This is a genomic window from Arthrobacter sp. NPDC097144 (assembly GCF_044762205.1).
Taxonomy (GTDB): Bacteria; Actinomycetota; Actinomycetes; order Actinomycetales; family Micrococcaceae; genus Arthrobacter_B.
Window position 1 is genome coordinate 513177 of the sequence record NZ_JBIWDW010000001.1, and the last position, 192078, is coordinate 705254.

Annotated in this window: 178 protein-coding genes, 1 pseudogene and 2 riboswitches (1 of these 181 cut by a window edge); of the genes and pseudogenes, 77 read left to right on the forward strand and 102 right to left on the reverse strand. The window is 65.2% G+C overall.

The features are described from left to right. Positions 1 to 80, reverse strand: partial view of a catalase gene (locus tag ACIQXM_RS02375; protein WP_400927737.1) — the 5' portion only. Its footprint begins 1597 nt before the window's first position; the window shows 80 of its 1677 coding nt (coding positions 1-80); it begins with the start codon at positions 78 to 80; the stop codon falls past the left edge of the window. A 144-nt stretch (positions 81 to 224) separates the two neighbouring features. On the opposite strand from ACIQXM_RS02375, the gene ACIQXM_RS02380 reads away from it, so the two are divergent. Next, positions 225 to 662, forward strand: a complete 438-nt coding sequence (locus ACIQXM_RS02380; RefSeq protein WP_400927020.1) for a pyridoxamine 5'-phosphate oxidase family protein — start codon at positions 225 to 227, stop codon at positions 660 to 662. A 15-nt stretch (positions 663 to 677) separates the two neighbouring features. On the opposite strand, the gene ACIQXM_RS02385 is transcribed toward ACIQXM_RS02380, so the two are convergent. Continuing rightward, positions 678 to 1574: a phosphodiesterase gene (locus tag ACIQXM_RS02385; RefSeq protein ID WP_400927023.1), complete on the reverse strand. Its 897-nt coding sequence runs from the start codon at positions 1572 to 1574 to the stop codon at positions 678 to 680. 242 nt (positions 1575 to 1816) lie between these two features. Here ACIQXM_RS02385 and ACIQXM_RS02390 point away from each other — a divergent pair, with 242 nt between their 5' ends. Then, on the forward strand, positions 1817 to 2371 hold the full coding sequence (locus tag ACIQXM_RS02390) for a hypothetical protein (RefSeq protein WP_400927026.1): 555 nt from the start codon (positions 1817 to 1819) through the stop codon (positions 2369 to 2371). Between the two features lie 119 nt (positions 2372 to 2490). After that, positions 2491 to 3396 carry an alpha/beta fold hydrolase gene (locus tag ACIQXM_RS02395; protein WP_400927029.1) on the forward strand — a complete coding sequence of 302 codons (906 nt, stop codon included), beginning with the start codon at positions 2491 to 2493 and terminating at the stop codon, positions 3394 to 3396. On the opposite strand, the gene ACIQXM_RS02400 is transcribed toward ACIQXM_RS02395, so the two are convergent. The 5 genes from ACIQXM_RS02400 to ACIQXM_RS02420 all read right to left on the reverse strand — a co-directional run bounded on the left by ACIQXM_RS02400 (position 3393) and on the right by ACIQXM_RS02420 (position 8761). After that, positions 3393 to 4394: a glycine betaine ABC transporter substrate-binding protein gene (locus ACIQXM_RS02400; protein WP_400927032.1), complete on the reverse strand. Its 1002-nt coding sequence runs from the start codon at positions 4392 to 4394 to the stop codon at positions 3393 to 3395. The genes ACIQXM_RS02395 and ACIQXM_RS02400 overlap by 4 nt on opposite strands. After that, complete coding sequence (locus ACIQXM_RS02405; RefSeq protein WP_400927035.1) at positions 4395 to 5204, reverse strand: ABC transporter permease; 810 nt, start codon at positions 5202 to 5204, stop codon at positions 4395 to 4397. Then, positions 5201 to 6397 carry an ABC transporter ATP-binding protein gene (locus tag ACIQXM_RS02410; protein ID WP_400927038.1) on the reverse strand — a complete coding sequence of 399 codons (1197 nt, stop codon included), beginning with the start codon at positions 6395 to 6397 and terminating at the stop codon, positions 5201 to 5203. Before ACIQXM_RS02410 ends, ACIQXM_RS02405 begins: the two co-directional genes overlap by 4 nt. Beyond that, complete coding sequence (locus ACIQXM_RS02415; RefSeq protein ID WP_400927041.1) at positions 6390 to 7031, reverse strand: ABC transporter permease; 642 nt, start codon at positions 7029 to 7031, stop codon at positions 6390 to 6392. Before ACIQXM_RS02415 ends, ACIQXM_RS02410 begins: the two co-directional genes overlap by 8 nt. Before the next feature lie 74 nt (positions 7032 to 7105). Next, positions 7106 to 8761: a glycoside hydrolase family 13 protein gene (locus ACIQXM_RS02420; protein WP_400927044.1), complete on the reverse strand. Its 1656-nt coding sequence runs from the start codon at positions 8759 to 8761 to the stop codon at positions 7106 to 7108. 92 nt (positions 8762 to 8853) lie between these two features. On the opposite strand from ACIQXM_RS02420, the gene ACIQXM_RS02425 reads away from it, so the two are divergent. Then, positions 8854 to 9531 carry an NADPH-dependent F420 reductase gene (locus ACIQXM_RS02425; RefSeq protein WP_400927047.1) on the forward strand — a complete coding sequence of 226 codons (678 nt, stop codon included), beginning with the start codon at positions 8854 to 8856 and terminating at the stop codon, positions 9529 to 9531. A gap of 71 nt (positions 9532 to 9602) precedes the next feature. Here ACIQXM_RS02425 and ACIQXM_RS02430 read toward each other — a convergent pair whose 3' ends face one another. The 12 genes from ACIQXM_RS02430 to ACIQXM_RS02485 form a co-directional block, all read right to left on the reverse strand. After that, complete coding sequence (locus ACIQXM_RS02430; protein WP_400927049.1) at positions 9603 to 10646, reverse strand: zinc-binding dehydrogenase; 1044 nt, start codon at positions 10644 to 10646, stop codon at positions 9603 to 9605. 136 nt (positions 10647 to 10782) lie between these two features. Continuing rightward, on the reverse strand, positions 10783 to 11838 hold the full coding sequence (locus ACIQXM_RS02435; protein ID WP_400927052.1) for a zinc-dependent alcohol dehydrogenase family protein: 1056 nt from the start codon (positions 11836 to 11838) through the stop codon (positions 10783 to 10785). Between the two features lie 76 nt (positions 11839 to 11914). Then, positions 11915 to 12328: a YchJ family protein gene (locus tag ACIQXM_RS02440; RefSeq protein WP_400927055.1), complete on the reverse strand. Its 414-nt coding sequence runs from the start codon at positions 12326 to 12328 to the stop codon at positions 11915 to 11917. Positions 12329 to 12381: 53 nt separating this feature from the next. After that, positions 12382 to 12684, reverse strand: coding sequence for a hypothetical protein (locus tag ACIQXM_RS02445; RefSeq protein ID WP_400927057.1), 303 nt, complete (start codon positions 12682 to 12684; stop codon positions 12382 to 12384). Beyond that, the gene (locus ACIQXM_RS02450) at positions 12681 to 14066 is read right to left on the reverse strand and encodes a serine/threonine-protein kinase (RefSeq protein ID WP_400927060.1); all 1386 of its coding nucleotides are present in this window, start codon (positions 14064 to 14066) and stop codon (positions 12681 to 12683) included. The genes ACIQXM_RS02445 and ACIQXM_RS02450 overlap by 4 nt, the downstream gene beginning before the upstream one ends. 184 nt (positions 14067 to 14250) lie before the next feature. Further along, a complete protein-coding gene (locus ACIQXM_RS02455; RefSeq protein ID WP_400927063.1) occupies positions 14251 to 15552 on the reverse strand; it encodes an Nramp family divalent metal transporter in 1302 nt (433 codons plus the stop codon). A 106-nt stretch (positions 15553 to 15658) separates the two neighbouring features. Beyond that, positions 15659 to 16069, reverse strand: a complete 411-nt coding sequence (locus ACIQXM_RS02460) for a plasmid stabilization protein (protein WP_400927066.1) — start codon at positions 16067 to 16069, stop codon at positions 15659 to 15661. Then, on the reverse strand, positions 16066 to 16257 hold the full coding sequence (locus tag ACIQXM_RS02465; protein ID WP_400927068.1) for a hypothetical protein: 192 nt from the start codon (positions 16255 to 16257) through the stop codon (positions 16066 to 16068). Before ACIQXM_RS02465 ends, ACIQXM_RS02460 begins: the two co-directional genes overlap by 4 nt. A 30-nt stretch (positions 16258 to 16287) precedes the next feature. Continuing rightward, positions 16288 to 16411, reverse strand: a riboswitch (SAM riboswitch). A gap of 63 nt (positions 16412 to 16474) precedes the next feature. Further along, positions 16475 to 18298, reverse strand: coding sequence for a dipeptide ABC transporter ATP-binding protein (locus tag ACIQXM_RS02470; RefSeq protein ID WP_400927071.1), 1824 nt, complete (start codon positions 18296 to 18298; stop codon positions 16475 to 16477). After that, a complete protein-coding gene (locus ACIQXM_RS02475) occupies positions 18298 to 19125 on the reverse strand; it encodes an ABC transporter permease (protein WP_400927074.1) in 828 nt (275 codons plus the stop codon). The genes ACIQXM_RS02470 and ACIQXM_RS02475 overlap by 1 nt, the downstream gene beginning before the upstream one ends. After that, positions 19122 to 20069: an ABC transporter permease gene (locus tag ACIQXM_RS02480; protein WP_400927077.1), complete on the reverse strand. Its 948-nt coding sequence runs from the start codon at positions 20067 to 20069 to the stop codon at positions 19122 to 19124. Before ACIQXM_RS02480 ends, ACIQXM_RS02475 begins: the two co-directional genes overlap by 4 nt. A 6-nt stretch (positions 20070 to 20075) precedes the next feature. Beyond that, positions 20076 to 21605: an ABC transporter substrate-binding protein gene (locus tag ACIQXM_RS02485; RefSeq protein WP_400927740.1), complete on the reverse strand. Its 1530-nt coding sequence runs from the start codon at positions 21603 to 21605 to the stop codon at positions 20076 to 20078. A gap of 214 nt (positions 21606 to 21819) precedes the next feature. Between ACIQXM_RS02485 and ACIQXM_RS02490 the strand changes: the two genes are divergently transcribed. From ACIQXM_RS02490 to ACIQXM_RS02500, 3 genes are read left to right on the forward strand one after another with little or no spacing between them, the layout of a single operon-like run. Beyond that, complete coding sequence (locus ACIQXM_RS02490) at positions 21820 to 22869, forward strand: extracellular solute-binding protein (RefSeq protein WP_400927080.1); 1050 nt, start codon at positions 21820 to 21822, stop codon at positions 22867 to 22869. Positions 22870 to 22883: 14 nt separating this feature from the next. Beyond that, on the forward strand, positions 22884 to 23897 hold the full coding sequence (locus ACIQXM_RS02495; RefSeq protein ID WP_400927082.1) for an ABC transporter ATP-binding protein: 1014 nt from the start codon (positions 22884 to 22886) through the stop codon (positions 23895 to 23897). A 31-nt stretch (positions 23898 to 23928) separates the two neighbouring features. Continuing rightward, positions 23929 to 25710 (forward strand): ABC transporter permease, encoded by a 1782-nt coding sequence (locus ACIQXM_RS02500; protein WP_400927743.1) that lies wholly within the window; start codon positions 23929 to 23931, stop codon positions 25708 to 25710. 131 nt (positions 25711 to 25841) lie between these two features. Here the strand turns inward: ACIQXM_RS02500 and ACIQXM_RS02505 are convergent, their stop codons facing one another. Then, positions 25842 to 26045 carry a cold-shock protein gene (locus ACIQXM_RS02505; RefSeq protein ID WP_104055094.1) on the reverse strand — a complete coding sequence of 68 codons (204 nt, stop codon included), beginning with the start codon at positions 26043 to 26045 and terminating at the stop codon, positions 25842 to 25844. 212 nt (positions 26046 to 26257) lie between these two features. On the opposite strand from ACIQXM_RS02505, the gene glsA reads away from it, so the two are divergent. Beyond that, positions 26258 to 28129, forward strand: a complete 1872-nt coding sequence (gene glsA, locus ACIQXM_RS02510) for a glutaminase A (protein WP_400927087.1) — start codon at positions 26258 to 26260, stop codon at positions 28127 to 28129. 161 nt (positions 28130 to 28290) lie between these two features. On the opposite strand, the gene ACIQXM_RS02515 is transcribed toward glsA, so the two are convergent. The 3 genes from ACIQXM_RS02515 to ACIQXM_RS02525 all read right to left on the reverse strand — a co-directional run bounded on the left by ACIQXM_RS02515 (position 28291) and on the right by ACIQXM_RS02525 (position 30985). Continuing rightward, positions 28291 to 28494, reverse strand: coding sequence for a cold-shock protein (locus ACIQXM_RS02515; protein ID WP_104055090.1), 204 nt, complete (start codon positions 28492 to 28494; stop codon positions 28291 to 28293). A 205-nt stretch (positions 28495 to 28699) separates the two neighbouring features. Next, positions 28700 to 29248 carry a DUF421 domain-containing protein gene (locus tag ACIQXM_RS02520; RefSeq protein WP_400927091.1) on the reverse strand — a complete coding sequence of 183 codons (549 nt, stop codon included), beginning with the start codon at positions 29246 to 29248 and terminating at the stop codon, positions 28700 to 28702. A gap of 183 nt (positions 29249 to 29431) precedes the next feature. Beyond that, positions 29432 to 30985: an FAD-dependent oxidoreductase gene (locus ACIQXM_RS02525; protein ID WP_400927093.1), complete on the reverse strand. Its 1554-nt coding sequence runs from the start codon at positions 30983 to 30985 to the stop codon at positions 29432 to 29434. 198 nt (positions 30986 to 31183) lie between these two features. Between ACIQXM_RS02525 and ACIQXM_RS02530 the strand changes: the two genes are divergently transcribed. Both ACIQXM_RS02530 and ACIQXM_RS02535 read left to right on the forward strand, forming a co-directional pair. Next, positions 31184 to 32341: a Rieske 2Fe-2S domain-containing protein gene (locus ACIQXM_RS02530; protein ID WP_400927096.1), complete on the forward strand. Its 1158-nt coding sequence runs from the start codon at positions 31184 to 31186 to the stop codon at positions 32339 to 32341. Next, positions 32341 to 32622, forward strand: coding sequence for a ferredoxin (locus tag ACIQXM_RS02535; RefSeq protein ID WP_400927099.1), 282 nt, complete (start codon positions 32341 to 32343; stop codon positions 32620 to 32622). The genes ACIQXM_RS02530 and ACIQXM_RS02535 overlap by 1 nt, the downstream gene beginning before the upstream one ends. 80 nt (positions 32623 to 32702) lie before the next feature. On the opposite strand, the gene ACIQXM_RS02540 is transcribed toward ACIQXM_RS02535, so the two are convergent. Both ACIQXM_RS02540 and ACIQXM_RS02545 read right to left on the reverse strand, forming a co-directional pair. Further along, positions 32703 to 33749, reverse strand: coding sequence for a 2Fe-2S iron-sulfur cluster-binding protein (locus ACIQXM_RS02540; RefSeq protein WP_400927102.1), 1047 nt, complete (start codon positions 33747 to 33749; stop codon positions 32703 to 32705). Positions 33750 to 33751: 2 nt separating this feature from the next. Beyond that, positions 33752 to 34648, reverse strand: a complete 897-nt coding sequence (locus ACIQXM_RS02545) for an alpha/beta fold hydrolase (RefSeq protein WP_400927105.1) — start codon at positions 34646 to 34648, stop codon at positions 33752 to 33754. Positions 34649 to 34871: 223 nt separating this feature from the next. Here ACIQXM_RS02545 and ACIQXM_RS02550 point away from each other — a divergent pair, with 223 nt between their 5' ends. The 3 genes from ACIQXM_RS02550 (at position 34872) to ACIQXM_RS02560 (ending at position 37555) form a co-directional block, all read left to right on the forward strand. Then, positions 34872 to 36056, forward strand: a complete 1185-nt coding sequence (locus tag ACIQXM_RS02550; protein ID WP_400927108.1) for an acyl-CoA dehydrogenase family protein — start codon at positions 34872 to 34874, stop codon at positions 36054 to 36056. A gap of 45 nt (positions 36057 to 36101) precedes the next feature. Continuing rightward, entirely contained in the window at positions 36102 to 37028 is a 927-nt protein-coding gene (locus ACIQXM_RS02555) for a VOC family protein (RefSeq protein ID WP_400927111.1), read from the forward strand. Between the two features lie 89 nt (positions 37029 to 37117). Next, positions 37118 to 37555 carry a nuclear transport factor 2 family protein gene (locus tag ACIQXM_RS02560; RefSeq protein ID WP_400927114.1) on the forward strand — a complete coding sequence of 146 codons (438 nt, stop codon included), beginning with the start codon at positions 37118 to 37120 and terminating at the stop codon, positions 37553 to 37555. 19 nt (positions 37556 to 37574) lie between these two features. Here the strand turns inward: ACIQXM_RS02560 and ACIQXM_RS02565 are convergent, their stop codons facing one another. Continuing rightward, positions 37575 to 38390 (reverse strand): IclR family transcriptional regulator, encoded by an 816-nt coding sequence (locus ACIQXM_RS02565; protein WP_400927117.1) that lies wholly within the window; start codon positions 38388 to 38390, stop codon positions 37575 to 37577. A 255-nt stretch (positions 38391 to 38645) separates the two neighbouring features. Here ACIQXM_RS02565 and ACIQXM_RS02570 point away from each other — a divergent pair, with 255 nt between their 5' ends. The 4 genes from ACIQXM_RS02570 to ACIQXM_RS02585 are packed head-to-tail and all read left to right on the forward strand — an operon-like array spanning position 38646 to position 42679. Next, entirely contained in the window at positions 38646 to 39461 is an 816-nt protein-coding gene (locus ACIQXM_RS02570; RefSeq protein WP_400927120.1) for a 2-keto-4-pentenoate hydratase, read from the forward strand. Beyond that, complete coding sequence (locus ACIQXM_RS02575; RefSeq protein WP_400927123.1) at positions 39461 to 40435, forward strand: acetaldehyde dehydrogenase (acetylating); 975 nt, start codon at positions 39461 to 39463, stop codon at positions 40433 to 40435. Before ACIQXM_RS02570 ends, ACIQXM_RS02575 begins: the two co-directional genes overlap by 1 nt. Before the next feature lie 2 nt (positions 40436 to 40437). Further along, positions 40438 to 41445, forward strand: a complete 1008-nt coding sequence (dmpG, locus tag ACIQXM_RS02580) for a 4-hydroxy-2-oxovalerate aldolase (RefSeq protein ID WP_400927126.1) — start codon at positions 40438 to 40440, stop codon at positions 41443 to 41445. 31 nt (positions 41446 to 41476) lie between these two features. Continuing rightward, positions 41477 to 42679 (forward strand): flavin reductase, encoded by a 1203-nt coding sequence (locus tag ACIQXM_RS02585; protein WP_400927129.1) that lies wholly within the window; start codon positions 41477 to 41479, stop codon positions 42677 to 42679. On the opposite strand, the gene ACIQXM_RS02590 is transcribed toward ACIQXM_RS02585, so the two are convergent. The 4 genes from ACIQXM_RS02590 to ACIQXM_RS02605 all read right to left on the reverse strand — a co-directional run bounded on the left by ACIQXM_RS02590 (position 42676) and on the right by ACIQXM_RS02605 (position 46158). Further along, positions 42676 to 43995, reverse strand: a complete 1320-nt coding sequence (locus tag ACIQXM_RS02590; RefSeq protein WP_400927131.1) for a TetR/AcrR family transcriptional regulator — start codon at positions 43993 to 43995, stop codon at positions 42676 to 42678. The genes ACIQXM_RS02585 and ACIQXM_RS02590 overlap by 4 nt on opposite strands. A 107-nt stretch (positions 43996 to 44102) precedes the next feature. Continuing rightward, positions 44103 to 44570: an acyl-CoA thioesterase gene (locus ACIQXM_RS02595; RefSeq protein WP_400927133.1), complete on the reverse strand. Its 468-nt coding sequence runs from the start codon at positions 44568 to 44570 to the stop codon at positions 44103 to 44105. Between the two features lie 25 nt (positions 44571 to 44595). Further along, positions 44596 to 45585 carry an LLM class flavin-dependent oxidoreductase gene (locus tag ACIQXM_RS02600; protein ID WP_400927136.1) on the reverse strand — a complete coding sequence of 330 codons (990 nt, stop codon included), beginning with the start codon at positions 45583 to 45585 and terminating at the stop codon, positions 44596 to 44598. 81 nt (positions 45586 to 45666) lie between these two features. Further along, the gene (locus ACIQXM_RS02605) at positions 45667 to 46158 is read right to left on the reverse strand and encodes an SRPBCC domain-containing protein (RefSeq protein ID WP_400927138.1); all 492 of its coding nucleotides are present in this window, start codon (positions 46156 to 46158) and stop codon (positions 45667 to 45669) included. Positions 46159 to 46298: 140 nt separating this feature from the next. Between ACIQXM_RS02605 and ACIQXM_RS02610 the strand changes: the two genes are divergently transcribed. From ACIQXM_RS02610 to ACIQXM_RS02620, 3 genes are all read left to right on the forward strand, one after another. Further along, positions 46299 to 46595: a DUF3253 domain-containing protein gene (locus ACIQXM_RS02610; protein WP_400927141.1), complete on the forward strand. Its 297-nt coding sequence runs from the start codon at positions 46299 to 46301 to the stop codon at positions 46593 to 46595. Between the two features lie 169 nt (positions 46596 to 46764). Beyond that, positions 46765 to 47352: a hypothetical protein gene (locus ACIQXM_RS02615; RefSeq protein WP_400927144.1), complete on the forward strand. Its 588-nt coding sequence runs from the start codon at positions 46765 to 46767 to the stop codon at positions 47350 to 47352. Further along, a complete protein-coding gene (locus tag ACIQXM_RS02620; protein WP_400927147.1) occupies positions 47352 to 47573 on the forward strand; it encodes a helix-turn-helix domain-containing protein in 222 nt (73 codons plus the stop codon). Before ACIQXM_RS02615 ends, ACIQXM_RS02620 begins: the two co-directional genes overlap by 1 nt. Here the strand turns inward: ACIQXM_RS02620 and ACIQXM_RS02625 are convergent. After that, entirely contained in the window at positions 47570 to 47878 is a 309-nt protein-coding gene (locus ACIQXM_RS02625) for a cupin domain-containing protein (RefSeq protein WP_400927150.1), read from the reverse strand. The two genes, ACIQXM_RS02620 and ACIQXM_RS02625, sit on opposite strands and share 4 nt — an antisense overlap. A 19-nt stretch (positions 47879 to 47897) precedes the next feature. Here ACIQXM_RS02625 and ACIQXM_RS02630 point away from each other — a divergent pair. The 3 genes and pseudogenes from ACIQXM_RS02630 to putP all read left to right on the forward strand — a co-directional run. Next, positions 47898 to 48047: pseudogene (locus ACIQXM_RS02630) on the forward strand (methylmalonate-semialdehyde dehydrogenase (CoA acylating)); the annotation flags it as partial. A 43-nt stretch (positions 48048 to 48090) separates the two neighbouring features. Then, positions 48091 to 49482, forward strand: coding sequence for an aspartate aminotransferase family protein (locus tag ACIQXM_RS02635; RefSeq protein ID WP_400927153.1), 1392 nt, complete (start codon positions 48091 to 48093; stop codon positions 49480 to 49482). Positions 49483 to 49598: 116 nt separating this feature from the next. After that, on the forward strand, positions 49599 to 51110 hold the full coding sequence (gene putP / locus ACIQXM_RS02640) for a sodium/proline symporter PutP (RefSeq protein WP_400927156.1): 1512 nt from the start codon (positions 49599 to 49601) through the stop codon (positions 51108 to 51110). A gap of 49 nt (positions 51111 to 51159) precedes the next feature. Here putP and ACIQXM_RS02645 read toward each other — a convergent pair whose 3' ends face one another. Then, positions 51160 to 52122: an L-lactate dehydrogenase gene (locus ACIQXM_RS02645; RefSeq protein ID WP_400927159.1), complete on the reverse strand. Its 963-nt coding sequence runs from the start codon at positions 52120 to 52122 to the stop codon at positions 51160 to 51162. 198 nt (positions 52123 to 52320) lie between these two features. Here ACIQXM_RS02645 and ACIQXM_RS02650 point away from each other — a divergent pair, with 198 nt between their 5' ends. Together ACIQXM_RS02650 and ACIQXM_RS02655 are read left to right on the forward strand one after the other, a co-directional pair. Then, positions 52321 to 52758: a hypothetical protein gene (locus ACIQXM_RS02650; protein WP_400927162.1), complete on the forward strand. Its 438-nt coding sequence runs from the start codon at positions 52321 to 52323 to the stop codon at positions 52756 to 52758. Beyond that, complete coding sequence (locus ACIQXM_RS02655; RefSeq protein WP_400927165.1) at positions 52755 to 53474, forward strand: hypothetical protein; 720 nt, start codon at positions 52755 to 52757, stop codon at positions 53472 to 53474. Before ACIQXM_RS02650 ends, ACIQXM_RS02655 begins: the two co-directional genes overlap by 4 nt. Before the next feature lie 65 nt (positions 53475 to 53539). On the opposite strand, the gene ACIQXM_RS02660 is transcribed toward ACIQXM_RS02655, so the two are convergent. The 6 genes from ACIQXM_RS02660 to ACIQXM_RS02685 are packed head-to-tail and all read right to left on the reverse strand — an operon-like array spanning position 53540 to position 61148. Beyond that, complete coding sequence (locus tag ACIQXM_RS02660; RefSeq protein WP_400927168.1) at positions 53540 to 54256, reverse strand: GntR family transcriptional regulator; 717 nt, start codon at positions 54254 to 54256, stop codon at positions 53540 to 53542. Then, positions 54246 to 55901: a dipeptide ABC transporter ATP-binding protein gene (locus tag ACIQXM_RS02665; RefSeq protein ID WP_400927170.1), complete on the reverse strand. Its 1656-nt coding sequence runs from the start codon at positions 55899 to 55901 to the stop codon at positions 54246 to 54248. Before ACIQXM_RS02665 ends, ACIQXM_RS02660 begins: the two co-directional genes overlap by 11 nt. Next, positions 55885 to 57693 carry a gamma-glutamyltransferase family protein gene (locus ACIQXM_RS02670; RefSeq protein WP_400927173.1) on the reverse strand — a complete coding sequence of 603 codons (1809 nt, stop codon included), beginning with the start codon at positions 57691 to 57693 and terminating at the stop codon, positions 55885 to 55887. Before ACIQXM_RS02670 ends, ACIQXM_RS02665 begins: the two co-directional genes overlap by 17 nt. Before the next feature lie 10 nt (positions 57694 to 57703). Further along, positions 57704 to 58606, reverse strand: coding sequence for an ABC transporter permease (locus ACIQXM_RS02675; RefSeq protein WP_400927176.1), 903 nt, complete (start codon positions 58604 to 58606; stop codon positions 57704 to 57706). Further along, entirely contained in the window at positions 58606 to 59559 is a 954-nt protein-coding gene (locus tag ACIQXM_RS02680) for an ABC transporter permease (protein WP_400927179.1), read from the reverse strand. The genes ACIQXM_RS02675 and ACIQXM_RS02680 overlap by 1 nt, the downstream gene beginning before the upstream one ends. Positions 59560 to 59561: 2 nt before the next feature. Continuing rightward, the gene (locus tag ACIQXM_RS02685) at positions 59562 to 61148 is read right to left on the reverse strand and encodes an ABC transporter substrate-binding protein (protein WP_400927182.1); all 1587 of its coding nucleotides are present in this window, start codon (positions 61146 to 61148) and stop codon (positions 59562 to 59564) included. 198 nt (positions 61149 to 61346) lie between these two features. On the opposite strand from ACIQXM_RS02685, the gene ACIQXM_RS02690 reads away from it, so the two are divergent. The 5 genes from ACIQXM_RS02690 (at position 61347) to ACIQXM_RS02710 (ending at position 66955) form a co-directional block, all read left to right on the forward strand. Continuing rightward, positions 61347 to 62051, forward strand: coding sequence for a YoaK family protein (locus tag ACIQXM_RS02690; protein ID WP_400927185.1), 705 nt, complete (start codon positions 61347 to 61349; stop codon positions 62049 to 62051). Positions 62052 to 62105: 54 nt separating this feature from the next. Beyond that, the gene (locus ACIQXM_RS02695; protein ID WP_400927187.1) at positions 62106 to 62663 is read left to right on the forward strand and encodes a GNAT family N-acetyltransferase; all 558 of its coding nucleotides are present in this window, start codon (positions 62106 to 62108) and stop codon (positions 62661 to 62663) included. Between the two features lie 234 nt (positions 62664 to 62897). After that, positions 62898 to 64631 (forward strand): L-lactate permease, encoded by a 1734-nt coding sequence (locus tag ACIQXM_RS02700; protein WP_400927190.1) that lies wholly within the window; start codon positions 62898 to 62900, stop codon positions 64629 to 64631. Positions 64632 to 64661: 30 nt separating this feature from the next. Continuing rightward, positions 64662 to 65705 (forward strand): alpha/beta hydrolase, encoded by a 1044-nt coding sequence (locus ACIQXM_RS02705; RefSeq protein WP_400927193.1) that lies wholly within the window; start codon positions 64662 to 64664, stop codon positions 65703 to 65705. A 146-nt stretch (positions 65706 to 65851) separates the two neighbouring features. Next, positions 65852 to 66955, forward strand: coding sequence for an alpha/beta hydrolase (locus ACIQXM_RS02710; protein WP_400927196.1), 1104 nt, complete (start codon positions 65852 to 65854; stop codon positions 66953 to 66955). A 27-nt stretch (positions 66956 to 66982) separates the two neighbouring features. Here the strand turns inward: ACIQXM_RS02710 and ACIQXM_RS02715 are convergent, their stop codons facing one another. From ACIQXM_RS02715 to ACIQXM_RS02725, 3 genes are read right to left on the reverse strand one after another with little or no spacing between them, the layout of a single operon-like run. After that, positions 66983 to 67618: a lactate utilization protein C gene (locus ACIQXM_RS02715; RefSeq protein ID WP_400927199.1), complete on the reverse strand. Its 636-nt coding sequence runs from the start codon at positions 67616 to 67618 to the stop codon at positions 66983 to 66985. Further along, positions 67615 to 69117, reverse strand: a complete 1503-nt coding sequence (locus tag ACIQXM_RS02720) for a LutB/LldF family L-lactate oxidation iron-sulfur protein (RefSeq protein WP_400927202.1) — start codon at positions 69115 to 69117, stop codon at positions 67615 to 67617. The genes ACIQXM_RS02715 and ACIQXM_RS02720 overlap by 4 nt, the downstream gene beginning before the upstream one ends. Further along, entirely contained in the window at positions 69114 to 69914 is an 801-nt protein-coding gene (locus ACIQXM_RS02725; protein ID WP_400927205.1) for a (Fe-S)-binding protein, read from the reverse strand. Before ACIQXM_RS02725 ends, ACIQXM_RS02720 begins: the two co-directional genes overlap by 4 nt. Before the next feature lie 193 nt (positions 69915 to 70107). Between ACIQXM_RS02725 and ACIQXM_RS02730 the strand changes: the two genes are divergently transcribed. From ACIQXM_RS02730 to ACIQXM_RS02750, 5 genes are all read left to right on the forward strand, one after another. Then, complete coding sequence (locus tag ACIQXM_RS02730) at positions 70108 to 71844, forward strand: L-lactate permease (protein WP_400927208.1); 1737 nt, start codon at positions 70108 to 70110, stop codon at positions 71842 to 71844. 115 nt (positions 71845 to 71959) lie between these two features. Then, positions 71960 to 72730 (forward strand): FadR/GntR family transcriptional regulator, encoded by a 771-nt coding sequence (locus ACIQXM_RS02735; RefSeq protein WP_400927211.1) that lies wholly within the window; start codon positions 71960 to 71962, stop codon positions 72728 to 72730. 32 nt (positions 72731 to 72762) lie between these two features. Further along, on the forward strand, positions 72763 to 73293 hold the full coding sequence (locus ACIQXM_RS02740) for a CinA family protein (protein ID WP_400927214.1): 531 nt from the start codon (positions 72763 to 72765) through the stop codon (positions 73291 to 73293). 150 nt (positions 73294 to 73443) lie between these two features. Further along, positions 73444 to 76263, forward strand: coding sequence for an FAD-binding and (Fe-S)-binding domain-containing protein (locus ACIQXM_RS02745; RefSeq protein WP_400927217.1), 2820 nt, complete (start codon positions 73444 to 73446; stop codon positions 76261 to 76263). A gap of 85 nt (positions 76264 to 76348) precedes the next feature. Continuing rightward, on the forward strand, positions 76349 to 77314 hold the full coding sequence (locus tag ACIQXM_RS02750) for an aldo/keto reductase (RefSeq protein WP_400927219.1): 966 nt from the start codon (positions 76349 to 76351) through the stop codon (positions 77312 to 77314). A gap of 14 nt (positions 77315 to 77328) precedes the next feature. Here ACIQXM_RS02750 and ACIQXM_RS02755 read toward each other — a convergent pair whose 3' ends face one another. Further along, positions 77329 to 77718, reverse strand: a complete 390-nt coding sequence (locus tag ACIQXM_RS02755; protein WP_400927222.1) for a VOC family protein — start codon at positions 77716 to 77718, stop codon at positions 77329 to 77331. 227 nt (positions 77719 to 77945) lie between these two features. Between ACIQXM_RS02755 and ACIQXM_RS02760 the strand changes: the two genes are divergently transcribed. The 3 genes from ACIQXM_RS02760 (at position 77946) to ACIQXM_RS02770 (ending at position 80452) form a co-directional block, all read left to right on the forward strand. After that, positions 77946 to 78812 (forward strand): aldo/keto reductase, encoded by an 867-nt coding sequence (locus tag ACIQXM_RS02760; RefSeq protein ID WP_400927225.1) that lies wholly within the window; start codon positions 77946 to 77948, stop codon positions 78810 to 78812. Between the two features lie 77 nt (positions 78813 to 78889). Beyond that, on the forward strand, positions 78890 to 79591 hold the full coding sequence (locus tag ACIQXM_RS02765; protein ID WP_400927228.1) for a type 1 glutamine amidotransferase domain-containing protein: 702 nt from the start codon (positions 78890 to 78892) through the stop codon (positions 79589 to 79591). 6 nt (positions 79592 to 79597) lie between these two features. Continuing rightward, the gene (locus ACIQXM_RS02770; protein WP_400927230.1) at positions 79598 to 80452 is read left to right on the forward strand and encodes an SDR family oxidoreductase; all 855 of its coding nucleotides are present in this window, start codon (positions 79598 to 79600) and stop codon (positions 80450 to 80452) included. Positions 80453 to 80465: 13 nt separating this feature from the next. On the opposite strand, the gene ACIQXM_RS02775 is transcribed toward ACIQXM_RS02770, so the two are convergent. The 13 genes from ACIQXM_RS02775 to ACIQXM_RS02835 form a co-directional block, all read right to left on the reverse strand. Next, positions 80466 to 81278 carry a glycerophosphodiester phosphodiesterase gene (locus ACIQXM_RS02775; RefSeq protein ID WP_400927233.1) on the reverse strand — a complete coding sequence of 271 codons (813 nt, stop codon included), beginning with the start codon at positions 81276 to 81278 and terminating at the stop codon, positions 80466 to 80468. A gap of 7 nt (positions 81279 to 81285) precedes the next feature. Continuing rightward, positions 81286 to 82686 carry an ABC transporter substrate-binding protein gene (locus tag ACIQXM_RS02780; RefSeq protein WP_400927236.1) on the reverse strand — a complete coding sequence of 467 codons (1401 nt, stop codon included), beginning with the start codon at positions 82684 to 82686 and terminating at the stop codon, positions 81286 to 81288. A 74-nt stretch (positions 82687 to 82760) separates the two neighbouring features. After that, positions 82761 to 83678 (reverse strand): carbohydrate ABC transporter permease, encoded by a 918-nt coding sequence (locus ACIQXM_RS02785; protein ID WP_400927239.1) that lies wholly within the window; start codon positions 83676 to 83678, stop codon positions 82761 to 82763. Further along, positions 83675 to 84613: a carbohydrate ABC transporter permease gene (locus tag ACIQXM_RS02790; RefSeq protein WP_400927242.1), complete on the reverse strand. Its 939-nt coding sequence runs from the start codon at positions 84611 to 84613 to the stop codon at positions 83675 to 83677. The genes ACIQXM_RS02785 and ACIQXM_RS02790 overlap by 4 nt, the downstream gene beginning before the upstream one ends. Before the next feature lie 277 nt (positions 84614 to 84890). Next, positions 84891 to 85346: a DUF3817 domain-containing protein gene (locus ACIQXM_RS02795; RefSeq protein ID WP_400927245.1), complete on the reverse strand. Its 456-nt coding sequence runs from the start codon at positions 85344 to 85346 to the stop codon at positions 84891 to 84893. 237 nt (positions 85347 to 85583) lie between these two features. After that, a complete protein-coding gene (gene rbsK, locus ACIQXM_RS02800; RefSeq protein WP_400927248.1) occupies positions 85584 to 86501 on the reverse strand; it encodes a ribokinase in 918 nt (305 codons plus the stop codon). A 4-nt stretch (positions 86502 to 86505) separates the two neighbouring features. After that, positions 86506 to 87528, reverse strand: coding sequence for an aldose 1-epimerase family protein (locus ACIQXM_RS02805; RefSeq protein ID WP_400927250.1), 1023 nt, complete (start codon positions 87526 to 87528; stop codon positions 86506 to 86508). After that, entirely contained in the window at positions 87515 to 88861 is a 1347-nt protein-coding gene (gene fucP, locus ACIQXM_RS02810) for an L-fucose:H+ symporter permease (RefSeq protein WP_400927253.1), read from the reverse strand. The genes ACIQXM_RS02805 and fucP overlap by 14 nt, the downstream gene beginning before the upstream one ends. Next, entirely contained in the window at positions 88861 to 89517 is a 657-nt protein-coding gene (gene deoC / locus ACIQXM_RS02815; RefSeq protein ID WP_400927256.1) for a deoxyribose-phosphate aldolase, read from the reverse strand. Before deoC ends, fucP begins: the two co-directional genes overlap by 1 nt. A 119-nt stretch (positions 89518 to 89636) precedes the next feature. Further along, a complete protein-coding gene (locus tag ACIQXM_RS02820; protein ID WP_400927259.1) occupies positions 89637 to 90587 on the reverse strand; it encodes a sugar-binding transcriptional regulator in 951 nt (316 codons plus the stop codon). Positions 90588 to 90707: 120 nt separating this feature from the next. After that, a complete protein-coding gene (locus tag ACIQXM_RS02825) occupies positions 90708 to 92246 on the reverse strand; it encodes a tripartite tricarboxylate transporter permease (protein WP_400927262.1) in 1539 nt (512 codons plus the stop codon). Beyond that, positions 92246 to 92884, reverse strand: coding sequence for a tripartite tricarboxylate transporter TctB family protein (locus ACIQXM_RS02830; protein ID WP_400927265.1), 639 nt, complete (start codon positions 92882 to 92884; stop codon positions 92246 to 92248). Before ACIQXM_RS02830 ends, ACIQXM_RS02825 begins: the two co-directional genes overlap by 1 nt. Further along, positions 92881 to 93861: a Bug family tripartite tricarboxylate transporter substrate binding protein gene (locus ACIQXM_RS02835; RefSeq protein WP_400927267.1), complete on the reverse strand. Its 981-nt coding sequence runs from the start codon at positions 93859 to 93861 to the stop codon at positions 92881 to 92883. Before ACIQXM_RS02835 ends, ACIQXM_RS02830 begins: the two co-directional genes overlap by 4 nt. 237 nt (positions 93862 to 94098) lie before the next feature. Between ACIQXM_RS02835 and tcuA the strand changes: the two genes are divergently transcribed. Both tcuA and ACIQXM_RS02845 read left to right on the forward strand, forming a co-directional pair. Then, positions 94099 to 95583 carry an FAD-dependent tricarballylate dehydrogenase TcuA gene (gene tcuA / locus ACIQXM_RS02840; protein ID WP_400927270.1) on the forward strand — a complete coding sequence of 495 codons (1485 nt, stop codon included), beginning with the start codon at positions 94099 to 94101 and terminating at the stop codon, positions 95581 to 95583. 65 nt (positions 95584 to 95648) lie between these two features. Then, complete coding sequence (locus ACIQXM_RS02845) at positions 95649 to 96332, forward strand: GntR family transcriptional regulator (protein ID WP_400927273.1); 684 nt, start codon at positions 95649 to 95651, stop codon at positions 96330 to 96332. Positions 96333 to 96360: 28 nt separating this feature from the next. Here ACIQXM_RS02845 and ACIQXM_RS02850 read toward each other — a convergent pair whose 3' ends face one another. Continuing rightward, positions 96361 to 97269, reverse strand: coding sequence for a DUF5996 family protein (locus ACIQXM_RS02850; protein WP_400927276.1), 909 nt, complete (start codon positions 97267 to 97269; stop codon positions 96361 to 96363). A 255-nt stretch (positions 97270 to 97524) separates the two neighbouring features. Between ACIQXM_RS02850 and ACIQXM_RS02855 the strand changes: the two genes are divergently transcribed. The 3 genes from ACIQXM_RS02855 to ACIQXM_RS02865 all read left to right on the forward strand — a co-directional run bounded on the left by ACIQXM_RS02855 (position 97525) and on the right by ACIQXM_RS02865 (position 100764). Further along, a complete protein-coding gene (locus ACIQXM_RS02855; RefSeq protein WP_400927279.1) occupies positions 97525 to 98823 on the forward strand; it encodes a multidrug effflux MFS transporter in 1299 nt (432 codons plus the stop codon). A 58-nt stretch (positions 98824 to 98881) separates the two neighbouring features. Next, positions 98882 to 99634, forward strand: a complete 753-nt coding sequence (locus ACIQXM_RS02860) for a ZIP family metal transporter (RefSeq protein WP_400927282.1) — start codon at positions 98882 to 98884, stop codon at positions 99632 to 99634. 158 nt (positions 99635 to 99792) lie between these two features. Further along, positions 99793 to 100764 (forward strand): acetylxylan esterase, encoded by a 972-nt coding sequence (locus ACIQXM_RS02865; RefSeq protein ID WP_400927284.1) that lies wholly within the window; start codon positions 99793 to 99795, stop codon positions 100762 to 100764. A 12-nt stretch (positions 100765 to 100776) separates the two neighbouring features. Here the strand turns inward: ACIQXM_RS02865 and ACIQXM_RS02870 are convergent, their stop codons facing one another. From ACIQXM_RS02870 to xylA, 6 genes are all read right to left on the reverse strand, one after another. Continuing rightward, entirely contained in the window at positions 100777 to 101265 is a 489-nt protein-coding gene (locus ACIQXM_RS02870) for a hypothetical protein (protein ID WP_400927286.1), read from the reverse strand. Beyond that, on the reverse strand, positions 101265 to 102353 hold the full coding sequence (locus ACIQXM_RS02875) for a serine hydrolase domain-containing protein (protein WP_400927289.1): 1089 nt from the start codon (positions 102351 to 102353) through the stop codon (positions 101265 to 101267). Before ACIQXM_RS02875 ends, ACIQXM_RS02870 begins: the two co-directional genes overlap by 1 nt. A 2-nt stretch (positions 102354 to 102355) precedes the next feature. Further along, positions 102356 to 102889, reverse strand: a complete 534-nt coding sequence (locus tag ACIQXM_RS02880) for an ArsR/SmtB family transcription factor (RefSeq protein ID WP_400927292.1) — start codon at positions 102887 to 102889, stop codon at positions 102356 to 102358. Positions 102890 to 103137: 248 nt separating this feature from the next. Beyond that, on the reverse strand, positions 103138 to 103305 hold the full coding sequence (locus ACIQXM_RS02885) for a hypothetical protein (protein WP_400927295.1): 168 nt from the start codon (positions 103303 to 103305) through the stop codon (positions 103138 to 103140). A gap of 71 nt (positions 103306 to 103376) precedes the next feature. Next, positions 103377 to 104783 carry a xylulokinase gene (locus ACIQXM_RS02890; RefSeq protein WP_400927298.1) on the reverse strand — a complete coding sequence of 469 codons (1407 nt, stop codon included), beginning with the start codon at positions 104781 to 104783 and terminating at the stop codon, positions 103377 to 103379. A gap of 91 nt (positions 104784 to 104874) precedes the next feature. After that, positions 104875 to 106062, reverse strand: a complete 1188-nt coding sequence (gene xylA / locus ACIQXM_RS02895) for a xylose isomerase (protein ID WP_400927301.1) — start codon at positions 106060 to 106062, stop codon at positions 104875 to 104877. Between the two features lie 238 nt (positions 106063 to 106300). Between xylA and ACIQXM_RS02900 the strand changes: the two genes are divergently transcribed. Further along, on the forward strand, positions 106301 to 107497 hold the full coding sequence (locus tag ACIQXM_RS02900; RefSeq protein WP_400927304.1) for an ROK family protein: 1197 nt from the start codon (positions 106301 to 106303) through the stop codon (positions 107495 to 107497). Positions 107498 to 107630: 133 nt separating this feature from the next. Here the strand turns inward: ACIQXM_RS02900 and ACIQXM_RS02905 are convergent, their stop codons facing one another. From ACIQXM_RS02905 to arsB, 5 genes are all read right to left on the reverse strand, one after another. Further along, positions 107631 to 108149 (reverse strand): hypothetical protein, encoded by a 519-nt coding sequence (locus tag ACIQXM_RS02905; RefSeq protein ID WP_400927307.1) that lies wholly within the window; start codon positions 108147 to 108149, stop codon positions 107631 to 107633. A gap of 68 nt (positions 108150 to 108217) precedes the next feature. After that, complete coding sequence (locus ACIQXM_RS02910; RefSeq protein WP_400927310.1) at positions 108218 to 109330, reverse strand: ArsO family NAD(P)H-dependent flavin-containing monooxygenase; 1113 nt, start codon at positions 109328 to 109330, stop codon at positions 108218 to 108220. Continuing rightward, positions 109331 to 110770, reverse strand: coding sequence for an FAD-binding protein (locus tag ACIQXM_RS02915; RefSeq protein ID WP_400927313.1), 1440 nt, complete (start codon positions 110768 to 110770; stop codon positions 109331 to 109333). Positions 110771 to 110795: 25 nt separating this feature from the next. Further along, positions 110796 to 111230: an arsenate reductase ArsC gene (locus tag ACIQXM_RS02920; RefSeq protein WP_400927316.1), complete on the reverse strand. Its 435-nt coding sequence runs from the start codon at positions 111228 to 111230 to the stop codon at positions 110796 to 110798. Then, complete coding sequence (arsB, locus tag ACIQXM_RS02925; protein ID WP_400927318.1) at positions 111230 to 112342, reverse strand: ACR3 family arsenite efflux transporter; 1113 nt, start codon at positions 112340 to 112342, stop codon at positions 111230 to 111232. The genes ACIQXM_RS02920 and arsB overlap by 1 nt, the downstream gene beginning before the upstream one ends. Positions 112343 to 112446: 104 nt before the next feature. Between arsB and ACIQXM_RS02930 the strand changes: the two genes are divergently transcribed. From ACIQXM_RS02930 to ACIQXM_RS02940, 3 genes are all read left to right on the forward strand, one after another. Continuing rightward, positions 112447 to 112794: an ArsR/SmtB family transcription factor gene (locus tag ACIQXM_RS02930; protein ID WP_400927320.1), complete on the forward strand. Its 348-nt coding sequence runs from the start codon at positions 112447 to 112449 to the stop codon at positions 112792 to 112794. A gap of 126 nt (positions 112795 to 112920) precedes the next feature. After that, positions 112921 to 113136 (forward strand): helix-turn-helix domain-containing protein, encoded by a 216-nt coding sequence (locus ACIQXM_RS02935; RefSeq protein WP_400927323.1) that lies wholly within the window; start codon positions 112921 to 112923, stop codon positions 113134 to 113136. Between the two features lie 70 nt (positions 113137 to 113206). Then, a complete protein-coding gene (locus ACIQXM_RS02940) occupies positions 113207 to 113710 on the forward strand; it encodes a Clp protease N-terminal domain-containing protein (RefSeq protein ID WP_400927326.1) in 504 nt (167 codons plus the stop codon). On the opposite strand, the gene ACIQXM_RS02945 is transcribed toward ACIQXM_RS02940, so the two are convergent. The 5 genes from ACIQXM_RS02945 to ACIQXM_RS02965 all read right to left on the reverse strand — a co-directional run bounded on the left by ACIQXM_RS02945 (position 113707) and on the right by ACIQXM_RS02965 (position 119483). Then, a complete protein-coding gene (locus tag ACIQXM_RS02945) occupies positions 113707 to 114864 on the reverse strand; it encodes an NAD(P)/FAD-dependent oxidoreductase (RefSeq protein WP_400927328.1) in 1158 nt (385 codons plus the stop codon). The two genes, ACIQXM_RS02940 and ACIQXM_RS02945, sit on opposite strands and share 4 nt — an antisense overlap. 8 nt (positions 114865 to 114872) lie before the next feature. Beyond that, a complete protein-coding gene (locus tag ACIQXM_RS02950; protein ID WP_400927331.1) occupies positions 114873 to 116498 on the reverse strand; it encodes a GMC family oxidoreductase in 1626 nt (541 codons plus the stop codon). Then, positions 116495 to 117178 carry a hypothetical protein gene (locus ACIQXM_RS02955; RefSeq protein ID WP_400927333.1) on the reverse strand — a complete coding sequence of 228 codons (684 nt, stop codon included), beginning with the start codon at positions 117176 to 117178 and terminating at the stop codon, positions 116495 to 116497. Before ACIQXM_RS02955 ends, ACIQXM_RS02950 begins: the two co-directional genes overlap by 4 nt. Further along, positions 117175 to 118212 carry an NAD(P)-dependent alcohol dehydrogenase gene (locus ACIQXM_RS02960; protein ID WP_400927336.1) on the reverse strand — a complete coding sequence of 346 codons (1038 nt, stop codon included), beginning with the start codon at positions 118210 to 118212 and terminating at the stop codon, positions 117175 to 117177. The genes ACIQXM_RS02955 and ACIQXM_RS02960 overlap by 4 nt, the downstream gene beginning before the upstream one ends. A gap of 305 nt (positions 118213 to 118517) precedes the next feature. Then, positions 118518 to 119483: a D-2-hydroxyacid dehydrogenase gene (locus ACIQXM_RS02965; protein WP_400927338.1), complete on the reverse strand. Its 966-nt coding sequence runs from the start codon at positions 119481 to 119483 to the stop codon at positions 118518 to 118520. Positions 119484 to 119681: 198 nt separating this feature from the next. Between ACIQXM_RS02965 and ACIQXM_RS02970 the strand changes: the two genes are divergently transcribed. Next, positions 119682 to 120353 carry a hypothetical protein gene (locus tag ACIQXM_RS02970; RefSeq protein ID WP_400927341.1) on the forward strand — a complete coding sequence of 224 codons (672 nt, stop codon included), beginning with the start codon at positions 119682 to 119684 and terminating at the stop codon, positions 120351 to 120353. 23 nt (positions 120354 to 120376) lie between these two features. On the opposite strand, the gene ACIQXM_RS02975 is transcribed toward ACIQXM_RS02970, so the two are convergent. Further along, positions 120377 to 120607, reverse strand: a complete 231-nt coding sequence (locus ACIQXM_RS02975) for a hypothetical protein (protein ID WP_400927343.1) — start codon at positions 120605 to 120607, stop codon at positions 120377 to 120379. Between the two features lie 192 nt (positions 120608 to 120799). On the opposite strand from ACIQXM_RS02975, the gene ACIQXM_RS02980 reads away from it, so the two are divergent. Next, a complete protein-coding gene (locus ACIQXM_RS02980; RefSeq protein ID WP_400927346.1) occupies positions 120800 to 121294 on the forward strand; it encodes a hypothetical protein in 495 nt (164 codons plus the stop codon). A 44-nt stretch (positions 121295 to 121338) separates the two neighbouring features. Here ACIQXM_RS02980 and ACIQXM_RS02985 read toward each other — a convergent pair whose 3' ends face one another. The 7 genes from ACIQXM_RS02985 to ACIQXM_RS03015 all read right to left on the reverse strand — a co-directional run bounded on the left by ACIQXM_RS02985 (position 121339) and on the right by ACIQXM_RS03015 (position 128122). Continuing rightward, complete coding sequence (locus ACIQXM_RS02985; RefSeq protein WP_400927348.1) at positions 121339 to 122226, reverse strand: hypothetical protein; 888 nt, start codon at positions 122224 to 122226, stop codon at positions 121339 to 121341. Between the two features lie 210 nt (positions 122227 to 122436). Continuing rightward, positions 122437 to 124554, reverse strand: coding sequence for an FAD-dependent oxidoreductase (locus ACIQXM_RS02990; RefSeq protein WP_400927351.1), 2118 nt, complete (start codon positions 124552 to 124554; stop codon positions 122437 to 122439). 402 nt (positions 124555 to 124956) lie between these two features. Beyond that, positions 124957 to 125385, reverse strand: coding sequence for a hypothetical protein (locus tag ACIQXM_RS02995; RefSeq protein WP_400927354.1), 429 nt, complete (start codon positions 125383 to 125385; stop codon positions 124957 to 124959). Between the two features lie 5 nt (positions 125386 to 125390). Further along, entirely contained in the window at positions 125391 to 125975 is a 585-nt protein-coding gene (locus tag ACIQXM_RS03000; RefSeq protein ID WP_400927357.1) for a hypothetical protein, read from the reverse strand. Beyond that, positions 125926 to 126927, reverse strand: a complete 1002-nt coding sequence (locus tag ACIQXM_RS03005) for a hypothetical protein (protein ID WP_400927360.1) — start codon at positions 126925 to 126927, stop codon at positions 125926 to 125928. The genes ACIQXM_RS03000 and ACIQXM_RS03005 overlap by 50 nt, the downstream gene beginning before the upstream one ends. Next, positions 126924 to 127364 (reverse strand): hypothetical protein, encoded by a 441-nt coding sequence (locus tag ACIQXM_RS03010; protein WP_400927362.1) that lies wholly within the window; start codon positions 127362 to 127364, stop codon positions 126924 to 126926. The genes ACIQXM_RS03005 and ACIQXM_RS03010 overlap by 4 nt, the downstream gene beginning before the upstream one ends. A 158-nt stretch (positions 127365 to 127522) precedes the next feature. Further along, positions 127523 to 128122 (reverse strand): phosphatase PAP2 family protein, encoded by a 600-nt coding sequence (locus ACIQXM_RS03015; RefSeq protein WP_400927365.1) that lies wholly within the window; start codon positions 128120 to 128122, stop codon positions 127523 to 127525. A 211-nt stretch (positions 128123 to 128333) separates the two neighbouring features. Between ACIQXM_RS03015 and ACIQXM_RS03020 the strand changes: the two genes are divergently transcribed. The 8 genes from ACIQXM_RS03020 to ACIQXM_RS03055 all read left to right on the forward strand — a co-directional run bounded on the left by ACIQXM_RS03020 (position 128334) and on the right by ACIQXM_RS03055 (position 141077). Beyond that, on the forward strand, positions 128334 to 129365 hold the full coding sequence (locus ACIQXM_RS03020) for a LacI family DNA-binding transcriptional regulator (RefSeq protein ID WP_400927368.1): 1032 nt from the start codon (positions 128334 to 128336) through the stop codon (positions 129363 to 129365). Between the two features lie 63 nt (positions 129366 to 129428). Further along, on the forward strand, positions 129429 to 131462 hold the full coding sequence (locus ACIQXM_RS03025) for a beta-galactosidase (RefSeq protein WP_400927371.1): 2034 nt from the start codon (positions 129429 to 129431) through the stop codon (positions 131460 to 131462). Positions 131463 to 131487: 25 nt separating this feature from the next. After that, positions 131488 to 132777 carry an ABC transporter substrate-binding protein gene (locus tag ACIQXM_RS03030; RefSeq protein ID WP_400927374.1) on the forward strand — a complete coding sequence of 430 codons (1290 nt, stop codon included), beginning with the start codon at positions 131488 to 131490 and terminating at the stop codon, positions 132775 to 132777. Positions 132778 to 132788: 11 nt separating this feature from the next. Then, positions 132789 to 133739: a carbohydrate ABC transporter permease gene (locus ACIQXM_RS03035; RefSeq protein WP_400927377.1), complete on the forward strand. Its 951-nt coding sequence runs from the start codon at positions 132789 to 132791 to the stop codon at positions 133737 to 133739. Then, the gene (locus ACIQXM_RS03040; protein ID WP_400927380.1) at positions 133736 to 134665 is read left to right on the forward strand and encodes a carbohydrate ABC transporter permease; all 930 of its coding nucleotides are present in this window, start codon (positions 133736 to 133738) and stop codon (positions 134663 to 134665) included. Before ACIQXM_RS03035 ends, ACIQXM_RS03040 begins: the two co-directional genes overlap by 4 nt. Continuing rightward, on the forward strand, positions 134666 to 137221 hold the full coding sequence (locus ACIQXM_RS03045; protein WP_400927383.1) for a glycosyl hydrolase family 95 catalytic domain-containing protein: 2556 nt from the start codon (positions 134666 to 134668) through the stop codon (positions 137219 to 137221). Beyond that, complete coding sequence (yicI, locus tag ACIQXM_RS03050) at positions 137218 to 139620, forward strand: alpha-xylosidase (protein ID WP_400927386.1); 2403 nt, start codon at positions 137218 to 137220, stop codon at positions 139618 to 139620. The genes ACIQXM_RS03045 and yicI overlap by 4 nt, the downstream gene beginning before the upstream one ends. Continuing rightward, complete coding sequence (locus tag ACIQXM_RS03055; protein ID WP_400927389.1) at positions 139617 to 141077, forward strand: GH1 family beta-glucosidase; 1461 nt, start codon at positions 139617 to 139619, stop codon at positions 141075 to 141077. The genes yicI and ACIQXM_RS03055 overlap by 4 nt, the downstream gene beginning before the upstream one ends. A gap of 88 nt (positions 141078 to 141165) precedes the next feature. Here ACIQXM_RS03055 and ACIQXM_RS03060 read toward each other — a convergent pair whose 3' ends face one another. After that, positions 141166 to 142014, reverse strand: coding sequence for an SDR family oxidoreductase (locus ACIQXM_RS03060; RefSeq protein ID WP_400927392.1), 849 nt, complete (start codon positions 142012 to 142014; stop codon positions 141166 to 141168). 263 nt (positions 142015 to 142277) lie between these two features. Then, positions 142278 to 142384, forward strand: a riboswitch (SAM riboswitch). A gap of 105 nt (positions 142385 to 142489) precedes the next feature. Between ACIQXM_RS03060 and ACIQXM_RS03065 the strand changes: the two genes are divergently transcribed. The 4 genes from ACIQXM_RS03065 (at position 142490) to ACIQXM_RS03080 (ending at position 148581) form a co-directional block, all read left to right on the forward strand. Next, entirely contained in the window at positions 142490 to 143416 is a 927-nt protein-coding gene (locus tag ACIQXM_RS03065) for a methylenetetrahydrofolate reductase (RefSeq protein ID WP_400927395.1), read from the forward strand. A 125-nt stretch (positions 143417 to 143541) separates the two neighbouring features. After that, on the forward strand, positions 143542 to 145950 hold the full coding sequence (metE, locus tag ACIQXM_RS03070) for a 5-methyltetrahydropteroyltriglutamate--homocysteine S-methyltransferase (RefSeq protein ID WP_400927398.1): 2409 nt from the start codon (positions 143542 to 143544) through the stop codon (positions 145948 to 145950). Positions 145951 to 145967: 17 nt separating this feature from the next. Further along, a complete protein-coding gene (locus ACIQXM_RS03075) occupies positions 145968 to 147311 on the forward strand; it encodes an O-acetylhomoserine aminocarboxypropyltransferase/cysteine synthase family protein (protein ID WP_400927401.1) in 1344 nt (447 codons plus the stop codon). Between the two features lies 1 nt (position 147312). Beyond that, positions 147313 to 148581 carry a cystathionine gamma-synthase gene (locus ACIQXM_RS03080; protein ID WP_400927403.1) on the forward strand — a complete coding sequence of 423 codons (1269 nt, stop codon included), beginning with the start codon at positions 147313 to 147315 and terminating at the stop codon, positions 148579 to 148581. On the opposite strand, the gene ACIQXM_RS03085 is transcribed toward ACIQXM_RS03080, so the two are convergent. The 6 genes from ACIQXM_RS03085 to ACIQXM_RS03110 form a co-directional block, all read right to left on the reverse strand. Next, on the reverse strand, positions 148568 to 149932 hold the full coding sequence (locus ACIQXM_RS03085; RefSeq protein WP_400927406.1) for an NtaA/DmoA family FMN-dependent monooxygenase: 1365 nt from the start codon (positions 149930 to 149932) through the stop codon (positions 148568 to 148570). The genes ACIQXM_RS03080 and ACIQXM_RS03085 overlap by 14 nt on opposite strands. A 66-nt stretch (positions 149933 to 149998) precedes the next feature. Further along, the gene (locus ACIQXM_RS03090) at positions 149999 to 151087 is read right to left on the reverse strand and encodes an LLM class flavin-dependent oxidoreductase (RefSeq protein WP_400927409.1); all 1089 of its coding nucleotides are present in this window, start codon (positions 151085 to 151087) and stop codon (positions 149999 to 150001) included. Then, positions 151084 to 152268 carry an LLM class flavin-dependent oxidoreductase gene (locus tag ACIQXM_RS03095; protein ID WP_400927411.1) on the reverse strand — a complete coding sequence of 395 codons (1185 nt, stop codon included), beginning with the start codon at positions 152266 to 152268 and terminating at the stop codon, positions 151084 to 151086. The genes ACIQXM_RS03090 and ACIQXM_RS03095 overlap by 4 nt, the downstream gene beginning before the upstream one ends. Next, positions 152265 to 153254: an ABC transporter substrate-binding protein gene (locus ACIQXM_RS03100; protein ID WP_400927413.1), complete on the reverse strand. Its 990-nt coding sequence runs from the start codon at positions 153252 to 153254 to the stop codon at positions 152265 to 152267. Before ACIQXM_RS03100 ends, ACIQXM_RS03095 begins: the two co-directional genes overlap by 4 nt. 19 nt (positions 153255 to 153273) lie before the next feature. After that, the gene (locus tag ACIQXM_RS03105) at positions 153274 to 154134 is read right to left on the reverse strand and encodes an amino acid ABC transporter ATP-binding protein (protein ID WP_400927415.1); all 861 of its coding nucleotides are present in this window, start codon (positions 154132 to 154134) and stop codon (positions 153274 to 153276) included. Beyond that, positions 154131 to 155153 (reverse strand): amino acid ABC transporter permease, encoded by a 1023-nt coding sequence (locus tag ACIQXM_RS03110; RefSeq protein WP_400927416.1) that lies wholly within the window; start codon positions 155151 to 155153, stop codon positions 154131 to 154133. Before ACIQXM_RS03110 ends, ACIQXM_RS03105 begins: the two co-directional genes overlap by 4 nt. Positions 155154 to 155484: 331 nt before the next feature. Between ACIQXM_RS03110 and ACIQXM_RS03115 the strand changes: the two genes are divergently transcribed. Together ACIQXM_RS03115 and ACIQXM_RS03120 are read left to right on the forward strand one after the other, a co-directional pair. Further along, a complete protein-coding gene (locus tag ACIQXM_RS03115) occupies positions 155485 to 157464 on the forward strand; it encodes an FAD/NAD(P)-binding protein (protein WP_400927418.1) in 1980 nt (659 codons plus the stop codon). A gap of 138 nt (positions 157465 to 157602) precedes the next feature. Next, positions 157603 to 158049: an HD domain-containing protein gene (locus ACIQXM_RS03120; RefSeq protein ID WP_400927420.1), complete on the forward strand. Its 447-nt coding sequence runs from the start codon at positions 157603 to 157605 to the stop codon at positions 158047 to 158049. A gap of 35 nt (positions 158050 to 158084) precedes the next feature. On the opposite strand, the gene ACIQXM_RS03125 is transcribed toward ACIQXM_RS03120, so the two are convergent. The 5 genes from ACIQXM_RS03125 to ACIQXM_RS03145 form a co-directional block, all read right to left on the reverse strand. Beyond that, positions 158085 to 158921 (reverse strand): ABC transporter ATP-binding protein, encoded by an 837-nt coding sequence (locus tag ACIQXM_RS03125; RefSeq protein ID WP_400927421.1) that lies wholly within the window; start codon positions 158919 to 158921, stop codon positions 158085 to 158087. Further along, complete coding sequence (locus ACIQXM_RS03130; protein ID WP_400927746.1) at positions 158918 to 159976, reverse strand: FecCD family ABC transporter permease; 1059 nt, start codon at positions 159974 to 159976, stop codon at positions 158918 to 158920. Before ACIQXM_RS03130 ends, ACIQXM_RS03125 begins: the two co-directional genes overlap by 4 nt. 2 nt (positions 159977 to 159978) lie before the next feature. Next, a complete protein-coding gene (locus tag ACIQXM_RS03135) occupies positions 159979 to 161022 on the reverse strand; it encodes a FecCD family ABC transporter permease (protein ID WP_400927423.1) in 1044 nt (347 codons plus the stop codon). Further along, positions 161019 to 162038: an iron-siderophore ABC transporter substrate-binding protein gene (locus tag ACIQXM_RS03140; protein ID WP_400927426.1), complete on the reverse strand. Its 1020-nt coding sequence runs from the start codon at positions 162036 to 162038 to the stop codon at positions 161019 to 161021. Before ACIQXM_RS03140 ends, ACIQXM_RS03135 begins: the two co-directional genes overlap by 4 nt. A gap of 147 nt (positions 162039 to 162185) precedes the next feature. Next, complete coding sequence (locus ACIQXM_RS03145; protein WP_400927429.1) at positions 162186 to 163103, reverse strand: LysR family transcriptional regulator; 918 nt, start codon at positions 163101 to 163103, stop codon at positions 162186 to 162188. Positions 163104 to 163185: 82 nt separating this feature from the next. Here ACIQXM_RS03145 and ACIQXM_RS03150 point away from each other — a divergent pair, with 82 nt between their 5' ends. Then, the gene (locus tag ACIQXM_RS03150; protein ID WP_400927432.1) at positions 163186 to 164190 is read left to right on the forward strand and encodes a DMT family transporter; all 1005 of its coding nucleotides are present in this window, start codon (positions 163186 to 163188) and stop codon (positions 164188 to 164190) included. 143 nt (positions 164191 to 164333) lie between these two features. Here the strand turns inward: ACIQXM_RS03150 and ACIQXM_RS03155 are convergent, their stop codons facing one another. From ACIQXM_RS03155 to ACIQXM_RS03165, 3 genes are all read right to left on the reverse strand, one after another. Beyond that, entirely contained in the window at positions 164334 to 165149 is an 816-nt protein-coding gene (locus ACIQXM_RS03155) for an excalibur calcium-binding domain-containing protein (protein ID WP_400927435.1), read from the reverse strand. A gap of 153 nt (positions 165150 to 165302) precedes the next feature. After that, a complete protein-coding gene (locus ACIQXM_RS03160) occupies positions 165303 to 166217 on the reverse strand; it encodes a polysaccharide deacetylase (protein WP_400927438.1) in 915 nt (304 codons plus the stop codon). Between the two features lie 42 nt (positions 166218 to 166259). Beyond that, positions 166260 to 167228: an asparaginase gene (locus ACIQXM_RS03165; RefSeq protein ID WP_400927440.1), complete on the reverse strand. Its 969-nt coding sequence runs from the start codon at positions 167226 to 167228 to the stop codon at positions 166260 to 166262. Between the two features lie 124 nt (positions 167229 to 167352). On the opposite strand from ACIQXM_RS03165, the gene ACIQXM_RS03170 reads away from it, so the two are divergent. From ACIQXM_RS03170 to ACIQXM_RS03205, 8 genes are all read left to right on the forward strand, one after another. Then, a complete protein-coding gene (locus ACIQXM_RS03170) occupies positions 167353 to 168159 on the forward strand; it encodes an alpha/beta hydrolase (RefSeq protein WP_400927443.1) in 807 nt (268 codons plus the stop codon). Between the two features lie 109 nt (positions 168160 to 168268). Continuing rightward, positions 168269 to 168691 carry a hypothetical protein gene (locus ACIQXM_RS03175; RefSeq protein ID WP_400927445.1) on the forward strand — a complete coding sequence of 141 codons (423 nt, stop codon included), beginning with the start codon at positions 168269 to 168271 and terminating at the stop codon, positions 168689 to 168691. Positions 168692 to 169001: 310 nt separating this feature from the next. Beyond that, positions 169002 to 170396, forward strand: coding sequence for an extracellular solute-binding protein (locus ACIQXM_RS03180; protein WP_400927448.1), 1395 nt, complete (start codon positions 169002 to 169004; stop codon positions 170394 to 170396). Next, on the forward strand, positions 170396 to 171352 hold the full coding sequence (locus ACIQXM_RS03185; protein WP_400927449.1) for a carbohydrate ABC transporter permease: 957 nt from the start codon (positions 170396 to 170398) through the stop codon (positions 171350 to 171352). Before ACIQXM_RS03180 ends, ACIQXM_RS03185 begins: the two co-directional genes overlap by 1 nt. Before the next feature lie 9 nt (positions 171353 to 171361). Continuing rightward, positions 171362 to 172252: a carbohydrate ABC transporter permease gene (locus ACIQXM_RS03190; RefSeq protein ID WP_400927452.1), complete on the forward strand. Its 891-nt coding sequence runs from the start codon at positions 171362 to 171364 to the stop codon at positions 172250 to 172252. Between the two features lie 47 nt (positions 172253 to 172299). Continuing rightward, positions 172300 to 173562: a glycoside hydrolase family 32 protein gene (locus ACIQXM_RS03195; RefSeq protein ID WP_400927455.1), complete on the forward strand. Its 1263-nt coding sequence runs from the start codon at positions 172300 to 172302 to the stop codon at positions 173560 to 173562. Positions 173563 to 173630: 68 nt separating this feature from the next. Then, a complete protein-coding gene (locus ACIQXM_RS03200) occupies positions 173631 to 174575 on the forward strand; it encodes a carbohydrate kinase (protein ID WP_400927458.1) in 945 nt (314 codons plus the stop codon). A 223-nt stretch (positions 174576 to 174798) separates the two neighbouring features. After that, complete coding sequence (locus ACIQXM_RS03205) at positions 174799 to 175869, forward strand: LacI family DNA-binding transcriptional regulator (protein WP_400927461.1); 1071 nt, start codon at positions 174799 to 174801, stop codon at positions 175867 to 175869. A 65-nt stretch (positions 175870 to 175934) separates the two neighbouring features. Here ACIQXM_RS03205 and ACIQXM_RS03210 read toward each other — a convergent pair whose 3' ends face one another. Continuing rightward, positions 175935 to 177383: a basic amino acid/polyamine antiporter gene (locus tag ACIQXM_RS03210; RefSeq protein ID WP_400927463.1), complete on the reverse strand. Its 1449-nt coding sequence runs from the start codon at positions 177381 to 177383 to the stop codon at positions 175935 to 175937. Between the two features lie 209 nt (positions 177384 to 177592). Between ACIQXM_RS03210 and ACIQXM_RS03215 the strand changes: the two genes are divergently transcribed. Next, positions 177593 to 178705, forward strand: coding sequence for an epoxide hydrolase family protein (locus ACIQXM_RS03215; RefSeq protein WP_400927466.1), 1113 nt, complete (start codon positions 177593 to 177595; stop codon positions 178703 to 178705). Positions 178706 to 178725: 20 nt separating this feature from the next. On the opposite strand, the gene ACIQXM_RS03220 is transcribed toward ACIQXM_RS03215, so the two are convergent. The 6 genes from ACIQXM_RS03220 to ACIQXM_RS03245 form a co-directional block, all read right to left on the reverse strand. Further along, complete coding sequence (locus tag ACIQXM_RS03220; protein ID WP_400927469.1) at positions 178726 to 179988, reverse strand: arginine deiminase; 1263 nt, start codon at positions 179986 to 179988, stop codon at positions 178726 to 178728. 27 nt (positions 179989 to 180015) lie between these two features. Further along, a complete protein-coding gene (locus tag ACIQXM_RS03225) occupies positions 180016 to 180378 on the reverse strand; it encodes a hypothetical protein (protein WP_400927471.1) in 363 nt (120 codons plus the stop codon). 298 nt (positions 180379 to 180676) lie between these two features. Then, positions 180677 to 183850: a type ISP restriction/modification enzyme gene (locus ACIQXM_RS03230; RefSeq protein ID WP_400927474.1), complete on the reverse strand. Its 3174-nt coding sequence runs from the start codon at positions 183848 to 183850 to the stop codon at positions 180677 to 180679. A gap of 36 nt (positions 183851 to 183886) precedes the next feature. Continuing rightward, positions 183887 to 184870 carry a DUF3427 domain-containing protein gene (locus ACIQXM_RS03235; protein ID WP_400927477.1) on the reverse strand — a complete coding sequence of 328 codons (984 nt, stop codon included), beginning with the start codon at positions 184868 to 184870 and terminating at the stop codon, positions 183887 to 183889. A gap of 64 nt (positions 184871 to 184934) precedes the next feature. Beyond that, positions 184935 to 185147 (reverse strand): helicase-related protein, encoded by a 213-nt coding sequence (locus ACIQXM_RS03240; RefSeq protein ID WP_400927749.1) that lies wholly within the window; start codon positions 185145 to 185147, stop codon positions 184935 to 184937. A gap of 207 nt (positions 185148 to 185354) precedes the next feature. Continuing rightward, positions 185355 to 186275, reverse strand: coding sequence for a YDG/SRA domain-containing protein (locus ACIQXM_RS03245; protein ID WP_400927480.1), 921 nt, complete (start codon positions 186273 to 186275; stop codon positions 185355 to 185357). 165 nt (positions 186276 to 186440) lie between these two features. Here ACIQXM_RS03245 and ACIQXM_RS03250 point away from each other — a divergent pair, with 165 nt between their 5' ends. The 4 genes from ACIQXM_RS03250 to ACIQXM_RS03265 all read left to right on the forward strand — a co-directional run bounded on the left by ACIQXM_RS03250 (position 186441) and on the right by ACIQXM_RS03265 (position 191983). Next, entirely contained in the window at positions 186441 to 186638 is a 198-nt protein-coding gene (locus tag ACIQXM_RS03250; protein WP_400927483.1) for a hypothetical protein, read from the forward strand. An 845-nt stretch (positions 186639 to 187483) separates the two neighbouring features. Then, entirely contained in the window at positions 187484 to 187999 is a 516-nt protein-coding gene (locus tag ACIQXM_RS03255; protein WP_400927485.1) for a hypothetical protein, read from the forward strand. A gap of 374 nt (positions 188000 to 188373) precedes the next feature. After that, positions 188374 to 191037, forward strand: a complete 2664-nt coding sequence (locus ACIQXM_RS03260) for a M14 family metallopeptidase (protein ID WP_400927487.1) — start codon at positions 188374 to 188376, stop codon at positions 191035 to 191037. 196 nt (positions 191038 to 191233) lie between these two features. Next, the gene (locus ACIQXM_RS03265; RefSeq protein WP_400927489.1) at positions 191234 to 191983 is read left to right on the forward strand and encodes a hypothetical protein; all 750 of its coding nucleotides are present in this window, start codon (positions 191234 to 191236) and stop codon (positions 191981 to 191983) included. The last annotated feature ends 95 nt before the right edge of the window (positions 191984 to 192078 follow it).

The following is a 192078-nucleotide window of genomic DNA, read 5'->3' on the forward strand; positions in this document are numbered from 1 at the left end:
TGGCGGGTGGTCAGATGCCGGGCGGTGCCCTGTCCGTCAGCGCCGGCTTCTGCGGGGTTGGGATTCTCTGCGTCTGTCATCACGGTGCTCTCTTTCCGGAGTCCTAGCTGATCAGTGTGAGGGTGTTCCTTCATCCACTCTTATTGTGGCTCGTGTCACTAGTCAAGCGCGGTTTGCAGACGCAGCGCTGGCGGCATCGGCGGGTCCTTGGCAGACTGGGGCCCATGACTACCGAAGAGCGGCCGCCCGTTGTGCAACTTAGCCCCGAGCAGTGCTGGAAGTATTTGGAGAAGACGTACCACGGACGGCTGGCGGTGAGCGTGGCCAACCGGCCGAGCATCTATCCGCTGAACTACTACGCGCACGACGGCGTCATCCTGTTCCGCACGAGCCCCGGCACTAAGCTGGCGGAGCTTACGGTGAACAACCACGTTGCGTTTGAGGCGGACGGGATCCTCAGTGACCAGGCCTGGTCTGTGGTGGTCAAGGGCACCACGCGCCATCTCGAGAAGCAAAGTGAAATTGATGCAGCCGATGAGCTTCCGCTGCGTCCGTGGGTCCGGACGCTGAAGTACCGGTACGTGGAAATCCAGCCGGAAAGTGTTGAAGGCAGATTCTTCAACCTGGGCCCGGAGCCGGAACGGTATCCCGAGGAAGCCTGAGCCGCTCAGTTACTCCTAAGCAGAGGCGAACTGCTGGGCATCAAGGATCCGCACGCCCGCTGCTTCGAGGCGGCGTGCTGTTTCTGCCTCGTCGACGCGCTCCCCGACGGTCTTGTCTGCAGCCAGCGGAACCACCGAGTGCACCACTGAGTCCGCGTAGACGTGCACCATGTTGAACCCCTGCCCGGCATCCTGCCCCCGGCTGCCCGGGGTGGACAGGTCCTGTGTGTAACAGGTTGCCGAGGCCACGGACACGGGAATCCCGGCGAATGTGGCGAACGTGGAGTAGTGCAGGTGGCCCGCAATGATGGAGCGGACGTCGGAGCCCTTGAGCGCCGCTGCGAGGTCTCGCTGATGGCGCAGCTCCACGAGCACGGTCAGGTCCTGAACGCTCGGAACCGGCGGATGATGCAGGGCCAGGATCGTGCCGTCCGGGGCCGGCGTCTTCAGAACGTCTCGAAGCCAGTCCAGCTGTGCCCCGCTCAGCTCGCCGTGGTGGTAGCCCGGCACCGTGGAATCCAGGGTGATGATCCGCAGGCCGTTGACCATGTAGACACGGTCCACCGGTGCCATGTCCGGAGCCTCATCCAGCAGCGCGCTCTTAAAGTGTTCGCGGTTGTCGTGGTTGCCCATGGCCCAGATCAGGCGGGCTCCCATGCGCTCGGCGACCGGGACCACAATGTCGCGGAGATTGGCGTAGGCCTGGGGTTCACCTTTGTCTGCCAGGTCACCGGTGAAGACAATGGCCTCCGGCTTCTGCCCGGACGTCTCCAGTCTGGTGAAGATTTCCGCCAGTCTGGCCCGGCTGTCCACCGCCCCGTACAGGGGATCTGGTCCGGCGACCAGGTGCGTGTCGCTGAGATGGAGAATGAAATGTCGCGGCCGGGGATGTTCGGCCGGGAGGAAATCCATGAAGACCTTCTAGTGTCGACGACAGCTGCTCCTGCGTTCCTTCCTTCCATCAAAGCAGAGTTTTCGGCCGAGGGTGAACCAAAAGGTGCGTGTTCTGCGCTCAGCGGCACAGGTAGCTGCAGGAGGCATGGCACGCGGCTGCCATGCCGCATTCCTTTTACTCGATGGATTGGCTGCTCTGGCGTGCTGCCCCCGGCGCCCGTAGGCTCAGGGATGTCAGTGAATTCACGGGAGGACCCCTCATGAGAATCAGCCACATTCCGCTGCGCCTAACCACCGGCGCATACATCCTCAACTCCGGTCTGGGCAAGCGCAACTTGGACAAGGAGTCCGCCGCCGGGCTGCAGCAAATGGCCGGCAATGCCTTTCCCCAGGTGATGGACCTGGACCCTGTCCGGTTCGGAAAGCTGCTCAGCGCAGCGGAGATCGCCGTAGGACTGACCCTGTTGACGCCCTTCGTCCCCAGCAGGCTCGCCGGTTTGGTGCTTGGCGCCTTCTCCGGCGGCATGGTGACGATGTACCTCAAGACCCCCGGGCTCACCGAGGACGACGGCATCCGGCCCACCGCTCAGGGCACGCCGCTGGCGAAGGACATCTGGATGGCCGGAATCGCTGCCTCGCTGATCCTGGACCGGAAGAACCGGACCAAGGTCAAGGAGGTCGCCAAGGTCAAGGAAGTCAAGGTGCCTGCTCCGGTCAAGGCCGGTGCGGCGGCGGCGGCCATCAAGGTGGCAAAGGACGTCAAGGACCACAAGAGCAGCGGCAAGGATGACAAGCACGGCAAGCACGGCAAATAGTCCCGGCAGGCAGCCGCCGAAGCCGAGGCCCGGCACAGTTGGCCAACGCGTACGCAACCAAAGGAAACTGCAGAATGGCCAAGGACGTCCCAGGTTTTAGCCGGTTTTAACCGTTTGCTGTGGAAGTCAACGGCATTACGGTCACCGGGCGGATTTCGCGGGACGACGACGACGGCGGGGGCGGCAGCGGTGATGCCGTAACCCTGCCGCCGTTGCTTCTGTTGCACGGGCATCCGGAAACTCACCTGATGTGGCACCGAATTGCCGATGCCCTGGCTGAAGACTTCACCGTCATAGCTCCGGACCTGCGCGGATACGGTGGCTCCTCCAAGCCTGCCGGAGAAGCGGATCACTCCACGTACAGCAAACGTGAAATGGCGAAAGACGCAGTCTTGCTGATGGAGCACTTCGGTACCGAACGCGGCTTCAGCAGCTTTGCGCTGTGCGCCCGCGACCGCGGGGCCCGGGTGGGGCATCGAATGCTGGCCGATTACCCGGGCCTGGTGTCACAGGCAATGTTCCTGGACATTGCTCCCACGCTGGACATGTACGCGGCAACGGACCGGGACTTTGCCCAGGCCTATTTCCACTGGTTTTTCCTGACCCAGCCGGAGCCGCTGCCCGAAGCCCTGATCGAAGCCAATCCCCGGGCCTACGTGGAAAACATCATCGGCAGCCGTTATGCCGGGCTGGACCCGTTTCCTGCCGACGTGCTGGATGCCTACGTTTCCGCGCTGTCATCCCCCGGCGCTGTCCACGCCATGTGCGAGGATTACCGGGCGGCGGCCACCATCGACCTGCATCATGACCAGGCGGACCGCGATGCCGGTCTCACGCCGGACGTGCCGCTGAGGGTCCTGTGGGGGAAGCACGGCATCATCGAAGCCCTCTTTGATCCGCTGGCGCTCTGGGAAAAGGCAGTCCCGGGAGTTCCCGGCCGGGCCGTGGAGGCGGGGCATTACCTCCCCGAAGAGGCTCCCGGGGAGGTCCTGGCGGAAATCCGCGGGTTCTTCCACCGGGCCTAATCGACCGGGCTGACCAGTCCCTCGGAAACCATCCAGTCGTAGGCCACCTGTTCCGGTTCTTCACCCTGCACGTCCACTTTCAGGTTCAGTGACCGCATGGTTTCATCGTCGAGTTTGTCGGCCACCTGCTCAAGGACAGCTTCCAATTCCGGATACTTCTGGAGGGTTTCCGTGTAGATCACCGGAGCCGCGTTGTAGGCCGGAAAGTACTGCAGGTCATCCTCCAGGACCAGCAGGTCCAGCGCCGCGATCCGGCCGTCGGTGGCGAAGACTTCCCCCACGGTGCACTGTCCCTGGTCCACTGCGCCGTAGATGGCGCCGGTATCATAGATGCCCACGTTCTGCTCCGGAACTACGCTCCCCCGGGGCAGCCCGTAGAGCTCAAGCAGCGGATTGAACCCGTCCTGCCGCGAGTTGAATTCTGCGTCCACGCAAAAGGTCAGTTCTTCCGGCGGAAGCTTCGACAGGTCGGAGATGCTGGTGATGCCCAGCTCCTCAGCCCGTTGCCGGCTCATGGCCAGCGCGTACGTGTTGTTCAGTTCCGCCGGAGCCCCCCAGGTCAGGCCGTTGGCAAGGTCTGCATCATGCACCGCCTGCCACTGTTCCTGCTGATCCGGGATGCCGAGTTCGTTGCCCAGATAGGTCAGCCAGGCGGTGCCGGTGTATTCCCACATCACGTCCGCCTGGCCGCTGCGCAGGAGTTCACGGGCAGGAAGGCTGCCCGGGACGTTACTCAAATCCGTGACCTCAAATCCTGCGGCCTTGGAAGCCAGCACTGACATCTTGCCGAGGATGAGCTGCTCCGTGAAGTTCTTGGAGGTTACCGTCACGGCTGCGCCGTCCGGCAACCCTTCAATGGGCTGAATGCTCCCCGGGGACACCGGCGGAACATAGGAGCCGGCCGGCTGAAGCCCGCATCCGGTCACCAGCAGGACAGCAGCCAGCAGCGCCGTCAGGGCAGCAGCTCGGGCACGCAGCGTCGTGTTGATGCGGCTCATCTAGATTCCTTTCGGGCGGGCAAAGTACTCCGCTGCCCGCCCAAGCCAGTCCACTGTCAGCGCCAGCAGGGCTACCATGACGGCACCGCTGATGAGCACCCGGGGAAGGTTCAGGTTCACGCCGGTGGTGATCAGCACGCCCAGCCCGCCGCCGTTGATGAAGGTGGCCAGGGCAGCCGTTCCCACCAGGAGCACCAGGGCGGTGCGGATTCCGGCCAGCATCAGCGGCACGGCCAGAGGAAGCTCCACCCGAAACAGCACCCGTGAGGCACTCATCCCCATGCCGCGGCCGGCTTCCACCAGCCGCGGGTCCACGTTGTCCAGCCCCACCATGGTGTTGCGCAGGACCGGAAGCAGCGCATACAGGACCAGGGCCACCACTGCGGTCCAGAACCCAAAACCCAGCCAAAAGGCCAGCAGCACCACCAGCCCAATGGCCGGTGCGGCCTGGCCGATGTTGACCACGGCCAGCACCGGCCCGTTCAGGAACCGCAGCGGACGGCGGGTCAGCAACACTCCCAGAGGAAGGGCTATCACCAGCACGATCACGGCAGCCAGGACGGTCAGCCGCAAATGTTCCAGCGTGTAGGCCCAGAGGGTGGCAGGGTTCAACGTGGTCAGTTCGGTCTGCGTCAGGTCTGCGGCCGACAGCCACAACAGCAGGATCCCCAACGCGGCGGCAATCCCGGCCAGCTGCCAGACGAGGCCCCGGGCTGACCCTTCGCGCACTTCGGAAACGGCTTCCGTTTCGGCCAGGGTGTGCTCGCCCGCGGGATCCGGTGCTCCCCGTGCGCCCGTCACGCTGCTCATGGCCGGCCTGTTTCGCTGCTCATTCCGCTTTCCTGCTCACGGTTGTTTTCCAGCCGGAGCGTCCGTACGGCCTGCAGAATCAGCGGTGCGTCCAGCCTTCCCGCCAGCCGCCCGTCAGCATTCGTGACCAGCACGGCACCTCCGTCCGACAGCAGGACGGAGTTCAGGGCTTCGGCGAGGGTGTCATCGTGCGTGACAACCGGCAGCTGCGGACTCCGCTGCGCGGGCAGCCGGCTGAGTCCGTCCAGCTCCGCAACGGACAACCAGGCCAGCGGCCTCCCGGAGCCGTCGACCACTGCCGCAGCGTCCTGGCCGGCGGACAACGTCCGCGCCAGCAGGTCCCGGGAAGCCCCGCCCGCGGCACCACTGACGACGGGCAGCGCGGGGACACCCTTAACGCGGGCCAGGCCCAGCTGTTTGAGGCCTGCTCCGGAACCGATGAACTGCCGCACAAAGTCATTGGCCGGATGGGTGAGGATGCGCTCCGGAGTGTCATATTGGACCAGATGCCCACCCTCGGCAAACACGGCAATCCGGTCCCCGAGCCGCACGGCCTCGTCGAAATCATGGGTCACAAAGACCACCGTCTTGTGCAGGTTCGCGTGGATGCTGAGCAGCTCGTCCTGCAGCCGCTCCCGGACAATCGGATCCACGGCACCAAACGGTTCGTCCATCAGCAGTACCGGCGGGTCGGCCGCCAGTGCGCGCGCCACTCCCACCCGCTGCTGCTGCCCGCCGGAGAGTTCCTTGGGGTAGCGGTCGCGGTACCGCGCCGGGTCCAGCGAGACCAGTTCCAGCAGTTCATTGATCCGCTGGGCCGTGCGGGCCTTGTCCCAGCCGAGCATGGAGGGCACAACGGCAATATTTGCTGCCACGGTCATGTGCGGAAAGAGCCCGCCGGCCTGGATGACATACCCGATGCCGCGGCGCAGCCGGTCGGCGTCAACTTCAGAGATGTCATCCCCGCCCAGCAGGATCTGCCCGGACGTTGGCTCAATGAGCCGGTTGATCATTTTCAGCGTGGTGGTCTTTCCGCAGCCGGAGGGACCCACCAGCATGACCATGTCCCCGGCGGCGATCTCCATGCTCAAGCTGTCCACGGCCGGGCGGTCCTGACCGGGAAACTGTTTCGTCACGTCCCGAAGCAGGATTCCTGCGGCGTGCGGGGCGGAGGAAAAAGGAGTTTCAGACACGGATGCCTCTCGGTATGCTCAGGCGGCCGACGACGATCAGCAGCAGGTCCAGGATGATGGCCAGCAGCACCACACCCACCACGCCGGTCAGCACGGACTCCAGGGAGTTGGCTCCGCCCAGACGGGACAGCCCGGAGAAAATGTAACCGCCCAGGCCCGGCCCGAGGGCGTAGGCGGCCACGGCGGCTATCCCCATGACCATCTGGCCGGAAACCCGGATTCCGGTCAGGATCACCGGCCAGGCCAGGGGCAGTTCTATCCGGAAGAAGATGCGGATTCTTCCCATGCCCAGGCCGCGGGCAGCTTCCACGGTGCTGCCCGGTACCCCGGTCAGGCCCACGACGGCGTTGCGGAGAATGGGCAGCAGGGCATAAAAACCCACGACGACGACGGCCGGAAGAACCCCGAAGCCCAGCGGCGCAATGAGCAGGCCAATCAGGGCAAAGGACGGAATGGTCAGTCCCACCGCACTGATGCTGTCCACGACGGACCGCAGCCAGGGCTGCCGATACGTCAGCGCTGCCACCAGCACCGCCAGGACGGATGCGACGACGAGACACTGCAGGACAAGGCTGAAATGCTGCCAGCTGGAAAACAGGATGTCGTTGAAACGCTGCGCGATGAAGTCATTCACACCAAACCCACTTCAAGTGTTGGGTGGCCCGCCGTCCTTCCAGCCTAAACCGGCCCTGCGCAGATGGGCAGGGCTTAGGGCACCAGCAGCCAGGCGGACTCGTCGGTTCCCAGCACGGAGCTGATGCCGGGCTCACTCGCCAGCAAAACTTCCCCGGCGGGCAGCGGCAGCTCGTCAGGGCCGAAGTTCAGCAGGCACAGCAGCCGCCCCCGCCGGAAGGCCAGGACATTCTCGCCAAAGTCCTGCCAGCTGATGTGCGGCCCCGGGGAGGACGCCAGCATCCGTCGGCGGGCGGCGGCAGCCTGCCGATACAGCGTGAGGAAGGACCCGGCGTCGTGCTCCTGCTCGGAGGCGGCGTATTTGCTCCAGTCCCGGGGATGCGGGAGCCAGGGGACACCGTCGGTGAAGCCCAGTCCCGGCGCCGCGGCGTCCCAGGGAATCGGCACGCGGCAACCGTCCCGGCCCTTCTCCGTTCCCCCGGTACGTTCAAAGATGGGGTCGCGCAGGGAGGCCGCGGGCAGATCCGGAACTTCCGGCAGCCCGAGTTCCTCGCCCTGGTACAGATAGGCCGCGCCCGGCAGTGACAGGGTCAGCAGCAGGGACGCACGGGCACGGCGCCGGCCCGCGGCGTCGTCGGGCACCGGATGCGTGCCGCCGGTTGCCAGCCAGCGGAGCAGGTCGGTGCCCGCGGGCAGTCCGTAGCGGGTGCGGTGGCGGACGACGTCGTGGTTGGAAAGGACCCAGGAGGTGGCCGCATCCACCTTCGCGACACCGGCGAGTGCTGCGTCGATGACCGTACGGAACGCGTCCCGGTCCCAGGGGCAGCGCAGATAGAAGAAGTTGAAGGCCTGGTCCAGTTCATCCCGGCGGACATACATCGGCAGGCGCTCCAGGCTCACCCCGGCTTCGGCCACGGCCAGGCGCGGCGGATCATACTCATCCAGGATTTTCCGCCACTGCCGGTAAACACCGTGCACCTCGTCCCGGTCCCAGAAGGGATGGTCTTGTCCGTCCGGAGGCGAGAGCAGGGGCGCGGAGTCCGCCCCGAAAGTGTTGCGCAGCGGCAGGTCCAGATCCTTCATCAGCCCGTGCGCCACGTCAATTCGGAAACCGTCCACCCCCAGATCGGACCAGAAGCGCAGGGTCCGTTCGAAGTCGGCCCGGACTTCGGGATGATGCCAGTTAAAGTCCGGCTGTTCCCGGGAAAAGATGTGCATGTACCACTGCCCGTCCGGCACCCGTTCCCAGGCCGGGCCGCCAAACTTGGACTGCCAGTCCGACGGCGGCAGCTCGCCGTTCTCCCCGCCTCCGTTCCGGAAGATGAACTTTTCCCGTTCCGGAGAGCCGGGGCCCGCGGCCAGTGCTGCCTGAAAGTCCGGATGCTGGTCGGAGCAGTGGTTCGGCACAATGTCCACGATCATCCGGATGTTCCGCTCGTGCGCGGCGTCCAGCAGCTGCCTGAAATCCGCCAGGGTGCCGTACATTGGGTCCACGTCCCGGTAGTCGCTGACGTCGTAGCCGCCGTCGGCCTGCGGGGAGGGGAAGAAAGGTGTCAGCCACAGGGCATCAATGCCCAGTCCGGACAGGTAGTCCAGTTTGGCCCTTACCCCGGGCAGGTCGCCGATTCCGTCACCGTTGGAGTCCGCGAAGCTGCGTACGTACACCTGGTAGATCAGCGCGTCCCGCCACCATGGCGCCTCGTTGGGCCGGGTACTGAAGAGATTCTGCACGTGCTGGTTACCCCTTTTTCCTCGTGGGTGGTTGGACCATGAATTGGACGCTTCCCCGGAATATTCTGCCCGCTGCGCGGTTGTATGTGTCCATGAGCACATTAGAGAGCGCCCCATCGGTTCGGTCCATTGGCTTCATCGGCAGCGGGAACATCGGGTCCCAGCTGGCGCGCCTCGCGGTTAAGCAGGGCTTTGATGTCATTCTCAGCAACTCGCGGGGTCCCGAAACCCTGCAGGCCCTCATCATGGAACTCGGCGATCACGCCCGCGCCGCCACCCCGGCAGAGGCGGCCGAGGCCGGGGACGTCGTCGTCGTCTCCATCCCGCTGAAGAACTACCGTGACGTCCCGGTCCGGCCCCTCGAGGGAAAGACGGTCATTGACACGATGAATTACTACCCGCAGCGGGACGGAAACATTGCCGGGCTCGACGACGAATCCACCACCACCAGTGAACTGCTCCAGGAGCACCTTCCGGACTCACATGTGGTCAAGGCGTTCAACAACATCATGGCCGACCACCTGACCACGCAGGGCTCTCCCGCCGGGACGGCCAACCGCCGTGCGCTGCCCATTGCGGGCGACGACGCGGCGGCCAAGGGCACAGCGGCCTCGCTCATCAACGAGTTCGGATTCGACGTGGTGGACGCCGGCCCGTTGTCCGAGGGCTGGCGCTGGCAGCGCGACACCCCGGCCTACGTCACGGCACTGGATGCCAAGGGAATGGAAGAAGCCCTGGCCGGCGCAGTGCGGTACGCGGATATGACCTGATCCCCCGGAGCACCCTGAGCAGCAGAAACCCTCCCGACGAAGCGGCGGGAGGGTTCTGTCCGGTTCAAAAGCTACGGGATCAGCACGAGGCGGATCGGGTTGCCTTCCTTGGCATCAAGGGATTTCACGGCCCGCTCGGCTTCGGCCAGCGGAATGCGCGCACTCACAGATTTGGCGAAGTCCAGGCGGCCCATCCGGGTGAGGTTCACCAGCTGCGGCACGTGGTGCGCCTCGGAGCCGTAATGGCCACGGATCTGCTTGCGGGCATAGGAGAAGCCGGTGCTGTCAGAGATGGTCATCGGCTTGCCGGACAGGCCCACCAGCACCAGGCGGCCGCGCAGGCCCAGGCAGTTGATTGCCTGGGTGCGGACGGCGTCCACACCGGCGAAGTCCAGTGCGACGTCGAGTCCCCTGCCGCCGGTGGCGGCTTTCATGGACTCCGCGAAGTCCCCGGCCATCGGGTCCAGGGCAACGTCGGCGCCGAATTCGAGCGCGCGTTCCCGGGCTTCGGGGAGGGGATCGACGGCGATGATGGGCGCGGCGCCGATCAGGCGCAGCAGCTGGACGCCGTGGGCGCCCAGGCCGCCGATGCCCCACACGCCTACGGCTTCACCGGCGCGGACATCACCGGTGGAGGCAATGGCGCCCCACGGGGTGGACACGGCGTCGGGAATGATGGAGGCCTGGTCGAAGGGGATGTCCTCCCCCAGCGGAACCAGCACGCCGGCAGGAACCACCAGGTACTCGGCCCAGCCGCCGTCGTAATCCACGCCCATGGTGAGCGTTACCCCGTTGTATTCATAGCCGGCCTGGACCACCACGCGGTCACCGGGTGCCACGGAGGTGACGCCCGCGCCCGGGAGGTCCACGGTGCCTGCGACTTCGTGGCCGAGGGTGACCTCGCTGCCCTTGAGGAACTGGGGACGCAGCAGCCCCTGGATCAGGTGGACATCGGACAGGCAAACCCCTGCCGCACCGACCTTGATCCGGACGAACCCCGGGCCGGGATCGGGGATCGGAACTTCCTTCATGGCGAAAGTTCCGGTTTCAACATTGAGACGTCCGGCGATCATGGTGCCGCTGGAAGTGCCGTTGGACGGGGTGCTGTTAGACATTGACAACCTCTTTAGCGTTGAACTGCGGGAGCAGACGCGGCCGCGGTTTCATTATCTGCCCGCGCAGCAACTGCACGAAAATCGGGGCGGGCGGCAACCTGTCCGGTTTCCGCCCGCCCCCTTTTCCGTGCCCGTTCTAGGCCTGCAGGATCACCTTCAGCGCGTTCGTCTCAGCTGCGCGGGAGAACGTGTCATAGGCCTGGATGATGTCGCCAAGCGGATAGCGGTGACTGATGAATTCCTCCGCGGGGAGCTTTCCCTCCGCCACGAGTTTCAGCAGCATGGGCAGGGTATTGGTGTTCACCAGCCCCATACTGATGTCGATGTTCTCAATCCACAGCCGGTCCAGCTCCAGGCTGACGGGTTTCCCGTGCACACCTACGTTCGCTACGTTGCCGCCGGGGCGGACAATGTTGGTGCACATTTCGAAGGTTGCGGGGATGCCCACCGCTTCCACGGCCACGTCCACTCCCCAGCCGTCGGTCTGAGCCATGATCTGCTCGCGCCAATCAGCGTCCCCGGAGTTCACCCCGTGCGTGGCGCCGAATTTCCGTGCCTGCTCCACCCGGTTTGCGTCCAGGTCCACCGCAATGATCTTTGCCGCGCCGTAGAGCTTTGCCGTGGCAATAACCGCGAGTCCCACCGGACCGGCGCCGACGACGGCCACCACGTCCCCGGGTTTTGTTTGTCCGTACTGCACCCCCATCTCGAACCCGGTGGGAAAAATGTCGCTCAGCAGGACGCCGTGCTCGTCGGAAACGCTCTCCGGCAGGAGATACAGGGAAGTATCCGCATAGGGTGCCCGCACATATTCCGCCTGCGTGCCGTCGATCAGGTGGCCGAAAATCCAGCCGATGCCCGCGCTGCCTTCCTCGCCCAAACAGTGCGAGTACAGCCCGTCTCGGCAGAAGATGCAGGATCCGTCTGCGGACACGCAGGACAGGATCACCTTATCCCCCACCTTGAAGTTGCTGACGCCGCTGCCGATTTCGGTAATGGTGCCCACACCTTCATGCCCAAGGATCCGGCCGGGGGTTACGGCCGGGACATCACCCTTGAGGATGTGCAGGTCGGTGCCGCAGATGGTGGTGGAGTCGATTTTTACGATGGCGTCGCGCGGCTCCTGGATAGTCGGATCCGGAACGTCCTTCCATGCTTTTTGTCCGGGGCCTTCATACACGAGTGCTTTCATGGTGTCCTCGCCTGCTCAGACTGATGGGTCCCCTTCAGCGTAGAAGCGGAGGCAGAAGCTGCGGAAGTGCCCCCGCCTATTCGCCGTCCACATAGAGCCAGACTCCGCTGATGCGGACAAATCGGCTGGTCTCCTCCTGAACGCCGCGCCCTGCTTCGTCCCGGAAGTGGGCCCTGAAGCGCACAATTCCCGTCTCGTCCAGCGGTCCGCCGGCGGACGTCTCCACGATGTCCAGTCGGCGCCACTGCAATCCGGCGTCCAGATCGAGGGTTGCGGGCCGGGTGGAGGGGTGCCAGGTTTTCAGCAGATAAGCCTCGTCACGGATGGCGAATGCGGAGTACCGGGAGCGCATTAGTGCCTCGGCGGTGGGTGCGTTCCGGGCTCCGGAGTGGTACTTGCCGCAGCAGGCGGAGTACGTTTCACCGCTCAGGCAGGGGCAGCGTTCATCCGGTGCAGGAACAGAGGGCAGGGCGTCGGAGACTGAAGTCATGAGGCAATTATCCCCGGTCCATCCCTGCGGCGGGGTGCCGGCGGCGGACCCGGTCATTTCTGCAGGGCGAGTTCCGTCTGCAGGTTCAGGCGCACGGTTTCGATGGCCGCACTGATCCGTTCCTGCCGGCGCTCAGAGACTTCCCCGTGCCTGGCTGCCGTCTCCAGACGGGCCGACAACCCAGTCAGGTCTTCCAGCGCTGCTTCATAGTCTCCTGCTGCCGCGGCCTCGGCCACCTCGGCAACCTGGCCCTGCAGCTCCCGGGCGGCGCCCGAATCGATCCCCGGCGCTTCACACCCGGACAACGCGCATGCTGCCAGCAGGGCCGCCGCCGGAATGATGCGCAGGCCTCTCACGGATTGACACTTTCCTGCAATTCCCGAAGGTGCTCACCGAGTTGTCCGGGAACGGCCGGATAGCCCTGGTCCTGCGGAAAAATACCCATCCTGTCCGCGACGGCCATAATGGTCATGGTCAGGACGGCTACGGCTACCAGGCCGAGCAGCGTTCGTCCGGCCAAGACGAGCTTTGACGGCCGCCTGGGAATGGCCAGCGATGCGGCCCGGGCAGCTGCGGCCTGCAGTCTCCCGGGTCCGATCTTGGGCGGCGTCTGCGGCGGAACGAGGAGCAAGGGTCCGGAGGGCAACTTCACCTCCACCGGGTCCGGAAGCGGCACCGGATCCGGGTCCGGGTCCGGGTCCGGAACAATGTCTGCTGCCGGCCCGCAGGCAGCCGGATCTTCCGGGCCGTCCGTCCCGCTGTCCGCGGTTGCCGGCCCGCCGTCGTCGGCTCCGCCGGTCTCAGCACCCGTGTGCTCCCCCGTGTCCTCTGCCTGCACACGGGCTGGGGACTGCACTGGCGCCAGCACATCCAGGGAAGACCAGCGGTACTCAAGCAGCTGGGCGGAGACTTCCGCCGCGGTCGGCCTCTGATCGGGATCGCGGTCCGTCATTGCCTCCAACAGGGAACACCAGTAGTGCCCCAAAGCTTCGGGCACATCAGGGCTGCGGCTGAGCCGGGCAAGGGCCGCTTCCACCGCACTGCCGCCGTATTCAATGCGCCCGGTTACGGCTTCCAGGAGCACCAGGCCAAGGGAGTAGATATCGCTGGAGAAGCCCACGTCCTGGCCGCTGGCCTGCTCCGGACTCAGATAGTTGGCTGTGCCCAGTGTCGCGTTCGCGGCTGTCATCCGGTCGCCGTCCAGCATCCGGGCAATGCCAAAGTCGGTCAGCTTGGCGCGCGGCAGCGTGCCGGCAATGATCGGTGGAAGAAGGATGTTGGCGGGCTTTACATCCCGGTGAATGACGCCGCGGCCATGGATATACGCCAGCGCGCCCGCGAGCTCAGCTCCGATGTAGGCGACGTCCGCGGGGCTGAGGGGATCCTCCTCGCGCAGGCGTTTGCGCAGGTCCGGCCCTTCTACCAATTCCATCACCAGAAAGGCACGGGGTTCGCCGGCTTCGCCGTCGTCCCGGCCGGCGTCGTCCTTGCCGGCATCAAACAGTGTGACCAGGCCCGGATGGGAAAGAGACGCCAGTAAACGCATTTCCGTTTCCTGGCGGCCGACGTCGTCTGGAGCGACGGCGCTGGCCCGAAAGAGTTTCACGGCAATGTCGCGGCCGAGAGCCTCGTCCTGTCCACGATAGACGGTGGCCATGCCACCGTGGCCTATGGGTTCATTGAGTCGGTAACGCCCTGAAATGAGCCTGTTAGGCCCTTCTGACGCGAAACTTTCCATGCTGCAACCTCTTCTCGCCTTTCAAGCGTAGCCGAGGGGGGAACATGGCGTAGATGGCGCAGAACGAGTTTTTTTACCCCCTGCTGAGCACCTCCCGTAAGCGTTGTCTTTGCGCTAAACTGCCCTGCCGCGAAGGACCGCGGCAGGGCAGTTTAGAGGGGAAATTCGTCAGCGGCCAAGAACGTCAGAATGCCTTGATAATGGCGTCCACGGCCTGCTGGATACCCAGCACAATGAACAGCAAAGCCGTGATGCCGAGGGCAAGGTTGGTGTGGAGTTTGTTCGCCCAGGCCTTGGGCACGCGCCGGCCGTTCAGCAGCCCCAGCAGCGTCACGGCCAAGAACGGCATGAACAGCGAACCGAGGACGCCGTAGGCCAGGATCAGCCCAATGGGCTTGCCCAGCAGGAACAGCAGCATGGGCGGGAAGGTCAGCCACAGAAGGTAGAACTTGAAGTACTTTCCGCCCACGCGGGTGTCTTCGTGTCCGGACTCCTTGCCGCGCATGTTGCCCCAGAAGTCCGCGAACATCAGGGAGACACCGTTCCAGACCCCGATGATGGAGGAGAAGGAAGCAGCCCAGAAACCAACCAGGAATCCGGTTCCCACAATGTCCCCGTACTCGGCCTTGAGCACGTCGTAAAGGTCCAGCAGGCCTTCATCGCCGGAGCTGAGGGAGACACCGGCTGAACGGACAACTTCGGCACCGACAATCAGCATGGCGATCACGAAGATGCCGGTCATGACGTACGCCATGGAGTTGTCGATCCGCATGACCTTCATCCACTTGGGCGTGTACCAGCCCTTTTCCCGCAGCCAGTACCCGTACGCGGCCAGCGTAATGGTGCCGCCCACGCCGCCGGCCAGCGCCAGCGTGTAGACCACTCCGCCTTCGGGAATCAGCGGCACCAGCCCGGACAACATCTCCGGGATGTTGGGAGCCGCAATGACGGCCAGCCCCACCACGGTGACGAACATGATGCCCACCAGGGCGGCAGTGATCTTTTCAAAGGTGGCGTACCTGCCGAACCACACCATGCCCAGGCCGGCCAGGCCCATGAGGATCGCAAAGACCCACAGATCGACGGCGGGGAACAGTGCTGCCAGCGGCAGGGCCGCGGAGGACATGGCGGTGGCTCCGTATACGAAGCCCCAGATCATGATGTAGGGACCGAAGTACCAGGTGGTCCATTTTCCGAGCGAGCGCCAGCCCTCGAAAATGGTCTTGCCGGTGGCGAGCGTGTAGCGGCCGGCGCCCTCCACCAGGATGATCTTAAGGATTACGCCGAGAATCACGGCCCACAGCAGGCCGTAGCCGTACTTGGATCCGGCCACCAGGGTGGCAACCATGTCTGCGGCGCCCACACCGGTTGCAGCCACCACCAGTCCGGGGCCAACGACCTTCCACTTGGCGGGTGCCCCGCCGTCGTCGTCTATCCGGTCGGCGTGCGCGATTCTGGGTCGGGGAATGGTGCCTTCGTCGGCCATGGGCCAGCAATCCTTACGTCAGGGTTTTGGGCAGCCGAAAGCAGGGTGTGCTCTCGGTCACGGGACATAGGCATCTTCTCACGGCCCCTTCGTGAAGCCTGCTCTGTTACCCGCGCTGCACTCCGGGATATTCCTGTGTCCCGGCAGCAGTCCACGGGTTGACGGCGGGAGCTCCGAGCCGGCGGAAATCCTCCGGGCGGTCCGTCACTATGGTCAGATCGCTGCGCAGTGCCGTGGCGGCCAGCACCACCGTGAGTGTGCCGGCATCGCGCTCCAACCCGGCCGAGGCAAGGACAACACCCTGGTCCACCGGCAAAATATGGCACCCGAAACGGTCGGCAAGCTCCTGCAGCCAGGAGCTGTCCGGACAGGGCAGGTCACCGAGCGTCAGCGCCGAAATGAAGATCCGCAGCGAGCTGCGGCAGCGCAGGAAATCCGTCAGGACCTCACTGCAGCGGAAACTGCGGATTTCCGCCAGCACCGGGGTATCCAGCAAGAGCCCCGACTGCCCGTTCATTCGCGGTGCCCGGTTCCGGCGAGCAGGAATTCGAGGAACTCTTCCCGGGCGCGGGTGATGACCTGGTAATCCTGCAGGGACACAGCCCTCGGTTCCAGGCCGGGAAGGGGTTCGTCGTCGTTGCCCGGGCGGCTGCCGGCCGGGCGGTCATTGCGGTGGGAAAGATTGCGGTGGGAGGCATTGTCCATGGGAATGCGGCGCCGCGCGCCGGTCCTTTCAGCGTGCTCTTGCCCGCACCGGGTGCCGTGAGGCGAGTGCAGGCCACTTCTTCATCCGAACCACCCAACGAGCGCGGGGTTGGTATGCGGCCAAGTCGGAGCTTGGCGGCCGCAGTTCTTGAAGCTGTTTGGAAGTATAGCCAGCTCTGCCGGCTCCCCCGCCGTATTGCTGATTATGTCTTCTCGATCAGGCACCCGGGTTGGCGTGCAGGGAGAGCGAGGACGCCACGAGCTGTTTGGTGTAGTCATGCTGCGGCGCGGCATAGACCTGCCCCGTGGCACCGGACTCCACGATGCGCCCCCGGTGCATTACCGCCACTGTGTCGCAGAGGTGCTTCACCACGCCCAGGTCATGGGAAACGAACACGAGCGTGAGCTGGTATTTGTCCACCAGGTCAGAGAGCAGGTTCAGTACCTGCGCCCGCACGGACACATCCAGGGCGCTCACCGGTTCATCGGCCACCAGGATGCGCGGCTCGCAGATCAGGGCGCGGGCTATGGCAATGCGCTGCCGCTGGCCTCCGGAGAACTGGTGCGGGAAACGGTCTGCGGAGTCCTCCGGCAGCCCAACGGCGTGGAGCATTTCAGCAACCCGGGCAGCATGGTGGCGGGCACCGACGGGCTCCCCGGGAAGCAGCAGCGGTTCGGCTACCAGGTCCCGCACCCGCATCCGCGGATCGAGCGATCCCATGGGGTCCTGGAAAACTATCTGCAGCTGCCGGCGCAGCTCCAGCAGCTGGCCTTCCCGGGAGCCGGCCACTTCATTGCCCGCCACCTTCACCGAGCCAGAGGTCGGCAGATCCAGTCCGGCGAGGATCCGCAGCAGCGTGGATTTGCCGGACCCGGATTCGCCCACAATTCCGAACCGCTGCCCCGCGGCCACGTCGAAGGACACGTCCTGGAGCGCCGCAACTTCGGCCGGGGCGCGGAAGAGGGAGCTGCGCCCGCGGCGGTAGGTGCGGTGAAGTCCCCGCACCTGGATCAGGGGTTCGGGCTGGGACTGGTCAGCAGCGGCTACAGAAAGGGCGGCCGCGGGCTGCGGTTCGGGCCCGACGACGGCGGGGGGCACGGCATCGGAAGCGCGCGCGGCACCGGGAACATAACCCGCTGCCGAGGAAACCGTGAACAGCCTGCCGGCGGCATCGGTGGCTTCTAAATCCGAGGCGGCCAGCAGTCCGCGCGTGTAGTCATGCCGTGGCCGGGAAAAGACGTCCGCGGTGGGGCCCTGTTCCACCAGGACGCCCTTGCGCATCACCAGGATGCGGTCGCAAATGCTCGCGGCAACTGCCAGGTCATGGGTGATAAAGAGCAGTCCGCTCCCCCGCCGAGCAACGCCGTCGGAGATCAGATCCAGCATTTGGCGCTGGACGCTCACGTCCAGCGCGGTGGTGGGTTCATCGCAGATCAGCAGGTCCGGGTCATTGGCCAGTGCCATCGCCAGCATGACGCGCTGCCGCTGGCCGCCGGAAAGCTGGTGGGGGTACGCGCGGGCGGCCTCTGCCGGATCCGGAAGCTGGACCGATGCCAGCAGTTCAACACTGCGGGCGTCGGCTGCCCGCCCGCGGGCGGCTCCGTGCCGGGTCAACGCTTCAGCTACCTGCCGCCCCACACGCATCAGCGGGTTCAGGGCACTCAGAGGCTCCTGGAACACCATGCCCGTCCGCCTGCCCCGGATGCGGCTCATCTGCCGGTCGCCGGCACCCACCAGGTCGTGCGGGACGCCGTCAAGGCGGACGGATCCGGTGACGTGCAGGCCTTCGGGCAACAATCCCGTCAGTGCGGCCGCGGTGACGGACTTTCCGGATCCCGATTCTCCGATCAGGCCCACCCGTTCACCCCGGGCCAGGGACAGCGCGAAGTCCTGCACCAGGACCCGGCTCCCGGCCGTGACCTGCAGCCCGGTGACCGTCAGCAGCTGGGCGTGGGCGGCAGGCACCGGCGCAGGCAGGAATGACGGCAAGCCGGTTGGGCGGCCGTTGGCAGGACCGGGCACAGAGTACGGCGCGGACATCAGCGTGTTCCGTTCAGTCGGGGATCAAACCGGTCCCGCAGGCCGTCGCCCAGCAGGTTGAAGCCCAGAACCGCCACGGCAATGGCCGCACCGGGCCAGATCGCCAGCGATGGATAGGTGCCCAGGAACTGCTGGGATTCCTGCAGCATCCGGCCCCAGGACGGCACCGGCGGCGGTGTGCCCAGGCCCAGGAAGGAGAGGGCAGCCTCAGCCAGGACGGCCAGTCCGAAGGTCACCGAGCACTGCACCACCACCATTCCGGCTATGTTCGGCAGCACGTGGCGGCGGGCGATCCGCAGACCGGGCTGGCTGGCCGCCCGTGCCGCCAGAACGTATTCGCTGCTCATGACCTGGAGCGTTCCGGAGCGGGCCACGCGGGCAAAGCCGGGGATGGAACCGATCCCGATGGCGACCATCGCCGTCGTCGTTCCCCCGCCAAAGACCGCTCCGAACATGATCGCCAGCAGCAAAGCGGGGAACGCCAGCAGGATGTCCGCGCCGCGCATGGTCACTTCCTCCACCGCTCCTCGGCGCATGCCGGCCAGGACACCAAGCGGTGTCCCGATGAGCGCGGCAATGCCCACGGCCACCAGTCCGACGGACAGGGTAATCCGGGCGCCGTAAAGGATGCCGGAGAAAACGTCCCGGCCGTAGCGGTCGGTGCCCATCAGGTGGGCGCTGCTGGAGCCCTGCAGCCGGTCGGCAGGGAAGGCCCGCAGCGGATCGTAAGGGGTCCAGAAAAAAGAGACCAGCGCCGCCAGCACCACCACCGCCACCAGCACGGCTCCGGCCAGCAGTGTCGGAGAAAGCCTGCGTTCGGAGCTCATGCGCGTTTCCTCAGGCGGGGATCAACAATCGTGTAAAGGACATCAACCACGAGGTTGATGATCAGGGTGAGGGCCACCAGCACCATCACCACGGACTGAACGGTGAGCAGGTCCCGGTTGCCCACTGCGTCCAGGAGCATGGACCCGAGTCCGGGAATGACAAAGACACGTTCAATGACGACGGCGCCGATGATCAGGGCGGCCAGCTGGACGCTGGCGACGGTGAGCACCGGAACCGCGGCGTTGCGCAGCCCGTGCTTGACCAGTGCCTCCAGCTTGCCCAGGCCTTTGGCCCGGGCCGTGCGCAGGTAGTCCTCGCTCATCACTTCCAGCACGGCGGACCGGACGTAACGCGTCAGGACAGCGCCCTGCACCGAGGCCAGGGCAAGCACCGGCAGGGTCACCCGGTGCAGGAAGTCGGCAAAGTCCACACCCGGCGGGGTCCAGCCGTTGGCCGGGAACCAGCCCAGTCCCACGGCAAAAACCACCACGAGCATGATGGCCGCAAGGAAGCCCGGCACGGCCACGCCGAGCTGGCTCAGCCCGCTGAGCAGGACGCCGCTGGGCTTGCGGTGGCGCAGCGCGGCAACGGTTCCGAACGGCACGGCGATCAGCAGCGCAACGGCCATGGCGAGTCCCACCAGGATCAGCGAGACCTGCAGCCGGTCCAGCAGCAGGGGGCTGATGTCCTGCCGGGTGACATAGGAAACCCCAAAGTTCCCGCGGAGCAGTCCCGACACCCAGTCGAAGTACTGCACCGGCAGCGGGCGGTCCGTGCCGAATTCCCGGCGGGTCTGCTCCAGCAGTTCGGGGGTCGCGTTGACTCCGAGGGCTATCTGGGCCGGGTCCCCGGGGATGGCCCGCATGAAGAGGAACACTGCCACAGTGGCCACCAGGAAGGTGACGGCAAAGCGGGCAGCATTAATAAGCAGGCGGATTCCCACGGTCTTTTACTGCCAGCCTACTGAGCCCAGGTCCAGCGCTTCCGTGACGGAGTTGGCCGGCAGGCCGGTGACGCCGGACTTGGCCACCACAATGTTGGGGAACAGGAACAGGACGTCAGCGGCGGCGTCGTCGTTGATGGTGCGGACCACCTTCTGCATGCCGGATACATACCCGGCCTCGTCAGCCGCATCGGCAGCGGCCGCTTCGTCCTTGATCTTCGTGTTGTCATACCCCAGGTAGTAGTTAGGGTTGTTGAACATGGTCAGCAGGTCGCGGCTTTCCACGGCCAGGACCACTGACATGTCGTAGTCGTGGCGGGTGAAGACCTTGTCCAGCCAGACTGCGGGGAACTCTGCGGACTCGATGGTGGCGTTGATGCCCACTTCGGCCAGCTGGGACACCACGATTTCGGATACGGCCGTGGCGTAGGGGCGCGTGGGTACGGTGAACGTGATGTTCAGGTTTTCTGCACCCGCCTCCGCCAGCAGCGCGCGGGACTTCTCCGGGTCATAGGCGTAGGTGCCGAAGAGGTCCTCGTAATACGGGTCGGTGGGCGGCACGGGCGCACCGATGAGTGTGCCGTAGCCGCTCCACGCCGTGTCCAGGACGGCCTGGCGGTCCACGGCGTGGAGCACTGCCTGACGAACGCGCACGTCGTCGAACGGCGGCCGGGCGTTGTTCATGGACAGCATGACCTCGCCGTTGGAGGTTCCTTCGAGGACCTGGAAGGAGTCATCGCCGGTGAAGGTGGGCAGCAGTTCCGGTGCCTGCATGTTGTACACCACGTCAACATCCCCGGAACGCAGGGCATTGGTGGTGGCCACTGCGTCCGCGAAGTAGCGCAGCGTTGCGGTTTCCACCTTGGGTGCTTCACCCCAGTAGTCGGAGCGTGCGGCCAGTTCGATGGATTCGCCGCGGTTCCAGGCTTCCACAGTGAAGGGTCCGGTGCCGATGGCTGTGGAGGCCAGCTCTGCGACGCCGCTTTCATCGAACATGGCGCCCACGGGGGTGCCCAGGTCAAAGAGCCAGGCGTTGGAGGGCCGGGAGAGCTGGATCCGGACCTCGGTGTCGCTCAGGACGGTGACGCTGTCCACGACGTCCATCTTGGTTTTCAGGCTGGAGAGCCAGGCATCGGACTTCACCCGCTCCAGGCTGAACTTTACGTCCTCGGCGGTGAAGGCTTCCCCGTTGGAGAACGTCACCCCCGGCTGCAGCGTGAAGGTGTAGGCGGTGCGGTCGTCGCTGATGTCCCAGGACTTGGCGAGCAGCGGCTGGATCTGTCCGTCCTGGTCGATCTCCACCAGGCCCTCGTACACGTTGGACATCAGCGCCTGCGGAATGGCAGCACCGGCAGTGGTGGTGAAGTCCAGGTTCGCGGGTTCCCCGGTCAGCGCGACAACGACGGCGTTGTCCGGCTGCGCGCCGGCGCCGTCCTGGCCGCTGGACTGCCCGCCGCCTGAACCTGCGGAGCAGGCACTGAGGGTCAACGCTGCCAGCAGCAGGGCAGCCGACGAGCGGACGGGAATTCGACGCATCTGGGGGTCTCCATCGGTGGGGCGGGCGGTGCCCGCGCGGCTGCGGACAGAAGTCCGCGCCAATTGTTGTCCTACATAGTATGGACGCGCTCAGGAACAGAGCGGAAATTGGGGTGTCCGGTCAGCTGGGACAGGTGTTGCCTGACGGGGCCAATGAGGATAGGTTCAGGCCATCGCGGCGCCGGGCCGGGGGGATCTGAAAGGACACGATGACGTGCGCACTAAATTGATCGGAGCCGGGCTGGCAGCAACGCTGCTGCTGACCGCCTGCGGAGGGTCAACGGAATCCAGCAACGAGGGGAGCTCCGAAGGAGCCACGTTGGTGGTCTACACCAACTCGAACTCGGACGGGAAGGGAGATTGGCTGGAGGCGCAGGCCGAGCAGGCCGGATTCAACCTTGAAATCGTAGGCCTGGGCGGCGGAGACCTGACCAACCGCATCATCGCCGAGGGAGGCAACCCCGTTGCGGATGTGGTCTTTGGGTTGAACAACATGTACTTCGAGCAGATCAAGGCCGAAGACCTGCTGGAGCCCTACACCCCTGAGTGGTCCGCCGACGTCGACGAAAGCCTGGGTGACGGTGAGACGTTCTGGCCGATCGTGCAGCAGGGCATCGTGCTGGCGTACAACACTGCCGCCGTTCCGGAAGCCGAGGCACCGGCTGACTGGACCGATCTGTGGGCCGATGACCGGTTCAAGGGGCGGTATGAATCCGTCAGCACCCTGGCCGGTGCCACGCAGCAGATCGTGATGGCCGGCATCCTGACCCGTTACCGGGACGATTCGGGTGACCTGGGCATTTCGGATGAAGGCTGGGAGCAGGTCCGCGGTTACTTCGAAAACGGGTCCAAGGCCGTGGAAGGCGAGGACCTCTTTGCCCGCATGGCTGCCGGCTCCGTGGACATGGGGCAGATGACCATCAGCGGCATTCCTGCCCGTGAAGAGCAGTACGGCGTAACTGCCGGGGTCATGGCACCGGAGGACGGTGTCCCCTATGCCGTGGAGCAGGTGGGCATCATCAAGGGCACGGACAAGAAGGAAGAGGTGGAGCGCTTCATTAACTGGTTTGGCAGCGGTGAAGTCCAGGGCGACTTTGCCGCCGAATTCGCCAGCCTCCCCGCCAACCAAAAAGCGCTGGAAAAGACGGATCCCGAGGTCCTCACGTCATATGAGGCCATTCCCCCGCAGGAGCTGGACTGGTTGTTCATCCGGGACAACATCTCCCAGTGGGTGGAGAAAATCGAGCTCGAATACATGCCCTGACAGGACAAAGACCAATGATCCGGTACGAAAACATTGAAGTGACATTCGACGACTTCGTGGCCATACCGCACCTGGACCTGGAGATCCGCGAGGGCGATTTCTTCACCCTCCTGGGACCATCGGGGTGCGGAAAGACAACGGCGCTGCGCACGCTGGCAGGCTTCATCAGCCCCAGCGGCGGCGATGTCTTTGTTGACGGCAAACGAGTTACGCACCTCTCCAGTGACAAGCGCAGCATTGGCATGGTCTTCCAGAATTACGCGCTCTTTCCGAGCATGAATGTGTGGGAGAACATCGCCTTCGGGCTGAAGGTCCGCAAGGAGTCAAAATCCGATACGGCACGGCTGGTGGCTGACATTGCGGACCAAATGGAACTCAGCGACGAGCAGCTGCACAAGAACGTGTCGGAGCTCTCGGGCGGGCAGCAGCAGCGGGTTGCCATTGCCCGTGCCCTGGTCCTGAAGCCCAAGATCCTGTTGCTGGATGAGCCGCTGTCCAACCTGGATGCCAAGCTGCGCGTTCAGCTGCGCGGTCAGCTCAAGGACCTGCAGAGCCAATTCGGCATCACCACCGTGTATGTCACCCATGATCAGGACGAGGCACTGACCATGTCAGACCGCATCGCCGTGTTCAACAAGGGTGTGGTGGAACATGTGGGGCCTCCCCAGGAAATCTACGAGCGCTCCGCGACGGAGTTCGTCTGTAATTTCATCGGAGACATCAACGTCCTGGACGAGGAACTGGTCCGCCGCCTGAATGAGCACTCCCCTGCTGCCCTGGATCCGGCCAAGAATTCCTACCTGCGCGTTGAAAAGGTTTCCCTGGATCCGCTCACGGCAGGACCGGGAGCGGTGAAAGTCAACGGCGTGGTGTCCGCCCGCAGCTACCACGGGATGCACAGCCGGTACACCGTGGACGCCGGCCAGAACCGGATCAAGGCCCTGGTCACTGAGAACGGCCTTACCCGCATGGACGTGGGCACCGGAGTGGACCTGTTCATCGATCCCGCCAACGTCCTGCAATATTAGGAATTACGCCGTGAAAACTTCAGTCAAGAGCATGTGGCGGTCCCCTCTGGTGGTGGTGACCTCAGTAGTGCTGGTGTGGTTCATCGGCACGTTCCTGATCCTGCCCAACATCAGTTTGCTGTCCGAAACCTTTTTTCCCAAGGGCGAGTTTTCCGGGCGGGCCGTGGAAAAGCTCCTGAGTTCGGACCGGGCCATGAAGAGCCTGGCCAACAGTTTCATCCTGGCCGTGGTTCTGTCAGTGACTGTGAATGCCGTTGGCATCTTTATTGTCCTGGTCACCCAGTACTTCGACATTAGGGGCGCCCGGATCCTGTGGCTGGGCTATGCCACCACGCTCATTTACGGCGGCATTGTCCTGGTTGCCGGATACAAGTTCATCTACGGCCAGAACGGGTTTGTCACCAACCTTCTGCTGGGCTGGTTTCCGGGGCTGGACCCGGGGTGGTTCAGCGGCTTCTTTGCGGTGGTCTTCGTCATGACGTTTTCCACCACGTCCAACCACATGCTTTTCCTCTCATCTGCCCTGAACAAGGTGGATTACCAGACCATCGAAGCTGCACGGAATATGGGAGCCTCAACGCTGAGGATCCTTTGGCGGATCGTGCTGCCCATGCTGCGGCCAATGCTTTTTGCCATCACCATTCTGGTGTTTCTGGGCGGCCTCAGTGCACTGACGGCTCCGCAGGTGCTGGGCGGGGAGAATTTCCAAACCATCAGCCCCATGATTCTGACTTTCTCCGGAACCTCAACCTCCCGTGACATAGCAGCACTCCTGGCGCTGATCCTGGGACTGGCAACGGTGGTGATGCTGGCCATCATGAGCCGGGTGGAACGCGGCGGCACCTATTTCTCGGTCGCCAAGGTCTCTGCCGGAATGAAAAAGCAGAAGATCGAGAACCCGGTAGCCAACGTTCTGGTGCACATTGCCGCCTATGCGCTGTTCCTGGTGTATTCCCTTCCGATCCTGTTAATTGTGGTCTTTTCCTTCACGGACACCGCCAGCATTTCTTCGGCAACCCTGGCCTTGGACCGCTTTACCCTGGACAACTACATCACGGTGTTCACCGATGAGTCCGCCTTCCGTCCTTTTGCCGTCAGCGTCATCTACAGCGCAGTGGCAGCCGTCGTCGTCGTCCTTGGACTGCTGTTCGTTGCGCGCATGGTCCAGAAATTCCGTAACCCGGTCACCGTTGCAGCTGAATACCTGCTGCACATTCCCTGGATCCTGCCCTCCACCCTGATTGCGCTCGGCCTGATCATGACTTTCGACCGCCCCTCCGCGTTCATCGGCGGCCAGGTCCTTACCGGAACCGTCTGGGTGCTGCTGGCCGCGTACATCATCATCAAGATCCCGTTCACGCTGCGCATGCTCAAAGCGGCCTTCTACTCGATCAGTGATTCCCTGGAGGACGCGGCGGCGATCCTCGGGGCGAAGTCGCTTTATACGTTCCGGCGGGTCCTGCTGCCGATTGTGCTGCCCACTGCCGCGGCCATCACCGCCCTGAACTTCAACAGCCTCCTGGATGACTACGACACCGCGGTGTTCCTGTACCACCCGCTGTATGAACCCCTGGGCATCGTGATCAAGAACAGCACGCAGGGTGAGAACATCAGCGACGCCATGGCCCTGACCTTCGTCTACACAGTGCTGCTCATGATCATCATGGGCGCCACCATGTACCTGGTCTACGGGCGGTCGGTAAGGACCAAGAGGCGACGCCGGGCTGTCGTCCTGCCGGACGCGCCGGCGCAGCCTGCCACCCAGATTCAGCCGGCTCCGGCGCCGGACGGCGGACAGCTGACCAAGCTGTAGGCGGGCGGCTGCCGGACTCCTCCGGCTCACGGACGCGGCCGCAAGAGGGCTTAACGCAGAAGCAGGACGGGAATTTCTTCCCGTCCTGCTTCTTATTCAAGCCGATTCCCGAAGGAATCCAAAGTCTATATTTAGAGGGCCTGGATGTTTACGGCCTGAGGACCCTTGGGGCCCTGCTCGGTGTCGAAGCTAACCTTCTGGTTCTCTTCGAGCGAGCGGTAGCCACTCGAGTTGATAGCGGAGTAGTGAGCGAAAACGTCGGCGCTTCCGTCATCGGGCTCGATGAAGCCGAAGCCCTTTTCGGAGTTGAACCATTTCACGGTACCTGTTGCCATTTTTAATCATCCTTCTAAAGAAACCACCCCCGACCTTCGGGGAGTTTCACGTTGCTGCGCCGTAGACGGCATATTACAGAAAAAGCGGCTGGCCCTTGATGTGGGTTTCGCCGCTTGGACTTCAACATGCGCAACACTGCAACTGCGTCCAGTATACACAGCGCCCCCGGCAGCGTCACCCCTTCCATCCGCCTACTCGTTAGGCTGGATACATGCGTTCCACAGCCCCTGTACCGGCCGAACCGGCCCTGTCCCCTGCACCCACTCCCGCCTCATCCCCCATCGAAAATTACCTCCGGCGGATCCACGCTGAAATCGCCGAGCTGAAGGACGGTAAGCCCTACAGCAACATCCCCGCCATGGCGAACGTGGACCCGGACAACTTCGGCATTGCCCTGGCCACGGCTGACGGCTACGTCTATGAAGTGGGCGACACGCGCAGGGAATTCAGCATCCAGTCCATCTCCAAGCCGTTCACCTATGGGCTGGCCCTGGCTGACAGGGGCATGGAGGCCGTTGATGCCAAGGTGGACGTGGAACCGTCCGGAGATTCCTTCAACGAGATCTCCCTCGCCGAGGGCACCGGCCGGCCGGCCAATGCCATGATCAATGCGGGAGCCCTTACCGCTACTTCACTGGTCCGCAGCGCGGGCGGTGTCACCCGTTTCAACCGCATCCTGAACACGTACTCCGCTTTTGCCGGGCGGCAGCTTTCGGTGAGTGAGCGGATCTACCGCTCGGAGCTCAAGTCCGGCCACCGCAACCATGCGCTGGCCTACCTGCTGCGGTCCTTCGACATCATCGAGTCGGATCCCGCCCCGGTCATCAAGGACTACTTCCGGCAGTGCTCGGTCATGGTCAACACCCGTGACCTGGCCCTGATGGCCGCCACGCTCGCCAACAGCGGCTGCAATCCCCTTTCCGGCGACCAGGTGCTGGACATCGAATCGGTGGAACGGGTTCTGTCCGTCATGGCCACCTGCGGAATGTACGACGACGCCGGCGCCTGGCTTTCCAGCGTCGGCATGCCTGCCAAATCCGGCGTCGGCGGCGGCACCATCGCCGTCCTGCCCGGCCAGATTGGCCTGGCTGTCTATTCCCCGCCGCTGGATGCCCACGGATCCAGCGTCCGCGGCGTGGCCACCAGCCAGCGGATCTCCCACGACATGCAGCTGCACTTTGTCCGCGCCGCCCGCACCGGCCGTTCCGCCATCCGCAACGTCTATGACATCACCGCAGCCCCCTCCGGCATCCGCCGCACGGATGAGGCCGTGGAAGTGCTGCGCGCCCACGGCCACCGCGCCCAGGTCCTGGAGCTGAACGGGGACCTCCTCTTCGCCGGCACCGAATCGGTGGTGCGCGCGCTCTCCAACCTGGACGACGACGTCGAAATGGTGGTCCTGGATTTGAGGAGCGTGGACGAGGTCTCCGAAGTGGCCCTGCGCCTGTTCGCGGATTCCGCAGACATGCTGGCGCAGAACGGCCGCGGACTGGTCCTGGTGGACGGCGAGGGAACGGTTACCAACGATCTGGCGGAACGCGGCCGGGAGGTACCGTCCTTCGTGACCCGCAATGCAGCGGTGGAATATTGCGAGACACAGCTGATCGACGCCTATGGCAGCGAGCTGGTCCTCCCGGACACTATGGAACCCATTGATTCCCCCGCCCTGAACCAGCTGGACCCTCAGGATGCCCGGACCGTCCAGGACCTGATGGAGGAACGCCTGTATGAGGACGGCGATGTGGTCCGCCGCGTGGGCCAGCGTTTTGGCGGGGTGTTCTTCATTGTCTCGGGGGCCATCGACACGTCCATGCCGGCTCAGGACGGAACCCGGATCAAGCTCACCACGCTCGGGCCGGGCATGACTTTCGGTGAAATGGCACTGGCCACGGACAAACGCCAGGAAACAACGGTAAAGGCTAGCGGGCCGGTCCGGCTTAAGGTTCTCACCGCCGAAGCCATGGAGTCCCTCGAAGAGGAAAACCCGCGTCTTGCCGTGGAACTGTGGAAGGCGCTCACACGGGATGCCTACACGCGGGTGGAGCAATACATCCGCGAGAGCGCCCTCCGCGCCCGCGACTAATCCGCACGCAAAAGGCGGCGCCGCAGAAACCTCTGCGGCGCCGCCTTTCCTTAAAGACATGTCCCAGCTCAGGGAAGCTGCTTAAACACAAAAGCAGGACGGGAAACCCGTCCTGCTTTTGTAAGGCAATTCAGTACAAGTACTGAACCGAAGTCTCTAAATTAGAGCGCCTGGATGTTCGTAGCCTGGGGACCCTTGGGGCCCTGCTCGGTATCAAAGCTAACCTTCTGGTTCTCGTCCAGGGACTTGTAACCATTGGAGTTGATAGCGGAGTAGTGAGCGAACACATCGGCGCTTCCGTCATCGGGTTCGATGAAGCCGAAGCCCTTTTCGGAGTTAAACCATTTTACTGTACCTGTAGCCATTTTAATATTCCTTCTGGATTGAAGCAGATCCCGACTTTCGGGTAGCTTCAGTCGCGGTGTTCCTTACCGCTTTTACAGAAAAGCGGCTAGCCCGTTTGGGTTTCGCCACTTGAAATACAAAATGCGCAACAACCAACAACTGAGTAAGACTCTACACGAGATATGGCAGAAGGGGAAACCGGCCCCTCCCGGGGCACGGATGCGCTCATCCCGGCAACAGCAGATGGGCCGGAATACTGTCCCGGTTGGGGATCCTGCGCAGCAGCAGCGGATCGATGAGCTCTCCGCGCCGCAGGACCGAAATGTCGCCGGTGGGCTCCAGGACCACAAGCGCCACTTCCGAGAAGTTGCGAATGCCGGCCTGCCGAAGCTTGAAGTACAGCTCATCCTCCACGATCCTGGCTGCACGCAGTCCGGGTTGCAGGATCTGGTCCCCTGCCATCAGCAGAATCGGCTTGCTGGAAAAATAGGTGCCCCGCTTGCTCCGGCGCAGGACCGCTTCCAAACGGAAGAGCGCAAACATGGTGGCCAGCCCGATGACGCCGGCCGCCAAGGTGGGCGTGTAGCCCAAGACCACGCGCCCCAGCACCGAGCCAAAGGCTATGACAATGGCTTTGTCCATAGTGGACCAGCTCGCCAGCGCCCGCTGGCCCGCCGTCCGGATCAGTATGAAAAAAGCGCCGTAAATACCAATGGCAGACAGGATGACCCAGAGAGCTTCCAAGGGCGTAATTCCGAGGTTATGGGACCACACGGGCGTGCTCCTTAGATGGAGGGCCGGCGCCTTATTCCGGTCCCGGCCTTCAGCCTGCGGGGAGAGGCGGGGTCAACCGGCGCTAGAAAAACTGGAAATGCCACCGGCAGCCGCCTGGGCGATAGGAAAAATGGTAGCCGCGGTGCTGTGGTTCCAACAGGTTCTTAGAGCCTGCCCGGCCCTCTACCCGGCAGTCATGGACTGGACTGCCCGATACGCGAAGACCATCGCCGTGCCCAGCGGGACGCCCGGACCCGGATAGAAACGGCCGGAGAAGGATGCGCTCGAGTTGCCTACGGCGTACAGCCCGGGGATGGGGTCCCCTCCAGCCGTGAGGACACGTGCGTCGCGGTCGGTACGCAAGCCTCCCTTGGTGCCCAGGTCGCTGAGCACCATCCGGGCGGCGTAGTACGGCGGCTGGTCCAGCGTCACCAGCGCCGGATTGGGCCCGTGCGAAGGATCGGTGAAAAAGAGGTCATAGGGATCCTCACCGCGGTGGAAATCCTCATCCACTCCCGATTCGGCAAAACCGTTGAACCGCTCCACGGTTTGGCTCAGGGTTGCGGCGGGCAACCCGGTGCGCTCAGCCAGTTCGTCAAGGGTTTGAGCCTGGACCCAGGTTCCGGCGGCGAGGTGTTCCTGGGGCGAGGTAGTGTCCGGACGCATGATGGCCGGCAGCGCGCCGCCGAAGCGGGAATCGAACACAAACCAGGAAGGAATCCGCTCTTCTGCCGCAAAGGCCATCTGGCGGCCCATCCGGTCATAGGGCAGGGACTCGTTGGCGAAACGCCGTCCGTCCCCGCTCACCATCAACCCGCCCCGGAGACCCAGGGTGAAGGCGCTTGTGCCGGAAGGCTGCAAAACCCCGGGGCACCACCAGCCCTCATCCATCAGTTCCACTGCCGCCCCTGCGGCCTGTGCCCTGCGGATAGCGGTGCCGGTATTCGCACCGCGCGGAGCCATGGTCCAGTCCGCGGAACCGGGCGTTCCGTTCTCACTGCGCATCCGGGTGTTTGACTCAAATCCGCCGGCGCCCAGCAGCACTCCCGCGCCAGCCTTCAGCGTGCGCGGCCCGGCTGCGGTTTCCACGCTGATCCCTGTGACCCTTCCGTCCTCGACGAGGAGATCGGTCATCTCGGTTTCGGTGCGGACGGAGCCGTTGCCGGTATTCATGAATGCCAGCAGCAGGCGGCCGATGAGTGCCTGGCCGGCAGTCAACGGACCGTCAGGATGAGATTCACCTTTTTGGTCGCTCTCAATGTTCGGCCGCACCAGTTCGGCCAGATTGCCGATCTCACTGCGCGGAAGATCCACCGGCATCATGGACCGGCCGGCATCCATCCTTCCCGGGCCCGCGAAGTAGTCGGGGAAAGCGGTCCAGCGGAACTCAACGGCCGGGTCATGCTCAAGGGCTTTGACCAGCTCGGGGGCACTGGCCAGGAAAGCTTCACGCCGGTCAGCTTCAGCCTCTCCCAGCAGGGACTGCAGGTAGGCCCGGGCAGAGTCAACGGAATCGGTCACGCCGGCCCGCTCCTGCACCTGGGTGGCAGGCAGCCAGCAGGAGGCTCCGGAGTAGGACGAAGTACCTCCGAGGAGAGGCATCTTTTCCACCAGCAGTGTTTTGAATCCACGGGAAGCGGCACTGAAAGCACCGGCCATGGCCCCGGCGCCGGAACCCACCACAACGACGTCGTACTCGCTGTCCCAATCCTGCGTGTTGATCTGCCCGATTGTCATCGTTGTCCTTTTCGTCGCCGGGCCCCCCCCCACCCTGGACGTGCGCCCCGGGCCCTCGGCCAAGACTTGCAGGCGGGAAATCCACAGTCTGCTCCTGTCCCACACATCGGGACTGCCCCCGTTCCCCGCCCAGGTGTGCGTAGATTCGCGTCAAGAAGTTCGGCTCCAAATAATCGCATCTGAAGGGACGGATTCCGCATGAGCATTGTTGAGTCAGATCAGGATCAAATCAGGCAGATTGAAGCGGGCCAGACCCGCGCACGCTTCGCGCGCGGGTGGCACTGCCTCGGCTTGGTGGACAAGTACAAGGACGGCAAGCCGCACACGGTGAAGGCCTTCGGCCAGAAGCTGGTGATTTTTTCCGGGTCTGACGGCCGGGTCAATGTCCTGGATGCCTACTGCCGGCACTTGGGCGGAGACCTGTCCCTGGGCACCGTCAAGGGAAACGAAATTGCCTGCCCGTTTCATGACTGGCGCTGGGGAGGCGATGGACGCTGCAAGGCTGTTCCCTATGCGCGCAGGGTTCCGATGCGTGCCCGGACCAGTACCTGGCAGACCCTCGAGCAGGACGGACTCCTGTTTGTCTGGAATGATCCCGAAGGCAATCCGCCGCCCGAAGGCGTTGTCATCCCCCGGATTGAGGGTGCTGAAGACGAGGGCTGGACCAACTGGGTTTGGACCGAACTGGTGGTCAAGACCAGCACCCGCGAAATCATGGACAACATCGTGGATATGGCCCACTTCTTCTACATCCACAACAATTTCCCCACCTATTTCAAGAATGTCTTCGAGGGTCACGTGGCGACCCAGTATTTCGACGGAATTGCGCGTGAGGACGTCACTCCCGCGAATCCCGATCCCAAGGCACCGAAGATGCAGAAGACAAGTTCGGTGGCGTCCTATTATGGACCCTCCTTCATGATTGATGACCTCAGCTACACCTATGAGACCTTCACCATGAAGACCGTCCTCATCAACGCGCATTACCCCATTGATGAGGACTCGTTTGTCCTCATGTCCGGCATCATCGTGGAGAAGAAACCGGAGCTGCCCGGCGATCCGGACCAGATCGCCGGCAATCAGGCCAAATGGATCCTGAACGGCTTCAACCAGGATGTGCAGATCTGGCAGAACAAGGCCCGCGTCGACAACCCGCTCCTCTGCGAGGAAGACGGAGCCGTGTACCAGATCCGCCGCTGGTATGAGCAGTTCTTCGTGGACGCCGCCGACGTCCTGCCGGAAATGACGGACCGCTTTGAACATGAGCTGGACACCACCAAGCCGGTGGAAAGCTGGCGCAGGCAGGTGGCTGAGAATGTGGCGGTGCGCAAGGCCGCAGAGGAGCAGCTGATCTGATGATGTCCCCCACCGATGTCCGGCTCATCGACAACCCCATGCAGCCGCTGGGCTGCCGCGGATGCACCGCTTCGGTCCTGGTCCGCAAGTCGAACTGGCAGCAGACGAGTATCCAGTGGAATGAGACGGCGCAGGCAGCCTGCAGGGAGCGTGCGCTCTCCAGCCGGGGCGAGAGCTCCACGGTGCAGTTTCCCGGCTGTGAGACGCTGGCCGAGAGCATTCGATCTGCCTCGCTTGAGGGCACCATTGACGTGATCAACCGGGACGTGCCGGAGAGCTGACCTCCTGCACGCCACATCAAAGAAGGAGAGCCGGAACCGGCTCTCCTTCTTTGATGTTAAGGCCCTGTGTCCGCCGAACCTTATTCGTCGTACGTAATCTTGACGGGCCCGGCCACCGGCATGGCCTGGCACGCCAGCACGTACCCGTCGCGAAGGTCCGCGGCGTCCAGCACCTCGTTGTTTTCCATGCGGACTTCGCCCTGGAGAACGCGGCAGGTGCAGGCGCTGCAGGCGCCCTCGCGGCAGGAGTACGGTGCATCCAGGCCGGCATTGAGCAGAACGTCCAGCAGCCGGTTTCCGCCGGACCAGGGCACGGTGCGGCTGACGCCGTCGAGTTGAACATCCACAACGGTGTCTGTTCCGGAACCGTCGCTGACCGCCGTTTCCACCGGAGCAAAGGGATCGGTACCGAGCGAGGCAAAGCGTTCAATATGGATCTGCCCGGACGGCATGCCCAGGGCATCCAGCGCCCTCCCGACGCACTCCATGAACGGCCCCGGGCCGCAGATGAAGACTTCGCGGTTCAGATAGGGCGCGGAGAGTGCGCCGAGAGCAGCTTCATCGGGCAAGCCCTGCACAGTCCCCAGCCAGTGGATGACGGTGAGCCGGCCCGGATGGGCCTTGCCGAGGGCGTTGAGTTCCTCGCGGAAGATTACTGATGCTTCATCCTGGTTGGCGTAGATCAGGGTTACCAGGCCGGTTCCCGCGGCCAGCGCTGATTTGAGGATGGACATCACCGGAGTAATCCCGCTGCCGCCGGCAAAGAGGAGGAAATCGTCGGTCAGCGAGCGCGGGGTGAAGGTTCCAGCGGGCCGGAGCACCTCCAGGAGGTTGCCCTCCACGGCATTGTCGCAAAGCCAGTTTGAGCCGTAGCCCTCCCTGGTGCGCTTGACGGTGACTTTGAGTTTCTCATCATGCACCGGCGTGCTGCAGAGCGAATAGCATCTGGCTGCACCGCCGTCGCGTTCGCTCGGGATCCGGATGGTCAGGAACTGTCCCGGCTTATAGCTGAAAGGTGTGTGGTCCCCGCCTTCGGGTTCCAGGACCAGTGTGTGGGCATCCGCCGTCTCCCGGATCACCTCGACGACGCGCACCCGCAGCGGAGTGACTGTTGCTGAACTGCTCACGGTTATGCCTCTTTCCGCCGCAGAAAAGCAAGAACCGTGCTTTCAAAGGCGTCTTTCTGCTCGATCATGGCCCAGTGGCCGCAATTGGGGAAAACGTGCAGTTCCACATCCGGGATGGTCCGCATCGGCACCAGCACCCCGTCCAGCGGGGAAACCCGGTCATCACGCCCCCAAGTGATCAGGGTCTTGGCCTGAAGCCGGTGGAGCTGGGCCCAGGCGGGCCCGGCATCGGAAGCCGCGGCAGCTGCCGCGCCCGCCTTCATCGCCGCCCGGGTATACATTTTCCGCGCACTGCTCAGGGTCTGCGGGTCGGTGGCCTGTTCCCAGCGCTGGCTGATCAGCTCTTCGGTGACCAGGGACTGGTCATACACCATGGACTGCAGCCACTGGATGAGGCGTTCCCGCGTGGGGTCCTCGGTAAAGGCAACCAGCAGGTTGATGCCTTCGGACGGGGAGGAGCTGAAAAGGTTCGCACCCATGCCGCCGAGGGTCACCAGCCGGCGGACCCGTTCCGGATGGGCGATTGCGTACCGCGTACCAACCATCCCGCCCATTGAATTGCCGATGATATCCACCTGGTCCAGGCCAAGGCCGTCAAGCAGGTCCGTGACGGCCTGGATGCCCGCCGGCATTGGATGCTGGTCGCTGGGATCGCTGACTCCGAAGCCCGGGAATTCCAGCACGTAGCAGTGGAAGTACTCGGCGAAGGAGTTCAGAATGCCGCCGAAATTCCCCAGGCCGGTGACGCCTGGCCCGGAACCGTGCAGGAAAACCAGCGGCGGTCCGTCGCCTGCCTCGTGATACCGCAGCACCCCTTGTTCGGTCTGCAGCTCGTGCAGGGAAATGTCCGCGCCGGGGAGATCCGCTTTACCCGTTTCATGGCGAAGGTCCGTGGTCATTTTTTGGCTCCTCGATGGACGAGTTACGTAGGTCTGTCAAGAACCATAATCAGCGCCCCTGCCGGCAGCGGCGCAGGTCCCGATCACCGGGATGAATGGCGGTGTTTATACGCCCTCCCGACAATCCCAGTGACCGAGACATCCAAGGTTCCCCGGGAACAGCCCGCCTAGGTTTTCACCAACGGCGGCGGAAATGCCGCGCAGAGAAAGCGAGATGCGTGCAATGACCATTACTGCAAGTTCAGATGTGCTGACCGAGCGCGGTGAGGAGCTGCGCTCCTATGGCCAGGTAAACGAAGACCTGGGCAAACTCAGCGACGGTACCGTGGACATCCTGCGACAAAGCGGGGTCATGAAGCTGCTTGCTCCGGTGGAATACGGCGGCACGCGGGCGCACCCGGTCGAGTTCGCCGAGACGGTCATGAAGATCGCCGGCCTCGACGGCGCTGCAGGCTGGGTTTCCGGCGTCGTCGGCGTCCACCCCTGGGAACTGGACATCATGTCCCCCAAGCTGCAGGAGGAAATCTGGGGCCAGGACGAGGACACCTGGGTCTCCTCCCCCTACGCCCCCATGGGGGTGGCCACCCCGGTCGACGGCGGCTATAAGGTCAACGGTCACTGGCAGTTCTCCACCGGCACCGATCATGCCAGCTGGGTGATTCTGGGAGCCTTCGTCGGAGACGCCGAGGGCAAGCCGCTCAAGCCGGTCCAGTCCGTGCATATTGTGGTTCCCCGCGCCGATTACACCATTGTTGAGGATTCCTGGGATGTGGTGGGGCTGAAAGGAACCGGGAGCAAGGACGTCATCATCAAGGACGCTTTTGTGCCCGAATACCGGGTGGTGGTGCAGTCCGAGCTCTTTGAGGGCAAGGTGGCCCGCGAGGCCGGAAAGACCGAACCCATTCACCGCATCCCCTTCTACTGCCTGTTCCCGCTGGGACTCACCTCAGCGGTGATCGGCATCGCCGAGGGTGCCCTGCATTCCCACCTGGAGTACCAGCGCAACCGCCAGCAGGGCAACGGCACCAAGAGCACGCAGGACCCGTACAGCATGTATGCCGTCAGTGAGGCTGCCGCCGACATCCGGGCGTCCCGGGCTGCACTGCTGGACAACATCAGCCGCATCTACGACACCGTGGCCGCGGGCCGCGAGGTCTCCCTGGAGCAGCGGGCGGTGGGCCGGCGAACGCAGATCCAGGCGGCATGGCGGGCCACTGCCGCCGTCGACACCATCCTGTCCCGCTCCGGCGGGAACGGCCTGCGGATGAACAACCCCGTCCAGCGTTTCTGGCGCGACGCCCACATGGGCCTTGCCCACGCCATCCACGTACCCGGGCCCACCTATCACGCGGCCGTCCTCACCGAACTGGGGATGGAACCGCCCGCCAACCTGACGTCGATGGTCTAAAACTCCCGGCTGACATCAACCCCCAACAGTAAAGCGAGGAAGCATATGACTCACATCAAGGGACTGGGCTATTTGAAGGTCCAGACCAGGCACATTGACCGCTGGCGTGAACTGACCGTCGAGGGCCTAGGCTTTGCCGAAACCGTTGGCCCCGACCCCGACGGCCTGTACCTGCGGATGGATGAACGGGAATCGCGCCTGATCGTGCTTCCCGGCGAGAAGGATGCAGTAGTGGCCGTTGGCTGGGAGGTCCGCGACCAGTTTGGCCTGGCAGCCGTGGCCAAGGCCGTAGAGGACGCCGGCATCAGCGTCACCTGGCTCACCGAGGAAGAAAATGACCAGCGCGGCCTGGAGCAGGTCATTACCTTCACCGATCCCGGCGGAACGCCCGTGGAGGTCTTCTTCGGTCCGCGGTTGGACCACAGCCCGCTGATCACCGGCTACGCGCAGAAGTTTGTCACCGGCGCCCAGGGCATGGGCCACGTGGTGCTGCCCACCACCGCCATGGCGGAAACGACGTCGTTCTACACCGACGTCCTGGGCTTCCTGCCGCGCGGTTCTGTACGGCTGGGCCCGAGCCGGCCCGCCGTCCGGTTCCGTTTCTTCGGCGTGAACCAGCGCCACCACAGCCTGGCCATCGGCCCGGCGCCGCACGGCGAAGAGCCGGGCCTTGTCCACCTGATGGTGGAGGTTGAGGACCTGGACACTGTTGGCCGCGCACTGGATAAGGTCACCAAGCTGGGCTTCAGCCTCTCGGCTGCCCTGGGCCGCCACACCAACGACAAGATGGTGTCCTTCTACGTCCGAGCACCCGGCGGCTGGGACATTGAGTTCGGCACCGCGGGCATGCTCGTGGACGAGTCCTACTACACGGCTGAAGAGATCACCTCCGAAAGCTACTGGGGCCATGACCATTCCGCCGGTGAGCCACTGGCCGCCTTCACCCCGCCGCAGGCAGTCGCAGCACTGTAGGCACCCGTCTGCAGATCGGGCCGGCGGTGGAGGAGCCATCAGGAGTTCCTCCGCCGCCGGCCTCTGCTTCCCTTTCCCTGAAGGAACCGATGGAAACTTCTCCCGCCCACGCGGCCACCGACGTCGAACAGCTCCAGAAACTGATGCACCGGTATTGCGCATGCCTGGACAACGGACGGCTGGATGAGCTCGTCTCCCTGTTCGCGGACGACGGCGTGTGGGACGGCAGTGCGTGGGGGCTCGCGGAGATATCGGGCCGGGCAGACCTGCGTGCCTTCTTCCAAGCCACCATCAATGCCCACCCGGATTCGGACACAGTCCACCTGGTCTTCAACCACATCATTGACACGGCGTCGGACACGGCGTCCGGCACCGCGTACTTCCAAGTCTTCGGGCTGAATCCGGACGGCACCCGCAAGGACTCCCTCGGCCAGTACACGGACGAGTTTGTGCGCATCGGCCCGGATTGGAAGTTCAGCCGCAGATCCGTCCGGGCCGTGCTGGCTCCCCCGGCATCCGAGGGCTAGAACCGGCCCGTGAACCGGATCAGCAGGGAAACAGAGCGGCGGACACCTGGCGGGCGGCGTCGATCACCAGCGGAGCCATCCGCTCCAGCGGGTCCCCGCTCCGGCCCACCAGCGAAATGCTGGCCACGGGCTTGCTGCGCCGGCCGCGGATGGCCGCCCCCACGCATGCAATGCCCTCGTAGCTTTCGCCGGCCTCGTAGGCCAGACCGCCCCGCTGCCGGATGCGGTGAAGCTCGGCGTACAGGCTCTGGGGGTCGCTGATGGTCCGGCCGGTGTGCGGATGGAGTCCGTTCTTGAAGAGCTCATCAAGCTGCTCGGGGGTCATCCAGGCGAGCATGGACTTGCCCAGCGCGGTTGCATGCGCCGGAGCACTCCCGCCCACGCGGGACGGAACCGCTGCCGCAGCACGGCCGCCGACCTTATCCAGGTAATGGATGCTGGGACCTTTAAGGACCGCGAGGTGCACCACCATTCCCGTGCGCATGGCCAGGGTGTGCAGCAGCGGGGCGGCTTCCGCGCGGATGCGGCTGTGGCCGTCGTCGAGACCGCAGAACTGCAGCGACCGCCAGCCCATGCCGTACCCCTCCGGCGTGTGCTCCAGCCAGCCCAGCTGAACCAGCTGGTCCAGAATCCGGTGCGTGGTTGAACGGGGCAGGCTGGTGCGGGTGGCGATCTCGTCCAGCAGGAGGCGGACATCCCGCGCATCGAACGCTTCCATGATCAGCGTCATCCTGCCCGCCATTGAGGGAGGCAGCCCGCCGTCGGGAACCGGCGCCAAGGTACCGGCCGCGGAGGGCCAGGCCACGGACCGCCGGGAACCTGTTGAAATACTCATCGGTCCTCCCCCGGACCCGGACCAGCTGAAAACTTGCGGGGTATCTGTCGGAACTGATACATGGCTGAGCGACCTCCTTGGCACAGCAACCTAAAACGGAACGATGTGAGCTGAACCACATCGTGGGCTTCACTGTACACATCACTACAGGGCTGCGGCAATAGCGGCCGCCTCTCCCGTCCATCCCGCTCTGCGGGACTGCCCGGCCCGGTCCGCGGCCCCCGCGCAATACTGGAGCCTCATTTGGGAGGACTAATGGCTTCACCTATCACCACAGCACCCGTTTCCGTGCAGATGCTTGCAGAACTGGGCGCACGCCTGCGCCGCGCCGAACGCGACGGCGTGGCAGTTGACCCGATTGGGGAAGCACTTGAAGAGGGCGGAATCGCTGCGGCCTATGCAGTGCAGCGCGCCAACGAGGACGCCTGGATTGCAGCCGGGCGCCGCGTCGTCGGACGCAAGATCGGACTCACTTCCAAAGCAGTGCAAGCCCAGATGGGTGTTGACCAGCCGGATTTTGGGGTCCTTTTCGCTGACATGTGCCTGGCTGACGGCGAAGCCCTGGAAGCCGGGGACGTTCTGCAGCCCCGGGTGGAGGCCGAGGTGGCGCTGGTCCTGAAGAAGGACCTGCCCGAGCCTGACACCACCCTGCCCGAGCTCATCGCAGCGGTGGACTATCTGCTGCCCGCAATCGAAATTGTCGGCTCCAGGATCCGGGACTGGAACATCTCCATCCTGGACACCATCGCTGACAACGCATCCAGCGGAAGAATCGTGACGGGAACACGCCCCGTGTCCCCCGCGGCCCTTGATCTGGCGGCCGCCGGCATGGTCATGGAGGTCAACGGAGCGGTGGCCTCCGTAGGCTCCGGCGCCGCGTGCCTCGGCCATCCGTACCGGGCTGCACTGTGGCTGGTTCGGCGCATGGCCGAACTGGAAAGACCCCTGCGGGCCGGCGAAATCCTGATGACCGGAGCCCTTGGGCCCATGGTGGATTTCGGTCCGGGCTCCAACGCAGTTGCAAGCATCCAGGGACTGGGACAGGTCCGCATTACCCATGAGGAGAAATAGTGGAATCCAACAGACGCTGGCCAGTGGCAATCATCGGCTCCGGAAACATCGGCACGGATCTCATGATCAAGGTGCTGCGCGGATCCGGCCGGCTGGAAATGGGCGCCATGGTGGGCATTGATCCGGCATCCGACGGGCTGCGGAGGGCCGCGGGCATGGGCATCCCCACCACCTCCGACGGCATCCAGGGGCTGCTCGACCTGCCGAACTTCAAGGACATCAGGGTGGTGTTTGACGCCACCAGCGCCTCGGCGCACCTGAGCAACTGGGAGCTGCTCAAGGACACCGGCGTCCGGGTCCTGGACCTGACGCCGGCCTCCGTGGGCCCCTACTGCGTGCCGGTGGTGAATCTTGAGGAGCATCTGGAGGAACCGAATCTGAACATGGTCACCTGCGGCGGGCAGGCGACCGTTCCCATGGTGGCCGCCGTCTCGCGGGTTGCTCCGGTGCGCTACGCCGAGATCGTATCCTCTGTGGCATCACGCTCCGCCGGCCCCGGAACCCGGGCGAACATCGACGAGTTCACCGAAACCACGTCCCGGGCGCTGGTGGAGGTGGGCGGTGCCGCTGAAGGCAAAGCCATCATCATCATGAACCCGGCCGAACCGCCCATGCTGATGCGCAACACTGTCTACTGCCTGGTGGAGGGCGCCCCGGACCACGCCGCCATCGAATCATCCGTCCTGTCCATGGCGGAGCAGGTGCAGAAGTACGTCCCCGGCTACAAGCTCAAGCAGGACGTGCAGTTTGAAACCTTCGGGCCCGGAAACGCACTTCACCTCCCCGGCACCGGCCGCTTTGAAGGCACCCGCGTCACGGTGATGCTGGAAGTGACCGGCGCCGCGCACTACCTCCCGGCCTACGCAGGGAACCTGGACATCATGACCTCCGCAGCCATGGCCGTTGCCGACCGCTGGGCAGAACGCGCAGGGGTCCCCGAACAGCCCGTCGCCGCAGCGATGCAGGAGGCATAACCATGAGCAGGCTCTACATTTCCGACGTCACGCTTCGTGACGGCATGCATGCGATCAAGCACCAGTACACCGTGGACCAGGCGGTGGCGATCGCCGCCGCCCTGGACACTGCCGGCGTCGCCTCCATCGAGGTGGCACACGGAGACGGCATCAACGGCTCCTCCTGCGTTTACGGCTTCGGCGCCCACACGGACCTCGAGTGGATTTCCGCCGTGGCCGGCGTGGTGAAGCAGGCGAAGGTTGCCACCCTGGCGCTGCCGGGCATCGCCACCATCCACCATCTCAAGGACGCCCACAGCGCAGGCGCTTCAGTGGTCCGCGTGGCAACGCACTGCACCGAGGCGGACGTCTCAGCGCAGCACATTGGCGCAGCGCGGGAACTGGGCATGGACACCGTGGGCTTCCTGATGATGTCCCATATGAGTCCGGCCGCCGAGCTGGCGAAGCAGGCCAAGCTGATGGAAAGCTACGGGGCCACCTGCGTCTACGTGGTTGATTCCGGCGGTGCGCTGACCATGCCGGGTGTGGCTGAACGCGTGGATGCGTTCCGGCAGGTCCTGGATCCCGCCACCGAAATCGGCATCCATGCCCACGAAAACCTGTCCCTGAGCGTCGCCAACTCGCTGACCGCCGTGGAGCACGGCGCCAACCGGGTGGATGCTTCGCTGGCCGGCATGGGTGCCGGAGCAGGCAATGCTCCGCTGGAGGCCTTCATCGCTGCTGCGGACAAGTTCGGAATGGAACACGGCTGCAACCTGGCGGCCCTGATGGACGCCGCCGATGACCTGGTCCGTCCCATCCAGGACCGCCCGGTACGGGTGGACCGGGAAACCCTCTCCCTCGGCTATGCCGGGGTCTACTCCAGCTTCCTGCGTCACGCGGAGACCGCCAGCAAGCGGTATGGAATTCCCACCACGGACATCCTGATGGAACTGGGCAGGCGCCGCATGGTCGGCGGCCAGGAAGACATGATCGTGGACGTGGCCCTGGATCTGCTGGCCACAAAGTAGCCGGACAAACGGCGGATGAAAGGCATAGACGATGAGCGAAATCAGTAACGGTGAACAGCGCACCGCGATCAGTGATCCGCTGATATTCCGCAACGTGCTGGGCCACTTCCCCACCGGGGTGGTCCTGATCACCGGCATAGCCGATGACGGCGAGCCGGTGGGCATGATCGTGGGTTCCTTCACCTCGGTTTCCCTGGATCCGCCGCTGGTGGCGTTCCTTCCCACCGCCGCCTCGCAAACCTTCAAGCGCCTGCGGACGGCCGGTTCCTTCTGCGTCAATGTGCTGGCGGCGGACCAGGAGGACATCTGCCGCCGGTTTGCGGGGCGGACTGCCAATAAGTTCGACGGCGTCTCCTGGCATCCGTCCCCGCTCGGCGCCCCGGTGCTGGATTCAGTGGTGGCCTACATCGACTGCACCTTTGAGTCCATCAGCGACGCCGGCGACCACCTGATTGTGCTGGGTGCCGTCCAGGAACTGCAGGTGTGCAGTCCGGTGGCTCCGCTGCTGTTCTTCCAGGGCGGCTACGGACGGTTTGCGCCGCTCTCGCTCAGCGCTCCCTTCGAAGCGGACCTCATCACCGGGGTGCGGCTGGCCGAACGGGGCAGGGCGGAAATGGACCGGCTTGCGGAGAGCTTTGACGCAGAGTGCACTGCCATGGCCGTGATCAGCGATCAAATGGCAGTGAACGTTGCGGTTGCCGGAACGGGTCCCGGGACGGCGGACCGCCTCGGGGAACGGATCCCGCTCATGCCTCCGCTGGGCGAGCTGTGCCTCGCCTGGGAGGATGCCGACGCCGTCGACCGGTGGCTGTCCCGGGCCCTGCCCAGCGACGAATGCACTCCGGAGGAATACCGGGGCCGCCTCGAAGCGGTGCGCAGCCGGGGCTGGTCCATGACGATGCGCGGAGAATACAAGGACGAGCAGATCTACGAAGCCCTGCGCGAATACTCTTCCGGGGTCTATACGCCCGCTCAGGAACGCGAGATCCGGCAGATCATTTCCCGCACCTCGAGCAGCTACGCTCCGGTGGTCCTTGACGAGGGCCAGCTGTACGACGTCGATTCCCTGCTGGCGCCGGTATTTGATTCCGCGGGCAAGGTGCGGCTGGTCCTGCGCATCGCGAACCTCCCCCGGCAGGCGGACTCTGCCGCTATCCAGGGCTGGGCGGATGAGCTCCGGCGGGCGGCCCACAAAGTGGGTGCCGCCGCTGACACGGTGAAGGTGGATGCCTAGGAGCTGAACGCCGCGGTGTTGCCGTCCTGCATCAGGGCGGCAACACGGTGCAGTGCCGTGCTTGCCAGATCCGCCAGCAGCTCCGGGTCCCAGGGCTCCTCATCAATCTGCCTGCTCAGCATCAGGCCGTCCAGGATCCGGAAGAGGCACTCGGAGAGGTAGGCGGCCAACAGGAAGCGTGCTTCCTCTTCCAGCTCCGGAGCCAGCACGCTGCGGAACCATTCATCGGTCATACTTTGCATGTTTTGCAGCACAGGCTCCAGGCGCTGAGTGCCGGCATCGGGACCGCTGACCGTCCGCAGCAGCAGCAACAGCCCCAATCTGCGGATCCGGGTCCGGGCCGTAAACCCCTCAAGCGTCTTCAGGAGCAGTCCCCTGAGGACAACGGACCAGTCCCCGTCGGAAGGGCGCGGCTGCATTTCCGGCTTTGCGCTGTCCCACCCGCGGCAGGCGTCATCCACCACCGTGGCCAGCAAATCGTCTTTGTCCTTGAAGGACCAGTACAGCGAACTGGCCGGCAGAGCCGCCTTTTCGCAGACCCGGGCCACCGTGACGCCGTCGTAGCCGAACTCCACAATGGTGTCCTCGGCAGCCCGCAGGAACACCTCCCGGGTGCTCTCTTCGCCAGCCTGAGCCGCCGGGGCGGGAGCAGGAGCCTGCCGGTCTGCATCCAGGGGCCGGATGGATGACAGTTCCACGGCCCGCTCCGCTGCAGCATCCAGGCACGCAGCAATCATCCAGGTGACGCGGTCGTCGTCGAGCTCGGTTGTACCGTGCCGCTGGATGAATTCACTGTCGCGGATAGCAATGGTCAGCCGGCCCAGCAGCCGCGCGGCCGCCCTTCTCTGCTCCAGGCCGGCGGGCAGGGTGCGTTCCCACCACTTCGCCAGCCACCGCGTGCTTTCGCGGCGGATCTGCAGGAACCGGGCCCGTGCGGGCGAATCAACCTGGGGCCGGACCACGGAAATGGAGAGGCCAAAACGCCAGTAGGCCATGGTGTCGTCAACCCGGGGAAACTGCAGGATGTTGCTGTACAAATCAGCTGTCCGGGACTGCCCCGGCGGCGAGTCCAGCCAATTGGGTATGGACTGCGACTGCAGCTCAAAGGCACGTTCCAGAGCGGCGGCGAACAGCTGGTCCTTGTCGGAGAAATGCCAGTAGATGGAGCTGGCCGAGAGCCCGGTGGCCTTCCGGATCATGGACATTTTGGTGCCCTCATAGCCGTAGCGGGCGGCCAAAAGCATGGCTTCCTCAAGAATCCGCGTACGGGTCTGAGCCCCCTGCGTATTCTTTCGGTCTGTCTTGCGCTGCGTCACTGACCCACCTGTTGATCTCTGCAGAAGCGTTGTGCGCTCCTGTTGGCCTCCCACCCTAGCCAACGCGGCCGGGCAAACTCCGCCTGTCCCGCTGGGCAGGAGAATGGTTAGAAGACGGACGGGCCCAGATACGGGACCATGAGCTGCTTTTGTTCCGGGGAGACCCGCAGCAGCCGGCCGGTTCCGCCGTCAACAAAGGCCAGCGTTGTTTCGGCCTTGGCGCAGGGTTCCGCCGTCACCGGATCGCGGATGACGTACGCGATTGTCAGGCTGGCAGCCTTCAGAGCACTGATCCACACAGCGATGTCAGCGGGAATATTGCGGTAAGTGAGCGGAGACAGATACTTCACGCGGTGCTCGGCCACCAGCGCCTGGGTGCCTTCGGGCACGTTATTGAAGAGCGCGACGACGGGTTCCCGCCCCGGCCCGCCCGTACCGCCGGGCGGACCGAAGGCATGGATCCGCGCTTCTTCCAGAATCCGCAGGATCTCCACGTTATTCACATGGCCATAGGCGTCCATGTCCCCCCAGCGCATGCCGACGGAACACTGGATGACCTGCGGAGTCTCAATCATGCTTCGTTTCTAGCACACGCCAGGGCTATGCCCCGGCAAGCTCCGTCACGCCGGCCAGCAGTTCAAAGGAATGCAGCCGGGCTTCGAGGGTGGGTGCCTGGGTAGCCACAATCAGCTCGTCGGCGTCGGCGTGGGTGGTGAACCAGTCCAGGTACTCGCGGACCTCGGCGGGCGTGCCCACTGCTGAGTAACGGCCCATCTGCTTGACCTGCTGGCCGCCCGGGGACTCCAGGATCAGGTCCGCTTCTTCCGGCGTGAAGGTCCGGTCCCGGCCGAAGAGCTGGGTGACCCGGCGGCGCTGGCCGTCCAGGAACATCTGCTGGGCCTCCTCCTGGGTGTCCGCGGCAAGCACGTTAACGCCGGCAATGACGTACGGCTCGGCCAGCTGTTCCGAGGGACGGAAGTCCCGGCGGTAGATGGCCACCGCGTCCTGGAGCGCCTGCGGCGCAAAGTGCGAGGCGAAGGAGTAGGGCAGGCCCAGGGCTGCGGCAAGCTTCGCACCGAACAGGGAGGAGCCGAGGATGTACAGCGGCACATTGGTCCCCTTGCCCGGCGTTGCGTCGATGCCGGAAATGAGGGTGTTGCCGGTCAGGTAGCCCTGCAGCTCCTGCACGTCCTGCGGGAAGCTGTCCGAGGACATGGGATCACGGCGCAGGGCGCGCATTGTCTTCTGGTCGCTGCCCGGTGCACGTCCCAGCCCAAGGTCGATCCGGCCCGGGAAAAGTGTTTCCAGGGTGCCGAACTGCTCGGCGATGGTCAGCGGCGCGTGGTTGGGCAGCATGACTCCCCCGGCGCCAAGCCGGATGGTTTCAGTGTGCGCAGCAATGTACCCAATGAGCACGCTGGTGGCCGAGGATGCGATGGTGGGCATGTTGTGGTGCTCGGCGTACCAGATGCGCCGATAGCCCAGCTTTTCGGCGTGCTGCGCCAGGGCGAGGCTGGAGGCGAAGGAATCGCGCGCGGTTTCGCCCTCGTCAATGATGGCCAGATCGAGGATCGAAAGCGGAACAGTCATGGGTTTTCGGCCTTTCGTTGCACGTTGCGCCCTGTGGCTGTTTACCCGGGCACGGTAGGTGCAACGGCGAAGGACGCCGTGTTATTTCACGCTGCCGCGGTGACGCGCCAAATAGCGGGAGAGCCGGTCGAAGGAGGAATTCCATCCGGTCTGGTGTCCGTCCAGCTCACGCCGGGTGGAAAAGGGCCCCTGCCGGAAGGTCATCCGCGTTCCGCCGTGATGGGCGGCGAGGTCCACTGTGATCAGGGTTTCCGGGCTCGACGGCGTGCCGTCCGGTGACTGCCACTGCTGCGTCATCGCCAAGTGGTCCGGCGGCCGAAGCTCCCTCAGGGTTCCGCCCCACCACAGCTCGTCACCGGTCAAAGTGTTCACCATGCAGGCACGGTAGCTTCCGCCCGCCCGGTTCTCCACGCGCACCCGGTCCGCCGGCACCAGGAAACCCTCCGGCCCCCACCAGTCCGTAACCCCGGTGAGATCGGACCAGGCGTCGTACACCGCCTGCGGCCCAACGGGAAAGTCCCGAACCATGAGCAGCTGGTTCTCCCCACCCGCCGGTGATACTGGATCCGTCATGGTGCCCTCCCTGCTCCGGCCCGTTGGCCTCACCCTCCCAGTGTGGCCCGCCGCCGCCTCGCCGCACACGTGCGTCAGCCAAACGGCTGCTCGCCGGAGCAAGCTTCCAGCGCCGCAGCTTCCGCGGCACAATGGCCTGCATGGACAACAGCGAGTCATCCGGTACGGCCGGCACGGAAGCGGGGCAGCAGGATTTCGGTCCGCAGCTGGAGGAAACCATTCTTGCCCTGCTTGCCGCCAGGGCGGATACGTCCACCATCTGCCCCTCCGACGCTGCCAGGGCGGTGGCTCCCGATAACTGGCGTCCGTTAATGGACAGCGCGCGGCAGGCTGCCGCCCGGCTGGTGGAGACCGGCGACGTAGACATCACGCAGCACGGTGAAGTGGTGGATCTTCGGACGGCAAAGGGCCCCATCCGGATCCGCCGCAGGCGTTGAAGCCCGCCGCAGGGCGCGAACTGGCCCATTTGTATGCGCGGTCTCTGCAGCCCCTACCGCTGACCGGAGCCCTAGGTTTATCGTTTATCAATATTGTCGATAATCGATAAACGGGGGTTCTGCAATGAAGCAGGGAACACAGAGGCTCGCTTCGGGCCGAAGGAAACTGGTGTCCCGGACGGATGCCGCGGCGGCGATGCTGCTTTCGGCGCTCGCTGCCGCCGTCACCACAGCCTTGGCCGTTCACCGCATCAGTTCCTACCTCAGCGGTCCCGTTACCCTGACGCTGCCGCTCAGTTCTCCGCAAATCAGCCCAACAGGCCTGGCCCCCGGAACGCAGGCGTACTACTCATCAGTGGAAGCCACGGTTCCCTCAGTTCCCCAGCCGGAGGCTGCCCTGCTGGCATGGGGGGACGCCCTCAGCCAGACCGGAACGCTGGCCGCCCTGGCCCTGATCTTCCTGCTGGCGTCCAGGCTTCGGAGGGACGTTCTGTTTACAGCCGGATCGGCCCTGGTCATCGGGACCTGCGGGACAGTGCTGGCACTGGCGGGCAGCGCCGGGCAGGTCCTTGACACCATGGCCTGCACCCGCCTGGCAGAGGACATCGGTGCCAATGGGAACGCGGACACCGAGTACCCCCTTTTTGTGGGCACGTTCAGTATGGCCCCCCTCGTGGCCGGCCTTGCCCTGATCCTGGTTGCCGGCGTCTTCGAGTACGGCCGCCGGCTCCAAAAAGATGCCGAGGGCCTGGTCTAGTGCCGGCGGACGACGCAGAAGGGATACACTGCCGGCTCGATGAACTCCTCGAAGAACGCGGCATGACCCTGACGGAGCTGAGCCGGCAGGTGGGCGTCAGCGTGGTGAACCTGTCCGTGCTGAAGAATGACAGGGCGCGCGCCATCCGGTTTTCCACTCTGTCCGCCGTATGCCGGGCGTTGAATTGCGAGGTGGGAGACCTGCTGGCAGCCTGCCGTTAGCCCTGCTGCTTCAGCTCGATCTCGATGAAGGCGAATTCCGTATCCGTTTTGTTGATGACGTTGTGCGCGGCTCCGGCTTCACGGGCATAGGAAGCACCAACCACCAGGTCCTTGGTGACCTGGTCCTCAGCGGTCTCATAGCTCATATGCCCGTCAATGGTGGGCACCACTACGTAGTCCAGCTCGTGGGTGTGCCAGCCGGTTTCCGTGCCCGGCGGAAAGCGCCATTGCGTGACACGGATCCGGTCAGTGTCGATCTGCACGGTGGCCAGGGCCTGCCCGTAGACCGAGGCGGTCGAAGTCATGGAGAAAACCTACCCCATCCTGGCGGACCGCTCCTGCGGCGGCAGGAAGAATTCAGTCTCCGGCGACTCGCACGCACGGCACAAGGGCGTGAACTTCTTCACCCGTGGCAAAGTGGTCACCACACGGTGGCTGGACCCCAGCCACGACGGACTGCTCCCCGGCTTTCCCGCTGACCTGAAAGACCAAGACCGCGCAGAAGGAGAAAAGCATCATGGGCTTCACCACCGAACAACACACCGGCTCTCCCACTCAGGTTTCCGAAGCGGAGCTCTCAGCCGGCCGCCGTGCGTATGAGCTGGACCGCAAGCACGTCTTCCACTCGTGGTCCGCGCAGAAGCAGATCACTCCCATGACCGTCACCCGTGCCGAAGGCTCCTACGTGTGGGACGGTGAGGGACGGAAGCTGCTGGATTTCTCCTCCCAGCTGGTCAACACCAACATTGGCCATCAGCACCCCAAGGTGGTGGCAGCCATCCAGGAGCAGGCCGGCAAGCTGTGCACCGTTGCCCCGCAGTACGTCAATGACGCCCGGTCCGAAGCGGCCCGGCTGGTTGCGGAGCTGACTCCGGGGAACCTGGACACAGTGTTCTTCACCAACGGCGGGGCGGACGCGATTGAGCATGCCGTCCGCATGGCCCGCCTGCACACCGGACGCTACAAGGTTCTCTCCGCGTACCGGTCCTATCACGGCGGCACCGCACTCGCGGTGAACGTCACCGGGGACCCGCGCCGGATCCCCAATGACCACGGCACCGCCGGAACCGTACATTTCCATGCCCCGTTCCTCTACCGGTCCCAGTTCCACGCCACCACTGAACAGGAAGAATGCCGGCGGGCGCTGGAGCACCTTGAATCCATCATCCAGCTGGAAGGGGCCTCATCCTTTGCCGCCGTCGTTCTGGAGTCCATTCCCGGCACTGCGGGCATCATGATTCCGCCGCCGGGCTACCTGGCCGGAGTCCGCGAACTGACCCGCCGCTACGGCATCACGTTTATTGCTGATGAGGTAATGGCCGGCTTCGGCCGCTCCGGCAAATGGTTCGCCGTCGAACACGGCGGGGATGTGGTGCCGGACCTGATCACCTTCGCCAAGGGCATCAACTCCGGATACGTGCCGCTGGGCGGCGTGGCGATCTCCGACGAGATTGCCGCCACCTTTGCCGACACCGCCTACCCCGGCGGACTCACCTATTCCGGACATCCGCTGGCCTGTGCCGCAGCCGTGGCAACCATCGGCGCCATGCGTGAGGAAGGCATGGTGGAGAACGCCGCCCGGCTCGGCGAGAACGTGTTGGGACCAGGGCTGGCGGAACTGGCTGCACGGCATCCCAGCATCGGAGAGGTTCGCGGCACCGGAGTCTTCTGGGCCATCGAGCTCGTCAAGGACCGGGATACCCGGGAACCCCTGGCACCGTACGGCGGCTCCAGCCCCGAGATGAACACGCTGATTGCCGCGTGCAAGGACCGCGGGCTGCTGCCCTTCGCCAACTTCAACCGCCTCCACGTGGTCCCGCCGCTGAACATCACCGATGTCCAGGCCCGCGCGGGACTGGACATCCTGGACGAGGTGCTGACCATCGCGGACGGTTTCGTCAGCGCCTAGCTGCCGCGTGCGGGGCCGCCGATTTCCCGCCCACTGTGACGCTTGGCATACTTGGACGGGCCTTCGGGCCGGACCAAGACCGAGATACGTAACCAGAGTGAACGGCTAACCACACAATGACTGACCAGACGTACAAGTTAATCGCCATGGCGATTTACATGCTCGCCATGCTCGCGATCGGCTGGTGGGCCTACCGGCGCACCACCGATCTTGACGACTACATGCTGGCCGGCCGGGACCTGAAGCCGGGTGTTGCCGCCCTCAGTGCCGGAGCATCGGACATGTCCGGCTGGCTGCTGATGGGCCTGCCGGGCGCCATCTATGTTTCCGGGCTGGTGGAAGGCTGGATTGCCGTCGGCCTTACTGCCGGTGCCTGGCTGAACTGGAAGTTCGTGGCGCCCCGCCTGCGTTCCTACACCCAGGTTTCCAACAACTCCATCACGGTCCCCAGTTTCCTGGAGAACCGGCTCAAGGACCGCTCCCGGATCCTGCGCGTGGTCTCCGGCCTCATCATCCTGGTGTTCTTCACCTTCTACGTTTCCTCCGGCATGGTGGCCGGCGGTGTCTTCTTCGAAAGCTCCTTCGGCTCCAGCTACCTGGTGGGCATGCTGATCGTGGCCGGCGTGACCATCGCCTACACCCTCTTTGGCGGCTTCCTCGCCGCCAGCTACACCGACGTCGTTCAGGGCCTGATGATGCTCGCAGCCTTGGTCCTCGTTCCGGCAGTCGGGCTGACCCGCGTGGGCGGCCTCGGCGGCATGACCGATTCGCTGCGCGAGATCAACCCCGACATGCTGGATCCCATTGCCGGCGGCACCGCCGTCGGCATTGTTTCCGCCCTGGCCTGGGGCCTGGGCTACTTCGGCCAGCCGCACATCATTGTCCGCTTCATGGCCCTGCGCTCGCCCCGGGACGCCGTGGCCGGGCGGCGCATTGGCGTGGGCTGGATGCTCCTGACCGTCATCGGCGCCCTGATGACCGCCCTGATCGGAGCTGCCTACTTCCAGCAGAACAACCTCACACTGGCTGATCCCGAAGCCGTGTTCCTGGAGCTCTCCCAGATCTTCTTCCATCCCCTGGTGGCCGGCTTTGTCCTGGCGGCCGTCCTGGCCGCGATCATGAGCACCATTTCCTCGCAGCTGATCGTCACGTCCTCGGCCCTGGTGGAGGACCTGTACCGGATTGTGCTCAAGCGGAACGCGTCGCCGCGTTCCATGGTGATGCTGGGACGGCTGGCCGTGCTGCTGGTTGCGGTGGTGTCCATCCTGATTGCGCTGGACCGCAACGCCAGCATCCTGGACCTGGTCGGATTCGCCTGGGCCGGCTTCGGAGCAGCCTTCGGTCCCACCATCATCCTGGCCCTCTTCTGGCGACGGCTCAGCACCGCCGGTGCACTGGCCGGCATGATCGGCGGCGCGGTGACCGCCTATGTGTGGGGAACCGTTGATCTGCCGGGTGTACTGGGCGACGTGTATGAAATCATCCCGGGCTTCCTCGTCAACCTGGTCCTGACCGTGCTGGTGAGCAGGTTTACGTTCAAGCCCTCATCTGAGATCGACGCCGAATTCGACGACGCCGTGCGAATTTCCAGGGACGGCGCCGAACCGGCAGTGCCCGTCCGCGCCTAGGTCCGCGCGGCCCGGCCGCCGGGCACGCTGCCCCGGACACCCTCACCGGCTACACACCCAGTTTGGTGAGGGTGTTCTGCAGCGTCTCTGCTGAAGCCTGCAGCTGCCGTGTTTCGATGTCATCCAAGGGCATCTCCAACATCCGGTAGACGCCGTTGATCCCCACGATCGAGGGAAGGGAGAGGGCTACGCCGTCAATTCCGTAGGCTCCCTGCATGATCGCCGACACCGGAAGCACGGCATTTTCCGCCTGCATGATGGCCTCCACAATCCGCACGCCGGCCAGTCCGATCGCATAGTTCGTGGCGCCCTTGCCTTCGATCACCCGGTAGGCCGCGGTCACCACGTCATGCGTGACGGCGTCGAGGTATTCCTGAGTAAACACCTGCCGGCCGCTCAGCATCCATTCCCGGATCGGTACCGGCCCAATGGAAGCGCTGGACCAGACCGGAAATTCCGAGTCCCCGTGCTCGCCAATGATTGTGGCGTGCACGCTGGTCATCAGCACATGTGCTTCGCGCGCCAGCAGCAGCCGCAGCCGGGATGTGTCCAGCACGGTGCCCGAGGAAAAAACCCGGTTCCAGTGCAGGCCCGAGGCCTTTTGGGCAGCCACGGTCAGGACATCGCAGGGGTTTGTCACGATCACGTACACCGCATCCGGCGCCTGCTCCATCAGCTGAGTCATGAGGTTTTGGATGATTCCCACATTGACCCCCGCCAATTCCAGCCGCGACTGGCCGGGCTTCTGCCGTGCACCGGCAGTAATAACGATGACGTCCGAGCCCGCGAGCGCCTCAATCCGCCCTCCGCCGGTCACAGTGTTGGCCCCGGTGAACTGCGTGCCGTGGGCCAGATCCAGCCCCTCCGCTTCGGCCCTGGCGGCATCAATGTCATAGATGGCGATTTCGCGGGCGGCGTCTCGGATGAGGGCTGCGTAGGCAAGGGATGTTCCCACGCTTCCCGCGCCCACGATTCCCAGTTTGGTTACCGGTCGAGTGGTGATGTTGGCCATGGCAGAGCCTCGCTCCATAGGATGAATCCCGCTTTCAGCCCATCGTAGGCGAGCGCCCGGACCCTGTGAACGGCCGCGGCCGGCAGAACGGGCCGGGACGGGTATCTGACCTCCACCGCCAACAACCGGGCAGAGACCGTCGAAAAAGTTGTCACCAGGGGGTAGACAGGCGTCCGGACCGCGCGCACACTCGGAAACATGTTCAGTCACCCCGGGGATGACATCCCCGAAACACCGTGGGACAAGGTCCTGACCCACCGGCCTCCGGCAGAACGGGCCGGCGTTGCCGCCCGCTTCGAGGCTGCAGGGTTGTCCGCGTTGGAGGTCCAAGCCGTACTGGCCGACGGCGGGGACCGCCTCTATGCGGCAGCCCTGGCCGGAGCTCCCGGCTGGGCGGACCCCTTTGGCGGCATGCTTGCCGCTGCACTGCTCGCCGGAGAAGTTGGGGCCCTCGCAGCCCAGCTGGGCCGCCGGGCTTCCGGTATCCGATCACTCGCCGCGGCGGATTTGCTGGAGGATTTCAGCGCCGTCACGGTCGCTGAAGAGCTGGGTGTGTCCCGGCAGAAAATATATGACATCGCCCGGGGCGGCCTGCGCGGCCCGCACCTGGACACGGTCCCCTGGAGGTTTCCGTGAAACAGATCAATGAACTCGTTCAACTTCCCGACGCCAATCAGCAGTATCTGGTCCACCCGCTGGATCTGAGCGCCGCCCGCCGGCCTTTCCTGGTTTCGTGGCTGCTGGGCATCATCGGGTCGCCGCAGGTATTCGCGGCCGTCGCCGCCCTCATGTGGGTACTGAGCAACAACTTCGTGGTGCCGTTCATCGCAGCCGGAGCAACCCTGCTGTTCGCCAACCTCGCGTCAGCGTGGTTCCGGCGCGAAGCCTGGTCCAACATCCCGGGTAAGCGCCGGGACGCCGATCGGCGGCTGCTGGGACTGAACCTGCTTGCCGCCGTCGTGCAGGCCCTGGCCCTGGCAGCCGCGGTCATGATCCTGATCCTGTGGTTTGCCAACCGCGACGTCTCACCGGAGGTGGTGGCCTTCGCCACCGGTACGGTGACCGCCGTGACCGCCCTGATGGCAGTTGACGTGGTGGTGACAGCCATCCGCACCCGCAGCGGAGCGGCAGCCCTGGCGCCGGCCGTGAACCTGCTGGCTGTAGCCGCCGTTTCCTGGTGGGGATTCCTGATCATCGCGGGCCGGACCGGACCGCTGGATATCTCCACCGTCATTATGGGCGCTGCGGTGCTGCTGGTTGTGTGGGGCGCATGGCTGGCCTGGACCTTCTGGCAGCGCCGGCGCACCGCCGGCGGCGGCACTGGAGGAAGCAAAGCGGCACCGGCCGCCTAACCCCGCATCACCCCCGTCGAACTGGCAGAAGGTGCTGCTCTGAACGCTCAGAGCAGCACCTTCTGCTAATTCGGCGGGAGGGCCGGAGCGAAACGGCTCAGATACCCGGCACGGGACTGCTCCACATGGGAGCACATCAGTTCCTGGGCCCGGGCGGCATCTCCGGAGTCCACAGCGGACATGAGTACACGGTGTTCGCTCCAGGAATCCTTGCCCCGGTTGTCTACATCGGCGGCGTAGAGCCATTCAATCTTGCCGGCCAGCTGACGCAGCAGTGCCGTCAATGAACGGCTGTCCGCCAGCTCGGCTACCGCCAGGTGGAACCGCACGTTGAGCTCCGGCAGCTTCTCCAGGGCACCCTCCGCCACGGCAGCATCACCGGCAGCCAGGATCTCGGCGATCCTGCCGCGAACCGTCCACCAGTGCTCATCGGGCGTTCCGGCAGCCAGCTGCCTGCCGGCACGCGCCGCGGCCCGGCGGGCAGTGGCGGTCTCCACCACTGCCCTGACCGCGAAGAGATCATCAGCCTCGTCCACCGGGATATTGGCCACGGTGGACCCGGCATACGGTTTGGACTCTACGAATCCTTCCGCTTCCAGGGTGCGCAGCGCCTCGCGGACCGGAACCCGGGACAGGCCGTACTTGCGGGCCAGCGACGCCTCCGTGATCCGGACTCCGGGCATCAGGACGCCGAAGATAATGTCACGGCGGATTTCATCTTCGATGCGTTCCTTGGGGGCAGCGGATTCGGGAACCCCGGCAGACGCTGACTCAGCGGGCAAATGCTGCTCCCGGAATCGCACTCAGCAGCTCCGAAGTGTAATGCTCCTGCGGGGCAAGGAAGACCTGGTCCGCGGTCCCTCGCTCAATGACTTCTCCGGATTTCATGACTACTACATTATGTGCAATCTGCCGGACCACAGCGAGATCATGCGTGATGAACAGATAGGTGAGCCCCAGCCTGTCCTGCAAATCCGCCAGCAGCGTCAGGATCTGGTCCTGCACCAGCACATCCAGTGCTGACACCGCTTCGTCACAAATCAGCAGCTCCGGCTCCGGAGCCAGCGCACGCGCGATGGCTACCCGCTGGCGCTGTCCGCCGGAAAGCTCATTCGGCCGGCGCTGGGCAATGCTGCGGGGCAGCGCCACCTGATCCAGCAGCTCAGCTACGCGGCTGCGGCGGCTGTTACGGTCGCCGATGCCGAAGATGCGCAGCGGTTCGTCGATCAGCCGCTCAATACTGAAGGTTGGATCCAGGGAGCCGTAAGGGTCCTGGAACACGGGCTGAACCATGCGCCGGAGCCGCCTCCGTTCCGGCCCGCGGCTGGCGGCGATGGATTGGCCGCCCACCAGCGCTTCCCCACCGCTGGGCGTCTCCAGCCCCAGCAGAATGCGGGCCACCGTTGTCTTGCCGGATCCGGACTCCCCCACCACCGCCGTAGTGGTTCCCTTGGTCACGGTGAAGGACACGTCATTCAAGGCCCGCACAACCTGTCCCCGCTGCCCCCGGAGCTTATATTCCTTCACCAGGCGGTTAACCTGAACCACCGTCTCCGCAACCCCGTCTCCCGGAGCCGCTGCCGCAGAGGAATCCTCCGGCGAAAGCGCGGCGGAGACCGACGGCGCCGCTGCGACCAGTGATTTGGTGTAGTCCTGCCGGGGATCCAACAGGATCTGCTGCGGAGTTCCTTCCTCCACGATCCGTCCATCCGCCATGACAACAATCCGGTCGGTCCGGTCGGCCGCCAGCCCCAGATCATGCGTGATGAACAGCAGCGTGGTGCCCCGCGCCTCCACCAGCTTCTGCAGGTGATTCAGGATTTGGCGCTGGACCGTAACGTCCAGGGCAGAGGTGGGTTCATCGGCGATCAGCAGTTCCGGATCACCGGCCAGGGCAATGGCAATAAGCACGCGCTGGCGCATGCCGCCGGAAAACTCGTGCGGATACTGGCCGTAACGGCGCCCAGCATCAGGGATGCCGGCCTCCGTCATCAGCTCCACCGCGCGTCGTTTGACGCCTTCCCGGTTGTTCTCCGTCACCCCGGGACTGCCGTTGCTGATCAGAGCGTCGGCAATCTGCGCTCCCACCTTCATGGCCGGATTCAGATTGGACATGGGGTCCTGGGGCACCAGCCCGATCTGCCGGCCCCGGATCCCGCGCATCCGGGCTTCCGGCGCGACGGCGAGGTCTTCGCCGTCGAGGTCAATGGACCCTCCCGTGATCCGTCCGCTGCCGGGCAGCAGCCGCAGGATTGCCGCGACGGTGGTGGATTTGCCGGATCCGGACTGCCCCACAATGGCCACTCGTTCGCCGCGGCGAAGATTAAGGCTGATGCGGTGCAGGACGGGGGTGCCGCCGAAGCTGACTTCCAGGTCCCGGACGGCGAGCAGCGTGCCCGGATCAGCCTGCTTAGCGTCCTGCTGCATATCCCTGCGCTCCCCTCGGGTTGGCGGCGGCCTTGAGCAGCCCGGTGGCCGGATCGCTGACCACCGAGGACAGCCGGCCCAGGGCCCAGTCCCCGGCCCGGGTGACCACGTGGCCGCGGGCCTCGAGGCCTTCGATGACGGCGTCACCCAGCCGGTCCTCCACCACGGCCCCGCCGGGTGTCCAGGTCCGCGGATAGAAGGAACCGGGAATGGAGGTGGTGTGCAGGGCAGGCGCGTCCACGGCCTGCTGCGGCGAGTATCCGCCCACGAGCGTGCGCAGCAGGTACAGCAGCTGCCACTGGTCCTGCTGGTCGCCGCCGGGCGAGCCCAGGGCTGTGACCGGTTTGCCGTCCTTGAGCACCAGGGTGGGTGTCAGCGTGGTCCGGGGCCTTTTGCCTGCGGCGAGGGTGGACGGCGCCCCCTCCTCCAGCCAGGTCATCTGCAGCCGGGATCCCAGGCAGAAGCCCAGCTCCGGAATAGTGGGCGATGACTGCAGCCAGCCGCCGGACGGCGTCGCCGAGACCATGTTGCCCCACTGGTCCACCACGTCCAGATGGCAGGTGTCACCCCGCGTCTCACCCGTGGGCATCACGGTGGGCTCCCCCACACCCGCGAACGCATGCTGCCCGGCCAGTGCCGGCGCGAAGTACTCGGTGCGCAGCGGCGGAAGAAACGGGGTGTGTCCGGGGACCGCGCCGGGGCGGAATTCATGCGAGGCCGTGTCCGTGATCAGCGCGCGGCGGGTGGCTGCGTATTCCTCGCTGAGCAGGTAGTCCATGGGCACATCGGCGTCGCCGTAGTAGGCCTCGCGATCGGCGATGGCCAGCTTCTGGGCCTCCAGGATCGTGTGCGCGCCCAGTTCGGTGGAGGGGTCCAGATATTCGTCGTCGTATCCGGCCAGGATGGCCAGCGTCTGCAGCAACGCCGGCCCCTGCCCCCAGGGTCCGGTCTTAGCGATGGTGTGGCCGCGGAACTCATACGTCAGTGCCGGTTCATAGGAAGCACTGCCTGAGGCGAAGTCTTCCATCGTCATCACTCCGGCATGGTCTGCGCCGGAGGAATGGCGGTGCGGCGTGGACAGGAAATCCACGGCCGCGCGCGCCACGAAGCCTTCGCGCCATTCGCGGCGGGCGGCATCGATCCGTTCCTCACGGCTCCCTGCCGGGCCGCCCGCGTCCGCCAGGCGGTCCAGCACCGCCGCATACGCCTCGTTGCGGATGATGTCCCCGTCTGCCGGAATCTTCCCTTCGGGCATCCACTGGGCGGCGGAGGTGGGCCAGTGCTCAGTAAAGAGATCCGCTACGGAGGCGATGGTGCTGCCAACCCGTCCCACCACCGGATGGCCGTTGCGCGCATACCCCGCCGCGAAAGCGAGCACGTCGCCAAGTTCCCAGGTGCCGTGGTCCCGCAGCAGCATCAGCCAGGCGTCGACGGCGGCGGGAACGGCGGCGGCCAGGGCACCGGCACCGGGCACCAGTTCCAGGCCCTCGGAAAGGTAGTGCTCCCGGGTGGCACCCGCGGGCGCGACTCCCTGGCCCATCAGCACCACCGGTTCCGAAGGATTCTCGGCGGTGACGAAGACGCCGGTCATATCTCCGCCGGGACCGTTGAGGTGCGGCTCCGCCACGTGCAGGACGAACGCCGCGGCGACGGCTGCGTCAAAAGCATTGCCGCCGCGCTCCAGCACGGCCTGGGAAGAAGCGGTGGCCAGCCAGTGGGTGGAAGCGCTCATGCCGAAGGTGCCTTGCAGCGTGGGGCGGGTGGTGAACGTATCGGGTGCTGTGTAGGTCATAGTCTCGATGTCACTTTCGGCTGGTGTTGGTCGGATCCAGGGCGTCGCGCAGGGCGTCCCCAAAGAGGTTGAAGGAGAGGCAGATTGCTGCGATGGCCAGGCCCGGGAAGATGGCAGCAGTGGGTGAGCGGAAGATGTACTGCTGGGCGTCGGACAGCATGATGCCCAGGCTGGGGGTTGGCGGCTGGATCCCCAAGCCCAGGAAGGACAGCAGTGCCTCTCCGATCACCGCGACGGGCATGATCACCGTTGCCTGCACAATGACGGCGGACGCGGCGTTGGGCAGGACGTGGCTGAAGATGATCCGCAGGCCCGAGGCGTCCATGGTCTTGGCGCCGAGCACGAAATCGCTCTCCTTGATCCGCAGGGTCTCGCCCCGGACCACCCGGATCATGGTGGGCACCTGGGCAATGCCCAGGGCAATGGCGGCATTGGTGAGGCTGGGGCCGCTGATGGCCGCCAGCGCCACGGCGATGATCAGGAAAGGGAAGGCAAGCGTGACATCGGTGAGCCGGGAAATGATGCCGTCGAGCCACCGCCAATACCCGGCCAGCAGGCCAAGGGGGGTGCCGATCACCACTGCCAGCGCCACGGACAGCGCTCCAACCTTCAGCGAGGCCTGGATTCCGTAGAGCAGCCGGGAAAAGATGTCCCGGCCCAGGTCATCGGTCCCCAGCAGGAAGCCCACGGTGCCCGGTTTCTGGAACGGGGTCTCGAAATGAACCTGGGTGGGACTGTAGGGGGCAAGCAGCGGGGCGAGGAGCCCGGCCAGGACAACGACTGCCAGCAGGATCCCGCCGGTCAGTCCGAGCGGGTTGTGCAGAAGGGATTTCAGTACCCTGCCGCGCCCGGATCCCAGCCCCTGGTCAGCTCCGGGAGGGGTGGGGGAAAGAACGGTCTCGGTAACAGCCATTAGTTGCTTCCTCCGACTCGGATACGCGGATTGACCAGGGAGTACAGGATGTCCACGGCCAGGTTGATCAGGATGTAGGAGACGGTGATGATCAGGACCACGGCCTGGATGACCGGATAATCGCGGGTGAACACTGCGTCCAGTGTGAGCTTTCCGAAACCGGGGAGGGCGAAGATCCGCTCCGTCACCACGGCCCCGGAGATCAGTCCGCCCAGCTGCAGGCCCACGATCGTGACAACCACGATCAGGGAATTGCGCAGTCCGTACCGCATGAGGACCCGGCCGCGGCCCAGGCCTTTGGCGCGTGCCGTCCGGACGTAGTCGGTGTTCATGGTCTCGATCATGGAAGCCCGTGTCTGGCGCATGATGACGGCTGCCAGTCCGGTGCCCAGGATGAGCGCCGGCAGGGTCAGATAGTAGATCCCGCGCAGCGGGTCATCGGTAATATCCACATACCCCGACGCCGGGAACCAGCCCAGCGTCACGGCCAGGTAGAGGATGGCCAGGATGCCCAGCCAGAAGTTGGGGACGGAGAGGCCGATCAGCGCAAAGCCGTTGGCAGCCCATTCCGGCCACCGGCCGCGGAAGCGTTCGGCGATGACGCCGAACAGGATGCCCACAATCACGGCCACGGCAATGGCATAGGCCGAGAGCCACAGGGTGACCGGAAGCGTGGTGGCAATCAGGTCGGTAACGGCCGTGCCGGTGCGGGTGGAGGTTCCAAAATCACCCCGGAACATATTGCCGATGAATTTCCCGTACTGGGTAATGACTGACTCATTCAGGCCCAGCTGCTCCCGGACTGCTTCAACCTGTTCGGGAGTGGCCTCTTCCCCGGCCATGGCCAGCGCCGGATCCCCGGGCAGCTGGCGGACGCCGAAGAAGATGACCAGCGAGGCCAGCACCAGCGTGAGCGCGGACTGCCAGAGCCGCGTACCAAGGTAGCGGAGCATGCTCAGTCCTCCTTTTCCACGAACGCTGCGGTACCCAGCCGGACCACGCCGTCCGGATAGGTCGCCACGCCGGCTACGTCTTTGGTGTAGCCCGTAAGGCTGCGCACCCGGTAGAGATACAGGATGGGATTGTCGATCTGCACCTGCTGGACCACCTGTCCATAGAGTTCGGCCCGGATGTCCGGATCAGTCGATTGGGCCGCCTCGGCCAGCAGCTGATCCACCTCGGGATTGGAGTAGCCGGAGTAATTGTTGCCGCCGCCGGTTTTCAGGAAGTTGGACATGTTTCCGTGTGGATCAATGCGGCCGGACCAGCCAAGCTGCAGGGCTTCGAAGTCGCCGCGGGTCTGGACATCCAGCAACGTGGAATATTCCACCGGGCGGATGGTCAGGTCGAAACCGCCCTCCGACACCGCCGCCTGCAGCGCCTGCGCATAACGCAGGGTGTCCGGTGAATTGGTGACCTGCATGGTGATGGGGAAGGGCACCGGTGCTCCGGTGGATTCCAGCAGGGTGCGGGCCGCGCCGGGGTCATAGTCAACGCAGTCTTCGCTCAGCTCCGAGGCGTACGGGCTGTCCGGCGATACGGGTGAGCAGGCCGGCTCGTACCAGCTGTTGAAGACGGTGTTGACCAGTGCCTCACGGTCAATGGACATGGACAGTGCGCGGCGGATGTCGGCCTGCTGCGCCAGCGGTGTCCCGAGGTCGCCCGGCGGCTCTCCGGTCCCGTTGACGTTCCCGATATTGACCGTCATGGCCTGGTAGCCCAGAGATCCGATTTGCAGGACGCCAAGTCCTTCTTCCTGGACCAGTGCATCCACGTCCTGGGGCGAAATGGTATCCGCCACCTGGACGTCCCCGGACCTAAGGTTGGCAGCACGGATGTTGGCGTCCGTCATGATGCGGTACGTGATGGTGTCCAGATGCACGGCGCCGGCGTCGTAATACAGCGGGTCCCGTTCCACCGAAATGGACGTTTGGGGAACCCGGTCCTTGAACTTGAACGGTCCCACGCACACGGGATGATCACCGAAGGCGGTGCCGGCCTGCTCCAGGGCAGCGGGTGAGAGCATCATTCCGGCACGGTCCGCCAAAGCGGCGGTCAACGGTGCAAAGGGCGTTTCATAAGTAATTTCCAGTTCGAATTCACCAATGGCATCGATGCTGCCGATGGGTCCCAGCTCGCCTTTCCGGGTGGATCCTTCCAGCGTCAGATGCCGCTCCAAAGTTGCCTTGGCAGCTTCTGCATTGAAGGGAGTTCCGTCCGCAAAGACGGCATCGGTCCGCAGCGGGATGGTGACGGTGAGTCCGTCCGCGGAGATTTCCGGAAGCTCGGTTGCCAGCTGCGGGGCGAGCTTGCCTTCTGCGTCAATGTCGTAGAGCTTCTGGCACATGGTCTGCATGACGTAGCGCGTATACAGGGATGAAGAGGTGGTGGGGTCCAGCCGGTCCGGCTCAGCGGAGAGGGCCATCACCAGGTCTCCCCCTTCAACAACGGTTTTGCCGTCCAGCTCCGCGGCAGGGACATCCTGGCGCTCGGGAGCCGGTTCAAGGGCTTGGATCGGGGCGCATGAGGCGAGGAGCAGCATTGCTGCGCCGCTGGCCGCAACAGCCCGAAGGCCAGGCAGAACCCGTCCTGGAGACCGGCCTGCAGTTCGAAAAGGTGCCATGGGGATCCTTGAATCTCGGGGGTCCGCTTTGAATACAATCGAAGCTACACCTATAACTTCGTATACAGTTACCTGCATCACACTTTATTAAGCGACCGGTTTTGAGGAGTTTCCCGCGTGAAGCGTTTGAATGCCGTACCCACCGAGCGGGTTCACCTGTGGCTGATGCTGTCCCTGACCTTCTCCACCGGAGTGGTGGACGCCGTCGGCTATCTGGGCCTGGACCGGGTGTTCACAGGCAATATGACGGGAAATGTCGTCCTCCTGGGCATGGCCTTCGCAGGCGGCGCTGATCTGCCGATCCTGCGGCCCGCATTGGCCCTGGTCTTCTTCATGCTCGGCGCCGCCCTGGCCGGACGGATGCTGCGCAAGGGCCCGGAGGGCTGGTCCTGGCGCACCTCCGTTGCCCTGACCGTCGTGGCCGGCGGCCTCAGTGCGCTCGCAGTCTTTGTGGCCGTGGCGGACGTTCAGGGCAACGATGTCCTGGGCAGCCTCACCACGTCCTCCATGGCCGCGGTCATGGGTGTGCAGGCAGCAACGGCCAAGCGCCTGAAGGTAGCTGAAATCACCACCGTGGTGGTCACCTCCACCATCACCGGGCTGGCCTCGGACTCCAGGCTGGCCGGCGGCAGCAGCCAGTTTTGGCAGCGCCGGGCCCTGGCCGTAGCGCTGATCCTGCTGGGCGCCCTCGCCGGTGCCGCAGCTTTGAAGGTTGACCTGTGGCTGGGTTTGACGGTCTCGGCCGCCATTTCCATTGCCGTGGCCGTGATGGGCTACGTTCGCCACCACCGTGAGATCCAGGCCGGCGCCGAACGCGGCTGAACAGCCTGGGAGGGCCGGTGTTCCGGCCCTCCGGCGTGCCCTAGAGTAGGGTCCATGCCCTCACAGGATGTAGCCGACTGGACTCCGGTGCACACGGACCGGCTGATACTGCGGCGTCCCGTTGGAGACGATGAGAGTGCGGCCCTGGACCTGCACACCGATCCCCGGACCAACGTTCACCACCCCGCTCCGCATACTGTCACCCGGGCTTCCTCCGCACGGATTTTCCATGAGATTGGCCTGCATTGGTACCGCCACGGTTTTGGGGTGTGGGCGGTGTGCACCCAGGATGAGCCGCAGGCGCTGATCGGATTCACGGGCCTGTCCCACCGGCTGGTCCATGCCAGGCCGGCATTGAACCTCTACTACCGCTACTGTCCTGAAGTCTGGGGCCGCGGCTACGCTGCCGAGGGCGCCCGTGAGGCTGTTCGGCTCGCGGAAAAACTGCTTCCGGGCCTGCCGGTGGTTGCCTACACCACCCCGGACAACATCGGATCGCAGCGGACGGCGCTGGCCGCGGGGCTGACGCGCCGCGAGGACCTCGACGTGGACCGCGGCACCTATCAGGACGTTTATCTCGCCCGCAGCTGGTACACCGAACCGCCCCGCTAAACGACCCCGGCACCCCGCCCCCTCACCCACCCCGCAGGCCGCCCCTTGCTGCACACACCCCGTCAACCCTGTGGCCCCGCCCGCGGGCATTTCTCCGGCACTGGGCAGTAAAGGCACATCTCGGCCTTAACCTTGGGATGGGCATTCCCGTGCTTGCCGCAGCCCGCAGTCGGCGGCACGGCCCGGCCGTGTTTTTCCGTTGGCGCCGCCGTCCGGCGCGACCCGGAGGTATCCATGGAACAGTTCACCCCCGCCACTGACGCCGTCGCCAACAGCATCACCTGGTCCGCCCTTCTGGCACTGATCCCCCTGCTTTTGTTCTTCCTCCTGCTGGCCTTCGCCAAAACGAAGGCTTACGTAGCCGGCGCCTGGGCCCTGCTGACGGCGCTGATCATTGCCGTCCTGGGCTTCCACATGCCGGTTGGGCTCGCCCTTCTGTCCGTCACCCAAGGTGCTGCCTTCGGCCTGTTCCCGGTGGTGTGGATCATCATCATGGCGGTATGGCTCTACCAGGTCACGGTCCTCAGCGGACGGTTCGAGGACCTGCGGCGGGTGTTCGACGCCGTGGGCGGCGGGGACCTGCGGGTGCAGGCGATCCTCGTGGCCTTCTGCTTTGGCGGACTGCTGGAAGCACTGGCCGGATTTGGAGCTCCGGTGGCCATCACCGTCACCATGCTGCTGGCCCTGGGCATCGCTCCCATCCGCGCTGCCACCGCCGTGCTGGTGGCCAACACCGCACCCGTGGCCTTCGGGGCACTCGCCATCCCCATCACGACGGCGGCCAACCTCACCAACTATCCGGGCGAGGAAATCGGGGCAGTGGTGGGACGCCAAACCCCGCTGCTGGCCTTTTTTATCCCGCTGGTGCTGCTGTTCATCCTGGACGGGCGCCGCGGACTGCGGGACTGCTGGCCGGTGGCGCTGCTGACCGGCGTCGTCTTCTCCATTGTGCAGTTCCTGTGTTCCAACTACTTCTCCTACGAACTCACGGACATTGTTGCCTCGCTGGTGGCCATGGTGGCCGCCGTCGGCTTCCTGCGGATCTGGCATCCGCGCAACGGAGAAGAAGCCGACGCGCGGATGACCAGGGAACTGGCCGAAGCGCGCGCCTCCGGCTGGACCCCCTCCGGCGGATCCGCCCACGTCGGCACGGCGGCCAGCGACACGGCAGCGGACCGGCTCACACCCGGCCGGGCCTGGATGGCACTGTTTCCGTATGTTCTGGTGATCGTCGTTTTTGGGATCGTGAACCTCTGGACCTGGGGCGTGGACATCCCCGAAGCACTGGAAAAAACCATCATCAAGATCCCCTGGCCCGTCCTGCATGATGCCCTGGTGGACGCCAACGGGCAGCCGCAGTCCTCCACGATCTTCAGCTTTGAGTGGCTGATCAGCCCCGGAACCCTGCTGCTGATCAGCGGCCTGATTGTTGCACTGGTCTATTCCCGGTTCAACGACGGCGGCCGGTACCCGCTCGGGATGGGCGACGCGGTCAGGGAAATCGGCCGTACTGCCGTCCGGATGCGCTCGGCTGCCCTGACCATCCTGGCCGTGCTGGCCCTGGCATACGTCATGAATTTCTCCGGCCAGACCATTTCCATCGGCACCTGGCTGGCGGCCACGGGCGGGTTCTTTGCCTTCCTCTCCCCCGTTCTGGGCTGGATCGGCACCGCCGTAACAGGTTCCGACACCTCGGCCAATGCCTTGTTCGCCAAGCTGCAGCAGACAGCAGGAATCCAAGCCGGCATCGATCCGCAGCTCATGGTGGCGGCGAACACCGGAGGCGGAGTGATGGGCAAGCTAATCAGCCCGCAGAACCTGGCAATCGGTGCCGCTGCGGTCAACATGAGCGGGCAGGAGTCCGTCCTGTTCCGCAAGGTGCTGGGCTGGAGCGTGGCGCTGCTCCTGGCCCTGTGCTGCATCGTGTTCCTGCAGTCCACGCCGGTGCTGGACTGGATGCTGCCCTAGACCTCCCCCGCTTTGGGACAACGCAGCCACATGCGTAACACTCGTTTCATGGCTAAAACCCGTCTTCTGACCGCCGCTGCCGCGGTGCTGGCTGCCGCCGCCGGCTTCCGGCTCAGCCCGTGGCCCGCCGCGCTTCTGATCCGTGCCGTGTTTTACCGGGGCGCCCGGCAGCTCGCGAATGTCATGCAGCGCTATGCTCCTGCCGCCGGAGTCACCCCGTTCCGGGGCCTGAGCTTTAACGCCGGCAGCCGCAGCGGGACACTGGACCTGTTCGTGCCGGCGAAAGCGGCGGAGCCGGCGCCCCTGGTGGTGTGGATCCACGGCGGCGCCTGGCTTTCGGGCAGCCGGAACGACGTCGAACCCTATCTGCGCATGCTTGCCGCTTCCGGTTATGCCGCTGCAGGACTGACCTACACCGTGTCTCCGCGGGGCGTTTATCCCCGGGCCGTGGAGGAACTGGCTGCGGCACTGACATTCCTATCGGAACACGGTGCGGACTTTGGCGTGGATACGCGCAGGATCGTCCTGGCGGGAGATTCTGCCGGTGCCCAGTTGGCGGCGCAGCTGGCCGTGCTGGCCACCAACCCGGACTACGCCCGCCGGACCGGGCTTTCCTCGCCGCTGAATGCCGGCCACCTTCGCGGGGTCATCCTGCACTGCGGGGTGTACGACGTCGCCGCCCTGGCCTCGCTGCGGGGCATCCTGGGCTGGGGCTTCAAAACGGCCTTGTGGGCCTACTCCGGTCAGCGGGACTGGTCCCGGACCGCAGCCGGCCGGGACATGTCCGTGCTCAACGACGTCGGCGCAGGTTTCCCGCCCGCGTTCATCACCGGCGGCAACGGCGACAGCCTTACCGCCACCCAATCGGTACCACTGGCGGCCCGCCTCACGGCCCTGAAGACGGAAGTGCGGACCCGGTTCTGGCCGGCGGACCACCGCCCTGCCCTGCCGCATGAGTACCAATTCCACCTGGACCGAACGGAAGCGCAGCAAACCCTGGCAGATACGCTGGATTTCCTGCAGGCGGTATGCGGCCCCCGTGCGGTGCCGCGGGCCGCCGGTCCCGGCCACTGATCCCGGACCTCAGCCCTTACCCACCCGCTCCTTTAGTACCGCCGGCCACTGCCTGCCGTGAACTTGCTCGCAGCGGGCGGCCGCAACCCGCTTGGCGGCGGGGAATGCGCCGAAAGGCACCCAGCCCCGCTTCATAACGTAGAAGTATGAAGATCTCTCCGCTCGCTGCCGCCGGGCTGGCAGCCGGAGCGGCCGCCGCTGCCGGATTGGCCGCCGCTGCATCACTGCACTGGGATCGCCGTGTATCGGCACTGCTCATTCGCGGCGTGTTTTCCGGTGCCGGCCTGTTTCAGAAGAAGAACCGGCCGGCCATTGCCGGGTTCAAGGTAACTAGGCACCGCGAACTGCAGTACCTCGGCTCCCACGGCCGGCCGTGCCTGGATCTGTTCCTGCCGGACACGGCCCGCAAACCCCTGCCGGTTGTGATGTGGATCCACGGCGGTGCATGGATTTCCGGTTCAAAGGAAGATGTGGCGCCGTACCTGAAGGTTCTGGCCGGGTATGGTTACGCGCTGGCGGGTGTTGGATATTCGATCTCACCGAAGGCGGTCTATCCCACCGCAATCAAAGAGCTCAACGCGGCGCTCGGATTCATCCGTGAACACGCGGACCGCTACGGGCTGGACCCGAACCGCATCGTGCTCGCCGGTGACTCCGCCGGAGCTCAGCTCGCCGCACAGCTGGCGCTGGCCATCTCCAACCCGGAGTACGCCCGGGAAACCGGAGTTGTCCCGGCTGCCGCGCCTTCCCAGCTGCGCGGGATCCTGCTGAACTGCGGCGTCTTCGACTTTCCCTCGGTCGCCCGCCTGGCCGGCCCCATGGGCTGGGGCCTGCGAAAGGCTCTCTGGTCCTACACCGGATCCCGCAACTGGGCCTCCACCACTGCTGCGGAGCACATGTCCATCCTGCAGCAGGTGGATCACCGTTTTCCGCCCACCTACATTTCCAGCGGGAACGGTGATGACCTGACCCCCACCCAGTCCATCCCGCTGGCAGACCGGCTGGAGGAACTGGGAGTCCCCGTGGTCCGCCGGTTCTGGCCGAAAGAGTACAAACCGGCTTTGGGACATGAGTATCAGTTCCAGCTGCACCGCCCCGAGGCCATGGAATCACTGCATGAAACCGTTGCGTTCCTGGCGGACGTCACCGGTGTGTCGGCCCTGCCCGGGGTGGCGCCGGAGAAGGTTGTGACTGTGCATGAGGAACTCGGTGAGGAGCTGCACCGGCTGGAAGACCGGCTCGCCGCCTAGCCATCCGCCGCAGGCACCTGCAAGGCCTCAGCTCCGGACGATTATCACGTCCAGGTTCCGCGGGCCGTGCACGCCCTCCACGCGTTCCAGTTCAATGTCCGAAGTGGCGCTGGGCCCGCTGATCCAGGTCAGGGGACGCGTTCCGTCCAGCCGGCGCAGGGCTTCGGGCAGGATGCCGGCCACGTCTTTTTCCCGGACCACGCAGATGTGGTGGTCGGGAACCAGAGTGATGGCCCGCCGGCCCTGGTTGGGGCTGGCATCCAGGATGATCGTGCCGGTTTCCGCCACCGACACGGCGCTGCCGGTAACGACGGCGTCCACCGCATCCAGCTCCGCCACACTGAGGGGCGCTTCCGCAGTATCGGTCCGGCGCCGTCCGGGAGCCAGGGCTTCAGCGTCGGCCAGCCAGGCGTCGTCGAGCCCGGCCGGAACCACATAGCTGGCCGCATCCAGGAGCAGCTCGGCGATCCGCGGAGCCAGTCCCGCTTCATCCACCACGGTGACGCCCGCTTTGTAATCCACCAGCCGGTCCACGAGCATGTCGAGTCGCTGGTCGGCGTCCATGCCGGAGTCCCCGCGGTAGGTGCGCGGGATTTCCGGCGCCTCCGGGTGATCCCGCAGGGCCGAGCGCAGCCGGTCCAGGATGTCTTCGCGCGCGCTCATGCCTGTTCTCCTGCGTTCGTGGAATCTTTATGGTCCTTCGCCCACCAGTCCCGGAAGGATTCCGCGGGCGGAGCCGGAATATCCCGGCTCTGCGTCCAACCGCCAACCAGGCCGGGCAGCTTGGTGATCTTTTTCTTGCGTCCGGCCGCAATCCGGCCCAGCGGCAGTCCCTTTTCCAGCAGTCCAAGATGCTTGCCGGAGGAAAATGCCCAGGAGGCGCCCTTCATCATCAGGTCCATCTGGGTGGGCAGTTTCTTCTTGCCCCGCTTGCTGTCCACGTCCTCCGCGCGCAGGTGCACCAGGATTTCGGGAATGTTGATCTTCACCGGGCATGCGTCATAGCAGGCGCCGCACAGGGAGGATGCGTACGGCAGCGAGTTGTTTTCCTCGGACGTAATCCCGGTCATCAGCGGTGAAAGGATTGCACCGATCGGCCCCGGATACGTGGACCCGTAGGCATGTCCGCCGGTGCGTTCGTAGACGGGGCACACGTTCATGCAGGCGGAGCAGCGGATGCAGTGCAGCGCCGAACGCCCCATCTCATCGGCCAGCGCGGCGCTGCGGCCGTTGTCCAGCAGCACCAGGTGCACGTTCTGCGGGCCGTCGCCTTCGGTCACGCCGGTCCACAGAGAGGTATACGGGTTCATCCGTTCCCCGGTGGAGGAGCGCGGCAGCAGCTGCATGAACACTTCCAGGTCCTGCCAGGACGGCAGGAGCTTCTCCACACCCATGACGGTGATCAGGGTTTCAGGCAGGGTCAGGCACATGCGCCCGTTGCCTTCGGATTCGACGACGGCGAGGGTCCCGGCGTCCGCAATGGCGAAGTTGGCGCCGGAGATGGCTACCTTCGCGGAGAGGAACTTCCGGCGCAGGTGCGCCCGCGCGGCCTCGGCGAGCTTCGCCGGGTTGTCGGTGAGCGCTGGGTCGACGCCGGGCATTTCCCGCAGGAAGATGTCCCGGACCTGGGTACGGTTCTTATGGATGGCCGGAACCAGGATGTGGCTGGGCTTGTCATGGTCCAGCTGGACAATGAGCTCGGCCAGGTCGGTTTCAAACGCGGCGATGCCCTGTTCTTCCAGGTACTCATTGAGGCCGATTTCCTGGGTGGCCATGGATTTGACCTTGACCACCTCGTCCACGCCCTGTTCGCGGATCAGATCACGGACAATCTCATTGGCTTCGGCGGCATCCCGGGCCCAATGGATAACGCCGCCGCGGGCGGTGAAGTTGCTTTCGAACTGTTCCAGGAGCTCGGGAAGCCGGGCCATGACGGCCTGCTTGGTGGCGCTGCCGGCGTCGCGCAGGTCCTCCCAGTCCGGCAATTCGCCGACCACGCGCAGGCGCTTGTCGCGGATCGTGTGCGTGGCGTGGCCCAGGTTGGCGCGCAGCTGGCTGTTGCCCAGCTCCCGCTTGGCGGCCGACGGGAAGGACTCTGTGGCGTTGAGGTTGCCCTGTCCGAAGACGGGCAGCGTTGGCATGCCCAGGTACGTGGTGCTCATCGGGAAGCCTTTCCGCTCACCAGGACGTCTCCGGTGACGGAGACCGGATTCTCCCGGGTGCTGGCGAGGATGTCCGCGAGGTGCAGGGTGGTGACGGCGCTGCCTTCCCGGGAGAGCCCGCCGCCGATGTGCAGCAGGCAGGATGCGTCGCCGCCGGAGCACAGCTCGGCTCCGGTGGATCTGATGTTGGCTGTTTTGTCCTCCAGCATGGCCGTGGAGACATCCGCGTTCTTCATGGAGAAGGTTCCGCCGAAGCCGCAGCACTGATCCGCCTGGGGCAGCGGCTGCACGGTGATCCCGCCGACGCTCTGGAGCAGGTTCAGCTGACGGTCCCCCAGGCGCAGCAGGCGCATCCCGTGGCAGCTGGGATGGTAGGTGACGTTGTGCGGGAACCAGGAGCCCAGCTGCTCGGCGGCGTTGGTCACGCCCAGCACATCGGTCAGGAGTTCGGACAGCTCATAGGTCTTGGCGCCCACTGCTTCGGCGCGGGCTTCCAGCCCGGCATCGCCGCAGGACCGGGCCACCATCGGGTGCTGGTGCTTCACGGAGGCGACGCAGGAACCGGAAGGCGCGACGGCGACGTCGTACTCCTGCGATTCGAAGGCCTCAATGTGGTTGCGGACCACGGGAACGGCTTCGGGCAGGTAGCCGGAGTTCACGTGCATCTGGCCGCAGCATGCCTGGCCGGCCGGGAACACCACTTCGTGGCCCAGCCGTTCGAGGATAGCCACCGTTGCCCGGGCGGTGCGCGGATACATCGCGTCCACGATGCAGGTGGCGAATAAAGCGATTCTCATGGCTTGCCTTTCAGCGGGGCAGCACCCCGCACGTGTGGTCTGACCATAGTAGAGCATGTAGGGCAGGTCACGTCCAAGCCCCCGATGTTCTGGTGACTACCATCACAGAAACCCGGAACTTGCGCTAGTATCAGTGTTGGTCAGACCACAGTGGTCTGACCATCTTCTTGTCCAGACCTATGCGGAGGACCCCGTGGAGTCGTTCATTCCCAGCACCGATCCAGTGCTCAACAGTGTTGCCGTCTCGGCGCTGGTGGCCGTGGTGCCGCTGCTGACCTTCTTTGTGCTTCTGGCCTATGTGAAGGTCAAGGCCCACGTCGCGGGCGCGATTGCCCTGCTGGTCGCCCTTGCGGTGGCCGTCTTCGCCTTCCGGATGCCGGCAGGCCTGGCGGTACTCTCCGCCACCCAGGGCGCTGTGTTCGGCGCCTTCCCGGTGCTCTGGATTGTCATCATGGCCATCTGGCTCTACCAGATCACCGTGCTCAGCGGCCGGTTCGAGGACCTCCGCCGGGTGTTCGACGTCATCGGCGGCGGGGACGTGCGGGTGCAGGCCATCCTCGTGGCCTTCTGCTTTGGCGGACTTCTGGAAGCACTGGCCGGCTTCGGCGCGCCGGTAGCCATCACCGCCACCATGCTCGTGGCACTGGGGATCAAGCCGCTCAAGGCAGCCGCGGCCGTGCTGGTAGCCAACACCGCTCCGGTCGCTTTCGGCGCCATGGCCATTCCGATCACCACGGCCGCCTCACTCACCGGCCTGGATGCCGGGCACATCGGTATGGTGGTGGGCCGCCAGGCGCCGCTGCTGGCGGTCTTCGTGCCGTTGATTTTGGTCTTTATCCTCGACGGCCGCCGCGGCGTCAGGGACACCTGGCCCGCCGCCGTCGTCACCGGTGTGGCCTTTGCCCTCGCGCAGGTCCTGTGCTCCACCTTCTTCTCCTACGAGCTCACCGACATTGTGGCTGCACTGGCCGGCCTGGGTGCCGCCGTCGTCTTCCTGAAGTTCTGGCAGCCCAAGGGCCTGGAGTCCGCCCGCGAGCGCATGGGCCTGCCGGCCCTGGCAGCCGCCGGTTCCGATTCCACCAGCACCGGCTCTGCCGGGGCACGCGGCCGCAGCACCGCGGCAGTAAAGGACGGGGACTCGCTGACCCGTTCCCGCACCCTGCTGGCGCTGTTCCCGTACTTCCTGGTGATCCTGATCTTCGGCATCGCCAAGCTGTGGAAATGGGGTGCGGACATCCCCGCGCTGCTCGCTTCCACTGACCTCAAGGTTCCCTGGCCCTGGCTGCATGACCGCCTGCTCAGCGAAGCCGGTGAGCCCGTTTCCTCCACGATCTACACCTTCAACTGGCTCTCCAGCCCCGGCACGCTGCTGCTGATTACCGGACTGATTGTGTGTGCGGTGTACGCCAAGTACGACGACGGCGGCCGGTATGCGATGACGGTGGGCAACGGTGTGGCAGATATTTTCCGGACGGTCTGGAACATGCGCTGGGCCGGCGCGACCATCCTCTCCGTCCTGTCCCTGGCCTATGTCATGAACTTCTCCGGGCAGACCGTGGCCATTGGAACCTGGTTGGCCGGAACCGGCGCGTTCTTCGCTTTCCTCTCCCCCGTGCTGGGCTGGATCGGCACCGCGGTCACGGGTTCCGACACCTCGGCCAACGCACTCTTTGCCCGCCTGCAGCAGACGGCCGGCATCGAAGCAGGCATCGATCCGAACCTGCTGGTGGCCGCAAACACCACCGGCGGCGTGGTGGGCAAGCTCATCAGCCCGCAGAACCTCGCCATTGCCGTAACCGCAGTGAAGCTCGACGGCCATGAATCGGTGCTGCTGCGCAAGGTCGTGGGCTGGAGCGTCGGCCTGCTGCTGGTGCTGTGCACCCTGGTGTACCTGCAGTCCACGCCGATCCTGGGCTGGATGCTGCCGTAACTGTTGAGCAGGGCATCGAAGAATGCGGGGCCGGAATGATCCGGTCCCGCGTTTTCGTTAAGCTGCACCTGCCGCCTCGCGCCCTCCGGCAACCGGCACATGGCAGGATGGAGCGGTGACAGACCAACCGCGCCGCAGCTATGACCTGCTGCTGGAAAACATCGAAGCAGACCTCCGCTCCGGAGTCATCTCCCTGGGCGACCAGCTCCCCGGAGAGCGGACGCTGGCAGAAACCTACGGCATCTCCCGGGCCTCGGTCCGGGAAGGCATCCGCATCCTGGACGCCATGGGAGTACTGCGTTCCTCCTCCGGATCGGGCCCCAAGTCCGGAGCCATCATTATTTCCGAGCCGTCGGCGGGGCTGTCCTCCGCGCTGCGCCTGCACATGGCCAGCAGCCGGCTGCCGGTGGCGGACATTGTCCAGACCCGGGTACTGCTGGAAACCTGGGCAGCCGCCGCTGCCGCAGCCCGTCCGCCGTCGGACTCCGCGGAGGAAGCCCTGGCGCGCGCCGCAGCACTGCTGGAAGCAATGGATGCCCCGAACATTGAGCGCGAAGCCTTCCACCTCCTGGACGCCCGGTTCCATGTGGAGCTCAGCTCGATGGCCGGCAATGCGGTCATTGAAGCCATGATGGCTTCCCTCAGCGGAGCCATCAGCGGGTACGTGAAGAACGCCGTGGACGTCATGGAAGACTGGCCTGCCGTGATGAAACACCTTCAGGCCCAGCACCACGGGATTTACGACGCCGTTGCCTCCGGCCGGGGCGATGACGCCGCCCGCCTGCTGCGCGAACATATCGAATGGTTCTATGCGCAGATCCCGGAGGAAGACGACACCGGAAGCGAGAACCGGCAGAAAGATAGTAAGCAGCCTGATAAAATGTGAGTCATCACCGCCGACGAACAGGAGATGCACCAGTGACCAATCCGGATTCTTCGTCCATCGCCCGCGAAGATGCTGCCTCCACCCAAACCGCTGAACGCATTGCTGAACGCATCCAGGACACCGGCGTGGTAATCGGTGTTTCCGAATCCCTGACCAGCGGCCTGCTGGCCTCCTTCCTGGGGGCCGCGCCGTCGTCGTCGGACTGGTTCCTGGGCGGACTGACTGCCTACGCCACCTCGGTCAAGCGATCCGTTCTGGGCGTCACGGCCGAGGCCGTGGTCTCGGAAGAATCTGCCGCACAGATGGCCGAGGGCACCGCGAAGCTGCTCGGCGCCGACCTGGCACTGGCCATTACCGGTTCCGGCGGCCCGGAGCCGCAGGACGGGCAGGAGCCCGGAACGGTATTCATCGGGATCGCTGCTTCCGGACTGGAACGGCCCGTGGTCGTTGAGCGCTTCTTCGAAGGGGACCCGGAGGAAGTCATCCACGCGACGGTTGGTGCAGCCCTCGAACTGCTGGAAGACCGGCTGGAAAAGCTCCTGGCCGAGCACGGCCGGCGCTAGCGCAAACCACCCGGGTAAAGGCTCCGAAACGCACCCGGGCGCATTCTATCCCCGCCCTCCATGTGGTCTGACCAACTTTCGCCCAGCCGTGATCAGGCCTACATTTAGAGGCGGAGCACCGCGGCTCCCAGGATCGGTTGGAACAAAAAAATGAGCCTTCACACGAAAGCCCCCGCCCCTTCAGCGGCCTCGGTAGCCGACCTCGGCACCGAGAACATCAGCACCCGGGACATCGACCGGCGCAAAATGGCCCACGATGCCTCCCACTACCTGATGATCCCCGAGGCCGTGGCCACCCCGCGCACTGCCGAGGAGGTGGCTGCCCTGCTGCGCCGGAGCCGGGAACTGCGGATTCCGGCCACCTTCCGTTCCGGTGGAACTTCGCTGTCCGGCCAAAGCCAGAGTGACAGCCTCCTGATCAACACCCGCCAGCATTTCCGCGGCATCGAAGTGCTCGACGGCGGTGCCCGGGTCCGCGTGCAGCCCGGCGCCACCGTGCGCGCCGTAAACTCCCGGCTCGCCGCACACGGACGGAAGCTCGGCCCCGACCCCGCCTCCGAGATCGCCTGCACCATTGGCGGCGTGGTAGCCAACAACTCCTCCGGCATGGCCTGCGGCACTGAATTCAACACCTACCGGACCATTGACTCCATGGTGCTGGTCCTCGCTTCCGGATCCCTGATTGACACCGCAGCCCCTGACGCGGAAACAAAACTGCGCACCCTGGAACCCGAGCTGTTTGAGGGCCTGCTGCGGCTTCGCGGAGGCATCGTCGCCAACCCCCGGTCCGTGGCCACCATCGAGCGGCTGTTTTCCATGAAGAACACCATGGGCTACGGACTTAATGCGTTCCTGGACTACGAGAGCCCGGTGGACATCCTGTCCCACCTGATGGTGGGCAGTGAAGGCACCCTGGGTTTCGTGGCCGAAGCCACGTTCCGGACCGTGCCGGCCCTGCCCAAGGTGGCCACCGGCCTGATGTTCTTCGACTCGCTGGACCGCGCCGCCACCGCCCTTCCGGAGCTGGTGGCGTCCGGGCTGGCCACCATTGAACTGATGGACTCCACCTCCCTGCGTGTGGCCGCTGCTGATCCCACCGCACCGCCGGAACTGCGCGGACTGGACATCGTTTCCCACGCCGCCCTGCTCGTGGAGCACCAGGGGCGCACGGCCGAGGAGCTGGCGGAGAAGCGCGAGGGCTCCCGGGCCCTCTTTGAATCACTCGCCCTGGCCGTCCCCTTTGCGATGACCGACAAGGCCAAGGACCGCGCGGCCATGTGGCACCTGCGCAAGGGGCTGTACACCACGGTTGCCGGCGCCCGCCCTTCCGGGACCAATGCGCTGCTGGAAGACATTGTGGTTCCCGTGCCGGCCCTGGCACCCACCTGTGCCGAACTGGCCCGCCTCTTCACTGAACACCGCTACCAGGACTCGGTGATCTTTGGCCACGCCAAGGACGGCAACATCCACTTCATGCTCAACGAGCGCTTCGACGACCCCGTGGAGCTGGCCCGCTACCAGGCATTCACCGAAGACATGGTGGACCTGGTGCTCGGGAACGGCGGCTCGCTCAAGGCCGAGCACGGCACCGGCCGGATCATGGCGCCCTTTGTCCGCCGCCAGTACGGCGACGAACTCTACGAGGTGATGTGCCAGCTGAAGGCACTGGTGGATCCGGCGAACCTGCTCAACCCCGGCGTCATCATCAACGATGATCCGGCCTCCTACATTGCGGATCTGAAGGTGGCGCCCACCGTGGAGGAGGAGGTGGACCGCTGCGTCGAGTGCGGCTACTGCGAACCCGTCTGCCCCAGCAAGGACCTGACCACCACTCCCCGCCAGCGCATTGTGCTGCGCCGCGAGATTGCCGCCGCCGAAGCCCGCGGCGATGCCGCCCTGGCCAAGGAACTGCGCAAGGACTACGAGTACGACGGCGTCCAGACGTGCGCGGCCGACGGCATGTGTGTCACGGCCTGCCCGGTCCTCATCAACACCGGGGACCTGGTGCGCCGGCTGCGCAAGGAAAACGCAAACGCGGCAGCCGACACCGGCTGGAAGACCGCCGCCGAGCACTGGTCAACAGTGACTGTGGCCGGCGGCAAGGCCCTCAGCTTGGCCAACGCCATGCCGGCACTGCTGCCCAAGGCGGCCACCGCCGTCGCCCGCGCCGTGGCCGGTGCCGAGAATGTTCCCGCCTATGAAACCGTGCTGCCCGCCGGTGGCTCCAAGCGGATGCCGCGGGAGGATCCGCACGCGCTTGCCGTCTATTTCCCGGCCTGCATCGGCACGATGTTCGGCCCGGCCGGCGGCGGCGAAGGCGTCTCGGCGGCCTTCCTGGAGCTGTGCGGCCGGGCAAACATCGGCGTGCGCATTCCGGCGGGCATCGGGGACCTGTGCTGCGGGACGCCGTGGAAGTCCAAGGGGTTCGCCAAGGGATATGCGGCAATGACTGAACGCGTGCTGGCCAATCTGTGGAACGCCACCGGCGGCGGCGCGTTGCCCGTAATCTGCGACGCCGCTTCCTGCACCGAGGGCCTGGACACCATGAAGCGGCTGGCCGGCGAAAGCCCGGACTATCCCGGGCTGCAGTTCATCGACTCGGTGGACTTTGTGCGGGACGAAGTCCTGCCGAAGCTGACTGTGACCCGGAAACTGCCGTCCATGGCGCTGCACCCCACCTGCTCCTCTACGCAGCTTGGCGCCAATGACGCCCTGCAGGCGATTGCCCGGGCCACAGCGGAGGAAGTGTTCGTGCCGCCGAGCTGGGGCTGCTGCGCCTTCGCCGGCGACCGCGGGCTGCTGCATCCGGAGCTGACGGCCTCGGCCACGGACACCCAGGCGGCGGAGGTCAACGAACGCGAATTCGCTGCCTACGCCTCGGTGAACCGCACCTGCGAGATCGGCATGTCCAAGGCCACCGGCCACACCTACCGGCATGTGCTGGAGTACCTGGCCGAGGCCACCCGGTGAGCATCGACCCGGGGTCCGCGACCGAATGATTCGGCTGCGGCCAGCGCAAATACCGAACGGACCTGCCTGAAAGAAGGAGGCGCATATGCAGGGGAACCAGACAGTGGACCGGTTGCGAACCGAGGGGGCCCTCGGCTTTGGTTCGGCCCCGATCGGCAATCTGTACCGCGCTGTTGACGACGGCGTGGCCCGTGCCGCAGTGGAAGCTGCCTGGGAGCACGGCATCCGGTACTACGACACCGCTCCGCACTACGGGCTCGGGGCGGCGGAGCGCCGGCTCGGGGACGTACTGTCCGGCCAGCCAAGGGACAGCTATCTGCTCTCCTCAAAAGTCGGCCGGCTGCTGCGTCCCAACCCGGCGCCGCAGGGACGGGACCCCGAGGGTTTCGACATGCCGGACAATTTGACCCGGGTCTATGACTACTCCCGGGACGGTGTGCTTCGTTCCATCGAGGAAAGCCTGGACCGGCTGGGCACCGACCGGTTGGACGTGGTGTACATCCACGACCCGGACGAGTACTGGGAAGAGGCCGTCTCCGGCGCCGTCCCGGCCCTCGCGGAACTGCGGGACCAGGGCGTCATCGGAGCCTACGGTGCCGGCATGAACCAGTCCGCGATGCTCGAACGCTTTGTGCGGGAAGCGGATCTGGACCTGGTGATGCTGGCCGGCCGGTACACCCTGCTGGAACAGTCGGATTCGCGCAGCCTGATCGAGGCCTGCGGCGAGCGCGGTGTGGGCATCGTGGACGTGGGCGTGTTCAATTCCGGCCTGCTTTCCAAGCCCCGGCCGGCGTCCGATGCCATGTACAACTATGCGCCCGCACCTGTTGCCATGCTGGACCGCGCCAATGCCCTGGCCGATCTTGCCGAGAAGCACGGAACCACTCTTCCGGCCGTTGCCGTGGCCTTCCCCTACCGGGAACCGGCGGTGGTTTCGGTGGTGCTGGGCATGCGCACCGCCGAGCAGGTGATGCAGAACGTCCAGCTCCACCGTGAGCCTGTTCCCGACGACTTTTGGCAGGAAGCAGCAGCACTCGGCTACATCGGCTGAAGATACGCCTGCGGTCAGGACTCCGAGGGCAGGGTGGGCGGAAGCTCAGGCAGCTCCTGAAGTGACCACTCGTTGCCGTCGGGATCACTGAAGTAGACAAACGTCCCCCACTCCAGCGGAGTAATCTCGCTGGTTTCCACCCCGTGGTCCACCAAATGCTGCCGGGCGTCGGCCGCACTCGGAACCACCACCTGGATGCGCTGGGTTCCCGGCTCCATGTCAGTGGTGCCCGGGCCGATCACCACGGAGCAGGCCGATTCGGGCGGCGTGAGCTGCACGAAACGCAGCTCAGGACTTATCCGTTCGTCAAAGTCCGGATTGAACCCGATCTGGTCCACGTAGAAGGTTTTGGCGGCGTCGACGTCGGACACCGGTACCGGCACAAGCTCAATTTTCCAGTCCATGCCCCGACGTTAGAAGCCCTTCCTCCGGCCCGGAACGCCCTTGCGGTCAGCTCCGGTCCGTGGCCCCGCCGAGATGGCAGTAGGTGCTCCTCCCAGCGCTGAGAAGAGCATCTACTGCCATCTCGGCGGGAGATGAGGGCGGGAGATGAGGGGGTGAGGAAGGGATGAGGGAGGGAAGATGGACGCCGCTGCGGAATAAGCCCCGACCCCGCCGCGTTGCCGCCTATATGACAGAGCAGAACGTAACCCCCGTCCCCCCGACCATCGATCTGTTGGACCTGGGCACGGTCCGCCGTCTGGGCTTCGGCGCCATGCGCATTGTCGGCCCCGGCGTCTGGGGCGAACCCGAAAGCCGCGGCACCGCCGTCGACGTCGTCCGCCGGGCCGTCGAGCTGGGTGTCGATTTCATTGACACCGCGGATTCCTACGGCCCGACCGTCAGCGAAGAAATCATCGCTGAAGCGCTGTACCCCTACCCCGACGGCGTGCGTGTTGCCACCAAGGCCGGCTTTGTCCGCACCGGACCTGATGTCTGGGTACCTGTTGGCCGTCCCGAGTACCTGCGCCAGCAGGTGGAGCTGAGCCTGCGCCGCCTGAAGGTCGATTCCCTGGACCTGTTCCAGCTGCACCGCATTGATCCCACCGTTCCGGCCAATGACCAGTTCGCCGTGATGCGCGATCTGCAGCAGGAGGGCAAGGTGAAGGCCCTGGGCCTGTCCCAGGTGTCGGTGGAAGAGCTGAAGGCTGCCGGCGAATACTTCACGGTTTCCACCGTGCAGAACCGCTACAACCTCACGGACCGCTCCTCTGAAGACGTACTGGAATACGCCGAAGCCAACGGCATCGGCTTCATTCCGTGGGCTCCGATTTCCGCCGGCGAGCTGGCCCTGCCGGGCGGACCCGTAGCCGCCGCCGCCGAGCGCCTGAACGCCACGGAGTCCCAGGTGGCCCTGGCCTGGCTGCTGCGCCGCTCCCCCGTCATAATGCCCATCCCGGGCACCGGCTCCATCAAGCACCTCGAGGAAAACCTCGCTGCGGCTGATCTGGTGCTGGATGACGCAACCTATGAAGAGCTCAACGCCGCAAGCAAGTAACACTGCGTCCGGCTCCCCGTCCGTCCGCGGACACCAAACTTCCCCCACGCTTTCGCAATTAAAAGGAGAACTTTTCCATGGCTAACATCCTCATGGTCGTTTCAGCAGCCGATTCCCTCACCATGAAGGACGGCAGCGAGCATCCCACCGGCTTCTGGGCCGAGGAACTTGTTGAGTCGCACCGCGTCCTGCGCGAGGCCGGGCACACCGTGCGCATCGCCACCCCCAACGGCACCAAGCCCACCGTGGACAAGGTCAGCCTGGATCCGTCGCAGGCCGGCGGAGAAGAGCGGGCCACCGCCTTCACCAACTACCTCTCCTTCATCGACGCCGAGCTCTCCTCGCCGCTGGTGCTCGCCGACGCGGACATCACGGAGTACGACGCCGTTGTCATGCCGGGCGGGCACGGCCCCATGGCGGACCTGGCCTTCGACAAGCACCTGGGACGGATTCTCATTGCAGCTGACAACGACGGAAAGATCATCGCTCCGTTCTGTCACGGCCCGGCAGGTTTGCTGAGCGCCGAGACCGAGAACGGCGACTTCGCCTTTGCCGGCCGCAAGCTGACCGTCTTCACGGACGAAGAAGAGCTCGGCGGCGGCACCGGGGAAAACACTCCCTGGTTCTGCGAGGATGTCCTGCGCAACAAGGGCGCCATCGTGGAATCCGGTCCGGCCTGGACCAGCTTTGTGGTCCGCGACCGGAACCTGATTTCCGGCCAGAACCCGCAGTCCAGCGAAGACGTGGCCAACGCCGTGCTCTCCGCCCTGGGCGAGTAAGGCACCATGACCGTCCTGATTGCCGGCTGCGGCGATCTGGGTACGGAAGCCGGCCTGCGGTTCGCCGCGGCCGGCTTTCCCGTGCTCGGATGGCGCCGCTCCCCCGAGAACATCCCCGCTCCGCTCACCGGCCAGGCCGCGGACCTCACCGGCCGCAGCGGTGAGCTGCCGCGCATTCCGGCGGACACCGACGTCGTCGTCATTGCGGTGGCCGCGGGCCGGCGCAGCGAGGAAGCCTACCGGGCCGCCTATGTGGACGGCACAGCCAACGTCCTGGACGCGCTGGACCGCGACGGCGTGCATCCGCAGCGGATCCTATTTGTTTCCTCCACGGCCGTGTATGGCGACGCCGACGGACAGGAAGTGGACGAAGAAACTGCACCTGCGCCCGCGTCCGTGACCGGCGGGGTCATCCTTGAGGCCGAGGAACTGCTGCATTCGCGGCGGCCGGATGCCGTGGTGCTCCGGCTCTCAGGAATCTACGGACCGGGACGCACCCGCCTCATTGATTCCGTTACGGCCGGCACCGCCGCGGTTCCGGCCTCCCCGCAGCTGACCAACCGGATCCACCGCGACGACGCCGCGGCCGCCATTGTGCATCTGATGTCACAGGTGCCGGAACCGGAACCGCTCTATGTAGGCGTTGACGACGAACCCGTTGACCTCGCCGAGGTGCTGAAGTTCCTTGCTGACGAGCTGGACCGGGAACTGCCGGCCCCGCAGGAGACTGCCAGCAGCCGCGGCGGGGACCGCAGGCTGAGCAACCGAAGGCTGCGGGGCACCGGCTTCGAGTTTGCCTATCCCACCTTCCGGGAAGGGTACCGCGCGGTGCTCGCGGGAAGCGGCGTCCGCCACCCCTGACGGACCGTGCGTGTCAGCGGCTGGCCTCCGGACCGGAGGCCAGCCGGGCAATGAGGGTGTCGGGGAAATCGGTAATCACCGCGTCCACCCCCAAAGCCAGGACGGCATCCATGTCAGCGGGGGAATTCACGGTATAGACCCACAGCCCCAGTCCCGCTGCCCGCACGGCGGCTGCGCTGTCCGGCGTCAGGCTCACATGGGATGCCACTATGCCCTGCGCATATCCGGCGCCTTCAGCCAGCAGTTCCGCGTCCGGGACCTCCTCCACCAGCTGCCAGGCCGGCACCTGCGGAGAAATCCCCGCAAAGGTCCGCACCGCTGCGGGATCGAATGAGCTCACCGTGACCGGGTGGTGTTCCCTCAGCTGTGTCCACTCGGGACCGGCCAGCGCCGCCGCTACTGCCTGTTCCACCCCGGGGGAATCGGCCGGAGCTTTCAGTTCCAGGTTGACTCCCAGCCCGGAGCCGACGGCGTCGGGCAGTTCGTTGAGGAAGACAATGGGCTCTCCCTTGAACTCCTCGCCGAAATAGCCGCCGGCGTCCAACCGGCGCAATTCCGCGGCAGTGAAGGACGTGATCGGATCGTCGGCGCGGTCCGGATAAACCTGCGCAATATTGGTGGTCCGGGCGCCGGTGCCGTCATGGAAGAGGAATAATTCTCCGTCCGCGGTGAGGCGGACATCGGTCTCAATCATGTCGGCACCGGATGCCCGGGCCCGGGCAAAGGCGACGGTTGTGTTCTCGGGGGATGTTCCGCTGTTCCCCCGATGTCCAACGACCAATGGTCTGCCGGAAGCTGCCGTACCGGTAAATGCCCTGTTTTTCATGTGTTAATTACTTCACCGAGTTGTTGTAGTTCTCAACCTCGGCCTTGAGTTCGTTCACTGAATCCGTCAGCTCGGTCTTGCTGTCCCCGCCCAGCAGGACTCCCTCAAGGGCGTCCTCGGCGGCTTTCCGTGCCTGCGGCATGGATCCTGCGGAGCAGCCCTGGGTGGCTGCGGACAGCTTGGTGTCTTCAAGCTGCTGCACGGCCACATCAAACTGGGGGTACTGCTCACGCCAGGCCACGTCCTTCGGATCGTCCAGGGCGCTCTTGGAGATGGGGAAATACCCCGTTCCGGTGTGCCAGGTGGCCTGGTTGGCCGGCTCGGCCAGGAACTGCATGAACTGCCAGGTGGCTTCCTTCTCGGCGTCGGAGTGCCCGTCACCGGAAACCCACAGCGAGGCCCCGCCGATGATCGGCCCGGACTCGTTCTCCTTGATCTTCGGGTAGTAGCCGACTCCGAGTTCAAATCCCTGCTCGTCGGCGGCCTTCTGCATTCCCCGCAGAGCGCCGGTGGATTCCAGCGTGATGCCAATGGTGCCGCTCTTGAAGGCGTTCTGCGCGTCGGGCAGCGCGCGCCCGGTATTGCCTGCCACTCCGGTGTCCACCAAGGACTTCCACCAGTCGGCAAACTGCACGGCGGTGTCGTTGTTGAACGAGTACTCGTCCACCCGCTCACCGCTGCGGCCGTTGTCCGGGCTGCAGTAAAGCTCACCGTTGGCGGCCACTTCCTGCTCCAGCAGCCAGCCGTAAATGGCTGCGTTGAAGCCGAATTCCGCCGGCCCGCCGTTCTTCTTGGACAGCTTGTTGGCGGCGTCGGTGATGGCGTCCAGCGTTGCCGGCGGCGTCTGGGGATCCAGGCCCGCCTTCTCGAACAGCGTCTTGTTGTAATACAGGACGGGCATGGACGTGTTGAACGGCATCGACCAGAGATCATCGTCGATCGAGTAGTAGCCGGCAATGTTGGGCTGCAGATCGGAGACGTCGTATTCGTCCCGGTCAATGAAGGCCTGGGTGGGCAGCACGGCGCCGGAATCGATCATGAACTGGGTGCCGATGTCATAGATCTGCACCATGCTCGGCGTGCTGCTGGACTGAACCGCGGCCTTGTACTTGGTGATGGTGGTGTCGTAGTCGCCCTGGAAAACACCCTTGACCTCAATTTTGCCCTCATTGGCAGTGTTGAAGTCAGTAATCAGCTGGTTCAGAGTCTCACCGTTGGTGCCGTCCATGGAATGCCAGAAATTGACCTCGGTGACGCCGTCGGCCTTCTCCAGTGCGTCGGCGGCCGGGGCTTCCCCGGCCGCTCCCGCGTCACCGCCGCCGCTGCCGCATGCGGACAGCGTCAGGGCCAGTGCAGCGGCGCCGGCAGCCATCATTGGCAGACAGCGCCCTCGACGTGTGGTTCGCATTGATTTTCCCTTCAAAGGTTTGTTCCGAAGCTGATGCTCCGGATGGTTCCACAGGCGCAGTGGCATATGGGTGCTTATTTGATGGATCCCGCGGTAAGGCCGCGGACAATGAAGCGCTGGCCGAAGATCACCAGCAGGAGGGTGGGAATGATGGCCAGCACCGTGCCGGCAAGGACCAGTCCGGCGTTGAAGTTGTCCGCCGAACGGAGCTGGGTGATGCCAATCTGGATGGTCTGCATTTCCGGGGTCTGGGTGACCAGCAGCGGCCAGAAGTACATGTTCCATGCCGAGAGGAAGGACCAGATTCCCAGGGCCGCCAGGGTGGGCTTGGACAGCGGAACCAGCACGGACCAGAGGAACCGGAAGTGTCCGGCGCCGTCGATGCGGCTGGCTTCCCAAAGTTCCACGGGGAAGGACATAAACGCCTGGCGCAGCAGGAAGATGCCGAATCCGTGGGCCAGGAACGGGAGCACCAGCGCCGGCACCGTGTTGATCAGTCCGGCTGAGGACATGGTCAGGTAGTTCGGGATGATGATCGCTTCGGCGGGGACCATCATGCTGCACAGGAACAGGCCAAACCAGAATGCCTTCCAGCGCACCTTCAGGAACACCAGGGCGTAGGCGGCCAGCAGGGACGTTATCAGCTGTCCGGCGGTGATCAGCCCGGCCATGACCACGGAGTTCAGGTACTGGCGGGCAAGCGGAATGTTATCCAGGGCGCCGGCGAAGTTTTCGAACTGGAATCCGTGCAGCGGCCACAGGGATGCCGGATAGGCGTTGATGTCCGCCGGGCCCATGAAGGAGCCGACAAACCCAAAGTAGACCGGAAAGAGAACGACGACGGCGCCCAGGGAGAGGGCGGCGTAGGACAGGACACGGCCCAGCGTGAGCGGACGCCGCTGACGCTTCAGCGGTGCAGCGGCCCGGCGCTCGGACCTCCGGGTGCCGGCTGTCCGGGGTGCGGCGGCTGCGGAGACAGTTGCGCGGCTCATCGGTAGAACACCTTTCGTTCCAGGACGCCGAATTGGACCACGGACACCGCAACCACGATGATCAGCAGCACGACGGCCTGGGCGGAGGCATAGCCGAAGTTTGAATTATTGTTCGCGAAAGCCTGTTCGTAGATCGAGTACACCAGCGTGGTGGTGCTGTCCTGCGGGCCGCCCTTGGTGAGGATGTGAATCTGCCCGAAGCTCTGCAGGGCGTGGATGGTTCCGGTCACCAGCAGGAAGAACAGCTGCGGGGTGAGCAGCGGCATGATGATGGAACGCTGCATCCGCCATCCGTGGGCGCCGTCCAGCCTGGCCGCCTCCACTACGTCCTCCGATACGGCGCCGAGTCCCGCGGAGAGGACCAGGAGGTTGTAGCCCAGCTGCATCCACACGGTGGCCAGCGAAACGGAAACCAGTGCCCAGGCCGGGTCCGTGAGCCAGCCCACGCGGTCCAGTCCGAAGACGCCCAGCATTCCGTTGAGCACTCCCGTGGCCTGGTTAAACATCACTCCGAAAATGACGGACGCGGTGGCCACCGAGTAGGCGAAAGGCAGCGCAAAGGCCGTCCGGAAGAACCGGACGCCTTTGATTTTCTGGTGCAGCAGCAGGGCGAGGCCCAGTGCAATTGCAATGGAGGGAATCACCGTCAGCAGCGTAAAACCGAGGGTCACTCCCATGACGGTCCAAAAACCGGAATCGGTAAAGAGCCGGGTGTACTGGTCGAAACCGACAAAACCCGACGGCCTGCCAAAGAGGTCGCTGCCCTGGAAAGAGAGGAAAACCGAGCGGCCCAGCGGGTAAAAAAGGAAGAGTGCAAAAACCAGCAGGGCGGGAACCAGGTACCACATGGCCCTGATGCTGCCGCGGTCCGCCGCCTGCCGCGGCGCTGCGGGCGAAGGCGGGGTTACCAGGGCCGGTTTGCTGAAGGAACTCATGCTTCGATGCCCGTAAAAGCGGGCGTTGAAGCGGTGCGTGGACAGCGGACGGTCCCATCCGGATGCAGTAATTCACTGCACGATATTTTCATTGCTTTTCCGTCCATGATCATCCGGCGATAATCGTCGCCGGCGGGCGAGTGTTGCCTGAGTCACAGTACCTAATCTTTTTTAACTTAGGCAAGAAACAGCAGGTCAACAATCGGTGAACATCGGCGGAGACAAAACCAGGCATATGCAATTTCCATTGCATATGCCTGGGCAGGTAATTCGGGGGCTAACTCACGGAGACGGGCGGGCCGATGACCAGCAGGACGCAGAAGACGACGGCGATGGCCACCAGCGCCGCTGCTGCCGACAGCGCAGGACGGCGCAGCACCATGGCCTGGACCTTCTCGGCAGGACCCGCGGGGGCCTCGCCGCCGGGTGCCAGGCGCCAACCGCCGTCGAGTTTTCCACGCCGGTCCATGGTGCGCTCAAACGGAATGGTGGTGTACGGAATGACGGCAGTAACCAGCCCCAGGAAAATGGTCGGCACCGCCCACTTCTGGTTCACTCCCACAAAGACCGTACTGGCGGCATAGGAGAGGAACACGAAGCCGTGCACTCCCCCGGCGATCGGCATGAAGGTTTCATTGCCCAGGACGTATTTGGTGAACATGGCGGCCAACAGCAGGGTCCAGGTGACGGCCTCGGCAAAGGCCAGGCTGCGGAACAATTTACGGGGAGTCATCGGGCTCTCTCGGTCGGGGCGTGGAGCTTGCGGCAACGCGAAGTTACCAACGAGTTGTCAGTATCGTACCGCGGGAGTCGCCCGCGGCTGGTCTGCACAGGGGGCAATGCGAGGAAGATCAACCCTTTGATTGACTCCGCCGGGACCCTGTTTCAGCTGCCGTCCAACGGCAAAGGACGCCGCCTGCCGCTTTTGCAAGCGGGAAGGGGCGCCCTTTATGAATCAGCCGCGGGAAAATCAGCCGCGGGCGGCCAGAACCGCATCAAATTCAGCGCGGGTGGCGTAGGACGTCTGCGTGCCGCGCTTGGTCACCGAATCAGCAGCATATTCGTTGGCTGTCACCAGCGAAGCCCGGACATCCCCGGTCTCCACCAGGCAGTGGCTGAAGCAGCCGATGAACGCGTCGCCGGCACCCGTCGTGTCCAGCGCCGGAACGGCGCGCCCCTCCAGCAGGACGGAGCCGGCTGCGGAGAGCCAGAGGACACCGCGGGAACCCATGGTCACAATGACGTTCTTGACGCCGTGGTCCAGGATGGTCTGCGCTGCGGCCTGCACCTCTTCCAGGGTCTGCACCGGCATCCCCGTGAGCAGGGCCAGTTCGGTTTCATTGGGAACGAAGTAGTCGCAGCGGGCCACCTGGGCAAAGTCCAGGTCCTCAGTGGCCGGAGCCGGATTGAGCAGCACCGGGATACCGTGCCGGTTGCCGAAGTCGATGGCTGCGTAGACGGTCTCGAGGTTCACTTCCAGCTGCAGCACGATCAGTGAGCACCGGGCGATGGCATCTGCCGCGTCTTCAATGTCCGACGGCGTGAGCAGGGCATTGGCGCCCTTGGCAATGACAATGGAGTTGCGCGAGTTGTCGTCCACGAAGATCGGTGCCACGCCGCTGGTGGCCTCGGATTCCAGCACGTACGTGGTGTCGATGCCGTTGGCTTCGAAGTTGCGCCGGGTGGTTTCGGCGAAGGCGTCGTTTCCAACCCGGGTCAGCATCAGCACCGCGGAACCCATGCGTGCGGCGGCCATCGCCTGGTTGGCGCCTTTGCCGCCGCAGCCCATCTGGAAATCCCAGGCCTCAACGGTTTCGCCCTCGTCCGGCATCCGGCTGAGGTAGGAGACCAGGTCCACCATGTTGGAACCGATTACTGCAATATCCATAAAACTAAGCCTTCTCTTTGATGCCGGTGCTGACGGAGAAGGAGCGGGATGCTCCCGGCGCCAGTTCAATCAACGTTCCCGCTGCTTTTGCGGCGAGGGATCCTTCCGGACGGGATGTCCCCGGCAGCACAAAGGCGGCCACGCGCTGGTCCCCGTTGTGCAGCAGCCACCGGGTAGCCACCGGGAAGTCCGCGCCGGCAAACCGGGTGGCGAAGGTGACGCCGTCGGTGCGTTCGAGGAGGAACTCCAGCGTCCCGCCGAGGGAATCCAGCCCATCGGCGAAAAAGACGATCTCCGGGTCATACCCCGCGGCCGCATCCAGGATGTCCGGATTGACCTGCCCGCTGCGGATGGCCTCGTTCAGGGCGGTCCACTGCGGGGTGGGCGTGACATGCGCCGGAACGCTGTCCCGCAGCTTGAAAGCACCCTCGGGCAGGGACTGCGTCATCCGTGCCCCGTCCGCGAAGGCGTAGTTCATATGGCACATGTACTGCAGCGGCATGGTGCGTGCAGCGGACAGGTTGGTCACCGTCAGGTCGATGTCGAACATCGCCGAACCGGCATGCAGCCGAACGGCGGGAACGGCGTCGTAGTGGTCCCCGAAGCCTTTCACATATTCGTAGCGCCCGGAGACTGCCACTGAGTCGGCGTCGATTTCCAGCCAGGCTTCGTCGAAGTCCGCGCAGGGGAACTCGCCGTGCAGCGGATGCGTATCCTCCGGGGAGGGGCATCCGGCGGAGAGCAGGCCCGAGTGGAAGGCGAAGCAGCCGTAGGTGTCCTCGATCAGCCGGGCCGGCCGGGGCTGGCGGAAGGTGGAATCCATCCGCAGGCTCACGCCGTCGAACTCCGCATCCCAGATCATCTGGCCCAGGAACGGCAGGACTTCCACCCGGCCGCGGGAGTTGCGGACGGTCACGGATTCGATGCCGCTGGGGTACCGGACACCGGTGACGGTGAACTCCGGCGATTCCACCAAGGTGGTTTCGGCGGCGGAGAAGGAGCCGCGCGCCAGATTAATGCGATACATAATCTGCGGTCCTTTCCAGGCCGGCGGCGCATGCTTCGGAGCGGCGCAGGTGGCGGAAGTGCAGGAAGACTGCCAGGAAGCAGACCAGGGAGACCGCGAAGGAGAGCTGCAGGGAACCGGTCAGGTCCGAAGCCAGGCCCTGGACCACGGGGATCACTGCACCGCCAACAATAGCCATGACCAGCACCGCGCCGCCGGTTTCCGTGTGGCGCTTGTCCTCAATGGTGTCCAGGGTGCGGCCGAAGATGGTGGCCCAGCAGGGTCCGAAGAGCCCGGAGACCAGGATCGCGGCCCAGACGGCGGTGATGTTCGGTACCAGCATCACGTAGACCAGTGCCAGGCTGCCGAGCACGGCGAAGCCCATCAGGACTGCGTTGACGTTGAACCGGGTGATCAGGAAGTTTGCTGCCATCTTGCCCAGGAAGAAGGCCACAAAGGCGAAGAACATGTAGTTGGTGGCGTTGCGCTCATTGAGCGAGTCATCCAGGTTCAGGGCCAGCCGGATGGTGAAGGACCATACGGCGGTCTGCATGCCCACGTACATGAACTGGGCAAAGATGCCGCGCAGGAATTCCTTGTTGCGCGCCAGGTAGGCCAGGGTTTCGCCGATCCGTGCGGTGGCTTCGTGGGTCTTGTCGCGCAGCGGCTTGCAGTGCGGGAACCGGGTCAGCGCCACCACAATGAAGACAACCACGAGGATCATGATGATGTATTTGTACGGCATCAGGGTTCGCTGCAGCATGTCGGCACTGAAGGCAACCTTTTCCTCCGCGGACATGGTGGACATCTGGCTTTCCAGCGTGTCCCCGTCGGTGAAGACCAGGTACTTGCCCAGCAGGATGCCCAGGATTGATCCGATGGGCGTGAAGGTTTGGGAGACGTTCAGGCGCCAGGTGGAGGTGGGCTTGGGGCCCAGCAGGGTGGAGTAGGTGTTGCAGGCGGTCTCCAGGAAGCTGAGGCCGACCGCAATGGCGAACAGTGCCACCAGGAACATGCTGTAGGTGGCCATGTGGGAGGCCGGGAAGAAGGCGGCGCAGCCGAGGATGTAGACGCCCAGGCCAATCAGGATGCCGGTTTTGTACGTGAACCGGCGGATGATGCGCGAGGCCGGAATGGCGATGACAAAGTAGCCGCCGTAGAAGGCGGACTGCACAAACGCAGTGGCCAGGTCCGAGAGCGTGAACACGGACTTGAACTGGGTGATGAGGATGTCATTCAGGCTGGCAGCGGCGCCCCACATCGGGAAGCAGAGCGAAATCAGCAGGAACTGGAACCACGGAATGCGGCTGAGGTAGCCGTCCGGCTGCTGGACGGCGGAAGTCTTGAAGAGCATTAGAGGGTGCTGCCTGCGAGGATGCTTGCTCCTGCCGAAGCGCCGATCCGGGTGGCACCGGCGTCCACCATGCGGGCCAGATCCTCAGCGGTGCGGACGCCGCCGGAGGCCTTGACGCCCAGGTCCGGGCCAACGGTTTCGCGCATGATCTGCACGGCTTCCACCGTGGCGCCGTGCTTGGAGAAGCCGGTGGAGGTCTTGACGAAGTCCGCACCCGCGGCGACGCTGCAGCGGGAGGCTTCGGCGATCTGCTCGTCATCAAGCAGGCAGGTTTCCAGGATGACCTTAACCAGAGCCTTGCCCGCGGCGGCCTCGACGACGGCACGGATTTCCGCTTCGACGTCGTCCCAGGCTCCGGCGAGTGCCCAGCCGATGTTGATGACCATGTCCACTTCATCCGCACCGTTGGCCAGTGCGTCCTTGGTTTCAAAGACCTTGACGGCGGTGGTGGAGGCGCCCAGCGGGAACCCGACCACGGTGCAGACGCCAACCGGCGTGCCTTCAGCGGCACGGCTGGCCAGGGCCACCCAGGCAGGGTTGACGCAGACCGTTTTGAACTCGTGTTCTACGGCTTCCTGGACAAGGGTTTCGATCTGCGTGGCTGTTGCCGTCGGGGCAAGCAGTGTGTGATCGATGAGCTGCGAAATCTTCGACATGTGAGCCTCCTCATTGAGGGTTTTCACTCACTGTAGAAGTGGCTTGGAACACATGTCAAATTACTGTTTTACATGTGTGCCGATGCGTTTACATGTGCGGCGATGAGCGGCATGCCCGATTAAGAGGCTGCCCGCCGCCGGGAAGCGTTGAGCACGCGCTGCGCGGTATCGGAGTCGATCACGAGGTGCGTCGCGTAGCCGGCCCGCAGGGCGGCCTCGATGGCTGTCACCTTCTCTTCTCCGCCGGCCACGAGGAGCCGGGTGGGGATTCCGCGCAGGTCCGCCAGAGTGATGCCGACCGTCCGTTCATCGAGCTGGGGCACGCAGGCATTGCCGTCGTCGTCGATAAAGCGCGAGCAGATGTCACCGACGGCCCGGGCGGAGATGCCGGCTTTTTCGGTTTCACTGAGGTAGCCGAGGTTGAACAGCATGGCGTCGGGGCGGATGGCGCCGACGGTAAAGACGGCCACGTCGGCCTCCCTGCCCATCTGGATCACCCTGCGGATGTGCTTTTCCTCCTCCACCAGCCGCTTGACCTCCACGCTGTCAAAAATGACGGGCAGCGGCAGGGTGCGGGCAAACGCGCCGAAGGCATTGCAGAACAGGGTGATGGTTTCAAAGTCGTTGGTGGCACGGGTGGTGTAGGAAACCCCGCCCTTGAGCTGGATGATTTCCACGCCGTGGCGTTCCTGCCGGGACAGGCTCCGGGCCACGGAGTACATGGTGGAACCCCAGGTGACCCCCACAAGGTCCCCGTCGCGGACGTTCTCGGCGAGTACGGCGGCTCCCACCTTTCCGAGTTCACCCAGCAGGTGCGGGGCATCGGGAACGACGGCGAGCCGGACATCCGCGAGGCCGAAAACTTCGCGCAGCTCCGCGGCCAGGGTGGAGCCCTGCTCCCGGGGATCGTGGATGGCGATCGTGACGTAGCCGCGGTCCTTGCCGTACTGGATGAGCTTGGACACCGTGGGACGCGACAAACCGAGGCGCTGGGCCACTTCGCCCTGGGACAGCCCGGCCTCGTAATACAGCTTGACCGCGTCCAGCGCCTGGTTCTCGCGCGCATCCATTGGAACTCCTTCGTCCGCTCCTCACCGTGAGGTTGCCCACAGTGATTCTTCCATCTTCCGGCCAACAAAACGGCCGGCCGCGGATAACCGCGGCCGGCCGTTGGTTTTTGTGCCGGTCCGTTACACCGTTTCAAGCTCCTGTGCAGCTGCTGCCCGGCGGTCATCACGGCGGTGCCGCAGGTGCTGCAGGGCGCTGACGAGCAGGGCAACCACCAGCACCAGGTAGAGCGTGATGGTGATGGGGCTGCCCACCAGGATGCCCAGGTCCCCTTCGGAGACGGCCAGGGCACGGCGCAGCTCGGTCTCCGCCATCGGACCCAGGATGACCGCAATCAGCACGGGGGCCAGCGGAATGCTGTAGCGGCGCATCATGAAGCCCACCAGGCCGATGGCGATGAGCAGCCACAGGTCGATCAGCGAGGAACTCACCGCGTAGACACCCAGCACGGAAAAGACCGTGATGCCGGCGTAAAGGTAGTGCCGGGGAATCGTCAGCAGCTTTGCCCACACGGAAGCAAACGGCAGGTTGATGATCAGCAGCATGACCAGGCCGATGAAGAGCGAGGCCAGCAGGGCCCAGACCAGGTCGCCGGAGCGCTCAAAGAGCAGCGGGCCCGGCTGCATGCCGTACTGCTGGAACGCAGCAAGCATGATCGCGGCGGTGGCCGACGTCGGCAGGCCCAGAGCCAGGAGCGCACCCATGGCGGTTCCCGCCGTCGCGTTGGCTGCGGCCTCCGGCGCTGCGAGGCCCTTGATGGAGCCGGTGGTGCCGAACTCGGGGTCCTTGCGCCGCTTGGCGAGCGTCTTTTCCGTGCCGTAGGCCAGGAAGGTGGGAACCTCGGCGCCGCCGGCGGGGATCAGGCCGAACGGAGCGCCGAAGGCGGTGCCGCGCAGCCAGGCCGGCAGTGCCTTGCGGAAGTCCTTGAAGTTGATGCGCGCGTTGCCGCGGGTTTCCAGCCGGGTGGCCACCGGGTCGCGGTGGATCCGGGAGGCAACGTGGAACACTTCACCCAGTGCCAGCAGGCCAACGGTGATGACGATGACGGAGATGCCGTCGAAGAGCTGCGGCAGGCCGAGGGTGAAGCGGGCGGTGCCGCTGGGCCCGTCGATGCCCACCAGGGCCAGGGCGAGTCCGATTCCCAGGGCGGCGATGCCCCGGACCACTGATTCGGACACGACGGCGGAGATCGCCAGGAAGGCGAAGACGGCCAGGGCGAAGTACTCCGCCGGACCGAAGACCGTGGCCAGCTTCACCAGGGTGGGAGCGAAGAACACCACCAGCGTGGTGGCGATGAGGCCACCTATGAAGGCGCCGATGGCCGCGGTGGCCAGCGCCTTGGCGGCATGGCCGTTCCGGGCCATGCGGTGGCCTTCAAAAGTGGAGGCAATGGCCGAGGAATTGCCGGGGGTATTCAGCAGGATGCCCGCAGTGGAGTCACCAAAGAGCCCGCCGAAGTAGATTCCGGCGAACATGATGAACGCGGCGGTGGGTTCCAGCGAGAAGGTCACCGGAAGCAGCAGTGCCACGGCCATTGCGGAGCCCAGGCCGGGCAGGACGCCGACGGCGGTGCCCAGCACGGCGCCGATCAGCACCCAGAGCAGGTTTATGGGGGTCAGCGCGTGCGCGAACCCTTCAAAGAGCAGTCCGATCTGATCCATCAGAGCATCCCTCCCAGGAAGCCGGAGGGCAGGTTCAGGCCCAGGCCGGCGTTGAACGCGAGCTGGACGGCGGAGGCGAACAGCAGCGACACCCCCACATCAAAGAGCGGACGCTTGCTGCCCATGGCGTAGCAGATGACCCAGAAGAGGAAGGCTGCACTGATGATCCAGCCAAGGATGTTCAGCGCTGCGGTGAAGACAACCACGCCGCCGACCACCAGGCCGACGGTGCGCCAGTCGGAGTAGGTCTTGTAGACGGCAGGAGCTCCGGCGGCGTCGCCGTCGTCGTCATGCCGGGCGGCGAACTCATGCTCGCCGGAGAGGTCATCCAGCATGGCGCCGGAGAAGTTGCCGCGGCCCGGGTGGATCCGGGTGTCGGGAACGTTGGGACGCCGGATCACGGAGATGGCCAGCGCCGTGGCGACGGCATAGAGCGCAATGCACACGAGGATCGGAAAGAACCGGGGTCCGGGCGAGGCGGTGCCCTGCACGTTCATGGTGGCGGTGCCGATGGTCAGGAAAATGGCCACGGCGTAGAGCACCGCCACCACCACCAGTTCGCTGCGGCCCTCCAGCGCCGGCCGGCGCGGCGGCGGGTCAGTCTTCAGCGGTGCGGGCTTGTCCTGGGCGAGGCTCATAGTCCAAGCTCCTTTACGATTGTGCTGGCCGTGGAGACTTCGTCCTGGATGAAGGTTTCGAACTCCTCGCCGGTGGCAAAGCTGTCGGTCCAGCTGTTGCGTTCCAGGGTGTCTTTCCATTCATCGGACTCACGCATTTCAGTGATGATGGCAATGAACTCGGCCTTGGCCTCGTCCGTGATGCCGGGGGCGGCCACCACGCCGCGCCAGTTGGACATGGCAACATCCACGCCCTGTTCCTTGAAGGTGGGGATGTCCACGCCGTCCAGCCGCTCCTCGGAGGAGATGGCCAGGGCCCGCAGGGTGCCGGCCTCAATCTGATCCGCAACTTCGTTGTAGCCGGACATGCCCACCGCGGTGGTGTGGGAGAGCAGCGAGGTGAGGGCCTCGCCGCCGCCGGAGTAGGCCACGTAGTTTACTTCGGCGGGGTCGATGCCGACCTCCTGGGCGAGCAGGCCGCTGAGCAGGTTGTCGATGGAGCCCAGCGAGCCGCCGCCGATGGAGTTGCCGCCCGGGTTCTCCTTCCAGGCCGCCAGGAAGTCATCCAGGGTCTGGAAGTCGGAATCAGCGGTAACCACCAGGACGTCAAAGTCATCCGCGAGGCGCGCAATCGGCACAACGTCGGCCATCGATTCGGGGTTGTCGGCAAGCTCGATGGCGCCAACCATCACGCCGCCGGTGACCAGCAGGGCGTCCTCGCGGCCCGGAGTCTGGACAAACTGGCTCAGGCCAATGGTGCCGCCGGCGCCGGGGACATTCACCACCTGCGGATTGTTGACGATTCCGTTGCTGCGCAGGGCCTGCTGGGACTCGCGGGCAAACCCGTCCCACCCTCCGCCCGGCGCCGCCGGGGCAATCAGGGTGAGTTTGCTGCGCGCGGTGGCGGTGCCGCCGGATGCCGCCGCGTTGACGAACGCCAGGACCGTAACCACGGCGACGACGAGGGCAAAGACCCCCGTGCGGATGGACTTTTTCATTGTTCCCGTTCCAATACTTCGTTGTCGGACGGACGGTGTTCGGTGCAGGTGTACTGGTTGTACACAAGGACATACATATACCGCAGGTGACGCAGATCACCACAATAGGTGTCTATGGCGCAGGTAACAAACGAGACCAATATGACCCTTATTTGACGGGGGCGCTTGAATCCGTAGACTCAATGCCATTCGCAGTGTCGATGTATACAACGGTATGCAATGAGTCAGGAGCAGCACATGGCAGTGGCAGAAAATCCCGGTTCCGTCAGCACGGACGTAGTGGTGGTGGGCGGCGGCAACGCAGGCTTCACTGCCGCGCACGCCGCCGCCGAGCGCGGGCGGTCGGTGATCCTGCTGGAGAAGGGTTCCGAGGACCTCTCCGGCGGCAACAGTTTCTACACGGCCGGTGCCACCCGGATTGTCCACGGAGGCCTGGAAGACCTGGCCGGACTCATCGAGCCTGACGAGAGGCATGCCACCACTGAGGTTCCCCCGTACACAGCTGAGAACTATGCCTCCGACCTGGCCAAGGTGACTGAGGGCCGCAATGATCCGGACATGACCAAGGTCCTGATCGAGGAGAGCCAGTCAACGCTGCGCTGGCTGAACAGCCTCGGACTGAAGTACCGCCTCATGTATGAGCGCCAGGCCTACGAGCGCCCGGACGGCGGCTACCTGTTCTGGGGCGGGCTGCATGTCGGCAACGTGGGCGGCGGCGAGGGCATGATGGCGGACCACACCCGCGTGGCCCGGGAACACGGCGTCGACATCCGCTACGCCAGCCCGGCAACCAAACTGCTGCACGACGGCGGCCGCGTGACCGGCGTCGTCGTTTCCAGCCCGGACGGCGACTATGAAATCCATGCCGAATCCGTGATCCTCACCGCCGGCGGCTTCGAGTCAGACCCGGCCCTGCGCCGCGAACACCTCGGCGAGGGCTGGGAAAACGCCAAGGTGCGCGGCACGCCGTGCAACACCGGTGACATGATCCTGGCCGCGCTGGAGATCGGTGCGGCACGCGGCGGCGACTGGAACACCTGCCACAGCGTGCAGTGGGATGCCTTCACCGAGGAGAACGAAAGCAACCGAGAGCTCACCAACCGCCTGACCCGGCAGAGCTATCCCCTGGGCATCATCGTGAACCGCGACGGCGAGCGCTTCCTGGACGAGGGCGCGGACTTCCGCAACTACACCTACGCCAAGTACGGGCGCGAAATCCTGAAGCAGCCCGGCTCCGTCGCCTGGCAGATCTTCGATGCCACACTGCGGCCCATGCTGCGCACCGAGGAGTACGACATGCCCGGAGTCTCCGTGGAAACCGCGGACACCATCGGCGAACTGGCCGCCAAGATCGGCATCAGCGCCGAAGCCCTGGAGAAGACCGTCACCGGTTTCAACTCCTCCATTGACCGCAGCGTGGACTTTGATCCGAACGTCCTGGACGGCCGCGCCGCAGCCACCGAACCGGTCAAGAGCAACTGGGCAGTTCCCCTGGAAACCGGACCGTTCTACGCCTACGGCGTCACGTGCGGCATCACCTTTACCTTCGGCGGGGTTAAGGGCGACACCTCGGGCCGCGTGCTCGACGCCGGGGGCAACCCCATCCCGGGGCTCTTCGCCGCCGGCGAGATGCTGGGCGGGCTGTTCAGCACCAACTACCCCGGCGGATCAGGCCTGGCGGCAGGCTGCGTGTTTGGCCGGCGGGCGGGTTCGCTGGCCTAGGACCGGGCGTAAAGTTGGCTCCGTTCGTTTGACCCCTTTTCCGTATCTCTTCCTAGGACATGCCCGTGGCCCAAGCAGCATCAGCACGTATTGACGGCGAGGCAATTTTCGCGGCGCTCCGCAGCGAGATTCTCTCCGGCGTGCACGGCCCCGGAACCCCGATGCGGGAAATAACGCTGGCGGAGCGCTTCGGCGTCTCCCGGACTCCGGTCCGGGAGGCGCTCTCCCGCCTGCAGCAGGAACGCCTGCTGGAACGGGTGGCCCGGGGGCTGCAGGTTCCCCAGGTGGACCCTGCCCAGGTCATCCAGGTGTACGACATGCGCATCCTGCTGGAGGAAGAAGCAGCCGGGCAGGCGGCCCGGTCCCGCCAGTTCACCGACCTCATGCGGCTTGAAGCACTGCTGGAACGGGACCGTAAGCTTCCGGATCCCGATGACCACACCCGGATCACCACCAACCTTGAGTTCCACGCGGCAGTCTGGGAATGTGCGCACAACCCGGTGCTCACCGATCTGCTGGAACGCCTCTCCACTCACTTGATCCACGCACCCCGCTCCACGCTGTCCGTGGAGCACCGCTGGACCGATGCCCTGGACGAACACGAAGCGCTGATCGGCGCCATCGACCGGCAGGATGTTTCGACCGCCCGCCGGGTGGCCCGCGACCACATGGAAACCGCGCGGCGGATCCGGCTGAAGCTGCTGCGCGAAGGCGCCCTGGAACAGCCGCTGCGTCCCTACACCCGCTAGGTTCCGTACCCGCCGGGTTTCGCGGCAGCTAACTCCCGTAGGTCAGGGGCTCAGTGATCCAGTCCAAATCTTTCCAGCGGTCCACCCGCTGAAGGACCGCGAAGCTGCTGCGGCAAAATTCCTCCACCGCCTGCTGCGGATCCGGCGCGGCAAAGGCATCCTCCAGCCGGAAAACAAACTCGCTCTCCTCGGCCAGGAACTTCGCCTTTCGCGGTGCCAGCAGGGATCCGTAGCTGCCGATATCAGCCACGAAGGGATACGGGAGGGCATAGAACGACGGCGCATCCCACTTGGTGTCCCCGGGCCAGAACCCAAACTCGCAGAACTTTTCGTCGAAGCAGTTCCGCCCAATGGCGTCCGTTCCCGTATAAGGCGCGGGCTGCCCGCTGAACACGTTGCCGGAGAGGTCCATGGTGCCAAACCAGAAAGCCGGCATATCCACCTTTCCGCGCATGGGCGCCAGGAACCCGGCCAGGGACCGGTAGGCAAACTGCAGGTTCGCCAAAAACAGTTCCACCGTGTCCCGGTCGTAGGAGTGGTGCTTGGTGTCCTGCTCGAAGGGCACGGGGTCGTAAAACTCCTGCGGCGTTGTGTTGATGGCCGTCGGCGTGCCGATCGTGTCCAGCGACGCCATCAGCTCGCGGTGGAACGCGGCCACGCTGAGTCCGTCCAGCAGGGGTATCCGGACCCGGGTACCCAAGCTGTTCTGCACATCCACATGGTGCCGGGCCAGATTGAAATAGATCTCGAAATTGCAGTCCTCGGCGGGAATGATGCCGGTACCGATGCCCTCAATGGTGGTGTCCAGCCGGACGTGCGCCCACTGCGGCCGTTTATAGCTGCGCTCCAGCTTCACTTTGCCCGCCATCTGCAGGAACAGGTGCAGGGTGTCGGCGGTGTCCTGCCAGTCGTCGTAGTTGAGGAATCTCTTGTCCATGGGATGTGCCCCTTCGAAAGTGGCGGGAGCCCGCGGCCGGTACTGCAACTCCGGGGCTCCTCCCAGTGTGGAAGACGGCTGTTTCGCGGTCAACGAGCTGCGCGCAGCCGGCGGCTGCTTCGCCGGACCCCGGGCGCGGAAGTGGTGCACGCCACTGTGGGCCGCTCTTGTCCCGTACCGGGCGCGCCCCTAGGCTGGACGGGGCCGCCGTCGTCCTTTCCTCCTTCTTCCCCTGCACTGAACCCAGGAGCACCGTTGAGCAATCCCCCCAGGACCGGCACCCGCCACCAGCATCGCCCGGGGTTTAAGTACGTCCTGATGCTGGGTGCCCTGGCGGCACTGCCGGCCGTCACTACGGACATGTACCTGCCGTCGCTGCCCACCGTGGCCACGGAGCTGCACACCAGCCAGGCGGCAGCGCAGTTCACGATGTCGGGAACGCTCATTGGCGCCGCCGTCGGGCAGCTGGTGATCGGACCCTTTTCGGACCGTTTCGGCCGGCGCCTGCCGCTGCTGATCGGTATCAGCCTTCACGTCATTGTGTCCCTGCTGTGCGCCGTTGCACCGGGGATCGGCACGCTTATTGGCCTGCGGGTCCTGCAGGGATTCTTCAATGCCGCGGCCGGGGTGGTGGCGATCGCCGTCATCCGGGACCGTTTTGTCGGCTCGGACGCCGCACGGCTGCTGTCGCGGCTGATGCTGGTCATCGGGCTGGCACCGCTGCTGGCACCCACCATTGGCCAGGCGGTGGCCGGCATCTGGCAGTGGCGGGCCGTGTTCGTGGCGCTGGCCCTAATCGGCCTGGTGCTGGTGCTGATTGTCTGGCGTTTCATGCCTGAAACGCTCCCGGCGGAACGGCGTCGCACCAGCGGCGGGCCGAGTGTCTTCCGCGGCTACAAGGTGCTCCTGCGGGACCGGCACTTCCTGGCCCTGTCCATCATTCCCGGCCTCGGCATGGCCGTGATCATGAGCTATGTGGTGGGCTCCCCGTTTGTGTTCCAGGACGAATACGGCTTGACGCCCGGGCAGTATGCCCTGGTGTTCGCCGTCAACGGAGCCGGAATGGTCCTTTCCGCGCAGCTCAACGCAGCCCTGGTCCACCGCTCCTCCCCCACCCGGATCATGCGCGTCACCGTCCCCGTCCTGCTGGGACTGTCCCTGCTGCTGCCGGTCATCATCCTCACCGGGCTGGGCGGGGTCTTCGGCCTGGCCGCCGGCCTGTGGCTGGTGCTGGGCATGCACGGGCTGATCGCCGCCAACGCCACCGTCACCGCCCTGGGCGGCTACGGCCACATGGCCGGTTCCGCAGCCGCTCTGATTGGTGCCCTGCAGGTGGGAATCGCCGGCGTCGTCAGCCCCCTGGTGGGAGTGTTCGGCGGCGGGGCGCTGGCGATGTCCGGTGTCATCATTGGCTGCTGCGTGCTGATGACCCTCATCCTTGCCCTGGCCACGCCGGCCTACCGGCGCGGCGGAGTGGCCAGGCTGGACAACCCGGGCGGCAGCGCAGGCGAGCAGGCCGCTGCCGCGGCCGCCGCGGACCTGGGCAAAAACTAGCCGGGCAACAAAGTAAGTATCCTGAGTACCGATTATCGGTTCAGGAGAAGGACGCGCTTTGGGCTCGTGGTTTGCGGCATTGCTGTGGGGAACGGTTGCCGGTTCGGCACTGGTGGTCGGCTCCGGTATCGCCTGGAAGTGGCGGATCAACCCGAAGGTTGTGTCCTCGATCATGGCCTTCGGCTCCGGGGTGCTGATTTCAGCGCTGGCCTTCGAACTTGTGGACGAGGCAGTCCAGGGCGGCGGGCTCCAGCCCACGATCGGCGGTTTCCTGGCCGGCGCCGTTGCCTACGTTGGGGCCAACCTCCTGCTGGCCCGGGCCGGTGCGCGGCACCGCAAGCGCTCGGGCTCCCGGCAGCCCAGCGAAGCCGACCAGCCCGGCAGCGGCAGCGCCCTTGCCATCGGTGCCCTGCTGGACGGAATCCCCGAATCCGTGGTGCTCGGGCTTGGACTGGTGACCGCTTCGGCCGTCAGTCCGGCCATGCTGGCGGCAGTGTTTATTTCCAATGTCCCTGAAGGCCTCTCCAGCACCGCCGGCATGAAGAGCTCGGGACGCAGCGCCAAGTATGTGTTTGGTGTGTGGGGCGGCATTGCGGCGATCTGCGGCATTGCCTCCATGGTTGGCTTTCTGACCCTGCAGGACGCGCCCGTGGAACTCATAGCCTTCATCACGGCCATTGCTGCCGGCGCCATCCTGGCCATGCTGGCGGACACGATGATTCCGGAAGCCTTCGAAGAAAGCCACATGTTCACCGGGTTGATTGCAGCGCTTGGTTTCCTCGCGGCCTTTTCCCTCCACGAGTTGGGCTGAGTCCTCCGGCGCTCCGCACCCGCTGGCAGGAACACCACCCCTGGGGCGGATACACTGTGTCGTGGATCTCACCGCACATCAGTCTCCCCGCGGTCCTGCTTCCGTGGTGGTCGCGCAGCAGGACGGCAGTCTCCCCTGACAGACAGGACCTCTCCGCCATGTACTCCGACCTGCCCGCAGACCAGCTGAAGGCCTACACCAGCTCCCAGACCCGCCCGGAGGATTTCGACGCGTTCTGGTCCGAAACGCTGGAGCAGGCGCAGTCCCATCCCCTGAACCTCAAGGTCACACCGGAGCCGACGGTCCTGGAAACCATCGACGTCTACAACGTTGAGTTCGCCGGCTGGAACGGCGAAACGGTGCGCGCGTGGCTGCGGATGCCGCACGGGGCCACCGGGCCGCTGGCCTGTGTGGTGGAGTTTGTCGGCTACGGCGGCGGGCGCGGCGAGGCCCATGAAAACCTGCTCTGGGCCGGGGCCGGATTTGCCCACCTGCACATGGATACCCGCGGCCAGGGCGCCAGCTGGAGCCGGGGTGCCACGCCGGACGGTGCGGGCAGCGCCGGACCGCAGGTTCCCGGCGTCATGACCCGGGGCATCCTGGACCCGCAGACCTATTATTACCGCCGGTTGTTCACCGACGCGGTCCGTGCCGTTCAGGCTGCGCGTGAACTGGCGGCAGTGGACCCGGACCGGGTGGCGGTCACCGGAATCAGCCAGGGCGGCGGCGTCGCACTGGCCGCCGCGGCACTCTGCCCTGACGTGCGCGCCGCCGTGGTTCGCGTTCCGTTCCTCTCCGATTTTCCGCGGGCCCTGCAGATCACCGATGCGTATCCCTACCGGGAAATCAGCGATTTCCTGTCCGTCCACCGCACCGAAGCGGACCGTGCCCAGGAGACGCTGCGCTACTTCGACGGCGTGAACTTCGCCCCCCAGGCAACCATCCCTGCTTTGTTCACTGCCGGACTCATGGATGTCACCACTCCCCCGTCCACCGTCTACGCGGCCTACAACGCGTACGCCGGTTCCAAGCAGATCACTGCGTGGCCGTTCAACGGGCACGAAGGCGGAGGGTCCGAGGATGACGTCGCCGCCGTGCACTTCCTTCGCGACATGACCGCTGCCGGTTAGTCCGGCGTCGGCCTAGCCCACGGCAAAGGAGAAGGCGACGACGGCGGCCAGCACCACGGCGCGCACCGCTACCGCCCGCCGTCCTGGTTCCTTCTTCGGCTTTTTCTTCCACGGCTTGGTCCGGAGCGGGCCGGAATGACGGGATTCGCCCTGCGCCCGCCGTGTAGCCGCCGGTTCCCGTTCCTGCTCAATGTCCTCCGGATCCGGGAAATCCAGCAGAGCGGCGTGTGAGGGCAGCTGCGGCCAGCGGATGACCAGTCCGGCAACGGCGGCGGCCAGCGCCGCCATGGCCACCACCCACAGCAGCGTTGTTCCGGTGCTCCACGCCACCACCAGACGGAAGAAAGCGGCGACGGCTGCTGCCTCCAGCACGCTGGACAGCAACGCCATCCGGCTGATGCCGGGCGCCCGTTCACCCAGGTTCCACGCCGAACGGGCCGCGGCAAGACAGGTCACCACCAGGACTCCCGCCAGAAGCCACGACAGCAGGGAGGCAGCCATCAGAGGCCTTCCTTCAGCAGGGTCAGAGCGGCCTCTTCCTGGCTGGAGGCTACGTTGGAGAAGATCAGCACGGCCCTTCCTGCATCGCGGTCCAGCGCCGCCATGGCAGCGAATCCTCCAGTCATACCGTTGTGCCAGGTCACGGACCGGGCAGGCGACTCGGAGGAGACCTTCGTGAACCATGCCAGCCCCACCTGCTCGCCGGCAACGTCGCTGTCCCACTGCGGATCCAGTGCTTTGACCCCGGGTGCGGTTCCCGCCAGCAGTGCCTGGGCGTAACGGGCCATGTCCGCAGCGGTGGAACGGATTCCGCCCGCCGGAGCAGTGCCGTTGGCGGTCCAGGCCCCCTGGCCAAGTCCGGAAGCACTGCGGCCGGTTGGAGCATCCGGACGCAGGTTGTCTGCGGTCACCGGCACATAGGTATCCCTCAGATCCAGCGGTTCCAGGATGCGCTGCCGCAGCAGATCGGCGTAACTCATGCCGGCAGCCTTGGCGAGAAGCTGGCCCAGGAAGGCATAGCCCAGATTGGAGTAGCTCAAGCTGCCCCGCCCGCTCACCGAAGCCTTCTGGGCATGCTTCAGGACTGCGGCCGGCGAGGCTGTGTACGGGTCGCGGTGCAGGTAGGTGCCCAGCAGGGCTGCGGCAAGCGAGGCAGGATCGGAGGACAGGCGGGGAAGCCCCGAGCGGTGGCTCGCCAGCTCCGCCAGGGTGAGGCTGCCGACCTCTGCATCCGGATCAGCAAGGTCCGGCCCCATAATGTCCGCCACGGTTGTCTCCAGCGTGACTTCTCCGCGTTCCACGGCGTCGGCCAGCAGGGCGGCGGTGAACGTCTTGGACACGGACCCGATTTCGAATTCGGTCTGCTCGTCGGCGCCGAACCCGGCAAAACGGACGTCGCCGTCCTCAATGTAGGCCACGCTGATCCGGTCTGCGGGATTCTTCAGGAGGGGACGCACAGCTTCCGCGAGCGCTGCATCCCCGGACACATCGCCTGACAGCCGCGGGCCCCACGGTGCGGCCAGCAGTCCGCAGGCCAAAACGGCCGCAGCTGCCAGGACGCATAAGATCTTTCGCCGTTGATTTCCCATACTCACGTACCTCCGGAGACAGCGGTCAGGATGGCCAGCAGCGGGATGACCCGTGCCGGCGGAATTTGATAACGGGACCGGGCGTGCGGCATTAGCCAGCCCGTGTCGGTGAGCTGATGAACGTGGTGGTAGATCTGTCCGGACGTTCCCAGCGCCAGATCCTCCACCAGTCCCGCAACGGTTTCTGTTCCGCCCAGGACCGCGCGCAGAACGGCCAGCCGGACGGGATGGCCAAGCGCAGCCAATGAATCGGAAAACTGTGTCCAGTCGATGTCCAGCAGGTGCCCGGTTTCCAGGCCGTATTGATACTCGTACCGGACGCCGGCCGCTGGTGCTGCTGTGCCGGCGAAATAAACGGCGCCGGGGTCGGGATGGCGGTCCCGCACGCCGTTGAGGGCCCAGAACACGTCCGCGGCATCTGCGGGAGGCTGACGTTCCCCGGCTTCCGCCCGTTGTTCGAGGGCGCCGAGGCGCGCCTCCAGGGCTTCTACCCTGCTCTCGAGGGATTCCTCTCCGGGGTGTTGTTCTGGGGCCATGACAAATAATTACGTAAATCCGGAGTGATTACAAGGTTTCCGTAATTACTTGTGTCAGCCAGGGAAGCTGCCCCGACACGCTGCCGCGACCCTCGCCAGGCCCAGTGTGGACGTCGTGCCGCATTCAGGCGTGCATTCCCTCGCCGAGTGTCGACTCCGCGACCTTAGCCCTTGCCGAGCGTCGACGTCGCGCCGCAATCAGGCGCGTATTCCGGCATCATCTCTACAATGGACGCAGCGAAGGGGCCCTAGCTCGACACTCGGCTGCGAGCTGCGGACCGCGCCTGGACGCGGGGAACCAGCACGCCGAAGATCAGCGCGGCACACAGCGTGCTGCGTCCGGCCTCCGCCTGCCCCTGTGCATAGAGCACAACGGCGATCCCGGACATCAGAACGAGCGGAATTCCGCCCCTCAATACTGCTTGCCCCCAAAGTTTCGTGCGCCCAACCTACCGGCCAAAGCAAGCATGGGAGCCCAAGCCGAACATCACCGAGCCGTGGCAGCTGCCGTCCGATAACGCTCCAGGATCTGCGGGGCGGCGGCAGCCTCCACCACTGATTCGCTCGCCGCGGTCCAGGCCGGCCAGGCACCGGACAGCACGGCCGCGGCCTGCCGGGCGGCGCCGTCGGCCACGTACTCCCCCGGAGCCGGAACCGTCACGGGCAGGCCGAACACGGAGGATACTGCCTGCTGCAGTGCTTCCGAGCGGGCCGCGCCGCCCACCAGGATGACCCGGCGGGCTTCAATACCGAGGTCCCGCAGGGCCTGCAGCCCGTCCGCCAGCGAGCAGGCGATGCCTTCGACGGCGGCCCGGGCCAGGTTCTCCGGAGTGAAATTCGCCAGCGTCATGCCGTGCAGCGAGCCCTTGGCGTCGGGCAGGTTCGGCGTCCGTTCACCCTCAAAGTACGGAACGAGGCTCAGCCCGCCCGCGCCGTCGGAAGCGGCCAGCGCCAGGCGGGTCAGTTCCGGAAGGTCCACGGAGAGCAGGGCTGCGGTGGCGTCCAGGACCCGCGACGCGTTGAGCGTGCAGGCCAGCGGCAGGTAGTGGCCGGTGGCATCGGCGAATCCAGCCACCAAACCGGTGGCGTCAGCGGAGGATTCGTCAGTCACGGCGAAGACGGTGCCGGAGGTGCCCACGGAGACGACGACGTCGCCCACCCCGGCTCCCACGCCCAGCGCGGCGCCGGCGTTGTCCCCGGTGCCCGGAGCAATGACAGCGCCCGACGGCGTCTGCTGGTCCGCTTCCAGCGGTCCCAGGACCCGCGGCAGCAGCGGGACGTGGCCGAGGGTTTGCTCCAGGACGGCGGGGAGGTATTCACCGGTCGCGGGCGACCAGTAACCGGTCCCGGAGGCATCCGAGCGGTCGGTCCGCAGAGCGTCGAGCCCGGCGCGGCCGCTGCCCGGGCCGTAGCCGGCCAGCCTCCAGCTCAGCCAGTCATGTGGCAGGCAGACGGCGGCGGTCCGGGCCGCATTCTCGGGTTCATTTTTGGCAAGCCAGCGAAGCTTGGCCGCCGTGATGGAGGCCACCGGAACGGTGCCGGTCTGCCCCGCCCAGTAGGCGGCGCCGTCGGGCCCCGCGTCGGAAACCATCTTTTCGGCCGCCGCGGCGGAACGGACATCGTTCCACAGCAGGGCGGGGCGGACCACGGCACCGTCCTCGTCCAGGCACACCATGCCGTGCTGCTGGCCGGAAACCGCCACGGCGTCGACGTCGTCGAGTCCGCCGGCGGCATCCAATGCCTCCTGCAGCGCGCGCCACCAGATCTCGGGATCAATTTCGGTGCCGTCGGCGTGCCGGGCCGTTCCGGAGCGGACCAAGGCACCGGTCTCCGAGTCCCTGATGACCACCTTGCAGGATTGAGTGGAGCTGTCCACTCCGGCAACCAGTGCCATGGCGTTACCTTTCATCGTTCTGAGTCTTTTTCGTCAAACACCGCAACGCCGGGCCCGTAACAACGGACCCGGCGGCAGTAGGGCAATGCTTTTAGCGGGCGCCCATGAGGTGTTCCAGCGCGAGCTGGTTCAGGCGGACAAAGCCGAAGGAGCGCTCGGCGGCCTTCTCGGCGTCGAACTCCTCGAAGGAGGAAGCGTCCGCCAGGAAGTCCAACAGGCTCTCGCCGGCATCCACGGTGGGCTGGGCCAGCTCGAAGACGCCGGAGGTGGCCAGCGCTTCCTGGACCTCGGGGTCCGCGCGGAAAGCCACGGCGCGTTCCTTGAGCAGCAGGTACATGGCCATGTTGGCCTTCGCTGATTCCCAGACGCCGTCGTAGCCTTCGGTGCGCGAGGGCTTGTAGTCGAAGTGGCGCGGACCGTCATAGGTCGGTCCGCCGTTGGGGAAGCCGTTCTCCAGCAGGTCCACCGTGAAGAAGGCACTGGTCAGGTCGCCGTGGCCGAATACCAGGTCCTGGTCGAACTTGATGGACTTCTGGCCGTTGAGGTCAATGTGGAAGAGCTTGCCGGCCCACAGCGCCTGGGCAATGCCGTGGTTGAAGTTCAGCCCGGCCATCTGCTCGTGGCCGGTCTCCGGGTTCAGGCCCACGATGTCGCCGTGTTCCAGTTCGTTGATGAAGGCCAGAGCGTGGCCGATCGTGGGCAGGAAGATGTCGCCGCGGGGTTCGTTCGGCTTGGGCTCCAGCGCCAGGCGCAGGTTGTAGCCCTTCTCCTTGACGTAGGCGGCAACGGTGTCCACGCCTTCCTTCATGCGGTCATAGGCAGCGGCGAAGTCCTTGGACCCGTCGTATTCGGCGCCTTCGCGCCCGCCCCACATGACGAAGGTTTCGGCGCCGAGTTCGGCGGCCAGGTCCATGTTGGCCATGACCTTGCGCAGCGCAAAGCGGCGGATGGAGCGGTCATTGGAGGTGAATCCGCCGTCCTTGAACACCGGATGGCTGAAGAGGTTGGTGGTCACCATGGGAACCTTCAGGCCGGTTTCGGTCAGGGCGCCCTGGAAGCTCTTGAGGATCTGCTCGCGCTCGGACGCCGAGGCGTCGAACGGGACCAGGTCGTTGTCGTGGAACGTGATGCCGTACGCGCCCAGGTCGGCCAGCCGGTGCACGGCCTCAACCGGGTCCAGGTCCGAGCGGGTGGGAACACCGAACGGGTCGTTGCCGGTCCAGCCCACGGTCCAGAGGCCAAAGGTAAAGCGGTCGGATGGTGATGGCGTCGTTGTCACAATTCACTCCAAAAGCAAGATTAGTTGGGAGCAACAACTTATGGCGCAATGTGAGCCGTGTCAATGGTCTTTCCAAACTTCAGGCCCTGATCCGCCTTCCGGAAGAGGATTTCTTCTCCGCGGCAACAAAACCGTTCAAAACGACGCCGGCCGGGGTTAGGGTGAGAAGCGGTCCGCTTGGCTGCGAGCACAGCGCAGCCTGGCCCCGGACATCACCTCCAGCAGAAACGGCAGCAGCATGAGCACCGGCATTTCCTCCGGCACGGAGAGCATCCGCGCCCAAAACCTTTCCCGGATCCTGACGCTGCTGCATCGCCGCGGGCCGCTTTCCCGCGCCGATCTGACCCGTCTTTGCGGCTTCAACCGCTCCACCGTCGGGGCCCTGGTGGCTGAGCTCAGCGAACTGGGGCTGGCCTATGAGACGGAGCCGCCCGCCCTGAAGCGCGTGGGTCGGCCCAGTCCGCTGGTCCATGCCAATGAAAGGGTTGCCGCCATTGCCGTGCATCCGGACGTGGATGCCGTCACCGTGGGCCTGGTTGGACTCGGCGGGACGGTCCACCGCAGGATCCGCTACGACGCCGGTTCCCTGCCCACCGTCTGCGACACAGTGAACATTGCCCGGGCCGTGGTCGAGGGGATGCAGACTGAATTGGCAGGGATGACCCGCGTGGCCGGCGTGGGCGCAGCAGTTCCGGGACTGGTCAACAGCACCGATGGTTCTGTCCTGCTGGCGCCGCATCTGAAATGGTTCAATGCCCCGCTCGCTGCAGAGCTTCATGCCGGACTGGGACTTCCGGCCCGTGCCGCGAATGACGCCAACCTGGGTTCGCTGGCCGAAAGCCTCTTCGGGGCGGCTGTGGGAGCGTCCGACGTCGTTTACCTCAACGGCAGCGCGAGCGGCATCGGCGGCGGCGCGGTGGTGGGCGGTGCACCGCTTCGGGGCGCCAGCGGATATGCCGGGGAACTCGGCCACACGGTGGTGACTCCAGGAGGTCAACCCTGCCACTGCGGGCGCAGCGGATGCTTGGAAACGGAGGTCAGCCTGGGCAGGCTGCTGGCCGTCCTGGGACTGGAGCATGCAGACCAGGACCAGCTCGAAGCCGCCATGGCTTCGGACAACTCCCCCGCCCTCCTCGCCGAGACGCACCGCCAGCTGGACCTGCTGGCGGTGGCGCTGACCAACTTCGTGAACATCTTCAATCCGGGCATCATTGTGCTCGGCGGGTTCCTGGGTGTCCTGCACTCGTTTGCCCCCGGCAGGCTGGACGCAGCCGTAGGTGCAGGGGGCATCGGCGGCCTGGGCAGCGAGGTATCCATCCGTCGCGCCGCTCTGGGCACCGAACTGCTTCTGGTGGGCGCGGCGGAACTGGTCTTTGCCGCACTGCTGGCCGATCCGGCGTCGGTGGGGGCTCTCCCGGAGCCCGTGCCCAGCTGATTCTCGGTGCCTCCGGGCATCGCTTGTACAGATAACGGTGTTCTGGCTCAACGGTTGTACAGATGACGGTGTTCTGACGGCCGGATAGGCCAACTATCTGTACAACGGAATCATCTGTACAACGGACGCAGGGCTAGTCCGCCCGGGGAGTCCGGCTGAGCACAGTCGCCTGCATCGCCAGCAGGATGACGGCGCCGAGAAGTCCGAAGACCATCACGAACGGTCCGAGTGAATAGAGGTTGGCCTGCACTTCCTGGCTCAGCGCTGAGGTGCCGGAGGCTCCGTTCGGATTGGCGGCCTCCACGGGCGGATAGCTGTTCCACTCCGGCTCAAAAAGTCCGAAGAGCCATCCTGTCCCCACGGCCAGCATCAGCGCCACCAGGGTCCAGGCGGTCCACAGGCTCCGGTTGCGGCGGCGCTGTCCCGGAAAACCCGGCTGCCCCGGAAGTCCCGGAACCGGGACGCCGTCGTTCACTGCGCCGGCGGAGTCCGGATTCTCGACCGTTCCGTAAGGCGTCCCCGGCGGCTGGTCGGCGTCGTTCTGCCGGCCGCGGCCGTCGTCGATCACTTCCACCCAGTCCCCGGCGCGTCCTGGTTCCGGCCGGGCATAGCGTCGGTAATCCTCTTCCGGTGTGCGCTGTTGATTCCCCATGCGGGGAGCCTAGCCCACAGCACTCAGCGGCCGGCTTCAACACGCGAGTATTGTGCAGGGACGGGCTGTCAGGGCGCCAGGTAACGGGCAGCGGCGGCAACGGTGTCGCGGGCGGTTGCCCCCACGCCGATGAGGGTGGCCGACGCCGGCCCGCACCAGTCTCCGTACCCGAGGAAAAACAGACCCGGGTGATCGACGGACGTCGTCGGCAGCTTGGCGTCCGTGGCCGGGACGCCGTTCCGCCCGGTCAGCCCGAGTGGCTGCAGGTGGTGCAGATCGGGGCGGAACCCGGCGCACCAGATGAGGACGTCGGCGTCCAGCTTGCTTCCGTCCTCCCATTGCACTCCCCCGGGAACCAGCCGCGCGAACATCGGCCGGGTTTCCAGCAGTCCGGCGTCACGGGCCTTCCGCACCGAAGGAACGGCAACAATGTCCCCCAGATCGGCGACCCCGCCGGCTCCGGTTTCCCCGGCGGCCAGAGCCTTGACGCGGCGCGTGGCGATGTCGAACAGTGCCCGGCCGTCGACGTCGTCGGGCAGGTACCGCGGCGGCTTACGGGTTACCCACGTGACCCTTGCGGTCGAAGCAAGGTCCGCGGCGATCTGCGCGCCGGAGTTTCCGCCGCCCACCACCACCACGTCCAGTCCCGCAAATGACTGCGGTCCGCGGTAGTCGGCGGTGTGCAGCTGTTCTCCGGCGAAGTCACCGCTGCCGGGCATCCGTGGGATTTCCGGCGCATTCCAGCTGCCCGTGGCACTGATGACAACGCGGCTGGTCCATTGCCCGGCGTCGGTATCGGTGCTGAACCCGCTGTCCGCACCCCGCACCGCCTCCACTCGAACGGGCCGGTGCACCGGGAGATCGTACCGCGCCTCATAGGTGCACAGATACCGGGCAACGTGGTCTGCGGAGGGGTTGCCGACGCCATCCCAGGCCGGCATCTGGTAACCGGGCAGGGAACTGTAGACCGCCGGGGAAAACAGTTCCAGGCTCGACCAATAGTGCTGCCACGAGCCGCCGGGCTCCCGGTTGGCGTCAAGGATCGCGAAGGACGGCGCCTGACCGGACCGACCGGAGGCCTCATCCCGCCGCAGGCGGTTCAGGTAGTACCCGGCGGCGAGCCCGGCCTGGCCTCCGCCGATCACCAGGATGTCGACATCCCGCACCGTCGAGGCAGGCAATCAGCTCTCCCGCTCTGCGGAACGGCCGTGTTCCAGGCCTGTGGGGATGCCCAGGAACGCCGGTTCGGGTGCACCGCAGCAGGACGACGACGCCGCGGGCTCGGGAACAGCTGCCGTTCCGCAGCAGGAAGCGGCTTCGATGGCCCCGCCAACGGCCGGAGCATCGCAGCTTCCGCCCAGATCCGTGGAGCAGACGCCGGTTTCGGGCAGGACCAGCTGCACATCATCGGCGGCCTGCTGATCTCCGGCCAGGGCTGCCGCAATGGAACGGACCTGCTCATAACCGGTGGCCATCAGGAACGTGGGGGCCCGGCCGTAGGACTTCATGCCAACAATATAGAAGTCCTTCTCCGGATGGGACAGCAGGTTGGCGCCGTGCGGGGCCACGGTGCCGCAGCTGTGGAATTCGGGGTCAATCAGCGGCCCGAGTGCCCGCGGGGCCTCGACCACGGGGTCCAGGTCCATCCGGATTTCACGCAGCATCTCCAGATCCGGGCGGAACCCGGTGGCCGGAACCAGCAGATCAACCTCCAGCTGCTTCTCCCCGTACGGCGTGCTGCCGATCACGGCGAGGGCGTCAGAGGTCTTGAACCCGGTGATGGTAAAGGAAGTGTGCAGCTCGATCCGGCCGTCCGCCACCAGGGTGCGCAGCCTGCTGCCCAGCGCGCCGCGGGCTGGCAGACCGTCCAGGTCCCCTCCGCCGTAGACACCGGCTGCGGAGGCGCTGCGGATGGCCCAGCTGATCCGGGTGCCGGGCTCCTGCTCGGCGAGTTCGCCCAGGGCCAGCAGGGTGTTTGCGGCTGAATGACCGGCCCCAACCACCAGGACGTGCTTGCCGGTGAACCGGGCGCGGTCGCGGCCAACGACGTCGGGCAGCGGGGCCGTGATGAGCCCGGCGGCGAACGCTTCGGTTTCTCCGATGGCCGGCAGCCCGGCGGAGCCCAGCGGGTTCGGAGTGTTCCAGGTGCCGGAGGCGTCGATGACGGCGCGGACCCGGTAGTCGGTGATTGAGCCCTCGGCGTCCTCAACCCGGATCAGGAACGGGGTGCTGTCCCGGCCGCCGCTGCGGGTCCTGTCCAGGCCTTCCCGGCTGACAGCGAGCACCCGCGTGGAGGTGTGCAGCGCCTCGGCGATCGCGGGGACCGCGGCCAGCGGTGACAGGTACTGCTCATGGAGCTCGGCTCCGGTCGGCAGGGTGTCGGGGTTGGGCTCCTGCCAACCGGTGGAAGCGAGCAGGCGGCGGGCGGCGGCGTCGACGTCGTACTGCCACGGCGAGAACAGGCGGATGTGTCCCCAGGCGGCGACGGCGGCGGCGGGTGTTGCGCCGGCCTCGAAGATGATCGGCGTCAGTCCGCGTTCGAGCAGCTCTGCGGCGGCGGCCAGGCCCACGGGTCCGGCGCCGATCACGGCGACGGGCAGTTCGGTAATTTCGGTGCTCATGGTGTTTTCCTCTTTGACGCGGTTTCTATGTCGCGGGCAGCAGGTCGGCGATCAGATGTTCGATCCGGGCCTTAATCTCGTCCCGGATGGGACGGACGGCCTCCACGCCCTGCCCGGCGGGGTCCTCGAGTTTCCAGTCTTCATAGCGCTTGCCGGGGAAGATGGGGCAGGTGTCGCCGCAGCCCATGGTGATCACCACGTCGGATTCCTTCACGGCCGCGGTGGTCAGGACCTTGGGCAGTTCGGCGGACATGTCGATGCCGTCCTCGGCCATGGCGGCCACGGCGGCGGGGTTGACGGAGTCCGCCGGCGCGGAGCCGGCGGAGCGGACCTCGATGCGTCCCCTGCCAAGGGTGCGCAGGTACGCGGCGGCCATCTGGGAGCGGCCGGCGTTGTGCACACAGACAAACAGGACGGACGGCTTGGCCGCTTCGGAAGCGGAGCTGGCGGGAGTGCTCATCAGTGTGTCTTTTCTGCCGGTGCGGCGGTGAGGGCGGAGTTGGCGGCGGGCCAGAATTTCTTCCGTGCCCAGAGGGCAACATAGACCAGCGCAACCAGAACGGGCACCTCGATCAGGGGCCCGACGACGCCGGCCAGGGCCTGCCCGGAGGTCACGCCGTAGGTGCCGATCGCCACTGCGATGGCCAGTTCAAAGTTGTTGCCGGCGGCGGTGAACGCCAACGTGGTGGTGCGGGGATAGCCCAGGTTCAGGACCCTGCCCAGCAGCATGCCCGCACCGAACACCACAACGAAATAGACCAGCAGCGGCAGCGCAATCCGCGCCACGTCCAGCGGATTCGACGTAATCTCATCCCCCTGGAGCGCGAACAGCAGCACGATGGTGAACAGCAGTCCGTAGAGGGCCCAGGGGCCAAGCTTCGGGAGGAACGTGCCCTCATACCAATCCCGGCCCCGAGCCTTTTCGCCCAGGGTTCGGGTGAGGAAGCCGGCCAGCAGCGGGATGCCCAGGAAGATGAGCACGCTGGCGGTAATGGCCCAGAAGGAGAAGTCCATACTGGTGGTTTCCAGGCCGAGCCAACCGGGCAGCACCTGCAGATAGAACCAGCCCAGGGCGCCGAAGGCCAGCACCTGGAACACGGAGTTGACGGCCACCAGGACGGCAGCGGCTTCTCGGTCACCGCACGCCAGGTCATTCCAGATCATCACCATGGCAATGCAGCGGGCCAGGCCCACAATGATCAGCCCGGTGCGGTATTCGGGCAGGTCCGGCAGGAAGATCCAGGCCAGCACGAACATAAACGCCGGCGAGACCACCCAGTTCAGGACCAGCGAGGTGATCATCAGCTTCCGGTCGGCCACTACCTTATGGGTCTCGTTGTAGCGGACCTTGGCCAGCACCGGGTACATCATCACCAGCAGGCCGACGGCGATGGGCAGGGACACATTGGACACCTTCACGGAATCCAGCGCCGGCCCGATGCCGGGAACCAGCCGGCCCAGCAGCAGTCCCAGTGCCATCGCGGCGAGGATCCACACAGGCAGGAACCGGTCCAGGGTCGAGAGCCGGGCAGTAACCTGCTCGGTGTGGCGCGGAACGGCGGGGGTGCTCACGTAACTCCTCTGATTGCGGCAGGCATCGAGAATCATCGATATCCTTCGATTCCGAGTATTCCTTCAGCCATCGACGGATGTCAATCCAAGTGCATAATGGAACGATGAACACTCAGACCGCTCCCGATCCCGTTGCCGAGTCCTGCTGCACTCCCCTGGTAACGGAAGTACTGAGCGCCGAGGATGCCCAGCGGTTTGCCCAGCTCCTCAAGGCCGTTGCCGAACCGACGAGGCTGCGCCTGGTTTCCCTGATTGCCGCGCAGGAGCACAAGGAAGCCTGCGTCTGTGATCTCACGGAACCGATCGGCCTGGGCCAGCCGACCGTTTCGCATCACCTCAAAATCCTGGTGGACGCCGGCATCCTGCACCGCGAAAAGCGCGGCGTCTGGGCTTATTACTCCATCGTGCCGGGCGCGCTGGAACGCGCGGCAGCTGTCCTCGCTCCCCGGTAGGACTCTCCCCCGTTAAGACAGCGCCCCGGCAGGACAGCACGGACCGGCAGCCTTAGAAACAGCCGAAATTCAGAAAATTCGTCAACCACCCTTGACGCGTCTCATGCCGTCAACCAACATTGACGCATGGAAGACCCTTCACAGAAGGCCGCCGCGGCAGCCAGTCCTGATCCGGCTACCGGGCTGCGCGCCGTCGTCGCCCTCGGAAGGCTGCGCGACCAGCTCGAAGCCGTGCAGGTGGCCAATGCCCGGGCGCAGGGCTGGTCCTGGCAGGCGATCGCGGACCAGCTTGGCATCAGCAAGCAGGCCGTCCACCAGAAATACAACCGGAAAGCGAAGTGACGTCATGTTTGAACGGTTTACTGACCCAGCCCGACAGAGTGTCATCGGTACGCAGGAGGAAGTCCGCTCCTTGAATGCACCCCAGGTCCTTCCAGTTCATCTGCTGGTGGGCATCGTCGCCGCAGCAGAGAAATCCTCCCCGTCCCTTGCCGCCCTGCTGGGCGGGTACGGCCTCACCTCAGTACGGCTGCACGCGGAGCTGCAGGAACTGGGTGAGGGTCACGACGACGCCTCAGCACTCGAGTCCTTGGGTATTGATGTGGCGCAGGTGCGCCGCGCCGTCGACGGGCAGTTCGGCGAGGGCACCCTGGATGGCGCCGCTCCCGCCCCGAAAACCAGGCGCAGCCTGTTCCGCGCGGCCGGGCAGATCCCGTTCAGCGCCGGTGCGAGGGACGTTCTGACAAACAGCCTGCGCGAGTCAAAGGCCCACGGGGACGGTGACATCGGAGTGGAGCACCTGCTTCTGGGACTGCTGCGGGGTGCCGATCCGACAGCCGCGGCGCTCATCAACCGGACTGTGGAGCCGGAGGAGCTCCGGACCAGGATCCTCGGCCTCATGGATGCCGCAGCTTAGGGCGCGGCCGCCGAAGCGTCCGATGCCATCCGTTCCGGCCGGAACGGGGCGAGCATCGGATGACGGCGCCCGGTAAGCATTTCCCGGGCCAGCAATTCACCGGCAATCAGCCCCAGCGTCGCCCCGGAATGGGTGAACGCCACGTAGCAGCCGGGGAGGCCGGTCAGCTCCCCCAGCACGGGCCGCCCATCGCCGGGTATCGGTTTCAGCCCGATCCGCCAGCTTTGGGCCACCAGCCGCGGATGTCCGGCCAGCAGGGCCGAGGCCTCGTCCACCAGGTCCAGCACCACTTGCGGATCCACTGACCAGCCGCCGTCGCCGTTGGGCGTGATCGAATCCAGATACCAAGTGGAATCCATCGCCAGCCGGGAGCCCGGGTGGGGCCGCAGGGATACCCGCGGCGTGTTCAGCACGGCCTTGAGATTGTGCGCCTTGGGCTCGGTCACCACCAGCATGGCCAGATCAGATCCGTCCTGCAGCGGCGCCCCCAGCCCGTCCAGCACCGCGGGAGTTCCGGCGCCGGCAGCCACCAGGACGACGTCGGCCCGGTACAGTTCTCCGGCCTCGCTGCAGAGCCCGACGGCGGTGCCTCCGTCCGTCGCCACGCAGACCCGTCCCGCAGCGGTAACCAGGGTTCCGCCGAGCCGGGCAAACTCGCCCAGCAGGTGCCGGATCAAATGCGGCAGGCTCACCCAGCCTTCACCGGGATTCAACAGCACCTCCTCCGGCAGCGCCGCCGGATCCAGCCCGGCAACCACCCTGGCAACATTGCGCGCCGGAACCAGCCGCGCGTCGTACCCGCGGTCCTGCTGCGCCTCACACCGGTCCGCCAGCGACCCGCCGTCCCAGTACACCCCGCCGTCGAACCGGAGCCAGTCGAGGTCCGGGTTCTCGGCCAGCAGCGTCCGGTAACGGTCCATTCCGGCCAGCCGGAGCTGGTGGTACTCGATCGGATAGGTGCCGCCGGAGTTCAGCCAGGACAGCGAGCGCCCCGAGGCACCGCTGCCCGGATGGGCCTCCGTCACCAGCGTCACGGACGCGCCGCCGCGCAGCAGGTGAACCGCCGTCGAGACCCCCAGGATCCCTGCGCCGAGCACGACAATCTGAGGTCCCGTTCCGGTGCCGGCACTCCCGCCCGGGGAAGCGAAACCCATCCCCGGCCTCAGATCTCGCCCAGCGCCATCTGCGCCGCCAGATACTCCGCCTGCCGGATAGCCAGCGCCACGATGGTCAGCGTGGGATTGGCGGCCGCGCCCGTGGTGAACTGCGAGCCGTCCGAGATGAACAGGTTCGGCACGTCGTGGGTCTGCCCGAATCCGTTGCACACCCCGTCCTCCGGACGCAGGCTCATCCGGGCCGTGCCCATGTTGTGGGTGGAGGGATACGGCGGGGTCCGCACCGCCGACGTCGAACCCACCGCCTCGTACAGCGCGATGCCCTGCCCGTACCCGTGTTCGCGCATGGCGACGTCGTTGGGGTGGTCGTCAAAGTGCACGTTCGGCACCGGCAGCCCCAGCGGGTCCGTCACCGTGGTGTTCAGCGTGACGCGGTTGGTTTCCTGCGGCATGTCCTCCCCCACGATCCACATGCCGGCCGTGCGCCGGTAACCGTCCAGGATCGCCGCGAAGCCCGGACCCCAGGCGCCGGGATCCACAAAGGAAGCCAGGAACGCCGGCCCGAGCGAAATGGTCTCCATGTAGTAGCCGCCCGCAAACCCGCGGTCCGTGTCATGCCGGGATTCATCTGCGATGAGCCCGGCCATGGTTTCGCCGCGGTACATGTGCACCGGTTCCTCAAACTGGGCGTACACCGAGCCGGTGGTGTGGCGCATGTAGTTCCGGCCCACCTGGCCGGAGGAATTGGCCAGCCCGTCCGGAAACAGCGGCGAGGCGGAGAGCAGCAGGAGCCGCGGGGTTTCGATCGCGTTGCCCGCCACCGCCACCACCCGTGCCTTTTGATGGTGCAGCTGGCCGTCGCCGTCGGCATACACCACTCCGTCTGCCTTCCCTTCGGGGCTGTGGGTGATCTGCACAGCCTGGCTGTCCGGGCGCAGGTCCAGCCGGCCGGTTTTCAGGGACTTGGGGATTTCCGAAACCAGGGTGGACCATTTGGCGCCCGACTTGTCGCCCTGGAAGTTGAAGCCGTCCTGGACCGACGCGGGCCGCCCGTCATAGGGCTCGGCGTTGGTGGCGTAGGGGCCGGTGGCGAAGTGCCGGTAACCCAGCTTCTCGGCGCCGTTGGCAAACACCTTGTAGTTGTTATTTGCCGGCAGCGGCGGCCTGCCGTGGACGTGGGTGGAGCCCATCTTGCGTTCCGCAACGTCATAATAGGGTTCCAGATCCGCCAGGGTAAGCGGCCAGTCCAGGAGGTTGGCGCCGTCGATCCGTCCGTACACGGTGCGGGAGGCGAACTCGTGCGCCTTGAACCGCGGGGTGGCACCGGACCAATGCGTGGTGGTGCCGCCCACCGCCTTGACGATCCACGCCGGAAGGTTCGGGAAATCGCGCGCGATGCGCCAGGTTCCCGAGGTAGTGCGCGGATCCAGCCAGGCCATCTGGTTGAACGCTTCCCACTCGTTGTTCACGTAGTCGGAGTTGGTCAGGAACGGCCCGGCCTCGAGCAGGACCACTTTCACGCCCTTTTCCACCAGTTCGTGGGCCAGGGTGCCGCCGCCGGCTCCGGATCCAATCACGACGACGACGGAATCGTCGTCGAGCTCAAAGTGTGCCGACCCGGCCAGCGGATCCGCGGACCCGGTGGGAGAGAAACTGCTGATCTTTTCGCTCATTTGCTTCCTCCTCCGCGCTGCTGGGGTGCCTGGGCTCCGGTGCCGGATTCCGGGGCGGGCCCGGCGGCGGCCGCCGCCGGTGAGCCGGCCGAGGCATCCGGTTGGGGCCGGGCCGATGCGGCGGGTTGGCCGGGCTGGCCTGGTTGTCCGGGCTGGCCTGGCTGGCCTGGCTGGCCTGGCTGGGCCACCCGGTACGGCAGCGGGCCGGTGTCCGGGACACTGCTGTCTTCGGGCCCTTCGACCCGCGGCGTGGGCAGCCAGTCCAGATCATCGAACCCGCGGTTCACGTATCCGCCCTTGTCGAAGGACGGGCCTTCGTAGCCCAGTGCCTCCCAGACCTGCGGATCATCGTAAAGATTCAGTACCGTGGTACGGCGGATGAAGCCGAAGAATTCCAGGTCCGAAACCCGGCGCAGGACGGCCAGGGCCCGCTCGTCGGAGAGCTCCAGGAAGGGCTGCTCCGACTGGGCGCCCAAGGCTATGAGCCCCTGGGTGAGGACTACCCGGAACCAGGTGGAGGCGTCCGCTTCGGTGACGATCCTGCTGGTCATCCGCTCGTAGGCCTCATCGGGAAAGCCCGGATGCGGAAAGGCGGTGCGGATGATGCGCTTGAGGATGGCGCGGGCTTCGGGGGTGAGGGTGGTTTCGTTCAGCGTGGGGTATTTGGCCGGGTAGGTCATGATCTTCTTCCTCCTGCTGCCGGGATGAGGATGCCGCGTCCGGTGAGTTTTCCGGCATCGAGGTCGTGCATGGCCTGGACTGCGTCGTCGAGGTCATAGGCGGTGGTGTGCAGGGTGATGTCGCCGGAGGCTGTGAGGGTCATGAGTTCCACCAGGTCCTGATAGGTGCCCACGAGGTTGCCCACCACGGAAATTTCCCGGGAGATCAGCTCGATGGTGGGGATCCGGACCTCGCCGCCGTAGCCGATCGCGTAGTAGCTGCCCCGGTTGCGGAGCATCTCCAGTCCCTGGGCTTCGGTGCCGTGCTCCCCCACGAAGTCGAAGACCACGTGTGCTCCGCCGTCGGTGGCGTCGAGGACGGCGGCGGTGTCCGGGCTGCGCAGCACGGTGTCTGCGCCCAGGCCCGAGGCCAGTTCCAGCGCCGCTTCGGAGGTGTCGATGACGGTGATGTTGGCGGCGGTGAGCGATTTCAGTGACTGCACGCCGATATGCCCCAGCCCGCCGGCGCCGATCACCACGGCCTGTGTGCCCGGATACAGCAGCGGGGCCGCCTTGCGGACCGCGTGATAGGCGGTCAGGCCGGCGTCGGCCAGCGCGGCGATGTCCGCCGGCTGCAGGGAGGGATCCAGTTTCACGACGGCCCGGGCGTTGGTTTTGAGCTGTTCGGCCATGCCGCCGTCGGTATTCAGGCCCGGAAACAGCGAGTTTTCGCAGTGCGAATCCTCCCCTGCCCGGCACGGGGCGCACAGCCCGCAGGTGACCAGCGGATGCATGATCACGGTGTCACCGGGAGCCACGTTGGAGACGGCGGGGCCGACCTCGCGGACCCAGCCCGCGTTCTCGTGGCCGAGGATGTACGGCAGCTGCGGATGCTGGATGGCGTCCCACTGGCCCTCGATGACGTGCAGGTCCGTGCGGCACAGGCCGGCCGCCCCCACGTCCACGATCACGTCCCACGGACCGGTGATTTCCGGCTCCGGCACCTCGTCAATATGTGGATCCTCGCCGTAGCGGTGCACCCGGACAGCTTTCACGCCGCACTTCCTTCTCCATTGAATTCCGTCAGCTGAACTCGCTCAGCAGTCGCTCCCCAGTCTTGTCCGGGGCAGGCGCAGGGTCAACGGGTCAGCGGATTGGGGTGCGGTGCACCCGGACAGCCCTCGCCTGCTGCGTCGAGAGTCGGGAAGATGCCCCTTTCCCGCGCCGGTTGTGGAGAAAACGTCTCTTTCACAGCGCGTAAGCCGCATCGTCTCGTCACTCGACGAGGGAAAACGGCACCATCGCGGCAATCGGTGGGGTTCGACGGCGGCGGGTGCGGGGTTCGACGGCGGCGGCCGGTTCAGGAGGTGACGAAACCCAACTTCTTGTCCACCACGTTCATCAGCGGCTGCCCTGCCTTCCAGGCGGCGAGGTTGTCCGCAAACTGCCGGGCCAGGACCGGCAGCTGATTACTGGCGTCCCCGGACAGGTGCGGAGTGATGAGCACGTTGTCCAGTGCCCAGAGCCCGCTGCGCTCCGGCAGCGGTTCGGCCTCGAAGACGTCCAGCGCCGCGCCGGCCAGCTGCCCGCTGCGCAGCGCCTCCTCCAGCGCCGCCTCATCCGCGAGGGCGCCGCGGCCCACGTTGACGAGCACCGCCGTCGGCTTCAGGGCGGACAGGACCTCCCGTCCGAGCATGCCGCGCGTGTCCGGGGTCAGCGGCGCGGCCAGGACAATGTAGTCGAAGTGTCCGGCCACGGCGGGGAAGTCGGCGCTCGCGTGGACGGTGCCGAAGTCCGGCTCGCCGGTACGCGCGGTGCGCCCCATCCCCTCCACCTGGAGTCCGACGGCGGTGAGCAGGCGTGCGGTGCAACGGCCGATGCTTCCGGTTCCCGCCACCAGCACCGAGGCTCCGGCCAGGCTCCCCGTGGCGTAGCGGGCCCACTGCTTCCGCTGCTGCTGGGCGGAGGCCCGGCCAAAATCCTTGGCGAAGTACAGCATGGCTCCCAGCACGTGTTCGGCCATGGGTTGGTCGAACACGCCCCGCGCGTTGGTCAGAACCACGTCGGATTCCACCAGTTCAGGGAACATCAGCTTGTCCACCCCGGCCGCGGGAACATGGAGCCACTGCAGGGAGTCCGCAGCGAACCACGCCTCACGGACACCGTCGGCGAAGAAGTCCCAGAGGTAGAGGATGTCCGCTCCGGCCAGCGCGTTGGACAGGCCGGCCGCGTCGGTGACCCGGACTTCGGCTTCCTTTCGGAGCTCATCCAGGCCCACTACGGGCTTGTTTTCGGCAAGGACTGCGATCACGGGTTGAGGCTGCATGCGTCCCAGCCTACGCGGGCAGCGCCTGGGTAAAAGGCAGCGATATCTGCCGTTCAAAGGCGGAGGGGAAAGTGCGATATATTCCGGTGGGGGAATTACCGTCCGTAAGGTAATTTCGGCAGATCCGTCCATTCGGTGGCGGCTGCCCGCCGGAAGGTACCCGGAATCTTGGTGCCGGAAATAGGGGGCGGTAAAACAATGTCGATGTTTGATTACATGAAAAAGCCTGACACGGAGGACAACCCGTACGGCTGGTCCTCCGAGGAAAAGGCGGACGCAAAACCGGCCCGCTCCTGGCCCAAAGTCCTGCGTCTGGTGATTGAAGCGGCACTCGTGCTCCTGGTTGTTGTCCTCATTGCCAACGGGACGGGCAGCGGCGGCTCCACCTCTGACCCCGCAGCGAGCGAACCGGCTGAGCAGCTTTCCGAAGAACCCGCGCCTGCCAAAGACCCTGCTTTCCTGGGCGAACAGGAGAACGACACTGTGGGCGAGGGCGGCGACACCCTGGAGGTGGAGGGACTTGAGGTGACCGCTGCCGCACTGGTCGACGGGACACCCTCCTACAACGACAGCCCCACGCTCTGCACCACCATCACCATGAAAAATATTTCCACTGAAGTCCGCGATTTTGGGTCGTACAACTGGAACCTGCAGACACCGTCCGGGTTTATTGATTACCATTCCACGGAAGGAAGCGACAATTTCGCTCCTGCAAACGGGCAAATAGCGGCAGGAGGCACCGTTACCGGAGACATTTGCTTCCCCAATAAAACAACCGAGACGGGCAAGTTCGTGGTCCTCTACACACCCACTTACCAGCTCAACTATGACGAACCGGCCACGCGCGGCGCCTGGATCAACAACCGCTGATCAACCAACTGCCGGGGTTTCCCTCACCGGACCCGTATGGTCCGGAATATCGCGAACTGGAAGCTGCCAATCCGGATTGAGAACACCGGCCAGTCCACCTTTGGTGCCGGGGCAGGTGTTCCGGCCGGGTCGCGGCACGCATCCCGCTCCTGCCTGGCCCCGCGTTTGAGATCTCTCCTGTGCCGCCAGTTTTCCGCCTCGGCCATCCGTTCCTGCTGCAGCATCCTGGCCATTTCGATTTCCATCAGTCCCACAGATCTGTCCTCCTTGTTCCTGCCTTCACGCTAAGAGCGCGAAGAAGCGGAAAGCAGGGTCCTGCGGACAGGTTCGGTCCTCGAGCTGATGCGCCTCCGGTTTGCTCCCCGGAGCCCGCCGAATCCTCCGGAGACTGGCCTGCGTTTGGCTCGCCGCGTACCGTCGAAGGACGCTTCTTCCGGAGGGTTCCCATGGAATGGTTGGCAGTCAGTGCACCCGTCCTCAGCCTCCTTGTGGGGATCGGCGCGGGCTGGGGCACCCGCACGGGGATGGACCGCCGGGATGAGTCCGCAGCCCTGAACGCGCTGATCATGGATCTGCATCTCAAGCGTCCGCTGGCAGCCATTGAACCCCGGGTGGTTCAGGGAGCCGGGGCCGAGGCCCTTCTTCGCCCCACCGTGCTGGACACCCGTGACCGGATCCTGGAAACCCTCACCCACCTGCGCAGCAGTTCCACCGACATCTCGGTCCTGCTCCGGATGTCAGCGGCATGCGCCCTGTACCTTCGCGAAGCCGCTTTGGCACCGGAGCGCTATCAGTTCGCCCTCATGGAGCTGCGGGAAACAATGCTCGACGGCGTCCGCCTGATCAGCGACGGACGGCGGCGCGTCCGGTATCTGGCTCCGGGCGAACGGTCGACCGCAAAACCCGGGCGTCCGCCGTCGCGCCGTCCGGTCCGCAGGTAACCGCGCCCCTTGTTCATTCTCCGACGGGCTTACCCGGCCGTTGATTACTCTGTCTCCCAGCTCGCCTCATCAGTGCCGCTGAAATCCACGGTATTTTCGATCAGTATCCGCTTCCCGGGGAGTGCCGCAGCAGGTACATCCATGCACACTTCGTACTGCGCGGCACCTCCGTTCTCCAGCGTCGGCAGGGAGGAGCCTTGAAGGTCAAGCAAACATGACGCTTGGTCATACTGCCGATTGTCCGACCCGACGAACTTGGGGTTGAGATCCAGCCAGGGATCGCCTTCCTCCGTGCCGTTGTAAACCACGTCGAGCGTTACGAGCACATACTGGCCCTCCGGCGGTTGGTTGAACTCGTTGAAGCCGAGAATTGCATCCGTGGCATCCAATTGAACACTTGAGACTGCCACCGCGTAGTCCCCCACCTCGGCCTCTGTACCCAGCGGAAGGATGGCTGGGTTGGGTGCGGCGGAGGATCTCGGCGTCGGACCGGTGGTTGGCGTAGTTGTGGGACCAACCGGCGGGATGGATGACGGGGTAACTGTGGGAACGGCCGGGGGCGTCACCGTGACGGTGGGCAAAGGCTCCTCGATTACTTGATCCACCGAATTGAACAGGGAGCTCCAGAAAAGGGTGGCCAGAATAGCGGCAATCAGGGCCACCGCGGAGACAATCACCGCGGCAATGGACAACCCCTGGGCTGCTGCCCTTCGCCGGACGATGACCAGCGAAGCAATGGAAAGCCCCAGGCCAACGAGGGCAAGGACCAGCGACACGAAGTTCAGGAGCGGAATCCAGAACAGCACCAGCGCAATGATTCCGAGGATCAGGCCCGCCAGCCCGAGGGTCCTGCCGTCGGTCGATTGCGGTTCCGGCGGCGGCGGATATCCGTCACCGTAGTTGGGCATCGGCTCATTCGGCTGCGTTCCCATAATCGCCTCACAGGGGCTCGGACGCCGTAGGAGGAGGGCAGACCCTTGGTCCCTGCCCAGCTGCGGGGTCGTTTATCCGGTCATTCAACGCTATGGGGGCTCAAGAAGATGGACAAGGTTCCCTGCTCGTCCGCCGGCTGGCCCCGACACCAAAGTTAGGGCGGTCCGTTCAAAGGAACCGGACCGCCCTAACGTATGTGCGATCGATCCCTAGAGCTCGGTGCTCACCTTCCACGAGGAGTGGATGGCGCCGTGGATGTAGTTGACCGCACCGGCGTCGCCCACCACGTCAACGTCAATGCCGAGGTCCGCGGCCCGCAGCTCATCTGCCAGCGGTGATGCCGACGTCGTTCCGTCCGCGTAGACGACCATGGCGGCCGGTGCGGAGAAGCTTTCCCCGCCGACGGTCCACTCGACGCTTCTCTCGGTGATGCGCGTGATCGTGGCGTTGCGGTGGATCTTCACGCCGTGTGCTTCGGAATCCTTGACCGCGGTCCAGCGGCGCGGCATGGCCAGCGGCAGGCCGAGCTGCTGCTTTTCATGCAGCAGCGTCACCCGGCGTCCGCGCTCGGCGAGGAATTCCGCCAGTTCCAGGCCCACCAGCGAACCGCCGATGACCACCACGTCCTTGCCCATGGGCAGCCAGAACTTGGTGAACTGGCGGACAAACCCGGGGCTCTTGGTCAGCCCTGAGAGGCGCCCCATCTTGCCCAGGGTGCTCAGGACGGCGCCTGCTTCCTCGGCGGTTGCCGTGCCGAGCATCATGGCCCGCAGCGTGTCGCCGGTCTGCACGATCGGCAGGTCGCCGCCGGGGAAATCGGGCTTGGGCCGGACAGCGCCGGTGGCCACAATGACGTGGTCCGGGTGCAGGGCCTTGATGGATTCCACCGTGGCGGGAGTGTTCAGCTTGACCGCGATGTTCAGGCGCTTGATTTCGGACTTGAACCATTTCAGCAGCCGTTCATTGTCCGGCGTCGTCATGGTGGAGAACCACATGGTGCCGCCGAGGCGGTCGGACTTGTCCACGACGGTGACGCGGTGGCCGCGTTCGGTCAGGACGCGGGCACTTTCCAGCCCCGCCGGCCCCGCGCCGACGACGACCACGTGCTTGGTGGCGGAGGCGGGCTTCAGCGGCAGCAGCGCCTCATTGCCCAGTGCCGGGTTCACCGCGCAGAAGGGAGTGTCGTCGAAGAAGTTCTCCGCGACGCAGAGGTAGCAGTTGATGCAGGGGCGGACCTGGTCGAACTTGCCGTCGCGGATCTTGTTGGGCAGTTCGGGGTCGGCCAGCAGCTGGCGGCCCATGGCCGCAAAGTCGATCTGCCCGGCGGCCAGCGCCTTTTCGGCGATTTCCGGGAGCATGCGGCCGACGGCGATGACGGGGATGCCCACGTTTTTCTTCACTGCGGCGGCGTTGTCCAGATATGCGCCAACCTTGCTGGGCAGCGGACCGTCGGTGAAGTTGTTGAACGGGTTGCGCCCCCATCCGGTCACGTGGATGGCGTCGGCACCGGCCTGTTCGAACAGCTTGGAGGCTTCGATGGCCTCATCCAGCCTCAGTCCGCCTTCCTGTCCGTATTCCTCGCCGGAAACCCGGACCAGGATGGCCAGGCGGTCACCCACCCGTTCTTTGACGGCCGCAATGACTTCGCAGGCCAGACGCGCACGGTTGGCCAGGGTGCCGCCGTACTCGTCGGTGCGCTTGTTGTCCCGCTGGTTGAGGAAGACACCCAGGATGTAGCCGTGGGCTGCGTGGATCTCGATGGCGTCGGCGCCCGCCTTGGCGATGCGCTCGGCGGCATCGGCCCAGGTGGAGACCAGCCAGGAGATGTCCTCGTCCGTCATGTCGCGGAAGACAACGGGCTTGCCGGCAGTGGCTGCGCCCATCTTGCCCAGCTCCTCGGGCGTGCTGTCAGCCAGTGCCGACATGTCATAGCTGTAGTCCTGCTTGTTCGGTGCAAGCACCGGCCGGTCGTTGGCAACGTCCACGCGGGCCACTTTGCCGTGGTGTGTGGACTGGATGCACAGCTTGCTGCCTGCCGCATGCACGGCGTCCGCCAGCGCCCTCAGGCCCGGAATGTACTTGTCATCCGACAGGCCCGGTTCCTTCATCGAAGCCGCCCCGTAGGGGAAGGCGATGGCGCAGGCCCCGGTGATGATCAGCCCGGCACCGCCTGCCGCGCGGGCCACGTAGTGATCGATTTCGGCCTGCTCGATCTCACCATGCTCGGAGACGTTCATGTCCATGGCGGGCAGCACAATGCGGTTGTGGGTCTCCATGGGGCCGATGTGTCCGGCAGCCATCAGACGGAAAAAGGAATTGAGTTTCACTTTGTGAATGTTACGCCATCGTCAGTGCATGACGACGACGCCGCCGGGCGAGGCAGCCGCGTCCCCGGATTTGCCGGGGGGGGGCACCCCGGAACAGCCTGGATCCGGCCCGAAACGCAGCGAAGCCAGCGGAAATAAATCCGCTGGCTTCGCTAGCAACGTTCCGCTGACCCCCCAATCAGCGGATGCCCCACAAAGGGCGGTCCATCAAACCAACAGGTTCATCTGGACCTCCCATAAGCCCAAGCTGAGACGGAAGCGACCCCCCGATCAACTGCCGTCCCCGCTTGCTGCTCTATGGTTCAAACACGTTTCACACATGTGTGAAACGTGTTTGAACCATAGCAGTGGAAAGAGTCGAAATCAAAGTTTTTTGTCCGACTGGTCCGAAGGAATCGAACGTTATTCCTCGTCCAGGATTTTGGCAATGGCCCGCAGTGCCTCGGGGTCAACGGGGCCCAGCGCGCGGGCGGCAAAATTGCGCACCTCGGCCCGGCGCATGCTGCGGAGAAGTTCCAGTTCGGCTTCAACCCGCTCGGGCAGTTTTCCGCCGTCTTGCAGCAGATATTCGGGATTCACGTCAAAGACGGTTGCAATTGCCCGCAGCGCTTCGTCCGGAACAACCTGTTCCCTGCCGGATTTCAGCAGTGACCAGCGGGTGCGGGAAAGATAATAGCCGGCCTTGAGGGCGCCGTCCCTAATCGCCGGATAGTCATAGGGCTTTCCGGAGTCGGACATGATGACGTCCAACAGGAGATTAATCTTTCGGGCGAGCGTTTCGGCACGGCGAACGCCGGCTGCCCGTTCCGCGGAAAGATCAAATTCGCTCACTAAGGTCAGCTCCAAGTCATTGCTACAAGAAAACAGCAGAACGTTCCCACTCCCAGTGCTGCACCGGTCAGTGCCTCCCGTGGAGTGTGTTCGCGCAGGGACACCCGGCTGAACATCATCAACGGCGATAGTATCAACAGCCATGCCCAGGCTCCCCCGAATATTGCGGTGAACCACAGCCCCGCAAACGTAATAACGGACACATGGGCGGAAACGTCGAGCCAGCGGCGAAAGAACACCAGCCCTGCATTGCCGAGAAACAACCCCGCCACTGTGTGGGGAACCGGCGGCTCCAAGGGAATGAGGCAGCTGACAACAGTTCCCGCCAGCATCAAAAATGCCACGAGGTTGGTCCGCCAGCTGTCCGGAAGTCCCCGGCGCCGAAACACGGACTTGGTGCCTTTGTAAATCGCGCCCGGAATACCCACGATGCCTGCCACCAGCAGGATCACCCCCGCCGGGCCCAGCCCCGCCTGAATCCCGGCGGCAACCACCACTGCAGTCAGGATCAGTGCGGGCGGCAGGAGCTTGGAGAACCAGCTAGCGGCCTGCAGCTGCTGTGCGCCGGTCCGTTGTTCTGTTGTCTTCAATTCTTCTGCCTATCTCGTCAATAATTCGGGTCTCCTGCTCAGACAAGCGTTCGGGGTGCATCACCCGGACGTCGCCGATGAGGATGAACCAGCGGTAAAGCTGGATCTTGGAAGTGCGTGCAGTCACGGAAATATTGGCGGCATCCAGGGCCTGTGCACCTTCGGGACTGAGCGCCAGACGGCGAACGATGGGCCGCAGGGCATTCAAATCCCCTGCGCGCCGGCGTCTTTCTGCAAGGGCCGCCCTAAACCGCCGGAAGGACGGAATGATAAACCCCGCAGAGAAACAGAGAAGGGTCAATGCAATGAATATCCGGTATCCGATATAGAGGCTGAATGCCGCCTCCAGTCCGGCGACTTCCAAACCGATGAGCAGCATTTTTACCAGGACAGCGGCTACGCCGGCCAAACACCCGACGCTGACAATATTAAGCCCAATACCAAATTCCCGCGATTCCCCGGTCCTGTCCCGGCGCAGGCATTCCACACCGGTGTAACAAAGCACCACTCCCATCCAGGCGAAAAAACTCGCCTGGTATGGAGCAATCGTGGGGATGGCAGCGAAAGTATCAGTGAAATTGGTGGCGGAGCCCTCCGTGTCGGAGACCAGCAGCAGCACCGCCTGTAGGACGGCCAGGACAATTCCCATCCCCACCAGGGCTTTGACATGGCGCCCGTGGTGTCCGGCGCGCCCCGTGGCTTTCAGCAACAACCGGCTCAGTTCCGTCACCCCCGCACCCATAAACAAATGCACGATCAGATTCAGCAGATTCCGGTTCCCCAGCAGACCGTCTACAAAGACATACACCTGATCGATGTTCAGCGTGGCTCCCACAGCGACCGCTGCGAGGCCGGGCAGAACACCCAGGTTCCAGCCGAGCCGGAGGCCTATCAGCCGAATCAGCACCACTGCCCACAGGGCGGCGGCCGGCAGCATCTGCAGCGTGATCACAGGAATGTCCGCTCAAATTTGTTGGAGCTGGGGCGTTCTTTGGGCAGGAGTGCCAGCGAGAGCAGATAAGCCACGTGCTCGGCGGTCCGTTCGGTTTCATTCCAGTCCAGAGACCGTGCCAGCATTGCCTTGATGCCCTTGCGGCTGCCGACATGCTGGAAAACGGACGGCATTGCTGTTTCCACCCCGCCGCATCCCTGATGGCGAAGAAGGATGTGCCCGAATTCGTGGCACGCAGCATGGGTGCGATGCAGGCTGTTGTCACCGGCCGGCAGCAGAATGATCGACTTCTGATCCTTCTCTATCCAGAGCCCGGTCACGGCGGGAATCACAGAATGGTCAATATCGCGCAGTTCAATTGGTTTCCCGTGGATTTCCGCCACATTGTCCAATAGTTCATCGAAAGTGACATGCCCGCCAAGTGCCAGGGCCGCCACCGCCGCTTCCGCAGCCGCCCGTTCCCCGCCGCCGGACTTTCGAAAACGCACTGCCATGTATTCCCCATCATTGGTTCGCGCGCATTCAGCGACGCGCGAAGAGACCGAACCCTAAGGACCCTATCCCACCGCGGCATCCAAGAAGCAGATGATTTCCGTTATGGCAGCAACAGTGCCGCAGCAAAAGCCACGCATCCGGCCAGATGGCCCGCCAGAACCTGCGTGGGAGTGTGGTCTCCGAGCTTCACCCGGGACCACCCCGTGGCCGAGGCCAGCATCAGGGCCAGCGCAGGACCGAAAACCGGAACGGGAGCCAGGAGCACCAAACCGACGTATGCAGCCACTGCCGAATGGACCGACAGCTTCCACACCAGGTTCGCCGCCAGGCAGAGCATCAGGCCAATGAAGACGCCGCCGATTTCACCGAACAGGACAGCCGGTGCATTCAGCAGTACCAGGATCAGGGCACCGATGCCAATGGAGAGCGCGGAAGCCAGCAGGATCGGAGCCCGTTGTTCGCGGACACCCACGTGGTGGTCCGTGACCCGCCCGCGCCGTTTCAGCCAGAGAATCCCGAGAAACGGCAGACCTACGGTGAAGCCCGCTGCCACAATGCCGTGAACCCAGGACACTCCGGGACTGAGCAGGGGCTGCAGCAGCAGGAGGATCCCCACGAGGACGGCGGGGGCGGAGGTTTCAGTGACGACGCGCGCCACGGTTGAAACGCGTTGAACGGGGACTTCGATGGTTGCCGGCATTGGACGATTCTATGGGCGTACCGGCGCACCCCGCAGCAGAGACCGCGGCTCGGCTGCCGCCGCGACTCACAGCATCCTCCTGTTGCACAGCGGAGGGATATGACGTACGTTACAAACCAAATCGAAACGTTTAGATAAATCGAAGCGTTTAGATCCCTTTTCACTGCGCACCCCGGCGCTTGACCGCCCTACCGACATTGGAGTCCCCCTCATGGCCAACATCCACGACGTTGCCCGCGTCGCCGGTGTGTCCATCAGCACTGTCTCCTACGCCCTGAGCGGCAAACGCAGCGTCAGTGAAAGAACCCGCGAGCGCATTGACAGCGCCGTCCGGGAACTGGGCTATCTCCCCAACGCTGCGGGACGCATGCTGGCCGGCGCCCGGACGCAGATCCTGGCGGTGACGGCACCGCTGCGTGCGGACACCTACGCTCCGGCCCACATGGCTTTTGTGCTGGCCGTGGCCACGGCAGCCCGCCGGTACGACTATGACATTCTGCTGTTGACCGAGGACGAGGCCACCTCCGGCCTCCAACGGGTCACCTCATCCCGTTTAGTGGACGGCATCATTGTGCTTGACGTTGCCATCGATGATGAGCGCATTGAGGTGATCCGCAATCTCTCCACCCCCTCCGTACTGGTGGGCATTCCGGGTGAGCCTGCCGGGCTGACCTGCGTGGACCTGGACTTTGAGGCAGCCGCACGGCTCTCCGCAGACACCCTGGCGGACGCCGGACACCGGTCCGTGGGGCTGCTGGGCCATCCGGCCGCCGTCTACGAACGCGGTTCCAACTTTGCCCACCGGTTCCGGTCCGCCTTCCTGGAGCATGCCCGTGCGCGCGGACTCGAAGCCGCATTCGCCATGCCCGGCCCGGGGCCTGCCGGGGCAGCAGACGCGGTTGACACTCTGATCCGTTCCGGGGCCGGGGCAACGGGACTGGTCATGCACTGCGAGGAATCCCTGCAGACCCGCGCCCTGGCCCGCATTGCTGAGGCCGGCCTCAGCATTCCGGGCGACCTGTCCGTGCTCTCGGCCTGCTCCAGCTTTGATACCTCCTCCTTTTCCCCGCCGCTGGACGTCATCCCCCTGGTAGCCGCGGATTCCTGTGACAGCGCCGTAGCCCTGGTCATGGCCGCCCTGGAGAGCCGGAGCGAACCGCACGTGGAACTCGTGGCCCCGCGGTTTACGAGCCACGGCTCTGTTGCCCCGCCCCGGGTTTCCTTGCCGCCTGCCGCCGCCTAGCCTCCCCCGCCTACCCACACTTCCCCCCACTTCCCCCGCATCCGTTCCCGCTGAAAGAAGACCATGTCTCAAATCGAAGCGTTTCGACAAGACCCCCACCTGGTCTTTGGCGGTGACTACAACCCCGAGCAGTGGCCGGAGGAGGTCTGGGCCGAAGACATCCGCCTGATGCGGAAGGCACGGGTGAACCGGGTGACTGTGGGCGTCTTTTCGTGGTCCTCCATCGAACCCCGCGAAGGCGAGTTCCGCTTTGGCTGGCTGGACCGGGTCATGGACCTGATGGCGGAGAACGGCATCGGCGTCATCCTTGCCACCCCCACGGCGTCCCCGCCGCCGTGGTTCACCCTTGCGCATCCCGAAGCGCTGCCCGTTACGGCCGACGGCGTCCGGCTGGTTCACGGCAGCCGCGACACCTACAACCCCGCCGCACCGGCCTACCGGGCGGCCGCCAAGCGCGTGGCCCACGCCCTGGCGGACCGCTACGCCTTTCATCCGGCGCTGCGCATGTGGCACATCCACAATGAATACGGAACGGTGTCCTACGGTCCGGAGACGGACCGTGCCTTCCGCGTTTGGCTGCAGGCCAGGTACGGGAACCTGGAGCAGCTGAATTCCACCTGGAACACCGCGTTCTGGTCCCAGGGCTACAGCGGGTGGGACCAGATTCTGGCACCGCAGGCCACCCAGTACCTGCCCAATCCCTCGCAGCTGCTGGACTTCAAACGCTTCAGCGCTGACCTCCTGCGGGACTGCCTGCGGGAGCAGGTGGCCGTGGTGCGCGCCTGCCGGCCCGAGGTGCCCGTGACCACCAACTTCATGCTGCCCAGCTGGAACCACTACGACCAGTGGGACCTCGCCGGAGAAATCGACGAAGTGTCAGTGGACCACTATCCGGATACGCCCGGCGTCGAGGGCGACATCCAGGTGGCCTTCGGCAGCGACCTTGCCCGCTCCTTTAATGCAGGACGGCCCTGGGTGCTCATGGAACAGGCCACCACCATGGTCTACGACTACGCCCAGGGGCGGATTCTCGCCCGGGCGCCGGGGGCCCTGAAGTTCAACACGCTTCAGTACCTGGCCCGCGGCGCCACCGGTTCGCTGTTCTTCCAGTGGCGGTCCCCGCGTGCCGGCGCCGAGTTCTTCCACTCCCCCATGGTTCCGCACGTCGGCGAGGATTCCCGCACCTTCCGGGAGATCGTGGAACTGGGCACCACAATCGAGCACCTGGCGGAATTGGGTGAAGCACCCGCCGAAGGGCAACGGGTCAATGACACCCGTGTGGCCATCGTCTGGGATGCCGCCGCCTGGTGGTCCGCGGACACTCGCGCCCTGCCTTCCAATGACCTGGCGTTCCTTCCCGCCGTCCGCTCCGTCCACCGGGCCCTGTGGCGGCTGGGCATCAACGCGGACTTTGTGCGCCTGGATGCGGACCTGAGCCGGTACCGGCTGGTGCTGGTGCCCAGCAAGCTGGCGGCGTCCGACGCCGAGGCCCGCTCCCTGAGTGCCTATGTCACCGCGGGCGGGCATGCCGCCGTCTGGTACTTCAGCGGCAGCACCGATGAAAACCTTAACGTGCGCCTGGGCGGATTCAGCGGTGCCTTCGCTGATCTGCTGGGCATCCGGGTGGAGGAGCACCATCCCCAACCTGCCGGAACTGTGCTGACCCTCAGCGACGGGTCAGCCGCAGAAAGCTGGGCCGAAACCATCCAGCTGAAGGGCGCCCAAGCCGTTACGGAATTCACCGGCTACCCCCTGGCCGGAAGTCCCGCCGTCACCCGCGCCGTCGCCGGCCGCGGAACCGCCCATTACATCGGGACCCGGCTGGACGGCGACGCACTGGAGGCGCACCTGCAGCGGATCCTCGCCGAAGCCGGCGTCGGCCCGGACCACCCGGCGGCCGGACACGGAGTCGAAGCGGTCCGCCGGCACGCCGGAACCCGTTCCTACCTCTTCCTCCTGAACCACGGCCCGGACGCCGCCGCCGTGGACGTGCGCGGCCGTGACCTGCTGACCGGAACCGATCACCACGGCACCGCCACCCTGGAACCCGGCGGCGCACTGATCCTGCGCGAGCCCTCCGAGACTACTGAAAACTGAGCAACACCTAGAAAGGATGCCCTCGATGGCACAAACCCCCACACGCCGGAAAGCCTTCCCGGCCCTGGCGCTCACTGCGGCGTCGGTCCTGCTGTTCACGGCCTGTTCCGCCGGTAACGCCGCCGACGACGGACCGGTTGCCCTTCAGTTCTGGGGCTGGGCCCCCGGCCTGGAAAAGGCCGTGGACACCTGGAACGAGGAGAACCCGGACACCCAGGTGGAGTTCTTCCGGATGACCGGCGACGACGGCGCCAAGGTCCCCGCCGCCATCGACGCCGGCACCGCGCCGGACGTGGTCCAGATGTCCGTCCATTCCCTGCCCGGCCACATCATCAACAACCGGCTGGCCGACATCAGCGAATACACGGACGGGCTGGAGGAGCAGTTCACTGAAAGCTCCTGGAAGGGCGTGTCCTTTGGCGACGGCGTCTATGCCATCCCGCAGGACTCCGGGCCCACCGGCCTGATGTACCGTTCTGACCTCTTTGAGCAGTACGGCGTTGCCGTTCCCACCACCTGGGACGAGTACATCGAGGCCGGCCGGAAGCTCAAGGCCGCCAACCCTGACCTTTACATCGGCCAGTTCTCCCCGAACGAATCCGGTCTCTGGGCTGAAACGGTCTGGCAGAACGAGGGCAGCTGGTACGGCATCGGCGATGATGCCTGGCAGGTCAAGGTGGATGATGCTGCCAGCCAGGAGGTGGCCGCGGTCTGGCAGACCCTGCTGGACGAGGATCTGATCAAGGTTGTGGACATGTGGACCCCGGAGTACTGGGCGGAGGTCAACGCCGGGAGCATCGCCACGGTCAACTACGCGGCCTGGTTCCCGGCCCTGCTGGAGGAAAGCGCCGGCAGCCTGGCCGGCAAATGGTCCGTGGCGCCGTCGCCCGCCTTCCCGGGCAAGGACACCGCCGGCGAAACCGGCGGCAGCGTGGACGTCATCCCCCAGGGCACCGAGCATGTGAAGCAGGCCGTGGAATTCACCAGCTGGCTCAACAGTTCCGACGAGGCGCTGGATATCCTCATCCGCGACGGAGGAATCTTCCCCTCGGCACGGGCCGGCCTGGAGAACCCGGCGCTGCTGGAGCCGGAGGAGTACTTCGGCGGGCAGGTCATCAACGAGGTCTTCGCCGATGCGGCGAAGAAGGTCCCCAGCGCCTGGGTCGACGGACCGGGCTACGACCTGGCCGCGGACGATCTGAAGGACGCCTTTGCCCGTGTCGGCAACAAGGAGATCACCTTCGCCGAGGCACTCAAGGCCGTGCAGGAATCCGCCGTCAAGGATCTCAAAGACATGGGGCTGAGCGTCGAATGAGTGCACCGGCAATGACACCGGCCAAACCCGCCGCCCGTCCGTCCGGCATCCCGCCGCGCCGCCGCTCAGGCCGCGGCGGGCTGCGGGCGGCCCCCTATGTCTTCCTCGCTCCCTTCATCATCCTGTTCCTGGTCTTCATCCTGCTGCCGATCGTCCTGGCGCTTTACACGAGCTTCTTCCAGGTGAAGCGCAGCGGCCTGGGCTTCGGCGGCACCGGCGAAAAGCAGTTCGTCTGGTTCGACAACTACGCCCAGGCCTTCGCCGACAGCGCCTTCATTGAGAGCTTCGGACGGGTGCTGCTCTTCGGCCTGGTCCAGGTGCCCGTCATGCTCGGCATCTCCCTGCTTCTGGCCCTGATGTTCGACTCCGCCGTCGTACGGTGGAAGCGGTTCTTCCAGTTGAGCGTTTTCCTGCCCTACGCGGTGCCCTCCGTCGTGGCGGCACTGATCTGGGGGTTCCTCTACCAGCCCAAGGTCAGCCCCATCGTGGAGGGCCTGGCGAGCATCGGCATATCAGCGGATTTCCTCTCCCCCGACAACGTGCTGTGGTCGCTGGCGAACATTTCCGTGTGGTCGGTGGTGGGCGTGAACATGATTATCCTGTTCTCCTCCCTGCAGACCGTGCCGCGGGAGATGTACGAGGCGGCCCGGATTGACGGTGCCGGGGAGCTCAGGATGGCCCTGCAGATCAAGGTGCCCATGATCCTGCCGGCCCTGGTCCTGACCACCCTGTTCTCCATCATCGGCACGCTGCAGCTGTTCAACGAGCCCATGACCATGCGCTCGGTCACCTCGAACATCTCCGGCAGCTACACCCCCAACATGGCGGTCTTCTCCGCCACCACCCTCGGCGGTGACATCAACATCGGTTCGGCCATGGCCATCATCATCGGCCTCGTGACCTTCGTGCTCTCGATAGTCGTCTCCACCATGTCCAACAGGAAAAAAGGAGGCACGCAGTGACCCAGCTTCCCGTGCTCGCTGCCCCGCCGGCACCCCGTGAGATGGCAGGCAGGATCCGCAAACCGGCAGTCCACGGAGAGGGTGAGCGTCCCAGCCGCGGCGCCCGTGCCCTCGGGTGGATTGTCATGGCCGCCGCCGCACTGTACTTCCTGGTGCCCGTGTACTGGCTGATTGTTGCCTCCACCAAGAGCACGTCGGACCTGTTCTCCACACCGGGGTTCCTGTTCTCCAAGATGAACTTCGTCCAGAACCTGTCCGACCTGAGCACCTACAATGACGGCATCTTCTGGCGCTGGATGGGCAACTCCCTGATCTACTCCGGGATCGGGTCCATTCTGATGACCTTCATCTGCCTCATCTCGGGCTACGCTCTGGCCATGTACCGGTTCAAGGGCCGCAGCATTGTGCTGGCGGCGGTGCTGGGGAGCATGCTTGTTCCGCAGACCGTGCTGGCGCAGCCCACCTACCAGTTCCTGGTGCAGATCGGCCTGAACAACACCATCTGGGGCGTTCTGGTTCCCAGCCTGGCGTATCCGTTCGGAGTGCTGCTGGCCTTTGTCTACGCCCAGTCCTCGGTGCCGCAGGAACTGCTGGAGGCGGCACGGTTGGACGGCGCAAGTGAATGGCGGGCGTTCTTCTCCATTGCCCTGAAACTGCTCAGCCCCGGCGGCGTCACCATCATGCTCTTCGCGTTCATTGGCAGCTGGAACAACTTCATGCTGCCGCTGCTGGTGATCAGCGATGCCAGGCTGATGCCGGTCACCGTGGGCCTGAGCGGCTGGAGCCAGGCCGCCATCACCATTCCGGGACTCCAAACCCTGGTGGTGATCGGCGCCCTGGTCTCGATCATCCCCATTGTGGTGGTCTTCGTGTCACTCCAGCGCTTCTGGCGTTCAGGCCTGGCCGCAGGCGGTGTGCGCTTCTAAATGACTGCCAACACGCTGTTCTATCTCCGCCCCGCGCAGCAGTGGCTCGACGGGCTGCCCCTTGGCAACGGCCGGCTCGGGGCCATGGTGCTGCCCGGGCCCGGGGGCCTGCGCCTGCAGGTCAATGACAGCACTGCCTGGTCCGGCAGCCCGGACAGCGAGCACCGGCTCGGGCAGGTGGAGGCGGCCGACGCCGCGCAGGCACTCGCCGCCGCCCGTGAAGCGCTCGGAAACGGGCGGCCGGTGGACGCGGAGCGGCTGCTGGAGCCGCTGCAGTCGCGCTACTCCCAGGCGTATCTGCCGTTCGCCGACGTCCTGCTGTCCACGTCCGCCGATGAATTGACGGCAGGAGCCGGCGGACGCCTGCGCCGGGAGCTTCACCTCGACGACGGCGTGCACACCACCGAGCAGGAGTTTCCCGGCGGCGCATCCCGGCAGGACACCTTTATCAGCGCCGCCGACGGCGTACTGGTGCACCGCCTGACGTCCACGGTTCCCCTGGACGTCAGCATCCGCCTCACCACTCCCCTGCGGGAACTGTCCCGCCATGCCGGCGCCGACGCCGTCGGCCTGGAATTGCGGCTGCCCGCCGACGTTGCTCCCGGCCACGCTCCGGAGGAGCCTCCGCTGCGCTGGGAGGCCGACGGCGTGCGACCGGTGGAAGGAGCCGTTCACCTCGCGCTGACGCACAACGGCACGGGCCCCACCGGCACTGACCCCAACAGCACGCCCGCCGCCGGCGGCTCCCCCGCCCCGGCGGATCTGGTCCTCACCGGCGTGACCGAGCTGCTGCTCGTCCTGGCCACGGCCACCACCTTCACCGCGCCGGGCCAACACCCCGACGGCACCGCGGCGGACTGTCACAGTGCCGCATCCCGGCAGGCCGCCGCAGCACTGGACAAGGGTTTTGACGAGCTGCTCAGCGGTTCCGTCCAGGCCCACCGGCTCCTGTTCAACCGGACGGAGCTCACGCTCCTTCCCGGCCCGCAGGCCCTGCCGGACCGGTCCGGGGTTCCCACCGATGTCCGGATCCGGGAGGCCAACCGCTTCCCCGCCGGTCCCCTGGCCGCGGACCCGGAACTCGCCGTGCTGCTGTTCGCCTACGGGCGCTATCTGCTGATCTGCAGCTCCCGTCCCGACAGCCGCGCCGGCACTACGGGCGCCCTGCCTGCCACTCTGCAGGGCATCTGGAACGAGGACATGCAGCCGCCCTGGTCCTCCAACTACACCCTGAACATTAACCTTCAGATGAATTACTGGGGTGCCCACGCGGCGGACCTGGCCGAATGCACCGAACCGCTGCTGGAACTGGTGGAGGCCCTGGCGGACCGCGGCCGGTCCACGGCTGCCACTCTCTACGGTGCACGCGGCTGGGTGGCCCACCACAATACCGATGCGTGGGCCTTCACCTCCCCCACCGCCGGAGACGCCAGTTGGGCGCACTGGCCCATGGCCGGTCCGTGGCTGGTGCGCCAGCTGGATGAAGGCCGGCGCTTCGGCGCGGCCGGCTCCGCTGACCTGTTAAGGATCTGGAACCTGGCGGTGGGCTGCGCCGAGTTCCTCTGCGACTGGCTGCTGGACGACGGGGGCCCCTGGCTGCAGACCCGGCCATCCACCTCGCCGGAGAACACTTACCAAAGCGCGCAGGGACCCGCTGCCCTGGCCTCCTCCTCCGCCATGGACCGAACCCTCATCACGGAATTGTTCGACGTCGTCCTCTCCCTGGCCCCGCTCACGGGCCAGGAAGACCATCCGGTAGTTGCCGAAGTCCGCCGGGCACTGCCCGGCATCGCGCCGCCGGCCATCGGGAACAAGGGCGGGATCCTGGAATGGGGCCCGGCGGAAACCGCCGTCGACCCGCTCCACCGGCACCTTTCGCACCTGAGCTTTCTCTACCCGGGCAACGGCGGATATTCATTTCACGGCGTCTATCCGGACCGGAGTGCCCGCACCGGCAGCGGATCCCTGACGCCGGAGTTGGCAGCCGCCGCCCGGACAAGCCTGGACGGGCGCGGTGATGATTCCACCGGCTGGTCCCTCGTCTGGAAAATCTGCCTCCGCGCACGGCTGGGACAGGCGGAGAAAGTCAGCGACCTGCTGCGCCTGCTGTTCCGCGAGGCCGGAACCGGAATTGAATCCGCAAACGCAGGCTCCGGCGTGCATGCCGGCGGACTGTATCCCAACCTCTTCACCGCGCATCCGCCCTTCCAGCTGGACGCGAACCTCGGCTACGTTGCGGCGCTCACCGAGACCCTGCTGCAGAGCCACGCAGGAGTCATCCGGCTCCTGCCCGCCTTGCCGGCCGAGTTTGCCTTCGGGCAGGTCCGCGGCCTCGTCGCCCGGCCGGGCATCACCGTGGACCTGACCTGGAACAACGGGCGGCTGACTTCCGCCACGCTGACGGCCCGCACCGCAGCCGCCGCCGGACCGCAGCAGATCGAGGTGCACGGCGCCCGGCAGACCGTCCACCTCGAACCCGGCCGCGGCGTCTCGCTAGACCTTCCGAAAACCCCGGACCACATGACCGAACCACCAGCACAGTTGGAGACCACGTGAAATTCAGTGACGGATTCTGGCAGGAGCGCCCCGGGGTGAATGCCCTGCACGCGCAGGAAGCCTACGACGTCGAGGCAACGCCGGCGGGACTGTCCATCTCCGCCCCCACCAAGGTCATCGCCCGCCGCGGCGACACCCTGAACCGCACCCTGTTGACCGTTGACCTCACCAGTCCGCTGGACGGGGTGGTGGGCGTGCGCATCAACCATCACCGGGGCGCGGCGGGATCCGGCGGTTTCGACCTCCTCCACACCGCCAACCCGGAGGCCGGCAGCAGCACCGACGAGCACGGCGGGGTGCTCGACGCCGGCCCCCTGCGGGCGCGGATAGCCCACGGACATCCGTGGAGCCTGTCCTTTGAGGCAGCCGGGCGGACGCTCACCAGCGGCGGACCGAAGTCGGTGAGCTATGTGGAGCTGGCGCCGGACGCCGCCGTCGCCGTCGAACCCGTGGGCCCCACGGGAGTCAGTGCGGGCGGACGCCCGCCGGCCCGGGCCTACACGCGGGCCACGCTCGCACTGGACGTGGGCGAGCTGGTGTACGGGCTGGGCGAACGGTTTGGGCCGCTGGTAAAAAACGGCCAGACCGTGGACGTGTGGAATGCGGACGGCGGCACCGCCAGCGAGCAGTCCTACAAGAGCATCCCCTTCTACCTGACCAACAAGGGGTACGGCGTCTTCGTCAACCATCCGGAGCACGTCTCCTTTGAGGTGGGCTCGGAATCGGTGGAGGAAGTGTCCTTCTCCGTAGCCGGGGAAACGCTGGAGTACTTTGTGATTTACGGTCCCTCCATGGCCGAGATCCTGCGCCGTTACACCGCCCTCACCGGCCGTCCGGCCCGTGTTCCGGCCTGGTCCTACGGGCTCTGGCTGTCCACCAGCTTCACCACGGACTATGACGAGGCGACCGTCAACCACTTTGTGGACGGCATGGCGGAGCGCGGGCTGCCGCTGAGTGTGTTCCACTTTGACTGCTTCTGGATGCGCGAATTCAACTGGACGGACTTTGAATGGGATCCGCGGGTTTTTCCGGAGCCGGAACTGATGCTCAAGCGCCTGCATGACAAGGGGCTGAAGGTCAGCGCCTGGATCAACCCGTACATCGCCCAGCGCTCCCCGCTCTTTGACGAGGCCTCAGCTGCCGGATACCTGGTGAAAAAGGCCGACGGCGAGGTGTGGCAGTGGGACATGTGGCAGGCCGGCATGGGACTGGTGGATTTCACCAACCCCGCCGCCACCGCCTGGTACCAGGACAAACTGCGCGGCCTCATCGGGCAGGGTGTGGATTCGATCAAGACCGACTTCGGCGAGCGCATCCCCACCGATGTGGTGTGGCACAGCGGCGCGCAGCCGGCGGCCATGCACAACTGGTACACCCAGCTCTACAACAAGGCAGTGTTCGAGGTCCTGGAAGAACAGCACGGGCAGGGCAACGCCGTCTTGTTCGCCCGCTCCGCCACGGCCGGCGGCCAGCAGATGCCGGTGCACTGGGGCGGAGACAACTCCTCCAGCTTCCGGTCCATGGCGGAGACCCTGCGCGGCGGACTGTCCCTGGCCCTGAGCGGCTTCGGGTTCTGGAGCCATGACATTGGCGGTTTTGAGGGCAGCCCGGATCCGGCCGTGTTCAAGCGCTGGGTCGCCTTTGGCCTGCTCTCCAGCCACTCCCGGCTGCACGGGTCCCGGAGTTACCGGGTGCCGTGGGCTTTTGACACCGGAGATGAACCGGCCGGACAGAGCGCAGTGGAGGTTACCCGCAGGTTCGCCCGGCTCAAGATGTCGCTCATGCCCTACTTCTTTGAAGTGGGCCGGCAGGCACACGAGCAGGGGCTGCCCTTTATGCGGCCGCTGCAACTGGAATTCCCCGGCGATCCGGCAGTGGATTACCTGGACCGGCAGTATCTGATCGGCAGTGACCTGCTGGTGGCCCCGGTGTTCAGCGACGCCGGAGACGTCACCTACTACCTGCCCGCCGGCACCTGGACCAACTACTTCACCGGCGAAACAGTGTCCGGCGGTGCCTGGCGCACCGAGCAGCACGGCTTTGACAGCCTGCCGCTGTGGGTGCGCGGCAACGCCGTGCTGGTCACCGGATCCCGGGAAGACCGGCCGGACTATGACTACACGGACAACCCGCTGGTCACCGTCTACCCGGGCGCGCCCGACGGCGGGACAGCCGGCGGGACAGCCGGCGGGACAGCCGGCGGCGGTACGGAACCCGCCGCCGTCGTCGTCGAAAAAACCGTGCGGATCACCAACCCGGACGGCACCGAGGTGACCATCGCCGCGCAGATCGGCGCTTCCGAAACCACCCTGATCCGTTCCGACGGCGGCGCCTTCCGGGCACGCCTGGGCAACGGCAGGATTGTCAGTTCAACCCAAGGAAAGGCAGTACTCCAGTGACATCGTCTCCCACCGCTTCAAAAGACCTGAGCCCGGATTACCGGGACGAGGGCCTGGTCTTCGGACCGGACTTCATCTTCGGCTCGGCCACCGCGTCGTACCAGATTGAGGGTGCCTTCAACGCGGACGGCCGCGGCCCGTCCATCTGGGACACCTTCAGCAAAACCCCCGGCAAGGTCTGGAACGGAGACACCGGGGATGTGGCGTGCGATCACTACCACCGGCTGGAAGAGGACCTGGACCTGATGCAGAAACTGGGTCTGGAAGCCTACCGGTTCTCCATTTCCTGGTCCCGCATCCAGCCCACCGGCCGCGGTCCGGTCAACGAGACCGGCATGGCTTTCTACGAACGGCTCGTGGACGGGCTGATCGCCCGGGGCATCAAGCCGCTGGCCACCCTCTACCACTGGGACCTGCCGCAGGCGCTCGAGGATGAGGGCGGCTGGACCAACCGGGAGACCACCTACGCCTTTGCCGACTACGCCCGGCTGGTGGGTGAGCGGCTCGGCGACCGCATCACCGGCTGGATCACGCTGAACGAGCCCTGGTGCTCCGCCTACCTGGGCTACGGCTCCGGTGCGCATGCTCCGGGACGGACCAGCGACGTCGAAGCCCTCACCGCCGTCCATCACCTGAACCTGGCCCACGGCCTGGCCGTGAAGGAACTGCGCCGCGTGGTGTCCGCCGGCGCCGAGATTGCCGTGACACTGAACCTGCACGTGTTCCGGCCCGAGGGCGAGACCGGCCCCGAAGCCGTGCGCCGGGTGGACGGGCTGGCCAACCGGCTGTTCCTGGATCCGATGCTCAACGGCACCTACCCGGAGGACGTCCTCGCGGACACCGCCTCCATCACGGACTGGTCTTTCATCCAGGACGGTGACACCCAGCTGATCTGCCAGCCCCTGGATTTCCTGGGCATCAACTACTACTCCACCAACCGGGTGCGGATCTGGGACGGCAAGGGCGAGCGCGTCAACGCTGACGGACACAAGCCCGCCGAAGGCACCGCCTGGCCCGGCGCCGGCGTCGTCGAATTCGTCGCCCAGCCCGGCCCGTACACGGAGATGGGCTGGAACATTGACCCGGCCGGGCTGGAAGACCTGCTGGTCTCGGTGCATGAGCGCTGGCCGGATCTGCCGCTGATGGTGACCGAAAACGGCGCCGCGTTTGCGGATGAGCTGGTGACCGGGGAGGACGGCGCGCCTGCCGTGCACGACGTCGAACGCACCGATTACCTGCACCGCCACTTCGCTGCCGCGCACCGCGCCATGCAGCGCGGCGTGGACCTGCGCGGCTACCAGGTGTGGTCGTTGATGGACAACTTCGAGTGGGGCTACGGCTACTCCAAGCGCTTCGGCATTGTGCGCGTGGATTACGACACCCTGGAGCGCACCCCGAAGGACAGCGCCCTCTGGTACTCGCGGCTGATCGCCGAACGCGTGCTCCACGCAGGTTAACGCTTCCTGCCTCTGCAGGCGGTAGCGAAACAGGTGAGGGCTCCGGGGTTTCCGGAGCCCTCACTCGTCTGCGGTCCGAATCCGTGCCTTATGCGGTGGGCGGTGCCGGAACGGCCGACGGTTCGGCGGGAGCGGTGAAGCCTGCTGTGGAGGACGGCGCCTGAGCCGGTTCCGAGCTCAGTTCCACCGCCTCATTGTGGGCAAGCCCGGCGGTTTCTCCGCCGTCGGCCACGAACTCGGCGCCGGTGGAGAAGCTGGATTCATCACTGGCCAGGAACAGCACCAGGTTGGCGATCTCCCCGGGTTCGCCCATGCGGTGCAGCGCGACGTGCTGCTGTCCGCCGTCGAGCCCGTCGGTCATGGGGGTGCGCACCGCTCCCGGATGCACCGAGTTCACCCGGATCCCGTACGGGCCCAGGTCAAGGGCCACCGATTTGGTCAGCCCGCGCACCCCGTACTTGGCGGCCGTGTAGCCGGGCAGGTCCTTGTAGCCCTGCAGGCCGGCAGTGGAGGAGACGTTGATGATGGACGCTGCGGCTGAACGCTTCATCGGTTCGAGGACGGCCTTGATGCCCAGGAACACTCCGGTGAGGTTCACCGCGATGATGGTGTTCCACTGCTCCAGCGTGTAGTCCTCAATGCTGCCGAAGTTGGCGATTCCGGCATTGTTGACCAGCACATCCAGTCCGCCGAAGCGGTTTTCGGCCTCCTGCACGGCGGCCGCCCAGTCCTGGGGATTCGTTACGTCCAGGTGCACATAGGCGCCCGATGCCCCGTTGCCGGCACCGAGGCTTTCGGCCAGTGCCTGGCCTTCCGCGTCCAGCAGGTCACCGATAACCACGCGTGCCCCTTCATCGGCAAGGCGCCGGGCTGCCGCCGCTCCGATGCCCCGCGCTCCCCCGCTGATCAAGACCGTTTTTCCGCTGACTCTTCCCATTGCGTTCTCCCCCATATGTTGGACTGTCCGGATGTTGGGCTGTCCCGTCATCCAACTACAGGCGGCGGGGGAAGTCACGGGTGTTCTTCGGTCCGGGAGCACCGTTTTCCGGGCGAAAGATGCTGCAGCCGGCAGCCCCGGTATGTGACGCACTGTGGCGCGTGTGTCGTTCATGACGCGCCCCAGGGATTTGTGGCGCAACACTCTGACGCATCAGGTGCATGGATTGCCACCGTCCCTGCAGGCCCCTAGATTGGACCCACCACCCATCCAGAGCGGCTGAGAGATCTGGCTCGTTGACGCCGCAGCAACCATCTTTTCCCTCCTCCGGAGGCTGAATTGAACGGTGCTAACGCCAGGACCGATGGAGCCTTGCCCGTGACACCTGTCAGCGCAATACCCTGCCGCTCGCATGGCCAGCCGGTTTTCCCGGCAGCCCCTGCGGCACTCCCTCGGCACGGACCGAGGAGCCCGAATGACCCTGTCAGTGCCTGCCGCCGTTCCGCCGGCGTTGTCCTACGAGCTGTATCCGCCCACGAGTGCCCGGACCGAAACCGCTGTGATGCGCGTTATCGAGGAGCTGGCCGGCACCTGTCCGGACTACGTTTCGGTGACCTACAACGGCAGCCCGGAACGGCGCCAGGCCTCGGTCCGGCTGCTTGAACACCTGGTGCACGCCACCCGGCTGCGGCCGCTGGGGCATCTGACCTGCGTCGGTGAAACCCGCGAGAGCCTGTGCCTGCTGGTAACCCGGCTAGTGGGGCTGGGCGTGCGCGGCGTGCTGGCGATGCGCGGTGACCTGCCGGCGGATCCCGGCGCCTTCCGGGGCGAGCTGCCGTTTGCCCGGTACCTGGTGGAGCTGATCAGGGACATCGAGGACCAGCATTCCGCAACGCTGGCCGGCGGCCGGATGGCTGTTGGCGTGGCGGCCTATCCCAACCGGCATCCGGAATCGCCCTCCTTCCAGCATGACATCGAGGTGCTGGTCTCCAAGGAACGCTCCGGCGCCAACTTTGCCATCAGCCAGGTGTATTTCGACCCCGCCGACTATGTCCGGCTGGTCACCGCCGCACGGGCCGCCGGCGTCACCATTCCGATCATTCCCGGCATCATCCCCATGTCCAGCTCCGCCCGGCTGCAGCGCCTGGCCCGGATGACCGGAGTGCATCCGGATCCTGCCCTGCTGCACCGGCTGGAGCTGGCGGGTTCGGACGCCGAGCGGCGCCGGATCGGCGTGGACGCCGCCGTTGCACTGGCCCGGACAGCGTTCGACGACGGGGCGCCGGGCCTGCACCTGTACACCTTCAACGAGGCCCGTGCCTGCGTGGAAATTGTCGAAGCCCTCAATCTTCCGGCCTCGCGCGGGGTGCCGGGTGAAACGCGCGGCGCCCGCTCCGCCTGACGGCCTTCCCGCCTGACAGCCCCCTCCCCCTTTTTCCGCTCTTTTCCGACCACTCCACACCACCGCATATCCACTTCAGACCACCGCACATCCATCGCGAATCCACCGCACATCAGGAGACAAACATGACCGCCGTCAGCATCTTCCCCGCCGCCACTGTCCTGGGCTACCCGCGGATCGGCCCCAACCGTGAACTCAAAAAGGCCCTCGACGCGCACTGGAGCGGCGCCATCAGCGAGCAGCAGCTCCTCGAGGACGCCCGGGCCCTGCAGGACCGGACGGTCAACCGCCTCGTGGAGCTCGGCCTGAATGCCGCCGACTCCTCCATTCCCGCGGACTTTGCCCTCTACGACCAGGTCCTGGACACCACCGCGGCACTCGGCGCCCTGCCGTCCCGGTTCGCTGATCTGGCCGGCGGCGACGGCGCCGTGAGCACCGCAGCTTCCTTCGTCCTCGCCCGGGGCAGCGGCGAACGCCCGCCGCTGGAAATGACCAAATGGTTTGACACGAATTACCACTTCCTGGTGCCGGAAATCGGCCCGGAAACCCCCTTTACCGCCGTCGCGCACCAGCTCGCGGACACCATCCGCCGGCACCGGGCCAACGGTGCGGTGCTTCGCCCGGTCCTCGTGGGTCCGGTGACGTATCTGCTGCTGGCCAAGGCTGAGGACGGCGCACCCGCCGGCTTTGACCCGCTGGACCGGATTGACGACGCCGTGGCCGCCTATGCAGGCATCCTCGGCCAGCTGGCCGCGGCCGGCGCCGAGTGGGTCCAACTTGATGAGCCGGGCCTGGTCACGGACAAGGGCGGCGCGCTGGCAGCCCCGGGCGGGCTGGTGGAACGGGTGTACCGGACCCTGGCGGGTATTCCCCGGGCAGCCGTCGCGGGCCCCGCCGCCGGAAACCCCGCAGCCGGAAACCCCGCCGCGGGCCGCCCGGCCCTGCTCGTGACCACCGGCTACGGAACCGCCGGAAACCCGGGAGCTCCCGGCGAAGCCCTGGCCGTGCTCGCAGCGGCCGGGGTGGAAGCCGTGCATGCGGACCTGGTTCGCGGCCAGCTGCCGTCCGCCCGGGTGCTCGCCGGCCTGGGCAGCACCGCGTTCCTCGCCGGCATTGTGGATGGCCGCAATGTGTGGCGCAACCGCCTCACCGCGTCGCTAAAGGTCCTGCAGAACCTGCAGGACTCCGCCGGAACCGTGGTTTCGGTGGGCACGGCCACCTCACTGCAGCATGTGCCGCACGACGTCGACGCCGAGGACGCGCTGCCGGCGCACCTGCCGCAGTGGCTGGCCTTCGCAGACCAGAAGGTGCAGGAAGTGGGAGTGCTGGCCCGCGGCCTGGCCGGCGGGCGGGCCGCCGTCACTGCCGAATTGCAGGAGGCCGAGGATGCCCTGCGGGACCGGGCAACTTATCAGGGCGTGGTGGTGCCCGCCGTTCGCAGCCGGGTCCGGGGCCTGAGCGAGGATGACTTCACCCGCGGTCCGGCCGAGCAGCGCGCCGCACTGCAGCAGGAGCACCTGAAGCTGCCGGTGCTGCCCACCACCACCATCGGGTCCTTTCCGCAGACCGGCGAGGTCCGCCGCGCCCGCGCGGCCGTCCGCAGCGGCAGCATCGGCGCTGCGGAATATGACCGGTTCCTGAAGGACGAAATTGCCCGCGTGGTGCAGCTGCAGGAGGACCTGGGCCTGGACGTCCTGGTGCACGGCGAGCCCGAACGCAATGACATGGTCCAGTACTTCGCCGAGAACCTGGACGGTTTCGCCGCCACCTCGCAGGGCTGGGTCCAGTCCTACGGTTCGCGGTGCACCCGCCCGTCCATTCTTTGGGGCGACGTGGTCCGCCCGGCACCCATCACCGTGCCCTGGACCACGTACGCGCAGTCGCTGACCGAGCGCCCGCTTAAGGGAATGCTCACCGGCCCCGTCACCATCCTGGCCTGGTCCTTTGTCCGGGATGACCAGCCGCTGGGCGATACCGCCCGGCAGGTGGCCCTGGCCCTGCGGGATGAGATCGCGGACCTGGAAGCCGCCGGCACCGGAATCATCCAGGTGGATGAGCCGGCGCTGCGCGAGCTGCTGCCGCTGCGTGCCAGTGACCAGAACGCCTACCTGGACTGGTCGGTGCAGTCCTTCCGCCTTGCCACCTCCGGGGTGCGGGACAGCACCCAGATCCACACGCACTTGTGTTACTCCGAGTTCGGTGAAGTCATTGCCGCGATCGACGGGCTGGATGCGGATGTGACCAGCATCGAAGCGGCACGCTCCCGCCTGGAGGTGGTGGCGGATCTGGCCGGATTCGGCTTCCGGCGCGGAATCGGTCCCGGCGTCTATGACATCCACTCGCCCCGGGTGCCGTCCCACGCGGAAGTCGCCGCGCTGATCGACACGGCTTTGGCCGGGATCCCGGTATCCCAGCTGTGGATCAACCCGGACTGCGGACTGAAAACCCGCGGCTATGAAGAAACCGTCCAATCCCTCCGCCATGTGGTGGCGGCGGCCCGTGCCGCCCGTGCCTCGCTGGCCGTGAACGCGTAGCAAAGGACCGAGCTGCCATGACCATCCCCGAGCCCAGCGGCATCGCCACCGCCCAAATCCACGCCGGCTACGAGCCCCAGGCGCCGTACCGGACGGTTGCCGTTCCCCTGTACCAAAGCGCTGCCTATGAGTTTCCGGACTATGAATCGGCGCGCCGGATGTTTGCCCTGAAGGAAGCAGGGTTCACCTACTCACGCACCGGAAATCCCACGGTTGCTGTGCTGGAGCGGCGGGTGGCTGCCCTGGAGGGAGGAGTAGCCGGCCTGGCCACCGCCACGGGCCAGTCCGCCGTCGCCGTCGCGCTGCTGGCGCTGGTGCGCGGCGGCCAGCATCTGGTGGCGTCCTCCCGGCTGTACGGCGGAACAGTGGATCTGCTCACTGATACGTTTGCGGACTTTGGCATTGAGGTCACCTTCGCGGATCCGGACGACGCCGGCGCCTGGGCTGCCGCCGTGCGCCCGGAGACCCGGGCGTTCTTCACCGAATCCATCGGCAATCCGCTGGGGCACCTGCAGGACCTGCCCGCCCTGGCCCGCCTGGCCCGCGGCGCCGGAGTGCCGCTGGTGGTGGACAATACCCTGGCCACTCCGGTGCTGTGCCGACCGCTGAAGCTGGGCGCTGACATTGTGGTCCATTCAGCCACCAAGTTCCTGGGCGGGCACGGCACTTCCCTGGCCGGAGTGGTGGTGGACGGCGGGCGCTTTGATTTCTCCGCCTATCCGGACAAATGGCCGCAGCTCACCCGGCCCAAACAGCGCTACGGCGGGGACACGCTCTGGGACCGGCACGGCCACGGCGCGTATCTGGCCCTGGCCCGCAGCAAGTACCTGCATGACCTGGGCCCGTCACTGTCCCCTTTTAATGCGGGGCAAATTCTGCAGGGGCTGGAGACCCTGGATATCCGCGTGGCCCGGCACGCGGACAACACGCTCAAGCTGGTGCGTTTCCTGGCGGCGCATCCGGCCGTCGCCGCCGTGCACCACCCGTCCGTTCCCGGGCATCCGCAGGCCCGGCTGGCGGCCCGCGATTTCCCCGGCGGCACCGGCAGCGTGGTCTCCTTCGACCTCGCCGCGGACCCGTCCGAGGTAGGCGCCTTCATCGACCGCCTGTCCCTGTTCAAACTGGTGGCCAATGTTGGGGACACCAGGTCGCTGGTGGCGCATCCGGCGGCCATGACGCACTGCCGGCTGTCCGCGCAGCAGCGGGCGGAGGCGGGAATCCGGGACACCACTATCAGGCTCTCGGTCGGACTCGAGTCTGCGGCGGACCTGATCGCGGATCTGGAGCATGCCCTGGAAGCGGCGCACGTGCATCCGGCCGCGGCGGATTCGTCAGCCCGCTACCAGGAAGGGGGCCGCTGAGATGGCATCGGACATCCGCTCGGACGCGGGCTTCAACACCACCGCCGTGCACGCCGGGCAGGAGCCGGACCCACTGACGGGAGCGGTGATTCCGCCCATCTACCAAACCTCCACCTTTGTGCAGGACGGCATCAACGTGCTGCGCGCCGGACACGAATACAGCCGCGGCTCCAACCCCACCCGCAACGGGTTTGAGGTCCAGCTTGCCGCACTGGAACACGGCCATTCCGGCTTCGCCTTTGCCTCCGGGCTGGCCGCGGAGGACGCCCTGCTGCGGGCGCTGCTGCGTCCCGGTGACCACATAGTCCTGGGCGGAGACGGCTACGGCGGCACCAACCGGCTGATCAGCCAGCTCCTGGAACCGTGGGGCGTGTCCCATACGGCAGTGGACATCACCAGTCCCGGGGACGTGCGCGCCGCGGTCCGGCCCGGTGAAACGGCGCTGCTGTGGCTGGAGACGCCGTCGAACCCCCTGCTCCAGATCGCAGACATAGCGCAGTGGGCGGCGGCGGCGCACGACGCCGGTGCCCTCCTGACGGTGGACAACACCTTCGCTTCCCCCTATTTGCAGCGGCCGCTGGATCTGGGCGCGGACCTGGTGGTGCACTCCACCACCAAATACATCGGCGGTCATTCGGATGTGCTGGGCGGGGCCGTGATTACCTCGGACCGCAGCTTCCGCGGCCGCGGATTGTCCGAGGCAATCGGTTACCAGCAGTTCGCCGGCGGTGCCGTGGCCGGACCGCAGGACTGCTATCTGGCCGCCCGGGGGCTGAAGACCCTGGGGCTGCGGATGGAACGGCACTGCAGCAACGCGCAGGCACTGGCGCACTGGCTGCAGGCACAGCCCGGCGTCGCGTCGGTGCTCTATCCGGGGCTTCCGGACCACCCCGGGCATGAGCTGGCGGCGCGGCAGATGAGCGGTTTCGGCGGCATTGTGTCGCTGCGCTTCACCGGCGGCGAGGCAGCGGCCAGGGCGTTTGCGGAGTCCACCCGCCTGTTTGCCCTGTCCGTCAGCCTTGGCGGGGTGGAGTCCCTGGTGTGCTACTGCTCGGAGATGACCCATGCCTCGGTCCGCGGCACCGCGCTCGCGGTGCCCACGGACCTGGTTCGGCTGTCAGTGGGTGTGGAGGACCTTCCGGATCTCCGCGCGGATCTGGAAACCGGATTGGCCGCGGCCCGCGCCGCGGCGCCGGATGCATCAGCACCGGGCACTGGGGCACCGGGCGCTGGAGCACCGGGCCCTCGGCTCTGGCTCAGCTCGGTATAAGCAGCCGGTTGCCGTCTTCGGCGGCAACCGGCTCCCCGCTGACGTCAGGAAGGCTGAGCCCAAGGTTCTCGCGCAGGGTGGAGCCCCGGTACTGTGCGGGATAGACCCCGCGTTCCTGCAGCTCGGGCACCAGATGATTCACAATGTCATCCAGTCCGGTGGGAATCAGCCAGGGGGAAATGTTGAAACCGTCCACCGCTCCCGCGCGCGCATAGTCGGCGAGCCGGTCCGCAACCTCCGCATAGGAGCCCACAAACGTTCCGTCGGTCCTGCCGGTCCGGGAGCGCACAAACTCCAGGATGCTGAGGTTCTGCTCCGCTGCTTCCTGCCGCCACCGGCGGGTCAGCTCCTCCGTTTTGGCACCGTGGAATCCGCTGCCGCGTGTCTCGGAAGAGGAAGCGACCACCGGAGCCGCGTCAGGCAGCGGACCATCCGGATCATAGCTGCTGAGCGGGCGGCCCCAGAACTGCTCGAGATACGCCACGGCCTGCTGCGGACCGATCTGCAGGGAACGGACCCACTGCCTCTTCTCTTCCGCCTCAGCCCGGGTGGCCCCGAGGATGAACTCGCTGGCCGGCATGATTTTGACCGCGTCTTCGGCCCTGCCGGCGCGCAGGACGCGTTCGGTGAGGTCCGCACGGAAGGCCATGGCGGCGTCGAACCCGGGGTGCGCGGAAAAGATCACGTCCGCCTCCCGCGCGGCGAAATCCCGGCCATCAGCGGAGTCTCCGGCCTGGAACAGGACCGGCCGGTGCTGCGGACTCTGCGGCAGCCGGGCCGCGTAATCCACGGTGTAGTGGGCACCCTCATGATGGACCGGCCGGCCGGGACCGTCCGCGCCTGCCGGCCACGATGCCCAAATTTCCTTGGCTGTGCGGACAAACGCCGCCGCGTGGGTGTACCGGTCCGCATGGTCCAGATAGCCGCCGCGCCGGAAATTGGCTCCGGTCCACGCGTTGTCCGTGGTTACGGCATTCCAGCCCGCCCGTCCCCCGGACAGCAGATCCAGGGAGGCGAGCCGGTGGGCCAGGTCCGCGGGATCGTTGTACGTGGTGTTTTGGGTAGCCACCAGACCGATCCGGCTGGTGACCGCAGCAAGGGCCGCCAGCATGGTCTGTCCGTCCGGCCGGCCGGCCACGTCAAGTTCGTGGATCCTGCCCAGGTGTTCACGCAGCCTCAGCCCTTCGCCCAGGAAAAAGGCGGCAAAGAGGCCGCGTTCGGCGGTCTGCGCCAGCCGCCGGAAGGAGTCAAAATCGGTTTGCGAACCGGATTGGGGCAGCTTCCAGACGGTGCCGGAGTTGACTCCCTGAAAGAAAACGCCGAACTGCAGCTGGCGTGGTGTTGTAGGCATGGTGGTCCTTTCGGGCCGGTGTTATCGGGACGGCGGTTGGCGGGCCGGTGTTATGGGGTCCGGCGGTTAGCCGGCCGGGGTGAACCGGCTGGCGGGACGGCCCAGGCCCAGAAGGGCGCGCAGGGTGGTGTCCGGAGCGGAGGGAGCCAGCAGGCCTGCGGAGCGCAGCCGCGGCAGCACCCCGCGGTCCAGTTCCTCCAGCTCAATCTCCAGCACTGCCGGATGCAGCCGTACACCGCGGGCAACAGCCAGCAGCTGGGCCAGGTAGTCGGTGATTTCCTCCGCGGTGCCCGCCAGCCGGGCCGGCCCTGAGGCGTCCCCTTTCCGGGGTTCCCAGGCCTCCAGTTCGGCGAGCCGGTCCGCGGCCCGGCGCCCCCGCGCGTCGAGCACTATTTCCAGTTCCGCGACCACCGGTGCGGATCCGCTGTGCCGGGTGACTTCGGCCAGCAGCAGGTCGGGGGTGGGTGCGGACACCAGGACGACGTCGGCGTCCGGGCCGGTGCCCGGCGCCACGAGACCCGCCGGAGCAAACACCGGAAGCTGGCCCTGGAGCGGCCGCGGAATAATGGAGGGGCCTTTGACGGAATAGGTTGCCCCGCGAAAATCGGCATAGTGCACCTGCCCCGCGTCCAGGTAGCGCCCGGAGGCAACATCGCGGATTACGGCGCCGTCCTCCCAGCTGTCCCAGAGCAGCCGGTTGACCTGCACCGCGTCCGCCGCCTCCCGCAGCAGGGCGCCACCGGACACCGGGCCGCGGCCCACAGCTGCCGCTTCCTCCGCCGTGCCGGAGGCTGAGACAATCCAGCCGGCCCGTCCACCGGAGACATAATCCAGGCTGGCCAGCTGGGTGGCTACGTGAAACGGCTCCGTATAGACGACGTCGACCACCGGCACGAGGGCTATGCGGTGGGTCGCCGGAGCGGCGAACGCCGCCCGCTGCACCGCGTCCAGCCGGCCGCGGGGTCCGTGTGCGGGGGCCAGCCGCCCGTCATCGAACGTTGCCGCGTGTATGCCGGCGCTTTCCGCGGCCAGCACGGTGCTCCGGATCCGTTCCGGGGCGAGCACACTGTCCGCAGACAGGCCCAACGCGCGCCGGGCGGCAGGATGGGTGCCGGCGCCGTCCAGCTCCAGGGCGATGATTCCGCGCCCGGTCACTGGTGCGCTCCGATGGAGACGCCAGCCCATGAACTGTCTGTGCCGGCCTCGCCAACGTCGCCGGCCGCCGTTCCGCCGATGCCTGCGGGATCAATTCCCGCTCTTCCCTGCGGGCGGGCCGCCCAGGAATCTTCAGCCTCCCAGAGGGTGTCCGGTGCGGCCTTGCGGACCGCGGGGATCACCTCGGCTGCAAACCGCTCCAGGATCTCCAGCTGCTGCGCGAACGGCAGCGTGGTGGGCAGGGAAACGGACTGCAGCGAGTGTCCGTACGCCGCGTGGTAGTCCAGGATTTTAGCTGCAACGTCCTCCGGACTGCCCACCAGCGCCGGCCCCTCGGCCACGGCGTGGTCGATGTCCCGGAACGGCGTGTTGTTGCCGGGCACGTTCCGCCCTGCGGTCAGGCCCTCGTAGACCGGACCAAAATCCCGCTTAGCCGCAGCCGTGCTGTCCGCCAGGAAGATCCCGCCTGCGCCGCTGCCGGAGGCAATGTATCGCTGTGCGGGGTCGTGGCCCGCGGCGAGGTACTGCTCGTTGTAATGGTCGATGAGCCGCTGATAGTTTTCCCGGGGCTGAATGGCATTGGCCGTGAACAGCGGATCACCCCAGCGTGCCGCCAGCTCAGCCGAACGCAGCGAGGTGGCTGAGCCGTGCCATACCCGAAGGGGGCCGGCGAAGGGCCGGGGAGTGGTGGTGACGGGCTGGGTCAGCGGGCTGCGGAAACGGCCCTGCCACGTTACGTCTTCCTCACGCCACAGCCTGCGGAGCAGTGCATATTTTTCTTCCAGGAGATCCCACTGGTCCGCAAGGTCCAGTCCAAAGAGCGGATATTGGAGCACTTCATTGCCCTTGCCGATCACCAGCTCCAGCCGGCCGCGGCTGAGCTGGTCAATGGTGGCGTAGTCCTCGGCAACGCGGACCGGATCCAGTACGGAGAGCACGCTTACTCCGGTCTGCAGCCGGATGCGGGCGGTGACCGCTGCAACGGCCGCCAGCACGGTTGCCGGTGAGGAGGACAGGAAGTCACCGGCATGCCGCTCCCCCACGGAGAAGGAATCGAACCCCAGCTCCTCGGCCCGCCGGGCCGTCTCTATCACCTGTTCGAAGCGTTCGGCGGCGGAGACTCGATGCCCGGTCCGCGGATCTCTGTGATGCGGGATGATGTCCAGAACCTGGAATTTCATTTCGGGTCCGCCGTGAAGAGTTCCGATTCCGGCAGTGCCTCTTCGGCGAGCCCCCAGCGGTCCAGGACATCGCCGTAGGTACCGTCCTGGATCAGGGTGTTGACCGCCTCGGAAATCACCGGTGCCAGCTGGTTGCCACGCCGGGTGGTGGCAGCCACCAGGGTCTCGTTCGGCCAGCCGGCGTTGACCTTGCCCACCACTTTGAGGTCATCGCGGGTGTTTTCTCGGTAAGCGGCGCTGGGATACGGAGCCAGATTCAAATCCAGCCGGCCAGAGGACAGCGCCAGGATGGTGTCGGCGTCGGACCCGTAATACTGCAGCAGAGCGGGTGCCTTGCCCGCCGCTTCCAGCTCCTTGTTCCAGGCCAGCAGGATTTTCTCCTGGTTGGTTCCGGATCCCACGGCAATGGTTTTGCCGGCAATGTCCTCAGCCGAGGAAACCGTGAGGTCCGAGTCCTTCCGGGCCTCAAAGCCCATGTAGGCGGCCCGGTAACTGGCGAAATCAAACTTCTGCAGGCGCTCGTCATTAATGCCCACGTTGGAGAAGACGGCTTCATAATCACCGGATTCGGTCTTCAACGGCCAGTTCTCCCAGGAGGTCACCTGCAGGTCCAGCTCCAGGCCCAGCTTGTCCGCCACCAGCTGCGCGACATCAATTTCGCTGCCGATCACGGTGGTGTTGTCGGTGGCATGGAAAGTCAGCGGCACCGATCCGGCGGTGGTGGCAACCGTCAGCTTGCCGTCTGCGGCGATGGCTGCGGGCACCTTCGCGGCGAGCGCCGCGTCCTCCTGGCTGCGGATCCGGTCCTGGTCCGGGCTGCTGTTGTAGACCACGCCGTTGGCGGCGGCGGTGGCGGGAGCCGTGGAACCGGCGCCGCCGGTGTCGGTGGTCGCGGCCGCGCCCGGGTCGGAGCAGGCGGACAGTGCGAGTGTGAGAAGGCCGGCCGCTGCGCTGTACCGCAGCAGGCGGGGTGCTGTTGGGATCATGGTTGTCTGTCCTTACGGGTCAGAGGTGGAAAGCGGGCTGGATGAAAGCGGAGAGGAACGCCTTGGTGCGTTCCTGGACCGGCTGGCTGAAGATGAGGTCCGGCGGGCCGGATTCGATGATCCGGCCGGCGTCCATGAAGACCACGGTGTCCGCGATGTCCCGGGCAAAGCCCATCTCATGCGTCACCACAATCAGCGTGGTTCCGGACCGGGAGAGGTCCTTGATGACGTCCAGCACTTCCCCCACCAGTTCGGGGTCCAGGGCGGACGTGGGCTCGTCAAACAGCAGGATTTTGGGTTTGAGGGCCAGCGCGCGGGCAATGGCCACGCGCTGCTGCTGGCCGCCGGAGAGCTGGCGGGGATAGGCATCCGCCCGGTCGCCCAGTCCCACCCGCGCCAGCAGGGTCCGGGCCTCCGACTCCACGAGTTTCCGGTCCCGGCGCTGGGCGTACACCGGAGCTTCCATGACATTCTGCAAAGCGCTCAGGTGCGGAAACAGGTTGAAGGACTGGAACACCATGCCAATGCCGGTGCGCTGTTTGAGGATGTCCTTTTCCTTCTGCTCGTGCAGTTTTCCGCCGCGGGGAACGTAGCCCACCAGTTCGCCGTCAATGCTGATCAGCCCGGAGTCCACTTTTTCCAGATGGTTGATGGTGCGCAGCAGAGTGGACTTCCCCGATCCGGAGGGGCCCAGGATCACCGTGACTTCCCCGGGCTGGACGGTCAGGGTGATGTCCTTCAGGACCTGGGCGGGCCCAAAGCTCTTGCAGACACCGGAGATGTGCACCCGGCCCTGCTGCTCCGCGGGAGGCAGGGCTTGCTCCGCGGGAGGCAGGGTTTGCCCGGTCCTGTTGCGCCGGCTCGGTTCCAGACGGGTCATGGGTTTTTCCTGTTCGTGGTCAGGGGGCTGCCAAGGGCCGGAATCCTCGCATGGGTGCCCAGGACGCGGCGGATCCGCTGCAGCGGTGTGGGCGGAAGGGTGCGCAGGGCGCCCTTGGAGTAGTGCCGCTCGATGTAGTACTGGAAGACGCTGAGCCCCGAGGTGATGGTGATGTACCAGAGGGTGGCCACCAGCAGCAGCGGCAACACCTGCTGGGTGCGGTTGTAAATGACCTGGACGGTGTAGAAGAGGTCGGAGTAGGCCAGCACATAGACAATTGAGGTGCCCTTGACCAGCCCGATGATCTCGTTGAAGGCGGTGGGCAGAATGGAGCGCATGGCCTGCGGCAGGACTATCCGGGTGGAGCGGCGCCAGGCCGGAATCCCTAGTGCGGCGGCCGCTTCCAGCTGGCCCTGGTCCACGGCCAGGATTCCGCCGCGGATGATCTCCGCCGAGTAGGCGGCCTGGTTCAGCGTCAGTCCCAGCACAGCAGCAGCAAACTGGCTGATCAGGGTGGTGGTCTGCACTTCGAAGAAGCGGACATCCGTGAACGGGATGCCCAGCGAAATCTTCTCGTACAGATACCCCAGGTTGTACCAAAGGAGCAGCTGGACCAGCAGCGGGGTGGAGCGGAAAATCCAGGAGAAGGTCCAGGACACCGCCACCAGCAGCGGGGACGCGGAGAGCCGCATCAGGGCCAGCAGGAATCCCAGGACAAAGCCCAGGCTGCCGGTGACCACCGTCAGTTTCAGGGTCTCCCCCAGCCCGCGGATCACCGATTCCGCCGTGAACCACTGCGCCACCACACCCCATTCCCAGCGCGGATTGGTGAACAGGGACCACATCACGGCGGCCACGCCGCACGCCACCAGGAAAGTTCCCACCCAGCGCCACGGGCGGCGGGCGGGAACCGCGCGGTAGCCCTGATACTCCGCGGTCCGGTCTCCGTCCCAGTCCCGGTCCCGGTCCCGGACGGGCAATGTGTCCGCTTCCGCGGTATGGATCCCCGGTGCGCTCATGGGGTTTGTCCCTTCCTTCAGAGTCCGGCTGCGGCGGTGCGCCTCCGATCCGGAGCGTCGGTCGCCGCGGCTTCTGCTGAGGAATCTAGAGCGCTCGCCGGGCATCCCAAAACATCGCTTCGCACGGGGACCGCGGAGGAAATATTCGCCTCCGGGACGACTCCGGAGGTCACCGAATGACGGTGGATGACGCCGGATTTCGGGCCGTGAACGTACGTGAACCGGCAGGCACGGAAGCCGCCCCGGCGGGCCTAGCATGGGCGGACTCCACCCCCTCGAACCTCCGCCGGATGCAACGCCGGACGTACCGCCAGCTGAAAGGAAGCCACCCGTGATCCGTGCCGGCTCCGCGTCCCCGGACGCGCCTTCCGCGGCAGGCGCCGCCTCCCTCGTGTTCATTGGCGGCGGCCCCCGGGCGGCTCTCATCCTGGAGCGCCTCGCTGCCGGCATCTCGTCCGGCCGGTTCCGCGCACCGCTGCAGATCCACGTGGTGGAGCCGCACAGCCCCGGCTCGGGCCGGATCTGGCGGCGCAGCCAGAGTCCGCAGCTGCTGCTCAATTCCATGGCAGCGGACATCACCATGTTTACCGATGACTCGGTGCAGTGCGCCGGGCCGGCCCGCCCGGGCCCGGGGCTGCTCCAGTGGTGCCGGGGCGTGGCGGAGGGAACCATCACCGACGTGGACCTGCCGGACGCGGATCTGGCCGAACAGGCGTGCACTCTGGAGCCGACGTCGTTCCCCTCCCGCCGGCTGCACAGCCTGTACCTGGAATGGTTTTTTCGGCGCACCGCGGCGGAGCTCGGCCCGCAGGTTTCGGTGACCCATCACCGGAACACGGCGGTGGGTGTCCGGGCGGCGGGCGGCAGCTACGCCGTTGCACTGGATTCGGGAACTGAACTGCGGGCCGACGCCGTAGTGGCTGCGGTGGGGCACACCGATTCCGTGCCCTCGGGCCGCTCCCGGGACCTGGCCGGTTTCGCTGCCCGGCACCGGCTGTTCCACGTTCCGCCCGCCTACACCAATGACGTCGATTTTTCCGCCCTGGCTCCGGGGCAGGACGCCGTGGTAACCGGAATGGGGCTGGCGTTCATTGACCTGGTGGTGCTCCTGATGGAAGGCCGCGGCGGGAGCTTCCGGCAGCTGCCCGGCGGCGCCCTGGAATATCGGGCTTCGGGCAGGGAACCACGGTTGTGGGCCGGCTCGCGCCGCGGAGTCCCGTACCGGTCCAAGATCACCGCGCCGCTGCAGGGGGAACCGGTGGCCCCGCTGCGCTACCTGACCGCCGGCGCCGTCGGCGCTTTGGTCCGCGAGCACGGAACACTGGATTTTTACGAACACCTGTGGCCGCTGGCTGCCAAGGACGCCGCGCTGGCGTATTACCGGGAGCTGTTCACCGGTCATCCGGCGCGCGTGGCCATGGCGTGGCCTGGCTTTGAGCGGGCGTTCGACGCCGTTCCCTGGTACTCCGCGGAGCGCCGCCGGCTGGTGGCAGCGGCAGTTCCCGCGCCGGCGGACCATCTGGAGTTCGAGGACCTGGACCGGCCGCTGGCGGGACGGCATTTCGCGGACCTTGCCGAGGTGCAGGACGCCGTGGCCGGCCACATCCGCGCGGACCTGCGGCTGCGGGACAGCGGTGCCCATTCCGAGACCCTGGGCCTGTTCTACGGCCTGCTCAATGTCTACGCCGCACTGGGTGCGCTGGTTCCGCCGGCAGTGCTGACGCCCGCGTCCCGGGACGCGGCGGGAGGCTGGTGGCACGGATTCTTCAGCCACGTGGATTCCGGGCCGCCCGCACACCGGCTGCGGGAACTGCTGGCACTGCACGACGCCGGTTTGCTCCACTTCCTGGGCCCGGGCCTGGAGGTGGCGGGGGACGAGGAACGGGGCATGTTTACTGCCCGTTCACCGCAGACCGGTGCCAGCGTGCACGCCCGGGCCCTGATTGAGGCACGCCTGCCGGAGCCGTCGGTGGCCGGGTCGCTGAACCCGGCCCTGAGCTCGCTGGCAGCTGCGGGACTGGGCTGTGAGGATGGCTCATCCGGGAAGCTGCTGGTGGACGCCCGCGGACGGATGGTGGGCCGGGACGGACATGCGGCGCCCCGGCTTTATGCGGTGGGGGCCGCCGCATCATCCTGGGGTTCCGGTGCATTTGCCCGGCCGCACAGCAACGCGGCGTCCTTCCGGGAAAGCGATGCCCTGGCCCGGCTGATCCTGGCGGACCTTGAGCGGCTCAGCACCCCGGTTCCCGCCGGCGGATCCGTGCACCGGCTGGACCTGACCCTGCGCGCGCTGCACGCGTCGGCCGGGTAAGGGATCAGCGGCGGGCGAGGAACAACCGGCCGGGTGAGCCGAACCGAGTCGCGCACAGCGCGTGTCAGAGGCACCGGTTATCGTCGGAGAAAGGACATGCTCCAACGCCGTGGCATCCGCGGCAGAAGGCGAGGCATCATGCGCGATCTAGTGACCGAGGCGAAGGACGTTGCCGCCCAGGCCCATCAGGGACAGGTGGACAAGAACGGATCTCCGTATATCGGGCATCCCGGCCGGGTGGCCGGCCACGTGACCCGGCATGCCGCCGCCGGCGACTTGGAAGCGGCGCAGGCGGTGGCGTGGCTGCATGACGTTGTGGAGGACACCCCGGTGACGTTGGAGGATCTGGCGCAGCAGTTCCCGGCCGAGGTTGTTGCCGCCGTGGATGCCATGACCAAGCGGGCCGACGAGGATCGGGACGCCTACTACCGGCGGGTGCGGGCCAACCGGATCGCCCGGGCGGTCAAGCAGGCGGACCTTGATGACAACACTGATCCCGCCCGCACAGCCCGGCTGGATCCGGAGACCCGGCAGCGGCTGGCCGCAAAGTACGAGCACGCACGGAGCGTCTTGGCAGGCACCTGACCGAAACGAGGCCCGGCTGAACGGATACCTGTCGCTTAGTCCCGGGGCGTTCCGGCCTCTGAGTTTCGCGCCTCCGCCACATGGTGCCGGCCCAGGGGCAGCATCAGCGGTTTACCCGAGGACGGGTCGGTGATCACCATGTTGTCCATGCCGAACACCGTCCGCACGGTGGCCTCGGTGAGCACGTCCTCCGGCAGGCCGGCAGCGTGCAGTTTCCCGTCCGCCACGGCCACCAGGTGGTCGGCGTAGCGGGCGGCCAGGTTCAGGTCATGCAGCACCATCACAATGGTGGTGCCGCGGGAGCGGTTCAGGTCCGTGAGCAGATCCAGCACCTCAATTTGGTGGCTGACGTCCAGGAACGTGGTGGGTTCGTCCAGCAGCAGCAGGTCCGTCTGCTGCGCCAGTGCCATCGCGATCCAGACCCGCTGCCGCTGTCCGCCGGAGAGTTCATCCACGGCCCGGTCCGCCAGCGCGGCGGTGGAGGTGGCGTCCAGCGCGGCGGCAACGGCGGCGTCGTCGTCGGCGTTCCAGCGCGCAAAGATGCCCTGGTGCGGGTGCCGGCCGCGGCCCACCAGATCGGCCACCGTGATGCCTTCGGGCGCGATCGGTGACTGCGGCAGCAACCCCAGCGTGCGCGCGAGCTGCTTGGCCGGAATGGAATGCACCGCCTTGCCGTCCAGCAGCACGTGCCCGGAGCGCGGGGCGAGCAGCCGGGACATCGAGCGCAGCAGCGTGGACTTGCCGCAGGCGTTGGCGCCGATGATCGCGGTGACCTTCCCGGCCGGAACCATGAGGTCCAGGGAATCGATGACCGTGCGGTCGCCGTAGCCCAGCGTGAGGTTTTCGACGTTTAAGGTGTGGGTTGCGGTCACAGCGAGGCTCCTGCGCGGTTGACGCGGACAATGAGGTAAACAAGGAACGGAGCGCCGAGCACTCCGGTGATGACGCCCACCGGCATCCGGGTGCCGAAGGCGTACTGGCCGCAGAAATCGGCCACCAACACCAGCAGCGCCCCCACCAGTCCGGCGGGAACCAGCAGCGACGGGCCGGGGCCCACCAGCCGGGCCGCGATCGGTCCGGAGAGGAATGCGACGAAGGCGATGGGTCCGGCGGCCGCGGTGGCAAAGGAAATGAGCCCGACGGCGGTCACGATCACCACAATCCGGGTGAGGTTCACGCGCACGCCCAGGGCGGAGGCGGCGTCGTCGCCGAGCCGGGTGACGGCCAGGTTTTTTGACTGGCTCAGCAGCACCGGCGCCAGCACGGCCAGGGCAGCGAGCACCGGCAGGACTTGGTTCCAGGAAGCACCGTTGAGGCTGCCGGTGAGCCAGCGCATGGCTTCCTGCAGTTTCCAGTCCGGGGCCTGGTTCAGCACGTAGGCGGTGACCGAGTCCAGCATCGCGGCGATGCCGATGCCCACCAGGATCAGCCGGGTGTCCGCCACACCCCGCTTATAGGACAGCGCGTACACGGCCATCGCCACGGCCAGGCCGGAGACGATGGCGAAGGTGGACACCGCGGTGCCGCCCAGGCCGAGCCCGACAATGGCAAACGCGGCTCCCGCGCCGGCGCCGGAACTGATGCCGATAATGTCCGGGCTGGCCAGCGGATTGCGGAGCATGGTCTGGAACGCCACGCCGGCCAGGCCGAAGCAGGCGCCGGTCAGCACAGCCAGCACCGCGCGCGGCAGGCGCAGCCGGCCGACGGCGAAGGAGGCGCCGGGCACGTCCTCCCCGAGGATCACGTGCAGCACGTCCGCCGGCGCGTAAAAGGTGCGCCCGGCCATCAGGCTCAGCGCGAAGACGGCCAGGATTGCCACGGCCAGGAGGGTGACCACCAGCCGGTAGCGGGCAGCGGCACCGTGGCGGACCCGGGCAACCGCGGCGGCCGTGCTTTCGCCGGCGGTTTGCACGGTGGAGACTTCAATGCTCACAGGGCACGCACCTTCTGCCGGCGGACAATGTAGATGAAGAACGGGGCGCCGATCAGCGCGGTGATGATGCCGACGTCGATCTCGGCGGGCCGGGCGATGATGCGGCCAACGACGTCGGCGGCGGTCACTAGCGCGGCGCCCGCGACGGCGGTGAAAGGCAGCAGCCAGCGGTGGTCCACGCCGACGAGCAGCCGGCAGGCGTGCGGGACCACCAGGCCGACGAAGGCGATGGGGCCGGTCACCGCGGTGGATGCCCCGCAGAGGATAACTGCGCCCAGGGCTGCGCCGCCTCGGGCCAGGGCCACGCGTTCGCCCAGGCCAGCCGCGAGCTCATCACCCAGGGCCAGCGAGTTCAGCCCGCGGGCCGAGAGCAGGCAAATGGCAAAGCCGGCCAGCAGGAAGGGCAGGATCTGGCCCAGGCTGTCATAGGAGCCGCCGCCCACGCCGCCGATCTGCCAGGAGCGCACGCCCTGCGCCAGGTCATTGCGCGGCAGCACAATGGCGCTGACGAAGGAGGACAGCGCGGCCGCCGTGGCGGCACCGGCCAGCGCGAGTTTCAGCGGGGTGGCGGCGCCACGGCCCAGCGAACCGATCAGGTAGACAAAGACGGCGGTGATGCCGGCACCGGCGATCGCCAGCCAGACATAGCTGGAGGCGGCGGCCAGGCCGAAGAACGCCATGCCGGCCACAATCGCCAGTGAGGCGCCCATGTTGATGCCCAGGATGCCCGGATCGGCCAGCGGATTGCGGGTCACGCCCTGCATGACGGCGCCGGAGAGGCCCAGCGCGGCGCCGGCGGCGACCGCAAGCAGGGTGCGCGGAATGCGCTTGGCGACGGCGGCCTGGTCAAAGCCCTCGGCCGAGCCGCCCAGTGCGGCAAAAATGTCATTCCAGCCGACGTCGCGCGCGCCCACCGTGATGCTGGCGAGCATCAGGGCGGCGAGCACGGCGACGGCGGCCAGGAACCAGAGGGCGCGAAGCCGGGCCGGGCGCCGGCGCCGGTAAGCGACCGGCGCCGTCACCGTGTGGTGTGGTGTCACTTCGCCTTGGCTGCGGCGTCGGACAGCAGGGTGAGGTAGTCGTCCAGGACCCAGGAGATGGCCAGTGGGGTCGGGTTGGCCGCCGTGCCCAGCGGGGTGTCGGGCAGCAGGACAATGGAGCCGTTCGCGACGGCGGGGATCTGCGAGAGCAGCGGATCGGATTCCAGTGCGGTGACGAGTTCCTGGCCGCCGTAGCTGACGATCACGTCCACGTCGTTGAAGGCGTCGGCCTGCTCGGCGCTCTGCGTCAGGGAGAACTTGTCCGTGGCGTCCGAGGCGGTCTTCACGCTGTCGGCAACGGCCATGCCCAGGTCCTCGAAGAACATGGTGCGGGTGTCCTTCGTGGTGTAGAAGCTGACTTCGCTGAGGTCGGTGGTGTCCACGTGGGTCAGGAACATGGCGTTCTTGCCTTCGAGGTCCGGGTGCTCGGCAGCGGCGTCGGACATTTCGGTTTCGAGGTCGGTGATGAGCTCTTCGCCTTCCTCCTTCATGCCCAGGCCTTCGGCGTTCAGCTCGATCATTTCGCGCCAGGAGGTGCCCCAGGCGGTTTCCGGGTAGGCGACCACGGGGGCGATTTCGCTGAGCGTGTCGTAGTCCTCCTGGGTCAGGCCGGAGTACGCGGCGAGGATAACGTCCGGATTGGTGTCGGCCACCGCTTCAAAGTCGATGCCGTCGTTCTCGTCGAAGAGGACAGGGGTTTCGCCGCCGAGTTCCTCGAGCTTTTCGCTGACCCACGGAAGCAGGCCGTCGCCGTCGTCGTCGCCGTAGTTCGCTGCGGCCATGCCCACCGGGACGATGCCCAGGGCCAGCGGTACCTCGTGGTTGGCCCAGTTGACCGTGGCCACGCGCTCGGGCTTGGTCTCGATGGTGGTGGTGCCCAGGGCGTGCTCGATGGTGATCGGCTCAAACGCGGAGCCGGTGGCGTCATCGGTGCTGGCCTCGGAGGTGGCGCAGGCGGACAGCCCGATGGTCAGCAGGGCAGCCGCGGTGACGGCAGTGAGTCGTGAAAGGCGCAAGGTGGTATTCCTTCGTCAACAGTGGGGAGCAACCCGGGGGCCACAGGCGCGCACTCGGGGCATCGCACTGGATTTAGGATTGCCTAACCAAATAAGACTAAGGCATGCCTTACCAAAGTTGTGACAGTTGTTACGGCTGTGGCGCTGTCATTCCGTAACCGCGGATGCGGGTTCCGGCTGCCGGCTCCGCGCAAACAAGGTCTCCAGCACCAGCTGCACGGGGACGGTGCCGGCCATGCTTCGGCGCACCACGGCGTAGATGGACCGGACCGGTTCCGGGCGGACGACGGCGACCCTGCGGACATTGCCCGGCAGCTGCCGGGCGCTCAGTCCGGGGAGCACGGTAATCCCGACGCCGGCGCTGACGAAGGCAATCGCCGTCGCGTAGTCATGGGCCTCCACATGGAAGGTGGGGGTGAACCCGGCGGCGGCACAGGTGTCCAGCAGGTTCTGCCGGCACAGTCCGTAGGCAAAGTCGTTGTCCACCCAGCGCTCCCCCACCAATTCCGCCAGCTCCACCTCGTCCCGGTCCGCGAAGGGGTGGTTCTCCGGCAGGACGGCAACATAGGCGTCATTGATCAGGTGGTGCGCGTCGAATCCGCTGCCGGGGCTGACGGTTCCCTTCCGGCCGACCACCAGCTGGATGTCCGGCCGGTCGCGGAGCTCGGGGGCGATCTCATCGCGCAGCTGCAGCTCCAGACGGACCCCGGGCAGCTCGTCGGTGATGCGGCGGGCCACTTCTGGCATCCACGCAGCACCCACTGACGCGAAGTAGCCGATGGAGAGCCTGCCGTTGCGTCCGGTGCGAAGATCAGCGAGCACCGCTTCGGTGTCGCTAAGCCGGGCCAGGATCCCTTCCGCCTGTTCGGCCACCACCAGGCCAGCCGTCGTCGGGCGCAGGCCGCGGCCGGCCCGCTCCAGGAGGGTGAGCCCGGTTTCGCGCTGCAGGGCGGTCAGGTGCTGGCTGACGGCAGACGGGGTGTAGCCGAGGTTTGCTGCTGCGGCGGCCACGGAACCGCTGGCCACAACGGCGGAAAAGATCCGAAGCCGATGAACATCCAACATGGCGTGCACTCTACAGCGCCACTGAAGAGTGAATCAATAATCGGAACTGGTGCTGAATCATCCGGTGGGCAAGAATTCAAGCATGACTTCTACAGCTTCCCGACCCGCCCGGGTCTCAAACGGCAACACTCCGCGCCTGTGGGCCGCCATGGCCGTGACCGTGGTGCTCTGGGCCTCCGCCTTTGTGGGCATCCGATCCGCCGGTGCGGACTTCAGCCCGGGCGCACTGACGCTGGGCCGGATCGCGGTGGGAGCGGTGGCGCTGATGGCCATTGCCGCCGTCGCCGGCCGACGACGCCGGAGCCTGGCTGCCGCTGCGGGTGCGGGTGCCGGTGGTGGGGGTGCCGACGGTGCGGGTGCCGTCGGTGCGGACCAGCTGCGGGCGACGCGCAAGCCGTTGCGGGGACGACTCCTGGCACTGGTGATTGTCTGGGGACTGGCCTGGTTTGGCGTCTACAACCTGGTGCTGAATGCGGCCGAACGCCATCTGGATGCCGGCACCGCTGCACTGCTGGTCAACCTGGCACCCATGATCGTCGCGATCCTCGCCGGGCTGCTGCTGGGTGAGGGGTTTCCACGGCGGCTGATCGTCGGCATGCTGGTGGCCTTCACCGGCGTTGCCGTCATCGCGGCCGCCACCTCCACCGGGACAGTGGATCCGGTGGGCGTTGGCCTCGGGCTTGCAGCCGCCGTCCTTTACGGCGGTGCGGCCACCTTGCAGAAGAGTCTGCTGCAGCACGTGGACGCCACCACCATGACCTGGATCGGCTGCCTGGCGGCCGCCGTCGCGTGCCTGCCCTTCACTCCCGACCTGGTCCGGGCACTGTCCGCCGCACCGCTCTCCTCCACCCTGGCGGTGGTGTACCTCGGGGTGTTCCCCACCGCGATTGCCTTCACCACCTGGGGTTATGTGCTGGCCCGGTTCAGCGCGGGCCGCACGGCGGCCACCACTTACGCGGTCCCGGCCGTGGTGGTGGTCCTGTCCTGGCTCCTGCTGCAGGAGGTGCCGCCGGTGGCGGCGTTGTTTGGCGGAGCCTTGGCCCTGGGCGGGGTTGCCGTGGCAACGCTGCCCCGCCGGCGGGCGTAGGGCGCGTACGACGCCGGGACGGTTCCGGGGCGCTTCCGGGGCGCTTCCGTGCACATCCGCACGAGGTAGGGCCGGACTGCCGGCACCCTCACACAGCAGCGGGAGCCCGGAACGATTCCCGGGCTCCCGCTGCTCGGGCGGGGTTATTCGCAGCCGACTCCGTCGCCGTCTCGGTCCAGATGAGTACCGTAACCGGGCTGGCCCGCGTACACCGGCGCAGCGCCTGCTGCACGCGCCGCAGCGCAGTTCTTGTAATACACGGCAGCAGGTGCCGGCTCGGGAATCACCGGCGCAGGCTCAGGAACAGGGGCGGGAGCCGGAACCGGGGCCGGAACCGGGGCAGGCTCCGGAGCCGGGGCGGGAGCAGGCGGTTCAGGTGCCGGAGGAAGAGGAGCAGGGGCAGGATCAACGGGCGGCGGCGCCGGTTCAGCCTTCTGCTGATCCCGGGCGGCCTGTTCTTCTGCCTTGGCCTTGCGTGCTGCGAGGAGCGTCACCGAGCTGTCCTCGTCCATCCAGATGAGTGCGCCGTTGTCATCCTCGGTGCAGACGTAGACCGCGCTCTGAATAGTGGGCGTGGCGGACGGGGACGTCTGTGTCGGCGACGGTGAGGCTGACGGTGAAGGCGAGGCCGACGCTGAAGGGCTGGCAGAAGACGTTGAGGGTGTGGGGCTGGGGCTGGCAGTGGCGGCGTCATTGACGGTCCGGCTCGCTCCCGCCGTCGTGCAGCTTTGGTTTGCGATGGGAGTCGCCGTCGGAGTGGGCGTCGGCGTAGCCGTGGGTGTCCGCGTAGCCGTCGGCGTGGCCGAGGACTTGGTGGGCGACGGGGCGGTGATGGCGGCAGCTTCGGCTCCGTCGCCGGCACCGCAGCCGGCGACGGCGAGGACTGCCGTGAGAGTGAGCGCGCTCCACGACAGAGTGCGGGCTCCGGCGCGCGCACCGGAGAAAGACAAAAACGGCATAGGTCCCCCATGGACTAAAGACTGTGAAATAGCTGTACCGGGTGGATGAGCTCATAATGATGCGATTGCATCGAGTCCATAGCCTACAGCCTGATTGGTGTCCCTACCGCCACGTCTGAATTCTTGAAAAACGCGCCTGGCTGAGGCAGGAAATCAGCCTAATTTCGAGCCGGATCCTTTTGCGGAATCGCCGCGGGGATTCCGGGCAGCAAAGTCGCGGGCAATGGTTTCCATATCTACGAACTCCACGCCGTCGTGCCCGGCAATATGGTCAAAAAGCCGCTCCAGCATCAGCAGGTTCTGAGGCCGCCCGGAAACGTCCGGATGAATCGTTATCGGAAATACGGCATAATCCATTTCGCGGTAGACCCAATCAAACTGGTCCTTCCACAGCTGCTCAATATCCCGCGGGGACACAAAGCCGTGGCTGTTGGCGCTGCCCTTGATGAACATCATGGGAGGCAGATCATCCAGGTACCAGTTCGCGGGAATCTCGATCAGGTCCGTCTCGTCGCCGCGGACCAGGGGCTTCATCCACTCCCGGGCCGAACCGGCGTCGTAATTGATATTGGTCCAGGAGTCTCCCACCCGGACGTAGTACGGGGTGAAGTCGTTGTGCATCAGGGAATGGTCGTACAGGAAGCCGCGCTCCAGCAGGATCTCATTGGTGACGGGAGAGAACTCCCACCACGGCGCCACATAGCCCACCGGTTTGGTGCCCGTGCGGGCGGTGAACAGCTCGATGCAGTAATCCAGCACCTCGGTTTCCTGCTCGCGGCTCATGGCGATGGGGTTCTCGTGGCTGTAACCGTGCACGCCCACCTCGTGCCCGGCGGCCACGGTGGCGTCAAACTGTTCCGGGAACGTTTCAATGGAGTGCCCGGGCCAGAACCAGGTGACGGGCATTTGCCGGTCGGCGGCCAGCTTGAGCAGGCGGGGTACGCCCACCTCGCCGGAGAACAGGCCGCGGGAAATGTCCCCGGGCGAGTCCTCTCCCCCGTAGGAGCCGAGCCAGCCGCCCACGGCGTCAACGTCGATCCCCACTGAAACGTAGATGTTCTTGGCCATGGTGTCCTCCTGGTTGACGGCGTCGGGGTGTATCGGTGCGGTTTAGCTGTAGCGGGTGAAGCGGGCGGCGAAGGTCTGCGGATTGGGGTCGGCGGCGAGCAGCACGGCGGCCAGGATCCGGGCCTGGAACGGGTTCAGATCCCGTGAGACGACGGCGCCGGCGCGGGCCAGGTCCTTGCCGCCGCCGTTGCCGTAGGTGGGAATCACCGGTCCCCACGGGGTGCGGCTGCTCAGGATCACCGGCACGCCGTTGCCGGTCAGTTCGGCGACGGCTTCGGCAAACCCGTCGCCGGCGTTGCCGATTCCGGTTCCGGCCAGGACGACGGCGTGCGCACCGTCGTCGGCGGCGTGGCGCATCAGGGTCGGAGTTGCGCCGGGGTAAGCCGTAATGATCTCCACGCTCATGGAGTCGAAGGCCTGCCCGGGAAGCGGCAGGGCGCGGCGGGGACCCGGAAAAGCCGTGACGACGACGTCGTTCCCGGCCAGGTGCGCCACCTCCACTCCGCCGGCAAAGGGGCTGGCTGCGGTGGTGTGGATTTTGCGGGCGCCGCGGGCGGTGCGGATGCTGCCGGCGAAACTGATCACCACCCCGGCGCCGCGCAGGCGGTCCTCCGCGGCGGCGGCTACGGCCTCGGCGAGGTTGTGCGGGCCGTCCGGAGCATCGCTGTCCGCCGGCCGCTGGGCACCCGTGAAAACCACGGGCTTGGGGCTGTCGTGCACCAGGTCCAGCAGGAAGGCGGTCTCTTCCATGGTGTCGGTGCCGTGCGTGACCACCACGCCGTCGACGTCGTCCTGCTCCAGCGTTTCCTGGACCTGCTCCGCGATGATGCGCAGATCCTGCAGCGTCAGGCGGTAGCTGCCGGTGGTCAGGATGTCGCGGGCGGTGACCGTGTGCCCGCCGGTCAGGCCGGCGGTGAGGGTTGCTGCGCCGTCGGCCGCCACGGACCCCGCAGTGCCTTGCCCGCGGGAGGCGATGGTTCCGCCGGTTCCCAACACCTGAATCGAGGCCACTGTCTGTCCCGTCCCTGGTCGCTTTCAGCGGACGTGTCAGCGGACGCCTGCCTGGCCACCGCTGCCGCTGCATGTGGGTGTGAGGCTATGGCGGTGCGCCGGGAAGCGCAAGGTTTCCCGTGCGATGGGCAATCCGGCGAACACTGCTGCGGGCGTGCTAGGTTTTTTGTCCCACCCCGGCAATCCCAGGAGCAGCTATGCAGGTCCATCCCCAGGCACAGACTTTCCTCGACCTGCTGAAGGACGCCCCGCCGCTGGACACTCAAACCGCGGAACAGAACCGTGCCGACCTCGAGAACGCTCTGCCCCTGTCAGTGTGGACTACCGCAAGGCACCGGAACACGTGTTCCCGGCAGCGGCCGACGACGCCGAATCCGTCACCGCTGCGCTGCTCTCGGGCGAGTCCGGGCTGGCCATTGACCCGACCCGCGTGGCGGTGGCCGGGGACAGCGCCGGAGGAAACCTGGCCGCGGTCACCGCCCAGCAGCTCGCCGGGCATGTGCCGCCGCTGGCACACCAGGTGCTGGTTTATCCGGTGACCGATGCCCGCGTGGGGTCCACCGCGAGCTATGCAGAGTTTGCGGACGGGCATTTCCTGACGCAGCGGGATATGCAGTATTTCGTGGACACCTATGCGGCCGGGGCGGATCTGGACGATGTCCGGCTCTCCCCCGCCCGGAACCCCGACCTCTCCGGCGTTGCCCCCGCCACCGTCATTACCGGCGAATGCGATCCGCTGCGCGACGAGGGTGAGGCGTACGCCCGCCGGCTGCGGGAAGCCGGAGTGCCCACAACCGCCGTACGGTTCAGCGGACAGGTGCATCCGTTCCTCTATATGGCCGGGCTCATTGACGATGCCGTGGTTGCCCGCGAGTTCATCGGGTCCCGGCTGCGGTCGGCCCTGGCAGTTAAACCGGTCCCGGCCGAATAAGCGGGTACGGATGCGGAAGGCGGCTCGGAGTCTCGGAATCAGGGGTCTCGGAGGCTTGGAGTCTCGGAATCCGCGCCCGCTTTCCCGAGAGCGGGCGCGACAATGAAGCATGGATGAACGCGCCATTCTGCTGAGGGCAGTGAAGGCCTTTCACACATTTGCGTGGTTCACCATCGAGGCCTGCATGCTTTACGTTCTCTACGCCGGCGTCCGCAAGCGGACTGACCGAAGGGTTGGGATCGCGGCTGCGGTGGTCACCGCGGAAATCCTCGTCTTCGCCGGCAACGGTTTCCACTGCCCGCTGACCGCGGTGGCACGGGAGCTCGGAGACAGTTCCGGGTCTGTCACTGACATCTATCTCCCCCGATGGTTCGCCCGGAACCTCCCTGCCATCCACGTGCCGCTGATCGTCCTAGCGGTATTCCTTCACTGGCGGAACATCTCGGCCCGGAAGACTGCGGAGAATCGCATTGGACTACTAGTTAGCCGGGTACACAGGCCTAGTGAGGTCTTCCACAACCGACCACTGTGATTCGAGTTCAACTCTCAATTCCCCGCCACCTGTCCCGAAGCGGCCAATGTTGGTCACGTCGCGGCTGAACCCTTCACCAAGCTCCACCAAGGCCAGGATCAAGCTCTGCGGAAGGCCGAGTTGGGGCAGAATCCAATGGCCCAAGGGATACCAGTGCCGCCAGTAACCGGAGAGGACTCCGCGGCACGGGAGGCCTAGCCCCATCCACGGCCGTCACCACTTGCATACTGCGACGGCAGTCACACTTGACACGTGTTAGGTCGCTCTGCAATGCTGCCTGACACGAGTTAGGTAGAGGTGAGGAGGCAACATGAGCGACGTATCAAGACGACTGGCCTTGAGTTTGCTGGGCGTTGGTGCGGTCGGCGCCCTTGGGGCAAGCTGGCCCAGGATGTCAGGAGCAGACATCCCTGGAAGGGGATCGGACTCGCTCAGTGTTGCCATCCTCGGCAATGCCCAGGATGCCGAAAGCCGGGTCAATCTGGTGAAGGCTTTTTCGGCGGCCAACCCGGACATCACGGTCAGAATTCAAGCCATTCAAGGTGCTGATTGGGGAGACTTTTTCGCGAAGATCCTCACCATGGTGGCCGCAGGAACCTCTCCTGACGTGGTGTTAGTGGCGACGGAAGGCGCTCAGCTGTTTGCCGAGCGCCTGGCTGAACCTCTAGACATGTACGTACAGCGGGACCAACAAGAAATACAGAACTACTTCGATGATGTACATCCTTCGCTCATTGAAGCATTCATGTATCAGGGCAGCTTGTTTCAACTTCCGATGGATTTCAACAGCGCCAACATGTATATGAACACGGGGGCGTTTGAAAAAGCAGGCCTGACGCTTCCGGGAGCCCATTGGACGCACGACGACTTCTACAATTCGCTGACCGCCATGAAGAGAACCGGCGGCAAGCAGTTTGTTCCCTATTACTGGACCAACAGGCTCTTCGGAGGAGTGGTGCCGTGGCTGTACGCCAATGACACGAGCTTCCTGAAGGAAACCCGCAGCACCGGCGGCAGCTGGTTCTGGGACAGGTTCTACCCCAATGAGGCCACGCGCAGCATGCGCTCCGGCGGTTATCAGTGGTTGGAGCCCAATGCCGAGGACCCGCGGGTTGCGGAGAGCTTCGAATTCTTGCGCACCTTGGTGGCTGAGGGTCTAGGTACCAGTCCGGCCCAGGGCGGCGGCAACGAGTTGGTCGCGCAGTTCGCTTCCGGACTCATTGGCACAACGCCTGCCGGCGGCTATTGGGTGGAAGGTCTGCAGGAGGCAGGCATGGCAGAGGATGCCTTCGATGTGCAGTTCTTCCCCAAATGGCGCACCCAGAGGCACCAATTCGGTGCGGCCGGCTACGCAATCATGAAAACCTCCACCCGGAAGGACGAAGCGTGGGAATGGATCAAGTTCTGCGCCACTAAAGAGGCGATGGAATTGGCCATGCCACTGCCCACCACAACGCCGGCGCGACGGTCCATGGTCAACGAGGCCCTGTATACGGGCAAGGGGCCAGCCCGTTGGAAGGTCTTCTACGACACGCTGGACCAGTTTCCCACTTCCGGGCCCATTCCGGCCCCACCTCAGCAGGCTGCGGTCGAAAGTGCCCTGATCAAGAATGTCCTGGGCGCTGTCACCGGATCCGCAGCCAATATTCAACCTGCCATGTCCACGCTGCAGCGTGACCTCGAGCTGGCTATGAGGAGAAACTAATGTCAACCATAGTCAAGGTATCCGCAGCCAGTGGGCCGCAGCAGGAATTCAAAACCAAAGGTCCGGGAAAAGAAAGAGGAAAACAAAAGGGCGGCAAGCGTCTCGCTGCACTCTTTTTAGCACCGACCATTGTTGGCATTACAATCTTCACGCTCATCCCCATCGTTGCCTCATTGACCTTGGCTTTTTTCCGCTGGGACATCATCAGCGCACCGGAATTTGTCGGCGTGGACAACTTCACCTCCATCGGCGCAGACCCCACCATCCGCCGAGCGTTCCTGAACACGATCGGCTTCGTCGTGGTGGCCGTGACCCTGCAGCTGACTGCTTCCATTGGCTTGGCCGTTCTGGTTCAGTCAAAGATGCCGAGCTGGCTGCGCACTTTCTTTCGTTCAGCTTTCTTTTTCCCGCTCGTTCTTTCGGCCGCCAGCGTGTCCATCATCATGTCTTACCTGTTCAACCAGAATTTTGGTTTGGTAAATCAGATCATAGGTTTGGCGGGCATCCCCGCAGTGCCCTGGCTGACATCCCAATCAGGGGCCATGGTGGTCATTATCCTGGTGTACGTGTGGCAGAACTTCGGCTTCACCTTTTTGCTCATCATCGGTGGCCTGAGCTCCATCCCAGTCGAGATGTATGAAGCCTCATCCATTGACGGTGCCACCGGTTGGAAACAGTTCAAGAACATAACGCTTCCGCTGTTGAGTCCAACTCTTCTGGTGGCGAGTGTCATGGCCATTATCTCGGCCCTGCAAATCTTTGATCAGCCCTATGTCATTACCCGTGGAGGCCCCGGCGATTCGACCCGCACCGCCGTGATGGTCATTTATGAAACGGCTTTCAAGCAGTTGGACTTTGGCCGTGCCTTCGCCATCGGCATCGTGCTGACGCTGCTCATCATGCTGGTGACCGCCATCCAATTCCGCCTCTCACGACGCTTCGTGCACTACAACTAGGACAGTGCCATGACTACTCTTACCGAGAACGAAAGCATCGCTTCCACCGGCCGCCGCACAGCGCTGACTCCGCGCAGAAAAGGCCTCTCCGGGCGCACCGTCGGACGTGCCACCATCCTCATTGTCGCCACGATCCTGACGCTTGGTCCCGTGGTATGGACTGTTTTGACCTCCATGCGTCCACCCACCGAATCGTTGGGTGCTGGTGGTTCCATCTTCTCCGGCGGCTTGGATTTCAGCTCTTACGCGGACGTGTTCAAACAGGTCCACATGTGGTTGCTGATCTGGAATTCAGTTCTTGTCACCGGACTCATCGCCGTAGGGCAGATGTTCACGGCGGCGCTGGCCGGATATGTGTTTGCCCGTATTGAGTTCAAGGGCCGCGGTTTGCTGTTCAGCGTGGTACTGGCAACCATGATGGTCCCCATGCAGGTGACGATTGTTCCCGTGTTCATGCTGATCCGCGGAATGGGTCTTTCCGACACCCTGCTGGCCCTGATTCTGCCAGCCATTCCCACCGCGTTTGGCACCTTCCTCATGCGCCAATTCTTCATGGGACTGCCCGGCGAGTTGGCTGAAGCTGCCGCGATCGACGGCGCATCCCCCCTACGGACGTTCCGTTCCGTTTACCTGCCGCTGGCCTGGCCGGGACTGGCCATTGTGGGCATCCTCGCTTTCAACTTCCATTGGAATGAATTCTTCCGGCCCCTCATCCTGACCATCAGCGAAGAGAACTTCACCCTGCCCCTGGGTCTGGTCTCCTTGCAGGGCAACATGGGAACGGGCTCCGTCGCCACAGTTCTTGCCGGCGTGGTGCTGTCCATGATTCCTGCATTGGTTGTCTTCCTCTTCGGCCAGCGCTACCTGCGTGAAGGCCTGACAGCGGGAATTAACAAATGACCTCCTGCCGTCCCGAAACACCAAACCACCATCAAGGAGATATACCTGTGAGCACCACCGACCCCGCCTTCCCGGCATTGCACGGCCGCCCGGATCAGGGCTGGATCAACGACCCCAACGGCTGCATCAAGGTCGACGGCGTCCACCATTTGTTCTTCCAGTTCAACCCGGACGCTCCTATTCACGGAAACATTCATTGGGGCCATGCCACCTCCACAGACTTGGTCCGTTGGACCCAGCAGCCTATTGCCCTGTTTCCCCGCGAGGGCACGGCCGACGCAGCAGGGGCATGGTCCGGCGTCGTCGCTTTTGATGGAGACATGCCTACGGCGTTCTACACGGGCATTGCCGAAAGTGAGCACGCTTCACAAGTTATGACCGCCACCTCGGACAGGACGCTGCTGGAGTGGCAGCAGGAATCCCACGGAATTCTGGGGATGCCGGATGAACCGGGCATCGGCGCGGTGCGCGATCCGTTCCTGTTCACGTTCAACAGCGTCCAGTACGCAATTCAGGGTGCCGGCTACGAAAACGGAACCCCGGCGATCCTGCTCTACCGCTGCCACAGCATGACCAATTGGGAATACCTGGGACCGTTGGTCACTGGCGCTTCCGGGATTGCCCGGGACTGGGCTCCTGCCGAAATCTGGGAATGCCCCCAGCTTTTCGAAGTTGATGAGCAGTGGATCCTGATGCTCTCCCTGTGGAACCGCGACGACCACGCGCTGGACCGCGTGGTCTACCTTTCGGGCGAGCTGAGCGAAGGCGGAGCCGGGCTCAAGTTCCTGCCCACCGCGGGTGGTTTGGTGGACTCAGGGAATGCGTTTTATGCCCCGCAGGTCGTGGCCGGCACAAAAGCCGAACCGCGCACGCTGATGTGGGGCTGGAGCTGGGAAAAATCCCGTCCCGAGGCCAGCATCCATGCGGCTGGGTGGGCCGGCGTGCTCACCTACGCCCGTCAGCTCAGCTTTCTGAACGGCGCACTTATCTCCGAGCCCGTGGCAGAGGTAACCAGCCTGCGTGCGGGTATCTTGTCCGACGGCGCGGGCGGAGCGGACGTGCCCGTTAACGAACGCGCGTTTGAAGTGGTCGCTGCCGGCGCCGCTGAGCTCGTCATGGTCGACGGCGACACCCAGACTGTGGTGGCGTCAGTGAACGCCGGGCGGATTTTGGTGGACGGCTCGCTCATCGAGATCTTTGGGGCAGACGCTTCCTCCGCCACCGAGCGGGCGTATCCCACGGCAACCTCCCGGTTCGAGATACACGCGCCTGAGTCCACCCGAGTCACTGTCCATCGCCTGGCCTTGTAGCGGCGCCAGCCCCCATCGATCCAAGAGCGCCGCACTCCTGATGAAACACACCTGAACAGGACCGCAGAATGACTACCACTAAACCTTCCGGGACCCCACAGCCCCCACGGGTACTGATCGTAGGGGAGACACTCGTCGACATTCTGCACCGCGCTGACGGTGACATGGTGGAGAAACCGGGAGGCAGCTGCGCCAACGTGGCGATTGCGCTCGGGCGATTGGATCGGGTTCCGCGGTTACTCACTATGCTTGGCGACGACAAGCACGGCCGAGAAGCCCGAACCTGGCTTGAAGACTCCGGCGTTGTGGTGCAGGCTCAGCCTGCACCACAGACGTCAACTGCGACGGCCCGGCTTGATGCGAGCGGTGCCGCGAGCTATGACTTCGTCCTCGACTGGGACCTAGCAGTCGAAGAAACAACTGACGTAGATGCACTCCATATCGGATCTATTGCTTCAGTTCTCGAACCGGGTGCGTCAGCCGTTTCACGATTTGTTGACCGTCACCGCACGCAGGCGCTTGTCACCTACGACCCCAATATCCGTCCTGGTGTCATCGATGACGAGGACGCCGTTCGCCAACGTGTGCTGTCCTTCATTGAACGGTCCGACGTCGTCAAGGCCAGCGACGAAGACATCGCCTGGTTGCATCCTGGTCAAACCGTGGAAGCCGTCGCGCGACGTTGGGCCACGCTGGGGCCGGCACTCGTCGTCGTCACCTCGGGCGCGGAGGGATCGCTCGCTGTCACAAAACGCACCGTGATCCGGGGTGACGCCGTATCCGTCGAGGTGGCGGACACTGTCGGGGCGGGAGACACCTTTATGGGAGCCCTCATCGACGGACTGATTGCAGCAGGAGCAGCGGGCCACCGGGCGCGGCAGGTCATCCTGTCATTGGACGGGGCACAACTGGCCGCATTGCTCCATCAGTGCGCACGAGCAGCCGCAATCACCGTCTCCCGTCCCGGAGCCAACCCACCCACACGCCGAGAACTCGAGCCAGTTTCACGGTGAGGGAACCGTATCCTCGCCGTGAGGCGCTCAGGATTCCGGTCGCCCTCCGTTCCTGCCCTGGGACCTGACCCGGAGCGCGCCAATGGTCAAACCGGGCACGGTCATTTGTCGCCGGTACGGCACACAGTCATGGGCAAGGCTGTGACCTGGTGGCGGCGTCGAGGAAACGATTGTGGGTGTCCATCAACGGGATAAGATGACCTCACTCGAGTTAGGAGTGTCCATGGCAAGAAAAGCGACATCTCAAGATGTTGCCGACCGCGCAAAAGTGTCCCGCAGCGCTGTCAGCTTTGTTCTCAACGGGCGTGCCGATGGAAACATCTCCAAAGACAAGCAGGAAAGGATCCTGGCGGCGGCCAAGGAACTCAACTACACACCCAATGCCGTGGCGCGTTCCCTGCAGAGCCAACGTACGCACACCATCGGCGTGGTCACGGATTCAATCGCCGGGGGTCCTTTTGCCGGCAAGTTGCTTCAAGGAGCCAGCAATGCAGCTTTCGATGCTGGCTATCTGTTGCTTGTTATTGACACGCAGGGTGACGAGATCCGCGAAGATAAAGCGTTTGCCACCCTCCTGAACCGGCAGGTGGATGCCATGGTCTTTGCCACCATGAGCCTGCGGGCGCATTCTCCGCATTCAGCCCTGGGCAGCGTGCCATCGGTCCTTGCAAACTGTTTTGATCCTGCCGACAAGCTTCGATCCATCATTCCCGATGAGGTCTCGGGCGGCCGGTCTGCAGCCCAAATCCTGCTCGATGCCGGGCATCGTCAGATCGCTTACCTTTCCGGCAGCGCTGAACTGATCGCAACTGAACGCCGCACGCAGGGTGTTAACGAGGCCTTGGCCGCCGCCGGTCTGGCACCTGCTGCAACGATCGCCACCGGCTGGGAGATTGATGATGGGTTCCAAGCCGCGATGCACCTGTTCGACGCCGGCACTAAGCGCACGGCCGGCGTGTTCGGGCCAACTGGCATTGTGTGCGCCAATGACCGCGTCGCGATGGGAGTCATGCTCGCCTGTGGCCAGCTGGGACTCCGGATTCCTCACGATGTGAGCATCGTGGGCTACGACGACGACGAGCCTCTCGCCAGGACATCAGTGCCCGGTCTCACAACGGTGGCACTGCCCCACCGCGAAATGGGAGAGAAAGCCATCGAGCTCTTGTGCCGGGACCTTGACCGGGGAGTCAGCACCAAGCATGAGGAAACCATCATGCTGGAGTGCCCCGCGGTCATCCGCGGTTCGGTCGCGGCCCCGCCTGCTATGGAGTCCGCTGCTCCGCGCCTGAAATAGTTTGGAGTCACTCGGGCCGGACCGAACAGGTCGTGGAGTTCGACGACGTCGACCGGCCCGTTGCTTTAGAGCTCTATCCAGCCCCGGGTCAGGGCAAGCACAGCCGCAACGGCCCCTGCCAGCGCAATAAGGAAAAGGAACAGCTCCCCTCCCCGGAAAACGCGCTGCCCCTGTTCACGCCGTGCGATCACAAACAGGACGGTGGCAGGGGCGTAGAAGATCATGGACAGCAGCACCAGAGGCAGCCCGGCGGCGTAGACCAGGAACACCGAGTAAACGGTGGCAATGACGGCAATGGCCAGGTCGCCCTGCCGGATGCGGCTCGGGGCTCCTTCATACGTTTCCCCGCTCCAGCCGAGCTTGAGCGCGTAGAGGGCCGCGAAGAGGAGGGAGAACAGCGTCAGGACCGCGGTCATGTCCAGGGCAAAGTCGAAGGCATCCTCGGAGAAGTAGGTGATGACCATGACCAGCTGGCTAAGCAGGGTGCTCAGCAGCAGGGCGTTGACCGGGACATCGTCGTCGCTGACCCGGGACAGGAACCGCGGCATGTCCTTCTCGGTGGCGGCCACGTACAGGACTTCCGCTGCCATCAGGCTCCAGGCCAGGTAGGCCCCCATCACCGAAATGATCAGGCCGGCGCTGACGAACACCAGCCCCCAGGTCCCCACGCCCGCTTCCAGGACGCCCGCCATGGACGGCTGGCGCAGCTCGGCAAGCTCTTCCATCGGCAGGACCCCGTAGGAAACGATCGTGACCGAGGCGAAGATGGCAAAGACGCTCACAAAGCCAAGGATGGTCGCCCGGCCAACGTCCTCCCGCCGTCGGGCATGGCGCGAATACACGCTGGCGCCTTCAACGCCGAGGAACACGAAGACCGTCACCAGCATCGTGTTGCTGACCTGCTCGAACAGCGGCCCCGTGTAGGCCGCCCCGGTGAGGTTTCCCGCGAAGACGGCGGGGTCGAACAGGAAGACGGCAAACAGCACGAAGACCAGGATGGGCACCACCTTGGCGATCGTGACGATCCGGTTAATGGCCGTGGCTTCCCTGATGCCGCGTTTGATCAGGAAGAAGAATCCCCACAGCCCTGCCGAAGAGAGCACGACGGCGAGAAGGGTGTCCCCTGCGCCCAGCTGCGGAAACAGGACTCCCAGCGTGGACATGGTGAGCACCCAGTAGGTGACATTTCCAACGCAGGCACTGGCCCAGTAACCCGCTGCGGAGAAGAACCCCACGTAGTTTCCGAAGCCGGCCTTGGCGTAGGCGAAGATCCCCGCATCCAGTGCCGGCTTGCGCATGGACAGCCGCTGGAAGACAAAGGCCAGCATCAGCATGCCCGATCCCGCAATCAGCCAGGCGACCAGCGCGCCCCACACCCCGGTTTCTTCGGCGAAGCGCTGGGGCAGGGAAAACACCCCGGCCCCAACCATGGACCCGATCACCACAGTGGTGAGGGTCAGCAGGGAGAGTTTGGCCGCTGGAGCCTTCTCCCCTGAGACAGGCGGATTAGACATGGTTCTCTTCCAATCGGGTGTAACGGCCGCTGAGGCAGCACGGGTTAGACAACAGTGGAGGGGCGGACCGCTTCCTGCCTGGGATCTTCCTTTGTCAATAGCCTCGGCACTATCGTCTCAGAAGGAGACGGCGGGGTCCGAATCGGCGGCTCTCACCCGCAGGCCCCCAAGTGGTTCGCCGTCGTTGGTGGCCGTGATGAGGAGCAGCCGTGAAAGAGAACGCCTACGTCCCTACCCCGCCCGGCGCCGTCGAGGACCTCGCTGACCGGCTCGCCCGCTTCCGTCCGGTGCCGCAGGTCCAATTGCCCGACGCCGGTTTCCTGGGTGTGGGAGGGGATCTGCTGACGGAGCTGGTGGGATACTGGCGCACGGAGTTCAGCTGGCCCGCCCAGGAAGCCTGGATTTCGGCCTACCCGTGGGTGGAGACGGAGCTGGCGCAGGTGCCAATCCGCGCGATCGTGTCCCGGGCAGCCGCTGCCCGGCAGTCGCCGTCGTCCCCTGTTGTTTTGCTGCTGCATGGCTGGCCCGATTCGGTCCTGCGGTTCCAGCGCCTGTTTCCGCTGCTCACGGACCTGACCTATGTTGCTCCGGCGCTGCCCGGTTTTCCCTTCGCTGCTGCGGTGACCGGCGGCGGGCTGTCGAGTGTGGCCATGGCCAATGCGATTGCTGAGGCCATGGCCGAGTTTGGGTTCGCCCGGTACGTGGTTTCTGCCGGTGATGTGGGCTCGGATGTGGCCGAGGCCCTGGCGGTGCGGCATCCCGGCGCCGTTGCCGCCCTGCATTTGACCGATGTTTCCCAGTACCACATCAACGTCGACCCGCCCGCTGACCTGGATGGGGAGGAGCGTGCCTACGCTGAGCGCACGGCCCGCTGGCAGTCGGCCGAGGGCGGGTACGCGCACGAGCAGGCGACCCGCCCGCACACGCTGGCTGCCGGGCTGGGCGACTCCCCTGCCGGGCTGGCGGCATGGATCGGGGAAAAGCTGATCCGCTGGACCGATTCGGAGGGGACCCTGACGAATGTGTTCAGCTATGAGGAGGCCCTGACGTGGATCAGTTCCTACTGGCTGACCGGTTCCATTGGGACCTCGTTCGCTCCCTATGCTGCGGGCCGGCCTACCGGCTGGCCGCGGATCGAGGCGCCGACGGTGTTCACCCTGTTCCCGAAGGACCTGGCCAACGCCCCGCGGCAGTTCGCCGAACGCTTCTTCAACGTCGTGCAGTGGCAGGAGTACGCCAAGGGCGGCCATTTCGCTGCCTGGGAGCGTCCGGAGGAATACCTGCAGGGCATTCGTGCCGCCGTGGAGGCGGGCTGGCCCTAGCGGAACCGTCCCGTTTCCACCTAGTCCAGCGGCTCCCGAATGATCGGGCAGGTCATGCAGTGCCCGCCGCCGCGGCCGCGGCCCAGCTCGGCCCCGACAATCGGGATGACCTCCACACCGGCGTTGCGCAGTGCCGCGTTGGTCTGCGTATTGCGGTCGTAGGTGAACACCACGCCCGGTTCCAGGGCGACGGCGTTGTTCGCACTGTCCCACTGCTGGCGTTCGGTGGCGTGGTAGTCGCCGGCGGTCTCCACCAGGCGCAACTGCTTGTAGCCCATGGCTTCGGCGACGACGTCGACGAAGCGGCGGTCGCGCTCGTCGCGCACTTCCAGACCCAGTGGCTTGTCCGAGGGATGGATGGTGAAGGGGTGGATGCCGTCCACGATGGCCGGATGGATGGTGGCCAAATCCCGGTCCGCGAAGGTGAACACGGTGTCCAGGTGCATCGCGGCGCGCAGCTTCGGCATGCCCGCGACCACAATCCGTTCCGCGGCTCCGTCCTTGAACAGCGCCTGCGCGAGCTGGGTGATGGCCTGCCGGGAGGTCCGCTCCCCCATGCCGAGCAGCACGGTGCCGTTGCCCACGGGCATTACGTCGCCGCCCTCCAGGTAGGCCTGGCTCCAGTCCTTTTCCGCGTCACCCCACCAGATCTTCGAGCCGGTGTAGTCCGGATGGAACCGGTAGATTGCCTGCATCAGCAGGGTTTCGTCGTGCCGGGCCGGCCAGTAGAGCGGGTTCAGGGTCAGGCCGGAGCCGACCCAGCAGGTGGTGTCCCGGGTGTAGAGGGTGTTGGGCAGCGGCGGGAGCAGGTACTCGGGCCGGCCGGTGGATTCCCGCACCAGGCCCACGTAGCCGGAGAGGTAGTCATCGGGAAGGTCCGACGTCGTGAGCCCACCGATGAGGATCCGCGCCAATTCCGCACCGGAGAGCGAATCCAGGAAGGCCCGGGTGCCGGCCACTAGTCCCAGTCCGACGCGGTTGGCGATGATCTTGCGGTCCAGCAGCCAGGTCCGTGCCTCGGGGATGTCCATGGTCTGCCCGAGCAGGTCGTGAAGTTCGACGACGTCAACGCCGCGGCTGGTCATCTGGGTGACGAAGTCCGCGTGGTCGCGCTGGGCGTTCTCCACCCACATGACGTCGTCGAAGAGCAGGTCTTCACGGTTGGTGGGGGTGAGCCGTTCGTGGGCCAGACCCGGGGCGCAGACAAGGACCTTGCGCAGCTTGCCAACCTCGGAGTGCACGCCGTAGGACGCGGCTTTTCCGGTGGGGGTGGGGGACGTCATGGTTCTCCTTGTGTTGTGAAGCCGAACCTAGCGGCCCTGTTCAACCTGTGCGCGGCGGCGGAGGGCTTCGTTGACGGCCGGGTCATCCATAGCGCGGAGCCAGCTGAGGAGTTCCGGTCCGGCAGCCGGGTTAGCGGCGACGGCGGGGCGTGCGATCGGCTGGTCGGTGGCCAGTTCCTGCAGCCGCAGCGGCGGGGTTCCGGGATCCTCTGCCTCGGCGAGAATCGCGACCTCGACGGGGTCCACGTCCCGGGGCTTGGCGGCTGATGCTCCGGCGTCGACGATGTCTGCCGCCGGGATGTTCATCAGCGGGGTTGTCCTGCGCGTCTTTGTATCTGGGGTTAACGGGGCGTTCTCGTCAGCGGGATGTTCCTGATTCTGTTCCTGCACGGGATCTCCTTCATCAGTAGCCTTACAAACATCCTTGCAGAAGGAGCATTGGTCTCCCAATCAGCACCCGCAGCTCATACCGCGTTTTAGTTATCGCGGCGACCACGAGGTCCGCTGGCACTCATGAAAAAACCTCACCTACCTCGACGAAAATAATGACAGTGCTTCACGGTGGAAAACGACGCAACAAGGGGAGCTCCCATATACGAAAGTCGTTCAAGATCGCACCGTCAAGACTGCATCCCTCGTGGAACTGTACGCGTAGCAGGTTCGGTGTACCCCAGGGATTTCTCGCAAATCAGGATTCTGGGACGGTGGCCGCTAGTGGTGACACGAACTCCGCCGTTGATTTGGCCGTCAGTTGCAGCGACCGGAGAACCCGTTGATAGTAGCGGATATCATCAGCCGAGAGTCTCACCCCCTTGCGGTCCTTCAACCATTTCAATGCAGGAGAGTAGCTGCCAATCAGTACGTCCCATGACTCCCGAGCGACGTTGCCGAAATATTGTCCAGCATTAATCCAGACTCTTCCATCCGAATACTCGTGGCGAGAGACCACATTGTCCCCGGCTTCTGGGAAAATAGTCTCTATGGTGTCGAGGTCCGCCGCATGCATAGTGTGAAGCGACGTAAGCCGCGCGCCCAGCAACCGGTAGCTTTCAAAAAAGCTATCGCCCGTCGGAATTGGAATCTTAGGGTAGTCAAGCCTCAACGCTTCTTGGTTTAGTGCCCTATAAACGGGATCGTTTAGAACACCATAGATATAATGGAAGACGTCGGTTGGGCTGGGTTCACTGGTGACGTTTCCTGAGACGGAACGTAAAAACTCCTGCTTTAAGTTCGCATGCCTGACACCAGCGCCATCAAAAGTCCAAAGAGGGGCGAAGTAGTTACTCTCTTTGATACTTAGCGAATGAAACTGAATCACTTTATCGGTAACAAAGGCGTCAGCAAAGGGTCGGTCTTGTTCAATTCGACGCGTGAAGCACAACGCTAGATTATCCCGGCCAATCATCTGCCGACTTACGGCACTACGCGGGTAGCAATGCAGCCCTTTGGAAACACCCGTGTAGTACGTCCAGCGCTGATCAAAGGGACGGTAAGTAATTGGCACAACCTTGGAAGTTTCAACTCGCCCCACATCCGCCTGAGCTGAAGCTACCTTCCAGTCACGAACATCTTTCCCCAAAAGGTACCTGCTGCGAGCCGCCTCCGGATCCGTCGATGCAAAGTCGCGGAGTCGCGCAACGAGGCGGTTGCGGTCCGAGTCGATAGCAAGTGAATCGCGTCCGGCGGCAATCCCAACACTCTGCACATTGAAAACTTCATTCAACGGAATGCCACGTCCATAACCTTCGGTATCCGCTTTTCGGGTCGGCTTGAAATAGAACATTCTCTGATCTAGCTCTAGGTGCTCCCAGTGGATCTCACCCGCTTCCAGTGCCGAGAACTTGGAGAGTCGACTCCCCTTCAGCTCAGCGTGAAGAACTTCCGCCATAGCACCATCCGGTTTTGAGGCGGTCTTGATGGCGATCAGAATTGATACACCTTGTCTAATGTCAAACACATTCTGGTCGTCGTCCATAACGCCGGGTTTGTCTCCGGGAATTTTCCGACCATGAAGATCCAGTATGAGCAGGCGATCGAAAGTATTCGCGAGATGCCATCGCATGCCCCTGAATGTGGGACTCATCAAGTAGCTATTGTCAGTAATAACGCCGATGACACCAGTCCCGTTTTTAGCAATGAGGTCCTCCGCAAACCCGATAAATTTAACGTAATCATTGCTAAGCCACTTAGTGTTCCTCTCCTTCAGAGGCAGCTGACCCCCTGGCTCTTTTTTATATTTCTTGACAAATTGGTTTGCGTATTCGAAGTTATTGGCTGACTCACCGGAATATGGGGGGTTTCCAATAACAACCATGATCGGTCTCTGCTCTTTCACCTCGGCAGCAGCCGCCGACTCTTCGGTGAGTGCTTCCAATAGCCCGAACTGAAACAGATCGGGGTTAAGACCGTGTGGCTTCTCCAAAGTATTGGTGAGGTAGACGCGGAATTGGTTGGCACCCGTCACACCTAAGTCACTCATTGTCATGCCTAGCTTCATATGCGCAATCGCATATGGCGCCATCATAAGCTCGAACCCACTAAGGCGTGGGATCAGGTTCTCCCGTGCATATGACGGCCAAAGACCTTCTTGGCCTACAAATCCCCTTTTTACGTGCTTAATCAACTCATTCAGGAAGGTTGCGGTCCCGGTGGCGAAGTCAAGTACTTGGACCTTGTGTACATCAACCCACGATTGTGTGGACATCGTTTTTCTGACATTACCCGGCATGCGAACTAGCCCAGGCTGTGTTTGTAGCGTGATCTGTTTCTTACTGCTGTCCGAAAGGCCCTGAGGAATACCAAGGTCCGCCTTGAGCGCATTATCAACTGCCCTAATGATAAATCTCACGACAGGCGTGGGCGTATAGTATGCTCCTCGCGCTTTCCTCTGCCCGGCGTCATATTCTCGGAGAAAATCCTCATAGAAGTGGATAATTGGGTCTCGGCCTGATGCATCATCGTGAGTTGCCAATTGCCGGTGGACAATCTTTTCGACGTCACTTGCCGCGAGTATGTCACACATCTCAGCCACGATACGGGCCAACCCCTCGCTGAACCCGGGGCCCGCAACGTGATCAAAAAATGTTCTGAGGAACGGCGTTGTCGCGGGAATCAAATCCCTAGCTTCTTGGCGCGAAAAGCTCGACAAAGTGGAGTCGCTGTAACGGGCGGAGAATAAGCCGTAGATGAGAGTTTGAGCGTACATGTCCGAGAATTCTTCAACGCTCATACCGCTTACAAGATTAGTCTTCACGACACTATAAACCTTGGCAAGTTCAAGGTCACCGCCTCCGTTGGGCCTTACCAAAGCTTCGAGGACGTAGTCCCGCACCCGTCGAGCCTTGCCTCCCATGCTGATAGCAAGCTTTGTAGCAGAAGTGATTTTGACGGGGGGCAGGTCAAAAAAGGCTCGGAGCTCAGCCACCAGCTTCGCGAAGTTCGCATCAAGAGGGACAACCAGCCCCGTTGCGTCCAGACGCCCTACTTGCACCGTGGAGTAGAGCTCCCCGGCCGAGTAGAACCGGAATTCAAGCTCATTGGTCAGCAGCAGGCTGTCATATCCCGAGTAACGAATCAGCTGCTCGGTCTGTTCAATCCGATTCAGGTTCTCTCCGAGGTCTTTAGCCTCGCCGTAACCCCGAACGATCTCCGCGTTTGCCTTCTGCACGAAGACGAAATCTGGCTGGCCCGCGCTCGATCTAGCGGGGTCGTTGAACGTTTCAATCTCAGTGGAGACAGCGTTGAACATTTGAACCAGCGCCGGCCGGTAGCTATGCTCTCTGGCGATTGGGTTCGTTGCTAGAGCAGCAACCTGTTGAACATACGCTCTGATGGCTTCCACTGCAGTTTGATTCGTTGACACCCTCGTCCCCCATGTTCCCTAGGTCCTAAGAAGAATCTATCGCATCCGACGCCTAGTGCTGGTCGAGCTGCTTGGCTCGGGGAGAGTCATCCCACAGGGCAGCAGCCAGCGCTTCGTAAGAAACTTGTGATTGATATACCGGCGGCCGGTCACGCTCTCGGGAGACGTCGCGTTCTGCGACTCCCAGTGGAACACCTCAGGACTCATGGCGTAGTCCTTGTACATGATGGACGCCGCGCGTTCCTTTTCGTCCTTCTCCAGCGTCACGAAGAACGCATCGGTTTTCGTCTCCCCACACCAAGCGACGCCTTCCCGATGGCTGGTCTTGCCACCCAGCGCGAAGTAACCCAGTGCCGCCAGGACTTCCTCCCGCCGGTAAGAGGCGTGCGAATACAACGGAATCTGCTGCAGTCCCAGCCCGAGTCCTTTGGGCGCATACCCGGAACGCTGAACACCCAGGGCTGCCAGTTGCCGGATCTCCGCGCAAACCAAGGGATAGCGGCGCAGGAACTGGAGTCCGGCGTCGTACGATGTGTGCCCTCCGCCGTTCGGCCACAGCGCAAAGAAGAGCATCCGGGCCAGGATCTGCTCCCTGTCACTCAGCTCCTCATAACGGGGTGCATTCTCTGAGACCAGTTTCGTGTAAGTCTCCGCTCGTTCCGGATCATCGATGCAGAGCATCGCGGTCATCCGGCGCAGTAGTTCCTCCTCCAGTACTGACCATTCGGTCAGCTGGGAGGACGGCACGACGTCGCGCGCATGGCTGATGTCCGTCAGCCCGGCTTCCCGGATGAGCGAGGTCCAGGAGTCCCCGGTTTTGCGGTACACATCGGGCAAGTCCCGCCCAGATTCCCGGAGGTAATCCTCCAGCAGGTGCTCCCCATAGGACCGCACCTCCGCCACGAGCTGCTTCCGGTTGACGCGGAGCTGTTCCCGGATGTTGTTCAGCACGGTCTGCTGCGCCACTCGGTCCAGGATGATCTGTGAGCCCGACGGCAGGTACGGGAACCCGTCCTCCACGGCTTTCTCCAGTGCCTTGCGCCGGAGACCCGTGAGGGCTTTCAGCTTGGCATCGAACCGAAACTCACGGCGCTGTTGGCCCGATGTAGTCCAGCACGGTGAGGACTGACTTGTCCTTCGCCCGGCGCAGGCCGCGGCCCAGCTGCTGGATGAAGACAGTTGCGCTCTGCGTGGGCCGCAGCAGCATGATGGTGTCGATCTCCGGCAGGTCAAGCCCTTCGTTGAAGAGGTCGACGGCGAATAGGCAGTTCAGTTCCCGGTCCCGGAGTTTGCGCAGGGCTGCGGCCCGATCGGTCTAGGGTGTCTCATTTACCCGGCTTCGTCCGCTAGCGTCCCGGCCTGTTAGAGCCGGAGCGGACGGAAGGCTCGAGTGGAAGCGGCACAGGGAGAACCGAGCGGTCTGGCGCGCACAGCATCAGTGGCACCGGTGATGATGAAGCTAGGGGGAAATCCACCGCACGTTTGCTTGCAACAGTGCCGTCGCCTATCTCGAGCTGCCCTCAGATATCTCCCGATGATATGCCAGGTACGTCATGTCCAGCTGGTGCTGTGCATGAACGACAAGGTCGGCTTTATAGTGGCCAAATTGGTAAACCTTCCCGTCGCCATCCACTGTCACCGCATGACCATCAAATTCTTTGTGGCAGTTGGGACAGAGACACAACAAGTTCGCCAGGATGTCTGGCCCATCGTGCGGAATGCCTAAGGGCCGGATATGTGCCGCTTCTGCGTATGTTCCCGCTGCCGTCTTCAACTGGGTACCGCAGATCTGACAAGTGTTGTCGTACAGCCTCTTCACGGACTCAGCCACTTCCGCGTTGCGCACTCTGCGGTTCACGACCGTGTTCCGTCGAAGCGGCGGAAGATCCTCTCCCCGATTCAAAGCATGGGAAACCTCGGCGGGTGTATAGCTGTCCAAAGGATCTGCCTGCAACTGGAATCGAAGGACTTTGTACCCGTCACGTTCTCCCCAGCTCCACTGCGTTACGAAGAACAGGCCGAGGTACGTGTACCAGCTATCCTTTTTTCGTCCGGTCAGTACCGATTCTCTGGCCAGGACCCGCACTGGTCGCCCCACTTCGTAATCCCGTACCAGTCCGGCGTTTCCTCCGACCAATTTCTGGTCAGTCACGTGACGGCCTGTATTGGAGTCACGACCCCCGAATCCGGTATAGGTAATCAAGTCCCCCTGGATTTCATCATCTGAATAACCATCCGAAAGGCAGATTGACTCAGACCCGTCAGCAGTTCCGGAGATCCCGGCTTGGGTGTGCCGGTGTATGCCTGCGTTGTATGCTGCCTGTCTGTTAGAAAATCGACTTCCGGGTGGATACCCCGGTATCTCTCCATACACACGTCGCACCACCGTATACCCCCATAGAAACCGAGACTTAAACCAAGACATTTCTGCTCGGCCGTGAACACCAAGCACAATTGACCAATCGTCTTATAAGACGTATTTCTAGGGAAATTCACTTCACAATTAGTCCGCCCCTTGGACACATGGCCGGGAACGTGGTTTTGTAAAAGCTCGCGGCCATGCAATTGGGTGATCTGAGAGTACTTTGGCATGCTGCTCGGAAAACCGGGAATCAAGGCCGATCGGCGGACAGTCCATTTCGTCAACCGAGCAAACGGCCGTGATGTGACGGCAGCCGACGCCGAGGCCTTATTGATTGAAGCTGCCGCCGAGCTTGAGGCAACACCAACGGAACCGGACCAAGCCACCTGGGCACACGAGCGTGATCTGCAGGACCCAGTCTTATGAGGTGAATCAGCAGCGATTTACTATGGAAAATACCCAACAATAATCCATGCCTGTTTTCCAAGGACCCCATCATGGATTCCGACTGGAATGACCTTTTTCCTGCCCCGCATCCGCCGGACGTTGTACCTCCGGGGTTGTACCCAGAAACCGGAAAACGAACCCGTCCCTGTCCGGTCTGAGGCCACGAAGCGTGGCCGGTTGTCTACGGCATGCCTGACCCCGAGCTGGACGATCCCTGGCCCAAGACCTATTACGAGGGATGCGTCATTCCTCCACACGATTTTTGTACTCTTGGCGCTGTGCATCGCCGGCTGCCGTCACGAATGGTGACGGGGTCTTGCGAGACGTAAGCAGCCCAGATGGACTCTGCTTGAATCAGCGTCTCCTAATGTCCCCCGTCGGACATCAGCCCCGTCCCGATCAGCTGCGGCTCCATGTGGCGCCGAAAAGTGTCACGCATCAGCGGCCTGCCGGCGACCGCCTCGTGCAGGTCCCGGAGCTCTTCAACGTGAAGGGTTGCTCGAGGAGAGTCGCAGGGTCCGGCGTCCGCGCATTATCCTGCCGTAGCCGCTCCACCGCTAGGAGCACCATCGCCGTGTGCCCGTAGGGCAGGCCGGCAATCAGCTCCGCATCCCAAGGGTCAAGCCAACTGACTCGGACAGTGAACCGGTCAAGAGCGCGGATTCAGGCGTGGATACCCCCGCGAAGTAACGCCCATTTGAACAGTTGTCCTTCCGGCTGCCTCAGGGACAGCCAGCCGGCGGGAAAGTGCCCTCTGGCAATTATCTGAGGATCTCCGCGTGGCCTTATTCATCGGACGATTACGAACCACTTAGACTCACGCCATGGACATCCTTGCAGATCTGCCATCGACTTTCATCGGTGCGTTCCTGGGTACCCTTGCTGCCTTCCTGTCAGAACGTCTCCTGCGGGTCCGTGATGCCACAGCCGTGCAAGTTGCTGCACTGAATAACTTAGTGACAGATCTGCACTTGCGCCGGGCTCTGTCCGCTAATGCCGCCCCACAAAGAATTCCCGCAGGGGAAAGCGATGACAGAAGATTTGTAACTGAAGCCGTCATTCAGATTCGCGCCGGAATACGCGAAGCCAGGCTTTGCCTTCGACCAGGGTCCTCCGCTGAGTTTCAAATACTTGTCAGCATGTCCTCCGCTTGCAACCGCTATCTGGAGAATGTGCAGTACGAGCCGGAGGACTACCAGTATGAATTGGAACTTCTCCGCGGCACGCTTTCGGATGCCGTCGGCACTCTTTGCGAGACCAAAGGAATTCGAGTCCGAGAGCCCGGGGCAGGAGCACTGGAGACACCGCCCGTAACCGGGCACATGGCAAGCAATAACTAACGCACGCATCTCAGGCTTGAAGTATCCGGCCACTCGGCCAACAGCAACTGCGGGTGATGAAAACAAGGAACAGACATAGAGCGATCAATTTTTCGCGCCTCTTTACCCACACTCCCGCAAAAGAAACAACACCACTTCCGCCAACCCGGGCAAAATCCGTCCACAACGGTTGACCATCGCCACCCACCCCCTTAGCGTCCCTCCTACACTCGCGCCGCCGCACCACCACTAGGTGCGGCACAGACACGGCTGAGTGCCCGGTTCGATGACGGCCGGGCACCACCAGCTGCAACACCGCATGTTTCCGATGCGCTGATTAAGAGCAGCACCCTGCCGCGGCCAGAGGTGGCCGCGGCCCGTATGAGGGATCATCCATGCAGATAAGGAACAAAACCGCCACAGCCCTTCTCGCCTCCATAGCCCTGCTGGGCGTGGCTATCTCACCGGCCACCGGGTACCGCGGTGACGCACCCCCGGGCAGCAAACTGCCAAACATCCCTGCCCCTGCCGAGTACTTTGGCTTTGAAATGGGCGACGAGGGGCGGCTCGCATCGTTCGCGGACATCAGCGACTATTTCGAGACGGTCGCCGCGCAGTCCCCGGAAGTCGACTACGAAGTGGTGGACCGCACCACTGACAACAACGAATATCCCATCCTTCGACTGAGCAGCGAAGAGAACCTGCAGCGGCTGGATGAAATTCTCGCCACCAACGAGCGCCTCGCCGATCCCGACGCGATGGCGGCCGAGGCCACCGCCGCCGGAATGGAAGAAGAGGACTACGCGCGCAAGGTCGCCGCGGGGACCGTCCCGGTCTATTACATTGAGGCGTCCATCCACGCAACGGAGGTCGGAAACACGCAGGCGCTGGTCGACGTCGTCCACCGCCTGGCCACCGAAGACTCCGCGGCCATGAACAAGATTCTGGACGAGATGGTGGTGCTGATCGTCCCCTCCGCCAACCCCGACGGCCAGCAGATGGTGGTGGACTACTTCAACGAGACTGCGGGCACGGCCTACAACCGGGTGTACCCGGATCTGTACCACACCTATGCAGGGCACGATAACAACCGTGACTGGTTCATGTTCACGCAGAAGGAATCCCGGACCCGGGTGATGCTGGAGCAGAAATACCGTCCCGTGGTGCAGCACTACATGCACCAGGCCGGGACCAACAGTCCCCGGATCTGGACCCCGCCCTATGACGAGCCGCTGTCCACGGCCGTGGATCCCATCGCCATCTCCTCCTCCAACGCGCTGGGCCAGTTCACCCAGCGTGACCTCGTGGCCCAAGGCCTGAAGGGCGTGAAGTCCGACGACGCGTACGGCATCCTCTGGAACGCCGACGTCGCCGGTTACGGGACGTTCCTGGGCACCTCCACTTTCCTGACCGAGATTGCTTCCGTCCGGGACCTGGCCTATCCCTTCACCGGGGACGGCGTGCTGGAACCGGTGGACAAAACCATGCGCTCTCCCCTGCCCTACGATTCCGACACCTGGACGCTGAAGCAGATTGTCCAGTACGCCACCGCGGCGGCCTTCTCCGGAATGAACACGGTCGCCTCGGATCCCCAGTCCTGGCTGCTGAACAACCTCTACCGCGTGAACAGGAACAGTGTTGACTGGGAGGGCGGCCCGTACGCCTATGTGGTGCCCAGCGGTCAGCGCGACCCCTACGCCGTGTATGACATGATGCGGATCTTCGACATCGGCGACGTCGAAATCGAGCAGGCCAAGGCTCCCTTCGCTGCTGAGGGCCAGGAATTCGCCGCAGGTTCCTACATCCTGCGGACCCAGCAGCCGCTCGGCCGCTGGGTGGACCAGCTGCTGCGCATCGACGAGTATCCGGACAGTGCCCGCAAATGCGACGACTGCCCGCTGATCATGCCGTACAGCGAAACCACCGACAACATCGCTCTGTTCATGGGCGTGAATGTTGCCGCGGTTCAGGAGCCTTTCGAGACTGCTACCCGGCCGGTGCGCGAGATCCGGCAGGAACGGGTTCAGATGCCCCGTCCGCCGGGTCGGGACGGTGCCTACATTCTCAGCGCCGAGTCCTACGGCCTGGGGCGGATTATTGATGAACTGCAGGACGCGGGTGTGGATGCGTACCGTGCTGCCGGTCCGATCACCGTGGACGGACGGGAATTCGCTCCCGGTGCGCTGATGGTTCCCGCCGGCGAGCGCGGTGCCCGCGGCACGCTGACCCGTGCCATCCGCGAGACCAGCCTGCCGGTCTACGCGACGGCGCAGATGCCGGCCACAGGGGCGGTCAAGCTCGCGGAAAACACCCGGATCGGACTGGTGCGGGGCGCCAACAACATGCCCGGCGGCTGGCTGATGTGGATGATGGACCAGTTCGGCACGAACTACGAAGTGGTCGAAGCTGCGGACTACGCCAATCTGTCCGACAAGTTCGATTCCATTGTGCTGGCACCGGGAATCTCCACCGAACGGCTGACCGCCGGGCTGGACACCACCAAGTACCCGGCGGAATTCGCCTGGGCCGCAGGGGTGCCGGACGCACCCCAGAAACTCGCGGAGTTCGCCAACCAGGGCGGCAGCATCCTGGCGCTTGGTTCCTCGTCCCTCACCGCAGCCTCAGCCATGAGCCTGCCGGTGGAGAACATCACGCCGACGGACCGCGCGGCCTTCATGGTTCCCGGCGCGCTGCTGGCCCAGAACTATGACACCTCCGCTCCCGCTGCCTGGGGCATGCCGGCGTCGTGGCCCACGTGGTTCAACAACGACGCCGCCTTCCGCCTCACCGGGGAGGGAACCTCGGTTTCGCAGTACCCGGCCGAAGGCAACCCGCTGGTCAGTGGCTATGCGCTGGGCGCCGAAGCGATCAACGGGGCAACGAACATTGCCTCGTTCGACGTCGGCGAGGGTGACGTGACAATCGCCGGGGGCCACATCACCTTCCGCACCTGGCCGAGGGCTTCCTGGTCGGTGGTCACCAACGCCATCTACAACGGCGCGGGCACCGAACTGACCGCCGAGGACATGGCAGGAGTGTTCGGGAAGGGCGGCCGCTAGCCAGCAGCCGGAAAGGGTTCCCGGGCCGGGGCAGCATCCCCGGCCCGGGAATTCCCGCGCCCGCACCGCCGTCGGAGTTCCAATCCACCCTCCCCGCGCTGATCACCGCTAGGCTGGCGCTGAAGCATGCATCCGCCCGCAGCGGGCGGGCACACCGCGAGCGCCGTCACGGCGACATGTCTCTAGGGGGAACAACATGAGTGAACCGACGCAGCCCAACAACCAATCAGGGAACAATCCCGGACCGTGGAATCCCGGCCAGCCGGCACCGGGCCAACCCGGTCAGGGCGGACAGCCAGGACAGCCGGGCCAGCCCGGACCGAACCAGGGCGGACAGCCCTACCCCGGCACCCCCGGCACTCCGGGCAACTACAACTACCCCGGATCCGGCTCCCCGGCACAGGGCAACTACGCCTACCAGGGCAACCCGTTCGGGCAGTCGGCTCCGGCTGAGGACCCCGCCCGCCCCAAGCAGGTCAACCAGGCGTTCTGGCTGCTGATCGCCAGCGCCGTCCTGGGGCTGATCGCGCTGCCGTTTGCCCTGGTGTACGTGAACTCCCCCGAATATCTCGACACCGTCGAAGAAACGCTGCGGAGCGCCGGGCTGGATGTCGATTCCGAGGCGCTGGCCAACGGTGTTGCCGCCGGCACCCTAACGGCCGTGTTCTCCGGCATCCTGGGCCTGGCAGTTCGGGTGGCGCTGGCCCTGCTGGTGCGCGCCGGATACAACTGGGCACGCATCGTCATCACGATCTTCGCCGTTTTCTCGCTGTTTGGACTTATCGGCCTGTTCTCCACCGGGACGCTTTCCGGGATCATCACACTGCTGGCCACTCTGGCGACCATTGCCGCCGTCGTGTTGCTGTGGATGAAGCCGTCCAGCGAATACTTCACCAAGAAGAAGGCCTACCGTCAGGCCAAGAAGTTCGGCAATTACTCGGCATAGTTCAGATCAGTTGCAGGGAGGGGTGGCGGCTGTGCGCAGCCCGCCCCCCACCGTTCATGTGTGACTTAGCCGAACACATAAACCCCTTTGCGGCC

Bases quoted from the DNA above. Each gene is read 5' to 3' on its own strand.
- ACIQXM_RS02380 (WP_400927020.1), top strand. From the start codon at position 225: ATGACTACCGAAGAGCGGCCGCCCGTTGTGCAACTTAGCCCCGAGCAG.
- ACIQXM_RS02385 (WP_400927023.1), bottom strand. From the start codon at position 1,574: ATGGATTTCCTCCCGGCCGAACATCCCCGGCCGCGACATTTCATTCTC.
- ACIQXM_RS02390 (WP_400927026.1), top strand. From the start codon at position 1,817: ATGAGAATCAGCCACATTCCGCTGCGCCTAACCACCGGCGCATACATC.
- ACIQXM_RS02400 (WP_400927032.1), bottom strand. From the start codon at position 4,394: ATGAGCCGCATCAACACGACGCTGCGTGCCCGAGCTGCTGCCCTGACG.
- ACIQXM_RS02405 (WP_400927035.1), bottom strand. From the start codon at position 5,204: ATGAGCAGCGTGACGGGCGCACGGGGAGCACCGGATCCCGCGGGCGAG.
- ACIQXM_RS02425 (WP_400927047.1), top strand. From the start codon at position 8,854: ATGAGCACATTAGAGAGCGCCCCATCGGTTCGGTCCATTGGCTTCATC.
- ACIQXM_RS02430 (WP_400927049.1), bottom strand. From the start codon at position 10,646: ATGTCTAACAGCACCCCGTCCAACGGCACTTCCAGCGGCACCATGATC.
- ACIQXM_RS02435 (WP_400927052.1), bottom strand. From the start codon at position 11,838: ATGAAAGCACTCGTGTATGAAGGCCCCGGACAAAAAGCATGGAAGGAC.
- ACIQXM_RS02440 (WP_400927055.1), bottom strand. From the start codon at position 12,328: ATGACTTCAGTCTCCGACGCCCTGCCCTCTGTTCCTGCACCGGATGAA.
- ACIQXM_RS02450 (WP_400927060.1), bottom strand. From the start codon at position 14,066: ATGGAAAGTTTCGCGTCAGAAGGGCCTAACAGGCTCATTTCAGGGCGT.
- ACIQXM_RS02455 (WP_400927063.1), bottom strand. From the start codon at position 15,552: ATGGCCGACGAAGGCACCATTCCCCGACCCAGAATCGCGCACGCCGAC.
- ACIQXM_RS02460 (WP_400927066.1), bottom strand. From the start codon at position 16,069: ATGAACGGGCAGTCGGGGCTCTTGCTGGATACCCCGGTGCTGGCGGAA.
- ACIQXM_RS02465 (WP_400927068.1), bottom strand. From the start codon at position 16,257: ATGGACAATGCCTCCCACCGCAATCTTTCCCACCGCAATGACCGCCCG.
- ACIQXM_RS02470 (WP_400927071.1), bottom strand. From the start codon at position 18,298: ATGTCCGCGCCGTACTCTGTGCCCGGTCCTGCCAACGGCCGCCCAACC.
- ACIQXM_RS02475 (WP_400927074.1), bottom strand. From the start codon at position 19,125: ATGAGCTCCGAACGCAGGCTTTCTCCGACACTGCTGGCCGGAGCCGTG.
- ACIQXM_RS02485 (WP_400927740.1), bottom strand. From the start codon at position 21,605: ATGCGTCGAATTCCCGTCCGCTCGTCGGCTGCCCTGCTGCTGGCAGCG.
- ACIQXM_RS02495 (WP_400927082.1), top strand. From the start codon at position 22,884: ATGATCCGGTACGAAAACATTGAAGTGACATTCGACGACTTCGTGGCC.
- ACIQXM_RS02500 (WP_400927743.1), top strand. From the start codon at position 23,929: ATGTGGCGGTCCCCTCTGGTGGTGGTGACCTCAGTAGTGCTGGTGTGG.
- ACIQXM_RS02505 (WP_104055094.1), bottom strand. From the start codon at position 26,045: ATGGCAACAGGTACCGTGAAATGGTTCAACTCCGAAAAGGGCTTCGGC.
- glsA (WP_400927087.1), top strand. From the start codon at position 26,258: ATGCGTTCCACAGCCCCTGTACCGGCCGAACCGGCCCTGTCCCCTGCA.
- ACIQXM_RS02515 (WP_104055090.1), bottom strand. From the start codon at position 28,494: ATGGCTACAGGTACAGTAAAATGGTTTAACTCCGAAAAGGGCTTCGGC.
- ACIQXM_RS02525 (WP_400927093.1), bottom strand. From the start codon at position 30,985: ATGACAATCGGGCAGATCAACACGCAGGATTGGGACAGCGAGTACGAC.
- ACIQXM_RS02530 (WP_400927096.1), top strand. From the start codon at position 31,184: ATGAGCATTGTTGAGTCAGATCAGGATCAAATCAGGCAGATTGAAGCG.
- ACIQXM_RS02535 (WP_400927099.1), top strand. From the start codon at position 32,341: ATGATGTCCCCCACCGATGTCCGGCTCATCGACAACCCCATGCAGCCG.
- ACIQXM_RS02545 (WP_400927105.1), bottom strand. From the start codon at position 34,648: ATGACCACGGACCTTCGCCATGAAACGGGTAAAGCGGATCTCCCCGGC.
- ACIQXM_RS02550 (WP_400927108.1), top strand. From the start codon at position 34,872: ATGACCATTACTGCAAGTTCAGATGTGCTGACCGAGCGCGGTGAGGAG.
- ACIQXM_RS02555 (WP_400927111.1), top strand. From the start codon at position 36,102: ATGACTCACATCAAGGGACTGGGCTATTTGAAGGTCCAGACCAGGCAC.
- ACIQXM_RS02560 (WP_400927114.1), top strand. From the start codon at position 37,118: ATGGAAACTTCTCCCGCCCACGCGGCCACCGACGTCGAACAGCTCCAG.
- ACIQXM_RS02565 (WP_400927117.1), bottom strand. From the start codon at position 38,390: ATGAGTATTTCAACAGGTTCCCGGCGGTCCGTGGCCTGGCCCTCCGCG.
- ACIQXM_RS02570 (WP_400927120.1), top strand. From the start codon at position 38,646: ATGGCTTCACCTATCACCACAGCACCCGTTTCCGTGCAGATGCTTGCA.
- dmpG (WP_400927126.1), top strand. From the start codon at position 40,438: ATGAGCAGGCTCTACATTTCCGACGTCACGCTTCGTGACGGCATGCAT.
- ACIQXM_RS02585 (WP_400927129.1), top strand. From the start codon at position 41,477: ATGAGCGAAATCAGTAACGGTGAACAGCGCACCGCGATCAGTGATCCG.
- ACIQXM_RS02595 (WP_400927133.1), bottom strand. From the start codon at position 44,570: ATGATTGAGACTCCGCAGGTCATCCAGTGTTCCGTCGGCATGCGCTGG.
- ACIQXM_RS02600 (WP_400927136.1), bottom strand. From the start codon at position 45,585: ATGACTGTTCCGCTTTCGATCCTCGATCTGGCCATCATTGACGAGGGC.
- ACIQXM_RS02605 (WP_400927138.1), bottom strand. From the start codon at position 46,158: ATGACGGATCCAGTATCACCGGCGGGTGGGGAGAACCAGCTGCTCATG.
- ACIQXM_RS02610 (WP_400927141.1), top strand. From the start codon at position 46,299: ATGGACAACAGCGAGTCATCCGGTACGGCCGGCACGGAAGCGGGGCAG.
- ACIQXM_RS02625 (WP_400927150.1), bottom strand. From the start codon at position 47,878: ATGACTTCGACCGCCTCGGTCTACGGGCAGGCCCTGGCCACCGTGCAG.
- ACIQXM_RS02635 (WP_400927153.1), top strand. From the start codon at position 48,091: ATGGGCTTCACCACCGAACAACACACCGGCTCTCCCACTCAGGTTTCC.
- putP (WP_400927156.1), top strand. From the start codon at position 49,599: ATGACTGACCAGACGTACAAGTTAATCGCCATGGCGATTTACATGCTC.
- ACIQXM_RS02645 (WP_400927159.1), bottom strand. From the start codon at position 52,122: ATGGCCAACATCACCACTCGACCGGTAACCAAACTGGGAATCGTGGGC.
- ACIQXM_RS02650 (WP_400927162.1), top strand. From the start codon at position 52,321: ATGTTCAGTCACCCCGGGGATGACATCCCCGAAACACCGTGGGACAAG.
- ACIQXM_RS02665 (WP_400927170.1), bottom strand. From the start codon at position 55,901: ATGCAGCAGGACGCTAAGCAGGCTGATCCGGGCACGCTGCTCGCCGTC.
- ACIQXM_RS02670 (WP_400927173.1), bottom strand. From the start codon at position 57,693: ATGACCTACACAGCACCCGATACGTTCACCACCCGCCCCACGCTGCAA.
- ACIQXM_RS02675 (WP_400927176.1), bottom strand. From the start codon at position 58,606: ATGGCTGTTACCGAGACCGTTCTTTCCCCCACCCCTCCCGGAGCTGAC.
- ACIQXM_RS02680 (WP_400927179.1), bottom strand. From the start codon at position 59,559: ATGCTCCGCTACCTTGGTACGCGGCTCTGGCAGTCCGCGCTCACGCTG.
- ACIQXM_RS02685 (WP_400927182.1), bottom strand. From the start codon at position 61,148: ATGCTGCTCCTCGCCTCATGCGCCCCGATCCAAGCCCTTGAACCGGCT.
- ACIQXM_RS02695 (WP_400927187.1), top strand. From the start codon at position 62,106: ATGCCCTCACAGGATGTAGCCGACTGGACTCCGGTGCACACGGACCGG.
- ACIQXM_RS02700 (WP_400927190.1), top strand. From the start codon at position 62,898: ATGGAACAGTTCACCCCCGCCACTGACGCCGTCGCCAACAGCATCACC.
- ACIQXM_RS02705 (WP_400927193.1), top strand. From the start codon at position 64,662: ATGCGTAACACTCGTTTCATGGCTAAAACCCGTCTTCTGACCGCCGCT.
- ACIQXM_RS02710 (WP_400927196.1), top strand. From the start codon at position 65,852: ATGAAGATCTCTCCGCTCGCTGCCGCCGGGCTGGCAGCCGGAGCGGCC.
- ACIQXM_RS02715 (WP_400927199.1), bottom strand. From the start codon at position 67,618: ATGAGCGCGCGCGAAGACATCCTGGACCGGCTGCGCTCGGCCCTGCGG.
- ACIQXM_RS02720 (WP_400927202.1), bottom strand. From the start codon at position 69,117: ATGAGCACCACGTACCTGGGCATGCCAACGCTGCCCGTCTTCGGACAG.
- ACIQXM_RS02725 (WP_400927205.1), bottom strand. From the start codon at position 69,914: ATGAGAATCGCTTTATTCGCCACCTGCATCGTGGACGCGATGTATCCG.
- ACIQXM_RS02745 (WP_400927217.1), top strand. From the start codon at position 73,444: ATGAGCCTTCACACGAAAGCCCCCGCCCCTTCAGCGGCCTCGGTAGCC.
- ACIQXM_RS02750 (WP_400927219.1), top strand. From the start codon at position 76,349: ATGCAGGGGAACCAGACAGTGGACCGGTTGCGAACCGAGGGGGCCCTC.
- ACIQXM_RS02755 (WP_400927222.1), bottom strand. From the start codon at position 77,718: ATGGACTGGAAAATTGAGCTTGTGCCGGTACCGGTGTCCGACGTCGAC.
- ACIQXM_RS02760 (WP_400927225.1), top strand. From the start codon at position 77,946: ATGACAGAGCAGAACGTAACCCCCGTCCCCCCGACCATCGATCTGTTG.
- ACIQXM_RS02765 (WP_400927228.1), top strand. From the start codon at position 78,890: ATGGCTAACATCCTCATGGTCGTTTCAGCAGCCGATTCCCTCACCATG.
- ACIQXM_RS02770 (WP_400927230.1), top strand. From the start codon at position 79,598: ATGACCGTCCTGATTGCCGGCTGCGGCGATCTGGGTACGGAAGCCGGC.
- ACIQXM_RS02775 (WP_400927233.1), bottom strand. From the start codon at position 81,278: ATGAAAAACAGGGCATTTACCGGTACGGCAGCTTCCGGCAGACCATTG.
- ACIQXM_RS02780 (WP_400927236.1), bottom strand. From the start codon at position 82,686: ATGCGAACCACACGTCGAGGGCGCTGTCTGCCAATGATGGCTGCCGGC.
- ACIQXM_RS02785 (WP_400927239.1), bottom strand. From the start codon at position 83,678: ATGAGCCGCGCAACTGTCTCCGCAGCCGCCGCACCCCGGACAGCCGGC.
- ACIQXM_RS02790 (WP_400927242.1), bottom strand. From the start codon at position 84,613: ATGAGTTCCTTCAGCAAACCGGCCCTGGTAACCCCGCCTTCGCCCGCA.
- ACIQXM_RS02795 (WP_400927245.1), bottom strand. From the start codon at position 85,346: ATGACTCCCCGTAAATTGTTCCGCAGCCTGGCCTTTGCCGAGGCCGTC.
- rbsK (WP_400927248.1), bottom strand. From the start codon at position 86,501: ATGGATATTGCAGTAATCGGTTCCAACATGGTGGACCTGGTCTCCTAC.
- ACIQXM_RS02805 (WP_400927250.1), bottom strand. From the start codon at position 87,528: ATGTATCGCATTAATCTGGCGCGCGGCTCCTTCTCCGCCGCCGAAACC.
- fucP (WP_400927253.1), bottom strand. From the start codon at position 88,861: ATGCTCTTCAAGACTTCCGCCGTCCAGCAGCCGGACGGCTACCTCAGC.
- deoC (WP_400927256.1), bottom strand. From the start codon at position 89,517: ATGTCGAAGATTTCGCAGCTCATCGATCACACACTGCTTGCCCCGACG.
- ACIQXM_RS02820 (WP_400927259.1), bottom strand. From the start codon at position 90,587: ATGGATGCGCGCGAGAACCAGGCGCTGGACGCGGTCAAGCTGTATTAC.
- ACIQXM_RS02825 (WP_400927262.1), bottom strand. From the start codon at position 92,246: ATGGATCAGATCGGACTGCTCTTTGAAGGGTTCGCGCACGCGCTGACC.
- ACIQXM_RS02830 (WP_400927265.1), bottom strand. From the start codon at position 92,884: ATGAGCCTCGCCCAGGACAAGCCCGCACCGCTGAAGACTGACCCGCCG.
- ACIQXM_RS02835 (WP_400927267.1), bottom strand. From the start codon at position 93,861: ATGAAAAAGTCCATCCGCACGGGGGTCTTTGCCCTCGTCGTCGCCGTG.
- tcuA (WP_400927270.1), top strand. From the start codon at position 94,099: ATGGCAGTGGCAGAAAATCCCGGTTCCGTCAGCACGGACGTAGTGGTG.
- ACIQXM_RS02850 (WP_400927276.1), bottom strand. From the start codon at position 97,269: ATGGACAAGAGATTCCTCAACTACGACGACTGGCAGGACACCGCCGAC.
- ACIQXM_RS02865 (WP_400927284.1), top strand. From the start codon at position 99,793: ATGTACTCCGACCTGCCCGCAGACCAGCTGAAGGCCTACACCAGCTCC.
- ACIQXM_RS02870 (WP_400927286.1), bottom strand. From the start codon at position 101,265: ATGGCTGCCTCCCTGCTGTCGTGGCTTCTGGCGGGAGTCCTGGTGGTG.
- ACIQXM_RS02875 (WP_400927289.1), bottom strand. From the start codon at position 102,353: ATGGGAAATCAACGGCGAAAGATCTTATGCGTCCTGGCAGCTGCGGCC.
- ACIQXM_RS02880 (WP_400927292.1), bottom strand. From the start codon at position 102,889: ATGGCCCCAGAACAACACCCCGGAGAGGAATCCCTCGAGAGCAGGGTA.
- ACIQXM_RS02890 (WP_400927298.1), bottom strand. From the start codon at position 104,783: ATGGCACTGGTTGCCGGAGTGGACAGCTCCACTCAATCCTGCAAGGTG.
- ACIQXM_RS02900 (WP_400927304.1), top strand. From the start codon at position 106,301: ATGAGCACCGGCATTTCCTCCGGCACGGAGAGCATCCGCGCCCAAAAC.
- ACIQXM_RS02905 (WP_400927307.1), bottom strand. From the start codon at position 108,149: ATGGGGAATCAACAGCGCACACCGGAAGAGGATTACCGACGCTATGCC.
- ACIQXM_RS02915 (WP_400927313.1), bottom strand. From the start codon at position 110,770: ATGAGCACCGAAATTACCGAACTGCCCGTCGCCGTGATCGGCGCCGGA.
- ACIQXM_RS02920 (WP_400927316.1), bottom strand. From the start codon at position 111,230: ATGAGCACTCCCGCCAGCTCCGCTTCCGAAGCGGCCAAGCCGTCCGTC.
- ACIQXM_RS02930 (WP_400927320.1), top strand. From the start codon at position 112,447: ATGAACACTCAGACCGCTCCCGATCCCGTTGCCGAGTCCTGCTGCACT.
- ACIQXM_RS02935 (WP_400927323.1), top strand. From the start codon at position 112,921: ATGGAAGACCCTTCACAGAAGGCCGCCGCGGCAGCCAGTCCTGATCCG.
- ACIQXM_RS02945 (WP_400927328.1), bottom strand. From the start codon at position 114,864: ATGGGTTTCGCTTCCCCGGGCGGGAGTGCCGGCACCGGAACGGGACCT.
- ACIQXM_RS02950 (WP_400927331.1), bottom strand. From the start codon at position 116,498: ATGAGCGAAAAGATCAGCAGTTTCTCTCCCACCGGGTCCGCGGATCCG.
- ACIQXM_RS02955 (WP_400927333.1), bottom strand. From the start codon at position 117,178: ATGACCTACCCGGCCAAATACCCCACGCTGAACGAAACCACCCTCACC.
- ACIQXM_RS02965 (WP_400927338.1), bottom strand. From the start codon at position 119,483: ATGCAGCCTCAACCCGTGATCGCAGTCCTTGCCGAAAACAAGCCCGTA.
- ACIQXM_RS02970 (WP_400927341.1), top strand. From the start codon at position 119,682: ATGTCGATGTTTGATTACATGAAAAAGCCTGACACGGAGGACAACCCG.
- ACIQXM_RS02980 (WP_400927346.1), top strand. From the start codon at position 120,800: ATGGAATGGTTGGCAGTCAGTGCACCCGTCCTCAGCCTCCTTGTGGGG.
- ACIQXM_RS02985 (WP_400927348.1), bottom strand. From the start codon at position 122,226: ATGGGAACGCAGCCGAATGAGCCGATGCCCAACTACGGTGACGGATAT.
- ACIQXM_RS03015 (WP_400927365.1), bottom strand. From the start codon at position 128,122: ATGCCGGCAACCATCGAAGTCCCCGTTCAACGCGTTTCAACCGTGGCG.
- ACIQXM_RS03020 (WP_400927368.1), top strand. From the start codon at position 128,334: ATGGCCAACATCCACGACGTTGCCCGCGTCGCCGGTGTGTCCATCAGC.
- ACIQXM_RS03025 (WP_400927371.1), top strand. From the start codon at position 129,429: ATGTCTCAAATCGAAGCGTTTCGACAAGACCCCCACCTGGTCTTTGGC.
- ACIQXM_RS03030 (WP_400927374.1), top strand. From the start codon at position 131,488: ATGGCACAAACCCCCACACGCCGGAAAGCCTTCCCGGCCCTGGCGCTC.
- ACIQXM_RS03035 (WP_400927377.1), top strand. From the start codon at position 132,789: ATGACACCGGCCAAACCCGCCGCCCGTCCGTCCGGCATCCCGCCGCGC.
- ACIQXM_RS03045 (WP_400927383.1), top strand. From the start codon at position 134,666: ATGACTGCCAACACGCTGTTCTATCTCCGCCCCGCGCAGCAGTGGCTC.
- ACIQXM_RS03060 (WP_400927392.1), bottom strand. From the start codon at position 142,014: ATGGGAAGAGTCAGCGGAAAAACGGTCTTGATCAGCGGGGGAGCGCGG.
- ACIQXM_RS03065 (WP_400927395.1), top strand. From the start codon at position 142,490: ATGACCCTGTCAGTGCCTGCCGCCGTTCCGCCGGCGTTGTCCTACGAG.
- metE (WP_400927398.1), top strand. From the start codon at position 143,542: ATGACCGCCGTCAGCATCTTCCCCGCCGCCACTGTCCTGGGCTACCCG.
- ACIQXM_RS03075 (WP_400927401.1), top strand. From the start codon at position 145,968: ATGACCATCCCCGAGCCCAGCGGCATCGCCACCGCCCAAATCCACGCC.
- ACIQXM_RS03080 (WP_400927403.1), top strand. From the start codon at position 147,313: ATGGCATCGGACATCCGCTCGGACGCGGGCTTCAACACCACCGCCGTG.
- ACIQXM_RS03085 (WP_400927406.1), bottom strand. From the start codon at position 149,932: ATGCCTACAACACCACGCCAGCTGCAGTTCGGCGTTTTCTTTCAGGGA.
- ACIQXM_RS03095 (WP_400927411.1), bottom strand. From the start codon at position 152,268: ATGAAATTCCAGGTTCTGGACATCATCCCGCATCACAGAGATCCGCGG.
- ACIQXM_RS03100 (WP_400927413.1), bottom strand. From the start codon at position 153,254: ATGATCCCAACAGCACCCCGCCTGCTGCGGTACAGCGCAGCGGCCGGC.
- ACIQXM_RS03105 (WP_400927415.1), bottom strand. From the start codon at position 154,134: ATGACCCGTCTGGAACCGAGCCGGCGCAACAGGACCGGGCAAACCCTG.
- ACIQXM_RS03110 (WP_400927416.1), bottom strand. From the start codon at position 155,153: ATGAGCGCACCGGGGATCCATACCGCGGAAGCGGACACATTGCCCGTC.
- ACIQXM_RS03120 (WP_400927420.1), top strand. From the start codon at position 157,603: ATGCGCGATCTAGTGACCGAGGCGAAGGACGTTGCCGCCCAGGCCCAT.
- ACIQXM_RS03145 (WP_400927429.1), bottom strand. From the start codon at position 163,103: ATGTTGGATGTTCATCGGCTTCGGATCTTTTCCGCCGTTGTGGCCAGC.
- ACIQXM_RS03150 (WP_400927432.1), top strand. From the start codon at position 163,186: ATGACTTCTACAGCTTCCCGACCCGCCCGGGTCTCAAACGGCAACACT.
- ACIQXM_RS03155 (WP_400927435.1), bottom strand. From the start codon at position 165,149: ATGCCGTTTTTGTCTTTCTCCGGTGCGCGCGCCGGAGCCCGCACTCTG.
- ACIQXM_RS03160 (WP_400927438.1), bottom strand. From the start codon at position 166,217: ATGGCCAAGAACATCTACGTTTCAGTGGGGATCGACGTTGACGCCGTG.
- ACIQXM_RS03170 (WP_400927443.1), top strand. From the start codon at position 167,353: ATGGGCAATCCGGCGAACACTGCTGCGGGCGTGCTAGGTTTTTTGTCC.
- ACIQXM_RS03175 (WP_400927445.1), top strand. From the start codon at position 168,269: ATGGATGAACGCGCCATTCTGCTGAGGGCAGTGAAGGCCTTTCACACA.
- ACIQXM_RS03180 (WP_400927448.1), top strand. From the start codon at position 169,002: ATGAGCGACGTATCAAGACGACTGGCCTTGAGTTTGCTGGGCGTTGGT.
- ACIQXM_RS03185 (WP_400927449.1), top strand. From the start codon at position 170,396: ATGTCAACCATAGTCAAGGTATCCGCAGCCAGTGGGCCGCAGCAGGAA.
- ACIQXM_RS03190 (WP_400927452.1), top strand. From the start codon at position 171,362: ATGACTACTCTTACCGAGAACGAAAGCATCGCTTCCACCGGCCGCCGC.
- ACIQXM_RS03200 (WP_400927458.1), top strand. From the start codon at position 173,631: ATGACTACCACTAAACCTTCCGGGACCCCACAGCCCCCACGGGTACTG.
- ACIQXM_RS03205 (WP_400927461.1), top strand. From the start codon at position 174,799: ATGGCAAGAAAAGCGACATCTCAAGATGTTGCCGACCGCGCAAAAGTG.
- ACIQXM_RS03210 (WP_400927463.1), bottom strand. From the start codon at position 177,383: ATGTCTAATCCGCCTGTCTCAGGGGAGAAGGCTCCAGCGGCCAAACTC.
- ACIQXM_RS03220 (WP_400927469.1), bottom strand. From the start codon at position 179,988: ATGACGTCCCCCACCCCCACCGGAAAAGCCGCGTCCTACGGCGTGCAC.
- ACIQXM_RS03245 (WP_400927480.1), bottom strand. From the start codon at position 186,275: ATGTCTTGGTTTAAGTCTCGGTTTCTATGGGGGTATACGGTGGTGCGA.
- ACIQXM_RS03250 (WP_400927483.1), top strand. From the start codon at position 186,441: ATGCTGCTCGGAAAACCGGGAATCAAGGCCGATCGGCGGACAGTCCAT.
- ACIQXM_RS03255 (WP_400927485.1), top strand. From the start codon at position 187,484: ATGGACATCCTTGCAGATCTGCCATCGACTTTCATCGGTGCGTTCCTG.
- ACIQXM_RS03260 (WP_400927487.1), top strand. From the start codon at position 188,374: ATGCAGATAAGGAACAAAACCGCCACAGCCCTTCTCGCCTCCATAGCC.
- ACIQXM_RS03265 (WP_400927489.1), top strand. From the start codon at position 191,234: ATGAGTGAACCGACGCAGCCCAACAACCAATCAGGGAACAATCCCGGA.